Raw genomic sequence first — 225,913 nt, forward strand, 5'->3', positions numbered from 1 at the left:
GGTTTTGGGGGGGGTGGCCGGGGTGTCTTGGGGGGCCGGGGTGCGGGGGGGGGGGGGGGGGGTGTCTCCCGGGGGGGGGGGGGGGGGGGCCCCCGGGGGGCGCCCCCGGGGGGCCCCCCCCCCCCCCCACGCCCCCGCGGACGGCACATCAGCCCAGATGCCCCCGGACCTCTTCCGCGGCCTCGTCCCCGTACGCCTTCGTGAACCGCTCCATGAAGTGCCCGCGCCGCAGCTGGTACTCCTGCGTCCCCACCGTCTCGATGACGAGGGTCGCCAGCATGCAGCCGATCTGCGCGGCACGCTCCAGGGAGACGCCCCAGGCCAGGCCCGACATGAAGCCCGCTCGGAACGCGTCGCCGACGCCCGTGGGGTCGGCCTTGCGCTCCTCGTCCGGTGTGCCGACCTCGATCGGGTCCTCGCCGGCCCGCTCGATGCGTACGCCGCGCGCGCCGAGGGTGGTGACGCGGTGGCCCACGCGGGACAGGATCTCCTCGTCGCTCCAGCCGGTCTTGGTCTCGATGAGGCCCTTCTCGTACTCGTTGGAGAAGAGGTACGTGGCCCCGTCCAGCAGGATGCGGATCTCCTCGCCGTTCATCCGGGCGATCTGCTGGGAGAAGTCGGCGGCGAACGGGATGGACCGGGAGCGGCACTCCTCGGTGTGGCGGAGCATGGCCTCGGGGTCGTCGGCGCCGATGGAGACCAGGTCGAGGCCACCGACGCGGTCGGCGACGGTCTTCAACTCGATGAGGCGGGCCTCGCTCATGGCGCCGGTGTAGAAGGAGCCGATCTGGTTGTGGTCGGCGTCGGTCGTGCACACGAAGCGGGCGGTGTGCAGCGTGTCGGAGATACGGACCGAGTCGGTGTCGACGCCGTGCCGCTCCAGCCAGGCGCGGTACTCGTCGAAGTCCGCGCCCGCGGCGCCGACCAGGATCGGGCGGGTGCCGAGCTGACCCATGCCGAAGGCGATGTTCGCGGCGACGCCGCCGCGGCGGACGTCGAGCTTGTCGACCAGGAACGACAGCGAGACCGTGTGCAGCTGGTCCGCTACGAGCTGGTCGGCGAAGCGGCCGGGGAAGGTCATGAGGTGGTCGGTGGCGATGGAGCCGGTGACTGCGATGCGCACGGCGTGGATTCTCCTGAGGGAGGCGGACCTTGACAGTTCACGCTATCGGGTGGGCGGGGCGGCTCTGAAGGCATCGAAACTACCCGATAGTAGATCTTTCTCCGTGAGCTCGACCGTGCATACGGTGCCGCTATGACGAACCTCAAGCTCCATGCACCCGTTCCGGTCGATCTCGAAGGCGATCTGGCGTCGCTCGCCGGGGACGGGGCACGGATGGCTCCGCACTGGGCGGTCCCCGACCGGGTCGCCTCGCGGCCGGTCTCCCCGGCCCTGATCCACGGCGTGTCCGTACCCCCCGCGTCGGCGCGGCTGCTCGACGCCATGGAGGACTACGGGGACTGAACGGCGCACACACGGGAACCGTGTGCTCCCCCGCTGCGTCCCATCGCTGTCCCCCGTAAAGGGGAGGCGGGATACGACCCTCCAGCGGGCCCGTAGGTGACGGGCCGGGTCCCATGGGACAGCTGTGCAGCCGAAGGAGCGATGCGGTGAACACCGAGCGACCCGACAACGACGACGACGCCAGGGCGGCGGACGGCGCCACCGCCGACGCCCCGGAGGTCGAGGTGCCTGCCGAGGCCAACGTGTCGCCGGGTGCCGCTGACTCCGACGAGACACCCAAGGCCGCGGAGGCCGCTGACTCCGACGAGACACCCGAGGTCACTGAGGCAGCCGAGGTTCCTGAGGCACAGGGTGAGAACGCCGGGGCCGATGGGGGCAGCGAGGGCGAGGCGGCCCCGGCAGCCGACGAGCCGGGTACGCCGGAAGCCGGGACCACCGGTACGCCCGGAGACTCGCAGGACGACGCCGAGCCGGTCCCGGGCCCGGCCCCGGACGGCGAAGTCGCCGGGGACGCCGCGGAAGAAGCCCGCCCCGATGCCGCCCCGGCGCCGGTGGGTGACCTCCCCCGGGACGAAGAGGACCTGGTCCGGCACGGCGGTGGCCGTCCCCGTACGCCCGCGATCATCGCCTCCGTCGCCGCCGCCGTGCTGCTGATCGGCGGCGGCGGGGCCTGGCTCGCCTCCAACGCGTCCAGCGGGGCGGGCGGCGGTACGACGTCCGGTGCGCCCGGCGGGGACGACACTCCCCCGCCGCTCGCACTCGACGGCTACTCGGAGTCCACGGCGGACGGCGGCAACGGCATCGCACCCGGCGAGCCCAATCCCTACGGCGCCACGTACAAGGTCGACGGCACGCTGCCCGACGGTCCCGGCAAGGCGCCGGTGTACCGGGCGCGGGGCGAGGTCACGAAGGAGGAGGTGGCCCGGCTGGCGAAGGCCCTTGGGCTCGACGGGCCGCCCGTGGCGCAGGGCGAGGCCTGGAAGATCGGGGGCCAGGACGGGTCGGGCCCGAGCCTTCAGGTGAACCGGCAGGCGCCGGGGGCCTGGACCTTCAGCCGGTACGCCCCGGGCACCGACAACTGCAAGGGCACCGACACCTGCACCGCCCCGCGGACCGGCGGCACGCCGGTGAGCGAGGAGGCGGCGGAGAAGGCCGCCGCGCCCGTGCTGAAGGCGGTGGGTCAGGACGACGCGAAGGTCGACGCGAGCCAGGTCATGGGGGCCCAGCGGGTGGTGAACGCCGCTCCCGAGGTCGGCGGACTGCCGACGCACGGCTGGACGACCGGGGTCACGGTCGGCTCGGACGGCGAGGTCGTCGGCGGCAGCGGCCAGCTGAAAACGCCGGTGAAGGGCGACACGTACCCCGTGATCGGCGCCGAGAAGGCGCTGGAGCTGATGAACGGGCAGCCGAAGAGCGATCCCCGGATGGGCATCGGCGACTGCGCCAGCCCCGTGCCGCTGAAGGACCGGCTGGAGCAGCCCTGCGAGCAGCCGTCGAGCGGCACTCCTCAGCAGGACACGGTCACGGTCGAGAACGCGGTGTTCGGGCTGGCCGCGCACGTCGTGGACGGGCAGCAGGCGCTGGTGCCGTCCTGGCTGTTCGAGGTGACGGCGCCGGGCGCGAAGGACCCGTTCACGGTGACGTACCCGGCGGTGGAGCCGAAGTTCCTGGCCTCTCCCGAGCCGAGCGAGCCGAGTGACCAGCCGACGTCGGCTCCCGGTCCGCGCGAGGTGAAGGTGGACGGCTACCGGGCCGAGGGCGCGGAGCTGACGGTGACCTTCACGGGCGGGGTGTGCGCGGACTACGACGTGAAGGCGAGCGAGAAGGGCGACGAGGTGACGGTCACCGTGACGTCGACCCCGTGGCCGGACAAGATCTGCGTCATGATCGCCAAGCAGTTCCAGGAGACCGTGCAGCTGGACGAGCCGCTCGGTGACCGGGCGGTCGTCGACGCGGACGGCAAGGCGGTGCCGCTGGCCAAGGAGGGCGCGCGGCTGCCGGCTCCGCCCACCCAGGAGCGGTAGGAGCGGCCGTACGGCACGAAGGCGGCGGCCCCGTCGGAGGGGGCCGCCGCCTTCGTCGTGTCCGCGGCCGCCGGTGGCGGCTCGGCAGGCTCAGCTGAAGGAGTCGCCGCAGGCGCAGGAGCCCGTCGCGTTGGGGTTGTCGATCGTGAAGCCCTGCTTCTCGATGGTGTCCACGAAGTCGATCGTGGCACCGCCCAGGTACGGGGCGCTCATGCGGTCGGTGACGACCTTCACACCGCCGAAGTCCTTCTCGACGTCGCCGTCGAGGGCGCGCTCGTCGAAGAAGAGCTGGTAGCGCAGGCCCGAGCAGCCGCCGGGCTGGACGGCGACCCGCAGCGCGAGGTCCTCGCGGCCTTCCTGGTCGAGCAGCGCCTTGACCTTGGACGCGGCGGCGTCGGTCAGGATGATGCCGTCGGTGACGGTGCTGGTCTCGTCCGATACGGACATCTACATCTCTCCCGGGTTGTACGGAGACTGCTTGCCGACGGTTCCAACCGGCGGGGCCTCGGATTCATTCCGGGGCCGGTCGCGCGTTCTCGGCTCCTTTTCATGCTCGCACACGCGCCGGGAACCGGAAAACGGCTCTTTGCGGGTCTTCCCGGGAATGAACGGCGGCCCACCGGGATTCACGTCACACAGACGCTATGGCCATCGTCAAAGTGACGTGAAGCGGTTATGATAGATAGCGTCAAATCGACGAAAAGTCGCAGAAACAGAAAGGGTGCGTGTCGTGACCACCGCCCAGACCCAGGAGCTCGACGTACAGCCGACGCCCCTCGCCCTGCTGCTCCTCGGCCGTGAGGCCGACCCGAAGAGCGAGCGCGGTGTGGAGTGTCCCGGCGACCTGCCCTCGCCGTCCGACCCGGACCTGGTGGAGCGCGCCCGCAAGGCGAAGGAGAAGCTCGGGGACAAGGTCTTCGTGCTCGGCCACCACTACCAGCGCGACGAGGTCATCCAGTTCGCCGACGTGACGGGTGACTCGTTCAAGCTGGCCCGCGACGCGGCCGCCCGCCCGGAGGCCGAGTACATCGTGTTCTGCGGCGTGCACTTCATGGCGGAGTCCGCGGACATCCTGACGTCCGACGACCAGAAGGTCGTCCTGCCCGACCTCGCCGCCGGCTGCTCGATGGCCGACATGGCGACGGCCGAGCAGGTCGCCGAGTGCTGGGACGTGCTGACCGAGGCCGGGATAGCCGAGCAGGTCGTGCCCGTCTCGTACATGAACTCCTCCGCCGACATCAAGGCCTTCACGGGCAAGCACGGCGGCACGATCTGTACCTCGTCCAACGCCAAGCGGGCCCTGGACTGGGCGTTCGAGCAGGGCGAGAAGGTGCTCTTCCTGCCCGACCAGCACCTCGGGCGCAACACCGCCGTGCGCGACATGGGCATGTCCCTGGAGGACTGCGTCGTCTACAACCCGCACCGGCCGAACGGCGGCCTGACGGCCGACGAGCTGCGCGCGGCGAAGATGATCCTGTGGCGCGGCCACTGCTCGGTGCACGGCCGCTTCAGCCTGGACTCGGTGAACGACGTGCGCGAGCGCATCCCGGGTGTGAACGTCCTGGTGCACCCCGAGTGCAAGCACGAGGTCGTGGCCGCGGCGGACTACGTCGGTTCGACGGAGTACATCATCAAGGCCCTGGAGGCCGCGCCGGCCGGCTCCAAGTGGGCCATCGGCACGGAGCTGAACCTGGTCCGCCGCCTGGCGAACCGTTTCGCGCCGGAGGGCAAGGAGATCGTCTTCCTCGACAAGACGGTCTGCTTCTGCTCGACCATGAACCGCATCGACCTCCCCCACCTGGTCTGGGCCCTGGAGTCCCTGGCCGAGGGCAACCTCGTCAACCGCATCGAGGTGGACAAGGAGACGGAGGCGTTCGCGAAGCTGGCCCTGGAGCGGATGCTGGCGCTGCCGTAACCCCGGTCCCGTCCGTCGTCACCCCGAGCGCGGTTTCCGCCCGGGGTGCGCGGGGTCGAGGCTGAAGACGCTGCCGCCGGGGGTGGTCGCGACGAGGGCGCCTTCGAGGAGCCGCACCGGAGTGGCGCCCCAGTCGGTGGCGTTGCTCTGGGCCCTCGGCTGCGTGTCCCACAGCAGCGTGCCGTTCTTCGCGTCGAGCGCTCCGACGCGTCCGCTGGCACTGGCGAGGTACACGGCCCGGGTCCGTGGGTCGTACGTCGCCTCGCCCGGCTGTTCCAGGCTGGTCGGGGTCTGCCACAGGGGCTTGCCCGTGCGGGCGGACACGGCGGTGACGCGTCCGCTGGCGGTGGCGAACCACAGGGTGCCGTCCGCCAGCGTCACCTCCCCCTCGTACTCCTCGGCCAGCTTCGTCGTGCTCTGCGCACCGGTGCCGGGGTCAACGAGCCGGATCGCCGCATAGGGCGCGTCCTCCCCCATGAGGATGTTCCCGTCCTCGTCCTGGGTCAGGTCCAGGAACAGGAGCCGGCCGTCGAAGGCGCCGAGCAGCCCGCCGACCTGGTGGGGCACGCTCAGCCGGCGCGCCGGGCCGTCGGCCGGGTGCAGTTGCATGACGAAACCGTTCTCCGGTCTCTCCTCCGAGGTGCACTCCAGCCACAGCTTCCCGGCCACCTGCCTGGTCCCGCAGAGGTGCTTCGCGGGCAGCCGTTCCGTCCAGCGCGGGGCGCCGGTGCGGATCGAGCGGGCCGTCACCGAGGTGCCGTCGCCTTCCGGGATCACGACGATGCCGCCGTTGAAGGCCACCTCCGCCCGCCCGTCGTTCACCGCGCGGTCCCAGAGCCGTTCGCCGGTGCCGGTGTCGAACGCGAAGACCCGGGTCGCCCCTTCACCCGGGGGCTCCTGCTGCACCAGGACGGTGTCGTCCCGGACGGTCAGGATCTCGAACCTGGAGAGGTCGTCGCCGGTGACGGCCGCCGCCGGGCCGGCGCGCCAGACGGTCTCGCCCGTCTTCCCGTCCAGGCGGACGGGGAGGATCCCGTCGCCCGCGCAGTAGACGGCCCCCTCGTACGTCTTACACGCCGGACCGCCCCGCAGCCCGCCGCTCTGCGGCTGCTGCGCCTTGCGCACACCGCGCCCGGCCGTCTCGTACACGGTCGTCTGCCAGGGCTTCCAGCCGGCCGGCGGCGCCGCCCACCGGGCGTTCGCGGACGGAGAGGCCCCCTCCCGGTCCGCGCTCTGCGCCCAGCCGGGGCCGAGCGTCAGATAGGCCGTCAGGCCGAGGACGGCGGCGCCGACCGTGCCCGTCGCGGCGAGCAGCGGGCGGACGCGGCGGCGGGGGCGGACGGGGTCCGGCGGGTCCGCCACGGTCGCGGGGTGGGCGGGCTCGACGGCCGGGAGCCTGTCCGCGCGCAGGGGCATGGTGGCCGGGTCGCCGTCCGCCGGCTCGGGCAGGACGGCGGCCAGCTCCCGGGCCAGCTCGTCGAGTCCGGGCCGGTCCGCGGGCTCCTTGGCCAGGCAGCGCTCCAGCAGCCGGCGCAGCGGCCCGTCGATGCCCGTCAGCACGGGTTCGTCGTGCACCACCCGGTACGCCGTCAGATAGGGGCTGTCCGCGTCGAAGGGGCCGCGTCCGGTGACGGAGTACACCAGCAGTGCCCCGAGGGAGAAGACGTCCGACGCCGGGCCGACCGCGCGGGCGTCGACGAGCTGTTCGGGGGACATGAAGGGCGGTGTGCCGATCATCTGGCCGGTCTCGGTCAGCGTCTGGTGGTTCTCCGCCGCGCGGGAGATGCCGAAGTCGATGACGCGCGGGCCGTCTTCGGCCAGCAGGACATTGGCCGGCTTCAGGTCCCGGTGCACCACCCCTGCCCGGTGGATGTCGCGCAGGGCCTCCACCAGGCCCAGGGCCAGCCCGCGCAGTTCGGCGTCCGGCAGGGCGCCGCGGTCGCGGATCCGCCGGGCGAGCGAGGGCCCGGGCACGTACTGGGTGGCCATCCAGGGCCGGGGCGCCTCGGGGTCCGCGTCCAGGACGGGTGCCGTGAAGGCTCCGCTGACCTTGCGGACCGCCGCGATCTCCTGCCGGAACCGGGCCCGGAAGACGGGGTCCGCGGCGTACTGGGCGTGGACGACCTTGATGGCCACGTCACGGCCCGAACGCGCCCTGGCCCGGTAGACGACGCCCATGCCCCCGGCCCCGAGCCGGTCGAACAGCCGGTAGCCGCCGACCGACTTCGGGTCCTCGCTGTGCAGCGGCACGCCCGAATCCCCTTCCCCCGTAAAGCCGTTCGGGCCACAGGATACGTAACGGGACGAGGCGGCGGCCGGGCCCCGGCCGGGAAGGTCCGGTGCCCGGCCGCCGCCGGGTCAGGCCGTCACACGCCCGCGTGCTCCGGCTCCGCCGCGTCCGTGCGCTGGGCCGGGAGGCCCTTCTTCGCCGCGCGCTTCTTCGCCCGGCGCTCCTTGCGGAGTTCGAACATCGCGTACAGCGTCGGGACCAGCAGCAGCGTCAGCAGCGTCGACGTGACCAGGCCGCCGATCACGACCACGGCCAGCGGCTGGGCGATGAAGCCGCCCTCGCCGGTGATGCCGAGGGCCATGGGCAGCAGGGCGAAGATCGTCGCCAGGGCGGTCATGAGGATCGGGCGCAGCCGGTGCCGGCCACCCTCGATCACGGCCTCGACGACGCCGTGGCCCTGCTTGCGGTACTGGTTGATCAGGTCGATCAGCACGATCGCGTTCGTCACCACGATGCCGATCAGCATCAGCATGCCGATCATGGCCGGGACGCCCATCGGGGTGCCGGTGGCGATCAGCAGGCCGATGGCGCCCGTGGCCGCGAACGGGATGGAGACGAGCAGGATCAGCGGCTGGACGAGGGACTTGAAGGTGCCGACCAGCAGCATGAAGACGATCGCGATGGCCGCCAGCATCGCCAGGCCCAGGTTGGCGAACGCCTCGTCCTGGTCCTCGGAGACACCGCCGATCGAGGCCGTCGCGCCGTCCGGGAGCTTCAGCGCGTCGATCTTCGACTGGAGCTGGGTGCTGACCGCGCCGGTGTTGTCGCCGGTCGGCTTCGCGGTGATGGTGGCGGCGCGCTGGCCGTCGATGCGGGTCATCGAGACCGGGCCGTCGACCACCTTCACCGTGGCGATGTCGCCGAGCTTGACCTTGCCGCCCAGACGCAGGTCCTGGAGCTGCTCCAGGGTCGTGGCGGGCTTCGCCGAGCGGATGACGACGTCGCGCTCGGTGTCGTCGAGGACCGCCTTGGCCGCGGTGGTGCCGCGAACGGCCTGGGCGACGGCGGCGCCGAGCGTCTGGTCGTTGAAGCCGGCCGCGGCCGCCTTGTCGTTGGCCTTGACCGAGATGCGCGGCACGCTGGTCGCGAGGTCGCTGGCGACGTCCGTGACGTCGTCGAGGGAGGCGACCGTCTTGCGGACCTCCTCGGACGCCGTGCGCAGCACGCCCGCGTCGGCGGCCTTCACGACCACGCTGAGGTCCTGGCTGCCGAAGCCGTCACCGGCGGCGACGGTGGTCGTGCCGATGCCCTTCAGCCCGGCGAGGCCCTTCTCGATGCTGTCCTGCACGTCCGCGTGGGACGCCGAGTCGTCGATCATGACCTGGTACGAGGCCTGGTTGCTGTCCGTGCCGCCGCCGAAGGCCGCCATGAAGCCGGACGAGCCGATCGTGACCTGGTAGTCCTTGACGCCCTCGGTGCCGGCGAGCAGCTTCTCGACCTTCTTCGCCTGGGCGTCGGTGGCCGCCAGGCTGGTGCCGGGCTTGAGTTCCTGCTTGACGGTGAGGACTTCCTGCTCGCCCTGGTCGAAGAAGTTCGTCTTCAGCAGCGGCGCCATGCCGAACGTGCCGACCAGGACGACGATCGCGATGGCCACGCTGGTGAGGCGGCGGCGGGTCGCGAAGCGCAGGACCGGGACGTAGATGCGCTGGAGACGGCTCCTGGCCTCCTTCTCCTCCGCGATCCGGCGCGCCTCGTCCGCGTCCTCGGGGGTGCCCTTGGGGGGCCGCAGGAACCAGTACGACAGGACCGGTACGACCGTGAGGGAGACGAGGAGGGACGCCAGCAGCGCGGCCGTGACCGTGAGGCTGAACGAGCCGAACAGCTCGCCCACCATGCCGCCGACCAGGCCGATCGGCAGGAACACCGCGACCGTGGTGAGCGTCGAGGACGTCACCGCGCCGGCGACCTCGCGGACGGCCTGGAGGATCGCCGAGTGGCGCTCCTCGCCGTAGCCGAGGTGCCGCTTGATGTTCTCCAGGACCACGATCGAGTCGTCGACGACCCGGCCGATGGCGATCGTCAGAGCGCCCAGCGTCAGGACGTTCAGCGACAGGTCACGCGTCCACAGCACGATCAGGGCGAGGACGACGGACAGCGGGATGGACACCGCGGTCACGAGGGTCGAGCGGATAGAGGCCAGGAAGACCAGGATCACCAGGACGGCGAAGAGCAGACCGAGGGCGCCCTCGGTGGTCAGGCCCTTGATGGACTTGGACACGGCCGGACCCTGGTCGCTGACGACCGTGAGGCCGACGCCGGAGCCGAGGTCCTTGCGCAGGTCCGGGAGCTTGTCCTGGACGGCGTCGGAGATGGCGACCGCGCTGCCGTCGCGGTCCATCGTCACGGCGACGGCGAGGCTGGGCTTGCCGTCGGTGCGGGTGATGGAGTCGGCCGTGGCCTCCTGCTGCTTCACCGTCGCGACGTCGCCGAGGCGCACCGGCTTGCCCTTGCCCGGCTCGCCCGTGACCATCAGGTCCTTGATCTGCTCGATCGAGGTGAAGCCGCCGCCGACCTGCACGGTGCGGTTGGCGCCGTCCTCGTCGAAGGAGCCGGCCGGGACGGTCGCGCCGCCCGCCTGGAGCGCCTGGGAGAGGGACTGCGAGGTCAGACCGGCCTTGGCCAGCTTGGCGTCGTCGGGCGTGACGGTGACCTGGAGGTCGCGCACACCGTCGACGGTGACCTGGCCGACGCCGTCGATGCTCTTCAGGTCCGGCACGACGGTCTTGTCGAGCTGGTCGGCCAGGGCCTGCTGGTCGCGGCCGGAGGTGACGGCGAGGACGACGGTCGGGATGTCGTCCGTGGAGCCGGCGACCACCTGCGGGTCGACGTCGTCCGGGAGCTGGACGCGGGCCCGGTTGACGGCCTGCTGGACGTCGGCGACCAGCTGCTTCGTGTCGTTGCCGTAGTCGAAGGACGCCATGATCACGGCGTTGCCCTCACTGGCGGTGGAGGTGACGCCGCTGATGCCGTCGACGGCTTCGAGGGTGTCCTCGATGGGTTCGACGACCTGCTTCTCGACCACGTCCGGGGACGCGCCCTGGTAAGGCGCCAGCACGGACACCATGGGCAGTTCGATGGTGGGCAGCAGCTGCTGCTTGAGCTGGGGTATCGCGATCGCCCCGAAGACGAGCGCGATGATCGACATCAGCCCTATCAGGGCCCGTTGCGCGAGGCTGAATCTCGACAGCCAGGACATGGGTGAGGGTCTCTCTTCTGTTTAACGGCAGAAGCGGCAGCGGGCGCGCAGATGAGCGCCCGCCCCTACACCCTGAGCCATCGGGGAACGGTGTTTCGTAAGCCCCAGGTCCATTTCCTTATGCGGCGCATACTCCGGCCGCAGTACGCCCGGGTAGAGCTCACTCCACCCTCGGACGGACCAGTCCGGACTCGTACGCGGTCACCACGAGCTGGGCGCGGTCCCGGGCGCCGAGCTTGGCCATGGCCCGGTTGACGTGCGTCTTCACGGTCAGCGGGCTGACTTCGAGGCGCTCGGCGATCTCGTCGTTGGAGTGCCCGCCGGCGACCTGGACGAGCACCTCGCGCTCCCGGACGGTGAGCGAGTCGAGCCGTTCGCCGCGAGCCGGGTCGCTGTCGCCGTCGGCCGGGTCGTCCGTGGCGAGGAACCGGGCGATCAGACCCGTGGTGGCCGCCGGGGAGAGCAGGGCCTGGCCGCCGGCCGCGATGCGGATGGCGTTCAGCAGTTCCTCGGGCTCGGAGCCCTTGCCGAGGAAGCCGGAGGCGCCGGCGCGCAGCGACTGCACGACGTAGTCGTCCACCTCGAACGTCGTCAGGATGACCACCCGGACGTCGGCGAGGTCGGGGTCCGCGCTGATCATGCGGGTCGCGGCGAGACCGTCGGTGCCGGGCATGCGGATGTCCATGAGGACGACGTCGGCCCGCTGTTCCTTCGCCAGCCGGACTGCTTCCGCGCCGTCGGAGGCCTCGCCGACCACCTCCATGTCGGGCTCGGAGTCGACGAGCACGCGGAAGGCGCTGCGCAGGAGCGCCTGGTCGTCGGCGAGCAGGACACGGATGGTCATGCGGGGTCCTCCCCGGTCGGTGTGCGGTTCTTGACCGGCAGGATGGCATGGACGCGGAAGCCGCCGCCGTAGCGGGGACCGGTGGTGAGGGTGCCGCGCAGGGCGGTGACACGCTCGCGCATGCCGAGCAGCCCGTGGCCGCCGCCGTCCTGGGTCTCGTGCTCGCCGCTGCCGTCGTCGAGCACGGTGATCTCGATGTTCGGTCCGACACGGACGACGCTGACCTCCGCCTTGGCCTGGGACCCGGCGTGCTTCTGCACGTTGGTGAGGGCCTCCTGGATGATCCGGTAGGCGGCCAGGTCGACGGCCGCGGGGAGGCTGGTGCCCTGGTCGGCGCGGGCGACCTCGATGTGCAGGCCGGCGCTGCGGAAGGTGCCGGTGAGTTCGTCGAGGCGGTCCAGACCGGGGGCCGGTTCGGTCGGGGCCTCCGGGTCGCCGGACTGCCGGAGCAGGCCGACGGTGGCGCGCAGTTCGTTGAGCGCGGAGCGGCTGGCCTCGCGGACGTGCGCGAGGGCCTCCTTGGCCTGGTCGGGGCGCTTGTCCATGACATGGGCGGCGACCCCGGCCTGCACGTTGACCAGGGCGATGTGGTGGGCGACGACATCGTGCAGGTCCCGGGCGATGCGCAGGCGTTCCTCGGCGACCCGGCGGCGGGCCTCCTCCTCACGGGTGCGTTCCGCCTTCTCGGCGCGTTCCCTGATCGCCTGGACGAAGGCGCGGCGGCTGCGGACGGCGTCGCCGGCCGTGGCGCCGATGCCGGTCCAGGCGAAGATGCCGAGGTTCTCCTGGGCGTACCAGGGCAGGGGGCCCGCGGCCATGGCGGCGCCGGTCAGCACGGTCATGGTGAGCAGGCCGACGCGCCAGGTGGTGGGGCGGTCGGTGGTGGAGGCGACGGTGTAGAGCGCGATGACGGCGGACATCGCGACGGGGGTGCGGGGGTCGCCGGTGACGGACTCGATGACGGAGAGGGTGCCGGTGAGGGCGAGGACCGTCATGGGGGCGCGGCGGCGAAAGACCAGGGCCGCGGCGCCGAGGGTCATGAGGAGGAGGCTGAGCGGGTCGGGGGTGCGCAGGACCCAGCTGACGCTGTCCCGGTGCCGGGGTTCCACGAAGGAGCCGGCGACCATGCAGACCAGGACGGCGAGGGCGAGGACGGCGTCCAGGGCCAGGGGGTGCGCCTTGGCCTGGTGTTTGGCCCGCGCGAGGGTGCTCACGGGTGTTTACGGTAGCTGGGCCGGCAGTGGCTGTGTGAGGTGCTCGGCGCTGTGGCTGGCGTGGGGTGGGTCCGCAGCCCGGCGGAGCGGGGTGCCTCCCCCAAGCTCTTCGAGCAGGGGCACCCCCAGCGCCCAGACTGCCCGCGGACCACTAACCCGGAATCAGGCCGTCGTCGCTGAGGAGCTCCCTGACCTCCTCCAAGGTGGCGTCCGGGGAGGGCAGGATCAGTTCCGACGGTTCCAGGGAGTCGTCCGGGAGGGGCTCGCCGAGGTCGCGGACCCTTGTCAGGAGGGCCTGGAGGGTGCGGCGGAAGCCGGGGCCGTCGCCGTTCTCCATTTCCGCCAGGAGTTCGTCGTCCAGCTTGTTCAGCTCGGCGAGGTGGCCGTCGGCCAGGCTCACCTGGCCCTCCCCCATGATCCGCACGATCATGTCGCCCTCCTAGGCGTGGGCCCCTACTGCTTGTCGAAGCGCGGGGTGTCCTGCGGCTGCTGCTGGGACTGCTGCTGGCTCGTGCCACCTTCGAGGGCCTGCTGCCCGCTGCTTGAGCCTCCGGCCAGCTCGGCCTTCATGCGCTGCAGCTCCAGCTCTACATCCGTACCACCGGAGAGCCGGTCCAGCTCGGCCTGGATGTCGTCCTTGTGCATGCCGGAGGGGTCGTCGAGGGCACCGGAGGCGAGCAGCTCGTCGATGGCGCCGGCGCGGGCCTGGAGCTGGGCCGTCTTGTCCTCGGCGCGCTGGATCGCCAGGCCGACGTCGCCCATCTCCTCGGAGATGCCGGAGAAGGCCTCGCCGATCCGGGTCTGTGCCTGGGCCGCCGTGTACGTGGCCTTGATCGTCTCCTTCTTCGTGCGGAAGGCGTCGACCTTGGCCTGGAGCCGCTGGGCCGCGAGGGTGAGCTTCTCCTCCTCGCCCTGGAGCGTCGCGTGCTGGGTCTCCAGGTCGGTCACCTGCTGCTGGAGCGCGGCCCGGCGGGAGAGCGCCTCGCGGGCCAGGTCCTCACGGCCCAGCGCCAGCGCCTTGCGGCCCTGGTCCTCCAGCTTGCCGGACTGCGACTGCAGCTGGTTCAGCTGGAGTTCCAGGCGCTTGCGGGAGGTCGCCACGTCGGCGACGCCGCGGCGGACCTTCTGCAGCAGCTCCAGCTGCTTCTGGTACGAGTAATCGAGGGTCTCGCGCGGGTCCTCGGCCCGGTCAAGGGCCTTGTTCGCCTTCGCGCGGAAGATCATCCCCATACGCTTCATGACACCGCTCATGGGCTTCGCGCGCCCCCTTCTGACCGACTCCGGTTCCAGCTCCAGCGACAGAACCCACAGTACGGGCCCTGCATCCATTACCGCACTGTTCGGGGACGGATGCGCTCATCCCCAAGGACGACTGCGTGCGCTCCCGCTCCGGCGTAGGGAGTAGGTGGTCCCCGGGGTCACCGGAGCCGTACACCCCGGGGAACATCCGGAGGCGTACGCGACGTCCCCTCTGTCCCCTTACTGACGACTGGTGTTGCCGGATCGTTCCCCACGGGGCTGGGGTCCATGCCCGGAAGCCCTTACCCTTGGGTTTTGTGTTCCGTAGCCGTGCGAAGGATGAGAAGGCCCAGGACGCCGACAAGGCGCCGGTGAACTTCTCCAAGCAGCCCCGCGACCCACAGGCCCCCAAGGGCCGCCCCACGCCGAAGCGCAGCCAGGCCCAGAGCCAGCGCCGCAGCGTGGCCAACACGTCGATGACGCGCAAGGAGGCCGCCAAGCGGCAGCGTGAGGAGCGCCGCAGCGCGCTGGAGCGGCAGCGCCAGGCGCTGGCCAGCGGCGACGAGCGCTACCTGCCCGCCCGTGACAAGGGGCCGGTGCGCCGGTTCGCGCGTGACTTCATCGACTCGCGGTTCAACATCGCGGAGTTCTTCCTGCCGATGGCCGTGGTCATCCTCGTGCTGAGCATGGTGCGGGTGCCGGCGCTGCAGAACATCGCGCTGCTGCTGTGGCTCGTGGTGATCGTGCTGATCGTGCTCGACTCGTTCGTCACGGGCTTCCGTCTGAAGAAGCAGCTGGCCGAGCGTTTCGCGGGTGAGAACAGGCGCGGCGCCGTCGCCTACGCCCTGATGCGCTCCCTCCAGATGCGTCGGCTCCGGCTGCCGAAGCCGCAGGTCAAGCGCGGAGAACGGCCCTGACCACGACGCCGTTCTCCAGGGGTGCGGCGGATGCCTGGCTGGACGAGCTGGGCGGGCTGCGCGAAGTCGTCCGGCAGGAGCTGGTGGCCCGCCAGCTGGACGAGCAGATAGTGGGACGGTTCCCGGTCGGCCGGCGGCTGCGGGTGCTCGACGTGGGGATGGGCCTGGGCACGCAGGCGCTGCGGCTGGCCCGGGCCGGGCACCAGGTGACCGGTCTGGAGCAGGACGCGACGATGGTCGCCGCGGCCCGGGAGTCGCTCGCCGGTGAGCCGGAGGGCATCCGGGAGCGGATGCGGATCATCGAGGGTGACGGCCGGGACACCGGTGTGCACTTCCTGCCGGGCAGTTTCGACGTGGTGCTGTGCCACGGCGTCCTGATGTACGTCGAGGAGCCCGACCCGCTGCTGGCGGGCCTCGCCCGGATGCTGGCGCACGGCGGGCTGCTGTCGCTGCTCGTGCGCAACGGCGACGCGCTCGCGATCCGGCCGGGCCTGTCCGGTGACTGGTCCGGGGCGCTGGCGGCCTTCGACACGACCGCCTGCCTCCCCCATTCTCGAACAGACTCGAACGGGGGGACCCCCACCCGGCTGGGCCTCGACGTACGGGCCGACCGGCTGAAGGACCTGACGTCGACGCTCGCGGGGATCGGGGCGCCGCTGCACGCCTGGTACGGGGTGCGGGTGTTCACCGACACGGCGGCGGACGGCGCGGAGGTCCCGGCCGACATGGAGACGCTGCTCGCGGTGGAGGAGAAGGCCGGGCGGACGGATCCGTACCGCGGGGTGGCGGCGCTGCTGCACCTGTGCGGCGTGCGCGGCTGACACACGGAAGAGGGGCGGGGGCCGACGGCCCCCGCCCCTGCCGGGCTCACGCCTCGGCCGCGTGCAGACTCATCGGCCCGTAGATCTCCGTGGCGTCCTCGAACAGCCGCACCTGGTCGGCACCGCCCTCCTGAAGGGCCTTCCAGTGCTCCCCGATCCAGGACTCGGCGTCCCCCTGGGTGGGGAACTCCTCCGGCGGCACCGAGGGCTGGACCTCCGTCCCGTCGGTCTTCTCGAACCGCCACGTCCATGCCGCCATGTACGCCTCCCATGTGTGAGCACACTGCACAGCGAAAAGCCGGATCTTGGTCCGGCTCCTGTCCAGAGCCTAAGCGCTCCGCTGGGTGGGGCGTTATAGGCCTTGCGGAGTACGCGTGATCGGGCGTGTGCGGGTCGTGGTGGGCCGGTCGCGCCCGCGCGGCGGAGCCGCATGTCGATACGGCCCGCGCCCCTTCAAAGGCGTCTTCATCACGCATGTTCCATGCTCACGGGTGAGAATCGGGGCGTGGAACTGACTCTGCTCGGCACCGGCGCCCCCGCGGGCCTCCCCCGCCCCGACTGTCCCTGCGCGGCCTGTGCGGCCGCCCTCGGTCCCGACGCGCGGGCGGCCACCGCGCTGCTCCTGGACGGGGCGCTGCTGCTCGACCTGACGCCGGGCGCGGCGTTCGCGGCGGCGCGGGCGGGCCGGTCCCTGACCGGTGTCCGGCAGGTGCTGCTGTCGCATCCGCACGACGGGCCGGCGGTCGAGGTGCCCGCGGGGCTGCCGCAACCCGGACGGGTGCCGGACGGGCGGGAGTTGACGCTGCTGACGGGGCACCGGGTGCGGGCGGTGGCGCTGGACGCGCCGGGCACGGGGTACGCGGTGACGGGGCCGGAGGGGCAGCGGCTGCTGTACCTGCCGCCGGGCGGGGCGCCGGCGGGCCTGGCGGGGCCGGCCGAGCCGTACGACATGGTCCTGGCGGACGTCGTGGGGCGGCCGGACGCGCTGGCGAAGCTGCGGGCGGTGGGGGCGATCGGGCCGACCACCGACGTGGTCGCCGTCCACCTGGACCACGACGTGCCGCCCGGCCCGGAGCTCGGGCGGCGGCTCGCGGCGGCCGGGGCCCGGGCCGTGCCGGACGGGGCGACGCTGGTGGTGGGTGCGTACGAGGAGGTACCGGACGTGCCGCGGCGGACGCTGGTGCTGGGCGGGGCGCGGTCGGGCAAGTCGGTGGAGGCCGAGCGGAGGCTGGAGGCCTTTCCGGACGTGCTGTACGTGGCCACGGGCGGGTCCCGCAACGGCGACACGGAGTGGTCCTCGCGGGTGTCGGCCCACCGGGAGCGGCGGCCGGGGTCGTGGCAGACGGTGGAGACCTGCGATCTCGTGCCGTTGCTGGAGGCGGAGGGCCCGCCCCTGCTCGTCGACTGTCTGTCGTTGTGGCTGACCGACGCGATGGACGCCGCCGGGGCGTGGGACGACGCGGTGTGGGCGGAGCGGGGGGAGAAGGTGCTGCGGGAGCGGGTGCGGGAGCTCACGGAGGCCGTGCGGGTCACCCGGCGGACCGTGGTGGCCGTGTCGAACGAGGTGGGGTCGGGGATCGTGCCGTCGACGGCGTCGGGGCGGCGCTACCGGGACGAACTCGGGCGGCTGAACGCGGGGTTCGCGGACGAGTGCGAGCACGTGCTGCTGGTGGTGGCGGGGCAGGCTGTGGTGCTGCGGGGCTGACCGGGACCCCGCGGCTCCCCCCTCCCCCCGGGCTACGGAGCCTTGCGGGCGATGACCCGGTAGGTGTTGGCGAAACGCGTGCGGCGGGCGACCGGGGCGATGAGGTGGTCGGCCAGTGCGGCCACGGCCACCAGGGGCATCCCGGCGCGGAGCAGGGCCGTGCGGGCGTGCCGCTGCACGGGGAGCGGGGGAATGGCCCGCCAGGGGGTGTCCGGGGCGGGCAGGGCGTGCGAGAGGGCCAGGGACGTGGCGCCCGCGAGGTCGTGGGGGACGTGGACCGGGCGGTGGTCGAGCGTCAGGATCGCGCAGCCGGCCGACTCCAGTTCCGCGCGTACGTTCTGCGGGGGCAGGAGGTGGAGGTGGCGCGGCTGGTCGTAGGGGAGCCACCAGCGGCCCAGCAGTGCGGCGAAGACGCTGCGGGGGCTGAGGGTCTCGATGAGCAGGTGGCCGCCCGGGCGCAGGACGGAGAGGGCGGCCCGCAGTTCCGCTCGGGGGTCCGGCGTGCCCTCCAGGTGGTGGAGCATGCTGACCACGTCGTAGCGGGCGCGCAGCGGGCCGGCGATCCGAGGGTCCGTCAGGCGGCCGACGTGCGCCTCCTCGACGAGGTCGGCCGTGCGGGCGCGGACCACGCGCGGGGTGGGGTCCAGGCCGTCGAAGGCGGTGTACGGGAAGAACTGCCGGGCCGTGGCGGGGAAGCGGGCGTGGCCCGTCCCGATGTCGAGCCAGCTCTCCGGCTCGCCGCAGCGCAGCATGGCGCGGGCGGCCGAGCGGTGGCGGCGCGGGCTGCCGTGCAGGGCGAGGAGGCCGTCGCTCGCCGGGTCCCGGGGCGCCCCGCGCGCGGTCCGGTGATAGAGGGCCAGGCCCTCCAGGGTGAGGCGGGGGTTCTGGAAGGTGTGGCCGCAGTCCCGGCAGGCGTCGACGGTGAAGCCGCCCGGCCGGTACTGCCGCAGGTCGCCGGTGCGCAGCCGGTTCCGCAGCCGGCCGGAGCCGCACCAGGGGCAGTCCTCCCGGCGTGGTTCGTGGACCCGTGCGGTCGTCTGGGGGACGGGGGGTGCTGAGGAGGCGGGATGTGCGGGCATGGGCGGCTCCCGGGCGCGTCGGCGTACGGCAAGGACGTACGGCGGGGACGTCGCACGACCACGTACGACAATCCGCTGCAAAACGGAACGTATGGGATGCCGATCTTGGGTGCAACGACGTCGCCGTGACGGAGTGGTGATGTGGCGCCGTGCTGTTCGAGGGGGGCCGGTACTGTTCGGCGAATGAGCTCGCTTAATCTCGACGACTTCACCGATCTGATCGAGCGTCCGGACGGCGGGATCCGCCGTGACGCCGAGGCGCGCCGGGAGCGACAGATCGTGCCGCCCGGGTCGCTGGGCCGCCTCGACGAACTGGGCGAGTGGCTGGCGGCGGCACAGTCGGCCGTGCCGGTGCGGCCGGTCGAACGGCCGCGGGTGGTGCTCTTCGCCGGTGACCACGGCATCGCAGAGCTGGGCGTCTCGGCCCGGCCGGCGGGCAGCGCCGGGGAGTTGGTGCGCGAGGTGCTGGAGGGCGGCCGGCCGGTGTCGGTGCTGGCCCGGCGGCTGGGCGTGCCGGTGCGGATCGTCGACATGGCCCTGGACTGCGACCCCGAGACGCTGCCCGAGGACGTCGTACGGCACCGGGTGCGGCGCGGCAGCGGGCGGATCGACATCGAGGACGCGCTGACCTCGGAGGAAACCGAGGCAGCGTTCCGGGCAGGCATGGCGGTGGCCGACGAGGAGGCCGACTCGGGCACGGACCTGGTGGTGCTCGGCGACGTGAGCGTCGGCGGGACCACGGCGGCGAGCGTGCTGGTGGCGGCGTTGTGCGGGGTCGACGCCTCGGTCGTCACCGGGCGGGGCGGACTGGCGATCGACGACCTGGCGTGGATGCGCAAGTGCGCGGCGATCCGCGACGCGCTGCGCCGGGCCCGGCCGGTGCTCGGGGACCAGCTGCAGCTGCTGGCGGCGGTGGGCGGGGCCGACCTCGCCGCGATGACGGGCTTCCTGCTGCAGAGCGCGGTGCGCAAGCTGCCGGTGGTGCTCGACGGGGTCGTGACGGCCGCGTGCGCGCTGGTCGGGCAGCGGATCGCGTTCCGGGCGCCGGACTGGTGGCTGGCCGCGCACGACAGCGGGGAGCCCGGGCAGGCGAAGGCGCTGGACCGGATGGCCCTGGAGCCGCTGCTGAGCCAGGGGGTGACCGTCGGGGAGGGTGCGGGCGCTCTGCTGGCGCTGCCGCTCGTCCAGGCCTCGGCCGCGCTGGCGGCGGAGCTGCCCGAGAAGCCGAAGGAGTCCGAGGGGCCGGCCGAGTCGGAGGCATCGGAGGCGCCCGCCGAGCAGTAGCACCCCCGAGATCCAGGTCACTCACGCCTGGCTCAACTTCGTCCCGTTCCGGTCGGTCTTGGAACGTGGTGTCGGTTTGACTGAGTCGCAGACACCCTCGGACATCGCCGCGCACGGACGAGGACGACCGCCGGATGACCACGCTCGCCCGCTGGGCCCGCGCCGAATGGGGACGGCTGTACGCCGCGGTGCGCGGGCCGCTGGCCGAGCGGCGGTGGCGGGCCGTGCCGCTGGCGGCCGCGGCCGTGCGCCTCACGGCCGTGCTGCACTTCGTGCACAGCCAGGCGTGGGGTTATCGGTTCGTGCAGGACGCCGGCGGGGTGCGGGCCGTGGACCCGTTGTGGCTGGCGCTGCTGCGGACGCCGCTGTCGCTGTTCGTGCCCGCCCTGGATCTGCCGGTGTGGGGCGCGCTCGTGCAGATCCTGCTGGTGTTCGGCATCGCCGAGCTGTGCCTGGGCCGGTGGCGGACGCTGGCCGTCGCCTATGTCGCGACGCTCGCGGGCACGCTGTACGCACGCCTGGGCATCCGGCAGGGCCCGCACTCCCCGCTCGGCCTGCCCGCCTCGGACGCCTGGGTCGTGGACACCGGGCCGTCGGCGGCGGTGGTGGGCCTGGCCGTCTTCCTGGGCTGGCGCTACCGCGCGTACGTCACGGCCTCGGTGGTGATCGTGGCGATGGTGGTCGAGGTGGTGCTGAAGGAGAACCTCGCGGGCAAGGAGCACCTCGCCGCGATCATGGCGGTGCTGGTGCTGTGCGGGGTCGGCGAGCTGCGTCAGCGGCGCTCCAGGGACCGGGCCGGTTCGGGGTCGGGCGCGCCGCCGAGCCAGTCATGAAAGGCCCGCGAGGGGGCCACCCAGCGGCGGTCGTGGTGGTAGGACCGCAGGGCGGACCTGGCCCGGGCGCGGGGCCGGTTCCGGTAGAACCGCTTGGCCCACGGGGAGGTCGGCCGGGCCAGCCGTAGGGCCGCGACCAGGGCGACGAGCGGGATGATCGCGCCGAGGACGGCGAGCCGGACCTTGCCCTTGAACAGGGCGATGAGGGCGAACAGGAAGTTCGCCAGGACGGTCACGAGGGCGAGGGCGCGGTTCTGCTGCTGGTCCTCGTTGAGGTCGTTGACGCCCAGCGGCGAGAAGCCGAGCAGGAGCAGGCCGACGAGGGACGCGGTGAGGACGACCATCTCGACGCTCTTGCGGCCGTCCGGGGTCCAGTAGACGTCGGCGAGGTGCAGGACCAGGGCGAACTCGTCCAGGACGAGGCCCGCGCCGATTCCGAAGATCACCGCGGCCAGCGCCGAGCCGAAACCGTACTGGCCGCCGGCGACCGCGCCGAAGCCGCCGATGATCGTCAGGATGACGCCGGGGACCACGTGGTGGACGTGAACGCCACCACTGGCGCTGATGTTGCGGAAGGGGCCCTTGCCCGCCCGGATGAGGCGGGTGATGACCCGGGTGATCAGGAAGGTCAGGACGAAGGAGACGAGAGCGAGGAGCAGTGGCAGCTTGCCGGGTTCCATGATGTTCCGCTCAAACCATCCCATATGCGCACTTTATCCTCGGCCGCCGTGCCCGCTCTCCTGACCGGCCGGTAGCCTGCGCCGGTGCCCGGAATCTCGCCCCTCGACGGCCTCCGCTTCGCCTTCGGCACCCTCACGGTGATCCCGGTCCGGGTGACCCGGTGGGACCGGGAGGCCGCTCGCGGCGGCATGCTGTGCGCTCCGCTGGCCGGGCTGGCGGTCGGTACCGCCGCCGCCGGGCTCGGGCTGGTGCTGCTGTTCCTCGGTGCGGGGGCGCCGCTCGCCGCCGTGGCGACCGTCGCCGTCCCGGCCGCCCTCACCCGGGGGCTGCATCTCGACGGGCTCGCGGACACCGCCGACGGGCTGGGCAGCGGCAAGCCCGCCGAGGACGCACTGCGGATCATGAAGCAGTCGGACATCGGGCCGTTCGGGGTGATCACCCTCGTCCTCGTCCTGCTCGCACAGGTCGCCGCGCTCGCCCAGGCGTACGACGCCTCCTGGGCCCGGGGCGCGTGCGCCGCCGTCGTCTCCGCGACCCTCGCCCGGCTGGCCCTGACTCTGGCGGCCCGGGCCGGAGTGCCCGCGGCGCGGCCGGAGGGGCTGGGGGCGGCCGTCGCCGGTGTGGTGCCGCCGCGGGGAGCGGTGGTCGCCGCCGTGGCCGTCGCGGGGGCAGCCGCAGCGGCCGGTGCCCTCTTCGGGCCGTACGGCCCGGTCCGCATGGTGCTCGCGGTCGTCCTGTCCCTGGCCGCCGCCGAGGCGCTGCTGCGCCACTGCACGCGCCGCTTCGGCGGGGTCACGGGGGATGTCTTCGGCGGCCTGGCGGAGACGGCGGCGACGACGGCGCTCGTCGTTCTGTCACTGGGCTGAAACGATCTCCCCGTCCCTCTCCTGCACGGCACGCTCAGCCGCTCAAGATCACCCCCGACCTGCCGGGGCTCAGCAGGTCCGCCACGCGCACCCCCGGCCCGCAGCCGGGCGGCTACCTCGGCGAAGGCCGCGTCGGGGCGGTCGCCGGGGCCACTGGCCGGGTTGAGGACGACCCCGTACAGACGGGGCGCCGCCGCCACGATCGCGTCCCATTCGGCGGGACGCACGGACGGGTGCTCGTAGTACGGAACCAGGAGAGTCCTCATCGGTGGGCGGTTGCCCTTCCCGGCAGATGGCACACCAGGGCGGCCTGGACGGCGGCCGCCGTGCCGTACACGACCGCGGCCGCCCCGTTCGGATGGCCGGTGGGCCGGCCGGACAGCGCCCGGCGCCGGCGTGGAAATCATGCACAGCGGCGAGCAGGGCGCTCACCTGATCGCGACGAGTGTGACTCAGTTCACCGACATGGAGGATCAAGAAATGGCCACTACGCCACCGACAGGTGAACACCCGCAGGAATGAGCGAACGGGGCCACGCGCGTAGTCTCGTCGTCGAGTGTTCGCCGTACCGGGGAAGGCCCCGTGAGGTCCGGACCCTGAGGTCGGAATAGGGTCGGCTGTCGGGCCCGGTCGACCCACACCGTTCGACCACAGCAACTTCACATCGGAAGCGAGATTTCACCACCGTGACTGCTCTCACTCTCAGCACCGCCGCGGCGCCCGGCCTGCGGGCCGACGCGATCGTGATCGGTGTCGCCAAGGGTGCCAAGGGGCCGGTCGTCGCACCGGGCGCCGAGGCCGTGGACAAGGCGTACGACGGAAGGCTGGCCGGCGTCCTGGAGACGCTCGGCGCCTCCGGCGGCGAGGGCGAGGTGACGAAGCTGCCGGCGCCGTCCGGCTTCAAGGCACCGCTCGTCCTGGCGGTCGGCCTGGGCGCGGTCCCGGAGAAGGACGCCGAGTACGGCACCGAGGTCCTGCGCAAGGCCGCCGGTGTCGCCGCCCGCGCCCTGGCCGGGTCCAAGAAGGCCGCCTTCGCACTGCCGCTCGGCGACGCCGCCGACGCGGGCGCGATCGGGGAGGGCGCGCTGCTCGGCGCGTACTCCTTCGACGCCTACAAGGACAACGGCAAGGACCCCAAGGCGAAGAACGGCAAGGCCCCCCTCGCCGAGGTCGCCCTGCTCGGGGGCAAGCCCCGCGACAAGGCGTACAAGGCCGCCGTCGAGCGGGCCGTGGCCGTGTCCGAGGAGCTCAACCGCGCCCGTGACCTGGTCAACACCCCGCCGAACGACCTGAACCCCGAGTCGTTCGCCGCGATCGCCCAGGCCGCGGCCAAGGAGCACGGCATCAAGGTGCAGGTGCTCGACGAGAAGGCCCTGGTCAAGGGCGGCTACGGCGGCATCCTCGGCGTCGGGGCCGGATCGGCGGCGGGACCGCGCCTGGTGAAACTGTCCTACACCTCCTCGAAGGCGAAGAAGCACCTCGCCCTCGTCGGCAAGGGCATCACCTACGACTCGGGCGGCATCTCACTGAAGCCGGCCGGTCACAACGAGACGATGAAGTGCGACATGAGCGGTGCGGCCTCGGTGTTCGCCGCGGTCGTCGCCGCCGCGCGTCTCGGCCTGGAGGTCAACGTCACCGGCTGGCTCGCCCTGGCCGAGAACATGCCCTCCGGGTCCGCGACCCGTCCGGGTGACGTGCTGCGGATGTACAGCGGCAAGACGGTGGAGGTGCTCAACACCGACGCCGAGGGCCGGCTGGTGCTCGCGGACGCCCTGTGGGCGGCCTCCGAGGAGAAGCCGGACGCGATCGTGGACGTGGCGACGCTGACCGGGGCGATGGTGCTGGCGCTGGGCAACCGGACGTTCGGGATCATGGGCAACGACGACGCGTTCCGCGCCGCGCTGTGCGAGGCCGCCGAGGAGGTCGGGGAGCCGGCGTGGCCGATGCCGCTGCCGGAGCACCTGCGCAAGGGGATGGACTCCCCCACGGCCGACATCGCGAACATGGGCGAGCGGATGGGCGGCGGGCTGGTCGCGGGTCTGTTCCTGCGCGAGTTCGTGGGCGAGGGCATCACCTGGGCGCACCTGGACATCGCCGGGCCGGCCTTCAACGAGGGCGGGCCCTTCGGGTACACGCCGAAGGGTGGCACGGGGACGGCCGTGCGGACGCTGGTGCGGCTGGCCGAGCTGACCGCCGCGGGCGACCTCGGCTGAGTCCGTCTCCTGGCTCGATCTCGCCGGTTGTGTGGCGAGTGCGGGGGCGTGGGGGCTGTTCGCGCAGTTCCCCGCGTCCCTTCGGGGGCACGCGCCCCTTCGGGGTGTGGCTCATCTGAACGTGGGGCGTCTCACACAGCAGCCCGGCGTCTCTTTGTGTGTCGACAAGTGCGAAGATGGGGCTCGGCAGGACAGGGCCCCACCGAAGGGCCGAAGAACGAGCGGCCGGACACCAGCCGCCTGCCGGTCATTGAAGGCCGGCTCACGGCGCACATGCATGGAGGACGTGACGTGGCGAACGACGCCAGCACCGTTTTCGACCTAGTGATCCTCGGCGGTGGCAGCGGTGGTTACGCCGCGGCCCTGCGCGGGGCGCAGCTGGGCCTGGACGTCGCCCTGATCGAGAAGGACAAGGTCGGCGGCACCTGCCTGCACCGGGGATGCATCCCCACCAAGGCCCTGCTGCACGCGGGCGAGATCGCCGACCAGGCACGCGAGAGCGAGCAGTTCGGTGTGAAGGCCTCCTTCGAGGGCATCGACATCGCCGGGGTCCACAAGTACAAGGACGGCGTGGTCTCGGGCCTGTACAAGGGCCTGCAGGGGCTCGTCGCCTCCCGGAAGGTGACGTACATCGAGGGTGAGGGACGGCTGTCCTCCCCGACGTCCGTCGACGTGAACGGCCGCCGCGTCGAGGGCCGCCACATCCTGCTCGCGACCGGCTCCGTGCCGAAGTCGCTGCCCGGCCTGGACATCGACGGCAACCGGATCATCTCCTCCGACCACGCCCTCGTCCTGGACCGCGTGCCGAAGTCCGCGATCATCCTGGGCGGCGGTGTCATCGGCGTCGAGTTCGCCTCCGCGTGGAAGTCCTTCGGCACCGAGGTCACGATCGTCGAGGGCCTGAAGCACCTCGTCCCGGTCGAGGACGAGAACTCCTCCAAGCTCCTGGAGCGCGCGTTCCGCAAGCGCGGCATCAAGTTCAACCTGGGCACCTTCTTCCAGAAGGCCGAGTACACCCAGGACGGCGTCAAGGTCACCCTCGCCGACGGCAAGGAGTTCGAGGCCGAGGTCCTGCTGGTCGCCATCGGCCGCGGTCCGGTCTCCCAGGGCCTGGGCTACGAGGAGCAGGGCGTCGCGATGGACCGCGGCTACGTCCTGGTCGACGAGTACATGCGCACGAACGTGCCGACCATCTCCGCCGTCGGTGACCTCGTCCCGACCCTCCAGCTCGCGCACGTCGGCTTCGCCGAGGGCATCCTGGTGGCGGAGCGCCTGGCCGGTCTGAAGACCGTTCCGATCGACTACGACGGTGTCCCGCGGGTGACGTACTGCCACCCGGAGGTCGCCTCCGTGGGTATCACCGAGGCCAAGGCCAAGGAGATCTACGGCGCGGACAAGGTCGTCGCTCTCAAGTACAACCTCGCGGGCAACGGCAGGAGCAAGATCCTCAACACCGCGGGCGAGATCAAGCTCGTCCAGGTCAAGGACGGTGCCGTCGTCGGCGTCCACATGGTCGGCGACCGCATGGGCGAGCAGGTCGGCGAGGCCCAGCTGATCTACAACTGGGAGGCGCTGCCCGCCGAGGTCGCGCAGCTCATCCACGCCCACCCGACGCAGAACGAGGCGCTCGGCGAAGCCCACCTGGCCCTGGCCGGCAAGCCCCTCCACGCGCACGACTGACCCCTCGGTCGACGAACGCGACGACACAGACTTCCGCACTTTCCGTAAGGAGCAACCGAAACCATGGCGGTTTCCGTAACCCTTCCGGCGCTCGGCGAGAGCGTCACCGAGGGCACTGTCACCCGCTGGCTGAAGGCCGAGGGTGAGCGCGTCGAGGCCGACGAGCCGCTGCTCGAGGTCTCCACCGACAAGGTCGACACCGAGATCCCCTCCCCCGCCTCCGGCGTGCTGTCCTCCATCAAGGTCGCCGAGGACGAGACGGTCGAGGTCGGCGCCGAGCTGGCCCTGATCGACGACGGCAGCGGCGCGCCCGCCGCCGCCCCGGCCCCCGCCGCGGAGCAGGTCGCCGAGCCGGCCCCCGAGCCGGCTCCGGCCGCCCCGTCCACCGAGCAGGCCGCCCCGGCGCCCGCTCCCAGCGCCGACGCCGCCGCCGGCGGCGGCTCCGCCGAGGGCACGGACGTCGTCCTGCCCGCGCTCGGCGAGTCCGTCACCGAGGGCACCGTCACCCGCTGGCTGAAGTCGGTCGGTGACAGCGTCGAGGCCGACGAGCCGCTGCTGGAGGTGTCGACGGACAAGGTCGACACCGAGATCCCCGCCCCCACCTCCGGCACGCTGCTGGAGATCGTGGTCGGCGAGGACGAGACCGCCGAGGTCGGCGCCAAGCTCGCCGTCATCGGCGAGGCGGGTGCCGCTCCGGCCGCCGCCCCCGCGCAGGAGGCCCCGGCCGCGCCGGCGCAGCCCGAGCCCGCCCCGGCTCCGGCGCCTCAGCAGGCCGCCCCGGCCCCGCAGGCTCCGTCTGCCCCGGCTCCGCAGCAGCAGGTCACCCCGGCTCCCGAGCCGGCCCCGGCCGCTCCTGCTCCCGCCCCGGCTCCGGCCCAGGCCCCGGCGGCTCCGGCCGCCGCCAAGCCCGCCGACGACGGCGCCTACGTCACCCCGCTGGTGCGCAAGCTCGCCGCCGAGAACGGCGTCGACCTGGCCGCCGTCAAGGGCACCGGCGTCGGCGGCCGTATCCGCAAGCAGGACGTCATCGCCGCCGCCGAGGCCGCGAAGGCCGCCACCGCCGCTCCGGCCCCCGCCGCCGCCGCTCCGGCCGCGGCGAAGAAGGCCCCGGTGCTGGAGGCGTCCCCGCTGCGCGGCCAGACCATCAAGATGCCGCGGATCCGCAAGGTCATCGGCGACAACATGGTCAAGGCCCTGCACGAGCAGGCCCAGCTGTCCTCGGTCGTCGAGGTCGACGTCACGCGGCTGATGAAGCTGCGCGCCCGTGCCAAGGACGCGTTCGCGTCGCGTGAGGGCGTCAAGCTCTCCCCGATGCCGTTCTTCGTGAAGGCCGCGGCCCAGGCGCTGAAGGCGCACGCGCCGATCAACGCCAAGATCAACGAGGCCGAGGGGACCATCACCTACTTCGACACCGAGAACATCGGTATCGCGGTGGACTCCGAGAAGGGCCTGATGACCCCGGTCATCAAGAACGCCGGTGACCTCAACCTCGCCGGTATCGCCAAGGCCACGGCCGACCTGGCGGGCAAGGTCCGCGCCAACAAGATCACCCCGGACGAGCTGTCCGGCGCGACCTTCACCATCTCCAACACCGGTTCGCGCGGCGCGCTCTTCGACACGATCATCGTGCCGCCGGGCCAGGTCGCGATCCTCGGCATCGGTGCGACGGTCAAGCGCCCCGCCGTCATCGAGACGGAGGAGGGCACGGTCATCGGCGTCCGCGACATGACGTACCTGACCCTGTCCTACGACCACCGCCTGGTGGACGGCGCCGACGCCGCCCGTTACCTGACGGCGGTCAAGGCCATCCTGGAGGCGGGCGAGTTCGAGGTCGAGCTCGGTCTCTGACCTCTTCGCGGTTGCACGGTGCCCCTGTCCGGACATCTCCGGGCAGGGGCACCGCCCGTTTTCAGGGGCGCGGGGAACTGCGCGAGCAACCACACACAACTGTCGGCCGAACGACAGGCCACACCCCCCGTGTAAGTCTCGTCTCACCTGCACCAGGGCACCCCCACCTGCCCCACCCGCGGAGCGAACCGGCCGTATTGTCTAAACGTCAATCCCGCGTAAGGAGCCCTCATGACCGCGCCCGTCATCCACTCGCTCCGCGAGCAGATCCGCGAGCACATCCTGGAAGGGATCATCAGCGGACGCTGGCAGCCGGGCGAGCGGATCGTCGAGCGCCGGATCGCCACCGAGCTGGAGGTCAGCCAGACCCCGGTCCGCGAGGCCCTGCGCGAGCTGGAGTCGCTGCGCCTGATCGAGTCCGCTCCGAACAAGGGCGTGCGCGTCCGCAACCTCACGGCCGCCGACCTGGAGGAGAGCTACCCGGTCCGGGCCGGTCTGGAGGCCATCGCCGCGGAGCTGGCCGCCCAGGGCCTCGCGGAGGACTGCTCGGCGCTGGAACCCCACGTCAGCGCCCTGTACGAGGCCGACCGCAGCTCAGACGGCACCGCCCAGGTCCGCCACACCGTCGCCTTCCACCGCGAACTCGTGCGCGCCGCGGGCAATTCCGTCCTGCTGCACACCTGGGAAGGCCTCGGCATCGAGGTGTTCACGGCCCTGTCGATCCGCTGGCTGGGCACCCAGCAGCAGTCGTACGCGGAGGAGCACGAGGAACTCGTCGCCGCCTTCAAGCGTCGGGATCCCCGTATCGCCGAACTGGTGAAGGCGCACGTCCTGGGCTGCGCGCCCCGGGCGTGACACCCGAGCAGGCCCTCGCTCAAACGCCTCCGACCTGCGGAAACCGTTCGAAAACCAGTCACCGCGTGCCACCGCTGGAGGCACCCCGTGCCTACTTTCTCGTGATCAAGAGGTTTTGCCTCTCAACCCTTTGATCGATCATCGATCAGCGGGTTACAGTCGCCGACGGGCTTGCCACCCAAGCCCCAGCCCTGTCCTGCCAAAGACAAAGGGCACCCCCGATCCCCTTACGTGAGGGAACCCCCTTCGACTGAGGAAGGCGGCGACATGACCGACCCCAACGCCATCCAGCCGAGCGAGCTCGACCAGCTCCCCGACCGGGACCCGGAGGAGACCGCCGAATGGCAGGCCTCCCTGGACGCGGTCACCAAGGCTGCCGGGCCGCACCGTGCCGCGTACCTGATGCGCCGCACGCTGGAGCGCGCCGAGGGCGCCGGCATCGCGCTGCCGAAGCTCCTCGAGACCGACTACGTCAACTCCATCCCCACCTCCGCCGAGCCGTCCGTGCCCGGTGACGAGGCGATGGAGCAGCGGATCACCGCGTGGAACCGCTGGAACGCGGCCGCGATGGTGACCCGGGGCAGCAAGTACGGCGTCGGCGGCCACATCGCCACCTTCGCCTCCGCCGCCTGGCTGTACGAGACCGGCTTCAACCACTTCTTCAAGGGCAAAGAGGCCGACGGCTCCGGCGACCAGCTCTACATCCAGGGCCACGCCTCCCCCGGCATCTACGCCCGCGCGTTCCTCGACGGCCGTCTGAACGAGGAGCAGCTCGACAACTTCCGCCGGGAGTCGGGCGGCAACGGCCTGCCCTCCTACCCGCACCCGCGCCGCCTGCCCTGGCTGTGGGAGTTCCCGACGGTCTCCATGGGCCTCGGCCCGCTGTCGGCCATCTACCAGGCGCGCTTCAACCGCTACCTGACGAACCGCAACATCAAGGACACCTCCGCCTCGCACGTGTGGGCGTTCCTCGGTGACGGCGAGATGGACGAGCCCGAGTCGACGGCGGCCCTCGCGCTGGCGGCCCGTGAGGAGCTCGACAACCTCACGTTCGTCATCAACTGCAACCTGCAGCGCCTCGACGGCCCGGTACGCGCCAACTTCAAGATCGTGCAGGAGCTGGAGGCCCAGTTCCGCGGCGCCGGCTGGAACGTCGTCAAGACGCTGTGGGGCACGGCCTGGGACGAGCTGTTCCAGCTCGACACCACGGGCGCGCTCGTACGCCGCCTGCGTCAGGTACCGGACGCGCAGATCCAGACGTACCAGACCCGCGACGCGGCCTACATCCGCCAGGACTTCTTCGGCGGCGACCCGGCGCTCGTCGAGATGGCGAAGCTGCTGAGCGACGACAAGATCCTGGAGTGCTTCCACCTCTCGCGCGGTGGTCACGAGGCCCGCAAGGTCTACGCCGCGTACAAGGCCGCCGTCGAGCACAAGGGCGCGCCAACCGTGATCCTGGCCCAGACGGTCAAGGGCCACACCCTCGGCGAGGGCTTCGCGTCGAAGAACGCCAACCACCAGATGAAGAAGCTCTCGGTGGACGAGTTCAAGAACATGCGCGACCTGCTGGAGCTGCCGATCAAGGACAGCGACTTCGTCGACGGCGTGGTCCCCTACGGCCACCCGGGCGCCGACTCCCCCGAGGTCCGCTACCTCCAGGAGCGGCGTGCCGCCCTGGGCGGTCCGGCCCCGGCCCGCCGCGTGCACCCGGTCGCGCCGCTGCCCGCCCCGGCGGACAAGGCGTTCGCGTCCTTCGACAAGGGCTCCGGCACGCAGAACGTGGCCACCACCATGGCGTTCGTCCGTCTGGTGAAGGACCTGGTCCGCGACAAGGAGACCGGCAAGCGCTGGGTGCCGATCGTCCCGGACGAGGCGCGCACCTTCGGTATGGAGTCGCTGTTCCCGTCGCTCGGCATCTACTCGCCCAAGGGCCAGACGTACGAGCCGGTCGACCGCGACCAGCTGATGTACTACAAGGAGGCCAAGAACGGCCAGATCCTCAACGAGGGGATCACCGAGGCCGGTTCGATGGCCGACTTCATCGCCGCTTCGACGTCGTACGCGACGCACGGCGAGGCGATGATCCCGTTCTACATCTTCTACTCGATGTTCGGCTGGCAGCGCACGGCCGACCAGATGTGGCAGCTCGGCGACCAGCTCGGCCGCGGCTTCCTCGTCGGCGCCACGGCCGGCCGTACGACGCTGACGGGCGAGGGCCTTCAGCACGCCGACGGCCACTCCCCCGTGATCGCGGCGACCAACCCGGCGGCGCTGTCGTACGACCCGGCGTTCGCCTACGAGGTCGCGACGATCGTCAAGGACGGTCTGCGCCGGATGTACGGCGAGGCGGCCCCGGGTGAGGACCAGAACGTCTTCTACTACCTGACGGTCTACAACGAGCCGCTGCCGCAGCCCGCGAAGCCGGCCGCCGATGGGATCGACGAGGGCATCGTCAAGGGCCTGTACCGCTTCAACACGGCGGAGTCGGCGGGCATCACGCCCCCGGCGAACGCCCCGCGGATCCAGCTGCTCGGCTCCGGTACGGCGATCCACTGGGCGCTCAAGGCGCAGCGGCTGCTCGCCGAGGAGTGGGGCGTGGCGGCCGACGTGTGGTCGGCGACGTCCTGGAGCGAGCTGCGCCGGGACGCCCTGGAGGCGGACGAGGCGCTGCTGCGCGGCGAGGAGCGGGTGCCGTTCGTGCGGCAGGCGCTGCAGGGCGCCGAGGGCCCGGTGCTGGCGGTCTCCGACTACATGCGCCAGGTCCCGGACCAGATCGCGCAGTGGGTCGAGCAGGACTGGTCCTCCCTGGGCGCCGACGGCTTCGGCCTGTCGGACACCCGTGAGGCGGCCCGCCGCCACTTCGGTGTCGACGCCGAGTCGATCGTCGTCGCGGCGCTGGCCCAGCTCGCCAAGCGCGGCGAGGTCAAGGCGTCGGCCGTGAAGGAAGCGCGCGAGAAGTACGGTCTCTGAGTCCAGCACGGACCGTTGATCGGCAGGCCCCCGCCCCGGCGGGGGCCTGCTGCATGATGTGGCCATGCGTGCTGCCCGGCTGATCAAGATGGTGCTGTTGCTCCAGTCCCGGCCCTCCATGACCGCCGCCGAACTCGCCCGGGAGCTGGAGGTGTCGGAGCGGACCGTGACGCGGGACGCGCAGGCGCTGTCGGAGGCGGGCGTGCCGGTGTACGCGGACCGGGGCCGAGCCGGTGGCTACCGGCTGATCGGCGGGTACCGGACGCGGCTGACCGGGCTGCACCGCGGCGAGGCCGAGGCGCTGTTCCTGTCCGGGGTGCCGGGGGCGCTGCGCGAGATGGGACTGGAGGACGCGGCGTCGGCGGCTCGGCTGAAGGTGTCAGCGGCGCTGCTGCCGTCCCTCCGGGACGCCTCCAGGTCGGCCGCCCAGCGGTTCCACCTGGACGCGCCGAGCTGGTTCAAGGAGCCGAGGACGCCGGCCCTGCTCCCGGCCGTCGCCGACGCGGTGTGGGACGACCGGCGGATCGCCGCCCGCTACCGGCGCGGGGAGGACGAGGTCGTCCGGGAGCTGGAGCCGTATGGGCTCGTGCTGAAGGCGGGCGTCTGGTACCTGTGCGCGCGGGTGGCCCGGGGCGGGTCCTTCCGGGTGTACCGGATCGACCGGTTCACGGCGGTGGACGCGGACGGTGAGCGCTTCGAGCGGGAGCCGGACTTCGACCTGCCCGCGTTCTGGGAGGAGCGGGCGGAGCAGTTCGCTCGGTCCATCCTGCGGGCGCGTGTCGTGGTGCGGCTGTCCCCCGACGGCGTGCGGGCACTGCCGTACGCCCTGGACGCGCCGACGGCCCGGGAGGCCCTGGCGGACGCGGGCGCCCCGGACGAGGGGGGCTGGGTGACGGTGGACCTGCCGGTGGAGTCCGAGGAGGTCGCGCACACCCAGTTGGCGGCGCTGGGCCCGGAGGCGGAGGTGCTGGAGCCGGCGAGTCTGCGCGAGCGGTTCGCCGCCGACGCGGCGCGGCTGGCCCGGCTCTACCGGCCCGAGTCCGGCGCATAACGATCCCGCGCACTCCGGGTGCGCCCCTGTGCCCCAGGGCCGATGCTTGACCCGTGATGGACGAGACGGAGTTCTGGGAGCTGGTGGACGACGCCCGGGAGGCTGCCGAAGGCGACCCGGAGGAGCAGGCCGACCTGCTCGTGGACCGGCTCGCCCAGCTGGATCCGGACTCGGTCCTGGACTTCGCCCGGCACTTCGAGTCCCGTTACAACCGCGCCTACCGCTGGGATCTGTGGGGCGCCGCCTGGGTGCTGCTCGACGGGGCGAGCGACGACGCCTTCGACTTCTTCCGGTGCTGGCTGATCGGCCAGGGCCGCGAGGTGTTCGAGGGAGCCGTGCACGACCCGGACGCGCTCGCCGGTCTGCTGGGCGACTTCGACGAGGAGATCGACGGCGACGGCGAGGAGCTCGGCTACGCGGCGGACGAGGCCTACGAGCAGCTCACCGGGGTGGTCGCCCCCGATCTGGAGATCGCTCCGGCGCCCCCGGAGCCGGAGGGCACACCGCTGGACTTCGAGAACGAGGCGCTTCTCGCCGAGCGCTACCCGCGGCTGTGGGAGCGTTTCCGGGGCTGATCAGGCGACCCGGCGGCTGGTGCCGGACGGGATGTGCGCGTGCGTCTGATCGGCCCGCACCGCGTGGTGCAGGGGCGCGGCGTTGGCCTGGCCGAGGGCGGACGCGGTGACCGCGGCCGGGCCCAGGACGACGGTCACGACCGCGCAGAGCACCGCCCAGGGCCCGCGTGTGCTCCCCGTCCGCGTCTCCGTGTCCCCAGGGGCCTTCGTACCACCGTTGTCGTTCATGGTCCCCGCCTTCGGTCGGCTGTCCGTGGGCACGACCGTAGGGGGCCGGGATCTCAGGACGCCGCGCGTTCGCTGTGGCCTCGCTGTGAACCGTCCGGCCGGCCCTGGAGGCGGGCCGCGAGCTGTCTGATCTCGGGCAGGCGGGCGTGCAGGGCGGCGCCCGGGCAGCTGGTCATGTAGCCGTCGTTGTGGCCGGCGAGGGCGGGCAGTCTGGCGGTGGAGCCGGCCGCGTACCGGCTCAGGCCGTTGCTGGAGACCAGGCGGACGTCCGAGCGCGGGTCGGTGCCGGTCAGGCCCAGTTTCCAGGCGGACAGCGCGGCGATCGCACGGATCATGGGCCGCGGGACGGGCATGCCCTCGGTGAAGGTGCCGAGGGCGGCGATGCCCGCGGTGCGGTGGTTGAAGCCCTGGGTGTGGGCGCCGGTGACGGCGCGCTCCACGCCCCCGGCGCGGCCCTCGTAGATGGTGCCGCAGCGGTCGACGACGAAGTTGTAGCCGATGTCGTCCCAGTCGCGGGTCCCGGTCTGGCCGGTGTAGAGGTCCCGGATGATGCGGGGCGCGTCGGCGCAGTCGTAGCCGTTGGGCGAGTCGGTGTGGTGGACGAAGACGGCGGCGACCCGGTCGTCGTAGCGCGGGCGGGGCTGCGGGCGGGCGGCGTCGCCCAGCCAGTGCGCTCGCGGTACGACGGGTGGGCGCGGGGCGCCGTAGGGCGTGGCTTCGGAGCGGGGCGGGGAGGCGCCGGAGCCGGTCTCGGCGGCGTTCTCGACGCCGTGGGCGCACAGGACCAGCGCCACGACGGCGGCGACGCCCGGCAGGCAGCCGAGCAGCACCCGGGCCGCGCGCGGCGGACCGGCTGCGCCGGGTGTCCCGTCGGCGGAGTGCCTGCGTGTGCCCCGCCGTCTTCGGAAGACACGCATGGTCCCACTGTCGGCCTGATCGGGTCCGTCCGCGATGTGTGATGTGCCACCCGGTGGAACCATCGTCACGGTCCGCGACGTTTTTCCGAGTGCACGCCCGCGTGGCCGATTCCGATCATCGCGTGCGCGTGTGACTGATCACCGGGCCCTCCCCCCGCGTATTAAGGGGTTCCGAGAGAAAGGCGGCGTGCGTGGACCTGCTCGACATCCTGCTGTTGCTGGTCGTACTGGCCTACGCGGCGTCCGGGTACCGGCGCGGGCTGGTGGCCGGCTGTGTGTCGCTGGCGGGCTTCGTGGGCGGTGCGGTCGTCGGCGTGTGGGTCCTGCCGTGGGTCATGGACCTGGTGGAGCCGGGCACGACGCGGGCGACGCTGACGGCGGTGTTCACGGTGCTGCTCCCGGCGGTGGTGGGGCACGAGCTGGCGGGGCGCCTCGCGCTGCGGCTGCGGCGGGAACTGGACCGGGGGCCGCTGCGGGTGGCGGACGGGATCGGCGGAGCCGTGGCCAACGCGGTGGCCGTGCTGATCGTGGCGTGGGTGGCCGCGAGCGTCCTGGGCGCGTCCTCGTCGCCGCTGGTCACCTCGGCGATCCGGGACTCGCGGCTGCTCGGCGCCGTGCAGCGCACGATGCCGGACACGACCCCGGCCTGGTTCTCGGGGGCCACGTCCGCGCTGACGCAGGCGGGCTTCCCGCAGGTCTTCAACCCCTTCGAGAACGAGTCGACGGCCGAGGTCGCCAAGCCAACCGGCGACAGTGTCACCGCCGCCGCCACCGAGGCCGCCAAGTCGAGCACGGTGAAGGTCGAGGGCGTCGCGGGCACGCAGGGCCGCGAGGGCAGCGGATTCGTGTACTCCCGAGAGCACGTGATGACCAACGCCCATGTGGTGGCGGGCATCGACGAGCCGACCGTGCAGATCGGCGGGGCCGGGCGCACGTACGAGGCGCGGGTGGTGCTCTTCGACCCGCAGAAGGACGTGGCCGTGCTGTACGTGCCGGGTCTGAAGGCCCCCGTGCTGCGGTTCGACGACGACGCCGAGCGGGGCGACTCGGCGGTGGTCGCGGGCTATCCGGAGGACGGCGACCTGAACCTCCAGGCGGCGACGGTCGCGAACCGGGTGCGGGCGACGGGCCAGAACATCTACAACGACGGGACTGCCACCCGGGAGATCTACTCGATCCGCTCCACGGTCCGCCCGGGCAACTCCGGCGGTCCGCTGCTCACCACGGACGGCCGGGTGTTCGGCGTGGTCTTCGCCCGCTCCACCACGGACGCCGAGACGGGCTACGTGCTGACGGCGGACGAGGTCGCCTCGGACGCGCGCGAGGCCGCGGACGCGACGGCGCCGGTGGACACGGGCGAGCTGGCCTCGTCGTAGCTCCGGCTCAGGAAGCGCCCCATGAACACGTCGTCGACGTACGCCCCGTCGAGCAGGAACTCCTCGGGCAGGACGCCCTCGACCACGAACCCCTCGGCCTCGTAGAGCGCCCGGGCCGGGGTGTTGTGCCCGAGGACCCGCAGGGTGACGCGGCGGGCGCCGCGCTCGCGGGACGCGTCGAGGGCGGCCCGGACCAGCGCCCGCCCGACCCCCCGGCCGCGCGCCTCCTCGGCGACGGCGAGGCCCTGGATCTGGCGGACGTGCCGGTTCGAGTCGAGCGGAGTGGGGAAACCGAGGTGGACGTAGCCCGCGAGACGGCCGTCGAGCTCGGCGACGAGGCAGTCCTCGGGGGTGTGCCGCTCGCTGAAGAAGGGAGCGTAGGGCGGCTGGGGCCGGGGCATCACCGCGTGCAGGTGCGACCAGGTGAGCCGGTCGAGCAGGGCCAGCTCGCCCTCGTCGTCGGGCCGGGCGGTGCGGATGCGCGGGGCGGGGAGCTCGGGCATGGGCGTCACCCTACGGGGAGCGGATCAAGGCCTTGCAGGGGTTTTACGGAGTCGCGCGGCAGGATGGGTTCATGGAACGTTCAAGAATCGCGGTGGCGGGTGCGTCCGGTCTCATCGGCGGTGCCCTGGTGCGGTCCCTGACCGCCGACGGGCACGAGGTGCGCCGCCTGGTGCGCGGCACGCCCCGGGCGGCCGGAGAGATCCGCTGGGACCCCGAGGCCGGGCGGGTGGACGCGGCCGGGCTCGCCGGGTGCCACGCGGTGGTCAACCTGGCGGGCGCCGGCGTCGGCGCCCGGCGTTGGACGGACGCCTACAAGCAGCGGATCCGTGACAGCCGCGTGAAGGGCACGGCGGCCCTCGCCGGGGCGGTGGCCTCGCTGGACGCGGAGGAACGGCCGCGGGTGTTCGTCAACGGCAGCGCCATCGGCTACTACGGCGAGACCGGTGAGCGGACGGCCGACGAGAGCACGCCCGCGGGAGAGGGCTTCCTGCCCGCGCTGTGCGTGGAGTGGGAGGGGGCCACCGCGCCGGCGCAAGAGGCCGGTGTGCGTACGGTGTTCACCAGGACCGGTCTGGTCGTCTCCCGCGAGGGCGGCGCCTGGGGCCGGCTGTTCCCGCTGTTCCGGGCGGGCGCCGGCGGGCGGATGGGTGACGGGAGGCAGTACTGGTCGTTCGTCGCGCTGCACGACGAGGTCGCCGCGATCCGGCATCTGATCGACACCGACGGTCTGTCCGGGCCCTTCAACGTGACCGCCCCGAACCCCGTGACGAACCGTGAGATCACGGCGGCGATGGGACGGGTGCTGCACCGCCCGACGCTGTTCCCGGTGCCCGCGGCCGTCCTGCGGACGGTGCTCGGCGAGATGGCCGGGGACGTCCTCGGCAGCGCCCGGGTGCTGCCGACGCGACTGCTGGAGTCGGGATTCCGGTTCGCCTTCCCGGAGATCGAGGGAGCGATCCGGGCGGCGTTGTGACGGCTCCCCGGCCTGCCGGGCCGGACCCCGGCGGCGCGGACCGGCCGTCTGTCCGGGAACCGACCGGCCGTTCCGAGACAGCTCGTTCGTGCCGCACTCCAGCCTCCTGCGACCACTTCATGCCCACAAGGTGTCCGTATGCGACCGCCGTGCGACCGTGCCCTGCCGATGCGCGACTCCCGCTGACCGATCACGGTCCTACCCTCGACCAGAACTCGCGTATCCCTGCGGCCTGTTGAGGGCATGACGTCTCCAGCGCCCGCGCAACCTCGAGGAGGGGCACGTGCTTGAGCCCGCGTACCAGGCGGACGTGGTCGTCGTGGGGGCCGGGGTCGCCGGACTCTCGGCCGCGCACCGGCTGACCAGCGCAGGAGTGACGACCATGGTCCTGGAGGCCGCCCACGGGGTCGGCGGCCGCATGGCGACGGAGAAGGTCGACGGCTTCCGGCTCGACCGGATCGGCCAGTTGCTGTCCACGGCGTATCCGGAACTACGGCTGACACCCGGTCTGGACGGGCTGGTGCTGCGGCCCTTCGCATCCGGTGTCCTGCTGCACGGCGACGGACGCCATCATCGCGCCGGCGTCCAGCCGGGCGCGGGGGGCGCACGGGGCGCACTGCACGCGGTACGCGCGCTGGCGAGTGCTCCCCGGCCGCCGTCCGCACCGAGGCCGCCCAGGAGGCCGGTGGCCGTGCCCGGCCGGCAGGTCTCCGTCCCCCGGAGCCGGCCCGGCGCCCCGCTCGGCACGGCCGTGGACCAGGCCCGGCTGGGTGCCGCCCTGTCCCGGCTGGCGGGAACACCGGCCGAACGGCTGCTGTCCCGACCCGAGTTGCCCGCCGTTGAGGCCCTGGCGGCGCGCGGGCTGCCCGCCCGTACGATCGACGGTTTCCTGCGTCCGCTGCTCGCCGCGCTGCTGTGCGACCCGGGTCTGACGACGTCCAGCCGGTGCGCGGACCTCGCGCTGCGCGCCTTCGCCCGAGGCCGGCTGTGTCTGCCGGAGGGCGGCGCCGACGCCCTGCCGGAACTGCTGGCGCGCACGCTGCCGCCGGGCACGGTGCACACCGGCGTTCGCGTCACCTCCGTGTCGACGACCTCGGTGACCACCGCGGAGCACGGTGAGATCCGGTGCCGGGCGGTCCTGGTGGCGACCGGCGCGCGGGCCGCCGCCGAGCTGCTGCCCGGGTTGCGGGTGCCGGACTTCCACCCGGTGACGGTGGTGCACCACACGACCGACGAGCCGCCGGGGACGGGGGCGTCGCTGCTGCTCGACGCGGATCTGGGCGGGCCGGTCGCGCACACGGCGGTGGTCAGTCTCGTCGATCCGACCCGGGCGCCGGCCGGGCGGGCGCTGGTGTCGTCGACCGTGCTGGGGCGGCCGCCGGGCGATGTCGACACGGCGGTGCGGATGCATCTGGCGCGGCTGTACGGGGTGCCGACCGCGCGCTGGGAGACGCTGGCCGTGCATCACACGGCAGAGGCCGTGCCCGCGATGCGGCCGCCGCATGATCTGCGGCGGCCGGTGCGGCTGCTTGCGGGTCTGTACGTGTGTGGGGATCACCGGGACACCAGTACCGTTCAGGGCGCTTTGCACTCTGGGCATCGGGTGTCCGCGGCGATCCTGGCGGACTTGGGGGCGGGGCGGTCGATGCATGTCGCCGAGCCCGTGCCGACTGTACCCAGGGCCGCGTAGGTGCTCTTTCGGGTGCGGGTGCGCTGTGGCTTGTCGCGCAGTTCCCCGCGCCCCTCAGAACCTCACCCCAAAGCCGCTACCTTGTCGCGGTACGTCCGCACCGGAGCCGCGTCCTTGTACGGCTCCAGTCTCCGTTCGAAGTCCCTCACGTACTCCACCGCCCGCACCGAGCGCATCTCCGCCGCCTGGCCAGCGGCCTCCGCGGCGAGCTGGCAGGCCTGGTCGAGTTCGCCGAGGCCGAGGCGGGCGGTGGCGAGGACCACGCGGCAGAAGAGGCGGCTGCGGGCGTAGGAGGGGGCCCGCAGCTGGAGTGAGCGTTCCGCGTGCTGGGCGGCGGCGCGGAACTGCTGCAGGTCGCGGTGGCAGTGGCCGAACTCGTCGGCGAGCTGGGCCTCGTCGAAGAACTTCGCCCAGTGCGGGACGTCGTCCCCGGGCCGGGCCGTCTCCAGCGCGCGTTCGGCGCGGACCAGGGCCGCGGTGCAGGCCCGGACCTCGCCGAGCACCCCGTGCCCGCGCGCCTCGGAGGCGTGCAGCAGGGCCTGGACGACGGGCGGTCCCGAGGTGCCGGCGCCCTGCTGCGCCACCCGGGCGAGCTGGACGGCCTCCCGCCCGTGCCCGAGGTAGACGGCCTGACGGCTCATGGTGACGAGCACGTACGCCCCGTACGTCCGGTCCCCGGCCGCCTGGGCGAGCCGCAGTGCCTGCACGAAGTAGCGCTGGGCGAGTCCGTGCGCGGCGATGTCGTACGACGTCCAGCCCGCGAGCCGGGTCAGGTCGGCGGCCGCCGCGAACAGCCGGCGGCCGGTCTGCTCGCCGTAGGTGCCGCGCAGCATGGGCTCGCACTCGTGCTCCAGGTAGCGCACGAGGGCCTGGCGGGCGTGACCGCCGCCGTAGGCGTCGTCGAGGGTGCGGAACAGCTCGCCGACCGAGCGCAGGGCGGCGATGTCGCCGGCGGTGACCTTCTGGCCGGGTCCGCGTTCGGCCTGGCCGCGCTGGCGGGGCAGGGACGGCACGCCCAGCTCGGTCGCGGCCGTGGGGCGCGGGGCCGGGCGGCCCTGGACCGGGATGCGGGCGGCGGCCGGCTCGCCCCGGGCGACCCTCTCGTCGGCCCGGCCGATCAGCCAGTCGCGGCTGGGCACCACGAGCCCCGCCGGCGTGAAGGCGATCTTGCGGAGCTCGGCGTGGCTGCCGGAGTCCTTGCGCCACAGCCCGCTGACGATGTCGACGGCCTCCTCGGGGGTGGCGGCGAACTCCAGCCCCGCGTAGACCGGGGCGCAGGCGTCCAGGCCGAGGTCCTGGGCGGTGAGGCGGCGGCCGAGGCGCCGGGTGAAGACCTCGGCGATCAGGGCGGGCGTGGTGCCCCTGGGCTGCTGACCGCGCAGCCACCGGGTGACGGAGGTCTTGTCGTATCTCAGATCAAGCCCGTGTTCGAGACCGAGCTGGTCCACGCGACGGGCGAGTCCCGCGTTGGAGAACCCCGCTTCTGCGATGAGCGCGGCGAGCTGTCGGTTGGGGGTGCGCTGCGCGGGTCGTTCCGTCATGGTGCGGTGCGGTCTCCTGCCTTCCGGTGTTGGTGATGTGCCGGATTGCCTGTGAGCAGGCCTTTTGGCTTGCTGGACGGCGCGAATGTAGCGGAGAGTAAGCACCCCATCACACATTTTCCCGGACATTCATCCGATCGTGTGAGGATTGGCCCCGGGACTGACGTGTCCGGGCCGGACGTACAGTGGCTTGGGCGCGCTACGTGCCTGATACACCCGTCCGAGGGAGGCGCTTGCCGTGAGTGAGTTGCGGTTCGTCCGCATGGGGTTCGGTGACGAGGCCGTCGAGTACCAGGAGGCGTGGGACGAGCAGCGCCGGGTGCACGCGGCGCGCTTCGCCGACGAGATCCCCGACACCGTGCTGCTCCTGGAGCACCCTCCGGTCTATACGGCCGGACGGCGCACGGCGGACAACGAGCGGCCCCTCGACGGCACGCCCGTCATCGACGTCGACCGGGGCGGCAAGATCACCTGGCACGGCCCCGGCCAGCTGGTGGGCTACCCGATCCAGAAGCTCCCGCGCCCGGTGGACGTCGTGGCGCACGTACGCCGCCTGGAAGAGGCCCTGATCCGCGTCTGCGCGGAGTTCGGCCTGGAGACCAGCCGGGTCGAGGGCCGCAGCGGCGTGTGGATCCTGGGCGACCCCGTCGAGGAGCGCCCCGCGCCCGGCGGACTGTCGCTGGACTTCGACCCCCGGCTGCACGACGAGGAGTTCGACCCGCGGATGAACGGCCCGGAGTACGCGCCGTCCAACGCGGGCCAGCGCCGGGAGGACCGCAAGATCGCCGCGATCGGCATCCGCGTGGCCAAGGGCGTCACCATGCACGGTTTCGCGCTCAACGTGAACCCCGACAACAAGTGGTTCGACCGGATCATCCCGTGCGGCATCCGGGACGCGGGCGTGGCCTCGCTGGCCGGCGAGCTCGGCCGGGACGTGACGATCGAGGAGGTCCTGCCGGTGGTGGAGCGCCACCTGCGGGAGGTCCTGGAGCACGCGGAGCTGAAGCCGCGGGAGATCGAGAAGACCCCGGCGGCATAAATCGGCCCGCGCGGGAGCTGGAGGGGATAGCGCCCCGCAGGCTTTCAAATCAACGGGCGTACCCTTGAGGACGCCGAAGAATCAATCGCTAGGGAGCCGGTCGTGTCCGCAGTCGCACCCGACGGACGCAAGATGCTGCGCCTGGAGGTCCGCAACAGCCAGACCCCCATCGAGCGCAAGCCCGAGTGGATCAAGACCCGGGCGAAAATGGGTCCCGAGTACACCGCGATGCAGAAGCTCGTGAAGAGCGAGGGCCTGCACACGGTCTGCCAGGAAGCCGGCTGCCCGAACATCTACGAGTGCTGGGAGGACCGCGAGGCGACCTTCCTGATCGGCGGCGACCAGTGCACGCGGCGCTGCGACTTCTGCCAGATCGACACCGGCAAGCCCGAGGCGCTCGACCGTGACGAGCCCCGCCGGGTCGGCGAGTCCGTGGTCACGATGGACCTGAACTACGCCACCATCACCGGCGTCGCCCGCGACGACCTGGAGGACGGCGGCGCCTGGCTGTACGCAGAGACCGTGCGCCAGATCCACCAGCAGACCGCCGGACGCGAGGCCGGCCGCACCAAGGTCGAGCTGCTGGCCCCGGACTTCAACGCGGTCCCGGAGCAGCTGGAAGAGGTCTTCTCCTCCCGGCCCGAGGTCTTCGCGCACAACGTCGAGACGGTCCCGCGGATCTTCAAGCGCATCCGCCCCGGCTTCCGCTACGAGCGTTCGCTGAAGGTCATCACCGAGGCGCGTGACTACGGCCTGGTCACCAAGTCGAACCTCATCCTCGGCATGGGCGAGACCCGCGAGGAGGTCAGCGACGCGCTGAAGCAGCTGCACGAGGCGGGCTGCGAGCTGGTCACCATCACGCAGTACCTGCGTCCCTCGGTGCGCCACCACCCCGTCGAGCGCTGGGTGAAGCCGCACGAGTTCGTGGAGCTGAAGGAGGAGGCCGAGCAGATCGGCTTCTCCGGCGTGATGTCCGGGCCGCTGGTGCGCTCCTCGTACCGCGCCGGACGGCTGTACCAGATGGCCGTCGAGAAGCGGGACGGGTACATCGCGGCGCAGGCCGTCTGACGCATCGTCACCATCCCTGCCCACCACAGGCGGGACAAGCGTGTGAATTCGCGCACAAGAGACTACTCGCCGGTAGTGACCGATTCGACGCGGTCCTGACCGTCCTCGCAGATGAGGGCACATGTCAGGACCGCGTCGGCGTTCCACCCCTCCCCGCCAGGGCTTCATGGGTGTTTGACCGGCCGGTCACGCCCTGGTAACACCAATCAGTGACGCTGAACTCACAGCACGTACACCCGCCACCCGAGGGGGGACCTCACCCATGCAGGCCGCGCCGCCCGTCCGCGCCACCGCGATCCCGTCCTTCTCGACCGCACTGCGTGCCGTCGAGTCGCTGCTGATGAGCAGCGGTCAGCGCACCGCCCGCCGCAACGCCTGGACCTCCGTGCTGGAGGACCGCCGTCGCGCCAAGGACCGGGTCGAGGCGCAGCGCGTCATCGAGCAGTCCCTGTCCGTCCGCCCCTGACTCCCCGGCCCTCCCCCAGGGGCCCCCGCGGGCACCGCCGTCGTCGGCGCTTGTGGGGCCACGTAGACTTCGTGGCATGGCGAGGAAGGAACCTGCAGCGGACGCTGCGAACCCCGGGCGACTGAAGCAGATCGCCCTGACCTACAAGATGACCCGCAGGGCCGACAAGAAGATCGGTCTTGTACTCGCGGCAGTCGGAATCGTCACCTTCGGTGTCTTCCTCGCGATCGGTTTCTTGATCGGTCACCCCATCTATCTCGGCATCCTGGGCCTCCTGCTCGCCTTCCTCGCGTCGGCGATCGTGTTCGGGCGCCGGGCCGAGCGGGCCGCCTTCGGGCAGATGGAGGGACAGCCCGGCGCCGCGGCGGCGGTGCTCGACAACATCGGCCGGGGCTGGACGACGACTCCCGCGGTGGCGATGAACCGCAACCAGGACGTGGTCCACCGCGCGGTCGGCAAGGCCGGCATCGTGCTGGTCGCCGAGGGCAACCCGAACCGGGTGAAGACCCTGCTGGCCGCCGAGAAGCGGAAGATGAACCGCATCGTCGCGGACGTCCCCGTGCACGACCTGGTCGTGGGCACGGGCGAGGGCCAGGTCGAGCTGAAGAAGCTGCGGACGACGATGCTGAAGCTCCCGCGCGTCCTGACCGGCCCGCAGGTCACGGCCACCAACGACCGGCTGCGCGCCCTCGGTGACCTGATGAGCAACATGCCGCTGCCGAAGGGGCCGATGCCGAAGGGCATGCGGCTGCCGAAGGGCGGGCCGAAGGCTCGCTGACACCCCGCACACGACATGAACGAGGGGCGCCCGGATCACACCGGGCGCCCCTCGTTCATGTCGTGTCGCGCTCGCCTCAGATGCGGACCTCGACCGTGCCGGCCAGCCGGTCGTGCAGGCCGCGGCCGTCGCGGTCCCAGATCAGGGCGGGGATCGCGAGGAAGAGCAGGACCGTGCGCAGCGCGGCGCGCCACGGGCTGACCCGGCCGGTGTCCAGGGCGAGCACCCGCAGGCCGAGCAGGCGCTTGCCCGGAGTGAAGCCGACCGAACCGACCGTGAGGACCATCAGCGCGAACATGATGAGCGGCGCCCAGATCTGGGCCGCCTCGTTGTAGCTCTGCGTGATGAGACCGTATGCGATCAGGAGACACAGGCCCCAGTCGACCGCGAGGGCGACGAGCCGGCGGCCCGGGCGGGCGATCGAGCCGGGTCCCTCCTCGGGCAGACCGAGCTGTTCGCCCCGGTATCCGAAGTCGACACCGGCCTCTTCCGCGGCCGCGCGGGGCCCGGAAAGCCACGATCCGAGTGCTTGCCTGTTGTCCACCCGTCCACGGTACTGCGCCCGTAAATGACCAGGGCACGGCGGGGTGGGTCCGGGCTACGGTGGAGGGTGAGCCGGTTAACTTGTGCGAAACAAACGAGTCACGCCCGAGAAACCACCCGTCCCTAGGGTCGAGGTCAGCGTGTGCCACCCGCACTGGCCGCACGAACGAACTACCACCCCGGCGGGACGGTCGGGAGTAGGAGGAGCTGGATGTTCCAGAACGCCGACGAGGCCAAGAAGTTCATCGCGGACGAGGACGTCAAGTTCATCGACGTCCGCTTCTGCGACCTGCCGGGCGTGATGCAGCACTTCACGATCCCTGCCGAGGCCTTCGACCCGGCCGAGGAGCTCGCCTTCGACGGCTCCTCGATCCGCGGCTTCCAGGCCATCCACGAGTCCGACATGGCGCTCCGCGCGGACCTGTCGACCGCCCGGGTCGACCCGTTCCGCCGCGACAAGACGGTCAACATCAACTTCTTCATCCACGACCCGATCACGGGCGAGCAGTACTCCCGTGACCCGCGCAACGTGGCGAAGAAGGCCGAGGCCTACCTCGCGTCGACCGGTATCGCGGACACCGCGTACTTCGGCCCCGAGGCCGAGTTCTACGTCTTCGACTCGGTCCGTTTCTCCACCTCGGCGAACGAGAGCTTCTACCACATCGACTCCGAGGCCGGCGCCTGGAACACCGGTGCGGTCGAGAACAACCGTGGTTACAAGGTTCGCTACAAGGGCGGCTACTTCCCGACCCCGCCGGTCGACCACTTCGCCGACCTGCGTGCCGAGATCTCCCTCCAGCTGGCCGCCTCCGGCCTCCAGGTCGAGCGCCAGCACCACGAGGTGGGCACCGCCGGCCAGGCGGAGATCAACTACAAGTTCAACACGCTGCTCGCCGCGGCCGACGACCTCCAGCTCTTCAAGTACATCGTGAAGAACGTGGCCTGGCGGAACGGCAAGACCGCGACCTTCATGCCGAAGCCGATCTTCGGTGACAACGGCTCGGGCATGCACGTGCACCAGTCGCTGTGGACCGGCGGCCAGCCGCTGTTCTACGACGAGGCCGGCTACGCGGGCCTGTCGGACACCGCCCGCTACTACATCGGCGGCATCCTCAAGCACGCCCCGTCGCTGCTGGCCTTCACCAACCCGACGGTGAACTCCTACCACCGTCTGGTCCCGGGCTTCGAGGCGCCGATCAACCTGGTGTACTCGCAGCGCAACCGCTCCGCGGCCATGCGTATCCCGATCACGGGCTCCAACCCGAAGGCCAAGCGCGTCGAGTTCCGCGCGCCCGACTCCTCCGGCAACCCGTACCTCGCCTTCTCGGCCCTCCTCCTCGCGGGCCTCGACGGCATCAAGAACAAGATCGAGCCGGCCGAGCCGATCGACAAGGACCTCTACGAGCTGGCTCCCGAGGAGCACGCGAGCGTCGCGCAGGTGCCGACCTCCCTCCCGGCCGTCCTCGACCGCCTGGAGGCCGACCACGAGTTCCTGCTCCAGGGCGACGTGTTCACCCCGGACCTGATCGAGACGTGGATCGACTACAAGCGCGCGAACGAGATCGCGCCGCTGCAGCTGCGTCCGCACCCGCACGAGTTCGAGCTGTACTTCGACGTGTGATCGACGCCTGATCGAGGCATGACGCCCGCGCCCCCGCTGTCGCTCGGACAGCGGGGGCGCGGGCGTTTGTTCTATTCTGGGGGCAGGATCACACGGGGGTGGAGCGGACATGCCGGATCACGAACAGGACGACCAGCAGCGCGAGTTCGACCTCAGATGGGCGGACGGAGCCGAGCACAAGGAGCCCTCGGCCCGGGCCCGTATGCTCGCCGCCCGCTGGAAGCACGACCCGCCCGGGCCCGTGCCGTTCCGGCCCGACCCCGAACACGTCGGCTCCCGCCGCCGCTCCTCGTGGATCTCGACCGCGGTGGTGCTGGGCTGCGTGGCGGCGGTGATCGTGCTGCTGGGGTACATCAACTTCAGGGCGCCGTACTAGGGGGTGTCCGGGCGGTCGGGCGCTGCTAGCGTCCGGCACCGTGAACGACAGCGTGTATGTGGGCAACGCGGGCCGGGACGCCGCGCTGGACCGGGGATGGCTCCTCGGGCACTTCAAGGACGTCGGGGATCCGCGCCACAGCGAGGCCGTGGAGATCAAGTGGGGTGTGCACCCGCGCGGCGACGAGCGCTCGCGGTGGGTGAGGGGTGAGGAGCGGACAGCGCTCCTGCTCCTGGTCAGCGGGCGTTTCCGGGTCGAACTTCCCGGGCGCAGCGTGCTGCTGGAGCGGCAGGGGGACTACGTCGTGTGGGGGCGTGGCGTCGATCACTCGTGGCGTGCGGAGGAGGAGTCGGTCGTGCTCACGGTGCGGTGGCCGTCCGTGCCCGGCTACGCGGTGAGCGCCGGCGGCTGACGGCTTTGCCGGTCCTGGGGGCGATCACGACCCCTTCATGGGAGGGCCCGGGTGCACACTGGCGGTGGGACGAGTGCGTGACTGCGGGGTGAGGCAGATGCACAGCCGCTTCCGGACCGACCGGCGGTTGACCACCCGTATGGGGATCACGCTGTTCCTGCTCGGGTTGCTGTACGTGGGGTTCGTCGCCGCGTTGATCGTGCTGCTGAGATCGTGGGTGCTGGTCGTGGTGATCGCCGCGGCACTGCTCGGGGCCCAGTACTGGTTCTCCGACCGGATCGCGCTGTACGCCATGCGCGGGCGGGTCGTGGAGCGGGAGGAGTATCCCGAGCTGCACGCGGTGGTCGACCGGCTGTGCGCCCTGGCCGACATGCCGGGACCCGTGGTCGCCGTGTCCGAGATGGACATGCCGAACGCGTTCGCGACGGGGCGGAATCCTGATCACGCGGTGGTGTGTGTGACGACCGGGCTGCTGCGGCGGCTGGAGCCGGCCGAGCTGGAGGGCGTGCTCGCGCACGAGCTGTCGCACGTGGCGCACAAGGACGTCGCCGTGATCACCGTCGCGTCGTTCCTCGGGGTGATCGCGGGGTTGATCGTGCGGTTCGCCTTCTACTCGCAGCTGTTCGGCGGGGGCCGCAGGGACCAGAACACGGCCGCGGTCCTCGCCGCCGTGATGGGCGTGTCGGCGGCCGTCTACGCGATCAGCTTCCTGCTGATCCGGGCCCTGTCCCGGTACCGGGAGCTGGCCGCGGACCGGGCCGCCGCGCTGCTCACCGGCCGGCCCTCGGTACTGGCCTCAGCGCTCACCAAGGTCTCCGGCGACATCGCCCGCATCCCGGCCAAGGACCTGCGCACGGCCCAGGCCTTCAACGCCTTCTACTTCACGCCGGCGCTGGGCCGCGAGCCCGGCATCGCGCGGCTCTTCTCGACCCACCCGAGCCTGGAGCAGCGGCTCGACCAGCTGGGCCGGATCTCCGCCGAGCTGGGCGAGGCGACGGCCCCCGGAGGGATGTGACCGACCCATGGGACTGCTGGACATCCTGCTCGGCCGGACGAAACCGGTCGGGGCGGATCTCGACCGGCTCTTCGCGCTGCCCTCGGCGGCGGTGACGCTGGAGGCCGCAGCGGGCTTCACGCCGACCGGGCAGGGCGCGGTGTGCTTCGCCACCGTCGAGGGCGCGGCCTTCGAGCAGTTCCACCGTGAGGTGCAGGCCCTGCTGGACGCCGACACCGACCGCGACGGCCCGCCGGTGGAGCTGCGGCAGGACGACTACGGCTACTCGTGGCTGGTCTCGCGCCGCTCCCCCGGCCAGCTCTCCGCGCTCGTGAACGACCTGCACGCCGTGAACAGCCAGATGGAGGTCAACGGGTTCGGTCCCCAGCTGCTGTGCTCCCTGGCCGGGTTCGAGGATGTCGCCGGCCGGCGGCTCGCGCTGGTCTACCTCTACAAACGCGGCACGTTCTACCCCTTCGCGCCCCTGCCGGACGGCACGCAGCGGCGCGACAACCCCCTCGAACTCCAGGTGCGGGCCGCGCTCTCGGACGATCTGCGCCTGGAGCCGGACCTGAGCCGCTGGTTCCCGGTGTGGGGGGCGCCAGGGCTGTGAACGCCCCGCACGGGCCGGGGCCGCGTGAGTGAATGGCCGTATGAGTGAGCTGATCCCCTTCACCCACGCCCTCGGCGGCGAACGGCTCAGCGGGCTGGTCACCGGCGGCGGTCAGCCGGCCCGGGCCACGGTCGTCCTGCTGCACGGCGCGGGCAACGGAAGCAAGGAGCGGCTGGTGCCGCTGCTGACGGAGTTCGCCGCGCACGGCTGCCACGCCCTCGCCTTCGACTTCTCCGGGCACGGGGAGAGCACCGGCCAACTGCGGGAGCTGAGCCTGCGCCGCCGCTTCGAACAGGCCGTCTCCGTCATCGACGCCCACGCACGCGGGGACGCGCCGCTGGTCCTGGCCGGGTTCAGCATGAGCGGCCAGACGGTGGCGGATCTCGTGCGGCACTACGGGGACCGGGTGGCGGCCCTGGGACTGTGCGCACCCGCGGTGTACGCGGCCGAGGCGTGGGACGTGCCGTTCGGCGCCGGTGACGGGCCGTTCAGCGAGATCATCCGCAGGCCCGGGAGCTGGCGCACGAACTCCGCGCTCGACGTCCTGCGGGCGTTCGAGGGACGGGCGGTGCTCCTGGTGCCGGGCACGGACGAGGTCATCCCGCCCGCCGTGACGGAGGCCTGCTCCGAGGCGCTGGCCCGGCGCGCGCAGTTCACCCACTGGGAACTCCCGGACGCCGAGCACCGGTTGGGCCTGTGGTTCCGCGACCACCCCGGCGACCGGCGGGAGTTCGTCACCGCCGTCCTGACCGGGCTCGGAGAGCGGGGCTGGACGGCGACCCGGGCGTGGGTGGCCAAGCAGCTCCCGGAGGGCCGTTCGGTCGGCAAGTCGGCGTTTCTGACCGGTGGCTGGAGCGCCCAGATGCGGCGGCTCACCCTCGACGACGGCACCGAGCTGGCGCTGCGGACCTTCGTGAAGCCCTTCTTCCGGCGGCACGCGCCGGGGCTGCTGGCCCGTGAGGCGGAGATCCTCTCCCTGCTGGCGGAGCAGGAGGGCGTACCGGCCGCCGAGCTGATCGGTGTCGACGCGACCGGCGAGACTTGCGACCATCCGTCCCTGCTGATGTCCGTACTGCCGGGGCGGGTCCGGGTCGACGAGGAGGAACTCGACGAGCGGGTGGACCTGCTGGCGGGCCAGCTGGCCCGGATCCACCGGATCGTCCCCCGGGAGCGTCCGCGTGCGTACCAGGCGTGGACGTCGCCGTCCGCGGTCCCGGCGGGGTGGGAGCGGGCCGTGGACGTCATCCGCCGCGATCCCCCGCCCTACGACGGCTGCTTCCTGCACCGCGACTTCCACCCCGGGAACGTCCTGTTCACGGGTTCGGGGACCGGTCTGCGGATCAGTGGTGTCGTCGACTGGGTGGAGACCTCGTGGGGGCCCGCCGACCTGGACGTCGCCCACTGCTCGACGGCACTGGCGCTGCTGTTCGGCCCCGAGTACGGCCTCGGTTTCCGGGAGCGCTACGAGGCCCTGGGCGGGCGGCGCCTGGCCGACGGCCCGGAGCATCTGTACTGGCGGCTGCTCGATGCCCTGGCCTACGTCCCCGACGCGGCGAAGCTGGCGGGGCCGTGGCGGGAACTGGGCCGGACCGATCTGACGCCGCAGGTGCTGGGCGAGCGGCTGGGGGCGTATGTTGAGGGGCTGATGGAGCGGTACGCCTGAGGCGGCGGGCCGGTCGCGACTTACTGCGTGCGTCCTGCGGCTGCCGCGCCTCCCGCCCGTCACGCGCTCCGGGGCTTCCCGCCTGTGCCCGTGACGTACACCCCCGCTCGCGCCGCCGTCACCGCCGCCTCGGCGGCCCGGGTGGCGGTGGCCTCGTCGAGCCGGCCGCCGCTGATCAGCAGGTGGTAGTAGAGCGGGGCGGAGACCGCGCGCACCACCTCGTGCGGGTCGGTGCCCTCGGGCACCTCGCCGCGCTCGACGGCCTGCCGGACACAGGGGGCCCATTCCCTGACGCGGATGTCGTAGAAGCGGTGCAGCGCCGCGGCCGTTTTCGCGTCGCCGGTCGCGGCTGCGATCAGGGCCTTGAACAGCGGCCCCTGCCGGGGGTCGGTCAACGTGCGCCGGACGAGGCGGGCGGCCGCCGAGCGGCACTGGGCGTCCCCGCTATGTGGCGCACCAGGTGTACTACTCCCTGGTCGGCCGCGACTACGAGTGGGAGCTGATGCCGCTCGCCCTCGACCAGGGTCTCGGCGCGATCGTGTGGAGCCCGCTCGGCTGGGGCCGCCTCACCGGCAAGGTACGCCGCGGCACGCCGCTGCCGCCCGGAAGCCGCCTGCACCGCACCGCCGGCCACGGCCCGCCCGTCTGTGACGAGCACCTCTACGACGTGGTCGACGCCCTGGACGAGATCGCCGAGGAGACGGGCAGGGCGGTGCCGCAGATCGCCCTCAACTGGCTGCTGCGGCGACCGACCGTGTCCTCCGTCCTCATCGGCGCCCGCGACGAACGGCAGCTGCGCCAGAACCTCGGCGCCGTCGGCTGGAGCCTCACCCCCGAGCAGGTGGCGAAGCTCGACGCGGCGAGCCACCGCCCGGCGCCCTACCCCTACTTCTTCTACGAGCGGCAGGAGGGCTTCGCCCGCCTGAACCCGCCGGTGTTCACCGCACCCGGCCGGGCGGCGTGAACGAGCGCCGGGCGCCCCGGCGTTCGGGGCACCCGGCGCTCAGGCGGAGCGGGTCAGCGGGCGTACCGCATGAACGCCCGCACCATGTGGCACGTCGTGTCCGACGGCGGGTGGACGCCGATCTGCTCCGCGGTGTCGCGGATCGTCTCGTTGCGGGCCTGGTTCGGCATGTAGACGCCCGAGTCGAGCAGGGCGATGGCCAGGCGCATCGCCTTGAGGCGCCGGTTGTGCGTCACGTACCACTGGCGGGGCCGGCCCGGCGGCAGCGGCCGCTTCTCCACGGGCGCGTACGGCAGGTCGAGCAGGACGGGACGCTTCGCGGTGGACTGGGTGGGCAACGGCTTCGACTTCAGGGCGGCAGCGGGCACGGGCATCCTCCTGTCGCGGTCGGGCGGCTCACCGAAGACGTCGGCATCCCCGGCGCCACCCTCGAACACTGCTTACAGTCTACCGCCCGGCACTGACAACGGGCAGTCCGCAAGGAGCCACAAACACGCAGGTGAGATGGGGAATTGACGCTACGTCACAGTCGATCCGCAAGGTGAGGGTGGGGCGTCAGAAAATCGAACAAGACGGTCGGCGCGTACCGTGTGCGCATGGAGATCTGGATCAACCCCGCCTGCTCGAAGTGCCGCAGCGCCCTGACGCTGCTCGACGCCGAGGGCGCCGACTACACCGTCCGCCGTTACCTGGAGGACGTGCCGAGCGAGGACGAGATCCGGGGCGTGCTGGAGCGCCTCGGTCTCGAACCCTGGGACATCACCCGCACCCAGGAGGCCGACGCCAAGGAGCTCGGGCTCAAGGAGTGGCCGCGGAACGCCGGTTCGCGCGACCGCTGGATCACGGCACTCGCGGAGCACCCGAAGCTGATCCAGCGCCCGATCATCACCGCGGACGACGGGACGGCGGTGGTCGGCCGCACCGACGAGGCGGTACGGGACGCCCTGTCGCGCTGACCAGCCGCCCTTGCCCGTGTGGCGCAGGTCACTTGAGTGACTCCTGTAACCGCTGAGTAACCTCGTTCGGTATCTCGTACATAGCGGCGTACGCTCCCCTACCTCTTCAGGAGGCGCGCATGTCGCGTAGGAGAACTCTCGGCACGAAGAAGAAGATCGCTCTGCTGGTGAGCGCGGCGACGGTGGCGGGAGGCGGGGCCTTCGTCATGGCGAGCACGTCGAACGCCGCGCCGACCCCCAAGTCGGCGTCGGAGTCGACGGTCTGCCTGGGCCTCGCCACCGCCCTCGGCAACAACCAGAAGTTCATCGCGGACCAGCGGGCCAACCCGGACGCGCAGTCCGAGGCGCGGATCGCCAACCGCGAGGCGGTCGTCGCGGAGATCAAGCGGAAGCAGGAGGCGTCGGGGTGCGCCGTCGGGGAGTCGGCTCAGGACTCCCAGACCGCACAGCCGGCGCAGCCCGCCCAGCCGGCACAGCCCTCGGACCCCGCGGCGTCGGCACAGCCCTCGGACCCCGCGGCCTCGGCGCAGCCCGAGCAGCCGGCCGAGTCCGCCCCCGCGGGGAACACCGGCGGCGGTGCCGCTGCCTCCGGGCAGCAGGTCTGCAACGGCTCCACTGTCACGCTCTCCGGCGAGGGCGGTGCGCCCGCCGCGTCCAGCAACCAGTTCCCGGCCGGCACGAAGCTGAAGGTCACCAACCTGGACAACAACAAGTCCACGACGGTGGAGGTCACTTCGGTCTCCGGCAGCTGTGCGCTGCTCAACAACGCGGCCTTCGAACAGGTCCGTGAGCCCGGCAAGTTCCTGATCCGCCGGGCCCTGATCGAGAAGGTGGGGTGACGCCGTACGACTCAGTGAACCGATGAGGCGGCGGCCACCCCCTCGGCCGCCCCGCCTCGTACGTGTCACCGGTCCTGCCGCCCCCGGTCAGGGGTGGCAGGACCGGCACGTGCGGGCCGCGCGGAGCGACCTCTCGGCGTGAAGTACGGCACAGCGTTGCCCGGTAACACGGGGTTCACATGCGAGCAATGGCCGGGAAATCGCCTGTTGCCAGGCTGCCGGGCAGCAGAGCGGCGCACCGGTGCCGCAGCGCCGCAAGCACCCGCGATACGCGCCCAGACACACCCGAGGATGTGGCCCGTGACCTTCAAGGCTGAGTACATCTGGATCGACGGCACCGAGCCGACGGCCAAACTGCGTTCCAAGACCAAGATCATCGCGGGCTCCCCCGCCGGTCTGGACGCGCTGCCGATCTGGGGCTTCGACGGGTCCTCCACCAACCAGGCCGAGGGCCACTCCTCGGACTGCGTCCTCAAGCCGGTCTTCTCCTGCCCGGACCCGATCCGCGGCGGCGACGACATCCTGGTGCTGTGCGAGGTCCTGAACATCGACCTCACCCCGCACGCCAGCAACACCCGTGCGGCGCTGGCCGAGGTCGCGGAGAAGTTCGCGGCGCAGGAGCCGATCTTCGGCATCGAGCAGGAGTACACGTTCTTCAAGGACGGCTACCCGCTCGGCTTCCCCAAGGGCGGCTTCCCGGCCCCGCAGGGCGGCTACTACTGCGGTGTCGGCGCGGACGAGATCTTCGGCCGTGACGTCGTCGAGGCGCACCTGGACAACTGCCTCAAGGCCGGTCTGGCCATCTCCGGCATCAACGCCGAGGTCATGCCCGGCCAGTGGGAGTTCCAGGTCGGTCCGGTCTCCCCGCTGGAGGTCTCCGACCACCTGTGGGTGGCCCGCTGGCTGCTCTACCGCACCGCCGAGGACTTCGACATCGCCGCCACCCTCGACCCCAAGCCGGTCAAGGGCGACTGGAACGGCGCCGGCGCGCACACCAACTTCTCCACCAAGGCGATGCGCGAGGGCTACGACGCGATCATCACCGCGGCCGAGTCGCTCGGCGAGGGCTCCAAGCCGCTCGACCACGTCAAGAACTACGGCGCCGGCATCGACGACCGCCTCACCGGCCTGCACGAGACCGCCCCGTGGGACAAGTACTCCTACGGCGTCTCCGACCGCGGTGCCTCGGTCCGTATCCCGTGGCAGGTCGAGAAGGACGGCAAGGGCTACATCGAGGACCGCCGCCCGAACGCCAACGTCGACCCGTACGTGGTGACGCGTCTGCTCGTCGACACCTGCTGCTCGGCGCTGGAGAAGGCCGGTCAGGTCTGACCTGTCCCGCACGTATCCGACGAGGCGCTCACCGTTCGCGGTGGGCGCCTCGGTTCGTCTGCCGTGACGTCGCGGCTTGTCGCGCGGTTCCCCGCGCCCCTTGAGGGGGCCGCAAGTGTCCAAGCAGTGAGAGGAGGGTCCCGGTGCGGGATCAGCTCTGCTTCAATGGAGTCATGACCGGCTACCAGAAGTGCACCGCGACGGGTCGTCACGACCTCGAGCCCTTCTGGCCGTCCCGCCAGGATCATGACTTCGACCGGGTGTGTTGCCGCGCGATGAACGCGCCGGCCCTCTAAAGCCGTACACCCCGGCCTTCGGCCAGCGCGAACCGCGTACGTCCCTCGGCGAGCCCGACCACGAATCGCGGCCGTCGACCTCCCCGACGAACTCCTCGCGCGAAAGAGCTGACCTCTCATGGCGACCACTCGTTCCCTGTCCACCGCCGCCCCTCTCAACGCCCCCGCGCCGCACGGCCCCCGGCACCGGCTGCGTGCCGTCGACCGGGACGAGGTGGTGACGGTCGCGGACCTGCTGCCGGGTGCCACCTGGCTGCCGGCGCCGCAGCACACCCTGCCCACGCTGCCGGGGCAGCCGCCGATGGTCGGCTACCTGGTGCTCGTCCCGGCCGACCAGCAGCCGCCGTTCCCGGTGGCGGTGCCCGACCTGCCGCAGGCCGCCGGGCCGGAGCCCGCTGCCGAGCCGGGCGGCGAGCCGCTGATCCGCGTCGACACCGTGCAGCGCACCGCCCAGGTGGCCGGGCGGCCCCTCGACCTCACGTATCTGGAGTTCGAGCTGCTGGCGCACCTGGTGGCGCACCCGGGCCGGGTGCACACCCGCGACCAGCTGGTCGGCACGGTGTGGGGCTACGGACACGTGGGTGACGGCCGCACGGTCGACGTCCACGTCGCCCGCCTGCGCCGCAAGCTGGGCGCTGAGCACCGCGACACGATCCGGACGGTGCGCCGCGTCGGCTACAAGTACGTGCCGCCGACGGGACGCTGACGCCCCCGGGCGACCACGACGCTCCGTCTGCTGACAGCAGATCCCTGTTCCGCCCCCTCGCCCCACCGGGCAGAGTCACCGGCATGAGACTTCTGATGCTGGGTGGTACGGAGTTCGTGGGGTGGGCCGTCGTGGAGGAGGCGCTCGGGCAGGGCTGGGACGTGACCGTCTTCCACCGGGGACGGCACGAGGCCCCGCCGGGCACGCGGACGCTGCTCGGTGACCGCACCGCGCCCGGCGGGCTGTCCGCCCTGGCCGACGACCCGGGCGAGTGGGACGTCGTCGTGGACACCTGGTCGGCGGCGCCGAGCGCGGTGCGGGACACGGCGCGGCTGCTGCGGGGCCGCGCCGGCCGGTACGTGTACGTGTCGAGCTGCTCGGTGTACGCGTGGGCCCCTCCCGCCGGGTACGGCGAGGACGCGCCCGTGGTGGAGGGGGCGTCGGCCGACGCGGAGCAGACCGCCTACCCGCAGGACAAGCGGGGCGGTGAACTGGCGGTGCTGGACGCCTTCGGCGCGGACCGGTCGGTGCTCGTACGGTCCGGGCTGATCCTCGGCCCGTACGAGAACATCGGCCGGCTGCCCTGGTGGCTGGGCCGCACGGCGCGTGGCGGTCCGGTACTGGCGCCCGGCCCGCGTGAACTGCCCCTGCAGTACGTGGACGTCCGTGACCTGGCCGCGTGGGTCGTGCTCGCGGCCGAGCGGGAGCTGAGCGGGCCGTACAACCTGGTCAGTCCGCAGGGCCACGCCACCATGGGCGCGTTGCTCGACGCCTGCGCGCGGGTCACCGGCGGCGCCGCCGAGCTCCGCTGGACCGAGCCCGGGGTGATCCTGGAGGCGGGTATCGAGCCGTGGACGGAGCTGCCGGTGTGGGTGCCGCCGGGCAGCGACCTGCACGACGCCCTGCACAGCGCGGACGTCTCCCGGGCGGTCGGGGCCGGGCTGGTCTGCCGGCCCGTGGAGGAGACCGTGGCGGACACCTGGCGGTGGCTCCAGGACGTCGGGGGCGTGGCGCCCCAGCGCCCGGACCGGCCGCGCTCGGGCCTCGACCCGGAGGTGGAGGCGAAGGTGCTCGCGTCAGGCGCCGGTGCCTGAACGACCCACTCGGGGTGTACGTAGCACCACCCCCCGGCCGGGTGTCCCGGCCCCGTGACCCGGCACGCGCGCTCGACGAGACTGACGCCATGACCACGGAGACGAAGATCGGCAGCGGGCGGACGACAGGGCGGGGCATCGGGCTCGCCGCGGTGCGGGGGCTGGCGCTGGCCCTCGTCTCCCTGCCGGGTGCGGTGCTGTGCTTCTGCCTGTCCCTGGTGTCGATGGCGCTCATCCCGATCGGGGTGGGGATCGTCACCACGCCCTATGTGCTGACGGGGGTGCGGGCGTTCGCGAACTCACGGCGGGTGCTCGCGGCGGAGTGGGGCGGGGTGCGGATCCCTCCGGCGTACCGGCCGCTGCCCGAGGACGCCAACCCCTGGGCACGCACCTTCGGGATGCTGCGCGACCCGGCGACCTGGCGTGACCTGCGATGGCTGCCGGTCGACATGACCGCCGGGTTCGTCACGGCGCTGCTGCCGGCGGTGCTGCTGCTCTATCCGCTGGAGGGGTTCGCGCTCGCGATCGGGCTGTGGCGGGTCTTCCCCGACGGGTACTGGTACGGCTTCGTGCCGGTCACCGGGCAGGCGTCCGCCTTCGGTGCGGCGGCCCTGGGTCTGGTGCTGCTGTTCCTCGCGCACTTCCTCACCCCGCGCCTGCTGGGCGTCCACTTCCGGCTCACCCGGGCCGTGCTCGGCGGCAGCCAGCGGGAACTGGCCGAGCGGGTACGGGTCCTGACCGAGACCCGGCAGGACGCGGTCGACGCCTCCGCCGCCGAACTGCGGCGCATCGAGCGGGACCTGCACGACGGGGCCCAGGCCCGGCTGGTCTCCGTCGGCTTGGACCTGGGCACCATCGAGGCGCTCCTCGACAAGGACCCGGCCCAGGCCAAGGAGCTGATCGCGCAGGCGCGGAAGTCCTCGGTGGAGGCGCTGTCCGAGCTGCGCGAGCTGGTGCGCGGCATCCATCCGCCGGTCCTCGCCGAGCGCGGCCTGGGCGACGCCGTACGGGCGCTGGCGCTGCGGCTGCCGGTGGCCGCCGAGGTGAGCGTGGACCTGCCCGGGCGGGCTCAGGCGCCGGTGGAGTCGGCCGCGTACTTCGCGGTGAGCGAGGTGCTCACCAACGCCGTGAAGCACTCGGGCGCCGACCGGATCTGGGTCGACCTGCACCGGGCGGACGGCATGCTGCGGGCGACCGTCACCGACAACGGCAAGGGCGGCGCGGTGATCGGGGCCGGTTCGGGACTGGCCGGGGTCGAGCGGCGACTGGGTACATTCGACGGCGTCCTGGCCGTCAGCAGTCCCGCGGGCGGCCCCACCATGGTCACCATGGAGATCCCTTGCGCGTAGTCCTGGCCGAAGACCTCTTCCTGCTGCGCGACGGACTCGTCCGCCTTCTCCAGGCGCACGGCTTCGAGATCGCGGCGGCCGTCGAGTCCGGGCCCGAACTGGCCGCCGCGCTGGCCGAACTGGACCCGGATGTCGCCGTGGTCGACGTACGCCTGCCGCCCACGCACACCGACGAGGGCCTGCAGTGCGCGCTCGACGCCCGCAGGAAGCGGCCCGGTCTGCCGGTGCTGGTGCTCTCCCAGCACGTGGAGCAGTTGTACGCGCGTGAGCTGCTGGCCGACGGCAGTGGCGGGGTCGGCTATCTGCTGAAGGACCGGGTGTTCGACGCCGAGCAGTTCGTGGACGCCGTACGGCGGGTCGCCGCCGGGGGCACGGCGATGGACCCGCAGGTCATCCAGCAGCTGCTGGCCCGCCGTTCGGGCGACGACCGGCCGCTGGCGCGGCTGACGCCCCGGGAGCGGGAGGTGCTGGAGCTGATGGCGCAGGGCCGGTCGAACGCGGCGATCGCCGGGAAGCTGGTCGTGACGGAACGGGCGATCGCCAAGCACACCGCCAACATCTTCGCCAAACTGGGGCTTGAGGTCTCGGACGACGACAACCGGCGCGTGCTGGCGGTTCTCGCGTATCTCGACCACGGCCGGTGAAACCGGACGGGCCGCTTCACCCACCGTGGATGATCCACAACTCCCGGTACCAAAGGGGCTGTTGAGGGCACAGAGTCCTCACGAATCTCGCATCAATTTCCGAGACCTCTGAACACCCGTGGGACGCCCTCCGTATGGAAGGGAGCCGCTTCACTCCTGTCGGGCGCCTCGATGCCCCCGAAAAAGGAAGTCAGAGGAGTTCCATGGGACGCAACACAAGAAAACGCCGTACGCCGCTGGCCACCAAGGCCATTGCCGCATCGGCGGCCCTAGCGCTCGGTGGGGGCGGGCTGATCTGGGCAAACTTCTATGCCTCGGCGCATGAGGAGAACTCGGCGAATCAGACGAAGTCCGCGGGCGCACAGATCGCCACGATCCAGTGCCCGGACGTCGGACAGAAGCTGACCGACGTGCCGGACGGTGCTCGCCAGGGGGTGGACAAGGAGCTGGCCAACCTCGACAAGCAGATCAGCGAGGCCTACACCCGCCTCGCCTCCACCCGTCAGGCCCAGGCCGGTGACGCGGGCTTCGTCGACAACGCCATCCTCGGCCCGCTGAAGTCGAAGCGCGTCGCGGTCATCGACCGGATCGGCATCAACATCCGGCGAGTGGGCGGTCAGGCCCCGGGCAACCTCGAGCAGCTGGCCGCGTGCAAGGGCATGGCCGCCGAGGCCAACACCAACGACGGCCAGGCCGGCGGTGACCAGAACAACGACGGTCAGAACAACGACGGCCAGAACAACGACGGTCAGGACCAGGGTGGTCAGGACCAGGGCGGTCAGGACCAGGGCCAGGACAACGGCGGACAGGACCAGGGCGGCAACGGCGGTCAGGCCGACAACGGGCCGGTGGCGGACGACTTCATCAACATCCAGGACGTCCAGCCCAACTCCCGCAACCTGCCGAACGGCCTCGCCGCGAACGGCGACGGCGGTTCCACGGGCTCGTTCACCACGAACTGCGGCACCAACGAGAACGAGAACCGCAACTCGGACAACGTGATCGTGGCGCCGGGTGTCTCCAACGGCGCGCAGCACCAGCACGACTACGTCGGCAACCAGAGCAACAACGCCTTCGCGAGCGACGAGGACCTGGCGAACGCCGAGACCACCTGCCAGAACCAGGGCGACAAGTCCTCGTACTTCTGGCCGGTCCTGCGGATCCAGGACGGTTCGGACGACATCGACGCGGGTCAGCCGGGCGGTGGCCAGGACGGCAACGTCGGCAAGATCGTCGAGCCCGCCGAGGCGCAGCTGAAGTTCGTCGGCAACCGCACCAGCGACGTCGTGGCGATGCCGAAGGCCCTGCGCATCATCACCGGTGACGCCAAGGCCTTCACCAACGGCCTGAACAACGCCAACACCTCCTGGAGCTGCACCGGCTTCGAGGACCGTCAGGTGACGGACAAGTACCCGCTCTGCCCCGAGGGCAGCTCCGTGGTCCGGACGTCCAACTTCCAGAGCTGCTGGGACGGCCAGAACATCGACAGCGCCAACCACCGCACCCACGTGGACTTCGTGGAGGCGGACGGCAGCTGCTCGAACGGCTTCCAGGCCATCCCCCAGCTCCAGGTCCGCCTGGTCTACGACGTTCAGGCGCCGCAGATCAACAACGGGCAGGTGCAGAACGCCTTCGCGGTCGACTCCTTCCCGGAGCAGCTGCACAAGGCGATCACCGACCACAACGACTTCATCAACTTCTTCGACGAGAACGTGATGAACGAGATGGTCCAGTGCATCAACAACGGCGAGGACTGCCAGTAATCCTCGTCCGGTAAGAGCCGAAAGCCGGCGGTGGGAATTCCCACCGCCGGCTTTCGGCTTTTCCGGCCCGGGGCGATCAGCCGTGGTGGCTGCTGCCGCCGCCGTGACCGCCGCCCTTGTTGTGGCTGCCACCGGGGTTCATGTGCTCGGAGCCCTCTTCCATCGTGCCGCCGAGGGTGCCCTGCAGCGCGGTGACCGTCTTCTGCTGGCCGACGGCGACCCACTTGCGGCCGACGAGGTAGTAGCCGCCGTAGTCCTTGGCGCTGTTGAGCCACTCGCGCTGGCCGCGGTCGGTGGCGAAGGTGGCGAGGACGTACTTCTCCTTGCCCTTCTTGCACAGGGCCTGGCGGATGGTGTCCGCGTCGGTCTGCATGTCCGGCTCGCAGTCGGCCTCGGCCGCGATGTGCTCCAGGCTGCCGGTCACCTCCTTCGGGACGGCCGCCTCGTCCTTGCCGCCGGATCCGCCGCAGCCGGTCAGCGCCAGTATCGCCACCGCGCCGCTCAGCGCGAGCATCGGTCGGGTCACCCTCATCTGTTCCTCCGGTCCTTGTCGGCACGGTCCTGCCACGGCACGATCCGGACGCATGCCGCACGGAGCCCCGGCAAGAGGCTCTCGCCTTCGATACGGCTGCGGAGCCGGCGGTGCTCAAATTCCGCTGCCCCGGTGTGCACTCCTGTGCGAGGGTGTCCCGGTGGATCAGGACTGGGAAGACCGTGTGGCCGCCCTCTGGGACCGTCTCGACGACTACGCCGAGACGGAGGAGGACGAGGCCCGCTTCCGCGCCGACGTCGACGCCCTCGTCGGTGAACTGCCCGAGGGCAGTCCGCACGCCCCGTTCGAGCAGGCCTGCGCCTGGGACTCCACGGGCCGCTCCGACAAGGCGGTCCCCCTCTACCAGGAGGCGCTGCGGCGCGGCCTCGCCGACGTCAGCCCCTACAAGGCCCGCCGGACGAAGATCCAGCTGGCCAGCTCGCTGCGGAACACCGGCCGGGCCGAGGAGGGCGTCGCCCTGCTGACGCCCGAACTGGTCGCGCCCTCCGACGAGCTGGACGACGCCGTACGCGCCTGTCTCGCCCTGTGCCTGTCGAGTCTCGGCCGCGACCGTGAGGCCCTGGCGCTGGCCCTGGGCGCCCTGGCCCCGCATCTGCCGCGCTACCAGCGCTCCATGGCGAACTACGCCCGGCTGCTCGTGGAACCAGGGCAGCACCCGGGGGCGTGACGCGCCGCTGCCAGGTGACCAACCACCGATTCGCTCGTTCTGCTGAACGTGCAGTCACAGGATGTCGCCCAGCGCCCCGCACCCCCCTCCCCCGCCGGCCCGGTCGTGGACATCGAGCAGGCCGAGGCCGCGCTCGTCGAGCACTACCCGCGGCTCGTCCGGCTGGCCTACCTGGTGCTGCCGCCCGGGCTGGGCCGCAGCCGCCGCGTCCTGACCGCACACGCCCTCGCCCAGCGGGCCCTCCCCCGCAACCGCACACCGGCGCCGGTGATCCCGGCCCAGTCCACCGGCCGGGACGGTGACCCTGGCTACGCCCTGGTCCGCCTCCAAGTGCTGCGCACGGCGCTGCAGGCGGGGCTGCCGCTGACGGCGAAGGCGTGGCCGAAGAGGGCCCAGCTGCCGCCGCTGCTGCCGCACGTGTGGGGCCTGAAGCTGTTCCCGCGTTCCGGCGGCGCCGACGAACTCGCCCTGGACCAGCGGCTGTCCACCCTGTCGGGACCGGCCCGGGCCGCCTACGCGCTGCGCGGTCTGGAGCGGCTCACGGACGACGGGGTGTGCAAGGTCCTCGCCGCGGCCGGCGTCGCCGACCCGGAGGGCGCGGTGCTGGAGGCCGGCGGGATCCCCGCCCAGTACGGGCTGCTCGACTCCCCGGAGTTCGACCCCTGCTCGCTCCAGGCCCGCCCCACCGACCTGATGCGCCGCCGCCAGCACCTGAAGGCCGCGCTGGCCGCGGGTGCCGCCCTGCTGGTGTGCGGCGCGCTGCTCGGCCTGCCCGGTGAGGGCTGGGGCCCCGAAGGCGCAGCGGCACCCCCGTACGCGCGCAACCCCGCCGCGCAGGCCGCGCTGGACCCGGCGAAGCTGACCCTGGTCCCCCCTGCCGCCTGGCGCAGCTCGGCGCGCACCGACTTCTCCGTGTGGCCGGCCCGCGGCGACCTGACCGGCGACAAGGCCCTGCTGCGCCGCGCCCTGGCCGTGTGGGCCCGCCCCGGCGAGACGGTCCAGGTGTCGGCGACCCCCGGCACCCTCTCCGGCGGCCCGGCCGGACCACCCCAGCTGCTGTACGCCGGGACGGTCGACACGGCCCGCGTGGTGATCCTCTACGACGGTCTGCGCATCGCCCGGTACGCCGAACCGAAGGACGGAACGCAGGGTGCCGCCCTCGACTTCGCCCGGGTCGACGGAGCCGGCCGGGCCGAGGCGGGCGCGGTGGTCCTGAGCCGGGCCGACGGCAACGTCCGTTATCTGACGGCCCCTTGGGTGAGGAAGGCCGGCGAGCGGGACCTGATGAAGCCGGGTTCCGGCGCGATGGACCTCACGCTCACCGACGGTGTGACCGCTCCCCTGGCCAGCCCGGCCCTGCGGTCCGGCCCCTGTACCTCGTGGAACGTGCTGCAACTGACCGACGGCGCCGGGACGCGGCTGCTGACGGACCTCGGCGAGCTCGTCCCGGCCCGGCTCACCACCGGACGGCCGGGCTCCCCGCGCGAGGTGTCGGGTGCCGCGGCGCTGCGCACCTGGCAGCCGTTCGCCTGCTCGCTGGGCACGGTTCGCTCGGCCGGGGTGCGGAGCGTCAACGCCTGGGCGTTCAATCAGCAGCCGCTGCCCGACGCGAGCGGATCGGCGGCGTGGGTGTGCACGCGGGCCGAGACCTGGCGGGGCGGCGGGGCGCGGGTGCTGGCGCAGTTCCACACGCCGGGCGGGGCGTACGGGGCGACGGCGACGCAGGCCGAGAACGTACCGGCGTGCGGGGCTCGTGACCCGTATGTGCTGGCCGGGGTGCTGTGGAAGTCGAAGGGCGGCGACTGGTACCTGCTGGCCGCGGGGAGCCGGGAGACCGCGTCGATCCGGGCGACGGGCGGCGTGGAAGGGGCCGCGCGGAACAGTCTGCTGACCGTGCCCGCCGAGCAGGGAGCGCAGGCTCAGCTCAAGGGCACCCTGAAGGACGGGCGTTCACTGCGCGGACTGCGCTGACCCGGGCGGATTCCGGGCCCGCGCGGTGAGGCCAGGAGAACCCCATGATCGATCCGGCCCGTTCGAGGCCGGAATCGATCGGTAAGGTGTTCGCATGACTATCGGGGTTCGCCGCAGAATGGGAGTCGAGGAGCGGCGGCAGCAGTTGATCGGCGTCGCCCTCGAACTGTTCAGCCGCCGCTCGCCCGACGAGGTCTCCATCGACGAGATAGCGTCGGCCGCGGGCATCTCACGCCCGTTGGTCTACCACTACTTCCCCGGCAAACTCAGCCTGTACGAGGCGGCGTTGCAGCGGGCCTCGGACGATCTGGCGGCACGCTTCGTGGAGCCGCACGAGGGTCCGCTGGGGGCGCGGCTGCTGCGCGTGATGCACCGCTACTTCGACTTCGTGGACGAGCACGGGCCCGGTTTCTCCGCCCTGATGCGCGGCGGTCCGGCGGTCGGCTCCTCGACGACCAACGCGCTCGTCGACTCCGTACGGCAGGCCGCGTATGTCCAGATCCTTTCGCACCTGGGCGTGACCGATCCGCCCGCGCGCCTCGAACTGGTCGTCCGGTCCTGGATCTCGCTCGCCGAGTCGACGGCGCTGATCTGGCTGGACGGCCGGCGCATCCCGCGCGAGGAGCTGGAGCCCCAGCTCGTCAACGACTTCGCGGCCCTCGCCGCGGTCAGCGCCGCCTACGACGAGGAGATGGCCGCGCTGCTGCGCGAGATCGTCAAGGACGAGCCGGCCGACGGCCCGTTCGCGCATCTGGCCGGCCGGCTCATCGCCCTGGCGAGCTGAGCCGGCTCAGCTCTCGAACTTGGCGTACGACGGGTCCAGGTCGCGGACCTCGGCGGAGGCGTGCAGCGCGAGTCCCTCGGCGGGTTTCAGATGGGCCCGCAGCAGCTCCAGCGCGGCCTGGGTGAGCCGGGCCTTGGTCTCGTCGGTGCGGCCGGCGAGCAGCGCGATGTGGACGTGCACATGGGCGTGCCCCTCGGTCTCGGGGCCGACCACGATGTCCTCGGTCGGGCGGAACCGGCTCTTGCACGCCGCCGGCTTGGCGGCCGCGATCTCGACCGTCGCCTCGTGCAGCGCCTTCGCGAAACCGGGGCGGTCGAAGTCGTCCGCGAGGTCGGCGGAATAGTCGACGGTGATCTGCGGCATCAGTACTCCTGTTCTAGGCCGGTGGGCTCAGCCTAGACAGGCTCCAACCGCAGGGCCAGCATCGCGATGTCGTCCTCGCGGTCGCGGCCGAAGCAGCCCAGCAGCACGTCGCAGAGGGTGTCGAGGCCGGGCGGGGCGTCGGCGGCGGCCGTGCGGAGCTGGTCCATGGAGGTCGTGATGGGGATGCCACGGGTCTCGATGAGGCCGTCGGTGACCATGAGCAGACGGTCGGTGCGGTGCAGGCGGAACTCGGTGGCCGGGGGCCGCTCCAGGCCCAGTCCGAGCAGCGGACCGCAGGCGTCGGCGTACCGGGCGTCGCCTCCGGCGCGCAGGATCAGCGGCGGGATGTGGCCGGCGTTGGCGACGCGCACCCGTCCGCTGCCAGGGTCGACCAGCGCCAGGCACGCGGTGGCCGTGACGTCGGGGTGGTACTCCTGGAGCATCCGGTCGAGCCGCGCGGCCAGCACGACGGGGTCGCTCTCGTCGACGCAGTAGGCGCGCAGGGCGTGGCGGATCTCGACCATGACGGTGGCCGCGTCCAGCGAGTGCCCGACGACGTCCCCGACCGCGGTGAGCACCCCGTCGCGGGTGCGCAGGGCGGCGTAGAAGTCGCCGCCGATCTCGGTCTGCTCGGAGGCCGGCACGTAGCGGACGACGATGTCGACGCCCGGCAGGTGCGGCAGCTTGTGCGGCCGGGGCAGGAAGCTGCGCTGGAGGGTGAGGGCGACGTGCCGCTCCACCTGGTACATCAGCAGCGGTTCGGCGGCGAGCGCGGTGGCCTGGGCGAGGCGGGCGCGCAGCCCGTCGTCCGCGGGGTCGCTGACCGCCGTCCGCCGGACGGGCGTGGCGAGGCACACCGTCGTCCGGCCGTCCTGGGCCGTCGCCACGGTCACGCGGGCGTCCTCCTCGACGCCCCGCCGGAAGATCCCGGCCGGCCACAGCGGCGCGGGGACGACGGTGGTGTGCACGCCCGTGCGGCCCTCCGCGAGCCGGGTGACCAGCCGTGCCGCCGCCTGGTGGGCGTCGCAGTCCGCGTCCGCCGGGCGGCCCCGGGCCGTGCCGCGGTACGGCTCGCCGTCCGGGCCGACGACGAACACCACGGCGGGTGAGGCGGTGAGGCGCGCGGTGCCCTCGGCGGCCGCGGTGGCGAGTTCCCGCGGGCAGCGGGCCGCCTGCACGGTGATGACGGACTCGGCCAGCAGCGTCAGCCGGTGCACGGTGGTCTCGGCGCCCGTGGTGCGGCGGGCCCCGCGTACGGCAGCCCGGACGACGGCCTGGATCTCCCGTGGCTCGGCGGGCACGGTCAGATAGGCGTCCCCGCCGGCGTCGAGCCCCCGGCACCGGTCACCGGGTGCGGTCGCGGCGGCGGAGAAGTGCACGACGGGCAGCGCGGCCATGGGCGGCTGGGCCCGGACCCGGCGGCACAGTTCGAAGCCGCTCATGTCGGGCAGGCCCACGTCGACGAGGGCCACGTCGGGCAGGGTGCCGTCCCGTAGCCGTACGTCGAGTTCTATGAGGGCCTCGCCGCCGCTGGCGACGGGCACGACCCGGTGGCCGGCCCGTTGCAGCACCGCGCCCATGGCGTACCGGCTGGCCGCGACGTCGTCCACGACCAGCACGGTGGTGCCCGGGCTGTGTTGCATGCCGCTGGCGTCCCTCCCGGTGGCCCCTCGGAACGTATGACGGTGGGACGGACCGTGAAGCACGGCCCGCCCCACCCAACGTAGTGCGCTATCCGGCGGTACGGGTGAAGACGGCGACCGTGCGCCCCGGAACGGCGAACGTGCCCGATTCGGCGGCGCAGGAGGAGGACTTGACGATAGAGTCCGCCCCCGCCGCCTGGACCGGATGCAGCCGGTACCCCGCGCCGGCGAGCGCCGGCACGCGCTGTTCCTGCCGCTGCGGTGTGGCGTTGAAGACGATGACGAGGTCACCGAGCCGCATGGTGATCACGCCGGGCGTCTCGTCCGTGCCGGACAGCGGGAAGGAGAGCCGGGACTGCACCTGTGCGGCCGTGCCGAGGGAGAAGTCCTTCTCGGTGCTCCGGATCCGCAGCAGGTCGCGGTACGCGGCCGAGGTGCCCTCGATCTGCTCGCAGCCCACCTCGACCTTGGTCAGCAGGGGCTTGGCGTACGGCCACTTGTCGGCGTTGTCCGCCGCCATGGGCAGGCCGCGGCCGAAGCCGTTGCCGTCCTCGCACCTCCAGTGGACGGCGTTGAACCAGTCGCCGCTGTCGTAGGAGTTGCGGTCCAGGGACTTGGACCGCAGCAGGTCGGTGCCCGCCTGGGAGAGGGCTGGGCCCTGCGAGAGGGTGGCCGTCGCCATGGCCAGGACCTGCATCCGGGCCCGGTCGGCCGCGCTCGTCGTGGCGGGCAGTTTGAAGGCGAGCGCGTCGAACAGGGACTCGTTGTCGTGCGCGTCGGCGTAGGCGAGGGCGTCGCCGGGGGCGTCGGCGTAGCCGGCGGGGGCGCCGTTGTAGTCGACCTCGGAGCCCTTGACCTCCTTGCCGGCGGTGTCGGTGAAGCGGTAGCCGGCGAGGTTGCCGGACAGCCCGACCTTGATCAGGTCCTGGTAGTGCAGCAGCCGGGCCTTCTGCTCGGCCGGAGTGCCGTTGTTCTTCGAGGAGTTGGGGTCGGTGTACAGACCGGACGCGAAGCCCTGGACGCCGGGGTCCTCGTCGAAGGGGCCGCCGCCGCGCACGGCGTCACGGGCGCGGTCGGAGAAGGTGGCGATGCCGGTGCCGGCCATGTTCTTCTGCGTGGCCTGGGTGAACCGGGCGTCGTCGGCGATCTCGCCGAAGTTCCAGCCCTCCCCGTAGAGGATGATCTTCTTGCCGTCGACGCCGTCCTTCTCCGGGGTCAGCGCGTCGAGGGCCTTCCTGACCGCGAGGATGTTGGCCTTGGGGTGGTGGCCCATGAGGTCGAAGCGGAAGCCGTCGACCTTGTACTCCTTCGCCCAGGTGACGACCGAGTCGACGACGAGCTTGCCCATCATGGCGTTCTCGGTGGCGGTGTTGGCGCAGCACGTGCTGTTCGCGACGGAGCCGTCGGCGAGGAGCCGCTGGTAGTAGCCGGGCACGATCCGGTCCAGAACGGAGGTGTCCGCCTGGCCGCTCGCGGCGGTGTGGTTGTAGACGACGTCCATGACGACCCGCAGCCCGTCGTCGTTGAGGGCCCTGACCATCTTCCGGAACTCGACCGTACGGGCGGTGCCGTCCGGGTCGGTGGCGTACGAGCCCTCGGGGACCGTGTAGTGGTACGGGTCGTAACCCCAGTTGTAGGCGTCCTTCGCGGCGGTCTTCCCGACGCACTCCTGCTGCTTGTCGGAGTCGGCAGGGAAGGAGGCCAGGTCACAGTCGGGCTTCGCCTGGTCGGCCCTCTTCTCCGGGATGGTGGCGATGTCGAACGCGGGCAGCAGATGCACGTACGAGGTGCCCGCCTTCGCCAGCTCGCGCAGGTGCTTGCTGCCGTCACTGGCCTTGTCGGTGAAGGCCAGGTAGGTGCCGGGGTGCTTCGCCGTGCGGTCCTCGACGGAGAAGTCGCGGATGTGCAGCTCCTGGATCTGCGCGTCCCGCAGCGGTACGGCCTTCGGCTTGGTGTACGCCGACCAGCCGGAGGGCTTGAGCGCCTTGTCGTCCAGGTCGACGACTAGGCTGCGCTGGGAGTCGGCGGTGAGGGCGAGGGAGTAGGGGTCGGTGACCTTGTTGGTGACGACCTTGCGGACGCTGGGCGCCCAGACCTTGACGACGTACCGGTAGGGCTTGCCCTTCCAGGACGTCGGGCCGGTGACGGACCAGACGCCGGTGCCGGCGTCGCGCTTCATCGGCACGGTGGAGTCACCGATCTCCAGGGACACCTGCTGGGCGGTCGGCGCCCACACCGACAGCGTGGGACGGCCCTTGTCGAACGTCGGCCCCAGTTCGGCCTTGGTGGCGCCGGGGTACAGGTCGTCGAGGACTCCGGCGATCTGCACGCCGGTCGCGGCGAGCACCGCGCCGTTCACCGCGTGCCGGGTGGCGACGACCTGGCCGCGCAGGGCCTCGCGGACCCGGTCGCGGTCGCGCGGGTCGACGGTCCAGGCGTCGTACTCCTTCAGATGCGGGAACTTCGCCTTCTGGGCGTCGGACAGCTCGCTCTTCGACAGACGCAGCCACTTCGCGTCACCGGTCAGGGCGCCGTCCTTCACCGCGATCGAGCCGTCACGGGCGTAGAGCAGCTGGGTGGAGGCGGCGGCGTCGGAGCCGTTCCAGGCGAGGGTGTTCCGGTCGATCCAGACGGCCTTGGACGTGGTCAGGTCGAGGGCGGCAGCGCTGCCGGCGGGCTGCGGGAGCAGGTACTTCTCCTGGCCGCTCACCAGCCACACCTCGTGGCCGTTCGCCTTGAGGTCGAGCGACTGGTCGGCGGGCAGGTCCTTCTCGTCGCCCTTGTGCAGGATGTAGCTGAGGCTGGTGGCTCCGTCGGTGAGCGGTACCTCGAAGACTGCGCCATAGGAATCAGTCTTGACCGGTTCGAGGGGCTTCGACCACTCGGTGGGGTTCGCGGCGCCGGTCCAGACGTGCAGGCCCCAGCCGTCGTAGTTCCCGTCGGCCCGGTGGTAGTGCAGGACGGCCTTGCTCTTGTCGGGCGCCGGATACTCGGGCCGCTCGGTGGTGACGGTCTCCTTGCCCTGCTCGATCCAGATCTCGCCGGTCTTGGTGACGTCGATCGTCCGGTCGGCGGCGACGTCCTTGGTGCCGTCCTTGTCGATGACGAGGAAGCCGACGTTCGAGGCACCGGGCTTGAGCTTCACCCACGCGAAGGCGCCGTAGGCGTCCCGGCCGGTGAAGGGGTGGCTGTCCGGCCACTCGGTGGCCTCGCCCTCGGCCAGGTCGCCCCAGGCGTACAGCCCCCAGTCGGCGTAGTCGCCGTCGGCGCGCTTGTAGTGCACGATCGCGTAGTCGCGGGAGGAGGCGGTGGGCGGCTCGGGGGCGGGCGGGGTACCGGTGGTGGAGGACGCCAGGGCGCTCGCGGTGCGGCCGGCCGAGTCGATGACGACGGCCTTGTAGCGCAGGGCCGTGCCGGGCGCCACGTTCTTCCCGATGGTGTGGGTGACCTTGTACGGGGCGTGGTCGGCGGAGCCGAGGGTCTGCCACCTGCCGTTGCCGGTCTGCGCGGCGAAGACGACCCGGTTGAGCTGCCCGCCGTCCACATCCGCGGAGACCTCAGCGGTGCCGGTGGCGCCGGCGGCCGGGGCCTTCAGGGTGATCGTGGGCGCGGTGGCGGGCTTGGCGAGCCTGCCGGAGGCCTTGAGGACGATCGCCGAGCCGGCCGGGACGGTGACGGTGAGCTTCTTGTCGCCGTCGCTCTTCGGGGCGGCGCTGGTGCCGTGGATGCCCTTGAAGGTCATGCCGGCCGAGCCGGTCGGGAAGGTCGCCGTCTTCGCCTCGCCGGCGTTGTTGAAGGCGACGACGTACTCGGTGCCGTTCTTCGCGTCGGTGCGGGAGAAGGCGTAGACGCCCGGGCCGTCGGCCGCGTACCGCTGCTGCTGGACGCCGTCGGTGAGGGCCGGGTTGGCCTTGCGGAGCGCCGCGAGGGCGCTGATCTGCCGGTAGAGCGGCGACCGTGTGTCGTAGGCGTCCTCGGCGTGGGTGCGGTCGGTGCCGATGCGGTCGTCGTCGAGGTAGTCGGCGGTGCGCGAGGCGAACATGGTCTGCCGGGCGTCCTTGTCGCCGCCCGGGCCGGTGAAGCCCTGCTCGTCGCCGTAGTAGACGACGGGGTTGCCGCGGCTGAGGAACATCAGCTCGTTGGCGAGCTTGTCCTTCGCGAGGAGCTCGGCGTCGGTGGCCTTCGGGTCGTCCTGCTTCAGGAAGGACCCGATCCGGCCCATGTCGTGGTTGCCGAGGAAGGTGACCTGCTCGTACGCGTTGGCCTTGCCGGTCGTGTACTTGTAGTCGTCGCCGAAGACGCCGGCGAGTTTCTGCGCGCTCGCGCCCTGCGAGGCGTACTGGCGGGCCGCCTCCTGGAAGGGGAAGTCGAGCGTGGCGTCGAGGCGGCCCTGGGTGACGTACGGGGAGGTGACGTCGGTGTCGGCCGAGTACACCTCGCCGAACATGAAGAAGTCGTCGCGGCCCTGCTTGGCCGCGTAGGCGTCGAGGGCGGTGGCCCACTGCGTCCAGAACTCCATGTTGACGTGCTTCACGGTGTCGATCCGGAAGCCGTCGACGTCGAAGTCCCGCACCCAGCGCTGGTAGATCTTCTCCATGCCCCGCACGACCTCGGGGCGCTCGGTCCACAGGTCGTCGAGCCCGGAGAAGTCGCCGTGGGCGGAGCTCTCACCGGCGAAGGTGGAGTCGCCGCGGTTGTGGTACATCGTCGGGTCGTTGAGCCACGAGGGGACCTTGACGTTCTTCTTCGCCGCGGGGACGGTCGGCGTCCGCGGGAAGGAGTCGCCGTCGACCTCCGGGAAGTCCCGCTTCCCGTCCGCGTAGTCCGCGTCGTCGAAGGGCCTGCCGTCCTTCGTCAGGTACGGGAACGCGCCCTTGGACAGGTAGTCGTAGGACTTCTCCTCGTAGTCGACGACGTCCGCGGTGTGGTTGGTGATGACGTCGAAGAAGACCTTCATGCCCTTGGCGTGGGCCTTGTCGATGAGGGTTTCCAGGTCCTTGTTGGTGCCGAAGTGCGGGTCGACCTGGGTGAAGTCCGTGATCCAGTAGCCGTGGTAGCCGGCCGAGGCGTTCGCCCCGGTGCCCTGCACGGGCTGGTTCTTGAAGATCGGGGCCATCCAGAGGGCGGTGGTGCCGAGGCCCTTGATGTAGTCGAGCCGCTTGGTCAGGCCCTTGAGGTCGCCGCCCTGGTAGAAGCCCTTGTCGGTGGGGTCGTAGCCGGTGGCGAGGCGGGAGCCGGTCAGGCCGCCCTTGTCGTTGCGCGGGTCGCCGTTGGCGAAACGGTCCGGCAGGACGAAGTAGAACTGCTCACGGGTGGCGTCGTGCCGGGCGGGCTCGGCGGCCAGCCTGGCGTCGGACGGGGGCGCCGGCGGGGTGGCCGCCCCGGCGGCGAGCGGCTGGACGAGTGCTGCGGCCAGCGCGGTGGCGGTGACCGCGGCGACCCGTCCGGTACGGGCGGTTCTGCGCCTCGCGGGCGCACGCCATCTCGGTATCACTGACGTGGACTCCTTGCATCGCGGCTCTCTCGGGTCCGACCCCGCGCGACCGTATCGCCGCCGAAACGCTTACAGCAAGAGTCCTGAAACTGTTGGTAAGAACTTTCAACAGTCCGTCAGCAGGTCGTGTCCTGTGTCATGGGAGCGCCCCCAGAGGTATGCGGTCGCCCCTCGGGACTTCCGAGGGGCGAGTGTCCGAGCTTGGACAGCGTTCAGGGAGGTGCGACTGGGAACGTAGGGCAGCGTTCCGGAGGCGTCAATGCCGTCCGCCCCGCAACCGGGCCTGTGCGTCTAGCAGTTGGACTTTCCCGCATAGATCGCCAGGGCCGTGTTCGAACCCAGCGTGGCCGTGAACTGGCCGCCGGAGTTCACCGTCACCGCCGTGTTGTTCTGCACGTTGCAGTACGTCCCCGCGGGCAGCGAGGTCTGGTAGGTCCGGGTCAGGGAGCCCGGCTCGTGGTTGATGGCCACGAAGCCCTTGCCGCCCCGGCCGAACGCGATGGCGTCGCCGCCGTTGTCCCACCAGTTGGTGACGGCCTGACCCCGGGTGGCGTTGCGGAAGCCGACCATGGACTTGATCTCCGGCCAGTTGTGCTGGCACTTCCAGCCGTTCAGCCAGCAGGCGTTCACCTGGCCGCCGTTCGGCGGGCCGGCGTCGTGGTCGGAGAACTCGTAGCCGGAATTGATGTCCGGGGCGCCGTAGGGCCAGGCCAGCATGAAGACGTTGGCGAGGGTGTAGTTGGCGTTGTCCTTGTAGCTGAGGGTCGAGCCGTTGCGCTCGGTGTCGTGATTGTCGACGAAGACCCCGGAGACACCGCTGCTCATGTAGCCCCAGCCCTCGCCGTAGTTCTTCAGGTAGGCGAGGTTCTCGTTGTTGAAGACCCGCTTGAGGTCGTACGCGTACCGGAACTCCTGCACGTCCCCGTTGCCCGTGTACTCGGTGGGCTGGACGGCCTCACCGCTGCCGTGGATGACCTCCTGCTTCCAGTACGCCGACGGGTTGTTCAGCCGGGACCTGATGTTCGCCAGGTCGGCGGCGTCCATGTGCTTGGCCGCGTCGATGCGGAAGCCGTCGACGCCGAGGGAGAGCAGGTCGTTCATGTAGCCGGCGATCGCGCCGCGGACGTAGTTCTCGCCCGTGTCGAGGTCGGAGAGACCGACCAGTTCGCAGTGCTGGACGTTCCAGCGGTCCCGGTAGTTGCTGATCTGGCCCGTGCAGTCGTCGAAGTCGAACGACGAGTACAGGCCCGGGTAGTCGTACTTCGTGTACGACGAGCCGCCGGTGCCGGTGCCGCTGCCGGCCGCCATGTGGTTGATGACGGTGTCCACGACGACCTTCACACCGGCCGCGTGGCAGGTGCTGACCATGTTCTGGAACGCCGCGCGGTCGCCGAGCCGGCCGGCGATCTTGTAGCTGACCGGCTGGTACGAGGTCCACCACTGCGGGCCCTGTATGTGCTCGGCGGGCGGCGAGACCTGGACGTAACCGTATCCGGCGGGCCCGAGGGTGGTGGTGCACTCGCGGGCGATCGAGGCGAAGTTCCATTCGAAGAGGACGGCGGTGACGTCCTTGGTGCCAGGTGGGGAGGCCTGTGCACCAGTCGGGTTCATGACAACCGCAGCCGCGGCGAGCGCGACGGCGGCGGAGAGATGTCTGCGTGCCATGTGGGGTTTCCTTCTTCGTTGAAGGCTCTTGCTGCAAGGTTCAGAAACCTTGCGGTGACGCAGATGTTAAAGGCCCGCCGCCCGAAAGGGCAGCGGGCCGTACGAAATTCAAAGGAAAATCAGGCGGAGGCCCCCGGAGCCGGGGTGATCGCGGTGGTCCACCACACCGTGGTGTCGGCCGGCACCTTCGCCTCGTCGTCGACCTCGACGATCTCGCCGCTCGCCACCAGCACCCGGCCGTACGCCGGCATCGCCACCGACTCGCCGGTGGTGTTGGCCACGCACACGAACTCCCCGCGCCGGAAGGCCAGCACGCCCTCGGGCGCCCGCAGCCACTCCACGGACGTGCCGGCGCCGAGGTCGGGCTGCTCGCGGCGCACCGCGAGCGCCGCCCGGTACAGCTCCAGCGTCGAACCGGGCACGCCGGTCTGCGCCTCGACGCTCAGCTCGCCCCACCCCTCGGGCTGCGGCAGCCAGCTGCCGCCGTCACCGAAGCCGTACGAGGAGCCCGTCCGGGTCCACGGGATCGGCACCCGGCAGCCGTCGCGGAAGCCGTCCTGGCCGGCGCCCCGGAAGTACGCCGGGTCCTGGCGCACCTCGTCCGGCAGGTCGACGACGTCGGGCAGGCCGAGCTCCTCGCCCTGGTAGACGTAGGCCGAGCCGGGCAGCGCCAGCATCAGCAGGCTCGCGGCCCGGGCCCTGCGCAGCCCCAGCGCGCGGTCGCCGGCCAGGCGGATCTGGGTGCCGAGGCCGGGCGGGTTGGCGAACCGGGTGGCGTGCCGGGTGACGTCGTGGTTGGACAGCACCCAGGTGGCCGGGGCACCGACCGGGCGCATGGCCTCCAGGGTGCGGTCGATGACCTCGCGCATCTCCTCGGCGTCCCAGTGGGTGCTGAGGTACTGGAAGTTGAAGGCCTGGTGCAGCTCGTCGGGGCGGACGTAGTGGGCGGTGCGCTCGATGGTCGGCGTCCACGCCTCGGCGACGAAAATCCGCTCCCCCGCGTACTCGTCGAGGATGAGCCGCCACTGCCGGTAGATCTCGTGCACGCCCTCCTGGTCGAAGAACGGCATGACATCGTTGCCCAGCAGCTTCACCTGGTCGTGGGATCCAAGGTCGGGCAGCCCCTCCGCCTTCACCAGGCCGTGGGCGACGTCGATACGGAAGCCGTCGACGCCCATGTCCAGCCAGAAGCGCAGGATGGAGCGGAACTCGTCGCCGACCGCCGGGTGCTCCCAGTTGAAGTCGGGCTGCTCGGGGGCGAAGAGGTGCAGGTACCACTCGCCGGGCGTGCCGTCGGGTTCGGTGACGCGGGTCCAGGCCGGGCCGCCGAAGATCGACTCCCAGTCGTTGGGCGGCAGGTCGCCGTTCTCGCCCTTGCCGGGGCGGAAGTGGTAGCGGTCCCGCAGCGAGGAGCCCGGGCCCTCGGCGACGGCCCGCTTGAACCACTCGTGCTGGTCGGAGGAGTGGTTGGGCACCAGGTCGACGATGATGCGCAGGCCCAGCCGGTGGGCGTCGCGGATCAGCGCGTCGGCGTCCAGGAGGTTGCCGAACATGGGGTCGACGGCGCGGTAGTCGGCGACGTCGTAGCCGGCGTCGGCCTGCGGCGAGGCGTAGAAGGGGCTGAGCCATACGGCGTCCACGCCGAGGTCGCGCAGGTACGGCAGCCGGGTGCGGACACCCTCCAGGTCGCCCATGCCGTCGCCGTTGCTGTCGGCGAAGCTGCGCGGGTACACCTGGTAGATCACCGCGTCCCGCCACCAGTCGCGGCGCTTGGCGACGGCCGTGGCGGACGTGGGGGTGGGGGCAGGTGCAGCTGAATGCTGGCTCATGTCGTCCTTGATGCGTAACAGGATGTCGGTCATGGAAGGCGTGGGTGGGGTGACGAGGCGGCCGCGGCACAGCGGGGTCGGATGGGCGCCGCGGCCGCCTCGGGCTGGTGGTGGTGCCGTTCGGCGGTGCCCCGGGGGGCACCGGATCACCCCTTCGTGCCGCCGGCGGTCAGCCCGGTCACCAGGTTCTTCTGCACGAGGTAGAAGAAGACGGCGGCCGGTATCGCGATCAGCACAGCCGTCGCGGCCATCAGGTTGCGCTGCGCGTCGTGTTCGCTCACGAACGTCTGCAGACCGACGGCGAACGTGTACTTGTCGTCGCTCAGCATGAACGTCGAGGCGAACGCGACCTCACCGAAGGCCGTGAGGAAGCTGTAGAAGGCCGCGACCGCGAGCCCGGGCTTGGCGAGCGGCAGGATGAGCCGCGCGAACGTGCCGAAGGGGGTCAGCCCGTCGACGCGCCCCGCCTCGTCGATCTCGAACGGGATGGTGTCGAAATAGCCCTTCATCAGCCAGGCGCAGTACGGCACGATCGTGGTGCAGTTGACAAGGATGAGACCAAGGTAGCTGTCGATGAGCTGCAGATCCGAGAGGATCTGGTACATCGGCACGATCAGTACCGCGATGGGGAACATCTGGGTGACCAGCAGCACCCACATCAGCTTCCGGTAGCCCGGGAAGCGCATGCGGGAGACCGCGTATCCGGTCGACGCGGCGACGACGACACCGATCAGCGTCGTGCCCAGCACGACGATCAGCGTGCTCTTCAGCCAGTCGAAGAACCCGGTGTCCTGGAGGACGAACGCGTAGTTGTCGAGCGTGATCTTGCCCCAGATGCGCCCGGGGTGGAGGTAGTCGTCCTTGTCCGGTCCGAGGGACAGGAAGAACAGCCAGGCGACCGGGAAGAGCGCGGTCAGGCTCGCCACGATCAGCACGGCGTGCGAGGCGAGGGAGGCCGCACGGCTCTGCTCGCCGCGCCGGCGCGTCCTGCCGGGGGCGCCCGCGGGGCGCTGCTCGCCCGCCGCGGCGGGGGTCTCGACGGTGGTCGTACTCATTTCGGACTCCTGCCTCAGATCGCGAGCTGCTGCTCGTTGCGGTTCAGCCAGCGGCGGTAGAAGGAGGTGAAGACGATCAGGATGGACAGCAGCAGGATTCCGTAGGCGGCGGACTGGGCGTAGTCGCGCGGCTGCTGCCCGAAGCCCAGCTGGTAGGCCCAGGTGACGAGGATCTGGGCGTCCGGGGCGGTGTTGCCGAACAGCAGGAAGATGATGGCGAACTGGTTGAAGGTCCAGATGACGCCGAGCAGGACGACCGTGGTGCTGACGGACCTGAGGCCGGGCAGGGTGACGTAGCGGAAGCGCTGCCAGGCGTTTGCGCCGTCCATCTCCGAGGCCTCGTACAGGCTCGCGTCGATCGACTGCAGGCCGCCGAGGAGCGAGACCATCATGAACGGCACACCGCACCAGGTGTTGACCATGATCGCGGAGAACCGCTGCCAGAAGGTGTCCTCCAGCCAGGACGGCGTCGGCAGGTGCAGGAACTCCAGGCCGGAGTTGATGATGCCGCCGTCGGCGAGCATGAACCGCCAGCCGAACACGGTGACGAAGGTCGGCACCGCCCAGGGCAGCACCAGGATCATCCGGTAGAGGGTGCGGCCGCGCAGCTTCTGGTTGAGCAGCAGGGCGAGGCCGAGACCGATGCCGTAGTGCAGGGCGACACAGGCCGCCGTCCAGAAGATCGTCCACAGGAAGTGCGACCAGAAGCGGTCGTACGCCGTCGGGCCCCACAGGATGTCGGCGTAGTTGTCCAGGCCGATGAACTTGTAGGTGGCGTCGATCTCGTTGACGCCGATGGTGCGGGCGGTGTTCAGGCTGGTGGCGTCGGTGAGGGTGAGGTACAGGCCGTAGCCCAGCGGGTACAGCACGAGGACGGCCAGGACGATCGCCACCGGGGCGATCATCGCGTAGGCGTACCAGTGCTTGTGGAGGCCGTTCCTCAGCCGCTGCACCGGCCCGGGCTTCGGTTCCCGCTCACCGCGCCGCTTGCCGGTCGCTCGGTCGATGGCGACTGTCATGGTTCGACACCTTCTGGAAGTTCAAGGAGTTCGGAGGGGAGCTGCCCGGGTCCACGCGCAGGCACGGCCGGTGGCCGCCGGATCCCCTCCCTCATGACAGGGGGATCCGGCGGCCACCCGGCACTCACTTGGAGAAGTCCGGCACCAGCTTGGCGATGGCCGTCTCGGCGTTGCCGAGGCCCTTGTCCAGGGACACCTTGCCGCCGGCGATCTTGATCAGCTCGTCGTCGAGGGGACCCCACAGGGAGCTGTACTCGGGCAGGGCCGGGCGCGGCTGGGCGGCGGAGAGCACGCTCTGGTAGCCGGCGATGCCCGGGTCGGCCTTGACCTCGGCGGTGTAGGCGTCCTCGCGCGTGGGGAGCGTGTTGTTCTTCAGCGCGATGGTCTCCTGGGCCTTGGCCGAGGTCATGAACTTCACGAACTTCAGCGAGGCCTCCTGGTGGGCCTTGTCCGAGCCCGCGTACACGGAGAGGTTGTGGCCGCCGGTCGGGGCGCCCGCCTTGCCGGTGGAGCCGGCCGGGACGGTGGCGATGCCGAGGTTGTTCTTGTCCTTGAAGGCCGAGCCCTTGTAGAAGTTCGTGATCTCCCACGGGCCCTGGATGATCGAGGCGACCTTGCCGCTGACGAACGCCTCCTGGATGTGGGCGTAGGCGTCGGCGGTGGTGTCGGCCTTGTGCAGGCCCTTGCCCTTGAACAGGCCCTGCCAGGTGCCGTAGGCCTTCTTGGCCTCGGGCGAGGTGACGGTGATCTTCTTGGCGTCGGCGTCGACCGTGTCGGTGCCCTCGCCGTAGAGGAAGGACTGGGCGTAGTAGGCCTGGGTGGAGCCCCAGTAGCCGTCGACGCCGGTCTTGTCCTTGATGGCGGCGGCGGCCTTCTTCAGGTCGTCCCAGGTCTTGGGGGCCTCGATGCCGGCCTTCTTGAACAGGGCCTTGTTGTAGACGAGGGCGAGGGTGTCCGTGGTGAAGGGGACGCCGTAGGTCTTGCCCTCGTACTTGGCCTGCTCGATCAGGCTGGGCTGGAACTTGTCCTGCTCGGCGAGGGCCTCGGTGCCGTCCAGCGGCGCGAAGAAGCCCTTCTTCGCGAAGGCGGGGGTCCAGCCGACCTCGGAGCGCAGCACGTCGGGGGCGCCCTTGGAACCGGCGGCGGTGTCGAACTTGTTCTGCGCCTGGTCGAAGGGGACGTTGACGTACTTGACCTTGATGTCCTTGTTGGCGGCCTCGAACTCCTTGACCAGGGCCTGGTACGTCGGCGCCTCGTTGGTCGCGTTGGAGGTGTCCCACCAGGTGATGGTGACCGGGCCGCCGGCCTCGTCGCCGCTGTCGCTTCCGCCGCAGGCCGTCGCCGCCAGGGCGAGGGACGCCACCAGCGCGGTGGCCGCTATGCCACGCCGCATGAGTTCTCCTTGAGGGTGAAGCCCGTTCGTGCTGCCGACTGCGCCGTTGGCGGCCGGGCGTCGGTGAGATTAGCCGCGCTGGAAGGACTTGCGAAAGACCTTGCAGCAAAAACTTGCAAGCGGTGCGGATGGTTATCCCGCCGTGACCTCACCTCGATCGCCCTGAAGCCCGGAGTTACCGCTGATCGACGGGCAGTCGGACAGCTGTGCAAGACTCTGCAAGCACTTGCCATCCGTCTCCGCCGGGGGAATCATCCGTTGCGGATCGGGCGCCGACCACGAGTTTCGAGGACCGCGATGACCAAGCCACCCGCAGCGGGCCGTGCGACGGCGCGCACCAGGCGTCCCGTCGGTGTGCAAGGAGAACCCCGGCCGCTACAGTCCAGTGCTGTGACCACACGGCTTGCCGACATCGCTGTGCAGGCGGGGGTGAGCGAAGCGACCGTCAGCCGCGTCCTCAACGGGAAGCCGGGCGTCGCCGCCACGACCCGCCAGTCCGTGCTGGCCGCTCTCGACGTGCTGGGCTACGAACGCCCGGTACGCCTGCGCCAGCGCAGCGAGGGGCTGGTCGGGCTGATCACCCCGGAGCTGGAGAACCCCATCTTCCCGGCCCTGGCGCAGGTCATCGGCCAGGCGCTGACGCGGCAGGGCTACACACCGGTGCTGGCCACCCAGACGCCGGGCGGCTCGACGGAGGACGAGCTGACGGAGATGCTGGTGGACCGCGGGGTCGCGGGCATCATCTACGTCTCCGGACTGCACGCGGACACCACCGCCGACATGCAGCGCTACGACCGGCTGCGCGCCCAGGGCGTGCCCTACGTCCTGGTGGACGGTTTCTCGCCGAAGGTGCAGGCGCCGTTCATCTCCCCCGACGACCGCGCCGCGATGAGCCTCGCGGTCACGCACCTGGTGTCCCTGGGGCACACCCGGATCGGCCTGGCCCTCGGGCCCAAGCGGTTCGTGCCGGTGCAGCGCAAGATCGAGGGGTTCGTGCGCACGGTGCAGGACCAGTTGGGCCTGAGCGCCGAGACGGTCGAGTCGGAGCTGGTGCAGCACTCCCTGTACACCCTTGAGGGTGGTCAGGCGGCGGCCACGGCGTTGATCGAGCGGAACTGCACGGCCGTGGTGTGCGCCAGCGACATGATGGCGCTGGGCGCGATCCGGGCGGCCCGGCAGCTCGGTCTGGACGTGCCGAAGGACATCTCCGTGGTCGGCTTCGACGACTCCCCGCTGATCGCCTTCACCGACCCGCCGCTGACCACGGTCCGCAAGCCGGTCCCGGCGATGGGGCAGGCCGCCGTGCGCACGCTGCTGGAGGAGATCGGCGGGACGCCCGCGCCGCACAGCGAGTTCGTGTTCATGCCCGAACTGGTGGTGCGCGGTTCGACCGCTTCGGCTCCCGGGGACCGCGCTCGCTCCTGAGGCCTGCGGCTTGATTTCGCCGTAGGACATGCGGCCCGCACGGGGCCGCGGGATGATCGGTGGGTAAGTCCTTTTCTGGCAGACTTTGCGCCTATGGGTGAAACGACCGTAACGAAGCCGGAGGGCATGGAAGCGGCCCTCCCGGACCCTGTTGCGGCCGATCCGGGGCGTGGTCCGCTGCGCCGGCTGCGGACCCCGCACCGGCCCCGGTTCTGGTTCGAGATCCTGCTGATCGCGGTGAGTTACTGGACGTACTCGCTCGTCCGCAACGCCGTGCCCGAGCAGAAGGCCGAGGCGCTGCGCAACGCCGACTGGATCTGGCGGGCCGAGCACCACGTGGGCATCGCCGTCGAGGAGTCGGTCAACCACGCCGTGAACTCGGTTCATTGGCTCATCGTCGGGATGAACTACTACTACGCGACGCTTCACTTCATCGTCACGCTGAGTGTCCTGGTGTGGCTCTACCGTCGCCATCCCGGCCGCTACGCGGCGACCCGGCTGGTGCTGTTCGCGACCACGGCCGTCGCCCTGGTCGGTTACTACGTGTATCCGCTGGCGCCCCCGCGGCTGATGAACGGCGGCGGCTTCATCGACACGGTCATGGTCCACCAGACCTGGGGTTCGATGGCCTCCGGCGACCTGAAACACATGTCCAACCAGTACGCCGCGATGCCGTCGATGCACATCGGCTGGTCCGTGTGGTGCGGGCTGACGATCTTCGCCCTGGCGAGCGTGCCCTGGGTGCGGGTGCTGGGCCTGCTGTACCCGGCGCTGACGCTGGTGGTCATCGTCGCCACGGCCAATCACTTCTGGCTGGATGCGGTCGGTGGCGTGCTGTGCCTGGCCTTCGGGTTCACGGCCGCGCGGCTCTGGTACGGGAGGCAGCCCTACGCACTGCCGCGGACGGTGCCGCCCCGCGGGCGGGGCGGCGCACGGGAACGGGATGAGGACGGGCCCGCGGCGCGGACCGGCAGTCCTCAGCGCTCGGCGGCCCCGTAGAACAGTTCCTCCATCACGCCCCGCGCCCTGCGCGCGGTCCGCCGGTAGCCGTCGAGCATGTCCCCGACGTGGCCGGGGCCGTAGCCCAAGTACCGTCCCACCGCGGCCAGTTCCCTCGGGTCCGAGGGGAAGGTGTCGCCGGCCCGGCCGCGGACCAGCATCACCGCGTTGCGGACGCGGGTCGCGAGGACCCAGGCCTCGTCGAGGGTCGCCGCGTCCTCGCCGGTGATCAGCCCGGCGGCCCGGGCCGCGGCCAGGGCCTCACGGGTGCGGGTGGTGCGCAGGCCCGGCTCCGCCGAGCCGTGCCGCAGCTGCATGAGCTGCACGGTCCACTCCACGTCGGACAGGCCGCCCGGCCCGAGCTTGGCGTGCAGCTTGGGGTCGGTGCCGCGCGGCAGCCGCTCGGACTCCATGCGGGCCTTCAGCCGCCGGATCTCGCGCACGGCCTCGTCGGCGAGCCCGTCCGCCGGGTAGCGCAGCGGGTCGATCAGCTCGATGAAGCGACGGCCCAGGTCCTCGTCACCGGCGACGGGCTCGGCCCGCAGCAACGCGTGCGACTCCCACGTCAGGGCCCACCGGCGGTAGTACGCCTCGTAGGACGTGAGGGTGCGGACCAGCGGCCCGGACTTGCCCTCGGGGCGCAGGTCGGCGTCGATGAGCAGGGGCGGGTCGGCGCTGGGGAGCTGGAGCAGGCGGCGCATCTCGGAGACGACCTTGTTGGCCGCCTGGGCCGCTTCCCGCTCCTCGACGCCGTCGCGTGGTTCGTGCACGAACAGCACGTCCGCGTCGGAGCCGTAGCCCAGTTCGTGGCCGCCGAACCGGCCCATGCCGATGATCGCGAACCGGGTGGGCAGGTCGTCGCCCCAGCCGTCCCGTACGACCGCGCGGAGCGTGCCGGCGAGGGTCGCTGCCGTCAGGTCCGACACCGCCGCCCCGACCAGGTCCACCAGGGCGCCCTGATCGGCCTCGGCGGGCTGCTCCTCGGTGCCGTAGGAGCCGACGATGTCGGCGGCGGCCGTGCGGAACAACTCGCGGCGGCGCACCCCGCGGGCGGCCGTGACCGCTTGGGCGGCGCCGTCGGCGCGTTTCACGGCGGCGAGTATCTCCTGCTCCAAGTGGGCGCGCGGCCGCGGTTCCAGGCCGCCGCCGTCCCCGTCGCCGAGCAGCGCGACCGCCTCCGGGGCGCGCATCAGCAGGTCGGGCGCGAGGCGGCCGGCGGACAGGACCCGGGCGAGGTTCTGCGCGGCGGCGCCCTCGTCCCGCAGCAGCCGCAGGTACCAGGGCGTCTTGCCGAGCGCATCCGAGACCTTGCGGAAGCCCAGCAGGCCCGCGTCCGGGTCGGCCGAGTCGGCGAACCAGCCGAGCAGGACGGGCAGCAGGGTGCGCTGGATGGCCGCCTTGCGGGTGACGCCGGAGGCCAGGGCCTCCAGGTGGCGCAGGGCGGCGGCCGGGTCGGCGTAACCCAGGGCGACCAGGCGTTCGCGGGCCGCCTCGGTGCTGAGCCGGGCCTCACCGGTGGCGAGCTGGGCGACCGCGTCGAGCAGCGGCCGGTAGAAGAGCTTCTCGTGCAGTCGGCGGACGACCCCCGCGTGCCGCCGCCACTCGCGGTGCAGGTCGGCGACCGGGTCCGTGCGCAGGCCGAGGGAGCGGCCGATGCGGCGCAGCTCGGCCTCGTCCTCGGGGACGAGGTGGGTGCGCCGCAGCCGGAACAGCTGGATGCGGTGCTCCATGGAGCGCAGGAAGCGGTAGGCGTCGTCGAGCTGGGCCGCGTCGGACCGGCCGACGTAGCCGCCGGCGGCGAGGGCGCCCAGCGCGTCCAGCGTCGTACCGCTGCGCAGGGAGGTGTCGGCCCGGCCGTGCACCAGCTGGAGCAGCTGCACGGCGAACTCGACGTCCCTGAGGCCGCCCGGGCCCAGCTTCAGCTGGCGGTCGATCTCGGCGACGGGGATGTTCTCCACGACCCGGCGGCGCATCTTCTGCACATCGGGCACGAAGTTCTCGCGTTCGGCGGCCTTCCACACCAGGGGCTGGACGGCGGCGACGTACTCCTCGCCGAGGCCGAGGTCACCGGCCACCGGGCGGGCCTTGAGCAGCGCCTGGAACTCCCAGGTCTTGGCCCAGCGCTGGTAGTAGGCCAGGTGGCTGGAGAGGGTCCGCACGAGGGGGCCGTTGCGGCCCTCGGGCCGGAGGTTGGCGTCGACGGGCCAGATGGAGCCCTCGACGGTCGTCTCGGAGCAGATCCGCATCATGTGCGAGGCGAGCCGGGTCGCGGCGCGTACGGCCTTGGTCTCGTCGGTGCCCTCGGTGGCCTCCCCGACGAAGATGACGTCCACGTCGGAGACGTAGTTCAGCTCGTGGCCGCCGCACTTGCCCATCGCGATGACCGCGAGCCGGCACTGCTCGGCGTCCTCCGGCGCGGCCGCCTCGGCGATGGAGAGGGCGGCGCGCAGGGTGGCGGTGGCGAGGTCGGCGAGCTCGGCGGCGGACTCGGCGACGCCGGTGGTGCCGCAGACGTCCCGGGCGGCGATGGACAGCAGGCAGCGCCGGTAGGCGACCCGCAGCGAGACCGGGTCGGTGGCCTCCGCGAGACCGGCCTCGAACTCCTCCACCCCGGGGTGCAGGTCGTACGCCTCGTACATGACGAGCGCCTGCCAGTCGTCCGGGTGCCGGGCGAGGTGGTCGGCGAGGGCGGTGGAGGCGCCGAGGACGCCGAGGAGGCGGTCGCGCAGGGGTTTGGCCGCGATCAGGGTGTCGAGCAGTTCCCGGCGGGCGCCGGGGCTCTGCTGGGCCTCCAGCAGCCGGACGAGGCCGAGCAGCGCGAGATCGGGGTCGGCGGTGGCGCCCAGTGCCTCCAGCAGCACCGGGTCGTCGCGCAGGGGCGCGAGCTCCGGGCTGTCCAGGAGCCGCTCGGCGGCGGAGGGGTCGGTGAAACCGTGCCGCAGCAGCCGCGTGAAGGTACTGCTCCTGCGCCCCGGCGCCGCCGTCATCCGGGCCTCCCTCGCACTGTTTCCTCGGACATGGGTCGGATCAAGGTCGTACCGCTTTGAGCGTAACCGCACGGGCCGGGGGAGGCGCCGGGGAGTTCGGCAGGCGGACGGGGTGCGCGTGTGGCCAGGCGGACTGGCCGTGCGGGGGAGGCGGAGTACGGCGGCCGGCGGCGTTCCGGGGGACGCGAGGGCCATTTCCGCCACGGCACCGGTCCGGTGGCCGTCCACTCGGTGGCGCCGCCCGGCGTTTTCGGCTTCGGTGAGGGAGAGCCGTTCAGCCCGCTTCGGCCGGACCCGCTGACCGGTTCCCGTACGGCCGGACAAAGGAGTCATGCCCATGGACATCACCCTGGAAGTCATCCCGCTGCCCGTGTCCGACATCGACCGCGCCCGGGACTTCTACCGGGACAAGGTCGGCTTCCACGTGGACATCGACCAGGAGGTCATGCCCGGGATGCGGATCGTCCAGCTGACCCCTCCGGGTTCCGGCTGCTCGATCGCCCTGGGCGAGTCCATCTGGCAGATGACGCCCGGCCCCACCCCGGCCCCGGGCTCCTACCAGGGCCTGCAGCTGTGCGTCGCCGACATCAAGGCGGCCCATGCGGAGCTGGTCGCCCGCGGCCTCGACGTCTCGGAACCGGTGCAGTACGCCCCGGACGACGGCGCCACGTTCATGCACTTCCAGGACCCGGACGGCAACGGGTGGGCGGTGCAGGAGTACCGGCGCCGGGCCACCGAGCCGCTGCACCAGCTGCTTGCGGACCTGAAGCGGCAGCAGGCCTGAGAACGCGGGGAGAGCCGGTCAGGAATCGAGAAGCACGGGTGCCGGAGCGCGATTAGCGTCGTTGTCATGACTTCCATCGCATCCGTCACCCTCGAGGTGGCCGACCCCGCCGCAGCCGACCGCTTCTACTCCGCCGCCTTCGGTCTGGGCGACCGGCTGCGCCTGCGGGCGTCGGAGGCACCGACCTCCGGCTTCCGCGGGTTCACGCTGTCCCTCGTGGTCGCCCAGCCTGCCGACGTGGACGCCCTCCTCGACGCGGCCGTGCGGGCCGGTGCGACGACGCTGAAGCCCGCCGCCAAGTCGCTCTGGGGCTACGGCGGCGTCGTCCAGGCCCCCGACGGGACGATCTGGCAGCTCGCGTCGTCGTCGAAGAAGAACACCGGCCCGGCGACCCGGCAGGTCGACGAGTTCGTCCTGCTCCTCGGCGTCGAGGACGTGAAGGCCAGCAAGCAGTTCTACGTCGAGCACGGCCTGGCCGTGGGGAAGAGCTTCGGCGGCAAGTACGTCGAGTTCGCCACCGGCGGCCCCGTCAAGCTGGCCCTGTACAAGCGCCGCGGCCTCGCCAAGGTCGCCGGCGTCTCCCCCGACGGCACCGGCTCCCACCGCCTGGCCATCACAGGCGACGCCGGGCCGTTCACCGACCCGGACGGATTCGCCTGGACGACCGCGTCGGAGAACGCGTCGGTGTGACCTGCACCGGCGGACACCCGCCGGCCCCGGCGGAGGGGACCTACAGCGCCGGCAGGTTCTTCCGCAGCTCGAACGCCGTGACCTCGCTGCGGTACTCCTCCCACTCCTGCCGCTTGTTGCGCAGGAAGAAGTCGAAGACGTGCTCGCCGAGGGTCTCGGCGACGAGGTCGCTGCGTTCCATGAGGGTCAGGGCCTCGCCGAGGTTCTGCGGGAGCGGCTCGATGCCCATGGCGCGGCGCTCCGCGTCGGAGAGGGCCCAGACGTCGTCCTCGGCGCCCGGCGGGAGCTCGTAGCCCTCCTCGATGCCCTTGAGGCCGGCGGCCAGCAGCAGCGCGTACGCCAGGTACGGGTTCGCGCCGGAGTCGATGGAGCGGACCTCCACCCGGGCCGAGCCCGTCTTGCCGGGCTTGTACATCGGGACGCGGACGAGCGCCGAGCGGTTGTTGTGGCCCCAGCAGATGTACGAGGGGGCTTCGCCGCCCGCGCCCGCGGTGCGCTCCGCGCCGCCCCAGATGCGCTTGTAGGAGTTGACCCACTGGTTGGTGACCGCGGAGATCTCCGCCGCGTGCCGCAGCAGGCCCGCGATGAAGGAACGGCCCACCTTGGAGAGCTGGTACTCCGAGCCCGACTCGTAGAAGGCGTTGCGGTCGCCCTCGAAGAGCGACAGGTGCGTGTGCATGCCGCTGCCGGGGTGCTCGGAGAAGGGCTTCGGCATGAACGTGGCGTGCACGCCCTGCTCCAGCGCCACCTGCTTCATGACGAGGCGGAACGTCATGACGTTGTCGGCCGTGGACAGTGCGTCGGCGTAGCGGAGGTCGATCTCCTGCTGGCCCGGCGCGCCCTCGTGGTGGGAGAACTCCACCGAGATGCCCATGGACTCCAGCATGGTGATCGCCTGGCGGCGGAAGTCCATGCCGACGTTGGTCGGGGTGTGGTCGAAGTAGCCGGAGTTGTCGGCCGGAGTGGGCCGGGAGCCGTCCAGCGGGCGGTCCTTCAGCAGGAAGAACTCGATCTCCGGGTGGGTGTAGAAGGTGAAGCCCAGGTCGGAGGTGCGGGCCAGGGCGCGCTTGAGCACGTAGCGCGGGTCGGCGAAGGACGGGGAGCCGTCCGGCATGAGGATGTCGCAGAACATGCGGGCCGTGCCCGGGGCCTCCGCGCGCCAGGGCAGGATCTGGAAGGTCGACGGGTCCGGCTTGGCGATCATGTCGGACTCGTAGACCCGGGCGAAGCCCTCGATCGCGGAGCCGTCGAAGCCGATGCCCTCGTCGAAGGCCTGCTCCAGTTCGGCCGGGGCCACGGCGACGGACTTGAGGAAGCCCAGCACGTCCGTGAACCACAGGCGTACGAACCGGATGTCGCGCTCCTCCAACGTCCGGAGCACGAACTCCTGCTGCTTGTCCATCTTCCGCTTCCCCATCCTTGCTGGTCAGGCCGCCTTCTCTTCCGTACCACGGGAGGCGGTCGGGCACCTGAGCATCCCACCACACCTCCATTTCGTACGCGTTGCGGACCATGATCGCCCGGCCGGCCCGGGGTCGAACGCCTCGCGTACGGCGGGTGAACTGCTCTTCCGCCCCATAGTGCCTGCTCGCACCGACATCCGTAACGGCCGGTTCCCTTCGCTGCGCCACCCGCTTAATTTGCATCTCAGATGCAACTTTAATTAGCGTGCGTACAGTCGAGCCTTGAGGAGCCCCAGATGCTGTCCGAGCAGTCCGCCGCCACCGTCCGCGCCACACTCCCCGCCGTCGGTGCGGCCCTCGGCACGATCACCGAGCGCTTCTACGCCGGGCTGTTCGCGGCCCACCCCGAGCTGCTGCGGGACCTGTTCAACCGGGGCAACCAGGCCTCCGGCACCCAGCGCCAGGCGCTGGCCGGTTCCGTCGCCGCGTTCGCGACGCACCTGCTGGACCACCCGGAGCAGCGGCCGGACGCCATGCTGCAGCGCATCGCCCACAAGCACGCCTCGCTCGGCGTCACGCCGGAGCAGTACGGCATCGTCCACGAGCACCTGTTCGCCGCCATCGCCGAGGTGCTGGGCGACGCGGTCACGCCCGAGGTCGCCGCCGCCTGGGACGAGGTCTACTGGCTGATGGCGAACGCGCTGATCGCCGTGGAGCGGCGGCTGCGCGAGGAGCGCGGCGGACACAGCTGGCGGAGCTGGGAGGTCGTCGAGCGGATCCCCGAGACCGCGGACGTCGCCACGTTCCGGCTGCGGCCGGCCGACGGCGGCGTGGTGCGGGACTTCCTGGCCGGCCAGTACGTCTCCGTCCGCGTCACCCTCGCCGACGGCGCCCGGCAGATACGGCAGTACAGCCTCTCCGGGGCGCCCGGCCCGGACCTGCGGCAGATCAGCGTGAAGCGCGTGCGCGAGCCCGGCGCCCCCGACGGCGAGGTCTCGAACCACCTGCACGCGCGCGTGCGGACGGGCGACGTCCTGGAGCTGTCCGAGCCGTACGGCGACCTGGTCCTGGACGCCGGCCCCGACACGCCCCTGCTGCTGGCGTCGGCGGGCATCGGCGTGACCCCGATGACCGCGATGCTGGCGCACCTGGCCGACTCGGGGCACCGCGCCCCCGTCACCGTCGTGCACGCCGACCGCTCCCCCGCCACCCACGCCCTGCGCGCCGACCACGAGGCCTGGGCGGCCAAGCTCCCCGACGCGGCCGTCCACCTCTGGTACGAGCAGGACGCCCCGGCGGGCACCCGCACCGGCCTGGCCGACCTCACCGGCGTCGCACTCGCCCCGGGCACGCGCGCGTACCTGTGCGGTCCGCTCCCGTTCATGCGGGCGGTGCGGTCCCAGCTGATCGCCAAGGGCGTGGCCCCCGCCGGCATCCACTACGAGGTGTTCGGCCCCGACCTGTGGCTGGCGGGGCAGGCCTAGGCTCCGGGACCGGGACCCCGCGAGATCCCCAGCAGCAGCGCCCCCGTCGGCTCCGCCACGATGTCCTCCACCGTGACCGGGTCCAGTGAGGCGAAGAACGCCTCCTGGGCCCGGCGCAGGGCGCCGCGCAGGCGGCAGGCGGAGTTGAGGGGGCAGGGGGTGGGGCCGTCGCAGTCGACGACGTCGCCGCTGCCCTCGAAGGCGCGGACCACGGCTCCGACCGAGGCCGTACGGCCCTGCTCGGTGAGCGTGAGGCCGCCGCCGCGGCCGCGGCGGGCCTGCAGCAGACCCATGTGCTGGAGTTCGGCGACGACCTTCGCCAGGTGGGTGTACGGCACGTCCATGCCGTCCGCGACGTCCCGGGTCGTCGGACTCGACCCGCCCGCGACGGCGAGCCGCATCAGGACCCGCAGGGCGAGGTCGGTGGAGCGCAGCAGCCGCATGCAGGCAGCGTAGGTAATGGGATTCTCCGGTTCAAATTATCCGGCGGGAGAGCGCGGGAGAGGGGCGCCGGGAGCGGTGAAGCTGTCGTGCAGCTGTCGGTGCCGTATCGATTCGGCCCATTCCGGCGGCCGCTCTACGAGGCGCCCCGTCTCCCCCACTACGATCAGCCCACCCGACCGTCACTTTTCCCACGAAGGACACACCTCATGGGCTCCGCCAAGAAGGCCAGCACGTCACGCAAGGCTCGAATAGAGGAGATGCGGCGCGCCGAGCAGGCCCGTGAGCGCCGCAACCGGATCCTCACCATCGCGGCCAGCCTCGTGATCGTGACCGGACTCGTCGTCGGCGGCGTCGTGCTCGTGCGGTCCCAGGACGACGGGGCCAGTGACACCGCGGCGGCGAAGGACTCCTCCGGCAAGGGCACGTTCGTGACGGGCAAGGACGGCGTGAAGACCTGGGAGGGGAAGCTGGCCCGCAACCACGTCACCAAGGCCGTGAAGTACGCCTCCGAGCCGCCGGTCGGCGGCGACCACAACCCGGTCTGGATGAACTGCAACGGCGACGTCTACACCGAGCCGGTGAAGAACACCAACGCCGTGCACTCGCTGGAGCACGGCGCGGTGTGGGTGACGTACAACGCCTCCGCGAAGAAGTCCGACGTCGACGCGCTCGCGGCGAAGGTGAAGAAGACGCCGTACACGCTGATGAGCCCGGTGGACGACCAGAAGGACCCGATCATGCTCTCGGCGTGGGGCCACCAGCGCACGGTGACGGGTGCGGGCGACCCGAACGTGGACAAGTTCTTCGAGAAGTTCGTCCAGGGCGAGCAGACCCCCGAGCCGGGCGCCGCCTGCACGAACGGGCTGTCCAAGTGAGGCATGCCGGACTGGTCGCAGGGGCCGCGGCGGCGGCGCTCGTCGCGGCCGGTGCGATCACCTACGCCGTCGCCGGGGACGATGGCGGCGGCAGGACGCCCTCCGCCGAGTCCGCGGACGCCGGGTTCGCGCGGGACATGGCGGTGCACCACCAGCAGGCCGTGGAGATGTCGTACATCGTGCGCGACCGCACGAAGGACGAGGAGGTCCGGCGCCTGGCCTACGACATCGCGCAGACGCAGGCCAACCAGCGCGGCATGATGCTCGGCTGGCTCGACCTGTGGGGCCTGCCGAAGGTGTCCTCCAAGCCGCCGATGACCTGGATGGACATGGGCGGTATGGCCTCCGCCAAGGACGGCGCGCTGATGCCCGGCATGGCGACCAACTCCGAGATGAAGAAGCTGGGCGAGCTCAGCGGGAAGCAGGCGGAGGTCTTCTACCTCCAGCTGATGACGGACCATCACAAGGGCGGCGTCCACATGGCCGAGGGCTGTGTGGACCGGTGCGTGGTGGGTGTCGAGAAGCGGCTCGCGCAGGGCATGGTGGACGCGCAGCAGTCGGAGATCCTGCTCATGGCCGACATGCTCAAGAAGCGCGGCGCCGCACCGCGGTCCTAGCTGTGGCGGGCACGTAAGCCTCAAATCACCCTGCCTGGCAGGCTCTTGGGCTCTTCTTGGTCTGCGTAGAGCGCTTCTTTGGCTGCGCAATTCCCTTGCATGAACGGTTCATCGCGAGAGTGGCGACCGTCGAGTGATCCACTCGCGACGAACCGCACAGGGGGTTCCATGAGATCCAACCGCGCCTCGGTGCGCGCCGGGGTGAGCATGGCAGCGACACTGCCGATGCTCGCCGGTGCGCTGGCGCTCGGCATGCCCGCGGCGCACGCCGCCGACCACCCGCTCCGTGACCTGCTGACCGGGACCCGCCCCACGTGGGCCACGGCCCGCGCGGACCGGGGCGCCGCCTTGGACGGTGCCCAGGTCTCGGCCCGGGTCTACCTCGCCGGCAAGGACGCCGCGGGCCTCGCCGCCTACGCGAAGGCCGTCTCCGACCCGGACTCGGCCTCGTACGGCACATACCTGACGGCCCAGCAGGCGCAGGCCCGCTTCGGCGCGACCCCGGCCCAGGTGGCGGCCGTGAAGTCCTGGCTGACGGCCTCGGGCCTGAAGGTCACCGGCGTCACGCGGCACTACGTCTCGGTCAGCGGCGACGTGGCCGCCGCCGAGAAGGCCTTCGGCACCCAGCTGCACAACTTCGCCAAGGGCTCGAAGACCTACCGCGCCCCGGCGAGCACCGCCTCCGTGCCGGCGAGCCTGGGCGACGCCGTCCTGACCGTGACCGGGCTGGACAACGCGCCCCACATGGCCACGCACGACGATCGGCTGCCCCCGCCGGACACCGTCTTCCGCAACGCCGGGCCGTTCTCCTCGTACTACGGCTCGAACACCGCGAGCACGCTCCCGGACGCCTACGGCAAGAAGATCCCGTACACCGTGAAGGGCTACACCGGCAAGCAGCTGCGGGCCGCCTACGGCGCGGGCACGCGCACAGGCAAGGGCGTCCGGGTCGCCATCACGGACGCGTACGCCTCCCCGACGATCGCCTACGACGCCGGCACCTACGCCAAGCGCAACGGTGACGCCGCGTGGAAGACGGGCCAGCTGCACCAGGTGCTGCCGAAGAAGTACACCGACACCAAGGACTGCTCGGCCTCCGGCTGGTACGGCGAGGAGACCCTGGACGTCGAGGCGGTGCACGCGGTCGCGCCGGCCGCTGACGTCACGTACGTCGGCGCCGCCTCCTGCGGGGACGGCGATCTGCTCGACGCGCTCGGCACGGTCGTCGACAGCCACCTGGCCGACATCGTCTCCAACTCTTGGGGCGAGGTCGAGGCCGCGCAGACCCCGGACCTCGCGGCCGCCTACGACCAGGTCTTCCAGCTGGGCGCGGTCGAGGGCATCGGCTTCTACTTCTCCTCCGGCGACGACGGCGACGAGGTCGCCAGTTCCGGGACGAAGCAGGTCGACGCCCCGGCCAACTCGGCGTGGGTCACCGCCGTCGGCGGCACGTCGCTCGCCGTCGGCAAGGACGACACCTATCTGTGGGAGACCGGCTGGGGCACCGAGAAGGCGACCCTGTCGGCCGACGGCAAGAGCTGGACGGGCTTCCCCGGCGCCTTCACCTCCGGCGCGGGCGGCGGCACCAGCAAGACCGTCGCCGAGCCCTCCTACCAGCAGGGCGTGGTGCCGGACGCGCTGGCCAAGGCCGACAGCGCGGACGGCAACCGGGTCGTCCCGGACATCGCCGCGATCGCCGACCCGAACACCGGCTTCCTGGTGGGGCAGACGCAGACGCTCCCCGACGGCAAGAAGCAGGCCTACAGCGAGTACCGCATCGGCGGCACCTCGCTCGCGGCCCCGACCATCGCGGCCATCCAGGCCCTGGCCCAGGAGGCCCGCGGCGGCAAGGCGATCGGCTTCGCCAACCCGGCGATCTACGCCAAGGCCGGCTCGAAGGTCTACCACGACGTCACCGACGACCCGACGGGCTCCGGTCTCGCCGTGGCCCGCGTCGACTTCGTGAACGGCTACGACGCCACCGGCGGTCTGACCACGTCCGTGCGCAGTCTCGGCAAGGACAGCTCGCTCTCGGCCGTGAAGGGCTACGACGACGTCACCGGCGTGGGCACACCCGCGAACGGCTACGTCGAGTCGTACCGACGCGGCTGACCTCCGCAAGGGGACATGGGGTGGTGTGGGGTGACTCACACCACCCCATTGTGTCGCACTGACGATTACACTGGGCGGCGTGCCTCAACTACGTCTCGCCCTGAACCAGATCGACGCCGGCGTCGGCGACCTCGCCGGGAACACCGAGTCGATCGTCCGCTGGACCCGGCACTCCGCCGAACAGGGAGCGCATCTCGTGGCGTTCCCCGAGATGGTGCTGACCGGGTATCCCGTCGAGGACCTGGCGCTCAGGTCGTCCTTCGTGGAGGCCTCTCGCGCGGCGCTGCGCGCTCTCGCCGCGCGTCTGGCCGAGGAGGGCTTCGGAGAGCTGCCGGTGATCGTCGGCTACCTCGACCGCAGCGCGACAGCCCAGCCGAAGTACGGCCAGCCGGCCGGCGCACCGCAGAACGCGGGCGCGGTGCTGTACGGCGGTGAGGTGGTCCTCAACTTCGCCAAGCACCACCTGCCGAACTACGGCGTGTTCGACGAGTTCCGCTACTTCGTGCCCGGCGACAGCATGCCGGTGCTGCGGGTGCACGGCGTGGATGTCGCCCTGGCCATCTGTGAGGACCTCTGGCAGGACGGCGGCCGCGTCCCCGCCGCCCGTTCGGCGCGGGCGGGCCTGCTGGTCTCGATCAACGCCTCCCCCTATGAGCGCAACAAGGACGACACGCGCCTGGAGCTGGTCCGCAAGCGGGCCCAGGAGGCCGGCTGCACCACGGCGTACCTGGCGATGATCGGCGGCCAGGACGAGCTCGTGTTCGACGGCGACTCGATCGTCGTCGACAAGGACGGCGAGGTCGTGGCGCGGGCGCCGCAGTTCGCCGAGGGCTGTGTGGTCCTGGACCTGGACCTGCCGGCGGCGTCGGCGGACGCCCCCACCGGCGTGGTCGACGACGGGCTGCGCATCGACCGCGTGGTGCTCTCCGAGGAGCCGCTGCCCGCGTACGAGCCCGAGCTCACGGGCGGCTACGCGGACCGCCTGGACGACGACGAGGAGGTCTACTCGGCGCTGGTCGTGGGCCTGCGGGCGTACGTCGCGAAGAACGGCTTCACGTCGGTCCTCATCGGCCTGTCGGGCGGTATCGACTCCTCGCTGGTCGCGGCGATCGCGTGCGACGCGGTGGGCGCGCAGAACGTGTACGGCGTGTCGATGCCGTCGAAATACTCCTCGGACCACTCCAAGGACGACGCGGCCGAACTGGCCCGCCGCACGGGCCTGAACTACCGCACGGTCGCGATCGAGCCGATGTTCGACGCCTACATGGGCGCGCTGGGCCTGACGGGGCTGGCGGAGGAGAACCTCCAGTCGCGTCTGCGCGGCACGCTGCTCATGGCGATCTCCAACCAGGAGGGCCACATCGTCCTGGCGCCGGGCAACAAGTCGGAGCTGGCGGTCGGCTACTCCACGCTCTACGGCGACTCCGTCGGGGCGTACGGCCCCATCAAGGACGTCTACAAGACGTCGGTCTTCCGCCTGTCGGAGTGGCGCAACCGGGCCGCCCGGGAGCGCGGCCAGACCCCGCCGATCCCGGAGAACTCGATCACCAAGCCCCCGAGCGCGGAGCTGCGCCCGGGCCAGGTCGACACGGACTCGCTGCCCGACTACCCCGTGCTGGACGCGATCCTGGAGCTGTACGTCGACCGGGACCGGGGCGCGGACGAGATCGTGGCGGCCGGGTTCGACGCGGAGCTGGTCGCGAAGACGCTGCGCATGGTCGACACGGCCGAGTACAAGCGGCGCCAGTACCCGCCGGGCACGAAGATCTCGCCGAAGGGCTTCGGGAAGGACCGGCGGCTGCCGATCACGAACGGGTGGCGGGAGTCGCTCTGAGTGGCGTGCCGGAAGGGACTCGGTAGGCAAGTGGATACTTGCCTACCCTGGGGTCGCGGCCGAGGCCCTTTCAGAGCCTTGGCCGGCCCCACCCGCCGCACCATCCTCGACGAGCTCACGGGGCTACCGGACCCGAGGAGAGCAGCCCATGAAGATCCATCTGACCAGCGTCTTCGTCGACGACCAGGCCAAGGCCCTGCGCTTCTACACCGAGGTCCTCGGCTTCGTGAAGAAGTACGACGTCCCGGTGAGCGGGACGGACCGCTGGCTGACCGTCGTCTCCCCCGAGGAGCCCGGCGGCACGGAACTGCTCCTGGAGCCCGCCGGCCACCCGGCCGTCAAGCCCTACCGTGACGCGCTCGCCGCCGACGGCATCCCGCTCGCCCAGTTCGCCGTCGCCGACGTCCGGGCCGAGTACGAGCGCCTGACCGGGCTCGGCGTCCGCTTCACCCAGGAGCCCCTGGAAATGGGCCCCGTCACCACGGCCGTCTTCGACGACACCTGCGGCAACCTGATCCAGATCGCGACCCAGCCGCAGTAGACGTCGTCACCACCTTGACCGGTGACAACTCCCGGTGCCACCATCGTCACCTGCTCAAGTGGTGACACACCTGTCCGGCACGGGAGAACTCATGACGGCGATCCGCGACATCGAGGTCGTCGTCTTCGACGTCCTGGGCACCATGGTCGACGAACCCGGCGGGCTTCGATCGGCGATACGGGAAGCGACCGGCCTGTCCGGCCCGACGGCCGCCGACGAGCTCGTCGCCCTGTGGCGGCGGCACTGCGAGCAGGAGCGGGAACGCGTCCGGCAGGGGCAACGCCCGTACGCGAGCACGGAGGTGCTCGACGCCGGGGCCGCCCGGCTGGTGGCCCGGCACGCCGGAGTGACCGACCCGGGGGCCGTCGCGCGGCTCGCCACGGCGGGGCGGCGGCTGCCCGCGTGGGACGACTCCGCCGCGGGGCTGGAGCGGCTCTCGCGGCGGTACCCCGTGATGGGGCTGTCCGACGCCGGCCGCACGGCCCTGCTGCACCTCAACGCGCACGCCGGACTGCGCTGGCACCGAGCGCTGTCGGCGGAGGCCGTCCTGGCCTACAAGCCGGCGCCCGAGGTCTACCGACTCGCCCTCGACAGCGCCGGATGCCCACCCGAACGCGTGCTGATGGTCGCCGCCCACGCCTGGGACCTGCGCGGTGCTCAGGCGGCCGGCATGCGCACCGCCTACGTCCACCGGCCGGCCGGGGATCCGCCCACGGATTCCGACGACTTCGACGGGCGGTTCGACAAACTGGGAGACCTGGTCGGTGCACTGACGGGCAGTCAGGCGGAGGCGGTCGGGTAGCGCGCCCGTCTCGCACCCCGGTCAAAGGAACGGCAGTGCGCGGGATCTGATCCCGCGGGCTGCCGTGTGCCGGGAGCCGTCAGTGGTGCACCGCTTCGGCCTCCTGCGGGACGTGGCTCGCCACGATCCGCTCGCGCCCGGCGACCGGAGCCCGGCGCCGGTCCACCGCGTAGGCCAGCGAGGCCACGGCCAGGCCGAGGACGGCCAGGGCCACACCGGCCAGGGCCGGGGAGGTGACACCGAAGCCCGCGGCCAGCGCGAGGCCGCCGATCCAGGCGCCGCCGGCGTTGGCCAGGTTGAAGGCGGCCTGGTTGGCCGAGGAGGCCAGGGAGGGGGCCGAGGAGGCCTTCTCCATGACCATCAGCTGGAGCGGGGAGCCGGTGGCGAAGGCCGCCATGCCGAGCAGGGTGACGGCCACGGCGGCCGTGAGCTCCGTGCGCATCAGAAGCGGGAACAGCGCCAGGACCGCCACCAGCGCGGTGAGGCCGCCGAACAGCGTGCCGCGCAGGGAGTGGTCGGCCAGGCGGCCGCCCAGCAGATTGCCGGCGGTCGCGCCGACACCGAACAGGGCCAGCAGCAGGGTGACGCTGGCGTCGGCATAGCCGGCGGCGTCCGTGAGCATCGGCGTGATGTAGCTGTAGGCCGCGAAGAGGGCACCGAAGCCCGCGACGGTCGTGCCGAGCGACAGCCAGACCGGCAGGGAGCGCAGGGCGGCCAGTTCGCCGCGCAGGCCCTTCGCGGTGGTGTGCTCGTGGTCGTGCGGGATGAGGAACGCGAGCGCGGCGATGGCCGCCAGGCCGATGGCGCTGACGCCGAGGAAGGTCGCCCTCCAGCCGAGGTGCTGGCCCATCAGGGTCGCGACCGGCACGCCCGCGACGTTCGCGACCGTCAGGCCGAGGAACATCAGCGAGACCGAGCGGGCCTTGCGTTCGGGGGCGACCATGTTCGTCGCGACGACGGCGCCCACGCCGAAGAAGGCGCCGTGCGGCAGACCGCTCAGGAAGCGGGCGGCCAGCAGCCAGCCGTTGTCGGGCGCGAGGGCCGACAGGGCGTTGCCCACGACGAACAGTCCCATCAGGCCGATCAGGACCGTGCGCCGGGACATCCTGGCGGTGACCGCGGCCAGCAGCGGGGCGCCGATGACGACGCCCAGCGCGTACGCCGACACCAGATGGCCAGCGCTGGGTATCGAGATGTTCAGGTCGTCCGCGACATCGGGCAGCAGCCCCATCATCACGAACTCGGTCGTACCGATGCCGAAGGCGCCCACGGCAAGGGCGAGCAGGGCCAGGGGCATGAGGGAGCCTTTCGAGACTTGCTTGGAGATCCGTACGCGTATGTTCAAGTACGGAACAAAGTCTCGCAGGCGCACTATTCCACGCGGTGACGCGGAGGTTGCGGATTTCTGTCCGGACTGCCCTGACCAGCGGCTTTCAGGAGCCGGTTGTGGTGACCATCACACGGGCCGCGACCGGCAGATGGTCGCTGCCGGTCTGCGGGAGGGTCCACGAACTCTCCGGCTTCAGGCCCCGCACCATGATCTGGTCGATGCGCGCCATCGGGAACGACGCCGGCCAGCTGAAGCCGAAACCGCTGCCGGCCGCGCCCTGCGTCGAGCGCATCTGGGAGGTGACGGCGTTGAGCGCGCGGTCGTTCATCGTGCCGTTGAGGTCGCCGAGCAGGACGACGTTCTTCAGCGGCTCGCGGGCGATGGACTCGCCGAGGTAGTCGGCGCTCCGGTCGCGCTGGCGGGCCGTGAATCCGGCCTCCATCTTCACGCGCACCGACGGCAGATGGGCGACGTAGACCGCGACCCGCCCGGCCGGTGCGGTCACGGTGGCGCGCATGGCGCGCGTCCAGCCCATGTCGAGGTCGACGTCCCGCACGCCGCTCAGCGGGTACTTGCTCCACACGCCGACCGTGCCCTGCACCGAGTGGTAGCGGTACGTCGGCGCCAGCGCCTTCTCGTACGTCGGGAGCGCGGCCGGAGTCAGCTCCTCCAGGGCGAGCACGTCCGCGCCGGAGGCGGCCACGTCACGGGCGGTGCCGGCCGGGTCCGGGTTGTCGGCGTTGACGTTGTGCGTGACCACCGTGAGGTCCCCGCCGGTCGCGGTCTTGTCGCTGAGCTGGCCGCCGAAGAGGTTCAGCCAGACCACGGACGGCAGCACCACCGCGATCAGCGCGGTCGCGGACTTGCGGACCAGGGCGAGGACGAGCAGCACCGGGACGAGGAGCCCCAGCCAGGGCAGGAACGTCTCGGTGAGACTGCCCAGATTGCCGATGGTGTTCGGGATGCGCGAGTGCAGCACCATGACCAGGGCCAGCAGCACCGCGCACGCGGCGACGACCAGTCCGCGCCGCCAGATCCGCGGGTCGCCCCGCCAGGGGCCCGCCAGCCGGTCGAACAGGCGCCGAAGCCGGGTTCCCCGGTGCTCGGGCCCCGAGCCGCCGTTGTCCGTCTCCGTCATGTACGCCTGCTGCGCCATACCGTCGCCTCACTGCCTGCCGTGCACACCATCGCCCCCGTGTCTTTACGACCCTAGGGGATGATCCGTTCCGTTCCCGCCGTCCTGTGACGGCCGTACGGGGGCAGTGACGTCCGAGTCCCCGAGGAGAGTTCCGGTCACGCCCGCCGAAAGCGCCGTCTGTGACGAAACGCGCACACTCAGCCGGGCCGGTGGGGCTCGGAACTGACGGGGCGTAGGCCTTCGAGGAGGGTGTCGACGACCTGCTCGGCGAGGTCGCCGGGGAGGTCGGCGTCGGTGTGCAGCACGGCGCGGAGGAGCATCGGGCCGACGAATATGTCGTTCAGCAGTTCGAGGTCGAGGTCCGTGCGCAGTTCGCCGTTCTCCTGGCCGCGGCGCAGCACTTCCAGGCCGATCCGGCGGCGCGGGGCGACGACGGTGGCGTGGTACGCCGCCCAGAGTTTCGGACTGCTCTTCATCTGGGCCTGCACGCTGTGCAGGATCGCCGAGGAGCGGTTGGCCAGGCCGCGCCGGCGCACCTGTTCCAGCAGGACCACGAGGTCGTCGCGCATGGAGGTGCCGGGGAGCGGCGGGTCCGGGGGTTCGGCGGCGCGTACGACGTCGACGAAGAGTTCCTCCTTGCCGCTCCAGCGGCGGTAGATGGTGGCCTTGCCGACGCCCGCGGTGCGCGCGATGCGCTCGATGGACAGCTCCGCGAGGGGTACGCCCTCCTCCAGGAGCCGCATCACGCCCTCGATGATGGCCCGCTCGACGGCCTCGCTTCTGGGGCGGCCCCTCGCGGGACCGTCGGGCGGGGTGTGCCGTTCGGCGAGGCTCACGTCGCTGTGTCCTTCCTGACGGGGTGGAGACCGTTCCCGGCCGTGCGGGGAGTGAATTCTCCCGCAGGTCTACGAACCCGTGTGCGACAACTCGTCCTCCTCCGGCGCCCGCTGGGGCGACGGCGGCCTGCCCGGCAGGAACAGCGCCACGACGACCGCGCCGATCAGGGCGACGCCCGCGCCCCACAGGGCGGTCACGTGCATCGCGTGCAGGAACGCGTCATAGGCCGATGTGACGAGGGACTCGCCCTGCGGGCCCAGCCTGTCCGCGATGCCGAGCGTGGCCTCGATGGACTCCCCCGCGGGGTGGCGCAGGGCCGGGGGCAGCGCGCCGAGCTTGTCCTCGATGCCCGTGCGGTACGCCGTCGACAGCACCGAACCGAGGACGGCGATGCCGAGGGCGCCGCCGACCTGCCGGAAGGTGTTGCTGAGCGCGGAGGCGGAGCCGGCCTTCTCGCGGGGCAGGGCCTGCATGATGACGACGCTGACCGGCGTCATGATGTGCGCCATGCCGGTTCCCATCAGGAAGAAGATCACTTCCAGGATCCAGATGGGCGTGTCGGCGTCCAGGACGGCGAAGGCGGCCAGCATGGCGGCGATGACGAGCAGACCGGCCGTGGTCGTGGCCTTGTTGCCGAAGCGGTCGACGACCAGCCGGGCGCGCGGCGCGAAGATCAACTGGGCGGCGGCCAGCGGCAGCATCAGCAGACCGGTCTGCAGCGCCGAGTAGCCGCGCACGCTCTGCGTGTAGAAGACGGAGAAGAAGGTCACGCCCATCAGTGCGAAGAAGACCAGCGCGATGGCGGCGATGGCGGCCGAGAAGGCCTTGTTCCTGAAGTACGTGACGTCTATCGACGGATGGTCGCTGCGCTTCTCGAACACGACGAACGCGACGAGCACGGCGAGGCCGGCGCCGATGGTCGCCAGCACGGTCGCGTCGGTGAAGTCGGCGAGCTGGCCGCCCTTGATGATGCCGTAGACGAGCAGGACCAGGCCGACGACGGACAGCACGACGCCGACGGGGTCGATCCGGCCGGGGTTCGGGTCGCGCGAGTCGGGCACCAGCCAGAGCATCAGCGCGAGCCCGAGCAGCACGATCGGTACGTTGACGAGGAAGACCGAGCCCCACCAGAAGTGCTCGAGCAGCACGCCGCCGGTGATCGGGCCGATGGCGATGGCGAGGCCGACGCCGCCTGCCCAGACGCCGATGGCCTTCGGCTGCTCCTCGCGCTCGAAGACGTTCATGAGGACGGCGAGGGTGGCGGGCATCACGAACGCGGCGCCCAGGCCCATCACGGCCCGGAAGGTGATCAGCTCGCCCGGCGAGCCGGAGAACGCGGCGAGCGCCGAGCCGATGCCGAACACGGCGAGACCGCCGATCAGCACCTTCTTGCGGCCCACCCGGTCGCCGAGCAGTCCGGCGGTGAACAGCAGGCCCGCGAAGACGAGGGTGTAGGCGTTGATGGCCCACTCCAGCTCGCTCTGCGTGGCGCCGAGGCCGGTGGGGGCCGGGGTGGAGATCGTCTTGATGGCGACGTTCAGGATCGAGTTGTCGAGCACGACGATCAGCAGGCTCAGCATCAGCACGCCGAGGATCGCCCAGCGGCGCCGGTGCACCGCTTCCGGTACGCGTGGGCCGGTGGGGGCGGCCGGGTCGGCAGGAGTAGTCATGGCACCGAGCCTAGAAGCATTTCGATACGAGACCGTCTCGTATTGGAATTCTCTTACCGGGATCTTACGCAACATCCGCTGTGCGGACCCGGGGGCGGAACTCACAAGGGCTCCCCTAGCCCTCGGTGGCACGAGGTGCCACCATGGACGTGGTCCGGGGACGCCGTCAGGGCGCCTCGAGATGACGTGTTAGGAGCCGTGCAATGACGCAGCTTCCGGCTGCCCAGACTGCTCAGATGAAGCCCTCCGGCAGCGGCAGGGCGCTGTACGGGGGCAAGGGCACCCGCCGTATCACCGTGCGCGACATCGCCGCCGCCAAGGAGCGCGGCGAGAAGTGGCCGATGCTCACCGCGTACGACGCCATGACCGCGTCCGTCTTCGACGAGGCCGGGATCCCGGTGATGCTCGTCGGCGACTCGGCGGGCAACTGCCACCTCGGGTACGAGACGACCGTGCCCGTCACCCTCGACGAGATGACGATGCTGTCGGCGGCGGTCGTACGGGGCACCTCGCGCGCCCTGATCGTCGGCGACCTGCCCTTCGGCTCCTACCAGGAGGGACCGGTGCAGGCGCTGCGCTCGGCGACCCGGCTGGTGAAGGAGGCGGGCGTGCAGGCCGTGAAGCTGGAGGGCGGTGAGCGGTCGCACGAGCAGATCCGGCTGCTCGTCGAGTCCGGCATCCCGGTCATGGCGCACATCGGCCTGACCCCGCAGTCGGTCAACGCGATGGGCTACCGCGTGCAGGGGCGGGGCGAGGAGGCGGCCCACCAGCTGCTGCGGGACGCGAAGGCCGTCCAGGACGCGGGCGCGTTCGCGGTGGTGCTGGAGCTGGTTCCCGCGGAGCTGGCCGCCGAGGTGACGCGGGTGCTGCACATCCCGACCGTCGGGATCGGCGCGGGTCCCGAGACCGACGCACAGGTGCTGGTGTGGACCGACATGCTGGGTCTGACCGGCGGGCGGGTGCCGAAGTTCGTGAAGCAGTACGCGAACCTGCGTGAGGTCATGGGGAACGCGGCGCAGGCGTTCGCCGAGGACGTGGTCGGCGGAACGTTCCCGCAGGAGGAGAACTCCGTCCACTAGAGCCACAGCGGTACCACGGACAGCCCGTCGATCTCCCCCAGTCGACGGGCTGTCCCCTATTTTGAGTTGTCGGTGGCTTGTCGGTGGTTTGTCGGTGGGCTCTGGGACCGTCTGTCCCATGACGCGAATCGACACACAGACCAGCGGCGCCGCTGTCACCGTGCGGGGGCTGGTGAAGCACTACGGGGAGACCAAGGCACTGGACGGGGTCGACCTGGAGGTGCGGGAGGGCACCGTGATGGGGGTGCTCGGGCCGAACGGGGCCGGGAAGACCACCCTGGTGCGGATCCTGTCCACCCTGCTGGCGCCCGACTCGGGGCAGGCCACCGTGGCCGGGTACGACGTCCTGCGGCAGCCCCGGCAGCTGCGGCGGGTGATAGGGCTCACGGGCCAGTACGCCTCCGTGGACGAGAAGCTCTCGGGCTGGGAGAACCTGTACATGATCGGGCGGCTGCTCGATCTGCCCCGCAAGGAGGCCCGGGCCCGTGCCGACGGGCTGCTGGAGCGCTTCACGCTGACCGAGGCGGCCAAGCGCCCGGCGGCGACGTACTCCGGGGGGATGCGGCGCCGGCTGGACCTGGCCGCGTCGATGATCGGCCGGCCCGCCGTGCTGTTCCTCGACGAGCCGACCACCGGCCTCGACCCCCGCACCCGCAACGAGGTGTGGGACGAGGTGAAGCGCATGGTCGGCGACGGCGTCACCGTGCTGCTCACCACCCAGTACATGGAGGAGGCCGAGCAGCTCGCCTCCGAGCTGACGGTCGTCGACCGCGGCCAGGTCATCGCGGGCGGCGCGATCGAGGCGCTGAAGGCGAAGGTCGGCGGCCGTGCGCTGCGGATCCGCCCGGCCGATCCCACCCACCTGCGGCCCCTCGCCGGCGCGCTGGACGAGCTGGGCATCACCGGGCTCGCCACCACGACCGTCGACACCGACCGGGGCGACGTCCTCGTGCCGATCCTCAGCGATGAGCAGCTGACGGCCGTGGTCGGCGCGGTCACCGCGCGCGGCATCACGCTCTCCTCCATCACCACCGAACTGCCCAGCCTGGACGAGGTGTTCCTGTCCCTCACCGGCCACCGTGCCAGTGCCCCGCAGGACACCGTGCCCGCCGAAGACCTTCAGGAGGCCGCCGTATGAGCGCCGTCACCGTCAACGACGCCGCCGCGGACGCCCGTATCCCGCTGCGCGGCCACCTGCGCCACACCGGGGCCCTGATCCGCCGCAACCTGCTGTGGATCCGCAAGGACCCGGAGTCGATGGCCGACGCGCTGCTGATGCCGGTCATCTTCACCCTGCTGTTCGTGTTCGTCTTCGGCGGCTCGATCGGGCAGGCGCTGGGCGGCGGACAGGACCGGTACGTGCAGTACGTGATCCCGGGCATGATCGCGATGATGAGCATGACGCTGTCCCAGGGCGTCGGCACCGGCTTCAGCCAGGATTTCAACTCCGGTGTCATGGACCGTTTCCGGTCCCTGCCGATCGGACGCGGCTCGGTGCTGTTCGCGAAGATCTCGGTGGAGCTGCTGCGGATGCTGTTCGCGACCGCCGTGCTGATGATCGTCGCCGTGGCGGTCGGGTTCGAGATCACGAACTGGCCGGGGCTGTTCGCGACCGTGGCCCTGTCCACGGCGTTCGCCTCGTCGATCATGTGGGTGTTCCTCACCCTGGGCGTGATCCTGAAGAACGCGCAGTCCGTGCAGGCGATGGGCTTCCTGGTGCTGTTCCCGCTCCAGTTCGGCTCGTCGATCTTCGCGCCGACGACGTCGATGCCGGGCTGGCTGCAGGCGTTCACCGACTACAACCCGCTGTCGACCCTCGCGGACGCCGCGCGCGGTCTGATGGTGGGCGGGCCGGTCGCGCACGACCTGTGGGTGACGCTCGGCTGGTCGGTGGCGATCACGGCCGTGATGGCGCCGGTCGCGATCCACAAGTTCCGCACGAAGAACTGACCGGGCGCCCGGTGCGCGTCACAGCAGGGCGGCGGCCTCCTCGGGGGAGAGGCCGCCGCCCTGCGCGTACGCGGTCTCGTACGCGGGATCGCCGAGGGCCGCACGCGCCCTTCGTTCCGCCCGCTCGCGGAGCTCGCGCTCCTGGCGCGGGGCGACGCGGTCGGGCGGCAGCAGGGCGTCGGCGGCGCCGAGGCAGCGGGCCGCGTCCGCGGCGCGCCCGTCCTCGTGGGCGGCCAGGGCTCCGGCTCCGACGGTCAGATACACGGCGCGCATATAGGGCGCGATGGCCGCCGACAGCGGGTCGGCGGCACGCTCCAGGGCCCGGCGGACCCGGTCCAGGCACTCGTCGTAGCGCTCCTCGGCGGCGTCCAGCCAGGCCTCCGCGCCGAGGATGAACGCGTCGAAGACGATGAAGTGGGCGATACGGAAGTCCTGGCGCAGCCGCCGCAGTTGCTCGCGTGCCTCGGCGGTGCGGCCCGTCATGCCGAGCCGGCCGGCGAGGAACAGCCGGGCGGCGGGCATGGCCTCGCTGTGCGAGTCCTGGTGCTGGGCGATCACCTCGCGCAGCAGCCGCTCGCCGCGTTCGTCCTCGCCCGCCTCCAGCAGGGCGCTGCCCAGCCGGGCGCTGAGGACGGCGGCCTGGGCGCGGGCCCCGAGGCGTTCGGCGTGTTCCACGGCGGCCTCGTAGTCGGCGGCGGCCAGGGCGTAGTGGCCCTTGCGCTCGTGGGCCTCGGCGCGGGCGGAGAGGGCCTCGGCGGTGCCCCAGGCATCGCCCAGGCGCCGGTAGATCTCCAGCGACTCGTCGGCGTCGCGGGCGGCGTCACCGGCCCAGTCGGTGCGGTTGGCGAGGAAGTTGGCCCGCATCTGCAGGCCGGAGGCGAGCTCCCAGTCGAAGCCCGGGGTCCGCCGGCAGGTGCGGATGGAGGCATCGATGATGACACGCAGCCGGTCCATGTCGCCGGTCAGCATCACGGCGAAGAACCAGAGCAGGCCGGGGAGCCGGCAGTTCTGCGGCAGACCGGGCTCGTAGGTCCCGGCGATGGCGCGCAGCTTCCGCTGGGACTCCGGGTTCTGCCAGGCGTCCAGCTCGGTGTCCATGCAGGCGAGGTGGGCGAGGTGAACACCGCGCCGGGCCTCCCACAGGACCTCCCCGGTCATCGGGGGCGGGGCGTCGGTGCAGCGCGGCCACACCGGGGCGGCGGGGCGGACGGGCTCGGTGAAGGGGTCGGGGCCGAGCGCCATCACCTCACGGCACCAGTTGCGCGCCTCGATGCGCAGATCGCGCATCTGCCAGTACCAGACGAGGGACAGCGCCAGGCACAGCGCCTCCTGCTCGTCGCGCAGGGCGACGGCGTGCCGCAGCGCGGTGCGCAGGTTCTCGTACTCGCGCTCCAGCCGGTGGATGGCGGCGAGTTGGCCGGGGCCGCGCAGTAACGGGTCGGTGACGCGGGCCAGTTCACGGAAGTACGTCAGATGGGCCCGCTCGGTTTCGGCGCGCCGCCCGGACTCGTCCAGCCGCTCGGCGGCGTACTCGGCGACCGTCTCCAGGAGCCGGTAGCGCATCTCCCCGTCCGCCGGGGAGCCGGGCGGGGCTGCCACGACCAGGGAGCGGTCGACGAGGGAGCCGAGCGCCTCCAGGGCGGCCGGTCCGCACACCGCCTCGGCGGCGGGCAGGTCGCAGCCGCCGGCGAACACCGACAGCCGCCGCAGGACGTCGCGTTCCTCCTCGTCGAGCAGGTCCCAGGACCAGTCGACGACCGCTCTGAGGGTCTGCTGCCGGGGCAGGACGGTGCGGCTGCCGGAGGTCAGGAGACGGAAGCGGTCGTCCAGCCGGTCGGCGATCTGGCGGGGTGTGAGCATCCGCAGCCGGGCGGCGGCCAGTTCGATGGCCAGCGGCAGGCCGTCGAGGCGGCGGCAGATCTCGGCGCACGCCCCGGGGTCGTCCTCGATCCGGAAGCCGGGCCGGGCCGCCGCGCCCCGCTCGGCCAGCAGCCGCAGTGCTACCGGCTCGGGCAGCGGCTCCACCGGGCGCAGCAACTCGCCCGGGACGCCGAGGGGTTCACGGCTGGTGGCCAGGACGGTGAGGTCCGGGCAGCGCGCCAGCAGTTCCTCGGTGAGCCGGGCGGCGGCTTCGGCGACGTGCTCGCAGTTGTCGAGGATCAGCAGCATGCGGGGCCGGGAGCAGTGCTCGGCGAGCCGCTCGACGGGGTCGTCGAGCCGGTCGGCGACGGCGGCGCGGATGCCCTCGGCGCCGGCACCGTACAGCACCGTCTCGCGGGCGCCGACGGCGGTGAGCACGGCCTCCGGTACGGCGTCCGGGTCGTCGACGGGGGCGAGTTCGGCCAGCCACACGCCGCCGGGCATGGCCTCGCGCACGGTCTCCGCGGTCTCCTGCGACAGCCGGGTCTTCCCGGCGCCGCCCGGGCCGAGCAGGGTGACCAGCCGGGCCGCCGCGAGATCCCCGCGGATGGTCTCGATGTCGGTCTCCCGGCCGATGAAGGAGGTGAGGCGGGCACGGAGGTTCCCGGCGGGCCGGGGCGGCTCCCCGTCGGCCGGCGCGGGTGCGGGTGCGGGTGCGTCTCCCAGCCGGAGCAACTCCGCGTGCAGGGCGCGCAGTTCCGGCCCCGGGTCGGTGCCGAGGCGGTCGGCGAGCGACCGCCGGACGTCCTCGTAGGCGTCCAGCGCCTCCGCCGCACGGCCGGCGTCCCGCAGGGCGCGCAGTCGCAGGGCCTGGAGGGGCTCGTCCAGGGGGTGGCCGTCGCACAGGGCGGTCAGCTCCGGCAGGGACTGCTCGGCCTCGCCCAGGGCGAGGGCGGCGGTGTGGCGGGCCCGGAGCGCGTCCAGGCGGCGGGTGTCCCGGCGGGCGGCCTCGGCGGTGCGGTCGGGCAGGTCGGCGAGCGCGGGGCCGCGCCACAGGGCGAGGGCGTCGTCGAGGACCACGGCGGCCTTGGCGGGGTCGCCGTCGGCCAGCGCCCGCTGCCCCTCGCCTGCCAGCCGCTCGAACCGGTGCAGGTCGACGTCGTCGGGCGCGGCCGTGAGCCGGTACCCGCCCTCGACGGAGGCCACCGCGTCCGCCCCGAGTGCCCGCCGCAACCGCCCGACCAGCGCCTGCAGCGCCCCCGGCGCGTCGGCTGGCGGCTGCCCGCCCCACACCTCGTCGACGAGCAGCCCCACGGGCACGGTCCGTCCGGCCCGCAGCGCGAGCACGGTCAGCAACGCACGCAGCCGCGCCCCACCGACCGGGACGACCGACCCGTCACTGCGGAGCGCCTGCGTGGTGCCGAGGATGCGGTAGTGCACGGGCTCATTGTCTCCGGTGATACGAGGGCGGGTCACGGCGGTTGGCGGCGCGGCGGGGTCACCGGCGGCATCGCATGGCCGGCTGGGACGTCCAGGGGCCGGCACGGGGCGCCGGGGCCGTCAGGCGGCTCCGGACACGCCCCGCCGGGACATGCAGAAACCGGACCGAGGACGCCCTGGCCACCGGGCCGCACCCGGCACGACCCGCCGGGACGCCCGGAAACCGGCACGGAGGCACCGGGGCCATCAGGCCGCGCCTGGCACGACCGACCACGACAGCGCCGTCCTCGTAGTACACGTGCCACAGCCCCATGCCCCCACCCTCCCCGGAACCGACCGCCCCGCGCGAGACGTTTTTCACCTGCGCCCGGTACCGTCGGGCCGTCCCACCCGGTGTCGACGAGTGCAGGGAGCCCCATGACCACCGCCACCACCCGCCACAGCGAGCGGCGGATCAGTCCCGTGTTCGTCGGGATCGTCGCCGTCACGGCGGTCACGGGATGGGCGACCTGGACCGGGTTCGCCGAGCAGCCCGGCGTCGCCGTGTTCCTGTTCGTGACGGCGGCGTGGATCGTCTCCCTGTGCCTGCACGAGTACGCGCACGCGCGCACCGCCCTGCACAGCGGCGACATCTCCATCGGCGCGAAGGGCTATCTGACCCTCAACCCGCTGAAGTACACGCACGCCCTGCTCAGCATCGTGCTCCCCGTGATCTTCGTGATCATGGGCGGCATCGGACTGCCCGGCGGTGCCGTGTTCATCGAGCGGAACCGGATCCAGGGACGCTGGAAGCACAGCCTGATCTCGGCGGCGGGCCCGCTGACGAACGTGCTGTTCGCCGTCGTCTGCACCGCCCCGTTCTGGCTGGACGCGCTGGACGGCGTGCCGAACGACTTCCGGTTCGCGCTGGCATTCCTCGCGCTGCTCCAGGTGACGGCGGCGCTGCTGAACTTCCTGCCGGTGCCGGGCCTGGACGGCTACGGCGTCATCGAGCCCTGGCTGTCGTACAGCATCCGGCGCCAGGTGGAGCCGTTCGCGCCGTTCGGCCTGCTCTTCGTGTTCGCGCTGCTGTGGCTGCCGGCGGTGAACGGCGTCTTCTTCGACGTGATCGACTCGATCCTGAAGTCCCTCGGCATCAGCGACTTCGAGACGTACTGCGGTCAGGAGCTGTACCGCTTCTGGCAGGGCTCGAACGAGTTCTGCTCGGCCGCTCCCTGACGGCTCAGCCCGTCACGGACTTCTGCTGCCTGGCGCGCTTGAGGTAGTACCAGCACATGTTGGACGACAGGCCCGCCAGCAGCACCCACACGATCCCCAGGAAGCTGCCCCGCGTGAAGGAGACCACGGCGGCGGCCACAGACAGCACGCAGACGATCAGGGCGTAGAGGGCAAGGCGGGGCATCTCGGTCGACTCCTGTCGGGGGACACTTCGGGCACTGCTGGTGCCGTCCAGTGTCCCCCATCGGCTCATACGTCCGTGACCCGGAGCCCCGCGTGCGCCTTGTACCGGCGGTTCACGGAGATCAGGTTCGCCACCAGCGACTCCACCTGGTGGGCGTTGCGCAGCCGCCCGGCGAAGATGCCGCGCATGCCGGGGATGCGGCCGGCGAGGGCCTGGACGATCTCGACGTCGGCGCGGACCTCGCCGAGCACCATCACGTCGGTGTCGATCTCGTCGATCTCCGGGTCCTGGAGCAGCACGGCCGACAGGTGGTGGAAGGCGGCGGTGACCCGGGAGTCCGGCAGCAGGGAGGCGGCCTGCTCGGCGGCGCTGCCCTCCTCGGGCTTGAGGGCGTAGGCGCCCTTCTTGTCGAAGCCGAGCGGGTTGACGCAGTCGACGACGAGCTTGCCGGCCAGTTCCTCGCGCAGGGATTCGAGGGTCTTGCCGTGGCCGTCCCACGGCACGGCGACGATCACGATGTCGCTGCGGCGGGCGGTCTCGGCGTTGTCGGCGCCCTCGACGCCGTGGCCGATCTCCTCGGCGGCGGCCTGCGCGCGGTCGGCTGCCCGCGAGCCGATGATCACCTTCTGGCCGGCCTTGGCGAGCCGGTAGGCCAGGCCCTTGCCCTGCGGCCCGGTCCCGCCGAGCACCCCCACCACGAGTCCGGAGACGTCGGGCAGGTCCCAGGGGTCCTTGGCGGGGGCCTTCTGGGCGTTGTCGGTGGCAGCACTGTCGGTAGAGGTCATGGCCCCGACTCTACGGCCGTGCCCCCGCGCGGAGAGGCTCAGGTCAGCTCCGTCACGGGCACCCGCCGGAAGGTGATCGTCTCGTAGGCGCCGAAGTCCCCGGTCTCGTACAGCAGGCCCACGGTGCCGGCGTCGACGCGCACGAGGTCCGAGTACGCGGCGGGCAGGCCGTCCACGGTGTACGCCGGGCGCCAGGTGGTGCCTCCGTCGGCGGAGGCGCGGATCGTCATCAGGGCGCGGAAGCCGGGGTCGGCGGGGCCGGAGTACAGGAGCAGGTCGGGGTCGCGGAGTTGCAGGACGGCGGCCTCGCAGACCGGGGCGGCGAGACCGGCCTGGGGGCGGAAGGGCTTCACCAGGGTCTGTCCGCCGTCGGCCGAGTGCGCGTCGGCGCGGGTGCCGGGTGAGGGCGAGTCGTTGCGGGTGCTGAAGTAGACGCGGCCGTCGGGGAGTTCGGCGGCGGTGGTCTCGTTGGCGTTGATGTAGCCGTCGGGGTTGTCGTCGACGTAGCCGATCCGCCAGGTGGCGCCCGCGTCGTCGCTGAGCAGGCAGTGGCCGCCGTTGTACCTGCCCTCGGTGCCGTTGTCGGTGCCGGTGGGCGGCAGGGAGTGGTTGGCGGGGACGACGACCCTGCCGGTGCTCAGCTGGATCGCGTGGCCGGGGGTGGTGGCGTACCAGCGCCACTCGGGCCGCTTGGTCTCCTGGGTGATCTCCCTCGGCGCGGACCAGGTGCGGCCCTCGTCGTCGCTGTGCGCCACCCACACGCGGCGCCCGTCGGCCGCGCTGACCTTGCCGCGCCGGATGGCGTCCTCGGTGGCGAGGGCCGCGTTGCGCACGTGCACGAGGAGGACGCGGCCGGTGGTGAGGACGACCGGCGCGGGGTTGCCGGCGAGGGCGTCGCCGTTGCGGGCGGCGACCTGGAGCGGGCCCCAGGTGCGGCCGCCGTCCGTGGAGCGCTTCAGCACGATGTCGATGTTCCCGAAGTCGTCCCGGGAGCCGACCCGGCCTTCACAGAAGGCGAGCAGGTCGCCGGTGCCGGTGGCGACGACGGCGGGGATACGGAAGCTGGCGTACCCCTCCTGTCCGGCGCGGAAGGGGACGCTGGTCTCGGTCATCGGCGGTTCCTCCGGTCGTTCGACAGCGGCACGGGTGACCGGTCGGCCTACCCGGCCCGGGCGAATACGGGGTGAACCGCACATCACGAGTGACCGTTCGGGGCAGGATGCGCTCCCATGGATGCGGTTCGGGTCGCGTTGCTGCGCGAAGTGCTCGCCGGGACGGAGTGGCTGGGCGCGACGCGGCGATTCGCCGGGGCGCTGCGCGGCTCGGTGGTGTCGCACGGGGGCGGGCTGCTGCTGGTCGGCACGCCGGAGTACGAGCCGTGGCATCTCGCGGCGCACCTGGTGGACGAGGCCGCCTGGTCGGGCACCCCGGAGCTGGCCCCGACACTGGTGCGGCACGACGCGCGCCCCTCGGATCCGGCGCACCTGGCCGTGGGTCTCGGCCGGCTGGAGGCGGCCCGGCGGGGCGAGACGCTGCTGGTGGTCGCGCCCGGCGGGCCCGCCGCACCACTCGTGGAACGGGTGTCCGACGCCCGTCGCGCCGGGGCGACGGTCCTGGCCCTCGGCCCCGGGCAGGGCGAGCTGCCGTGTCTGGCGCACGAGATCCTGGCCGTGCCCGACGGTTCGGAACTGGACCTCGACACGGTGCAGCACCTGGTCAGCGCGGCGGCCGGGGAGAACGCCCTGCCGGCCCCGCGCGGGCGGCGCCGCTTCCGGGACCGGGTGGCGCGCCTGGCGGAGCACCTGACGGCACCGCCACCGGCCCGCTGGTGACGTCGGGATGTCCCCCTGCCGATGTCAGGGGCGCCCGGACAGCACGAACGCCCGGGGCCGCGCCCCGGGCGCTCGTGGGATCAGCTCTCGTCGTCCCGGCTGCCCGCCGGGGCGTCGTGCCACTTGGGGTCGTTCTCCCACTGGAGGTTGCGCTCGCGGGCGGTCGCCATCGCGTGTTCGGCCTCCGTGCGGGAGGCGTACGGCCCGAACCGGTCCTTGTTGGGGCACTCCGGCCCCTCCTCGACCTTCTTGTGCTCAAGGCAGTAGTACCACTCACCCGGCTTGCCGACCGTGCGCTTCTTGAACAGGGCCATGACCAGCTCCTCTCGCCATCGACATGTTCCCCCATGGCCGCTGGTTAGACTCGCTGGCATGTCTGGCCAGTCGCTGCTCGCACCGGGGGAGCTGTCCCCCACCCGTCCCGTGCCCGGAAACATCCGCCGCCCCGAGTACGTCGGCAAGCCCGCGCCGACGCCGTACACCGGACCGGAGGTGCAGACGCCCGAGACCATCGAGGCGATGCGCGTCGCCGGCCGGATCGCGGCCCGGGCGATGGCGGAGGCCGCGAAGCTGATCGCCCCCGGGGTGACCACGGACGAGCTGGACAGGGTCGCGCACGAGTACATGTGCGACCACGGCGCCTACCCCTCGACGCTCGGCTACCGCGGCTTCCCGAAGTCCCTGTGCTCGTCGGTCAACGAGGTCATCTGCCACGGCATCCCGGACTCGACGGTGCTGCGCGACGGCGACATCGTCAACCTCGACGTGACGGCGTACATCGGCGGTGTGCACGGCGACAACAACGCCACCTACCTGGTGGGTGACGTCGACGAGGAGTCGCGGCTGCTGGTGGAGCGGACCCGGGAGTCCCTGGAGCGGGCGATCAAGGCGGTCAAGCCGGGCCGGCAGATCAACATCATCGGCCGGGTCATCGAGTCGTACGCCAAGCGCTTCGGCTACGGGGTGGTGCGGGACTTCACCGGGCACGGCATCAACTCGTCGTTCCACTCGGGCCTGATCATCCCGCACTACGACAGCCCGCACGCGACGACGGTCATCCAGCCCGGCATGACGTTCACCATCGAGCCGATGCTGACGCTCGGGACGCACGAGTACGACATGTGGGACGACGGCTGGACGGTCGTCACGAAGGACCGCAAGCGCACGGCCCAGTTCGAGCACACCCTGGTGGTGACGGACTCGGGCGCGGAGATCCTCACGCTGCCGTAGCCCCGCCGCCCGCACACCGCCACCCGGCCCGCTCTCTCCCCGAGGGCGGGCCGTTCCTTTCGGACCCGGGGTTTTTACCGACAGCCCGTCGGGAAAAGTACGCCCATGGAATCCTTCTCCACGCTCCTTCGGACCGCTTCCCGCGAGCAGCACGCGGAGGTCAGGGGCTCGACCTTCATCGGCGACCTGCTGGGGCACAAACTGGGGGTCGACGCGTTCGCGCGCTACACGGAGCAGCTGTGGTTCGTGTACGGCGCGCTGGAGGCCGGCGCCCGCCGGCTCGCCGCGGACCCGCTGGCCGGCCCCTTCGTCCGGCCGGAGCTGTTCCGCGTGGGGGCGCTGGAGCGGGACCTGGAGTTCCTGCGCGGCCCCGGCTGGCGGAGGACGGCCGGTGCGCTGCCCGCCACCCTGGAGTACGCGGAGCGGATCACGGAGTGCGCCCGCGACTGGCCGGCCGGCTACATCGCCCACCACTACACCCGCTACCTCGGCGACCTCTCCGGCGGGCAGATCATCCGCGACACGGCCGAGCGGAACTGGGGTTTCGCGAAGAAGGGCGACGGCGTCCGCTTCTACGTCTTCGAGGAGATCCCCAACCCGGCCGCCTTCAAGCGGACCTACGCGGAGCTGCTGGACGCGGTGCCCGGTGACGAGCTGGAGCGGCAGCGGATCGTGGCCGAGTGCAAGCGGGCGTACGGGCTGAACAACGCGGTGTTCGAGGCGCTGGGCGAGGAGTTCCCCCTGACGGCGTGAACGGGCGGGGCCCCCGCGCACGCGGCGAGGGGCCCCGGTAGCCCCGTTCACCACCGCCCACACACGCTGTTCCACCCGTACGGCCGTGCTCCGTCCGGGTCAGCGTTCGAGGCGGACCCGGCCGCCGACCTCGGTCCATCCGCCCGGCTGGGGCGCGGTCAGGATCTGTGAGCCCGCGCCCTGGGTGATGTTCAGGGCCCGGCCCAGGCTGTCGGTGAGCAGCAGTGCCGCGGCTCCGGTCGCCTCGTCCTCGTCGATGCCGTCGCCCCGGCCGGGGAAGGCCCGGGCCCGGATCCGCCCGGCGGGCTCGTCCTCCCACGCCCAGGCGTACACCCACTCCCCCGGCGGCGGCACGGCCAGGTCGTCGACCTCGGCGGCACTGCCGTACCGGCGCAGCGTCCGCGGCGGCACCCACTCCGCCCGGGCCTCGATCCAGCAGAACTCCCCGTCCTGCCGGGCGCCGACCACGCCCGCGGGCGTGACCAGTTCGGGCACGTCGAGCAGCCATGCCGTGCCGACGCAGGGGTGCCCGGCGAAGGGCAGCCGCAGGGTCGGGGTGTAGATGTCGATCACTCCGCGCTCGGGGTCGTCGACGAACACCGTCTCGCTGAATCCGGCCTTCGCGGCGAACGCCTGCCGTTCGTCCGGCTCGGGCATCACGGATCCCTCGCGCACGACCCCGAGTTCGTTGCCGTACCCGCCGTTCGGCCCGCAGAAGACGCGGAGCACGTCGTAGTCAGTCACGAGGGGCATTCTCGCCGGTCAGGGACGCGCGCGGGTGACCCAGGGGTCGCGATGCGACCTTTGACCTTCCCTTGACGCAACCATGGCAGCGATTTTGGGCCACTTAGGTAATCCTTATGTGCCGTCTTAGGTGAGCCTCACCTTCTCTCTCCTGGAGCCCTCATGCGACCCGCCCGTCCCGCTTCCGTCGTCATCGCCGCCGCGGCGGCCCTGGCCGCCGTCACCGGTTGCACCGAGAAGAGCGGCGCGAAGGACGGCGACCACGTGATCAACGTGACGGCGACGGACGACAAGTGCCAGGTGTCGAAGAAGGAGTTCCCGGCCGGGCACGTCGAACTGGCCGTCGAGAACAGGGGCTCCAAGGTCACCGAGGTCTACGTCCTCTTCCCCGACGACCGCGTGGTCACCGAGCGGGAGAACATAGGCCCCGGCACCAAGCAGCGGGTCACCGCCGAGGTGAAGGCCGGTGACTACCAGATCGCCTGCAAGCCCGGCATGAAGGGCGACGGCATCCGCCAGGCCGTCAAGGCCACCGGCGGCAAGGCCGTCAAGCGCGACCCGCGCCTGGACAAGGCCGTCGCGGCCTACCGCGCCTACGCGCAAGCGCAGGCCGACGAGACACTGCCCAAGGCCGAGGCGTTCGCCAAGGCCGTCAAGGACGGCGACATCGAGGCGGCCAAGAAGGCCTACGCCCCCTCGCGCATCGGCTGGGAGCGCACCGAGCCGGTCGCCGAGTCCTTCGGCGACATCGACCCCAAGGTCGACGTCCGCGAGGACGGTCTGGAGGACGGCCAGGACCCGGCCACCGACTGGACGGGCTGGCACCGCCTGGAGAAGGCCCTCTGGCAGGACGAGAAGATCGGCACCCGCGAGAAGGACCTCGCCGACCTGCTGATCAAGGACCTGAAGGACTGGCAGAACCGGGTCGGCAAGGCCGAGATCACCCCCACTTCCATGGCCAACGGCGCCAAGGAACTCCTCGACGAAGTCGCCACCGGCAAGGTCACCGGCGAGGAGGAGCGCTACTCGCACACCGACCTGGTCGACTTCAAGGCCAACGTCGAGGGCGCGCAGAAGTCGTACGACCTGCTGAAGCCGGTCGCCAAGGAGAACGACGCGGCCCTCGTCTCCGAACTCGACGAGCAGTTCGCGGCCCTGGACAAGCTGCTCGACCGGTACCGCCCGAACACGACGTCGTACGACTTCACCTCCTACGACAAGGTCGGCAAGGCCGACCGCAAGGAGCTCTCGGACGCGGTCAACGCCCTGGCGGAGCCGCTGTCGAAGCTCGCCGCGGCCGTGGTGAAGTAGCGGGGGGCCACGATGACGGACACCAACTCCTCCTCCCCCAGCCGCCGTTCGCTGCTCGGCTGGGGCGGCGCGGGCCTGGCGCTGGGCGCGGCCGCGGCGGGTGGCGCGGTGGCGATGGCCCGCACCGAGGACGACACCGAGCCGGCCGGCTCGGCGATCGCCTTCCACGGCCCGCACCAGGCGGGCATCGCCACCCCCGTGCAGGACCGCCTGCACTTCGCCGCGTTCGACGTGACGACCGAGGACCGGGACGCCTTCGTCCGGCTGCTGAAGGACTGGACCGAGGCAGCCCGGCGCATGACGGCCGGCCACGCCGTCGGCGAGGGCGCCTACGGCGGCCTGGCCGAGGCACCCCCGGACGACACCGGCGAGGCACTCGGCCTGAAGCCCTCCCGCCTGACCCTGACCATCGGCTTCGGCCCGTCCCTGTTCGAGAAGTTCGGCCTCGCGGACCGCCGCCCGGAGGCCCTGGTCGACCTTCCGAAGTTCGCGGGCGACAACCTGGACAAGAACCGCAGCGGCGGCGACCTGTGCGTCCAGGCCTGCGCCGACGACCCCCAGGTCGCGGTCCACGCCGTCCGCAACCTGGCCCGCATCGGCTTCGGAAAGGTCGTCATCCGCTGGTCGCAGCTCGGCTTCGGCAAGACCTCCTCGACGACGCCCGAGGCGCAGACCCCGCGCAACCTCATGGGCTTCAAGGACGGCACGCGCAACATAGCGGGCACGGAGACGGACCGCCTGAAGAAGTTCGTCTGGGTGGACGGCAAGGACGGCCCGCCCTGGATGGCGGGCGGCTCCTACCTGGTCGCCCGCCGCATCCGCATGCACATCGAAACCTGGGACCGCACCTCCCTGCAGGAGCAGGAGGACATCTTCGGCCGCGACAAGGGCGAGGGCGCCCCGGTCGGCAAGGCCAAGGAGCGCGACGAGCCGTTCCTGAAGGCCATGAAGCCCGACGCGCACGTCCGGCTCGCGCACCCCGACACCAACCACGGGGCGACGATCCTGCGCCGCGGCTTCTCCTTCACCGACGGCACGGACGGCCTCGGCCGTCTGGACGCGGGCCTGTTCTTCCTGGCCTACCAGCGCGACGTCCGCGAGGGCTTCATCCCCATCCAGCGCAGTCTGGCCACGGACGCGCTCAACGAGTACATCCAGCACGTGGGTTCGGCGCTCTTCGCGATCCCGCCGGGCGTCCGCGACAAGGACGACTGGTGGGGCCGGACGCTGTTCTCCGGGGAGGCGTAGACCCGATGTTCTCCAACTACCTGATCGGTCTGCGCGAGGGCCTGGAGGCGAGCCTGGTCGTCTGCATCCTCATCGCCTACCTGGTCAAGACGGACCGCAGGGACGCCCTGAAGCCGATCTGGGCCGGCATAGCCGTCGCGATCGCCCTCGCCTTCGGCTTCGGCTGCGCCCTCGAATTCGGCTCCCAGGAGCTGACGTTCCAGGCGCAGGAGGCGCTCGGCGGCTCGCTGTCGATCCTCGCGGTCGGTTTGGTGACGTGGATGGTGTTCTGGATGCGCCGCACCGCCCGGCACCTCAAGTCGGAGCTGCACGGCAGGCTGGACGCGGCGCTGGCGATGGGCACGGGCGCGCTGGTCGCGACGGCCTTCCTCGCGGTGGGCCGGGAGGGCCTGGAAACGGCCCTGTTCGTCTGGGCCTCGGTCCACGCGGCGAGCGACGGCACGCCGCGTCCCCTGGCCGGCGTCGCCCTGGGCCTCCTGACGGCGGTCCTCCTCGGCTGGCTGTTCTACCGGGGCGCGCTGCGCATCAACCTTGCCAAGTTCTTCACGTACACCGGCGGGATGCTGGTGGTCGTCGCGGCCGGGGTACTGGCGTACGGCTTCCACGACCTCCAGGAGGCCGACTTCCTGCCCGGCCTCACCGACAAGGCCTTCGACATCTCCGGCACGATCCCCCCGGACAGCTGGTACGGCACGCTCCTCAAGGGCGTCCTCAACTTCCAGCCCGACCCCACCACACTCCAAGTCACGGTCTGGCTCCTGTACTTGATCCCGACCCTGACCCTGTTCCTGGCCCCGGCCCGGACCCCAGCGAAGGCGCCGGTACGCGACGGGGCGTGAAGCCGAGGCCGAGTGGGTCAGCAGCCCGGCGCAGCGGGGGCGCAAGCCACAACGTGCCCGCACCCGCGTACGGCGAGAAGGGGCCGTGTCGGGGGGTGTCCGCCCGCAGCGGTTGGCGCGTCAACGCCAGTCAGTCGGTATGAAGGCCCATCGCGCCGTTCCGAGGACGGACACCCCCCGGCGCGGCCCCGACCCACCCCCAACGCCAAGGCGCAGGCACGCACCCCCACCCGGCGTCAGCCGAAGAGAACGCGCACCCCCACCCCCACCCCACCCCCGCCCAACCGCCGGAGGCACCCGGTAGGGTTCGCCTCCGGAAAGGGGAAGGTGAAGGTACCCGATGAGCAGGGATCGCGACCCTCGAACGCTCCGCAGGCCCGCCCGGAGCGCCCTCATAGCAGCCTCGGCGACCGCTTTGTCGCTGTCGGCCAGTGGATGCGTCGTCGTGCACGGCGAACGTGAGATCCTCCCGTCCACGACCCGCGCCGAAGCCGCCAAGGCCCTCCAGGAGTTCACGGCCGCGTACAACGAGGCCGACAAGGCCTACGACGGCACCCTGGACGCCGACCACACCACCGGCGCCCTCGCCGACATCGACTCGGCCCGTCTGAAGGCCGGGAAGGCGAACAACCCGGACGGCAACCCGCGCCACACCCCGCTGAAGCTGACGGACGCGACGTTCACGATCCCCAAGAAGGCCGGCTGGCCCCGCTGGTTCGTCGCCGACGCGGCCGGCAACAAGGGCGGCACCGCCCGCTGGCTGCTGGTGTTCACCCGCAGCAGCCTGGACGACCCGTTCCAGGTGGCGTACCTGACGCTCGTCGCCCCGGGAAAGGTCCCGCAGTTCAAGAAGGACGCCGACGGCTGGGCCGAGCCCGTCCCCGTGGACTCCACCGACCTGGCCACGGTCCCCGGCGACCTGAGCCGGACGTACACGACGTACCTGAAGAGCGGCGGAGAGACCTTCGCGGACGGCCCCCACACCAGCCAGTGGCGTGCCCTGCGGCAGAAGAACTCCAAGAAGCCGGGCATGGTCACCCAGTACATCGACGAGCCGCTGACGAACGGCGACTACGCGCCCCTGGCGCTGCGCACGGCGGACGGCGGGGCACTGGTGTTCTTCACCACGCGCCACTTCGAGAAGCAGACCGCCTACGCGGGCACGTCCGTCCCCACTCCCAACAAGGACGTCCTCGCCCTGACGAAGGGCGAGATCAAGCAGTCCCTCACCATGGAGTTCGTCTCCAACGAGGTGGCGCTGGCCCCCCAGGGCCAGGGCAGGGTGACGATCCTGGGCAGGATCCAGGGCCTGACGTCGGCGGAGGGCTCGTAGAACAGGCAGGCCTTCAGGCCTCAGTGCCGTAGGGGCCAGCCCGCCCCGGCGGCATGGTCCGCGTCCTCCCCGACATAGCGCGCGCAGACTTCCGTGAGCACCTCCAGCAGGCTCAGCGGATCCGGCAGCGCGTGCTCCGGCCCCCGCACCCACCGCACGGCCTGCTCCTCACCGGGCAGCCGTGCCGGCGGTACGAGGACGTAGGAGCCCCGGCAGTGCCAGCGCAGCCCGGGGTGCTCGTCCGCCGTCTCGGGGTGGCAGTCCAGTTCGCACGGCCACCACTCGTCCTCGTCCTCGGGGGTACCACGGGTGAGCGTGAAGAAGAGGAGGCGGCCGTCGTCGCTCTCGGCGACCGGCCCGACCTCGACACCGGCGGCGAGCAGCCGCTCCAACGCGTCGCGACCGGCATCGAGGGGCACGTCGAGGACGTCGTGCACCATGCCGGTCGCGGTGATGAAGTTGGCCTGCGGCTGATGGCGGGCCCAGCGCTCGATCTGGGCGCGGTCGGTGGTCGACTGCGTCTGCCAGGCGAAGGACACCGGATGCCGGGCGGGGGTGGGGCAGCCGACCCGGTCGCAGGAGCAGCGGTACCCGGCCGCCGGGTGGGCCGCGGGCGCCAGGGGCAGTCCCGCGCCGGCTGCGGCGAGCAGCAGGGCCTCACGGCCGCCGTCCCCGGCGGTCTCCTTCGGCCGGCGCCCGGCGCGCAGCCACTGGGTGAGTTTGCCCTGCAGGCCGGTCCGGCCGCCGAACTCCGCGCTCATCTATCCCCTCGCCTCGCCGTCGTGCGGAACAGCATGCCTCATGGTCCCATCTTCCCGCGCACCGGGGGGCCAGTGCCCACCATCCAGGACAGGAAGGGCGCAACGTGCAGCGGGTGTCCGAAGGGAGGAGAAACGGCGAAGGCCGCTTCACACCATGATCGGGTGTCATTTGCCGCTTTGCCAGGATATGGCGCCCTACCGTGGTCGCCATGGTCACATGGATCGCGCTGACGGGTCTGGCCTCCGCGGCTTCCGTGGTCTCACTGGCCCTCACGGGCCCCGGCGGCCGCACCCCGGCCCCGCTGGAGTGGGGCGCGGGTCCGCTGACCGTGGCGGCTCTGCCCCGGATCACGTACGTCGCGCACCGCGGCGGCGCCCGCGAGGTCCCCGAGAACAGCATGGCGGGGCTGACGACCGCCTACGAGCGCGGGACGGCGCAGGTGCTGGACTTCGACACGCGGCTGCTGCGCGACGGCACCCCCGTGGTGTTCCACGACGAGACCCTGAACCGCACCACCTACCTGGGCGGCGCGGTGCACGGCCTGAACGCCCGGGAGTGGCGGGGCGTACGGCTGCGCCCGAAGGACCGGCTCCCCGGGAGCTGGCGGTCGGAGCGGCCACCGACGGTCGCCGAGGTGCTGGATCGTTTCGGCGGGCGGATCGTGCTGATGCTGGAGGCGAAGGACCCGCGGAGCCTGGATCGGCTGGCCGCGCTGATCCGGGCCCGCGGTCTGACCCGCTCGGTGTTCGTGAACTCCAACGACCCCGAGGTGGCCCGGCGCGTCCACCGCCTCGGGCTGCTCGCGCAGTTGTGGCGCTCGGCGCAGCAGCTGCGCACGGACCGGCCGGAGCGCTGGCGGTCGTTCGTGGATCTGCTGGACGTGGACCACAGGGCGCGCGACGCGGATCTGGTGCGGGCCGTGAACTCGGGGATCGCCCGGGTGTGGGCGCACACGGTGGTGACGGACGCGCAGCGGGACCGGGTGCTGGCGCTGGGCTGCGGCGGCGTGATCACGGACGCGCCGGGGCGCCTGGCCCGGGCCGCTCAGCGCGGGGCCAGGCCGTGAAGGGCGTAGTCGACGAGGGTGTCGGTGTACTCGTAGGAGATCGGGCCGGTGTGCTGGAGCCAGCGCTGGGCGAGCGGGGAGATGAAGAACTCCAGGGCGATGCGCGGGTCGATGTCGGGCCGCACCTGGCCGGCTTCCTGCGCGGCCCGCAGCCGGCCGATGTAGAGGTCCAGTGACGGCTGCATCAGCTTGGCCACCAGCTCGCGCCCGAGCTGCTCGTTGACGACGCCCTCGGCGGCCAGCGCGCGGGAGGGCGCTTCGAACCTCGGGTCGCGCAGTTCGTCGACGGTGGCCCGCAGGACGGCCTTGAGGTCGGCGGCGATGTCACCGGTGTCCGGGAAGGTGTACGGCTCCGGCCCGGCCTCCGGCGCGGACCGCTCGGCCAGGTCGAGGAACGCCTCCATCAGGACGTCCGCCTTGGACGACCACCAGCGGTAGATCGTCTGCTTGCCGACACCGGCGCGGGCGGCGATGCCCTCGATGGTGGTCTTCGGGTAGCCGGCCTCGACGACGAGCGCGAGGGCGGCGTCGTAGATGGCGCGGCGGGACTTCTCACTGCGCCGGGTGGAGTCGGGGGCGGACTTGCCGGCGGCGGGCGGGGCGGATTTCTGGGCGGCCATGGGTCGAATTTATCAGTTGACAAGACGGAGCGTCTCGCTGACAGTGGAGCGGTACGCACGAGACGAACCGTCTCGTCGCGGAATGGGAATCGGAGAAGGAGCCCGAGATGACCCGAGGTGGAGCCGGAAACATGCTGGGTGTCGGCGGATCGCGCAGGAACCTCGGCCGTGAGGCGCTGCGCGGCGGCGGCCGGGGCGGCCGGATCGGCGGCGGTCTCGACCCGCAGGCACAGAAGCGCGAACTGCTGCGCAAGCTCCAGGAGCAGCGACAGCAGCGGGAGGGACAGGAGGAGGGCACGGCCGGCGAGGTGTCGTGAGCCTCCCCCGCGCGAGGGAGAGCGGACCCCCGCGCGCGGGATCCTCCCGGGACGTCCGGCGGATGTACTGAGGCGGTCGCGGCCCGCGACCGGCGCACACCCGCCGCACGGACACCCGGGAGGACTCGGCTCATGACCGCATGGACCGGACGACGGCTGCTCGCTTCGGCGGCCATGGCCGTCCCGGCGGCGGGCCTGTCCGCGCGGGCGGCGGCAGCCTCGGCCCGCCCCGGGGACGCCGACGTGGCCGACGCCCTGCGGGCCCTGCCCGGACTGCGCCTGATCGAGGAGCGGCAGGACGCAGAACCGGGGTACCGGCACTTCGTCCTGGGCCTGCGCCAGCCGGTCGACCACACGAACCCGGCCGCAGGCACCTTCGAGCAGCGCCTCACCCTGCTCCACACCGCCGCCGACCGCCCCACCGTGCTGTTCGGCACGGGCTACCACGCGGTCCTCACCGCACGGCGGACCGAACCGGCGGTCCTGCTCGGCGCCAACCAACTCCAGGTGGAACACCGCTACTTCGGCACCTCACGCCCCGCGGACCCCGGCTACGCCCACCTCACGATCCGCCAGGCCGCCGACGACCACCACCGCGTCGTCCGGCTCTTCCGCCGGCTCTACCCCGGCGCGTGGATCTCCACCGGCGGCAGCAAGGGCGGCATGGCGAGCGTCTACCACCGCCGTTTCCATCCCCACGACGTGAACGGCACGTTGGTCTACTCGGCCCCGAACAATGTCGACGACCGCGACGACTCCGCGTATCTCCGCTTCCTGGAGTCGGTCGGCACCCCCGGCGCCCGGGAGGCCCTGAAGGCGGCCCAGCGGGCGATCCTGCTGCGCCGGACCGGGCTGGCCGCCCGCTACGAGGCCTGGGCGGCCGGCCGCGGCGACACCTTCCGGCTCGTAGGCGGCGCCGACAAGGCCCTCGAAATCGCCGTCCTGCGCGTGCCGTTCATGTTCTGGCAGCGCGGCACACCCGCCGACGTCGCCGCGATCCCCGGCCCCGGGGCGACGGACGGGGAGCTGTACACCTGGCTGGACGCCACGACGGGCCTGGCGCTGTACGCCGACACGACCGCCCGGAACTACATCCCGTACTGGTACCAGATCGGCACCCAGCTGGGGTACGGCAGCCTCCCCACCGCCCACCTGGCGGATCTGCTCCGCCACCCGGGCGCCGCCGAGCCGCGCAGTTTCGTCCCCCGGGACGTCCCCCTGCGCTTCGACCGGGCCGCCATGCCCGACATCGACCGCTGGGTCCGGCGGCGCGGCAGCCGGCTGCTGTTCGTCTACGGCACCCGGGACCCGTCCGTGGCCGAGCACTTCCGCCCCGGGGGTCCCGACTCACGGGTGCTGTGGGTGCAGGGCGGGAATCACGGGGCCGACCTCGCGGACCTGTCCCCCGCCGACCGGACGGCGGCGGAGGACACGCTGGTCCGCTGGGCGGGTCAGGAGTACTTCACGCACACGTTGGGCACGTAGCCCACCGTGCCGCGGTAGTTGACCTTGCGCCAGTAGTGGTAGCTGTCGATCCCGCAGGTGTTCTTGTACGAGCCGCCGTCGACGCCCTTGATGTCGCAGCCCTTGGTGCCCTTGTACCAGAGGCGCAGGCTGGTGGACCGGGTGCTGGCCGACTTGCGGACGTGAACGGTCGACAGGGCCGTCAGGCTCTTGCACTGCGCCGTCGCCGCGACGGTGGCCATGTCGTCGCTCTTGACCGACGCCGTGCCGGAGGCGCTCGGCACGAGCCCGGTCAGGGCCAGGGCCGCCACCGCCAGCGGGGCGATCAGCAGTTTCTTCAAGGTTCCTCCCGTTTCAGTGGTACGCGTTGCGCACGCCCGAGGGCGCGAGTTGATCTTATGCGTACCTGACAGAAGCTCAGGAGGGCGGCCAGGCGTCTCCCCAGTCGGCGTCCCGTGCGGCCTTGTACAGGTCGCCGTGGCGCTTGGTGACGGTGGCGCGGCGCAGGGACGGTTCGCTCTCGCACAGGTCGAGGAGGACCTGGCCCTTGCGGATCTGGGGGCGCCGTACGACCCGGTTGGCAGCCGGTTCGACGGGGAAGCGGGCGGCGGCGACGTAGGCGAACTTCTCGTCCTCGTACGCGAGGGAGCCGCCCTTGACCTGGCGGTGCAGGGAGGAGCGGCTGACCCGGGCGGAGAAGTGGCACCAGTCCGTGCCGGGGGCGATGGGGCAGGCGGCGCTGTGCGGGCACGGGGCGGCGATCCGGAAGCCTGCGGTGATCAGGCGGTCCCGGGCCTCGATGAGGCGGGCGTAACCGTCGGGGGTGCCGGGTTCGACGATCACGACGGCCTGCGCGGCGGCCGCGGCGGCGTCGACGAGGGCGGTGCGGTCGGCGGCGGTCAGCTCGTTGAGGACGTAGGAGACGGTGACGAGGTCCGTGCTGTCGAGGGTGAGCGCCGCTCCGATCCGGGAGCGCTGCCAGCGTACGTCCCGCAGCTCCGGGCTGGCCGCGGCGATCTCCCGCCCGAGGGCCAGCGCGGGCTCGGCCCAGTCGAGCACGGTGACGGGCCGCTTCCCGCCCCAGACCGCGTTCACGGCCCAGGCCGCGGCGCCCGTGCCCCCACCGAGGTCGGTGTGCGCGCCCGGCACCCACGCGGGCACGGCGTCCGCGAACGCCTCCAGCGCGGCGCGTACGGCTTCGAAGGTCGCGGGCATCCGGTAGGCGGCGTACGCGGCGACGTCGGCCCGGTCCCGGAGGATGGGAGCGTCGGTCGGGGTGGCCCCCCGGTAACTGGCGATCAGCCGCTCGACCGCCTGCGAGGCCTGCCGGGGCGGCAGCCCGTCGAGCAGACCGGCGAGAGCGGCACGGAGATTTTCGGCCGGGGGTGCGGGGGCGTTCACCCGGCGATTCTACGAGGCGGCACCGCAGAGGGCGGCGCCCACGAGGAAGGCACCACTCATGACAGGGAGCCTTGCGGTTCGAGGAGCACGACCTCATGGCCCGTGGCGACGACGAGCTCACCCGCAGGACCGAATGACAGGCTCCCGACGGCATACGGGAAGACCCAGGTGTCCTGTGCGGATCCCGTGCGGGCATCCAGTACCTCGACTGTGTTGTCGTGCGCAACGGCCACGACCAGAGTGCCCTGAAGGCAGCCCAGAGCCACCCCGCGCACCTCCCCCGGCTCAGTACGGACCAGGCTGAGCTGCGCACCGGAGGAGAGGTCCCACAGTCGCACCTCGCCGTCCACGTGCCCGCTGACGGCGAGGGACGTCCCTTGAACAGTTGCCGTGCTCAGCGACTGGACAGGTGTCATGGGAGCACGGGCGAGAAGCCGCTCTTTTCCTGTCCCCGGGTCCCACGCCCGGATCTCGCCCATGACGTCCGTGGTGAACCGTGCGTCCGTCGTGGGACCTGTGACGAATAGGGCAATCTGTCTGCCGTCCAGCCACGTGCTCGCCAGCGGATGGCCGCTCAGGACAGCCAGTTCGGCGCCCGTTCCCAGGTCGACTACGGCCGCCCGCCCTATCCCGGCCTCGACGAACACCAGGCGCCGCCCCTCGAGCTCCATGCATCCGATGACGCGGGTGTTCATGTTCCCGCTGTCCCAGGATCCCAGCTCGGTACCGGTGCACGGATCCCACACGTGGACGACTTCGTCGGCCCGGCCACGCGTGATCACCCAGGGCTCGCCGGCCGTCTCGGCGCATTGCGCCATGCGGCCCCTGATCACAGGTGCGCCGAAGGAAGCTTCGACCTCCCCCGTCTTGACGTTCCATACGGTTGCGCTGCCGTCGATGGCCCCCGTCACCAGCACCGACCGGCCGCCGTGCGTCGCCCAGGCCATGGACCAGACGATCGCCCGGTGCCCGCCTGGATCGCTGCTCTCCATCGTCGCGTCCAGGTCCCACACGCGCACTTCCTGGTCAAGACCGGCCGCCACTACCACGGGATCACCGGCCACCTCGGTACAGGCGACCGAGTACACGATGTTGGTGTGGCCTCCGAGGTGGCGCGGTTCGCCGGGGCCCTCGGGGTTCCAGACCATCACCGGTCCTTCGCCACTGCCTGCGACGATGACGGGGGCACCGGCGGCGCCCGACGTGGCGACACTCACACAGTGCGTTCCCTCGGCCGTCTTCCGGTGCTGACCCGAGCCGGTCAGGTCCCACAGATGAAGGGCATGGCCGTCCGTGACGGCGAACTGCTTCCCGTCGACATCAGTGCACGCCACGTCGGTCACCCAGCCCCCGTGCCAGAACGCGTCCCTCTCGGTGCCGGACTCCAGGTCCCACACCTTGACCCACTCGTCCCTGCCTCCCGACACGGCGACGGGCACACCGCCCGCAAAGGTGCAAGCGATGCCCTGCACGAACCCGGAATGCGCCGCCAGGACATATCGCAGGGCCAGTGAGTTCAGGTCCCAGACGCGTATGGTGCCGTCAGCGCCCCCGGTGAGTACCACCGGTTCTCCCTGCACTTCGGTGAACGCGACAGCAGTGACCGAACTGTTGTGCCCTCCGCGCACTCCGTGCCCCCTCAGCTCTGCCTGCTGCTCACCTGTCTTGAGGTCCCACACCCGCGCTGTGCCGTCCCGGCTGCCGGTGACGGCCAGGGGCGTGCCCTTGACGATCGCGCAGGCCACCGCGTCGATGTCCGCTTGGTGCCTGATCAAGGTGCGCAGCTCGGTGTTGGTCGTCAGGTCCCAGATACGCATGGTGTGGTCCCTGCTTCCCGTGACCGCGACCGGCACGCCGTTCACGATCGTGCACGCCACAGCGAAGACCCAATCGGTGTGCCCGATGAGCGTGGCGCGCAAGGCCGTGCTCGTCTGCGTCCCCGAGGCCCATCGCGGCTTCCAGTGGTGTCCGGCGGCGAGTTCCCGGGACAGGGTCGGGTCCAGATGCCGCATGGCGTCCACCGCCAGGACCATGCCTCGTTCGGCAGGTTCCAGTTCCGCGTGCATTCCGGCCGAGGCCCGGTAGATGGTTCTTACGGCTCGGCCCCTCGACGTCGTCACCTTGTGCAGCGCGTGTAGCAGGAGGTTCGGCTCCGACAGCGTCAAATACCCGCGGTCTTCGAGGAGTTCGTCGACCCGTCCGATGTACGCCGCATGGACGGCCAGGTACCGCAGGGCGTAGGGATGAGCCCGACTCCAGTCGCGCTGTCCGTCGATCCTGCGCGGTGCCCCACCCACGAGTACGTCGAGGAACGCCTGCTGCACGGCGGCGTCGTCGCAGCCTCGTTTCAGATGCTCGGCGAGCGCCATGTGGTACAGCCGGTAGACCGAGCGTCCCTCTTCGGCCGCCTCCACGACGTATGAACCGGCGTTGCGCTTGAGCCACAGCAGGTCGTCGTTGGTGTAAGTCTCACCAGCGATGCGGGAGGCGAGGGGAGCCCAGATGTCCTCCCAAGGAAGCCCCTGCCCCTCGGCGTAGGCGAGCGGCCTGAGCAAGTCCCTGGCCCGGGCGGCGTCGTCGCCGAGACGTGTGTCCAGGTCACGGGCCATGGCCGCGTCCGCGGTGCGTGGGAGCTCGGTGCGCCATGCCTGGTCGGCCGGGTCGGCGACCGAGGGCTGGGCGGCGAGCGTACCGGAGACGATACGGGCCACGAGGAAGGACGGGTCGGCGGCCTCGGCGACCGCCTGTGCCACCTCTGCGGAGAGCCGGGGAGAGACGTTCAGGTACGGGCTCTCCGGGCGGGAGTCCAGCAATCCGCGCAGGGCATAGGAGGCGATGGCCCGGGAGTCGCGATGATCAGGGTCGTCGAGGTCCACCACCGGGATGTCGGGCGGCAGATGACGCAACAGGTGCCGACGGGTGCCGAGCAGCAGCCGGACACGTCCCCGGCCATGTTCGAGAAGCGGCCGGACGAGCCGGGTGACCAGGGCGTCGGGGGTCGCGGCCTCGTCAAGGGCGTCGATGATCACGGTGAGCGGGCGGTCCCGCTTGGACAGGGCCTCAACGAGATCGCCGGGGACGCCGACGGGCGCGCGGACGGCGGCGGACAGCCCGCGCAGCACATCGTCGTTGGTCAAGGCCTGGGCGTAGATAGCGACGTCGACCGAGCCGACGGCCGGCACCTGGTCCGGCCGTAGACCGAGCAGGTGGACGGGGACTGTGTTGCGGTGTTCGGAGTGGGCGAGGGCGGCTGTGAGACCGAGGACCGCTGTCTTTCCGGAGCCAGGTCCCGCGGTCACCACGAGCGCCGCGTGGCCCGGGGTCAGGGGCGCCAGCCAGGCAGTGATACGCGCCATCACCTCGTGTCGTCCAGCGAACCACCACTGCTCACGGTCACCGAAGTAGGCCATGGCCCGGACCAGCAGGCGGCGCGCGAACTCCGTGTCCCTTCGCCGGGCCTGGGCGTCCCATTCGGCCGCATGCTGGATGGCGAGATCCACTTCGCGGGGTGCGGCGCGTCGGCGCGGGTTGGGGAAGAAGCCGGGGATGTCGCCGGTCAGTCTGGCCGCGTCCCATTCGATGCGCTGGGTCGGCGGCTTGGACGGGTTGGCATTCATATGGGCGATGAGAGCACCCAGGTCCAGAGTGGGTGGCTTTTCCCCCGCGATGGTCCGACTCTCGATCGCGGCCACGAGGAGATCGGGAAATGCGCCCTCCCATGCCTGCTGGGCGGGCTGGGCAGACGCGATCACTGCGATGCCGGACGGATCGTCGTCGATGCTGCGCCGCAGACTCTCAAGGGCCGCGGAAATCGCATCGCTGCCACCCTGACCTGCATAGCAGGTGTCGAGGATAAGCAACACCTGAGTGAGCTGGGTGTCGTCGGTGAGCGCCGCCGCGATCTGTGCCGTCGGCAGGGCCAGTTTGGGTTTGGCCAGGTCGGCGTCGGCGGGGAAGAACATGTGTCTGCGCGGTGTGGAGCCGATCAGCTGGCCGTGTCCGGCCAGATACACGGCCACGATGTCCTCGGGACGCCGATCGGGGTCGGTGGCGAAGCGGTCGAGATGCTGGAGCAGCGCGTTCCGGTCGGGATCGAGTCCCAGGTCGCTGACGTGCGTGTAGCCGAGCCTCTGAGTGAACAGATCGATGATCTTCTGCCGTGCGTCCACCAGCCCCGGCCGGTTTCCCTCCGGCGAGCGCTGATGGTGTGCGACCGCCGTCGCAATGAGGAAGCGTCGAGGCTGCGCATCCTGCCGGCCTGCCCCGGTCATCGCAGTGCCGCCGAGAGGGCCTGCCCGGTCTCCGCTTTGCCCAGATAGTGGGTGGCGTCATGAGCGTGGGAGCCGTTGGGGACCAACCGGCACACGACGCGCTCTCCAAAACGGGGGCGCAGATCCTTGGCCAGCGCCACGACGTCACCGGCATCGGCGATGTTGGTCCAGCCCAGCAGGTCGCTGCCGGGCCACGCTCCTCTGGCGTCTACGGGCGCGGGGTCCAGCCTGTCGAAGATCAGATTGCGAATGCCCAGGGGGGAGCCGAGCGTGATCAGTTCCCGTACCGCGTGCCCCGGTAATGCGCACAGCGCTTCGTACGCCACAACGGACCCCAGGGAATGCGCCACCACAGCCACGGTGTCCGGACCGACCAGTGTGTGCACCCTCGTACGTGCCGCAGCTCGCAGAAGGGGATCGCCGAGGTAGCGGCGAACCTGTTTGAGGTCGGACACCAGCGCTCGTTCCGCCAGTCCGGCGAAGAACCTGGACTGCGACAGGGCGATCAGGGCGACCTGCACCGACGACGGCAACCCACCCAGGGTGCCCTCGGCCGTGGGAGGCATGATCTGCGGTTCCACGGCGGCGGCTTCAGCCCACCAGGCCCGCAGGAGGTCGGTCTCCCATCCGGATGCCACGTCCGCGGCGGACAGGAAGGGCTCAGTGGTGCCCAGGGTGCGGCCCGGCGGGAGGAAGAGATCACCGTAGAAGGCCATGGCCACGTCGCCGGGCTCCAGTGCCCTCGGCGCACCGGCCCGTGTGAGACCGTCCTGCAGAGCCGGGATCCACTCCTTGAGCAGTTGCTCCTCGCCCGACTGCTGCTGCCCGACACCGTGAACACACACAACCCGCGCCATAGGCCCCCCTGTGCTCTGCCTTGAAGCAACCCTATAGATCCGATCGGCCGCGCTGTCACATCCCCCGCACCGCCCGCGCCACCCGGGACGCCGCTGCCGCTCTCGGGGCGCTGTCGGGGTGGCGGCGGCGTGGGTGGACCGCGTTGGTGAGGAGGATCAGGAACGTGTCCGTGGCCGGGTCGAGGACGAGGGACGTGCCCGTGAAGCCCGTGTGGCCCGCCGCGCCGCGGCCCGCCAGGTCGCCCATGAACCAGGGCTGGTCGAGGGAGAAGCCGAGGCCGGGCGGGGTGAAGAGGAGCTCGACGAAGTCGGGGCCGAGGATGCGGGCGGGGCCGTAGGAGCCGCCGGCGAGCAGGGTGCGGCAGAACACCGCGAGGTCGCGGCCGGTGGAGAACAGGCCCGCGTGGCCGGCCACGCCCCCGAGGGCCCAGGCGTTCTCGTCGTGGACCTCGCCCCGCAGCATCCCCCGGTCCGCCTTGGCCCACGGCCGCCGCTGGTCCTCCGTCGCCGCGGCGCCCGGGCAGGGCCCGAAGTCCGTCGCCGTCATGCCCAGCGGCCGGGTGATGCCGTCGTGGACGAGGACGTCGAGGGTGCGGCCGGTGACGCGCTCCAGGACGTACTGGAGGAGGAGCATGTTGAGGTCGGAGTAGCGGTACGTGCCCGGCACGCCGACCGGCGGCTCCGCGCGCAGCGCCGCCAGCCGCTGCGCGTCGTCGGCACAGTCGTACAGCGGGAGTTCGGGCCGCAGCCCGGAGGTGTGGGTGAGCAGCTGCCGCACGGTGATGCCGTGCCGGGCGGCCGCCGTGAAGTCCGGCAGGTACGCCCCGACCTTGGCGTCGATGCCGAGCGTGCCGCGCTCGATCTGCTGCACGGCGACCACGGACGTGAACAGTTTGGTCAGGGACGCCAGGTCGAAGGGCGTGCCGACGGTCATCGGGACCCGGTCCTCGGGGGGCAGCTCCACCCCCACGTCGGCCTCGGGGTCGTAGGCCGCGTAGCGCACGGCCCAGCCCGCGGCCTCCTCCACCGCGATCACCGGGCCGCGTCCGACGACCAGGACCGCGCCCGGTGCCCAGGGGCGCTGCCCCGTGGTCAGGACGTGGACCTCCCGCACGAGGTGACGCAGCTCCGCGCGGTCGAGTCCGGCCCGTTCCGGCGTGCCGTCGCGCAGTCTGGGTGCGCTCAGCTGACTGCTCCCTCCACGCTCGGGCGGCTGCTCTCCTTCTTCCAGGGTCGGCACATTCCCATGAAGCAGGCAAGTGCCACCAGTGCGGCGGCCAGTTGGACGACGGCCATCGGGAGGGCGGTGTCCTCCCCGGCGACGCCGACGAGCGGGGAGGCGATCGCGCCGATGAGGAAGGAGGACGTGCCGAGCAGGGCGGACGCCGATCCGGCGGCGTGCCTGGTGCGCATCAGGGCGAGCGCCTGGGTGTTGGGCAGGGTGATGCCCATCGCGGACATCAGCACGAACAGCGCGGCGGCGACGGGCACGAGACCGACCTCGCCGAGGACGCCCAGGGACATCAGCAGCAGCGCGGTCGCGGCGGTGATGACGATCGCGAGGCCGATGCCCAGCACCCGGTCGAGACTGACCCGGCCGACCAGGATCTTGCCGTTGATCTGGCCGACGACGACCAGCCCGACCGAGTTGAGGCCGAACAGCAGACTGAACGTCTGCGGGGAGGCGCCGTAGATCTCCTGGATGACGAACGGGGACGCCGAGATGTAGGCGAACAGGGAGGCGAAGGCGAAGCCGCCGGCGAGGGTGTAGCCGGCGAAGGAGCGGTCGGCGAGGAGGCCGCGCATGGAGCGCAGGGCCTCGCCGACGCCGCCGCTGTGCCGCTCGGCGGGCGCCAGGGTCTCGGGCAGCCGCGCCCAGACCAGGACCCCGATCAGCACGCCGATGACCGTGAGGACGGCGAACACGCCCCGCCAGTCCGTGACGCGCAGGACCTGCCCGCCGATCAGCGGCGCCACGATCGGGGCGACGCCGGAGATCAGCATGAGGGTGGAGAAGAACCGGGCCATGGCCATGCCGTCGTAGAGGTCGCGGACGACGGCCCGGGCGATCACTATGGCGGCGGCGCCCGCGAGGCCCTGGGCCAGCCGGAAGGCCACCAGCAGCTCGACGGTGGGGGCGAGCGCGCACAGCACGGTGGCGACGACGAAGACGGCGAGCCCGGCGAGCAGCGGACGGCGCCGCCCCCACCGGTCGCTCATCGGCCCCACCACGAGCTGCCCGAGTGCCATGCCGGCCAGGCAGGCGGTGAGGGTGAGCTGGACGGTCGCGGCGGGCGCGTGCAGGGAACGGGTGACCTCCGGCAGGGACGGGAGGTACATGTCCATCGCCAGCGGCGGCACGGCGGTCAGGCTTCCGAGGAGGAAGGTGACCAGGAGCCCGGTGCGGCGGTGCGTTGTGCGGTCGGGCCGGTCCGTCCCGGCTGCGGCCTCCTGCGCGGTGTCCGATGCCTCCTGCGCGGTCTTCGGTATGGACGCCCCACCCTCGGGCATGAGTCCCTCCCTCTGCGTGTCGATCGCCACCTATGCTCTCAGCTCGTACGCAGTGCTCGGGGTCACGAGGTGGAGGCGGGGCGGCAATGACGGCGGACACGGTGCGGTGGGGCATCCTGGCGACCGGCGGGATAGCGGGCGCTTTCACCGCGGATCTGATCGACCTGCCGGACGCGGAGGTCGTGGCGGTGGCGTCGCGGTCCCAGGCGTCGGCGAGGACGTTCGCGGAGCGGTTCGGGATCCCCCGGGCCTACGGCGACTGGAACGCCCTCGCGCAGGACGAGGACATCGATGTCGTCTACGTCGCCACCCCGCACACGGCGCACCGGACCGCCGCCGGGCTGTGTCTCACGGCCGGGCGGCACGTGCTGTGCGAGAAGCCCTTCACGCTGAACGTGCGCGAGGCGGAGGAACTCGTCGTGCTGGCGCGGGAGCACGGGCGCTTCCTGATGGAAGCGATGTGGATGTACTGCAACCCGCTGGTACGCCGCCTCAAGGCGCTCGTCGACGACGGGGTGATCGGCGAGGTGCGCAGCGTCCAGGCCGACTTCGGGCTGGCCGGGCCGTTCCCGCCCTCGCACCGGCTGCGCAACCCGGAGCTGGGCGGCGGCGCGCTGCTCGATCTGGGCGTCTATCCGGTGTCGTTCGCGCAGCTGCTGCTCGGGGAGCCGTCGGACGTCGCGGCGCGGGCGGTGCTCTCCGAGGAGGGCGTCGACCTCCAGACGGCGGCGGTGCTCTCCTTCGACAGCGGCGCGCTCGGTTCGGTGCACTGCTCCATCGTGGGCGGTACGGCGACCTCCGCGTCGGTCACCGGCTCCCAGGGCCGGATCGACATCCCGCACGGGTTCTTCTTCCCGGACCGTTTCGTCCTGCACCGGGACGGCCGCGACGCCGAGGAGTTCACCGCCGACCCGGCGGACGGCCCGCGCAACAGCATGCGCCACGAGGCGCTGGAGGTCATGCGGGCCGTGCGCGCCGGCGAGACGGAGTCCCCGCTGGTGCCGCTGGACGGCACGCTCGCCGTGATGCGGACCCTCGACGCGATCCGGAACCGCGTCGGCGTCCGCTACCCCGACGAGACGGGCGAGCCGGAACTCACGCTCGCCTGACGCCCTGATCCCGCCGGGGCCGCGGGAGTGCTCCCGTACGCTGCGGGCCCATGAATGCCAAGGACAATGCGATCGCGGTGGTGACCGGGGCGGGCTCCGGCATCGGCCGGGCGGTCGCCGTGGAACTGCTGCGCACGGGCTGGTCGGTGGCGCTGGCGGGCCGGCGCGTCGAGACGCTGGAGGAGACGGCGGCCCAGGCGCCCGGGGCCGCGTCTCTCACGGTACGGACGGACGTCTCACGCCCGGAGGACGTGAGCGCCCTGTTCGCCGCGACCGTCGAGCGCTTCGGCCGGGTCGACCTGCTGTTCAACAACGCCGGCACGTTCGGCCCCGGTGGCGTCCCGGTCGAGGAGCTGCCCTTCGAGGCCTGGCGGCACGTGGTGGACACCAACCTCAACGGGGCGTTCCTGTGCGCGCAGGCGGCGTTCCTGCAGATGAAGGAGCAGGAACCGCAGGGCGGCCGGATCATCAACAACGGCTCCATCTCCGCGCACACGCCCCGCCCGCTGTCGGTGGCCTACACGGCGACCAAGCACGCGCTGACGGGCCTGACGAAGTCCCTCTCCCTGGACGGGCGGCCGTACGGGATCGCCGTCGGCCAGATCGACATCGGCAACGCGGCCACCGACATGACGTCCCGTATGCGGACGGGAGCCCTGCAGGCGAACGGGGAAGTCGCCCCGGAACCGGTGATGGACGTAGCGGACGTGGCCCGCACGGTGCGGCACATGGCGGAGCTGCCGCTGGAGGCGAACGTGCAGTTCGCGACCGTACTGGCGACGGCGATGCCGTACGTCGGACGCGGCTGAGCCCGCGGCGGAATTCGTCAACTCGTCAACCTGCACAAACGGAATAGCAACGTCCGCCCCATTGCGGCCGGTAGGGGACATATGCTCAACTCTCCTACACCAAAGCTTCACAGTTGGAGCAGATCGCTTCCGTAAGCCACATCCCGGGGGAGGCGGCAGTCGTTCCACCGCACCGGGTGGGGGTGGATTCCGCGAGGGACCGCGGAGTACGCACCGGTGCGGGTGGAACGACTGCCGCACAGCTCAAGCATGTGGGCCGACGTGCACCGCGTCGTTCCCCGAGCGCAGGAAGACGCCCTGCCAGAGCTGGTCGACCGTGTACGTGGGCCCGGCCCGGATGCGGACGAGGCTGGAGCCCGCCGGGATGCCGGCGGGGTCGGCGGCGGTGACGGTGTGCCGGCCGCCGCGCGGGAACCGGTCGAGCAGCGTGTCGGCGAACAGCATTTTCAGCGTGGGCGCGGGCGGCAGCCGCCGGTGCGCACGGCAGGGGGCCGGCACCTGGCCGGTGAGACTGCCCCAAGGTCCCGCAAGGACCTGCGGGGGAGGTCAGGCCTGGCCGGTCTCGAAGCGCGTGATCCTGCCGTCCTCGTCCACGGTGAAGCTCCACCGGGTGCGCATCTCGCCCCAGGTGTCGTTGCTGTAGCGGGCGATGAGGGAACGGCCGCCGTTGGACTCGTTGTCGACCTCCATGTGACCGTGCGAGGAGAAGATCTCCCGGTCCACCCAGTCGACGAGGTCCCGGTCGGAACCGTCGTCCGTCATGGTCGCGCCCGGCGCGAGGAGCGCCATGAAGCTCTCGCGGTCGTGATGGTTCACGGCGGCCACGAAGGCCCGGACAGCCGGATCGCTCAGGCGCGTGGTCTGAATCGTCATGCGAGCCAGCCTCGTACCGGCCAACGCCGCCCGCCACCCGTGCCACCCGAACGGCCTCCCGGACGGGTCCGCCGGGTGTAGCGGGCTGTGAGTGGTGCGACGGTGGAAACGCGAAGGAGAGGAGAGCCCCTCTGTTCCTGCTGTCCGTTCCTGCTGTCTGCTCCGGGAGTCGACGTGAGGCGTAACGACCGACGTGATCTGGGCCTGCTGCTGCTCCGGCTGGGGACGGGCGGTGCGCTGGCGGCCCACGGCGCGCAGAAGCTGTTCGGCTGGTTCGGCGGGCACGGCATCCAGGGGACCGGCCAGTTCATGGAGTCCGTCGGCTACGTCCCCGGCAAGGCGAGCGCGACGGCGGCGGGCCTCGCGGAGACCGGCGGCGGCACGCTGCTGGCCCTGGGCCTGGCCACCCCGGCCGCGGGCGCGGCGGCGGCCGGTGCGATGGCGGGGGCGGCGGCGGTGCACGCCCCGAACGGCTTCTTCAACCAGGGCGGCGGCTACGAGTACGCGGCGACGCTGGGCCTCACGGCAGCGGGCCTGGCCATCACGGGCCCGGGCCGCCTCTCCGTCGACCACCTGCTCGGCCACGCGGTGAACCGCGGCTGGATGATTCCCGCGGCCTTCGCGGCGACGGCGGCGGGCACGGCGGTGGTGGTGGGGGCCAGGGCGAGGCGCCTGCGGCGGGCGAAGGAGGGGGAGCAGGAGGCGTTGTTCGAGGAGGAGTACCTGGAGTAGGGGGCGGAGGGCCGGGACCCGGCGTTGTCAGTCCCGCATGGCAGGCTGCGCCCCCATGAACGAACAGTCCCCCGCCCCTGAACTCTGGTCCACCATCGACGCCTTGTACGAGTGGCTCGACACCAACCGCCCGGTAGAGGGCCGCGAGGGCCTCCTCCTGCGCATCCTGAAACTCTCCGAGGAGGTCGGCGAGGTCTCGGAGGCGGTGATCGGGGCGACGGGGCAGAACCCGCGCAAGGGCGTCACGCACACGTGGGAGGACGTGGAGGCGGAGTTGTGTGATGTCGTCATCACGGCGCTGGTGGCGTTGCGGACCCTGACGCCGGAGGCGCGAGAGGTCTTGGCACGGCACCTGGAGCGGGTGACACGACGGTCCACGGCGCACTCGGCACAGGCGGACGTTCCGCGTCATTCGCTCTGATCACCGGGTAACGCACAAGAGCCCGTTCACCTTTCCCCGCCGGGTCACGCCGCGGTGAGGCGCGCGGCGTTCACTGAACCCGGCGCGGTGAGACCGCCGCCGCCTTCCTTCACAGCGCGTCCACCGCGCTCACCTTCCACTCGTCACCCGTACGGCTCATCGTCATCCGCACCCGGTTCTGGTCCACGCGGGACCCCGACACCTGAGTGCTCTCGGTGACCTGGTTGACGAAGAGCAGGACGACGACCTTGTCGGGGGAGGCCGAGACGACGGAGGCGGCCGGGGCGCCACCGGAGCCGGGGGCGGCGACCCTTGCCTTCACGACACCGTGGTACTTCTCGGCCGTCGGGGCGACCACGGTCTTCGTGGTCTTGCCGTACTCGTCGCGGAAGTCGCCGGTCAGGTGGGCGCGGGCCCTCGAGAAGTCCTTGTCCAGGTGGCGGTAGTCGTACGACAGGACGACCGGTGCCGCTGTGCGCGCGGCCGTGAGCGCCTCGGTCCGGGCGGTCTCCGTCAGGCGGCCGTCGCGGTACTGCCGTCCCAGGGCGGCCAGCGCGACCAGGCCGGCGACGAGCAGGACGGCCAGGAGCAAGGTGAGCAGCTTCCGTCGGTTGCCGGAGCCGGGCTCGCCGCGCTCCTGCGGCCCGTCCTGCCCGAACGACTCCGGCGACGGCTCCGGCGGGTCGTCCCAGCCGTGCTTCGGGGCCTCGATGAGGACGGTGCGTCCGGCGAGTGGCCGCTCGGCCCGGCGCGGGGACTCCTCGTGGGTGGCCGTCGCCGCGTCCGCTTCGCGGTGGCCGCGCTCCGCGCGCTTCGCCGCCGCGCGGGCGGCCGCCGTCATGGTGCGGCGGGTGCCGGGACCGGGGGCGCGGCCGGTGGTCGTCTTCGGCATGGTGGTACTCCTCGTCGGTGCTTGTCGGTCGGCGAATCGGCCCGTGAATCAGCCGACGAACTCGACGTCGGACGTCAGCCAGCGGCCGTCCTTGTGTACGAGGTCGAGCTGGAGCCGGTACGTGCGCGCCTCTCCCCCGGGCACGGCGGTGTTGGTCACCTTGCTGTCGGCGACCACCAGCACACGGGCCGAGTCCTCGTCGGAGCGGACGATGCCCGCCTCCAGGATCTGGCCTTCCGACACGGACTTGTTCTGGGCCACCAGCTTCGTCAACTGCTCCGTCTGGGCGGTGAACTGCTTCTTGAAGTCGCCCGTCGCGCCCGCCAGGACATTCGCGCTGTCGCGGTCGTAGTGCCGGTAGTCGAGGGAGGTGAAGTTCAGTGCCGACTGGCGGGCCGCGGCCAGGATGCCCTGGCGTCGTCGGTCCGCCTCGTTCTGTTCGTAGATTCCGAAGGTCAGCCAGAGCGCCAGCGCTGTGGTGATGACGGTCGCCGCGACGAGTCCCGCCGTCATCACTCGGGGTGGTACCTGCCTCATGCCATGGGGCCGACGAGCAGCCATTGCCACGACTCCTTTCCGAACGCGGCCTGCTGGCCGCCCGCCGAGCCGATCTCGACGTTCCTTCCGTCCGGGCCGGTGGTGGTGCCGGTCTCCGGGTCGTACGGGGTGACGTACGCCGCCTGGTTCGCGCCGCCGTCGGCGGTCGACGCGCCCGGGGCGTTCTGCGCGCCGCGTACCGACGACTCGCTGCCGCGCGGGAGCGTGCAGCGGGCGTCGGTATTCGCCTCGCGTGTACTGGTGTCCGCCGGATCGCGGCGGGCCGTGCCGTACCCCTGAGTGCAGGCCGGCGGTTCGTCGGCGTTCAGCACCAGGCCGAAGTGGGTGGTGCCGTCGCCGGGGACGACCGTGTAGCTGCCCGCGACCGTCAGCGGGAAGGTGACGAGGGCCTGCTCCACGCCGGGAAGGCGGGCCAGCGTGACCTGGCCGCCGCTGATCAGGTTGGCGAGCAGGACCGACAGCTGCGGCCCGGTCGACTTCAGCAGCGAGTTCAGTTCCTGCGCCGCCGGCCGCGCGTTGCCGATCAGCTTGCGCAGGTCCCCGTCACTGGACTTCAACTGGGCTGACAGCGCCGCCAGATCGCGCGCGAACGACTTGATCGAAGAGCCCTGGTCGGCCTGCGTCTTCAGGACCTTCCGTGAGTCCTCGATCAGGTCGATCGTCTCCGGCAGCGCCTCGGACGCCGACTCGACCAGGGTGTTGCCCGAGTCCACCAGGCGGCCCAGGTTCGGGCCGGTGCCGGCGAACGCCTTGCCCAACTCGTCGACCGTGACTCGTAGGTCGTCCTTGCCGAGCGAGTTCACCAGGCGGTCCAGGCTGAGGACCATGTCCGTCGTCGACAGCGGCACCCGTGTGCTCTCGCGCGGGATCGTGCTGCCCTCCAGCAGGTACGGGCCGTGGGAGGCCCGGGGCTGGAGGTCGACGTACTGCTCGCCCACCGCCGAGCGGTTCGCCACCACCGCCAGTGTGTCCGCCGGGATACGCGGCGCACCGTCCTCGATGTCGAGCGCGACCGAGACCCCGTCCGAGCCGGCCAGGCGCAGTGCGCCGACCTTGCCCACCGGCACCCCGCGATAGGTGACCTCGGCACCGGGGAATACGCCCCCGGAGTCGGCGAAGTCGGCCCGCACGGTGTAGCCGCGGTCCAAAACCTCGTCCACCAGGCCCGTGTACTCGGCGCCGACGTACGACACGCCCACGGCGGTGAGGGTGGCGAAGGCGATGAGTTGCGCCTTGACCGTACGGGTGATCACGGCTGGACCCCCTTCAGCATCAGCTCGGCGAGTTCGAGGTTGATCCCCTCGGTCCGGTAGCCCCCGGTCCGGTAGCCGCCCGGGCCGTAGCCGGCGGTGCACACCGGCGGGCACAGCGGGTCGCCGCCCGAGGGGACGGACGGGGACGACGGCACGCTCGGCCTGCTCGGCAGCGCGGTGGGCTTCGGCACATCCGGCACATCCGGCACGTCCGGAAGATCCGGTACGTCCGGCAGGTCGGGGGGCTCGGGAAGCTCCGGCACCTGGGTGTCCCCGCCGTTCCGGCCGCCCGGCTCGTCCGTCAGGTTGCCGTAGATGCCGGCCAGATCGAGGTCCGCCGTGACGTGCAGGTTGACGTAGTCACCCTTGATGGCGTCCACCGCGTTGCGCGGGAAGGGGTAGGTGGTCAGCAGTTCCAGGGAGTTGGGCAGGTCGCTGCCCGCCTTGTTGAGCTGTCGCAGGATCGGCCGGAGCTGCTTGAGGTTGGCAACCGTGTCGTCGTGCGAGGCGTTGACCACCTTGGTGCCGGTCTTGCCCAGCCTGGACAGGGCGGTGAGCATCCTCGTCAGGTCGCGGCGCTGGTCGGCCAGGACCTTCAGGGCGGGCGGCATCGTGTCGACGGCCTCGGCGATCGTCGTCTTCTCCTTGCCCAGCCGTTTGGCCAGCCGGTCCACGGCCTTCAGCGCGCGGACGATGTCCTGGCGCTGGTCGTCCAGGCCGCCGATGAAGGTGTCGAGCTCCTTGAGCAGGGACTTGACCCGGTTCTCCCGGCCTTCCAGGGCCTTGTTCAGCTCCGTGGTGATCGTCTTGAGCTGGGCCACGCCGCCGCCGTTGAGCAGGGCGGACAGCGCGGACAGCACCTCCTCGACCTCCGGGTTGCGGCCGCTGCGGGACAGCGGGATCACATCACCGTCGCGGAGCCGGCCGACCGGTGCGCTCTCCGGCGGCCCGGACAGGGCCACGTACTTCTCGCCGAGCATGCTGGTCTGCCGCAGCTCGGCGATGGCATTGGCGGGCAGCTTCACCGAGTCGGCGACCCGGAGGCGGACCCTCGCGTGCCAGCCGTCCAGCTCCACCTTCTCCACCGCGCCCACAGTGACGTTGTCGACCTTGACCGACGACTGCGGAACCAGGTCCAGGACGTCGCGGAACTCGACGGTGACGTGGTAGGCGTGGCCGTCGGCTGCGGCTCCGCCGGGGAGCGGGACGTCGTACCAGCCGTTGAACTCGCAGCCCGACAGGAGCACCGTTGCGACGGCCGTCCACGCGACGGCCCCGCCCCTGCGCGGGGGCCTCATGCGCTCGCTCCCAGGATTCCGCCGAGGGTGCGGTCGACCGTGCCGGTGTCCGAGGTGCCCTGGGGCACCTGGGGCAGGGAGTCGAAGAGGTCCCTCAGGTCCCCGCAGTCGGTCTTCTCCCCGGTCGTCTTCAGGATCGAGCACAGCAGTGAGGCCGGATCCTGCGGATGGTCGGGGTTGTTGCGGGTGTCGAGGGTGCCGGCGGAAGGGTTGTAGGCGTTGTGCAGGTTCGACACGCCCGTCGGCGCGACCTCCAGCAGCTCCTCCAGCGCCGCCCGTTGGGTGACGAGCACCTTGGTCACCTTGCTCAGGCCCTCCACGTTCGACGTCAGCGACTTCTTGTTCTTCTTCACGAAGGCGGACACGTCACCGAGCGCCGTGCCGAGGTTCTTCAGCGCGGCCGCCAGGTCCTTGCGCTCGCCCGCGAGTTGCCCGGCGACCTTGGCGAGGCTGCTGTTGAACGACCGCACGCTCTTGTCGTCCGCCGCCAGCGCCGCCGTGAACACCTGAAGGTTGCGGACCGTGCCGAACAGGTCCGTGCGGCCGTCGGACAGGGTCGTGACCGCCTCCGAGAGGTCCTCCACCGTCTGGTGCAGGTTCTCGCCCTGGCCGTCGAGGTTGTCGGCGCTGACGTCGAGCAACCGTGACAGGGCGCCGTCCTTGTTGGCGCCCTCGGGTCCCAGCGCCTCGGCCGTGGTGTGCAGGCTGTCGAAGACGCGGTCCAGTTCGACCGGCACGGCCGTGCGCGACTCGGGTATCTCGTCCCCGTCCCGCAGGACCGGGCCGCTCCGGTACACCGGCAGCAGCTGCACGTAACGGTCGCTGACCACCGAGGAGTTGATGATCGCGGCCTGTGCATCCGCCGGGATCTTCCGGTCCGCGTCGTACTCCAGCTCCACCCGCACCCGGCCGCCCTCCGGCGTGATCTTCTTGACCTCGCCGATCCGCACACCCAGCACGCGGACGTCCGAGCCGGGGTAGATGCCGACGGTGCGAGGGAAGTACGCCGTGACGCGGGCGGGCTCGGTCCGCGGCCACAGGACGTGGGTGAGCGCCGCGACCAGGGTCAGGGTGATCAACAGGGCCGCGCCCTTCTTCCAACGGTTGCTCACTGCGCGCCTCCCGTCCGCGTCCGCGGCACCACCGGGGCGGCGACCAGGTTCTGGACGTAGGAGTCGAACCAGCGGCCGTTGCCGAGGGTGTTGGTGAAGACCCGCACGTAGGGGGCCAGGAGCTCGATGCTCCGGTCCAGGCTGGATTGGTTGCGTTCGAGCATCTTCACCACGGTGTTCAGGCCCTTGAGCGCGGGCCCGATCTCCTTCTCGTTGTCCTGGACCAGGCCGGAGAGCTGGATGCCGAGCGCGGCGGAGGTCTTCAGCAGCTTGTGGATCGCCGCACGCCGCTTGCTGATCTCCTTGAACAGCTTGTCGCCGTCCTTGACCAGCGCGGAGAAGTCGCTCGACCGGTCGGCGAGTACACCCGTCACTCCGTTCGCGTGGTCGAGGAGTTCCCTGAGGGCCTTGTCGCGCGAGGCCACGGTCCGGGAGATCTGCGACAGGCCCTTGATGGACGACCGCACTTCGGAAGGGGAGTCCTCGAAGGTCGTCGAGATGGTGTCCAGCGCCTTCGCCAGCCGCTCGGTGTCGACCTTCTCCGTCGTGGTGGTGAGATCGCTGAACGCCTGCACGACGTCGTAGGCGGGGACGGTCCGTTTCAGCGGGATCTCGCTACCGGGCTCCAACTGGCCCCGCCCCCTGGGGTGCAGGGCGAGGTACTTGGCGCCGAGGATCGTCTTGACCCGGATCGACGCGCCGGTCTCGGTGCCGAACCCCGGCTGGTCCTTGATCTTGAAGGTGACTTTGACATGGTCGCCGTCCAGGTCGACCTCCTCGACCTTGCCGACCTTGACCCCGGCGATCCGCACCTCGTCACCCGGCTTGAGACCGCCCGCCTCCGCGAAGGCGGCGCTGTACGTCTCGCCGTCGCCGATCACCGGCAGGCGGTCGGCGTTGAACGCGGCCACGGTCAGCAACGCCAGGACGGTGAGTCCGACGGCGCCGATGACGAGGGGATTGCGTTCGCGGAAGGGGCCGAGGTGCGGACGGCGGGGCCGTATCCCCGGCAGCTTCGGCGGGTCGACGCGGACCTTGATCAGCGGCTGTGGACGCGGCCTGCGGCGGGGCAGGAGCCGTACCTCCGGCAGCCGTACTCTCGGCAGCCTCGGCGGTTCCACGCGCACCTTGAGCAGCGGCTCCGGGCGGCGCTTGCGGCTCATGCCCCGCACCTCGCCCTCGCCACGTGCATCTCGGGCGTGAACACCTGCTTCGTCTTCGGCAGCACGATCCGGCCGTCGAAGTCACACAGGTAGAAGTTGAACCACGAGCCGTAGGACGCCGTCCCCGTGAGCTCGTTGAGCTTGTTCGGCAGCCTCTTCAGCACGCCCTCCACGGTCTTCTCGTTGTCGTTCAGCGTCCCGGTGAGGTCGGTCAGTTCCGCGATGTCGTCCTTGAGCGGCGGGCGCGCGTCCTTCAGCAGGCCCGAGGTGGCCTCCGTCAGGTCGCCGATGCTCACCAGCGACTCCCCGATGGGCTTGCGGTCGGCGGACAGCCCGGAGATGACCCGGCGCAGCTGCTTGAGCAGTCCGGAGAAGCGGGCGCCGCGCTTGTCGAGCGTCTTCAGCACGGTGTTGAGGTTGTCGATCACCGAGCCGATCAGCTTGTCGCGGCCGGCCAGCGTCGTGGTGAGCGATGCCGTGTGCGTCAGCAGGCTGTTGACGGTGCCGCCCTCGCCCTGGAGGGTTTTGATGATCTCGGTGGCCAGCTGGTTGACGTCCTTCGGGCTGAGCGCGGCGAACAGCGGCTTGAAGCCGTTCAGCAGCGCGTTCAGATCGAGGGCGGGCTGGGTGCGCGCGAGCGGGATCGTGCCGCCGGGACGCAGCGGGGTGCCGTCGCCGGCGCCCTCGGTCAGCGCGAGGTACCGCTGCCCGACCAGGTTGCGGTAGCGGATGACGGCGCCGGTGCTGGTGAGCAGCGGCCGGTCCCGGCTGACCGTGAAGGTGACCTCGGCCAGCGTCCGTTCCTTGATCCGGATGCCTTCGACCTCGCCGACCCGCACTCCCGCCACCCGGATGTCGTCGCCCTCCTCCAGGCCGGTGACGTCGCTGAAGACCGCGCGGTACTCGTGCGCGGGGGTGAAGGAGATGTTCACGATGGTGGCGGCGAGCAGGGCCGTCGCCACCATCGTCACCAGGGCGAAGAGACTGAACTTGACCAGCGGGGCGGCGGTCTGCCGGGCTCCTGTGGTGCTCATGCGACGCTCACCGCCGTCCCGCGCGCCATCGGCCCGAACAGCAGCGTCGCGACCGGTGGCACCTCGTCCGCGGGCACGCCCAGCACCGGCGCCACGAGCGAGCCGACGGCCCGCTGTTCGGCCCGGGTGGCGGAGACGCCGTGCCGACCTGAGGACGGACTCCCCGGCTTCGAACCGTCGTCGAGGCGGGCCCCGGGTGCCGGCACCGGGGGGTGCGGCAGATCGCGGCAGTTCGGGCCCGACCGCTCGCCGTAGCGCGGTTCCTCACCCGGTTCGTACGCGCCCTGCGGCCGTACGACCTCCAGCGTGATGTGCATCTTTCCGCCCTTGAACGCCTCCTCGGACGCCTTCTCCTGCCGGACCAGGCCGGCCAGCAGGCAGGGGTACTGGGGGGAGTAGCGGGCGAACAGCTCCAGCGTGGGGCGGGAGACCCGGCCGAGGGTGATCAGCCGGTCGCCGTTGGCGTCGAGGAAGTCCTCGCCGGTGCCCGCGACGGTCGCCGTGGACCTCAGGGCCGCCGCCAGCCGGTCCTTCTGCTCGACGATCGTGCGGCTGGTGGTGACGGTATTGCGCAGGATCTCCATCAGGTCGGGCGCCGCGTCGCCGTAGACCTCGGCGACGTCGGCGAAGCGTGCAATGTCCTCTTTCAGGGACGGCAGGTGCGGATTGAGGCGGCGCAGGTAGGCCTCCACTCGCGTGAGGTTGTCGCCGATCCGGTCGCCGCGGCCGTCGAGGGCGGTGGCGAACGCGGAGAGCGTGGCGTTGAGCTTGCCGGGCTGCACGGTCCGCAGCAGCGGCAGCAGGTCGTTCATCAGCTGCTGGACCTCGATGCCGACGCGGGTGCGGTCCTGGGTGATGACGTCACCGGCGCGAATGGGCCGGCCCGATGAGCCGCGCGGTGCGACCAGGTCGACGTACTTCTCACCGAACAGGGTCTTGGGCAGCAGGCGCGCGTGCACGTCGGACGGGATCTGGGCGACGTGCTCCGGCTTCAGCGCGATGTCGAGCGTCGCCTTCGTCCCGTCGGCCCGCACCTCGCGCACCTCGCCGACCAGCAGCCCGCGCAGCTTGACGTCGGCGCGCGGATCGAGCTGGTTGCCGAGGCTGTCGGCCTCCAGCGTGATCCGCACGACCGGCGTGAACACCTGGCGGTAGACGGCGACGGACAGGGACAGCAGCAGTGCGAGCACGGCGATGAAGACGACGCCGTACAACCTCAGTCTCAACACCCTCATTCGGCGGCTCACCCCGCGATCCGTACGGTCGTGCTGGCGCCCCAGATGGCCAGCGAAAGGAAGAAGTCCAGGACGTTGATCGCCACGATCGAGGTCCGCACCGCACGGCCCACCGCGACGCCGACCCCCGCCGGGCCGCCGCTCGCGTAGTAGCCGTAGAAGCAGTGCACCAGGATGATCAGGACGGCGAAGACCAGCACCTTCCCGAAGGACCACAGCACGTCCACCGGGGGCAGGTACTGCTGGAAGTAGTGGTCGTACGTGCCCGTGGACTGCCCGTAATAGCCGGTGGTGATGGTGCGGGCGGCCAGGTACGAGGAGAGCAGGCCGATCACGTACAGCGGGACGACGGCCACGAACCCGGCGATCATCCGGGTCGTCACGAGGAACGGCAGCGAGGGCACGCCCATGACCTCCAGCGCGTCGGTCTCCTCGCTGATCCGCATCGCGCCCAGCTGGGCGGTGAAACCGGCGCCTACGGTCGCGGAGAGCGCGAGCCCGGCCACCAGCGGGGCGATCTCACGGGTGTTGAAGTACGCCGAGAGGAACGCCACGAAGTTGGAGGTGCCGAGCTGGTTGAGCGCGGCGTACCCCTGCAACCCCACTTCCGTGCCGGTGAAGAACGACAGGAAGGCGATCACGCCGACCGTGCCGCCCACGACGGCGAGCGCGCCGCGGCCGAAGCTCACCTCGGCGAGCAACCGCAGGATCTCCTTCTTGTAGCGGCGCAGGGTGCGGCCGGTCCAGGCCAGCGACCGCCCGTAGAAGGACAGCTGGGCACCCAGCTCCTCCAGACGACTCAGCAGCGCCATGCCTCAGCCCCTCTGCGGAACGACTTGGAAGTACACGGCGGTCATCACGAAGTTCGTCACGAACAGCAACATGAAGGTGATCACCACCGACTGGTTCACCGCGTCGCCCACACCCTTGGGTCCGCCCTTCGCGGTCAGCCCCTTGTAGGAGGCGACGATCCCGGCGATCGCACCGAACACCAGCGCCTTGACCTCGGCTGCCCACAGGTCGGAGAGCTGGGCGAGCGTGGTGAAGGAGGCCAGGTAGGCGCCGGGAGTGCCGTTCTGGAGGACGACGTTGAAGAAGTAGCCGCCTGCCACGCCGACCACCGACACCAGGCCGTTGAGCAGCACCGCCACCAGCATCGACGCCAGCACGCGGGGAACGACCAGCCGGTGGATGGGGTCGATGCCCAGCACCTGCATCGCGTCGATCTCGTCGCGGATCTTCCGCGCCCCGAGGTCGGCGCAGATCGCCGTGCCGCCGGCGCCCGCGATCAGCAGCGCGGTGACGATCGGCGAGGCCTCGCGCAGCACGGCGAGCACGGAGGCGGCCCCGGAGAAGGACTGGGCGCCCAACTGCCGGGTCAGACTGCCGATCTGGAGCGCGATGACCGCCCCGAACGGGATGGAGACCAGGGCCGTCGGCAGGATCGTCACGCTCGCGACGAACCACGCCTGCTGGATGAACTCCCGTGCCTGGAAGGGCCGTCGGGGGATCGTCCGGACGACGTCCAGCGCCATCGCGAAGAGGCTGCCGGAGTGCCGCAGCGCTCCGGCCGGTGACAGGCTCATGCGCCGGCCACCTCCTTCTGGTGGAGCTGGGCCTCGCGCCGTGCGATCGCCTGCCAGCGGGGCGGGCGGGTGATGCCCGGTCCCGGCAGCAGGCGCGGAGTCAGCTCCTGCACGCGCGCGCTGTCGTCGATCTGCGCGAGCTCCTGCTCGACCTGCGCCGCGTCCTTCTCCTCCGCCATGCCGATCGGGCCCTGCATCCGGCCGTTCAGGAACTGCCGTACGACGGGCTCGTCGCTGGTCAGCAGCTCTGCGCGCGGCCCGAACATCACCAGCTCACGGCGGAACAGCAGCCCGATGTTGTCCGGCACCTGGCGGGCCGAGGCGATGTCGTGCGTGACGATCAGGAAGGTCGCGTCGATCTGGGCGTTGAGGTCGACGATGAGCTGGTTGAGGTAGGCGACGCGGACCGGGTCCAGGCCCGAGTCGGGTTCGTCGAAGAGGATGATCTCCGGGTCCAGGACGAGGGCCCGGGCCAGCCCGGCGCGCTTGCGCATCCCGCCGGAGATCTCGCCGGGCAGCTTTTCCTCGGCGCCGATCAGCCCGACCATGTCCATCTTCTCCAGCACGATGCGCCGGATCTCGCTCTCGGACTTACGGGTGTGCTCGCGCAGCGGGAAGGCGATGTTGTCGTACAGGTTCATCGAGCCGAACAGCGCGCCGTCCTGGAACAGCACGCCGAAGAGCTTGCGCACCTCGTACAGGTCGTGCTCGCGGAGCTTGGTGATGTCCCGGCCCTGGATCGTGATCGAGCCGCGCTCCGGCTTCAGCAGTCCGACGAGCGTCTTGAGGAACACCGACTTGCCCGTGCCCGAGGGGCCGAGCATGACCGAGACCTCCCCGGCGGGCAGCGTCAGCGAGACGTCCTGCCAGATGACCTGGTGACCGAAGGACTTGGTCAGCCCTTCCACACAGATCTCGACACCCATCCGGTCCACCCTTCAGCCCGCGGAGCAGCTCTGACATCTGCTCTACGGGGAGAGGCCGGGCGTCCGTCGCTCGTGTGGCGGATTTTTTTCGGGCGGGTTACGGGCAGCGCTTCGGGTCGGTTTCCGGCCAGCGCTTGCGGGCGGTGCCGGTCAGCGCCACCGGGCAGGTTTTCCGGCAGCGCTACGGAAGCGGGCTCGCCGTGAGCTCGGGGAGCGAGGTGGACGGCGCACCGGAAGTCTCAGGAGCTTCCGGGACGGCCGTGGCCGCCGTGTCCGTCGGCACGGCGGAGAGTTCCACCGGCAGGTCGGGGACGTCGGGCACCTGCGGGACCTCCGGAGCGGACAGCTCGGGCAGCGGGGCCGCCGGGACCTCCGGAAGGTCCGGGACCTCCGGGACCTGCGCGACGACCGGGACCTCCGGCAGCGACGGCACGGACAGCGGGAGGAACGATTCGCCAGCGGGAGCGCCGGCCGCTCCGCGCTCGGCTGCGGCAGCCGTGGGCTCAGTCCCCCGAGGCGTACGGCCCTCGCCACCGCCGTCCGGCCGCATCGTCTCCGCGTCCGGTGTGGCGACCGCGGGCCGAGGCGCCGCGCCGCCCCCGCCTCCGCTGCCGTCGAGCGCGTACGGCAGCACGAACCCCGCCACCGCCAGGGACGCCGCCGTCGAGGCGACCGCCACGGCCTGTGCCCTGCCGACCCCGCGCGGCCGCCCCCACCCGATCAGGAACAGGGCGCACCCGAGCGTGGCGGCCAGCGACTGCCGCAGCGTCCGCCGGGCCCGGGCCAGCAGCGACTCGACGGTCCGGTAGCTCAGCCCCATCCGGACGGCGACCTGGCCGACGTCCAGGTCCTCCGACTTCAGCCGCAGCGCCTCGGCCTGCCGCGCGGGCAGCTCACCGCTGCGCACCGCCAGCCACTTCGCCTCGGCCCGGTCGCACACCGCCTCCTCGACGGGCACCGGACCTGGGGCGATGAGCGTCGGGCTGGTTCGCACTTCGGCCTCGCGGTTCATCTGCCGGTAGCGGTCGACGCACAGGCGCATCGTCACCGTCGTCAGCCAGGCCGCGAGCCGTTCCTCATCCAGGTCGGGCCGCTCGGCGGCGCGCAGCATCGCCTCATGTACCGCGTCCTCGGCGTCCTCCGCACTCATCGACCTGCGCCGGGCCACCTTGAGCAAATGCTCGCGGTGGCTCCACATGCGGCGCCACCGCTCGTCGGCCGCGTGCATCTCCACAGGTGTCTCTGCGGGCATGTCCGTCGCCATGAGGACCCCTTCGCGCTCACCCACCGGCCTCGTGCTGTCCGGCGGGGGGCGACATTACCGCCCAGTATCGGCGGTTGTGGAGGGGGAGACGGTCATCGAGTCCGCGCTGTTACTGGTGAGTGGGGCGCCGCTGGGCAGCAGGTTCTCGCCGGGGAGCTCCATGTCCGGGCCGGGGGCGGGGAGTTGCGGCTCGTCCGGCTTCTCGGGCTCGGTGGCCGGGCCGGTTCCGGCCGGGGCCGGGGAGGCGGGGGTCGACGGGGTACGGGACGGCGGAGCACTCGGCCGGGCGGAGGGTGTCCGCGACGGCTTCGGTGTGGCGGCCGGCCGCGGCGGCTCCGGCCGCGCGGAGGAGGACCCGGCGGAGACGTCCGGCACCACCCGGTGTCCTTCTGTGAAGTATGCGTACCAGGCCCTGACCGTGCGCAGATAGGCCGCCGAGTGGTTGTAGCCGAGGATCGCCCGGTCCAGCTGGGCGGGGTCCGACAGGTCCCGGCCGCCCGCGCACAGATAGCGTCCGGCGGCGAGCGCCGCGTCGAGGACGTTGTTCGGGTCCCTGTGCCCGTCACCGTTGCCGTCCGCGCCCCAGCGGGCCCAGGTCGACGGGATGAACTGCATCGGCCCGACCGCGCGGTCGTACGCCGTGTCCCCGTCGTGGACACCGCCGTCGGTGTCCCGGATCAGCGCGAAGGCCACGCCGTCCAGCCGCGGGCCGAGGATCGGCGCCACGGTCGTACCGTCCGACGTCACCCTTCCGCCCCGCGCCTGCCCCGACTCCACCTGCCCGATCGCCGCCAGCAGCTGCCAGCGCAGCCGGCAGCCGGGCGCCTCACGCGCGAGCCGGTCCTCGGCCCTCCGGTAGGCGGTGAACACACTCGCCGGCAGCGCGCCGCCCACCTCCACGGCCGCCCCGCCACCCGCGCGCTTCCCGGTCCGCAGCGGCGGAAGCTCCGTGCGGTACGGGGCGTCGCCGGACACGCTCGGTCCGTGCTCGGCCGGTGCCTGACCGGGCGCCGGTACGGAGGCCCGCGCCGGGATCACCCCCGGCGCCTGCGACGCGGTGAGCGCCGCCATCGCCGCCACCGCGGCCGCCGTACCCCTGACACGTCTGCCCCTGTGCCCTGCCACGTCCTGTTCCCCTCCCTGCGAGCTTCCTGTCGTCTGCTCTACGGGGGAGGGTGGGGGGTCCGTCGCGGGAATTGCGCACGGTGCCTACGGGGGTTTCCGCAGGCGGGTGACGAGGGGCTGGGCCGGCTCCGAAAAGGGTCGACACGTTCAGAGCCCCAGCGGCAGACGAGTCGGGCTGTACGCCGGGTTCTGTTCCCCGGGACCTCGCGGTCGTCGGGGCGACGGCCATCCATCTAGGACCGGCGTTGCCGCCGGCCTCGTGCGGTCTACCCGCGGACTCGGGCGGGCAGCCCTCGAACGTCCGCGCAGGAGCACCGGGGTGCTCCCTCTTGACCTTGCTCCGGGTGGGGTTTACCTAGCTGCCTGAGTCACCTCAAGCACTGGTGGTCTCTTACACCACCGTTTCACCCTTACCGAGGACCGAGGTCCCCGGCGGTCTGCTTTCTGTGGCACTGTCCCGCGGGTCACCCCGGGTGGCCGTTAGCCACCACCCTGCCCTGTGGAGCCCGGACGTTCCTCGGGAAGCTCCCCGTCAGGGGGACTCCACGCGGCCGTCCGCCCGGCTCGTCTGCCGTGTCGACCATGGTACCCGGCGGACGTCCCGCTTCGGCGCCGCGGCCGTGGCCAGCACCGAGCCCGCCAGGATGAGGGTGAAGGCCACGCCGATGCCGAGCGTCAGTTCCTCGTCCAGGAAGATCGCGCCCGCGGCGACCGCGACCGCCGGGTTGACGTACGTGATCACGCCCGCCCGGGTCGGGCCGACCTCCTTGATCAGTTCCAGGAAGGCCACGAAGGCGATCGCGGTGCAGACCACGCCCAGGCCGGCGAGGGCGGCCAGGACCTCGCCCGAGGGCATGGTGGCGGGCCGGGTCAGGAAGGCCGCGGGGGCGTAGACGACGGCTGCCAGCGTGAGGCAGGGGGTGATCAGCTGGAGGGTCGGGACGTCCTTGAGGTACCGGGCGGCTATCAGCGGGGCCGTGGCGTAGCCGACGACCGTCACCAGCACCTCGGCCATCGAGAGGGCATCGCCGCCGGTGAGGTGCGGCAGAGTCAGGACGGTGACGCCCGCGAGGCCGAGGGCCAGGCCCGCGATGCGGCGGGTACCCACCCGCTCCCCCGCGCCGAAGAAACGGGCCAGGAGGACGGCGACGATCGGCACGCCAGCGATGAGGAGTCCGGCGGTGGAGCTGGACAGGTGGCGTTCGGCGTCGGTCAGGGTCCACCAGGGGCCGATGATCTCGATGACGGCGAAGGCCAGCATCGGCTTCCAGTGGGTCCGGACGGTACGGCCGAAGCCGCCCTGGCGCAGGGCGAAGGGGAGCAGGAGTGCGGCGCCGAGGGCGCAGCGCGCGAACACCACCATGGACGGGGACAGCTCGTCCACCGCCACCTTGATCATCAGGTAGGGGACGCCCCAGATCACTCCCATGAGGGAGAACAGGAACCAACCGCGTGCAGTCATGGAGTGAGTCTCGGCCGAGTCACCCCCCGGTGTCTTGAACGCTGTTGCGGTACGCCGCCGGGGTCACCCCCAGCACCCGGCGGAACCAGCGGGTGAGGTGCGCCTGGTCGGCGAAGCCGACGAGGCCCGCGACCTCGGCGGGGCGCAGTCCGGCTTCCAGGAGGCCGCGGGCCCTGGCCACCCGATGCTGGGCGAGCCAGGCGTACGGCGGTACGCCCATGGTCGTGCGGAAGGCGCGCAGGAGCTGGTAGCGGGACAGGCCCAGGTCGGTGGCGAGACAGGCCAGGGAGGGGGGTTCCAGCAGTTCGTCGGCGAGGCGGTCGCGTACGGTCCGGGCGATGCCGTCGGCGCCGGCCACGGTGTCGCTCGTCGCCCGGGCCGTGGAGTGGCGGCGGGCCAGGGCCGTGAGCAGCCAGGGCAGCCGGGACTCGGCTTCCAGGGGGTCGGGGCAGGCGCTGATGTCGGTGTGGGCGGCGCGCAGGGCCGCCGCCAGCTCCGGGTCGTGCAGGACGGGGTCGCGGAAGTGCGGGAGGCCGCCGAGGGTGCCGTCGGTGAGGAGGGCCGGTTCGGCGTAGAGGGCCTGGTAGGCGTAGCCGTCGCAGGCGGCCGGACCGCCGGTGTGCATCTCGCCGGGCTCCAGGACGACGATCGAGCCGGGGTAGGAGTGGACGTGCCCGCCCCGGTACGCGATGACCTCCGAGCCGCCGACCGTGACGCCGATGGTGAACTCGTCGTGGGCGTGGGGCGCGTAGACGTGGCTGTCGAAGTGGGCGGTCAGGAGGTCCAGCGGTGGACCCGACCGGCCGAGTCGTGCCCTTGTCCATCGCGCCTGTTCCCGTATCCCCATGTCGCCCACCCCCGCCCACAGGGGATCAGAGGAGGTCGGCCGTGTCCAGGGCGAAGGCGAAGGGTTCGGGAAGCGTGACGGACTTGCCGAAGGGGCGGGCGCAGTGCTCGCGGTAGTCGTCGTCCTTCGGCTCGCTGAACACCGTGACCTGAGCGGTGTCCCGGTCGACGAGCAGATAGAGCGGGATGCCCGCGCGGGCGTAGCAGCGGCGCTTGGCCTCGCGGTCGGCCTGTGGCTTGGTGGAGGTCACCTCCATCACCATGGCGACGCCGTCGCAGGGCATCCAGGAGTCGGCTCCGCCGAACAAGTCGCGGTCGATGGGGCCGAAGGTGACGTCCGGAACCAGGTGGTTCTCGGGGCAGGCGCCCCCGCTCCTCAGCTTCAGCCCTTTGTTCCCCGAGAAGTCCATGTCGGTCCGGGAGCGCCTGATCACTTGCCTCACGATCCGGCTGATGTACTTCTCGTGATCCCCGTCCGGCGGCGGCGTCACAACGATCTCCCCCTCGATCAGCTCGGCCCGGAATCCCTCCGGGGTGTCCAGGGCGAGAAAGCCGTCCAGCAGGACCTCTTCCTGCGAGCGCGGCTCGTGGGCCATGGCAGTCATGTCACGCCCCTCCTTCTGTCGCTCGCCAGACTGGGACATCGCCGAACCACCCGTCCGTGAGATCGGGAACCGTTCCCTCGATCGTGGCACACGATCACGGCCCCCGTCAGAAGGCCTAACGGCTCGCTTGACCCTGCCGCAGCGTCAACGTCTTCACTGGTGGCATGCGGATCGGAGAACTGGCCGCCGTCGTCGGCGTCACCACGCGGGCCGTGCGGCACTACCACCATCTGGGGCTGCTGCCCGAGCCGGAGCGGCGGGCCAACGGGTACCGGGAGTACGGGTTGCGGCATGCCGTCGTGCTGGCGCGGATCCGGCGGCTGACCGAGCTGGGGCTGGGGCTCGCGGAGGTGCGGGACGTGCTCGCGGACGACGCCGGGAAGGACCTCGTCGAGGTGCTGACCGAGCTGGACGAGGATCTGGCGCGGCAGGAGGAGGCGCTCCGGGAGCGGCGGGCGCGGTTGCGGGCCTTGCTGGACGCGGAGGGCGGGATGCCGGCCGAGGGGCCCGTGTCGCCCGAGCTGGCCGCGCTGTTCGCCGGGACCGCGCATCTGTCGGACTCGCCCATGGCCGCCAAGGACCGCGAGATCATCGCGTTCCTGGAGACCGCCATGCCGGCGGAGGCCCGGGAGCAGATGGTGTCCTCGATCGGGGAGGCGCTGGGGAGTCCGGGGGCCGTGGCGCGGGCCGGTGAGGCCTACGCGCTGCTGGACGCGCTGTCCGGTGCCGAGCCCGATGACCCGCGTGTCGAGGAGGCGGCCCGCGTGCTCGCCGGCTGCATCCCGCCGGGGCTGTTCCCGGAGGCCGGGGAGCTCGACCAGGACGACAGTTTCCTGCGCGCGTTCTACGACGACCTCCCTCCGGCCCAGGCGGAGGCCGTCCGGCGTGCGCTGCGGATCCTCGCCGGGGAGCGGCGATGAGGGCCGGGTGGCTGCTGGTGCGGCACGAGGTGCGGTTGCTGGCGAGTCTCGCCCTGTGGGTGGCGCGGCGGACGCACGGGACGGGCGGCGGCCGGGCCTTCGGGGTACGCGGGCGGGCAGGGGGCGGTGATGGCCGGGTTCGGCTTCGTGTGCCTGGTCGAGACGGTGGCGATGTCCGTGCTGCTGCGGGACTGGCCCGCCGTGCACGCGGCGGTCCTCTTCCTGGACGTGTACACGATCGTGTTCGTCGTCGCGCTGCACGCCTCGTCCGTCGTGCGTCCGCATGTGCTGGACGTGGAACGCGGCGCGCTGCGGATCCGGCGGTACGTCCATGTCGACCTGTGCGTGCCGCTGGAGCGGATCGCCTCCGTGCGGCGTGAGCTGCGGATGACCCACGAGCGGGCCGACGGCGAGCTGAACGTCGAGGTCGGCGCGCAGACCACCGTCACGCTCGAACTGACGGAGCCGGTCACGCACGTCACCTTCCTCGGGCGGCGCCGTCAGGTGCGGGTCGTCCGCTTCCACGCCGACGACGCCGACGGCTTGGTCCGCGCCCTCGGCCGGGCGCGCGTCTGAGCTCCCCGTACGCCCCCCGTACGCTGTCGGCGGAGTTCGATCGAGGGAGTACGCGTGCTTGTCCTGCTGCCGCCGTCCGAAGGAAAGGCATCGTCCGGTCGTGGTGCGCCGCTGAAGCCGGAGTCGCTGTCGCTGCCGGGGCTCGCCGAGGCCCGGGAGGCCGTTCTCGGCGAGCTGGTCGAGTTGTGCGCCGGCGACGAGGACAAGGCGCGTGAGGTGCTGGGGCTGAGCGAGGGGCTGCGGGGCGAGGTCGCGAAGAACGCGGAACTGCGGACGGCGGGGGCGCGGCCGGCCGGGGAGATCTACACCGGCGTGCTCTATGACGCCCTCGGTCTGGCGACCCTCGACACGGCCGCCAAGCGGCGTGCGGCGCGCTCGCTGCTCGTGTTCTCGGGGCTGTGGGGTGCCGTGCGGGTGACGGACCGGATTCCGTCGTACCGGTGCTCGATGGGGGTGAAGCTGCCGGGGCTCGGGGCGCTGGGTGCGCACTGGCGTGGGCCGATGGCGTCGGTGCTGCCGGAGGTGGCCGGGAGCGGACTGGTGCTGGATCTGCGGTCGGCCGCGTACGCCGCCGCCTGGAAGCCGAAGGGCGAGGTCGCCGGGCGCACGGCGTCGGTGCGGGTGCTGCACGCGCCCACGCGGAAGGTGGTCAGCCACTTCAACAAGGCGACGAAGGGGCGGATCGTGCGCGGTCTGCTGACCGCCGGGGCCGATCCGAAGGGACCGGCCGAGCTGGTGGAGGCGCTGCGGGATCTCGGGTACGTCGTGGAGGCGCAGGCGCCCGCGAAGTCGGGACAGGCGTGGTCGCTGGATGTGCTGGTGGACGAGGTCCACTAGCGACCGTTGCAGTCCATGCAACGGGCTTTGCGCAGCTTGCAGGCCGACGGCAGGATGACGCCATGGCCTCCCCTTCCCTGCCCGCCTCCGTGCTGGACCTCGCGCCCGTCGTCCCTGTCGTCGTCGTCGAGGACGCCGGCGACGCCGTACCGCTGGCGCGGGCCCTGGTCGCGGGCGGGCTGCCCGCGATCGAGGTGACGTTGCGGACGCCCGCGGCTCTGGACGCGATCCGGGAGATCGCGCGGGAGGTGCCCGGGGCCGTGGTCGGGGCCGGGACGGTGATCCGTCCCGGGCAGGTCGCGCAGGCGGTGGCCGCGGGCTCCAGCTTCCTGGTCAGCCCCGGCTGGACGGACGTCCTGCTGGAGGCGATGCGGGGGTCCGGGGTGCCGTTCCTGCCGGGGGTGTCGACCGCGTCCGAGGTCGTGGCGCTGCTGGAGCGCGGGGTGCGGGAGATGAAGTTCTTCCCGGCGCGGGCCGCGGGCGGTACGGCGTATCTCAAGTCGCTGTCGGGACCGTTGCCGCAGGCGCGTTTCTGCCCGACGGGCGGGATCGGCCCGGACTCCGCCCCGGAGTATCTGGCCCTGCCCAACGTCGGGTGCGTGGGCGGCAGTTGGATGCTGCCGCCGGACGCGGTCGCCGCCCGCGACTGGGGCCGCGTCGAGGCGCTGGCCCGGGAGGCGGCGGCACTCAGCGCAGGTGGGACGTGTCGTTGAGGAGGCGGACGCTGGCGTTGCCGTCGGCGTAGTACGCGACCACCGAGAGGGACGCGGCCGACAGTTCCATGCGGAACAGGGACTCCGGCGGGGCGCCCAGGGCGAGCCGGACGAGCGTCTTGATCGGGGTCACGTGCGTGACGAGCAGGACCGTGCGGCCCGCGTGGGCCGCGACCAGCTTGTCGCGGGTGGCGGCGAGCCGGGTGGCCGTCGCCGCGAAGCTCTCGCCGCCGCCGGTGGGTTCGGCGTCCGGGGAGGCCAGCCAGGCGTTCAGGTCGTCGGGGTGGCGCTCGCGGACCTCGGCGAAGGTGAGTCCCTCCCAGGCGCCGAAGTCGGTCTCGCGCAGCCCGTCGTCGATGCTCACGTCGAGCCCGAGCCGGGCGGCGACGATCCCGGCGGTCTCCCGGGTACGGGCGAGCGGGGACGACACGACGGCCTGGATGGTGCCCCGCCGGGCCAGCATCGCGGCGGCCCGCTCGGCCTGCTCCCGGCCGGTGTCGGACAGGGAGGGGTCGGTTCCCCCACTGCCGGAGAACCGCTTCTGAGGCGTCAACGGCGTCTCACCGTGCCGGAGCAGGACGAAGGTGGCGGGGGCGCCCATGTCGGCGGGGGCCCATCCGGGCGAGGCGACGGCCTTGGCGGCAGGCGCACCGGCACCGGCTTCGGCCGTCGCAGCACGAGTGGCGGCCTCGGCCCTCGCGGCCTCAGCACCCCCGGCAGCCTTCGCGGCACGCACATCGGCGTCGCCCGGCGCCGAGCCGGAAACGGCCCCGCCTCCGCCGGTCCTCACACCGGCCTCGGCGCTCACAGCCCGCGCATCGGCATCGTCACCGGCCCTCGCGACACGGGCATCGGCATCATCCCGCACGACCCCCGCACCCCCGACAGCCCGCGCGGCACGCACATCGGCCTCGGCCCCAGCCGTCGCAGCCCGCGTATCGGGTTGCGCCGCCCGCGCGGCATCCGGGCCCTGGCCCGCCGGGACGGCGGCGGCGCGGCCTGCCGCCAGAGCCCCGCGCACCCGCGCCGCACCCGCCGCCGCGTCACCGGGCGGCTCCGGCGTCGCCGCCGCCCGGGGTGCCGCGTGGAGCTCGGCCGTCGAAGCCGACTCCGACCACCGCTCCCCCCGGGCCCCGGCGTCCATCGCCTCGTTGGCCAGCCGGTCCGCGTGCTTGTTCTGCGCCCTCGGCATCCACTCGTACGTGACCTGCCCGGGCGGGAAGACCCGGGCCGCCTGCGTCGCCAGGGGCTTCATGTCGGGGTGCTTGATCTTCCAGCGGCCCGACATCTGCTCGATGACGAGCTTGGAGTCCATCCGGACGTGGACCGTCGCGGCCGGGTCCAGTTCCCGGGCGGCGAGCAGGCCGGCGAGGAGACCGCGGTACTCGGCGACGTTGTTCGTGGCGACGCCGATGTACTCGGCGGTTTCCCGCAGGGTCTCCCCCGTCGCCGCGTCGCTGACCACGGCCCCGTAGCCGGCCGGCCCCGGGTTGCCCCGTGAGCCGCCGTCGGCCTCGACGATGAACTCCCGCACCGGAAGGGCTCCCTGAAGGCCTAGAGACCGGACTCGGACGTACGCACCAGGATGCGGCGGCAGTTCTCGCAGCGGACCACCGTGTCCGGCGCCGCCTTGCGGATCTCGGCCAGCTCGGTGATCGCGAGCTCCTGCCGGCAGCCCTGGCAGCTGCGTGCGTACAGCTTCGCCGCGCCGACGCCGCCCTGCTGCCCGCGCAGCTTGTCGTAGAGCTTGAGGAGATCGGCCGGGATCGAGCCGGCGATGACCTCGCGCTCCTTGGTGACCGTGGCGACCTCGCCGTCGATCTCCTCGAAGGCCGCGTCGCGGCGCGCGGTCGCGTCGTCGATCTTCGACTGGACGGAGGTGACGCGCTCGGTCAGCTCGGCGACCCGCTCCTGGGCGGACTCCCGGCGCTCCATGACCTCCAGCACCACGTCCTCCAGATCACCCTGCCGCTTGGCGAGGGAGGTGATCTCGCGCTGGAGGTTCTCCAGGTCCTTGGGGGAGGTGACGGCACCCGAGTCGAGGCGCTGCTGGTCGCGGGCGGCGCGCTGGCGCACCTGGTCCACGTCCTGCTCGGCCTTGGTCTGCTCGCGGGCGGTGTCGCTCTCCTCGGTCTGCGCGGCCACGAGCAGGTCGCGCAACTGGGTGTGGTCCTTGGTCAGCGACTCGATCTCGGCGTGCTCGGGCAGCGACTTGCGCTTGTGCGCGAGCTGCTGGAGGCGGACGTCGAGGTCCTGGACGTCGAGGAGTCGGATCTGGTCGGCGGGCGCGGCGTTCAGTTCGGGGCTCCAAGGGTGTCGGGAGTGGCAGAGGCCGCGTGCGCGGTCCAGGGGTCGGTGACCGTCTTCGAGACGTGGACGCGCAGGTCCCATCCGTGCCGGTCGGAGATCTCGTCGAGCTGGCTCGCGGCCAGCTCGCACCAGGGCCACTCGGTGGCCCAGTGCGCCGCGTCGAGCAGCGCGAGGGGGCTGTGGGCGCGGGCCTCCGACACGGGGTGGTGGCGCAGGTCCGCGGTGAGGAAGGCGTCGACGCCGGCGGCGCGTACGTGGTCGAAGAGGCTGTCGCCGGAGCCACCGCTGACGGCGACCGTGCGCACCAGCGCCTCGGGGTCGCCGGCGACCCGGATGCCCTGCGCGGTGGCGGGCAGCCGCTCGGCGGCGCGGGCGGCGAACTCGCGGACGGTCACCGGGTGGTCCAACGCGCAGATACGGCCGAGGCCACGGCGGCCCTCGGGGTCGGTGGGGTCGGGCACGAGCGGCCCGGTGACGCGCAGGTCCAGCGCGCCGGCGAGGGCGTCGGAGACACCCGGGTCGGCGGTGTCGGCGTTGGTGTGGGCGACGTGCAGCGCGATGTCGTTCTTGATGAGGGTGTGGACGACCCGGCCCTTGAAGTGGGTCGCGGCGACCGTCGTCGTGCCGCGCAGGTAGAGCGGGTGGTGGGTGACGAGCAGGTCGGCGCCCAGTTTCACCGCCTCGTCGACGATCTCCTGGACCGGGTCGACGGCGAACAGGACCCGCGTGACCTCCTGGTCCGGGTCGCCCGCGACGGTGCCGACCGCGTCCCAGGACTCGGCCCGCTCGGCGGGCCACAGGGTCTCCAGCGCGGTGATGACTTCAGACAGACGGGGCACGGGAGCAAGGCTACCCGCCTGATCTGTGGCGTTGCACCGCCACCGCCCGCTCCCGGCACCCCTGGCCCCGCTCAGCACAGTAGCCCCCTTTTCCTCAGGCGAATCGTTCCTGGAACACCCTTATGTGTGAAGTCTGCGGCCGTGGAATTCCCCGCCCACGCGTGTGAAATCTACGTTCGTCACTGGAGGTGACCGAACGATGACGGTCTGTGTGATCGAGCCTTCGGCGGCACACGAGGACGGGGACAGAGACGGGGTCGAGGACGCGGAGGGGTCCCGGCCGGCAGGCTGCACGCTCACCGCGGACGGCGCCTACGGCGCGCGTCTCGCGTCGGCCGGCGACTCCTGGTTCCCGGAGCGCTGGACCCTGGACGGCCATGAGCCGTACGCGGTGCCCCTGCCGCGCAACCAGCCGGAGGAGCCCGGCACCGAGGTGCAGCCGATGGGCGACGGCCGGGTCCTCATCCACCGGGTGGTGGCCGGGCGGCACGCCTTCGCGCTGCTGTACCCGACCGGGCCCGGCACCGGTGAGCTGCCCCTGGGCGCGGTCGAGTCCCGGGACGGGACCGCCCGGCTGCGGCTGCTGCCGCCCGCCCCGGGCGGCGAGCGGGCCTACGCCCTCGCCGTCGGGCCGCGTACGACCTCGGTGTGGCTGGTGGCGGGCGGCGCCTTCGGGCCCGAGCGGCTGGCCGAGCTGCCCGGCCGCTGCTCGGGCGGGGTCTGGCTGGACCGGACGGCACGGCTGCTGGCGCTCGACCGGGAGACCGGCGGCCGCGTCAAGACCGTCGTGGTGGACCTGGAGAGCGGGGAGGTGTCGCCGCTGCTGCAGATCGCCGCCGAGAGCGACGACCGGCTGCTGCTCGCCGACCACGACAGCGGGCTGCTGATCGTCCGCTCGGACGCGCCCTCGCCCGGGCAGGGCCGGCTGGGCTGGGGGGTCCTCGGCAGCACGCTGCCGGTGCGCTTCCCGGAGTGCCTGCGGGTGCGGGACTGCTCCGTCACGCCGTTCGCGATCCAGCCGGGGCAGGTGCTGACGCCGGAGGGCTGCGCTGTGGCACTGCGCGTGGACGGGCCGAGGGGCAGCTGGGTCGGGGTCTGGCGGCCCGCCGAGCGGCGGATGCACCATCTCCGGGCGCCCGAGGGGTGGTTGGCGGGCACGGGCCTGTGGACGCCGGAGGGGGTGCTGCGGCTGCCGTACGCGACGGAGGCCGTGCCGTGCGGTGTGGCGCGGGTGAGTCCGCCTCCGGCGGTCGAGCGGGAGCCCGGGGCCGCCGCGGCACCGCATCCGGAAGGGGAGTCACCGGCCCCGGTTCCGGAGCCCTCCGGGCAGCCCGCGGAGCCCGGACCGCCTGCCCCGCCGGCCCGGCCCGCCGAGCCCGCGACACCGTCGGTTCCCCGTCCGGTGCCCCTTCAGGAAGCGCCGTTGGGACGCCTTGTAACGAACTAGTGCCGGTTGGCGTGGCCGCCTGGATCCGGGGTCAGGGGCGCCGGTTAGACTCACCCGGCTGTAAAAGATCATGTTGACGGGGTGAATTCCACCGATGAGTGACGCCAGCACGAACCAGTCGCGTGATGCCGACGTCCAGCAGACCTCCTCCGGCCCCGGCCGGCACCGTGGTGAGGTCTCCACGCAGGACAGTGAGGCGACTCCGCGCGGACGCCACCGCAAGCCGGTGGCGGAGACCGAGCAGGCCGTGACCGCGGCCTGACGGCATGCCGGTCACCAGACGGCGAACGGCCCTTCCCGCCACAAGCGGGGAGGGCCGTTCCGTCTCTCTCACCCGCGCTTCAGGCCCAGTACCTCCGCCGCCGCGAACGTCTCCCCGGCCGGGCGGTCCGCGTAGTACGGCCCGAGGACGGACTCCAGTTCGTCGTACGTGAAGGTGTCCTGCTTGCTGTCGAACTTCGCGGCGATCCGCGGCCGTTCGACGACGGCGACCATCCCGCCGTGCACCACGAGGAGCTGCCCGTTGACGTGGGCGGCGGCGGGCGAGGCCAGATAGCCGACCAGCGGGGCGACGTGCTCGGGCGCGAGCGGGTCGACGGCGGTGCCGGAGGGCTGCTCGACGCCCGCGAAGACGTCCTCGGTCATCCGGGTGCGGGCACGGGGGCAGATGGCGTTGGCGGTGACGCCGTACTTGCCGAGGGCGAGGGCGGTGGAGGTGGTGAGGCCGACGATGCCGCCCTTGGCCGCCGCGTAGTTGGGCTGACCGGCGGAACCGGCGAGGAACGCCTCCGAGGAGGTGTTCACGATCCTTCCGAACACCGGCTGACCGGCCCGCTTGGAGCGCTCCCGCCAGTGCGCTGCGGCGAACCGGGTGGTGTTGAAGTGCCCTTTGAGGTGCACGCGGAGGACGGAGTCCCACTCCTCCTCGGCCATCGAGAAGACCATGCGGTCGCGCAGGATGCCCGCGTTGTTGACGAGGATGTCGAGCCTGCCGAACGCGGCGACGGCCGACTCGACGAGCGTGCGCGCCTGTTCGAAGTCGGAGACGTCCCCGGTGTGCGCGAGGGCGGTGCCGCCCGCCGCGCGGATCTCGGCGGCGACCTCCTCGGCGGGCCCCGCGGACGCCTCCCCCGAACCGTCGCGGCCGGGCTGCCCGTAGTCGTTGACGACCACGGCGGCGCCGAGCCGGGCGAGTTCCAGCGCCTCGGCCCGGCCGAGCCCGCGGCCCGCGCCCGTGACGATCGCGGACAGTCCCTGGAGCGGCAGCAGCGGCATGGGTCTCGTCCTCACATCTCGATGCAGGTACGCAGGGCGGTCCCGGTCCGCATCTGGTCGAGTGCCTCGTTGACGTCGGCGAACGGGACCCGGTGGGTGATCAGGCCGGCCAGGTCGATCCGGCCCGCACGCCACAGGGCGATGGTGCGTTCGTAGGAGCGCAGCACGTCACCGCCGCCGTACATGGAGGGCAGGATCCGCTTCTCGTCGAAGAACAGCTCGAACATGTTGAGCTGGAGGAAGTCGTCCACGGCTCCGGCTCCGACCACCACGAGGGTGCCGCCGCGCCGGGTGTTGTCGTACGCGGTGCGTGCCGTGGCGGACTTGCCGACGACCTCGAAGACGTGGTCGAAGCCCTCGCCCGCGGTGATCTGCTGCTTGGCGTCGGGCAGTTCGTCGGGCGAGACGGCCCGGGTGGCGCCGAAGCGGACGGCCGCCTCCCGGCGCGAGAGCACCGGGTCCACGGCGACGATCTCCGCGGCGCCCTGGAGCCGGGCGCCCTGGATCACGGAGATGCCGACGCCTCCGCAGCCGATGACGGCCACCGACGAACCGGCCTCCAGGCCGGCCGTGTTGAGCGCGGCGCCGAGGCCGGTGGTCACCCCGCAGCCGATGAGGGCGGCGATGTCGAAGGGCACGTCGTCGGGTATCGGCACCGCGCAGCCGGCGTCGACGACGACCTCCTCGGTGAAGGTGCCGGTGCCGGCGAAGCCGAAGACGTCCCCGCCGGGGCGCTTGAAGTTGGGGGTGCCCGCGTTCATGAACCCGGCCAGGCACAGCTCGGTCTGGCCGCGCTTGCAGGCGGGGCAGGAGCCGCAGGCGGGCAGCCAGCACACGACGACCCGGTCACCGGCCTTCAGATGGCTCACGCCCTCGCCGACTTCGAGGATCTCCCCCGCCCCCTCGTGCCCGGGGACGAACGGCGCGGGCTGCGGGAGCACCCCGCTCATCGCGGACAGGTCCGAGTGGCACAGCCCCGTGGCGCGCACCCGGATCCTCACCCTGCCGGGCCCGAACCCCACCGCCTCGACGTCGTCGAGAACCTCCAGCTTGTCCTGGCCGATCTCGTGCAGTACGGCTGCGCGCATGGTGCGGGCTCCCCTCGTACGGCGGTTGTGGAGTCAGGTGTGTTCGACGACGGTGTCGGCGAGGACGGGTGCGTCGGCCCGGTCGGCCGCGCTGACGGCGACCCGGGTGGATGCGGGCGTGTGCCACATGCGGATCCGCAGGGTCTCCCCCGGGTACACGACCCCGGCGAAGCGGGTGGCGTAGGACCGCACCCGGGTGACGTCCCCGCCGAGCAGCGTGTCGACGACGGCCTTGAGCGTGATGCCGTAGGTGCACAGGCCGTGCAGGATGGGCCGTTCGAATCCGGCGACCTTGGCGAACTCCGGGTCGGCGTGCAGGGGGTTCCAGTCGCCGGAGAGGCGGTAGAGCAGGGCCTGGTCGTCGCGGACCGGCCGCTCCACGGTCCGGTCGGGTTCGCCGGTGGGGGGTTCGAGGCGGGCGGAGGGGCCGCGGTCGCCGCCCCAGCCGCCCTCGCCGCGGATGAAGATCTGGGCGTCGTTGGTCCACAGCGGGCCGTCGGCGTCGGCGACCTCGGTGCGCAGCACGAGGACGGCCGCCGTGCCCTTGTCGTACACGGCGGCGATCCGGTGGGTGGCGGTGGCGGTGCCCGTGACCGGGATGGGCCGGTGGACGAGGAGGCTCTGGCCGCCGTGCAGGACGCGGGCCAGGTCGACCTCGATGCCGGGCATGGACAGGCCGCCGGTCACGCCGGGTTTTCCGGCGCCCGCGACGGTGGCGAAGCTCGGCAGGACGTGCAGCCGGGACTCCAGGGTGTAGCGCAGTTCGTCGGGGTCGGTGGCGGGGCTGCCCGCGCCGATGCCGAGGTGGTAGAGCTGCACGTCCTTGTGGTCCCAGGAGAGCTCGGCGATCCGGGGTCGGGCGGCGAGCGCCTTGGCTGCGTCGATGGGCATGGGGCTCCTGATCGCCGGAGGAATGACCTCGGTACGGCCGTCCGCACCGTCGGCCGCACCGAGGCCGTCTGGGACCGGACCGGGACGCGAACTGAAACGCGTTCCAGTCCCGCGCCCTCTGTATAGCCGAGGCCCCGGCACTTGTGAAGGCTCCTGACGCCGCGTCAGATCGGCGTGGCGGTGACATTCGTCCTGCCGGAGTCCGTGCATGAGGTGCCGGCTCGAGGCGACCCGGTCGTGCTGCCGTGGCCGCTGATGGAGCGAGGCCTGTTCACCCGCAACCGCATGGAAGCCCTCCGCGAGGCCCGCCGCCAGGGCCGGCTCTGAGCGTCACGCCCGCCGGAACAGCGCCGTCCAGAGGAAGGACTTCCCGAAGCGCTCGGACTCCTCCGGCTCGTCACGCATCCGCCGCAGCTCGAGTTCGGTCAGGCCGGAGAAGATCTCCCGCAACGCCTCGGGCGTGTACGCGAGTCCGCCCCGCAGCCCGGCCCCCTCACGGTAGAAGTCGGTGTCGGGCAGCTCCGACCCCATCCCGCCGGCCCCGGCTGCGAAGCACGTGAGACCGAAAAGGCCTCCGGGCGCCAGGAGTTGTTCCAGGAGGGCGAGGTAGCTGACCCGGCGGTGCGGCGGCAGATGGTGGAAGCAGCCGGAGTCGTAGACGAGGTCGTACGGGCCGGTGAGGTCCTCGCCGGCGAGTGCGAACGCGTCCCCGTGGTGGAACCGCACGTTCTCCGCCCCCGTTTCGCGGGCCCGCTCCCCGGCCCAGTCGAGGGCCGTCGAGGAGAGGTCGACCGCGTCGACGTCGAATCCCCGAGCCGCCAGGTACAGCGCGTTGCGCCCCGGCCCGCAGCCCAGATCGAGCGCCCGGCCCCCGCGGAGCACCCCTCGCTCCACGGCGGCCACCAGGCTCTCGTCCGGTCGCGCCGCGAAGAACGGCACCGGCCGGGAGCGGTCGGTGTAGAAGTCGTCCCACCAGTCGGCACCACGCCCGGTCCACCGATCGGCCTCGGGCGCGAACAGGCCGTCGAGCAGGGCGAGTACGTCGTCGACGGTGCGTATGTTCCGGTCCATCCGGTCCCCCTTCCGCGTCCGTCGACGGTAGGGCCAGATGTACTGAAAGACCAGGTCAGGCGGGTTTCCCGGCATGAGCAGGAGGCCGTGCGCGGGCCGCCGCGGGGCGGGGACGCGCCCCGGGGAGGGGGCGCCCCGCCCCCGGGCCGAAAGAGCGGCGGCGCACCCGTGGCGGGTCCTCACGCCCCGTTTCCGGGCCGCGCCGGCCGCACTGTTTTCAGGCCTCCCGCTCCACCGCCGTCCGCGGCAGCCACACCCACATCAGCGCGACCCCGGCCGTCAGCACCACGGCCCCCACCCGGAACGCGAGTGCGTACCCCTCCGTCAGGGCCTGCGGCGTCGTGCTGCCCGCCGACCGGGCCGCGGCCAGGGTGGACAGGACCGCCAGGCCGAGGGAACCGCCCATCGTGCGGGACGTGTTGACGAGACCGGAGACCAGGCCCGCCTCTTGGGGGGCGGCGCCGGACGTGGCCAGGGATGCGAGGGGGGTCGCGGCCAGCCCCGCACCGAGCATCATGAGGACGCCGGGGACGAGGATCGCGGTGGCGTAGGAGCCGTCGGGCGTCATCGTGGACTGCCAGGCGAAACCGGCCACGGCGACCAGGGTTCCGAGCGCGGCGACGTTGCGCGGGCTGACCGGCCGCATCAGACGGGGCGCGAGCTTGGAGCCGAGGATGACGGCGAGGGAACTCGGCACCAGGGCGAGGCCGGCCTCCAGCGGCGTGTAGCCGAGGACGTTCTGCGCGTAGAGGGTCATGAAGAACCACATGCAGAACATCGCCGAACCACACAGGAACATCGAGACGTTGGCGGAGGAGACCGAGCGGATGCGCAGGAGGCCGAGCGGCATCAGCGGGCTCGCCGTGCGGGCCTCGACCGCGAGGAACGCTCCGAGCAGGGCCAGACCGGCGACCAGCGGCAGCAGGGTGGCCGGTGCCGTCCAGCCCGCCGCCTCCGTCTGGGAGATGCCGTAGGCCAGCGCGCCCAGACCGGTCGTGACGAGCAGCGCGCCCGGCAGGTCGAGGCGCCGGCCGTCCCCGGCCCGGCCCTCGGTGAGGAACCAGGCGGCGGCGCACAGCACCACGGCCCCGACGGGCACGTTGATCAGCAGCACCCAGCGCCAGGAGAGGGTCTCCACCAGCAGCCCGCCGACGAGGCCGCCCGCGGCGCCACCGCCGGCCCCGACCGCCGTCCACGTCCCGATGGCCCGGGCCCGGGCCGCCCCCTCGGGCACGGAAGCCATGAGGATCGTGAGCGTCGAGGGCGCCAGCACCGCCGCGCCCAGCCCCTGCACGGCCCGTGCCACCAGCAGCTGCCAGTCGTCCTGCGCCAGTCCGCCGGCCGCGGAGGCCAGCGTGAACAGGCCGAGTCCGACGAGGAACATCCGCTTGCGGCCGTAGAGGTCCCCGGCCCGGCCACCGAGCAGCATGAACCCGGCGAAGGCGATGGCGTAGGCGTTCACGACCCACTGCAGGCCCTGCTCGCTGAGCCCGAGCCCGGTCCGCATGGACGGCAGGGCCACGTTGACGACGGACACGTCCAGCACGACGAGGAACTGCCCGGCGCAGGTGAGCGCCACCACCAGCCAGGTGGGAGGCGCGGTACGGCGAGGCGTACGGGTCATTTCGGCGGCTTCGAGCATGAGTGTCATGCTCTCAACCACTCCAAGCTCCCCGCATCGGCATTTCGACCTAGGGCCTCGTGCGGATACGCGGCCCCTTTCCCAAGGAAAGGTCAAGTTTTCGTTAGGGTGCCGAAGCAACGGAATAGTTGCCTCGACATACAAGGTTCCCACTCCACGTAACCCGACGCTCCCGGCCCGGAGGCCTTCCTCACATGACGCAGACGACGACAGACCGCCCCGCCGGCAGAGCGAGCGGGGCCGTGGTTCCGGTGCTCGCCTTCGCGGGCATCGTTGTCGCGGTGATGCAGACCCTGCTCGTTCCGGTGATCAAGGATCTGCCGCAACTGCTGGACACCGCCCCCAGCGACGCCACCTGGGTCCTCACCTCGACCCTCCTGTCGGGAGCGGTGGCCACCCCCATCATGGGCCGCCTCGGCGACCTGTACGGCAAGCGCCGCATGCTGATCCTCAGTCTGGCCGTGATGGTCGTCGGCGCCCTGGTCAGCGCACTCACCAGCGATCTGCTGCTCATGATCACCGGCCGTACGCTCCAGGGCTTCGCGATGGGCGCGATCCCCCTCGGCATCGGCCTGATGCGCGACATGCTGCCCCGCGAGAAGCTCGGCTCGGCGATGGCCCTGATGAGCTCCTCCATAGGCGTCGGCGGCGGCCTCGCCCTGCCCGCCGCCGCCCTCGTCGCCCAGCACAGCGACTGGCACGCCCTGTTCTACGGCGCCGCCGGCCTCGGCGCGCTCGCCATCGCCCTGACCCTCCTCGTCGTACCGGAGTCCCCGGTGCGCGCCGAGGGCTCCTTCGACCTGCCGGGCGCGCTCGGCCTGTCCGCCGGGCTCGTCCTGTTCCTGCTGCCGATCACCAAGGGCAGCGACTGGGGCTGGACCTCCGGCACCACGCTCGGCCTGTTCGCCGCCTCGGCGGTCGTGCTCGTGCTGTGGGGCGTGATGGAACTGCGTCTGAAGGCCCCGCTGGTCGACCTGCGCACCACGGCCCGTCCCGCCGTCCTCTTCACCAACCTCGCCTCGATCATGGTCGGCGTCTCCTTCTACGTTGTCTCCCTGGTCCTGCCCCAGCTGCTCCAGCTGCCGACGTCCACCGGCTACGGCCTCGGCCAGTCGATGGTCGTCGCGGGTCTGCTCGTCGCGCCGCTCGGCCTGACGATGATGTTCACGGCGCCCGTCTACGCCCGGCTGTCCGCGAAGTACGGCCCCAAGGTCACCCTGATCCTCGGCCTGCTGATCATCGCGATCGGCTACGGCGCCGGCCTCGGCCTGATGAGCGCCGCCTGGCAGAGCCTGGTCATCTCGGTGCTGCTGGGCGCGGGCATCGGCCTCGCCTACTCCTCGCTGCCCGCGCTGATCGTGGGCGCGGTCCCGGCGTCGGAGACCGGTGCGGCGAACGGCCTCAACACCCTGATGCGGTCCATCGGCACGTCGGTGTCGAGCGCCGTGATCGGCATGGTGCTGGCGAACACCGCGAACAACGTCGGCGGTGTCGAGATCCCGACCATGCACGGCTTCCGGGTCTCTTTCCTGATCGCGACGGGCGCGGTGGCCGTGGGCCTGCTCCTGGCGCTGTTCCTGCCGGGCCGACGGCCGTCGGACAAGCCGCAGTTGCGCGCGAGCAGCGAGGAGGACGCGGCGCTGGAGCGCGCCGAGCGGGTCCTGCGCGGTTTCCGCGGCCGGGTGCTGGACGCCGACGGCTCCCCGGTCGCCCGCGCCAAGGTCACGCTCATCGACCGCCGCGGCCGCCAGGCCGGGGCGACGCTCTCCGCCGAGGACGGCAGCTACGCGCTCGCCGTCCCCGCGCAGGGCTCCTACGTCGTGGCCGCCCGCGCCCAGGGGCACGGCCCGCTCGCCTCGTCCGCGACCCACGCGGGCGACGAGCGCCCGGTCGACCTGGACCTGCCGCTGCCGGGCGAGACGGTCTCCGCCTGACTCCCCCGCCCACCCCTGCTCCTCACCGGTACCCCCTGTCGTCCTCGCGGCAGGGGGTACGGCACGATGGCGCCCTGTCCGTCGTACGACCGAGAGGAACCCCATGCCCGCGGCCCCGAAGCCCGAGATCCTGGCCGCGTTCGAAGCGGCGAAGGGGTTCATGCCCGTCGGCGAGGGGCTGGCGTTGTACGCGGCGGCCGTGGAGGCCGGGCGGCTCGGGCTGCCGCTGCTGGAGGTCGGCACCTACTGCGGCCGGTCCACGATCCTGCTCGCCGACGCGGCCCGCGGGGCCGGGGTCAGCGCGCTCACCGTCGACCACCACCGCGGCAGCGAGGAGCAGCAGCCGGGCTGGGAGTACCACGACCCGGAGACCGTCGACCCGGAGGTCGGGCTGATGGACACGCTGCCCGCGTTCCGCCGCACGCTCCACAAGGCGGGCCTGGAGGACCACGTGGTCGCGCTGGTCGGGCGTTCTCCGCGGATCGCCGCGTTCTGGCGTACGCCGCTGGGGTTCGTCTTCATCGACGGCGGCCACACCGACGAGCACGCAGGCGCCGACTACGAGGGCTGGGCCCCGCACGTCGCCGAGGGCGGCCTGCTGCTCATCCACGACGTCTTCCCCGACCCGCAGGACGAGTTCACCGGCCAGGCCCCGTACCGCGTCTACCTCCGGGCGCTCGCCTCAGGCGCCTTCACGGAGGTCTCGGCGACGGACTCGCTGCGCGTCCTGCGCCGCACGGGCCCGGGCATCTGAGGGAACGGCTGGGCGGGTGAACTGCGCCCCGCGCACCCCCGCCCGGTCGGCCCACGGGCGGCGTGGCGCGTCGGCGGGCGGCCGTCACTGCCCAAGGATCCGGGCGCGTGGCACACACCTTCGCAGAGCTCGTGGAGAAGCAGCGCGCGGCGGACGAGGCGTACGCCCGCGTGCGTCATCTGCAGGACGCGTACGGGCCGCCCACCCAGACCAAGTGGAGCGACCAGCAGACCACCACCTGGGAGACGGCCTGGCGCGCCTGGCGCGATCTCGCCCGCGACGTCCAGGCGGCCGTGACCGGTTACGCGAAGCAGGAGGGCACACCGCGCCAGGAGGTGGAGGCGCGGGTGAAGGAGGCGGTACGGCACGGCGACGCCGGCGGGAACGGGACGTAGCCGCCACACCGCCGGGCCGTCCGCGGCCCGCCGCCCCCGCGCGTGGCCGCTAGGGTGGCAGCGTGTCGTACGCAGGCCCGGACTTCGAACCTCCCCAGAACCGCCGCCCCCGCCGCGGGCCCCTGACCGTCGCGCTCGCCGCGCTGGTGCCGGGGGCGCTGCTCGGCTGGCTGGTGTACGAGACGGTGGGCGGTTCGGGGGACGACGGGGGCTCGGGGCAGGCGAGCGTACGGTCCTCCTCGCCCGCCGCGTCGAGCGTGCCCTCCGACGACGCCAAGGAGCCGAGCGCCTCCCCGGAGCCCACCGGCACGTCCTCGGCCTCCGCGCCCGCCGCCACCGGCCCGCTCAAGGGCAAGGTCGTCGTCATCGACCCGGGGCACAACCCGGGCAACTTCCAGCACGCGTCCGAGATCAACCGCCAGGTGGACATCGGGACGAACTCGAAGGAGTGCGACACCACGGGCACGTCCACCAACGACGGTTACACCGAGGCGAAGTTCACGCTGGACGTGGCGCACCGGTTGCGCACGCTGCTGGAGAAGCAGGGCGCCACGGTGAAGCTGACGCAGGACGCCGACCGGCCGTACGGGCCGTGCGTGGACGAGCGGGCCCGGATCGGCAACGAGGCGAAGGCGGATGCCGTGGTCTCGGTCCACGCGGACGGTTCGGGCGCCGGCAACCGCGGCTTCCACGTGATCCTGCCCGGTGCGGTCCACTCGGGTGCCGCGGACACCCGGGCGATCGTCGGTCCCTCCCGCGACCTCGGCGAGCGCGTCGCGGGCCGCTTCGTCGCGGTCACCGGCAGCGCGCCCTCCAACTACGCCGGCGACGGCGGCGGACTCGTCACGCGTAAGGACCTGGGCGGTCTCAATCTGTCAACGGTTCCCAAGGTGTTCATCGAGTGCGGCAACATGCGCGATAGCAAGGACGCTGCGTTGCTCACCAGCGGCGCTTGGCGACAGAAGGCGGCGCAAGGGATCTCCGAGGGAATCGTGAGTTTTCTGCGCGGGTAGTCCGAGGCCGGCAGATCCCGGCGGACACCCTGACCTGGCGGACGATAGGGTCCTCCTTACGATGAGGGGCCACCCCCGCGCTTCACACCGAGTCCGGACGGCGGCATGGTGACAGCGACGCCTCTACCGACGATGAGACGACCTACGAAGGACCTGAAGTGAATATCCGCTCCCTCACTCGGGGCGACGGCGTGGTGATCGGAGCAGCGGTATTGCTGTTGATCGCGTCGTTCCTCGACCTCTACTCGTTCGACAATGTCCCCGACAGCGTCGACCTCCCCAGCCTGTGGGGCAGCGGCCCGGTCGTGTTCAGCGTCGTGCTGGCCGGGATCATCGGCGCCGCGCTCGTCGTCGTCGGCCGGGGCCTGCCGCAGGCCCCGAAGATCGCGGGGCTGGAACTCGTCCCCTTCGGCGTCGCCTTCACGGTATTCGCCGCGTGGAGCGCGCTGGGCAACATCTTCGACGTGCCCAGTGGCTTCGACAACATCGGTGACAACGGCAGCGAGGGCGCCCCGAGCCCCGGTATCGGCATCATCCTCGCCCTCGTCGCCACGCTGCTGATGGCCGCCGCCGCCCTCGCCACCCCCCTCGTCCCGGCCCTCAAGGGCGCCCTGCTCCCGGCCCCCCGCCCGGCCTCCCCGCAGCCCTACGGCGCGCAGCCCCCCGGTGGTTACGGCTACCCGGGCGCCCAGCAGCCCGGCGGTTACGGCCAGCCGCAGCCGGGGCAGCCCGGGCAGCCGTTCGGCGGTCAGCCCCAGCAGGCGCAGGCCCAGCCGCAGCCGCAGCAGCCGGCCGGGGACTTCTCCCCGTTCTGGTTCGCGGTGCCGGTGCCGCGACCGCTGTTCGCGGAGGACGGCTCGCCGACGCCGATCGCCGAACTCGCCCCGGGTACCTGGTACCTGGCCGTCGAGCAGCGCGGCGCGGCCCTGGTCGCCCAGACGCAGGACGGCCGCCGCGGTGTCCTGCAGGACACGTCGGGCATCCAGCGCGGCTGAGCCCGCACCCCTCTCGCACGGCCCCTCGCCCTTCCGGGCGGGGGGCCGTTGCCGTACAGTCCTCCGTCAGCTGACTCACCGTCAGGAGGCAGGCATGCGGCTCGGTCTCGCGCTCGGCTACTGGGGCCGCGGCCCCTCCCGGGGCCATGTGCCCCTCGCGCAGGAGGCCGAGCGGCTCGGCTACGACTCCGTGTGGACGGCGGAGTCCTGGGGCTCGGACGCGTTCACCCCGCTCACCTGGATCGCGGCCCACACCTCCCGCATCCGGCTGGGCACGGCCGTCGCGCAGATGGCGGCCCGGTCACCCACCACGACCGCGATGCACGCCCTCACCCTGGACCACCTCTCCGGCGGCCGCATGATGCTGGGCCTCGGCCTCTCCGGCCCGCAGGTCGTCGAAGGCTGGTACGGCCGCCCATTTCCCGCCTCGCCGCTCACGGCCACCCGCGAGTACGTCGACGTCCTGCGGCAGGTGCTGCGCCGCGAGGCCCCCGTCGAACTGGCGGGCCGCTTCCACTCCCACCCCTACCGGGGCCCGGACGCGACGGGTCTCGGCAAACCCCTCAAGCCGATCACCCACCCGCTCCGCCCGGACCTGCCGGTCCTGCTGGGCGCCGAGGGCCCGAAGAACGTCGCCCAGACGACCCGGATCGCCGACGGCTGGCTGCCGCTGTACTGGTCACCGACCCGGCCGGAGGTCTACGGCCCGGCCCTCGCGGAGCTGCCCGAAGGGTTCCTGGTCGCGCCGATGGCACAGGTCCGGGTCTGCGACGACGTCGCCGAGGGCCTGCTGCCCGTGAAGACGATGCTCGGCTTCTACATCGGCGGCATGGGCCACGCGGCCCGCAACTTCCACGCCGACCTGATGGCCCGCATGGGCTACGAGGACGAAGCCCGCCGGATCCAGCGGCTGTTCCTCGACGGCCGCCGGGAGGAGGCCGTGCTCGCCGTCCCCGACGCCTTCGCCGACGAGATCTCCCTGGTCGGCCCGCGTGAACGCATCGCCGAACGGCTGGAGTCGTGGCGCAAGGGGCCGGTGACCGACCTTCTGGCGCTCGCCCCCGACCCGCACTCCCTGCGCGTGCTCGCCGAACTCAACTCCCGGTGAGCGACGGCGGTCACCAGAAGATCGCGATCGCCTCCAGCGTCACCTCGCGGGTGTCCTCGCGCCAGCCCGTCATCTTGCCCAGGCAGCGGGCCGTGAAGGTGCCGGCCGGGATGGAGCGGCGCGCGTCCCCGGCGGCCACGACGCGCATGTACACCGGGGGCCGTTCGGCGCCGTACTCGGCCCGCAGGACGAATCCCTCCGCCACCTCCGGCACGCGCGTGAACACCCCTTTGACCGAGACGAATTCGCCGATGCGGCTCAGCGTCACCGCACGGCCGTCCGCCAGGTTGTCGGCGAGGTTCCGGTTCGGCACGACCGTCAGCGTGGTCAGGTCGGCATGGACGATGGCGTCGGCCCGGTCGAAGGCCTCCATGACCACGCCGATCACGTTGATCGGCTTGTCCTTGCGCACGAACTTGCGGAACGTCTCCTGGCTGACGTCCCGCTTCAGCCGGAAGCGGAACAGCCAGGTCAGCATCCGGCTCCAGAAGCCGACACTCGTGTCGACCTTCGTCCGCAGCTCGACGGCCTCCTCCAGCGCGGACCGGTAGTTGCCGAGCTCGTACAAGTCCATCACCGCCTGCTCGTCCAGATACAGGCAGATGCTGTACGCCGACTGCCAGCGCCGCAGGTGCCTGCGGCGCTCCCGGGCGTGGCGCACCAGGACCACCGCGAGCACCACCGCGCCGGCGGCCGTCGCCAGCCAGACCGTCATCCACGGCCACCAAAGGCTCCACCACAGTGCGTCAGTGACAGCCACGGATCTCCTTGAAAGCCTCGGAAAGGGACGAGTCGGCGGCCTCCACCATCCGTCCGCCCGTTCTCGCCGCCGCACTCCGCAGCTCGCCGGCGTCGGCCTCGCCGAAGTGGACCGCGTAGGTGTGGACGGCGGTGCGCACGGCGGCGGGCAGCGCCTGGTGACGGCGTACGAACTCCGCATAGGGCAGGCCGGCGTTGTTCTCGCCGTCGGTCATCAGGACGAGTGAGACGGAGCGGTCGGGGTCGGCGGACAGTTCGCGGGCGGCGGTGCGGTAGCCGTGGTCGAGGGCGGACCACACGGCGGTGGCGTCGCCGTAGGAGCCCCGCGCGACGGTGCCGGCGAGGGCCGTCAGGTCCTTCGGGCCGGTGACGGTGACGGTCTTCTCCCCCAGCACCCGGCCGCCGAACCGGACGACGGTGAGCCGCTCGCCCCGGTGGAAGCGGGTGAACTTGCCGGAGGCGGTGGGGTCCGCGCCGCTGAGTCCGGCGAAGGCCTCGCGCAGGGCGGCCATCCGGGCGCCGCGCATCGAGCCGGAGAAGTCGAGCAGGAACACCACCTGGCTCGTGGTGCGGCGGTCGGGGTCCCCGTAGTCCGCGAGCAGGGTGTCGAGGACGACGGGCCGGTCGGGGTAGAAGAGGGCGTTGCCGACCGGTTCGCGCAGCCGCGCCTCCCGGGTGACCGTCGTGTTCACGGGACGGCGCAGCGTGTGCCGCATGATCTGCCGCTGCACCGAGTCGCGCCGCAGCCACTGCGTGACCTTGTCGTACGCGGGGCGGTGGGCCGGGTTCAGCAGGAGCAGCGGGAAGTCCGCCAGGACCGTGCCGTCCTGGGGACGGATGATCTCCAGGCGTTCGTCGAGGCGGCCGGTGGCGTTGAGGGCGAGCAGGTCGGACTCGTACGTGATGAGGGCGTTCGCCTCGTCCTGGTGATCGACGTAGGCGTCGGCCAGGGCGGGGCCGGTGTCGGCGGTGAGGGTCTGGCCGGAGCGGAAGCCGCGCAGCCGGTCGCAGGAGACGTCCTCGGGGCGCAGCGCGGCCCCGGTGCCGGCCGCGGCGGTGGCGACCCCCACGAGGGCGGCGAGTCCGCTGCCGGCGTGCCGGGGGTCGGCCATGCCGAAGCGGACGGTGCCGGTGGCGGCGGCGTCGGCGATGTCGGCCCAGCTGAGCCGGGAGCCGGGCACCTGGGCGCGAAGCCGCCGGGCCACGTCCGGCTTCAGGCCGATGACGACGGGGGACGTCATGGTGGGCGTGCGCTGCAGCCCCCGGATCGCGTTCTTGTCGGTGAGACGCAGATAGCTGTCCGAGGACAGCCACGCGAGGTCGTACCGGCCGCGGTCCGGGGCCTTGGTCTCGGCGTCGGCCCGGTGGTCCAGACGCAGGTCGACACCGGTCTCGTCCTTCAACTCCCCGAGCAGCGGCGCGAGTACGGCGAGATCGGGACCGGCGAGCACGCGCAGCCGGACCGTGTCGTCACCTCCGTCGCCCGAGCAGGCGGTGAGGAGGCCGGCGACGAGGGCGAGGCAGAGGGCCGGCAGACCCCAGCCGCGCCTCACCGGCTGTCCGCCCGGTCCGGGCAGTCGCCGACGATCTCGATCATCTTCTCCAGCAGGGGCAGACTGGGCAGCACCGCCCGGGTGTCGTCGGAGGAAGTGGTGGGCACCGGGATCTGCCGCTCGGTGAGGAACCGGGTGAGTTCGTCGCCGGTGGCGCCGCCGGTGGCGCTGCGGGCCCGGAAGCCCAACTCCATTGCCCGGTGCTGCAGTTCGGGGTCCTCGGCGACGAGTTCGCCGAGCCGGGCGCCCTCGCCGGTCAGCGCGACGAGCTGGGGTTCGGTGACGAAGCGTGTGGACGGGTAGAGCAGGACGCGCTCGTCGTCGGTCGTGCCCTTGTCGGCCTCGTGCCCGATCTGGTGGGCGAGGAACTGGTGCTCGTAGATCACCGTCACCGGGGCGATGCTCTGCCCGTCGGGCGACAGATACGTTTCGGCCCGTTCGGACGACGGCAGGCCCTGTTCGACGAGGAGCGGCTTGATCTTCCGGGCGAGCTGCTCCGCCTCGGCCTCGCTGTCCGGCGCGTCGTTCCCGTGCTCGACGAAGGCCACGAGTCCGAGGTAGGTGCCGGCGGAATTGGATTCGCAGATGTCCGAGGTCTGGGCGAGGATCTTGTTGCCGTTGCGGACGCGGTCGTCGCGGTCGATCTCGTCCCAGCGGTAGCCGTTACCGGGGTCACGCCGGACGTTCGCCCTCTTGCCCCGGGCCAGATCGAGGAACTTCCGCATGTCGAGGGTGTAGTACATCGGTCTGCCTGCCGGGCCCGGCAGGCGCTTCGCGGCGCCTTCCGCCGTGAGCACCTCGGCGTAGTCCCGGTAGGTGGCCAGCACGATGGGGCTGACGAACGGGCGGTACAGCAGCACCGGACGGTTCGCCCGGGCGCGCTCCCGGCTGATCAGGTCGGCGGCCGGCTGGCCGGAGGGGAAGACGACGTCGTATCCCTCGTAGTCCTGCTTGGCGATCTCCCGCGAGCCCATGTTGGTGATGTGCACCCGGAAGCCGTGCTTCATCAGCAGCCGCTCGACCACGGGGTCCTGGAAGAAGTCCCTCTTCGAGGCCATCTTGGCCTCCACGGTGACCACCTGCCGCAGCGGCAGCAGCAGGTTCCCGGAGGCCACGAGCAGGGCCAGCCCGACGACCGGGACGGGCAGCGCCGACGCCAGCGCTCTGCGCAGACGCCGGCGCGGGGGTCTGGTGACGGTCAACCGCGGCTCAGCGGTGGCGGGTCTGTTCACGGACACCTGCATGCTCCCCCCGTGACACCGACGTTCTCCCCGACTGGCCGGGCCAGGATCGTCGGTGATGCCGGTGTACCCCGAACGCCCTGTCAGGGAACGTGGGTTGGCCGTACGGGGAAGCGCACGGAGGAGACCGGTGGAGGGTGGCTCACCTGGCCGGGTTTCATCCAGAGTTCAAGGGCAATCCGGAGAGTATGTCCCCTCGATATCGCAACGGTGCGAATCAAGCCGGCACGATCGTCGCGGTCGTGGCCGACATCATGGCCCTGATCCTGGGTCTCTGGATCCTGATGTACCTGCTGGATGCCAACCCGGGCAACTCGTTCGTCCAGTTCATCCACGACGCGGCCCGCTGGCTCGCCGGCTGGTCGCACGACCTGTTCACCTTCGACGAGGCGTGGGCCCGAGTGGTCTGCGGCTACGGCCTGGCAGCGGTGGTGTACCTGTTCATCGGCCACGCCATCGCCAATCGAGCACACCGGCATTGATGCCTCAGGGGCGCGGGCAACTGCGCGATCGACCACGCACTACCCGCGCCCGCACAACAGGCGACGCCCCCCGAGCTCCTAGGCGCAGCAGTCCGACTCGAGCCCGACAGGCAACTCCGCACCACCGAACACCTGGCACGTGGCCTCGTGCCCCCCGAGCGCGGCCACGGCCAGCAACAACGACCCCGCGGTCCACGTGGTCAGCTCCCGCGGCCAGACCGCGTCGTCGTCGAACACGTACCCGGTCCAGTACAGCCCGCTCTCCGGATCCCGCAGGTGCTGGATCGACTGCAGGATCTCCAGCGCTCGGTCGGACTCCCCCATCGCCCACAGCGCGAGCGCGAGTTCGGCCGACTCACCGCCCGTCACCCACGGGTTGGGAACCACACACCGCACGCCCAGCCCGGGGACGACGAACCGGTCCCAGTCCTCCTCGATCCGGGCCTTGGCCTCCGCCCCGGTCAGCGCACCGCCGAGCACCGGGTAGTACCAGTCCATCGAGTACCGGTTCTTGTCGAGGAACCGCTCGGGGTGGTGGCGTATGGCGTGCCGCAGCGCACCCGCCGCCAACTCCCAGTCCGGTTGGGCCTCTTCGCGCTGCTCGGCGATGGCCAGGGCGCAGCGCAGCGCGTGGTGGATGGAGGAGCTGCCCGTCAGCAGGGCGTCCGCCGTCTGCGTACCGTCGTCGTCGCGCCGCCAGCCGATCTGCCCGCCGGGCTGCTGGAGGCGGAGCACGAACTCCACCGCCGCGTACACCGCCGGCCACATCCGGTCCAGGAACGCGTCGTCGCCGGTGGAGAGGTAGTGGTGCCAGACGCCGACGGCTATGTAGGCGACGAAGTTGGTCTCCCGGCCCCGGTCGGTGACCGCGTCGGGATCGCCGTCGGTGTAGGCGGCGTACCAGGAGCCGTCCTCGTTCTGGTGCCGGGCCAGCCACAGGTAGGCGCGCTCCGCGGCCTCGTGCTCACCGGCCGTGTCGAGGGCCATGGCGGCCTCGACGTGGTCCCACGGGTCGAGGTGGTGCCCCCGGAACCAGGGGATCGCGCCGTCCTCGCGCTGCACGGCGAGGATGCCGGCGACGGTCGCGGCGGCCTGCCCGGCGGTGAGGACCCCGGGCAGGACGAGGTGTTCTGTCCGGGGGGTCGTCACTTGGCGTCCACCCGGGGGAGGTGCGGCTTGGTCGCGTACGCCACGAAACTCTTGCCGATCAGCGGGTTCAGCGCCTGCTCGGCGACCCGGGTGGCCAGCGGCTTCTTCATGATGTCCCAGACGAGCAGCTTGTGGTACGCCCGCACCGGCAGCGCCTTGTCGTTGTCGACGCCGAACGCGCACTTGAGCCACCAGTAGGGCGAGTGCAGGGCGTGCGCGTGGTGCGTGCCGTACGGCTCCAGGCCGGCCTCGCGGATCTTCTCCACCAGCTCGTCGGCCTTGTAGATGCGGATGTGGCCGCCCTCGACCTCGTGGTAGGCGTCGGAGAGGGCCCAGCAGACCTTCTCGGGCCCGTAGCGCGGGACGGTGACGGCGATGCGCCCGCCGGGCTTGAGCACCCGCACCATCTCCGCGAGGACGCCCTTGTCGTCGGGGATGTGCTCCATCACCTCGGAGATGATCACGACGTCGAAGGACTCGTCGGGGAAGGGCAGCGCGAGGGCGTCGCCCTCCATGGCCGTGGCGGTGGCGCCCTCGGGGGCCTCGCCGGCCTCCTTCATCGCCGCGAACCACTTGGCGACCTCGCGGATCTCGTCGGCGTTCTGGTCCAGCGCCACGACCTGCGCGCCCCGCCGGTAGCACTCGAAGGCGTGCCGGCCGGCACCGCAGCCGAGGTCCAGGACGCGGTCGCCCGGGGCGAGCGGGAACCGGGAGAAGTCGACGGTCAGCACGTGGCCCTGCTTTCGGAGTTGACGCCTTCTACATCTGCCGGGGCTGCCGAGGCAGCACCTGCTGTGCCTGCCGGGGCTACGGCCACGGCACCTGTCGAGGGGGCCGGATGCCCGGGAGCCCGCGGGACGGTGCGGACCCCGGCCCGCTCGATGGCCTCGCGGTAGCGGGCCACCGTGCCCTCCGCGGCCCTGGCCCAGGTGAAGTGCCGGAGCACGCGTTCCCGTCCGGCCGCGCCGAGCCGGGCGCGCAGCTCCGCGTCGCCCAGCAGCCGGCCCAGGCCCGCGGCGAGCGCGCCCGCGTCGCCGGGCGGTACCGCCAGGCACGTCTCACCGTCGCGGCCGGCGACCTCGGGTATGGCCCCGCCGGTCGTGGCGAGCAGCGGCGTGCCCGTCGCCATGGCCTCGGCGGCCGGGAGCGAGAAGCCCTCGTAGAGCGACGGCACGCAGGCGACCTGCGCCGAGCGCACGAGGTCGACGAGTTCCGCGTCGGTGATGCCCTTGACGAACTCGACGGCCCCGGCGAGGCCGTAGCGCTCCATCGCCTGGGCGACCGGTCCTTCGGTGGGGCGCTTGCCGACGACGACGAGATGGGCGCCGGGGTGCTCGGTACGCACCTTGGCCAGGGCCTCGACGAGGTGCACCAGGCCCTTCAGCGGCACGTCCGCGCTGGACGTCGTCACGATCCGGCCCGGCACGACCGGCACCGAGGGGTCGGGCGAGAACAGGTCGGTGTCGGCGCCGATGTGGACCACGTGGATGCGGTCCCGCCGGACACCGAGGTGGTCGATGATCTCCTGCCGCGAGGTGCCGGACACGGTGAGCACGGACGGGAGCCGGCGCGCGACGCGCTTCTGCATGCGCGTGAAGGCGTACCAGCGCCGCACCGACAGGCGCCGCTTCCGGCCCTCCGCCGCGTCCAGCTCCAGCTGCCGGTCGACGGTGATGGGGTGGTGGACGGTCGTCACCAGGGGCGCGCCGACATCGCCCAGCAGGCCGTAGCCGAGGGTCTGGTTGTCGTGCACGACGTCGAACTCGCCGCGGCGGGCGCGCAGGTGGCGGCGGGCGCGCAGCGAGAAGGTCAGCGGTTCCGGGAAGCCGCCCGTCCACATCGTCGCGACTTCCAGCGCGTCGATCCAGTCGCGGTACTCGCCGCGCCCCGGCGTGCGGAAGGGGTCCGGCTGGCGGTACAGGTCGAGGCTGGGCAGCTCGGTGAGGCTCAGCCCGTCGTAGCCCTCGTCGAGGACGGGGTACGGCTGGGCGCCGATGACCTCGACCCGGTGGCCGAGGCGGGCCAGTTCGCGGGAGAGATGCCGGACATAGACGCCCTGTCCGCCGCAGAACGGGTTCCCTTTATAGGTGAGGAGCGCGATGTGGAGCGGTCGCAAGCCGTCGGCGGCGGGGCCCTCCGTAGCCCCGGCCTGACTGGCCTCAGCGGTCACTCTGGGCCCCCTTCTCCCTGCACTGTCCCGCGAGATTACGCCGGGACGCTAATCTAGAACAAGTTTCAGACTTGATCGTTCGGAGGCTCTGAATCTACCGGCAGGTAGGGGTGCTGTGAGCAGTGGATCAGGTGATTCACGCCACGACCGGCGCCGTGCCATGCTGTGTGATCACTCGTCCTCACGGACGGTCACGGAACGGGACCGACACATGCCCGCGGAAGCCAAGGTGAGCGCCAAGGTGAACAAGCCGGCCAAGGTGGAAGCCGGAGCGGCAGCCCCCGCCTCCCCGCCCCTCACGGAGCGGCAGGAGGCCCGCCGCCGCCGCATCCTGCACGCGAGTGCGCAGCTGGCCAGCCGGGGCGGCTTCGACGCCGTGCAGATGCGCGAGGTCGCGGAGTCCTCGCAGGTGGCGCTCGGCACGCTGTACCGCTACTTCCCGTCCAAGATCCATCTGCTGGTCGCCACGATGCAGGACCAGTTGGAGCACATGCACGGCACGCTGCGGAAGAAGCCCCCACAGGGCGAGACGGCGGCCGAGCGGGTCGCGGAGACGCTGATGCGGGCCTTCCGCGCCCTCCAGCGCGAGCCGCACCTGGCCGACGCGATGGTCCGCGCCCTCACCTTCGCCGACCGCAGCGTGAGCCCCGAGGTGGACCAGGTCTCCCGCCAGACGACGGCGATCATCCTGGACGCGATGGGCCAGGAGAACCCGACCCCGGAGCAGCTCTCGGCGGTCCGGGTCATCGAGCACACCTGGCACTCCGCGCTGATCACCTGGCTGTCGGGCCGCGCCTCGATCGCCCAGGTGAAGATCGACATCGAGACGGTGTGCCGCCTGATCGACCTGACGGCACCGGCCACTCCGTAGCCCCCCCGGACACACCAAGGACCTACGAGACGGGTTCCCTTCGCCGGCATGGTCCGGATCAGGTGATGGGGGTCGCCTTCCGGTCGCCCGGCCTTGCGGCCCTGCGTCCTTCCGGCCTCTCAGCCCTACCGTCGCAGTCGGCACCAGCGGAAGCCCTAACTTCACTTCCCGCCGACGTCGGCTACTCCGGTCGGACTCCCTCACTCATCTCGTAGGCCGATTTCCAGGATAGAACGCCCGCAAGGGAATGAAACCCCTCGTTCCATGATTTTTCGGGCGCTACGGCACTACGGGCGCTACTCGTCCGGCGGGAACACCGCCTCCCCGCTGTCCCCCAGCGTGATGGTGATCGCCTCCGCCGGGCAGCATTCGGCCGCCTCCAGCACCCGCTCGTTCGCGTCCATGTCCGGGGCGGTGGGACGGGACTGGCGGGCGGCGTCCAGGCGGAAGCCGTCCGGCGCGTGGTGGAGGCACTGCGCCGAGCCGATGCACAGGGAGCGGTCGACCTCGACGTGCCAGCGGTCGCCCATGGCTAGGCCTGCGCCGGCAGATGGATCATCTTGTACTCCAGGTACTCGCCGTACCCCTCGGGCCCGAACTCCCGCCCCAGCCCCGAGTTCTTGTAGCCGCCGAAGGGGCCGAGCATGTCCAGGCTGAAGGTGTTGACGGAGTACGTGCCCGTGCGGACCTGGCGCGCGATGTCGATGCCGTGCTCGACGTCCGCCGTCCAGACGCTGCCGCTCAGCCCGTAGTCGGAGTCGTTGGCGATCTTCACGGCGTCGGACTCGTCGTCGTAGGGCAGCAGGCAGATCACCGGGCCGAAGATCTCCTCGCGGGCGATGCGCATGGAGTTGTCGACGTCGCCGAAGAGGGTCGGCTCGACGTACCAGCCGCGGTCCATGCCGGCCGGGCGTCCGCCGCCGGTGAGGATCTTGGCGCCTTCCTCCTGCCCGATGCGGATGTAGTCGAGGTTGCGCTGCTGCTGCCGCCGGGCCACCAGCGGGCCCACCTGGGTCGCCGGGTCCAGCGGGTCGCCGACCGTCAGTGCGCCCGCCGCGGCGGCGAGGGCGTCGGCGAACTCGTCGTAGCGGGAGCGCGGCAGGAGGATGCGGGTCTGGGCCACACAGGCCTGCCCGTTGTTCATCCAGGCCGCCGGGGCGATGCCCGCCACGGCCGTCTCGATGTCCGCGTCGGGCAGCACGACGGCCGCCGACTTGCCGCCCAGTTCGAGCGTCACGCGGGTGAGGTTGCGGGCGGCGACCTCCATCACGCGCTTGCCGGCCGCGACCGACCCGGTGAAGGACACCTTGTCGACGCCGGGGTGCCCGACCAGGTACTCGCTGACCTCCCGGTCGGCGGGCAGGATCGACAGCACGCCCTCCGGCAGCCCGGCCTCGCGGGCGATCTCGCCGAGCAGGTAGGCGTCGAGCGGCGACTCGGGCGAGGGCTTGAGGACGACCGTGCATCCGGTGAGCAGGGCCGGGGCCAGCTTGGCGGCGGCGACGAACTGCGGGACGTTCCAGGGGACCACGGCGGCCACGACCCCGACGGGCTCGCGCCGGACGAGGATCCGGCCCAGCACGCCGTCGCGCCGCTCCTCGTGGGTGAAGTTCCGGGCGACGGTGATGGCCGAGTCCCAGACCATCACCGCGCCGAGCGCCTGGGCGAGGACGCTCCAGGAGTACGGCGAGCCGTTCTGGGCGGAGATCACGCGGGCGATCTCGTCGTGCCGGAGGGCGACGGCGTCCTTGATGCGGCCCACGACCTCGATCCGTTCGTCGAGGCTCATGCGCGGCCAAGGGCCCTCGTCGAACGCGCGCCGGGCCGCCGCCACGGCCCGGTCCACATCCGCCGTCGAGGCGTGCGGGACGCGCCCGATGACCTCCTCGGTGTGCGGTGAGACCACCTCGATGACGTCCTGGCCCAGGGGGTCGGTCAACTCCCCGCCGATGAACAGCTGTCCGTGTTCCACGAGTTCGGTCATGGCCGACTGCCTCCCCGGGAGCGTTCTCTGACGGTTCATCAGATATGCCCACTGATACCAGCCCCGCCCCGAGGAGTCCACGGACCGCGCAGCACCGGGGGACCCCCATTGGAACCCGTTCTAGTTATAGTGACGGGGAGCCGGCGACAGGGGAGCCCATGACACAGGTGACCGATCACGGCGGAGGCGTCCGGTCGCTGCGGGTCCCGATCCCGGACAACCCGCTCGGCCACACGCTGGTGTACGTCGTCGACACCGACCGCGGCCCGGTGCTGATCGACACCGGCTGGGACGACCCGGAGTCCTGGGACACCCTCGCGCGGGGCCTCACGGCCTGCGGCACTTCCGCGGCCGAGATACACGGCGTGGTCATCACCCACCACCACCCGGACCACCACGGCCTGTCCGGCCGGGTCCGGGAGGCGTCGGGCGCGTGGATCGCGATGCACGCGGCGGACACCGCGGTCGTACGGCGGACCCGGGAGGCCCGCCCCGAACGCTGGTTCACCTACATGGCGGCCAAGCTCACCGCGGCCGGTGCCCCCGAGGAACACGTCGCACCCCTGCGGCAGCCCCGCCGCCGCACCCTGCCCGGCCTCTCCCCCGCCCTGCCCGACCGCGACATCGTCCCCGGCGAACTCCTGGAGCTGCCCGGCCGCCGCCTGCGCGCGATCTGGACGCCGGGGCACACACCCGGCCACGTCTGCCTCCACCTGGAGGAGACCCACCCGGCGCAACTCCCGGGCCGGGGGCGCCTGTTCTCCGGCGACCACCTGCTGCCCGGGATCACCCCGCACATCGGCCTCTACGAGGATCCGGACGACGCCACGGTCACCGACCCCCTCGGCGACTACCTCGACTCCCTGGAGCGCGTCGGGCGGCTGGCCCCCGCCGAGGTCCTCCCGGCCCACCAGCACCCGTTCTCCGACGCCGCCGGCCGCGTACGCGAGTTGCTCACCCACCACGAGTCCCGCCTGACCGCCCTGCTGGCGCTGCTCGCCGAGCCCCTCACCCCCTGGCAGCTCGCCGAGCGCATGGAGTGGAACCGCCCCTGGGCCGAGATCCCGTACGGTTCCCGCACCATCGCCGTCTCGGAGGCCGAGGCGCATCTGCGGCGGCTGGTGAAGCTGGGCCGGGCGGAGGCGGTGCCGGGGAGCGACCCGGTGACGTACGCGGCGGCGTAGACGTACCCGGCCGCGCAAGGAGTGTTAGAAAAGGAGGACGGCCTCTGCCAGTGGCCGGCGCAGGCGGTCTCCTACTTCACGACGTACCGCGTCGACGGCTACGAGGGCGGTGTCGTCCCGGCCGGGCCGCCGGTCCGGATCGGGCACTACGAGGACACGTTCCGCCGGGTGGGCGACGGGAACTGGCTGCTTGCCTCACGGACCCTCCACCTTCCCTTCGGCGGCCCCACACCGCGTGCGAACATGCCCGCGTCACAGGGCTCTTGACGTTGCCGGGCGCCCCCTAGGATGGTCGGACGCAACGCTCGCACCGGGAGAGATGCCCATGGGCACCGAAGAGGCCGCACGCACGACGACCGGCAGCGGGACCCTGGACGGCGGGTGCACCGGGCCCATGGTGCCGCGCCTCGCCCTCGGCGCCCGGCTGCGCGGGCTGCGGGAGGAACGGGGCATCGGCCGGGCGGACGCCGGGCACGTCATCCGTGCCTCCCCCTCCAAGATCAGCCGTATGGAGGCCGGCCGCCACGGCTTCAAACTGCGTGACGTCGCCGATCTGCTCACCCTCTACGGCGTCACGGACGAGGCAGAGCGGGCCACCCTGCTGGCGCTCGCCGAGCAGGCCAACACCCCCGCCTGGTGGCGCCACTACAGCGATGTCGTGCCCGCCTGGACGCAGACCTACCTCGGGGCCGAGCAGGCGGCGAGCCTCATCCGCTGCTTCCGGGTCCAGCGCGTCCCCGGTCTGCTGCAGACCGCCGACTACGCCCGGGCCGGCGTCCGGCTCGCCCACCCGGATGCCGGTGCGGCGGAGACCGACCGCCGCGTCGCGCTGCGGATGGCCCGCCAGCGGATCCTGCACCGGGAGCCGGCGACCCAGCTGTGGGCCGTGATCGACGAGGCGGCGCTGCGCCGCCCGGTGGGCGGTATCCGTGTGATGCGGGACCAGCTCAGGCATCTCATCGAGATGTGCCGGCTCCCGCACGTCACGGTGCAGATCCTGCCGTTCGTGGCCGGCGCGCACGCGGCCGAGGGCGGTCCGGTCACCATTCTGCGGCTGCCCGGCGGGCAGTTGCCCGACGTGGTCTGCCTGGAGCAGCTCACCACCGCGCTCTACCCCGACCGGCCGGCCGACATCGAGTGCTACTGGGACGCCATGAACCGGCTGGTGGTCGAAGCCGAGTCGCCGGACGAGACTCCGACCATCCTGCACCGCATCCTTCAGGAGACCTGAGCCGCCGGGCGGTTCAGCGTTTGAGGGCGACGCCGCCGTACTGGTGCACCTCGGCGGGGAGGCCCAGGGCCGCCGCGTCGGGGCGCCAGCGCGAGCAGGAGGCCACGCCCGGTTCGAGCAGTTCCAGGCCGTCGAAGTAGCGCGCGATCTGCTCGGGGCTGCGCAGGATGTACGGGACCGAACCGCCGTCGTTGTACTGCTGGATGGCGCGGACGTAGTCCTCGCTGGTGTCGGTCGAGTCGTACTGCACGAGGTAGCTGCCGGGGGGCAGGGCGTCCACCAGCTGCCGGACGATCGAGCGGGCTTCGTCGTGGTCCTCGATGTGACCCAGGATGCCCATCAGCATGAGGGCGACGGGCCGGTCGAAGTCCAGGGTCTTCCCGGCCTCGCGGACGATCGTGCCCGGCTCGCGCAGGTTGGCGTCCACGTAGTTGGTGACGCCTTCCGGTGTGCTGGTGAGCAGGGCGCGGGCGTGGGCCAGCACCAGGGGGTCGTTGTCGACGTAGACGATCCGGCTCTCCGGGGCCACCCGCTGGGCGATCTGGTGGGTGTTATCCACATTTGGCAGGCCGGTGCCGATGTCCAGGAACTGGCGGATGCCCTCCTCGGCGGCGAGGTGGCGCACGGCGCGGGCGAGGAAGTAGCGGGCGGCGCGGGCGCCGGTCTCGATGCCGGGGAAGATCTCGCGGAACGCGTCACCGGCCAGCCGGTCGACTTCGTAGTTGTCCTTCCCGCCCAGCCAGTAGTTCCAGATCCGGGCCGAGTGCGGCACCGAGGTGTCGATCTTGGGGAACGGCTCCTGCTCGGGGTTCTCCGCCTGGTCGGTCATGGACGCTCCTGCGTGTGTGGTCGGGAAGCCCCACGTTAGCCGCTCCGCGCCCGGGAGAGGATCAACTCCTCTGCGCTTTCCACGAGTTCGGCTTCGGCCCGGCGCCCGGATCCGAGCAGCCGTCCCCGCGGTGGCGTGATCGGCGCGAAGCGAAGCCCCCTCACCCGCGACACCCCACCGACCCGAGCCGCTCCGCCGCTCCGCCGCCACCGAACGACAGCCACTCCGATCGCCCCGCCCGCACGTGACCAAGCCCCCACCCGGCCCCCTCGGCCCGATTCCTACGTGCGGGTACAGTAAGCGGGTCGTCATCACACCGTACGGGGGGAAGCCGGTGCAATTCCGGCGCTGACCCGCAACCGTAAGCCGCCACGCGTGGTGGTGAGCCGGATCGCCCTTACGGTTCGTGACCGGCTCGCGTGCCCGGCAGACCGCCGGGCACGGCACCGTCGAGGTATACGGAGCCGAGCCGCCGGGGTGTCCCGTGCTGCCCGGCTCCCCCACAGGGAGAGGCACCCGCCGATCATGAACGTCCGCCGCAGCGCCGCGGTCCTGGCCGCCACCGCCGTGATCGGCGCCGCCACCCCGGCCGCCGCCGCCCCGTCCCCGTCGCCGTCCCAGGCGTTCCCCTCCGCCCTGTACGGCGACTCCGACCCGAAGTACGACGGCGTCTGGCGCCAGTCGCTCGCGCTGCTCGCGCAGGACACCGTGGGGGTGAAGCCGGCGGAGAAGTCCGTGCAGTGGCTGGTGCGCCAGCAGTGCGCGGACGGCGGCTTCGCCTCCTACCGCCCCGACCCCACCACCGCGTGCGACGCCAAGACCATGCTCGACACCAACGCCACGTCCGCCGCCGTGCAGGCCCTCACCGCGCTCGGCGGGCACGACGGCACCACCCGCAAGGCCGTCGGCTGGCTGAAGTCCGTACAGAACGAGGACGGCGGCTGGGGCTACTCGCCCGGCGGGGCCAGCGACACCAACTCGACGTCGATCGTCATAGGGGCGCTCGCCGCCGCGGGCGAGAAGCCGGACCAGGTCGAGAAGGACGGCAAGTCGCCCCACGACGCGCTGCTGAAGCTCGCCCTGCCCTGCGGCGGCGACGGCGACGGCGCCTTCGCGTTCCAGCCGGACAAGAAGGGCCGGCTCGCCGCCAACGCGGACGCCACGGCGGCCGGTGTACTCGGCGCCCTGGACAAGGGCATGGTCGTCGAGCCCGGCAAGAAGTCCGACGCGGCCTGCGAGAAGGCCACGACGCCGCAGCAGGCGGCGGCGAACGGCGCGGGCTACCTCACCGCCGCCCTCGCCAAGGACGACAACCACCTCATGTCCGCCCTGGCCGGTGCCGAGCCCCAGCCCGACTTCGGCAACACCGCCGACGCGGTCGTCGCGCTCGCCGCGCGGGGGGACACCGCGCAGGCGGAGAAGTCCGTGCGGTGGCTGGAGAAGAACTCCGCGTCCTGGGCCGCCCAGAGCGGTCCGGCCGCCTACGCCCAGCTGATCTTCGCCGCCCACGCGACGGGCACGAACCCGCGTGACTTCGGCGGCGCGGACCTCGTCAAGCAGCTGGGCGCGACGGGCCCGGCCCCGCAGGCCGCCGGGAAGAACGGGACCAAGGCCGCGGACGAGAAGGAGGACTCCGGCTCGGACTTCTTCGGGGTCTGGTGGTACGTCGGCGTCTGCCTGGTCGCCGGCATCGGCATCGGGTTCCTGTTCACCGGCCGCAAGAAGCAGCAGCAGCTGTGATCCGCCGGGCCGTTCTCCTCCTCCTGGCCTCGCTCCTGCTGTGCGCGGGCGCGGGCCAGGCCCAGGCCGCCGGTTACCGGTACTGGTCGTTCTGGGAGCGCGACGCCGGCCGCTGGGTCTACGCCACCCAGGGCCCGTCCCTGGCCCGCCCCTCCGACGGCGACGTCCAGGGCTTCCGCTTCGCGGTGAGCGAGGACTCCGCGAGCGCGGTCCGGCCGCGCGGCACCGCCGACTTCGCGACGATCTGCGCGAAGACGCCCGCGCAGGACGGCAGGAAGCGGGTGGCCCTGGTCATCGACTTCGGCACACCGTCGGACGCCCCCGGGGGCGAATCCCCGCCCGCCGCCCGCACGGCCTGCGCCCGGGTCTCCCCCGACGCGACGACGGCCGAGGCCCTGGCGGCGGTGGCCGAGCCGCTGCGCTACGACACCAACGCCCTGCTGTGCGCGATCTCGGGCTATCCGCGGAAGGGCTGTGGCGAGCAGGTCTCCCGGAAGCAGCGAGAGCACAAGCCGGCCGCGGAGCAGAACTCCCCCTCGGACGACGGGCCGTCCCTCAGCCTGATCGGCGGTATCGCCGTGGTGGTGGTCCTGGGCGGCGCGGCGATCTGGCAGGTACGGCGGCGTGGATAGCGGCCCTCGGCGTCGCGGCCGGGCCCAGCTGCATCCCGGCGCCTGGTGGCTCTGGGCGCTGGCGCTCGGCACCGCCGCCACCCGCACCACCAACCCCCTGCTCCTCGCGCTCCTCATCTCGGTCTCCGCGTACGTCGTGGCGACCCGCCGCCCCGACACCCCCTGGTCCCGCTCCTACGGCGCCTTCGTCAAGCTCGCCCTCGCGGTGATCCTCATCCGCCTCGGCTTCGCGATCGTCCTCGGCTCCCCCATCCCGGGCACGAACACCCTCCTCACCCTCCCCGAACTGCCCCTCCCCGCCTGGGCCCAGGGCATCCGGCTCGGCGGCGAGGTCACCGCGGAGGCCCTCACCTTCGCGCTGTACGACGGTCTGCGGCTGGCCACGCTCCTCATCTGCGTGGGCGCCGCGAACGCCCTCGCGAACCCCTCCCGTCTCCTCAAGTCCCTCCCGGGCGCCCTGTACGAGATGGGCGTCGCGGTCGTCGTCGCCCTCACCTTCGCCCCGAGCCTCATCGCCGACGTCCAGCGGCTGCGCGCCGCGCGCCGTCTGCGCGGGCGCCCGGACCAGGGCGTCCGGGGCTTGCTGCAGGTGGGGCTCCCGGTCCTGGAGGGCGCGCTGGAGCGTTCCGTCGCCCTGGCCGCCGCGATGGACGCCCGCGGCTACGGCCGTACCGCCCAGGTCCCGCCCGCCGTACGCCGTACCACCGCCGCCCTCACCCTCGGCGGCCTGCTCGGCGTCTGCGCGGGAACGTACGGTCTCCTCACGGCCGAGGGCGCCGCCTACGGTCTGCCCGTCCTCCTCGCGGGTCTCGCCGCCGCCCTCGCGGGCCTCAAGCTCGGCGGCCGCCGGTCCCTGCGCACCCGCTACCGCCCGGACCGCTGGGACGTGCGCGCCTGGCTGGTCGTCGCCTCCGGCGTCGCGGTGGCGGCCCTGCTCGCCCTCGCCGCGGCCCGTGACCCCGCGGCCCTCCACCCGGGCGTGGTCCCGCTGGTCGCCCCCACCCTCCCCCTCTGGCCGGCCGCGGCCGTCCTGCTCGGCCTGGTGCCCGCGTTCGTCGCCCCTGATCCCAAGGAGCTGTCGTGATCCGCTTCGAGGATGTCTCCGTGACCTACGACGGGGCCGCCGAACCCACCGTCCAGGGCATCGACTTCGAGGTCCCCGAAGGCGAACTCGTCCTGCTGGCGGGTCCGTCCGGCGTCGGCAAGTCCACCGTCCTGGGCGCGGTCAGCGGACTCGTCCCGCACTTCACCGGCGGCACCCTGCGCGGCCGGGTCACGGTCGCCGGCCGCGACACCCGCACCCACAAGCCGCGCGAACTGGCCGACGTCGTGGGGACGGTCGGCCAGGATCCGCTCTCCCACTTCGTCACGGACACCGTCGAGGACGAACTGGCCTACGGCATGGAGTCGCTGGGCCTCGCCCCGGACGTGATGCGCCGCCGCGTCGAGGAGACGCTGGACCTGCTGGGCCTCGCCGGCCTGCGTGACCGGCCGATCGCCACGCTCTCCGGCGGCCAGCAGCAGCGCGTCGCGATCGGCTCGGTCCTCACCCCGCACCCGGGCGTCCTCGTCCTGGACGAGCCGACCTCCGCGCTGGACCCGGCGGCCGCCGAGGAGGTGCTGGCCGTCCTCCAGCGGCTCGTGCACGACCTCGGCACGACGGTCCTCATGGCCGAACACCGTCTGGAACGCGTCATCCAGTACGCCGACCAGGTCGTCCTCCTGCCCGCCCCGGGCGCCTCCCCGCTCCTGGGCGACCCGGCCGAGGTGATGGCGGTGTCCCCGGTGTACCCCCCGGTGGTGGCCCTGGGCCGCCTGGCGGGCTGGACCCCTCTGCCCCTGACGGTCCGCGACGCCCGGCGCAGGGCAGGAGACCTGAAGCAACAGCTGCGCAACGCCCCTGACAAGGGGCGCGGGGAACCGCGCGACAAGCCACGGACAACCCGCGCCCGCAAGCGATCCGCACACCCCACCCCCGTAGGCCGAGCAGAAGCCCTCTCCGTACTCCGCGGCCGCGTCCAGGCCCTGAGCCACGTCGACCTCACCATCACCCCCGGCGAGACCATCGCCCTCATGGGCCGCAACGGCGCCGGAAAGTCCACCCTGCTCAACTCCCTGGTCGGCCTCGTCAAACCCAGCTCCGGAACCGTCCTCCTCGGCGATGCCACACCCCACCGCACCCCGCCGAAGGACCTCGTCCGCAAGGTCGGCCTGGTCCCCCAGGAGCCGCGCGACCTGCTCTACGCCGACACCGTCGCCGCCGAGTGCGCGGCGGCCGACCGGGACGCCGGAGCGGACCCCGGCACCTGCCGCGCCCTGGTCACCGAGCTGCTGCCCGGCGTCACCGACGGCACCCACCCCCGGGACCTCTCCGAGGGGCAGCGGCTCGCGCTCGCCCTGGCCGTCGTGCTGACCGCCCGGCCCCCGCTGCTCCTGCTGGACGAGCCGACCCGGGGCCTGGACTACGCGGCGAAGGCCCGGCTGGTCACGGTGCTGCGCGCGCTGGCCGCCGAGGGGCACGCCATCGTCCTGGCCACGCACGACGTGGAGCTCGCGGCGGAGATCGCCCACCGGGTGGTGCTGCTGGCCGAGGGCGAGGTGATCGCGGACGGACCGACGGCGGACGTCGTGGTCTCCTCGCCGTCCTTCGCCCCGCAGGTCACCAAGATCCTGGCGCCCCAGCACTGGCTCACGGTCACCGAGGTCCGCGCGGCCCTCCGGGAGAGCGGCCGATGAGCCTGAAGACGGCCACCCGCGGGCCCGCTCAGCGGCAGGCCCGGGCCGTCCGCCTCGGCCCCCGCTCCCTCACCGCCCTGGCCCTGGTCAGCGCGGTGGGCGTCGGCGGCTTCGGCTGGCCCTTCCTCGCCCCGCCCACGTCGCGGCTCAGCGCGCACGCGCAGGACGCGCCCTGGCTCTTCGCGGGCCTGCTGGTGCTGCTGGTGGCGGTCGTGGCCGCGGCGATCTCGGAGTCCGGGCTGGGTCCGAAGGCGGTCGCGATGCTCGGCGTGCTGGCCGCCACGGGGGCGGCCCTGCGGCCGATCGGCGCCGGTACCGCCGGGATCGAGCCGATGTTCTTCCTGATGGTGCTGAGCGGCCGGGTGCTCGGCCCGGGCTTCGGGTTCGTCCTCGGCTCGGTGACCATGTTCGCCTCCGCGCTGCTCACGGGCGGGGTCGGGCCGTGGCTGCCGTTCCAGATGCTGGCGATGGGCTGGTTCGCGATGGGCGCGGGCCTGCTGCCGGGCCCGGACCGGCTGCGCGGCCGGGCCGAACTCGCGATGCTCGCCGGTTACGGCTTCCTCGCCGCGTTCGCCTACGGCACGGTGATGAACATGGCGGGCTGGCCCTTCATGAGCGCCCTCGCCTCGAACGTGGCCTTCGACCCGCACGCGCCGGTCGCCACGAACCTGGCCCGTTTCGTCGCCTACTGCGTCACCACGTCGCTCGGCTGGGACCTGGGACGGGCCGTCGTCACGGTCGTCCTGACTCTCACGCTCGGCCCGGCCGTGCTCAGGGCACTGCGCCGGGCGACCCGCCGGGCGGCCTTCGAGACGCCCGTCACGTTCGAGGCGCCCCGGCAGTGAGGCCCCCCACATGACCCACGTCACGTACGAAGCAGGGCCGTAGGAACGCGGGCCCGGTCACACCGCCGGTGCCGCGCCTGACATGCGGCCCGGCCTAGTAGGACAGGGCTTTGCCGGTACGGGCGGGCCCTGTTTCCCTGGACGACCAGGCGACGGCCCCCAGATCCCCGGGGCCGTCGCCTGCGCCATGTCCGGCGCGGTACGTCAGCCCGTACTCACCGGAAGCTCCTTCACCCCGTTGATCCACGCCGACCGCAGCCGGCGCGGGTCCCCGACCAGCCTCAGCCCGGGCATGGCGTCGGCGATCGCGTTGAAGATGAGGTTGATCTCCAGCACCGCGAGGGACTTGCCGAGGCAGTAGTGCGGTCCGCCGCCGCCGAAACCGAGGTGCGGGTTGGGATCGCGGGTGACGTCGAAGGTGTCCGGGTCGTCGAAGACCTCCGGGTCGTGATTGGCCGAGGCGTAGAACAGGCCCAGCCGGTCGCCCTTGCGGATGCGCTTGCCGCCGAGTTCGGTGTCCTCGGTGGCCGTGCGCTGGAAGGCGGCGACGGGGGTCGCCCAGCGCACGATCTCCTCGGCCGCCGTCTCCGGACGGTCGCTCTTGTACAGCTCCCACTGTCCGGGGTGGGTGAGGAAGGCGTGCATGCCGTGGGTGATGGCGTTGCGGGTGGTCTCGTTGCCCGCGACGGCCAGCATCAGCACGAAGAAGCCGAACTCGTCGGAGCTCAGGTTGCCCTCGTCCTCCGCCGCGACGAGCTGCGTGACGATGTCGTGCGCCGGGCACTGCTTGCGGTCGGCGGCCATGTTCATCGCGTAGGCGATGATCTCCGTGGCCGACTCGGCGCCGACCTCCTCGGTGATGGCGTACTCGGGATCGTCGTACGCGATCATCTTGTTGGACCAGTCGAAGATCTTGTCCCGGTCCTCCTGCGGGACACCCATGAGCTCGGCGATCGCCTGGAGGGGCAGTTCGCAGGCGACCTGGGTGACGAAGTCGAACGGCCCGGTGTGCGCGCGGGCGTTCTCGACGATGGAGTGGGCCCGCGCCCGCAGCCGGTCCTCCAGTGCCCGGATCGCCCGGGGCGTGAACCCGCGCTGCACGATCTGCCGGACCCGGGTGTGCTCCGGCGGGTCCATGTTCAGCAGGATCAGCCGCTGTGCGTCGATGGCGTCGCGCTCGATGTGCTCGTTGAAGCGGATGATCGCCGTGTTGAGGGACGACGAGAACAACTCGGGATGCGTGGAGACGTACTTGACGTCGGCGTGCCGGGTGACGGCCCAGTAGCCCTCGTCCCGGAAGCCGGCGAGACCGGCCCGCTGCGGCACCCAGCAGACCGGTTCGGCCCGGCGCAGCTCGGCGAACTCCGGCAGGGGCACGCGGTGGTGCAGCAGATCGGGGTCGGTGAAGTCGAACCCGTCGGGCAGCGCGGGACAGGGCATGGGCGGCTCCCACCACTCGTACCGACTCTGAGGTCTGACGGCCCATCAGCTGTGCGGAGTTGCGGTGACGGTAGTAACGGGTTCTACAAGTAGCAAGAGGCGTGGGCCTGCCAATTGCCCGCACGACTATTGCGGTCACCGAGCGGCCCTCAGCACACTACTGACAGAACTAGAACGCGTACTAGTTCCGCTGAGCCTCCCGGAGAGGACCCGCACCCATGGCTGCCGAACCCGTGATCGTCGAAGCCGTACGCACCCCCATCGGCAAGCGCGGCGGCGCGCTCGCCAACCTGCACCCCGCCTACCTCCTCGGCGAGACCTACCGCGAGCTCCTCGGCCGCACCGGCATCCCAGCCGACTGCGTGGAGCAGATCGTCGGCGGTACGGTCACACACGCCGGCGAGCAGTCCATGAACCCCGCGCGCACGGCCTGGCTGACCATGGGGCTTCCGTACGAGACGGCCGCGACGACCGTCGACGCGCAGTGCGGGTCGTCCCAGCAGGCCTCGCACATGGTGGCCAACCTGGTCGCGGCGGGCGTGATCGACGTCGGCATCTCGTGCGGGGTGGAGTCGATGTCGCGGGTGCCGCTGGGGTCGGGCTCGAAGCACGGGCCGGGCAAGCCGTTCCCCGACGAGTGGAACGTCGACCTGCCCAACCAGTTCGAGGCGGCCGAGCGCATCGCCCGGCACCGGGGCCTGACCCGCGAGGACGTCGACGCGCTCGGTCTCGCCTCGCAGGAACGGGCCGCCCACGCCTGGGCGGAGGAGCGCTTCAAACGGGAGACGTTCGCGGTCCAGGTCCCCACGACCGAGGAGGAGCAGCACGCCGGGCAGGGCATGTGGCGCCTGGTCGACAGGGACGAGGGCCTGCGCGACACGACGGCGGAGGCCCTGGCCGCCCTGAAGCCGATCATGCCGACGGCGGTGCACACGGCCGGCAACTCGTCGCAGATCTCCGACGGGGCGTCGGCGGTCATGTGGGCGTCGAAGAGGATGACCCGGGCGCTGAAGCTGAGGCCCCGGGCCCGGATCGTGGCCCAGGCGTTGGTCGGTTCCGACCCGCACTTCCACCTCGACGGCCCGATCGACGCGACGAACGCCGTGCTGGGCAAGGCCGGGATGTCGTTGAAGGACATCGACCTCGTGGAGATCAACGAGGCGTTCGCGTCGGTCGTACTGAGCTGGGCCCGGGTCTTCGACCAGGACCTGTCGAAGGTGAACGTCAACGGCGGCGCGATCGCGCTCGGGCACCCGGTGGGAGCGACCGGGGCCCGGCTCATCACGACGGCACTTCACGAACTGGAGCGCGCGGACAAGGAGTTCGCGCTGATCACCATGTGCGCCGGGGGCGGTTTGGCCACCGGCACGATCATTCAGCGGTTGTAGAGGCCCAGTTGACGAAGGTCGTGAACGCGGCGGGATCGAGGGTGAGCATCGGTCCCGCCGGGTTCTTGCTGTCGCGTATCGCGATGACGGCAGAGCCTTCGGCGACCTCTACACAATCACCGCCCTGGTCACCGCTGTAGCTGGACTTACGCCACAGGGTCCCCACCTTGCTGGCCATAGCGTTCCTCCATTACGCGCCGGATCAACTCCGCCGAGTCCTTGAGGGAAAGCGCGGCGGCCCGAAGGTGATCGTAACGGAGCGAGCAGTCCTTGACGGTGTTCGGGTTTGCAGTCGGATGCCCGATGCCGTACCCCTCGGTATAGACAATGTCCGGGTCGCGTTCGAAGCGGTAGAGGTTGAATGCGCCTTGAAGCCCGACGTGCGCACCGGCCGAAAACGGGAGCACCTGGATGTTGATCCGGGAGTTGCGCTCAAAAGCCAACAGGTGGCCCAGTTGACCCCGCATGGTTTCAACACCGCCGATTTCCTGGTGCAGCGCCGCCTCGCTGATGACCATCCACAGGACCGGGGGCATCTCCTTCTCGAAGATGCGCTGGCGGGCCAGCCGTACGGCAGTGCGATCATCCAGGTCGGTCTGATCCAGCACTCCCAGGACGGCACGGGCGTACGAGGGTGCCTGGAGGAGCCCGTGCACCACGTGGGTCTGGAACGTGCAGATCTCCAGAGCCCTGCCCTCCAGCTCCGCCACCTGCTGAAACCACGCCGGAAGCCGACTCCGCAACACCAACTCGACGAGCCGGGAGAACATACCGTCGGTTCCCAGCGCCGCATCCGCCCGTTCGCTGAACTCCGGCGTCGGAAGTTTCCGCGCCGTCTCGATCTGGCCCACCAGGGAGCCCGTGTAGTTGAGGATGTCCCCCAACTGCCGCTGCGTCAGCCCGGCGGCCTCCCTGCGCCGCCGGAGCTCGAAGCCGTAGTAGTCGAGCGGCGACGCGCCCGGGTCAAGGGCGTTGATGTGGGTCACGGCAGAAGCCCCTCTCACGCAACCCGGTCCACAAAGGAACCGGTTGTATCCGTTCCGTAGCCGAGGGTAGTCACCGCACGTCAGCCTCGTCTCGTGAACGAATACATTCCCGCCCAGTACGCGATGCGCCTCACCGTCGGCTCGCACGCCCCCCGGCACGTCCGCCGCATCGTCCGCTCCTTCCTCGAGGAGTGGCGCATGCCCGAGCTGTCGGACGCCGTGGAGCTGGGCGTGACGGAGCTGCTCGCCAACGTCGTACGGCACGTCCCGGACCGGCGCTGCGCACTACTGCTGCTGCGGCAGCCCACGGGCGTGCGAGTGGAGGTCACGGACGGCAGCGATGAACTGCCGTGCGCACCGGAGGGGTTGGACACGGAGGCCGAGAACGGCCGAGGGTTGCTCCTGCTGGACGCGATGGCGGACAAGTGGGGCGTGTCGCCGTGGTCCGCGGGCGGGAAGACCGTGTGGTTCGAATGCGCGGCCCGCTAACAGAAGGGAGCGCCCGGCGCGTTGGCCCAGAAGGAGAGGAACGACCAGGTCTGCGCCCCGATGCGACCGTCCACGACGATGCCGGCGCACTGCTGGAAGGCGCGAGTCGCGGACTGCGTGACTCGGCCGAAGTCTCCGTCCTCGTCCAGGCCCGCGCCGATCGCCTGGTTCAGGTAGCACTGGGCTTGCTGGACCGCCGCCCCGGACGATCCCAGACGAAGGCTCGGCCGGCTGTCGGTGAAGTCGCAGACGTCGTCCGGCCCTTGGGCCACGAGGACTGCTGGACGATTCGACTTGTCTGCGACCTGGGCTGGTTTGACGGTGTCGGTCGCCGAAGCCACGGCCGGTGCTGCCGCGAGGGACATGGGAAGTGCCAGCGCCGCTACGGCGGTGAGGACACGTCGCATCCCGATCACCTCCAGAGAGGGTGCTCTTCCATCTCATCGTGCGCGGCCCTCACCCGGGTTGCATCTCGGGCAGGTTGCGCCGTCAACCAGTCACCCGCGTACGGTCTTTCGGGCCGGCACGGGTTCCCGTTCGGCCGCCGCGGCGGTGGCGGCCCGGGGGCCGGAGAGCAGGTACGTGAGCCCGAACCCCGCCGCCACCACCACCGCTCCCCCGGCCGCGTCCAGCACCCAGTGGTTCGCCGTCGCGACGATCGACAGGGCGGTGAGCAGCGGGTGCAGCAGGCCCAGGACCTTCATCCACCACCGTGACGCCAGGACGGCGATCACGACCCCGCACCACAGCGACCAGCCGAAGTGCAGGGACGGCATGGCCGCGTACTGGTTGGTGAGTGCGGTGAGCGTGCCGTAGTCGGGCCGGGAGAAGTCCTGGACGCCGTGCACGGTGTCGATGAAACCGAGCGTCGGCATCAGCCGGGGCGGGGCCAGCGGGTAGAGCCAGAAGCCCACCAGGGCGAGCAGGGTGGCGAAGCCCAGGGCGGAGCGGGCCCAGCGGTAGTCGCCGGGACGGCGCCAGTAGAGGACCGCGAGGACGGTCAGCGGGACGATGAAGTGGAACGACGTGTAGTACTGGTCGAGGAACTCCCGCAGCCAGCCGATCCCGGCCACGGTGTGGTTGACCCAGTGCTCGATGTCCAGCCGCAGGGTGCGCTCCAGGTCGTAGACCTGCTTGCCGTGCTCCTCGGCCTCGGCGCGCCCGGCCGAGTTGCTGCCGCCGGTGGCCGCGAGCCGGACCTGGGAGTAGGCGGCGTAGGTGACCCGCAGGAGGAGCAGCTCCAGGAGGAGGTTGGGGCGGGTGAGGACCCGGCGCAGGGCAGGCCACGGCGGCACGTGCCGGAAGCGGGCCGGGGCGGCGGGCGCGTGAGCGACCGGCAGCGGTGCCCGGTAGTACGGCGAGGTGCGGGACAGGAACGGCACCGCGGTGGCGGCGGCGAGCGCGGCCAGCAGGACGACGTTGTCCCGCACGGGGTCCAGGGACGCCATGTTCGGCAGGATCATCTTGGCCGGCAGGGTCATGACCACGATGACGGTGACCGGCCACACGTACCGGTCCGAGGCCCGTCTGCCGACCCGGCCGGCGACCGTGAGCAGCACCCACAGCAGCTGGTGCTGCCAGGCCGTGGGCGAGACGACGATCGCAGCGCAGCCGGTGATCGCGACAGCGAGCAGCAGCTGGCCGTCCCGGAAGCAGCGCACGGCCCGGCGCAGGGCCAGAACCGCGACGGCCACGCCGAGCGACAGGAAGAGCGCGACCTCCAGGGGGCCGTTCAGGCCGAGCCGGAGCAGGGCGCCGTGCAGGGACTGGTTGGCGAGGCCGTCGGCCGGGCCGCCGAGGCCGACGCCGGCCATGTGGTGCACCCAGTAGCGGTGGGAGTCGTGCGGCATCGCCGCCCAGGCGATGCCGGTGCAGGCGGCGAAGGTGACGCCGGTGGCGAGCGCGGCGCGTCTGCGGCCGGTACACCACAGCAGGGGGGTGAACAGCAGCAGGGTGGGCTGGAGTGCCGCCGCGACACCGATGAGCAGGCCGCTGGCGCGCTGGCCGCGGGCGGTGAAGCAGCCGAGCAGGACGAGCAGGACCGGGACGATGCTGGTCTGGCCGAGCCACAGGGTGTTGCGGACGGGCAGGGACAGCATCAGCAGGCTGACGGCGACCGGCGCGGCCAGCAGTGCCGTGCGGCGCCCGACCGGCGGAGGCAGGGCGCGGGCGGCGATCAGGCCCAGGGCGACGACGAGCAGCAGCGTGCCGAAGGTCCAGCCCCAGCCGAGGGCCTGTTCGGCCGAACGGGTGAGCGGCTTCAGGGCGAGCCCGCCGAAGGGCGTGCCGGTGAAGCGGGTCGAGGCGTAGAGCGAGCCGTTCACGTGCAGGACGCCGTTCGGCCCGACCCAGGTCTCCAGGTCCGTCAGCCGCTCACCGCGCGGGGTGGCGAGGACCACGGCCACCTGCCGGGCGGCGAGGACGGCGGCGATCAGCCACAGCCCGAGGCGGGCGGCGCGCAGGCGCGTGCGAGCCCCGCCGGTGGCCGTCGCTCCGAAGCCTTCCGCCGGTCGTCCGCCGTGATCCGCATTCGCCACGCCTCGTCGGCCTCTCGCGCCAGTTCATCCCACATGTCCTGAATGTGAGAATTCCTCCTGCGAACCCTATGGGGAATGCGTGGTTCCAGTGAAGAAGGCGCGGGCGGTCACGACCGCGCACCGGCAGCGCGAGCAGGCCTCGCGGACGCGATATGGATCACACGAAGATCGGTTGTGAACCGCTTTCCGCCGGGCAGAAGCACCAGCACAGCCACGATTTACGTGCAGTGTGCAACGAAAAGCGTACCGCCCGTAAGCGGAGCAAATCCGCCTATCGTCGCTTTTTCGGCCCGTACGACAGCGCCGCCGCGCGGGACCGCGTCCCTGTCCCCGTCGAAAGGTAGGCGAGCGAGTCTTGTCGACTGCCTCAGTCGTCGCCCCCGCGTCCCTCGTGAAGTCCGGCAAGGCGAAGGCCCCCGACCCCACCGTCACCGACCCCGCGCTCGTCAAGCGCGCCGTGAAGGCGGCCGCGCTGGGAAACGCGATGGAGTGGTTCGACTTCGGCGTCTACAGCTACATCGCCGTGACACTGGGCAAGGTCTTCTTCCCCTCGGGCAACCCCACCGCCCAGCTGCTGTCGACGTTCGGCGCCTTCGCCGCCGCCTTCCTGGTCCGCCCTCTCGGCGGCATGGTCTTCGGCCCGCTCGGCGACCGCGTCGGCCGCCAGAAGGTCCTCGCCCTCACCATGATCATGATGGCGGCTGGCACCTTCGCGATCGGCCTGATCCCGTCGTACGCGACGATCGGCGTCGGCGCGCCGATCCTGCTCCTGGTGGCCCGGCTCGTGCAGGGCTTCTCCACCGGCGGTGAGTACGCGGGCGCCTCCACGTTCATCGCCGAGTACGCCCCCGACAAGCGGCGCGGCTTCCTCGGCAGCTGGCTGGAGTTCGGCACGCTCGCCGGCTACATCGCCGGCGCGGGCCTGGTCACGATCATGACCGCCCTGCTCTCCGCCGACGACCTCACCTCCTGGGGCTGGCGCATCCCGTTCCTGATCGCGGGCCCGATGGGCATCATCGGCCTCTACCTGCGGCTGCGCCTGGAGGAGACCCCGGCGTTCGCGGCCGAGGCGGAGAAGGCCGAGAACAACCGCCCGAAGACGCCGCTGCGCGAGATGGTCGCCGGCCAGTGGCGCGCGCTGCTGCTCTGCGTCGGTCTGGTGCTGGTCTTCAACGTCACCGACTACATGCTGCTGTCGTACATGCCGAGCTACCTGACCGGCCAGCTCCACTACGACGAGACGCACGGCCTGCTGGTCGTCCTCGGCGTGATGGCCGTGATGATGATCGCCCAGCCGTTCGCCGGCGCGCTCACCGACCGGGTCGGCCGCCGCCCGGTGATCGCCGCAGGCTGCGCGGGCTTCCTGCTGCTGTCGGTCCCGGCCCTGCTGCTGATCCGCGAGGGCAGCCTGCTCGCGGTCGCGCTCGGCATGGGCGCCCTCGGCCTGCTGCTGGTCTGCTTCACGGCGTCGATGCCCTCCGCGCTGCCGGCGCTGTTCCCGACGAAGGTCCGCTACGGCTCGCTGTCGATCGGCTTCAACGTCTCGGTGTCCCTGTTCGGCGGCACGACCCCGCTGGTGGTCACGGCCCTGATCGGCGCGACCGGGAACATGATGATGCCCGCGTACTACATGATGGCCGCGGCCGTGATCGGCGGTTTCGCGGTGTGGCGCATGGCGGAGTCGGCGGGGCGTCCGCTGCCCGGTTCGGCGCCCTCGGTGGCGGGTCGACACGCCGAGTGAAATCCCGCTGACAGCGACCCGCGCACCAACTATCTTCGTCAGCGCCAGTAGTTAGGGATGCTAACTATGCTGACGAAAGGTAGAGGTGCATGAGCGAGTCGCACGTCTGGGACGAGGTCGACGCCTACTTCACCGCCCACCTCGCCCCGGACGACGAAGCCCTGGCGGCCGCGCTGCGCGACAGCGACGCCGCCGGGCTTCCGCACATCAACGTCGCCGGGAACCAGGGCAAGCTCCTCCAGCTCCTCGCCCAGATCCAGGGCGCCCGCCACATCCTGGAGATCGGCACGCTCGGCGGCTACAGCACCATCTGGCTGGGCCGCGCCCTGCCCGCCGACGGGCGCCTGGTCTCCCTGGAGTACGACCCCCTGCACGCCGAGGTCGCCGTCCGCAACATCGCCCGCGCCGGCCTGGACAAGCTGGTCGAGGTGCGGGTCGGCCCGGCCCTGGAGTCGCTGCCCAAGCTGGCCGACGAGAACCCGCCCCCGTTCGACCTGGTCTTCATCGACGCCGACAAGGCCAACAACCCGCACTACGTGGAGTGGGCGATCAGGCTCACCAGCACCGGCAGCCTGATCGTCCTCGACAATGTCGTACGGGGCGGCCGGGTCGTCGACGCGGACAGCACCGCCCCGGACGTGACCGGCACCCGCACCGCGATCGAGCTGATCGCCGGCCACCCGAGGCTGAGCGGCACCGCCATCCAGACGGTGGGCATGAAGGGCTACGACGGGTTCGCGCTGGCCCGCGTGCTGGCGTGAGGCCCCGCCCTCACACCTCGTGGTAGAAGCCCACGTTGACGCTGCGCGGGGCGGTGCGGTCCTGGATGATGATCTCGCCGCTGCCGCCCCTGGGCAGCGGGACGGTGCCACCGTAGGCGAGGGGCTGGGCGTACTCCCCCATCACCAGCCGCACTTCGGAGGACGGGTCCGGCTGGGAGCCACGCAGCCAGGTGACCTGCCAGGTCCCCTCCGGTCCGCACAGGAACTCCAGGTGGACGCGGGAGACGAACAGCCAGTCGTCCGGCGTGCTCAGCCGGCACACGGACTTGTCGCGGCCCACCCGCAGCACAGCGCCCGGCTCGCTGGGCGCATCGGCCATGAGCATGCCGGCCGTGGCGCCCGCCTCCGCCTCCGCGACGGTGGCCATGGTGAGTTCGAGCACGTGCGCTCCTCCTGAGACGTCCCGGTGGGCCGGACAGGTTCTCGGCCCGCCGCATGATAAAACGCCCGGCCACGCGGTGTCCGGCACAATGGCCTCATGACCGAGCGAAAGCCACCAGGCGTCGACTTCGAGTCCTGGGTCGACAAACAGATCCGAGACGCGGAGACGCGCGGGGAGTTCGACCGGCTGCCGGGCGCGGGCGAACCGCTCCCCCGCGAGATCGAGAGCACCTACGACGAACTGTGGTGGGTCAAGCGGAAGATGGCCCGCGAGGGCTTCTCCGTCCTCCCGCCGGCGCTGGCCCTGCGCAAGGAGGCGGAGGACGCGCTGGAGGCCGCGCTCGCGGCCCCCTCGGAGCGGATCGTCCGGAAGATCATCGACGAGGTCAACGTCAAGATCCGCGAGATGATGTTCAAGCCGCCGCCCGGCCCCCCGCTGGGAAAGAAGCCGTACGACGTCGAGGACGTCGTACGGCAGTGGCGGGAGCGCCGGGCGGACCGCTGACCGGGGGATTCCCCCGGCTCACACGTGCAGCAGCCGTTCGGCCAGCTCGCGGTAGTCCTTCAGGGCCAGCCGGAGCTGCTCGGTGTCGGCCGACGACACGGACCTGCTCTCACCGCCCTCGACGGACTGCCAGGAGTGGCGCAGGGTGCGGCGACGCTGGGTCACGGCCTCGGTGAAGCGGGCCGCGATCTCCTCCAGCACGTGGTCGGCCTCCTCGACGGCGGCCCGGGGCCCGTCGACGAACCCGGCGACGGCGTGCTGCAACTGCGAGCCGAGCTTGTCGGACTCCTCGTGGGCGAGGAGGTGGGACCGGCTCTTGGCCGCACCGGCCTTGTCGGTGCCGTGGTCGCCGCGGGGTGCTTCGGTGCCGAGCCGGTCCGGGTCGTGCCGGTCGGTGCCGTCCCTGCCGGGCCGGTCCGTGCCGGGCAGATCGATGCCGTGCGCCGCGGCGCGGTCCGCGTCCGTGCCGTGCGTGGCACCGCGGTCGGTCTCGGCGCCGCGCGTGGCACCGCGGTCCGTTTCCAGGTCCCGGGCCGTCTCGTGACGGCCGGTGCCCGGTGCGGCCGGGCGGTGGCCGGTGCCCAGGGCGCTCTCACCGCGGGCGTCCGGGGCGGCCGGCGACTGGTCGCCGGGCGGTCGGGTCATGTCGGTCATTGCCTCAACTCTCCTTCGCCTGACGTCGGTTCATCGCCCACGGCAGGTTCCCGCCGCGGGCCGGGGCCTTGCGGCCGCCTTTCAGAGCGGCGCGCTCGCGGCCGCTGTCGTGCCGTCCGCCGGTGTGACCGCCGCCGTCGTGGCGGGCCGGCTTCACCAGCTCCTCGAACAGGGCGCGGGCCGCCACCATGGCCTCGCGCATGTCTTCCGTACCCTGGCCGCCGTCGCGGGCGTCCTCCGCGCGCAGATGCGCGGCGCGGTGCACGCGCCGGTAGCCGTCCACGTGGTGGGCGTGGTGCACGGACAGCGCGGACAGCTGTTCCTCGTACTGCCCGCCGTCCGGGAAGCCCCGGGCACCGGCGAGCTCGGCGAGCAGCCGGTCCGCCTCGGCGACGGCATCGCGCGGCGAGTCGACGAACCGCTCCTGGGCGGCCGTCCAGCGCGCTTCGTACTGCTCGCGCTGCGCCGGCTCCAGCGGCCGCTCGCGCAGCTCGCCGTGGCGCTGCACGCGCTCGGTCAGTTCGCGCTCGGCCGCTTTGGCGTCACCGTCGTGCCGGGCGACGGCCCGGTCGTACTCGGGTCCGAAGCGCCGCTTCAGGCTCGGGCCCCGCCGAGGCCCGCGGGCGCGCAGGGTCATGACGGCCGCGATGATGACGACCGCCGCGATCACGATCAGAGCAATGATCAGGCCAGTGGACATGAATGCCTTCCGGGTTCTCGGCCCAACCGGCTCTCCTCGCGAGCCGGTTCGCCCGTCGGGTGTCCCCAAAGCCCGCCTCCAAACGGCGCCCGGGCGCGAACGGGTGGCCGGGACTATTCGCTTGCGTGTCCGATGGGGAGCCTGAGGAGAATGCGGTCCATGACCTGGACCGTGACTCCGGAACCGTACGACTCCCCCGTCGCCGCCGCTCTGTGGCGGGCGTACTACACCGAGGTCAGCGACCGCTGGTACCTGCTGCACGAGGGGCGCCGGACCGACCCGGCCGAGCTGGAGCGGGAGATCGCCGCCCAGCCGGGTGCCGATCTCGCCCCGCCGGACGGGCGGTTGCTCGTCGCCCGCTACGGCGGTGAGCCGGCCGGCAGCGCGGGCGTACGGCTGGTGGACGGCACGACCGCCGAGCTCAAGCGGGTGTTCCTGCGCGAGCCGATGCGCGGCAGGGGCGGCGCCCCGCTCCTCGTCGGAGCCGCCGAGGAGGCCGCCCGTGCGCTCGGTGCCACCCGGATGATCCTCGACACCCGCAGCGATCTCGTCGAGGCCCGCGGCCTCTACGCCCGCCTCGGCTACCGGGAGACCGGGCGCCACAACGACGACCCGTACGCGGAGCACTGGTTCAGCAAGGAACTGACCTGAACTCAGCCCCTCTCCTCCAGGGAGGCCGTGCGGTACGGCCGCTCGCGCCGGGACCCGCACAGTTCGCCGTTCAACTCGCGCACGAGCCGCTCCAGGTCGGTCGGCCGGTCCGGCCCCCACCAGTCGCCGAGCAGCTCGGCGAGGGACTCCTCGCGGGCCTCGGCCAGCCGGCCGGCGACCTCGCGTCCCTGCTCGGTCAGAAACATGTCGACGCCCCGGCGCACGGCGAGCCGGCGCTCCTCGGCCTGCCGGGCGGCCTCCATGATCACGGTCAGGGGCACGGGCATGGTGTCGGCCAGCACGCCGGGTTCCACGGAGCCGTAGCGCCGCATCCGCAGCAGCAGCCAGCTCGTCGCGGGCAGCAGGTCGTACCCCGCCCGGGCGGTGATCTTCCGGTAGATCTCGCGCCGCCCCGCGCGGGTGCCGAGCACCGACAGGGCCCGGCAGACCTCGTCGTACGAGGACCGCTCGACGGGGTTGCTGGCCAGGGTCTCGGTGACGTCCGGCGCGGTGACCGAGCCGCGCAGCCGGTCCTCCTTGAGGAACCAGGCCAGCACGAAGCCGAGGAGCGCGACGGGGGCCGCGTACAGGAAGACGTCCGTGATGGAGACGGCGTAGGCGTGCAGGGCCGGCGGGCGCAGGCCGGGCGGCAGGGCGGCGATGCCGCGCGGGTCCGCCTCCAGCGCGTCCACCGAGATGCCGGGCGGCAGCGTGGCACCGCGGAAGGCGTCGGTGAGCTGCTCGCCGAGGCGGCCGGCGAAGACCGTGCCGAAGACGGCGACACCGAACGAGGCGCCGATGGAGCGGAAGAACGTCGCGCCGGAGGTGGCGACGCCCAGGTCCTCGTAGGGGACCGCGTTCTGCACGATGAGCACGAGGACCTGCATCACCAGGCCCAGGCCGAGCCCGAAGACGAAGAAGAAACCGCTCAACTCGGCGGTGGAGCTGTCCTCGTCGAGCTGGTGGAGCAGGAGCAGCCCGAGCGTGGTGACGCCGGTGCCGGCGATCGGGAACACCTTCCAGCGGCCGGTGCGGCTGACGATCTGCCCGGAGGCCGTGGAGGCCAGCAGCAGCCCCAGCACCATCGGCAGCATGTGCACACCGGACATGGTCGGGCTGATGCCCTGCACGACCTGGAGGAAGGTCGGCAGGTAGGTCATGGCGCCGAACATGGCGAACCCGACGACGAAGCTGATCACGGCGGCGAGCGTGAAGGTCCGTACGCGGAACAGCTTGAGCGGCATGACGGGTTCGGCGGCCCGCCGCTCGACCGCCACGAAGGCGACGGCGAGGACGACGCCCAGGACCGCCAGGCCGACGATCCGCCAGGACCCCCAGGCCCAGGTCGTCCCGCCGAGCGAGGCGACCAGCACCAGGCAGGTGGCGACGGCGGCGATGAGGAAGGTGCCGAGGTAGTCGATGACGTGCCGTCGCGCCGTGCGCGGGATGTGCAGGACGGTCGCGATCACGACGAGCGCGACGACGCCGACGGGCAGGTTGACGTAGAACACCCAGCGCCAGCTCAGATGCTGGGTGAACAGCCCGCCGAGCAGCGGCCCGAGCACACTGGTCGCGCCGAAGACGGCACCGAACAGGCCCTGGTAGCGGCCGCGTTCGCGAGGTGACACCAGATCACCGACGATCGCCATCGACAGCACGATCAGCCCGCCGCCGCCGAGGCCCTGCAGGGCCCGGAACGCGATCAGCTGGGCCATGTCCTGCGCGGCGCCGCACAGCGCGGACCCGACCAGGAAGATCACGATTGCCGTCTGGAACAGCCGCTTGCGCCCGTACTGGTCGCCGAGCTTGCCCCACAGGGGGGTCGCGGCGGTCGCGGCCAGCAGATACGCGGTGACCACCCAGGAGAGGTGATCCAGACCGCCGAGATCACTGACGATCGTGGGCAGCGCGGTCGACACGATGGTCTGGTCGAGGGCTGCGAGCAGCATGCCGAGGAGCAGGGCTCCGATGGAGACCAGGACGTTCCCGGGCACCTGCTCCCGGGTGGCCGCGCCCTGGGGCGTCAGCGTGGTGGCGTTCCCGTCCTCGGCCATCCGACCTCCCGCGTCTCCTGTGACATTTTCCATCGTGACCGCTGTGACCTGTTATGGCCCGCCGGGCCCTTTTGGAAGCTGTGCTTCCGGGGGCTCCTCGACCGCACTGTGGAGAAGATCTGGATAATCTCTGGAGTTCGCGAGGGGAGGGAGGAACGCGTGGAACCGCCGAACGGTCACCCGTGCCCGGAGTGCGGCGCACCCAGACAGCGGGACAACACCCCCGCCTGCCGCTGCACCGACCGTGCCTCCGAGGCCCTCCGCGACGCCCGCACGGCCCAGGCGGCGGCAGCGGAGGACTTCGACCCACTGCGGATCCGCCCGTACGTGGAGATCACCCCGGGGACGCCCTCGGCGCCGGAGGCGCAGCAGGACCAGCGGCCGCCGGAGCCGGACACCCCACGCCCCGACCTCGACGGGCGGGCCACGCCCCCGCAGTCGGGCCGCTCGCACACCGGCGGACCGACACGGTCGCCCGAGGACGCCCGGCCCCCGGCGACGCCGACCGACCCGCCCCCGGCCCTCGCGCACACCGGCAGGCCCACGCGGTCCCCCGGCGAGACCCTGCCCACGTCGGCGCCGACCGGCCCGGCCGAAGCCACCCCGCCCCCCGCCGACGCGGACCGTGACGGGACCCCGGAGCCCGGAGACGCCCCCCACGCGGCACGGCAGGGTGACTCCCGGCCCGTGGCAGGCGGCATGCCCGGGCGGGACGTGGCGGCCGTCGGCCGTGCCGCGCTCCCGCATACCGAGGTCTCGAACCCCGGGAGTGCCGCTCAGCCGCCCTCCCCCGCCGACGCCACCATGCCCCTGCGGCCGGTCGGACCGGACACGGCCGTCGTACTGCCGACCCCCCTGACCCCCGCCCCGACCGAGCCGAGCGTCACCGACCTGCGGATGTTCGACGGCACCGTGAGGACGCCCCTCGGGGCGTCGGAGGGCGGCCGGTCCGGCGCCCGTCGGCCGCGTCGGCGCAGCACCTTGCTGCTCGCCGCCGCCGGTGCCTGTGTCGCCGTCGTCGCGGCGGCCGGGTTCGCGAGCGGGCTGTTCTCCTACGAGAGCCCGTCCCGGGACACCGCCCTGCCGGACGACATCCGCGCGAGCGTTCCGGACGCCCCGTCGAGCAGCGCGGCGTCCACGCCTCCGAAGGGCAGCGCCTCGGCGGCTCCGCCGGCTCCGGCAGCGCCGCGGCCGTCGCCGTCCCGCACGGCGAGCCCGTCCGCCTCGCCGTCGCCGTCCGCGAGCGCCTCGGCGAGCCCGTCGCAGTCGCCCTCCCCGTCGGCGTCGCAGCCGTCGGCATCGGCGACCGGCCCCGGGCAGTCGTCTCCGGACAACTCCCGCCAGAACAAGGGCCCGGCCGTCCTGCGCCTCGGCGACAACGGCCCGGAGGTCACCGAACTGCAGCTCCGCCTGAGGCAGTTGCACCTGTACGACGACGACACCGACGGCAGCTTCGACGACCGGCTGGAGGACGCGGTCCGCACCTACCAGTGGTCGCGCGGCATCCAGGTCGACGACCTCGGCGTCTACGACCGGGAGACCCGGGCGAAGCTGGAGTCGGAAACCCGGGAGCCGTGACCGGCCCGGCCGCCCTATCGTGACGCCGTGACTACTCAGGTGATCGTTCTCAACGGCGGTTCGAGCTCGGGCAAGTCGGGGATCGTCCGGTGCCTGCAAGAGGTCCTGCCCGGAGCGTGGATGGCCTTCGGCGTCGACTCGTTCGTCGAGGCGCTGCCCGCGAAGCTCCAGGGCTCGGAGGGCGGGATCACGTTCGCGGCGGACGGCGGTGTGAGCGTCGGCGCGGAGTTCCGGGCTCTGGACGCCGCCTGGAGCGGGGGCATCGCCGCCATGGCCCGCGCCGGCGCCGGGATCATCGTGGACGACGTCTTCCTCGGCGGCGCGGCGTCCCGGCAGCGGTGGGAGAAGGCCCTCGCCGGACTCGGCGTGCTGTGGGTCGGCGTCCGGTGCGACGCCGGGGTCGCCGCGGGCCGCGAGATCGCCCGGGGAGACCGGGTCAAGGGCATGGCCGCGTCACAGGCACGGGCGGTGCACGAGGGGCTGACCTACGACGTGGAGGTGGACACGACGCACACCGAGCCCCTGGAGTGCGCGCGCGTCATCGCCGCCCAGGTGACGGGTGCGCCCGCGCAGCCGGAGTGACCGGGACAGCCGGGGTTCACCCGATGTGCAGCCGGATCGTCCCGTCCGCACCGGCCTCCACCCGTACCTTCGTGAGGTCCTCCACCACGACGTCCGGCTCGTGGGCCGCGGCCCGGGGCCCGATCCCGACCACCGTCATCCCGGCGGCGCGCCCGGCCGCTATCCCGGCCCCGGAGTCCTCGAAGACCACACAGTCCGCCGGGTCGACGCCCAGTTCGGCGGCGCCCTTCAGGAAGCCCTCGGGGTCGGGCTTGCTCGCCCCGACGGACTCCGCGGTCACCCGCACCCCGGGCTGCTCCAGACCGGCCGCGGCCATCCGCGCCGTCGAGAGCGGCACGTCGGCCGAGGTCACCAGCGCGTGCGGCAGCCCCCGCAGCGAGGCCAGGAACTCCGGCGCCCCGGGGATCGCGACGACACCGTCGGTGTCGGCCGTCTCCTCGGCGAGCATCCGGGCGTTGTCGGCGTGGTTCTGCTCCATCGGCCGCTCGGGCAGCAGCAGCGCCATGGAGGCGTAGCCCTGCCGGCCGTGGACGACCTTCATGACCTCGTCCCCGTCGAGCCCGTGACGCTCGGCCCAGCGCCGCCAGACGCGCTCGACCGAGGCGTCCGAGTTGACGAGGGTGCCGTCCATGTCCAGCAGGAGGGCGCGGGCGGTGAGCACGGCGGTGGCCGTCATCGGCAGCTCCAAGGCTCGGGGCGCGTTCCAGCGCGGGAGGGGGGCGGACGACGGATCGCGACCGGCACGCCCCGGGAGACAAGGCGGCCCCGCCCGCCGGTCAGGGAAAACGGGCGGAGGCCACTTTGTTTCTCTACGGTACAAAACAAGGCGGCCTTCGCGCCAGGGGCCCCACCGGACGTTCACCCACTGTTCGGCCCGCCCGGCTCAGCCGGTCACGGCCTCCCACAGGCTCCACACCCCGAGTGCCAGCATGACCAGCGCCGCGACCTGCGTGATCAGCCGCAGCGGCACCTTTTTCATCAGCGCCTTGCCGCCGACGATGCCGAGCCCGGCCACGGCCCACAGCGCGAGCACCGCACCCAGGCCGACGGAGAGCGGGTCGTCGTAGCGGGCGGCCAGGTTCGCGGTCATGATCTGGGTCAGATCACCGAACTCGGCGACCAGGATGAGCATGAACCCGGCGCCCGAGACCTTCCAGAAGGACTGGTTCTCCGGCTTGCGGACCTCCTCCTCGTCCTCGCCCTTCCGCAGCAGCAGCACCGCGGCCCCGCCCAAAAACAGCACGCCTGTGAGGGCCTGCACGATCTGCTGCGGCAGCAGCGTCAGCACACTGCCGGCGGCGACGGCGAGCGCGACGTGCAGCGCGAAGGCGGCTGCGACACCGGCGAAGACGTAGGAGGCGCGGTAGCGGGTGCCGAGGACGAGGCCCGCGAGGGCGGTCTTGTCCGGCAGTTCTGCGAGGAAGACGACACCGAAGACGACGGCCGTCACGGTCAGGCTGATCAAGGGTTCCTCAATCGGTCGGGGCCACCCCACCGAGAGTGCTGGACCTTCGCACACGACACCTCGGCACGGCAGCACACACGGCACCCGCGCCGGGAGGCACGGGCGTGCACTGCTTTGCCGAAGGTCTCGCTGGCAGGTCCGGGAAAGGACCGGCCTCCGGGCGCCGGCTCAGGCGGGCTGAGCAGTATGTCGACGGTCCGGCGAAGAGCTACTCCCCTTCTGCGCCGTCCATCGTACGCGACCCCCCTGGCGTGAAAACTTTCCACGTGAACCTTGTCATGTCATGCACGTGTCACTAACTTCTCACCGGGCGCACACCTGTGCGCAACACGGCACCGCGAGCATTCCCCTCGCTCGCACGCCACACCCCCTTCTCCCCACGGAGTTCGCATGCCCAGGTTCTACGCGCGTCGACGGCTCAGCGTGGCCGCGGCCGCCACCGCGCTCATATCGTCCGTGGCCCTCTTCAACGCCCCCACGGCCTCCGCCGCCCTCCCCACCCCCGTGAGCGGCGCCACCGCACGCTCCTACCTCGCCTCGCTCACCGTGGCGACCGAGGACCGCACCGGCTACAACCGCGACCTCTTCCCGCACTGGATCACCCAGTCGGGCTCCTGCAACACCCGCGAGGTCGTCCTCAAGCGCGACGGCACCAACGTCCAGCAGGACTCCTCCTGCGCCGCCACCAGCGGCAGCTGGTACTCCCCCTACGACGGCGCCACCTGGTCCGCCGCCTCCGACGTCGACATCGACCACCTCGTGCCGCTGGCCGAGGCCTGGGACTCCGGCGCCGACTCCTGGACCACGTCCCGCCGCCAGTCGTTCGCCAACGACCTGACCCGCCCGCAGCTCATCGCGGTCACCGACAACGTCAACCAGGCCAAGGGCGACCAGGACCCCGCCACCTGGATGCCCTCCCGGACGGCGTACCGCTGCACCTACGTCCGCGCCTGGGTGCAGGTGAAGTACTACTACGGCCTCTCCGTCGACTCGGCCGAGAAGTCCGCGCTGCAGAACCACCTCGCGAACTGCTGACACGCTGATTCGTGTCGGGACCTCCCCGCTGACCTCCGTCGCTGCGTACCGTACGGGGCGACGGAGAGGGGAACGACATGAGCGCACTGCGCCTCGGACCGCTGCTGAGGTACACCGACGGCTCGTCCGCGACCGTGTGGGTCGAGACGAGCCGTCCGTGCACCGCCGAGGTGCGCTGCGCCGACGGCGCCGGCGGCACGGCCCACAGCTTCCAGATCGCGGGCCACCACTACGCGCTGATCCCGGTGACCGGCCTCACGGCCGGCACCACCACGACGTACGAGGTGCTGCTCGACGGCACCCGGGTGTGGCCGCTGCCCGGCTCCCCCTTCCCGCCCTCGGCGATCCACGCGCCGGGCCCGGAGGGCGCGTTCAACGTCGCCTTCGGCTCCTGCCGCTGGGCCTCTCCCCCGGCGGGCGGGGACGACCCCGTGGGCCCGGACGCCCTGGACGCCCTCGCCGGCCGCCTCGCGGCCGACCCCGAGGGCGAGCGGCCGCACGTCCTGCTGCTGCTCGGCGACCAGGTGTACGCCGACGAGACCTCCGACGCCACGCAGCGCTGGCTGGCGGGCCGCCGCGACCTGAAGGAGGAGCCCGGCAGCGAGGTCGCGGACTACGAGGAATACACCCACCTCTACTACGAGTCCTGGCTCGACCCGCGCATCCGCTGGCTGCTGTCCACCGTGCCCAGTTTCATGATCTTCGACGACCACGACGTGATCGACGACTGGAACACCTCCTCCGCCTGGCTCGCCGACATGCGCTCCACCGGCTGGTGGCAGGAGCGGCTGCTGAGCGGCCTGATGTCGTACTGGGTCCACCAGCACCTCGGAAACCTCTCCCTGGAGGAACTGGCGGCCGACCCGGTGTACGAGGCGGTCCGCGAGGTTCCCGACGGGACCGATGTGCTGCGCGCCTTCGCCGCCCGGGCCGACGCCGACGCCGCCACGGTCCGCTGGAGCTACCGGCGCGACTTCGGGCGCGTACGCCTGGTGATGGTGGACAGCCGGGCCGCCCGGGTCCTCGCCGAGGAGGAGCGCTCGATGCTCGACCCGGGCGAGGAGGCCTGGCTGCGCGAGCAGGTGCGGGAGACGCCCGAGGCGTACGACCACCTGCTGATCGGCACCTCGCTGCCCTGGCTGCTGCCCCATCTCGTGCACGACGCCGAGGGGTGGAACGCGGCGCTGTGCGGCGGTGAACGGGGTGCGCGCTGGGCGCGGTTCGGGGAGAAGGTGCGGCGCGCCGCCGACCTGGAGCACTGGTCGGCGTTCCCCGAGTCCTTCGCGGGACTGGCGGAGCTGATCGCCGAGGCCGGCTCGGGGGACCACGCGCCGGCGACGGTGTGCGTGCTCTCCGGGGACGTGCACCACGCCTACATCGCCGAGCCCTCGTGGCCCGGCCGGGGCCCCGACGCCCGGGTGGTGCAGCTGGTCTGCTCCCCCGTGCACAACTCCGTGCCGCTGTCGATGCGGCTGGCGTTCCGCATCGGCTGGAGCGCGATGGCGCGGCGCCTGGGCCGCGGGCTCGCCCGGCACGGCCGTCTCCCCAAGCCGCCGGTCAGCTGGCGCAAGACGGGCGGCCCCTGGTTCGGCAACCAGCTCATGACCCTGACCCTGCACGGCCGTTCGGCCCGGCTGCGACTGGAGCACGCCAAGGCCCGCAAGGGCACGGGCCCCCGCCTGGCGACGCTCCTGGACTCCGAGCTCGCCCCGTAATCCCGTTTGTGCCCGCTTGTTGCCGCTATGCCCCGCGGTACCCGGTGATGACAGTGAGGCATCCCACAGCGACCGTCAATCCTTCCCCACGAGTCCCGGTTACCGCTCCCGGCGACGGCATGATGAGGCGGACCGTCCGCTTCCTGCCCGGCGGACGCCGACACGCGCCCCCCACGCCCCGGGAGTTCCACCCTTGTCTGCGTCACCCGAGGAAACCGAGGAGACCGAGGAATCCATACCGGCCGGGGGTCCCGGACCGGCCCGGAGACCCGCGGGTGTCTCCGTCGCCCTGGTCGGCGCCGGGCCGCGCGGCACCAGCGTCCTGGAACGCCTGTGCGCCTCCGCCCCGGAACTCCTGCGGCCCGGCGCCCGGTTGACGGTCCACGTGATCGACCCGGACCCGCCCGGCCCCGGCCGGGTCTGGCGCACGGCCCAGTCGCCCGAGCTGCTGATGAACACCGTGGCCTGCCAGGTGACCCTGTTCACCGACGACAGCGTGGACTGCTCGGGCCCGATCCGCCCGGGTCCGAGCCTGTACGAGTGGGCGGACGGCAACTTGGGCCCGGACGAGTACCCGACCCGGGCCGACTACGGCCGCTATCTGGAGTGGGTGTTCGCCGAGGCCGTACGGCAGGCGCCGCCGGCCGTACGGATCGAGACGCACCGGGCGCGCGCGGTACGGCTCGACGACGCCCCCGGCGACCGGCAGGCCCTCACCCTCGACGACGGCCGCGTCCTGACCGGCCTGTCCGCGGTGGTGCTGGCCCAGGGGCACCTGCCGAGGGCCGCCGGCCCGGACCTGCTGCGGCACGCGGCCCACGCCGCGCGGCACGGCCTGCGCCACGTCCCGCCCGCCAACCCTGCCGATGTCGACCTGTCCTCCATACCCCCCGGTGAGCCCGTACTGCTGCGCGGCCTCGGCCTCAACTTCTTCGACCACACGGCCTTGCTGACGACCGGCCGGGGCGGCCTTTTCGTACGGGACGCCGGGGGTCTGCGCTATCTCCCTTCCGGGCGTGAGCCGCGGCTCTTCGCCGGTTCGCGGCGCGGCGTCCCGTACCAGGCACGCGGGGACAACGCGAAGGGGCCGTACGGCCGGCACGTCCCGCTCGTCCTCACCCCGGAGGTGATCGCCGCCTTCCGCAAGCGCGCGGACTCCGGGGAGGCGCCCGATTTCCTCGCGGAGATCTGGCCGCTGGTGGCGAAGGAGGTGGAGACGGTCTACTACCGCGCTGTGATCCGGCGGGCCGCGGGCCGCGCCGGGCGGGAGCGGGAGTTCGCCGACCGCTTCCTCGCCGTTCCGCACGGTGACCCCCAGGAGGCGCCGCTGCTCGCGGAGTTCGGGGTGCCGGACGGCGACCGCTGGTGCTGGGAGCGGATCTCCCGCCCGTACGCCGGACGGGACTTCGCGCACCCGGGCCGGTGGCGCGACTGGCTGCGGGCGTATCTGCGCGAGGACGCCGCCCAGGCCGCCCTGGGCAATGTGCACGGCCCGCTGAAGGCCGCCCTGGACGTGCTGCGCGACCTGCGCAACGAGCTCCGGCTGATCGTGGACCACGGCGGTCTCGCCGGCGCCTCCCGCCGGGACCACCTGGACCGCTGGTACACCCCGCTCAACGCGTTCCTGTCCATCGGCCCGCCGCGGCGCCGCATCGAGGAACTCGTGGCCCTCATGGAGGCGGGCGTGGTGGAGGTGCTGGGGCCGCGGCTGCGGGTGTCGGAGGAGGACGGAGCCTGGGCCGCGCACTCGCCCGACGTGCCGGGATCGGCCGTCCGTGTGAGAACCCTCATAGAGGCACGCCTGCCGGAACCGGACCTGCGGCACACCGCCGACCCCCTCCTGGCCGGCCTGCTGCGCAGCGGGCGGTGCCGACCGCACACCGTCGACGGTTATGAGACAGGCGGGTTGGACGTCACAACCCGCCCCTATCGCCTGATGGATCGTCAAGGAGTTGCACACACAAGGCTGTTCGCGTTCGGCGTGCCGACAGAAGGCGTGCACTGGGTGACCGCCGCCGGAGCCCGCCCAGGGGTGGATTCGGTCACTCTTTCGGACGCGGACGCGGTGGCGAGAGCCGTTCTACGTGCGGCTGGGCCCGAACCCGAGCCTCAATCGGAGGCAAAGCCGTGGCCAAATGTTGAACTTGAAAGCATCAATTAGGCGCACCTAACGTGGGCTACTCCGCGGTATCCGTCCCCGACCGGCCTCCCCAGGGCCGGCCAACCGAAGGAGTGACCCCCCAGATGACCGCTCGCCTCAACGGCCTGCAGCCGTACGCGCTCGGACTGTTCCGGATCGTCGTCGGCCTGCTCTTCGCCTGCCACGGCGCCGTCGCACTCTTCGGCGTCCTCGGAGGCGTGGACGGCAAGGGCGGCACCGCCGCGACCGGTGCCTGGCCGAACTGGTACGCGGCCGTCATCGAACTCGTCGGCGGCACCCTGGTGCTGCTGGGCCTCGGCACCCGCATCGCGGCGTTCATCTCCTCCGGCGCGATGGCGTACGCGTACTTCAAGGTTCACCAGCCCCAGGGCCTGTGGCCGATCGAGAACAGCGGCGAGGGCGCGGCCATGTACTGCTGGGCCATGTTCCTGCTGATCTTCACGGGCTCCGGCGCGTTCGGCCTGGACCGGCTGCTGGCCAAGCGCACCTCGACGCAGGAGCAGCGCTCCGCGGGCCAGACCCCGGTGGCCGCCTGAGCCGCCCGGCCCCCCGGTCGGACAGCGGCGCCCTCCCCACGGGGAGGGCGCCGCTGCGCATGTACCGGTCCGGCATCGAGGCGGTCTCTCGTACACATGCCGACAAACCGGGGCGAGGCGCGACGAGGTGAACACTCCGCACCGAACGTATGAGCCCCCCGTGAACCGCCCGTCACACCCCAGGCGTACGCTGTATGGCTGTCATGGCCACTCCTGCCGTTCAAGACCGCGCCATCGCGGCACGGTCTGGCCCACGGGGGCGTCACGGGGAGTCGCGGTGCTGGAGCACGTGGGGTTGCTGATCGGCAGCCCATGGATATACGCGGTGGTGGCCTTGTCCGTCCTGCTCGACGTGTTCCTGCCGGTGCTGCCCAGCGGCGTCCTGGTGATCACGGCGGCCACGGCAGCGGCAGCGGGCACGGCGGCCGACGTGCCCGACATCCTCGCCCTGACCCTCTGCGCGGCCACCGCCTCCGTCCTGGGCGACCTGCTGGCCTACCGACTCGCCTGGCGCGGCGGCGCCCGGCTGGACCGGGCGATCTCGCGTTCCCGGCGGCTGACCACCGCCCAGGAACGTCTCGGCGCGGCCCTCGCCCGGGGCGGCGGCGCCCTCGTCGTCCTCGCCCGGTTCGCTCCCGCCGGCCGCTCGGTGGTCTCCCTCGGCGCGGGCGCCGCCCACCGCCGCGCCCGGGACTTCCTGCCCTGGTCGGCCCTGGCCGGTCTCACCTGGGCGGCGTACAGCGTCGCCCTCGGCTACTTCGGCGCCCACCTGCTGGGCGCGACCTGGGTGGCCACGGCGGTGTCGGTGGGGGCGCTGTTCGGTGCCGGGGCGGGGGCGGCGTATCTGATGCGGCGCGAGCCACGGACGTCGTAGACCGGCTCCGGCCCACCACCACGACCACTCCCAGACCAGGAAGCGGCTGAGACATTGACCACCACAGCGCCGCGGGAAGCCTCCCGAATACGACGGATCGCGCTCGCCGCGAGGCGGCGGCCCCGGGCGATGCTGTGGGCCGCCGCCGGCGTGATCACTCTCGGGTTCCTCGTCGCGCTCCAGATCACCGCGCACCACCTCGGCATGCCGGGACCGATCACCACGCAGGCCCGCGAGGTGATCCACGCCCCCAAGTCCGGGTTCCTGCTGTACGCCAGCATGGCGCTGATGATGGTGGTGCTGACCTGGCGGCAACGGCTCATCGCCCTCGGCACCGCGATCGGCATCGACCTCGTCTTCCTGCTGGTGCGGTGGGCGACCGGCACCTACCCGGCCGAAGGCCACCCGTTCGGCAACGGCGCGCTGTGGGTGATCCTGGGCGTCGCCGTCTTCGCCCTCGTCCGCCGCACCGGCGCAGAACGCGTCCTGATGCTGAAGGGCGTCGGGCTCGGCCTGCTGCTGGTGACCGGCCGCAAGACCGGTGACACCTGGCTGCTGATCACGTCGCAGACCCGCCCGGTCACCCTCGATCCGTACGTCGCCATGGCCGATCACGCGCTGGGCAACCCGTCGTGGCTGGCGGGCCGGCTCCTCAGGGCGAGCGGCCCGGTCGGCGAGCACGCCCTCGACTACGTCTACGCCCAGCTCGCGGTGGCCGCGGTCTGCGTGGCGCTGTACCAGCTGCGCAACGTGGCGGCCGAGCGGCGCTTCCCGCGCCACCATCTGGTGCGCACCTTCCTGCTGATCGGCGTGCTCGGGCCGGCCGTCTACATGATCTACCCCGTGGTCGGGCCGGTCTTCGCCTACGGCCCCGAGGGCGGGCACTGGGCGGCGGCCGACCTGTGGCCGAACACCCTGCCGCCGATCACCGCCCCCTACGAGCTGCCGTTCGACGAGATCACCCCGCGCAACTGCATGCCCAGCCTGCACACGGCCTGGGCCACCACGATCTTCATCCACTCCCGCAAGGGACCGCGCGCACTGCGCGCCGCCGGCACGTTCTGGCTGATCGCCACCCTCGCCGCGACCCTGGGCTTCGGCTGGCACTACGGCGTGGACCTCGTCGCCGGCGTGGTGTTCGCGTACACGGTCGAGGCGGCGCTGCGCACGTACGACCGAGGCTGGGACCAGGCGGGCGTCCGGCTGATCGTGTACGGGACGGCCGTCTTCGCGGTGCTGCTGGCGTCCTACCGCTTCGTGCCGCTGGAGATGGCCGCTTACCCGTGGGTGTCCGGCCCCCTCCTCCTGCTGGCCATGGCCTCGGTGGTCCACGGCTACCTGCGCACCACCAGGCTGTGGGAAGCGGAGGCCACACCGGCGCCGCGCCCCGAACCGCAGCCGGAACCGGCGGTCTGAGGCCCCGGGCGTCTCGCCCGGGTCAGGCCGGGCTCGCCTTCCGCGCCCCGGCCCCGCGGACCTCCAGACCGTCCAGCAACTCGGCCGTGGCCCGTGCGACGGCCTCCACGGCGCGGTCGAACACCTCCTGGTTGTGGGCGGCGGGGGCGCGGAATCCCGAAACCTTCCGCACGTACTGCAGGGCGGCAGCGCGCACGTCGGCCTCGGTGGCCTCTTCGGGCATCGCGGGCGGACGCAGCGTCTTGATACTCCGGCACATGCCCCCAGTTTCACCCGTCCGGCCCTCCTGCGACAGCCGCGCCTGCCATGATCACTCCGAGGCGGCCACCATCCCGGGGCCGACCGACGAGAGGAACTCCTCGTGGCGAACGAACTCACCGTGGCCGTCCTGGGCCCCGGCGGCGTGGGCGGCCTGCTCGCCGCCCTGCTCTCCCGCTCCGGCCACCGCGTGATCTGCCTGTCCGGCGCGCGGACCGCCGAGACCCTGCGCACCGGCGGCATCCAGGTCCGCAGCGCCCGCTTCGGCGACTTCACGGCCCGTGTCGAGGCGGACACCGAGCTGCGGGAGCCGGTCGACGCATGCCTGGTCACCGTCAAAGACACCGCCCTGGACGCCGCCTCGGCGCGGGTCCCCGCCCCGGTGCTGGGCGACGGTCTGCTCGTGCCGTTCCTGAACGGTGTCGAACACCCGGCGGCCCTGCGCACCCGCTACCGGCCCGACCGCGTGGCCCCCGCCGTGATCCGGGTCGAGTCCACCCGGGTCGCGCCGGGCGTCATCGAGCACGGCAGCCCCTTCGCGGAGATCGACCTGACCGGCACGGACGTGCCCCGGCCGCGTCTCGACGCCCTCGCCGACGCCTTCGCCTCGGCCGGTCCGGCCACCCGGGTCCTCGCGGACGAGACGGCGGCCCTGTGGGCGAAGATGTCGTTCCTGGCGCCGTTCGCCCTGCTGACCACGCGCTACGGCCTCCCCCTCGGTGACGTCCGCACCCGCCACCGCGACGAGCTGACCGCCCTGGTGGAGGAGACCGCCGCGATCAGCCACGCGTGCGGCGGCCCGGCGGACCCCGCCCAGGCCCTGGCCCGCTACGACGCCTTCCCGGCGTCCATGAAGTCGTCGATGCAGCGCGACGCCGAGGCCGGCCGGCCCCTCGAACTGGACGCCATCGGCGGCGCGTTGCTCCGCGCGGCCGAGCGCCACGGGGTTCCGGCCCCGGTGGCGGCCCGGGTGGTGCGCGAGCTGGCGGACCGGGCCGGGGGCACGGCCGGGCGCTGATGCGGCGCCCTTGCGGTGGGCACACCCGTTCGCATGAACCACAGGAAGGAACTCGCTCAGCAAATTCGAACAGGCGTATCATTGAGCCGTGGCTACGACCTATGACTTTCCGAGTGACCTCCTGGCCGGTCAGGAGGAACTCCATCAGGTCCGGGCCGAGCTGTCGGCCCTGCTGAAGCGGCTTCCCTGGTCGGTGGAGCCGCTGGACGGCTTCAGCGACGACAACGGCTGGCGCAAGGTGGAACGCCCCGCCTCACCCGGCTGGAGCGCCGACGAACAGGCCGAAGTGGAGAAGCTACGGCAGCGGGAGCACGAGCTCGCGGTGTTCGTCAGCACCCACCGCTACTGGTCCGAACTCGCCGGCCCCGAGCGGGTGGCGGCCCGCTCGGAGCTGAAGCACGCGCACGAGGTTCCGCCGGAGGACACCGGCGGAACCCCGTGACGCCCGGCGGGATCAGCCCTTGGCGTCCAGCATCCCGTTCATCTCCCGGATCTCGGCCTGCTGGGCGGTGACGATGTCACCGGCCATGGCCTTGGCGGGGCCGTAGCCGCCCTTGCTCTGCTCGGTCCGGGCCATCTCGACGGCCCCTTCGTGGTGCTCGACCATCAAGCTCAGGAACTGGCGGTCGAAGGCCTTGCCCGTCAGCTTCTCCAGCGCGGCCATGTCCTCGGCGCCCATCATCCCCGGCATGCCGGAGTGGCCCGACGCGGAGTGGTCCATGCCGCCGCCCGCCGCCTGGGGGACGTCCTCGCCCCAGGTCTTCAGCCAGCCGGTCATGGTCCGGATCTCCGGATCCTGCGCCTTCTCGATCCGCCCGGCGAGGTCCTTGACCGCCCCGGAGGAGGCCCGGTCACCGGCCAGCCGCGCCATCTCCAGCGCCTGCCGGTGATGCGGGATCATGCCCTGCGCGAAGGTGACGTCCTGGGGGTTGTGGGCACCGGTGGCCGACGGGGTCCCGGTGGGGCCGTGACTTCCGGCCTCACCGTGACCGGCGGCCCGGTCGGCACCGTCACCGCCACAGGCCGCGAGGACGAGCGCCGCGGCACCCGTCGCCGCCACCAGGGCAGCCCGGCGCGCCAGGGTACGAATGCTGTTGCTCATGCGTGAACTCCTGCTTCTGCAAGGAACTGAGGATTCGAACACGACGAGGCACCACGCCGTCACCGGTCGCTGCCGGCGGCGTGATGTGTGGTGTCTAAATCCGCAGAAGCTGGAGCTCGGCCAGGGAAGGCGGGGCCCGGGCCCCATCCGTATCCGTGACCGCGTACGCCCGTACGGCGCTCTCCCCCGCGGCCACCGGGACCGGGTCGGGAACCAGCGGGGGCAGCACCGGCCCCGCGCCCACGGCACCGGACGCGCAGGTCGCGTCGGCGTGCCGGACGTGCCCGTCACCGCAGTGCAGATAGGGCATGCCGTGAGTCGATGACACGGAAACCGAAGGCGTTGGGGCCTGGTGCCCCTGCAGCGCATGCGCCGGCCGAGGCAGACCACCCCCGGGCGCCAGCCCGTGCATCCCCAGCAACCCCGCCAACAGCCCCAGCACGCACAGCACATGCCACCGCCGCACGGCGGGTCGCTGAGCACGCTGGGTGGGGCTGTTCACGTGCTCATCGTAGGGGTGGGCCCTGAGTCCCAACGCAACAGGCCCCCCAGGAGCGTTCCTGGAGGGCCTCTGAAACTCGGCGCTGTGGGCGCGGACGGTTTCGAACCGCCGACATCCTGCTTGTAAGGCAGGCGCTCTACCCCTGAGCTACGCACCCGGCTCCCGGGCCACGCGCCCAGGACGAGTCGACAGCCTACATGGCCCGGGGCACAGTCCGGCAAACCCGTATCGCGGGAGCGTCCAGGGTTCCGCACCTGGGGTTAACCCCACCGTAGATCCGGGAGTGGCCCGGATCCCCCGGCGGGCCCCGGCTCCATACGGTCGTAGAGCGCACCGCAGCGCCGTCGTCCGTCCAGGGGGAGACCGTCATGACCGCACTCACCGCCACCGCCCGCGCGACCGCCCTCGCCGGTGCCGTCGTCGTGCTCGTCGCCGGTCTCAGCGCCTGCGGGGCGTCCGCCGGGGACGACACGGACCCCGACCACCGGTCCTTCGGCCTCCAGGGCCGCACCCTCACCGTCGACTCCGACGACTCGGCCCTGGAGATCGTCGCCTCGGACGAGAACCCGGCGGGCAAGATCGGGGTCACCCGGTGGTTCCAGGGCTCGGTCGCCGTCGGCGAGGAGCCCGAGGTCACCTGGGCCATGCGGGACGACCGCCTGGTGCTGCGCCTGAAGTGCTCCGGCATCATCGTCGACTGCTCGGCCAAGCACCGCATCGAGGTGCCCCGCGGCATCACCGTGAAGGTCCAGGACGGCGACGGCACGGTCCACGCCCGGGGCTTCCGCGACCCCCTGAACATCCGCACCGGCGACGGATCCGTCCGGGTCACCGACACCACCGGCCCGCTGGAATTGCGCACCGGCGACGGGTCCATCCGCGTCACCGGCACCAGCGGTCCGCTGCGGATGCGCACCAGCGACGGATCCATCCGCGCCGACGTCTCCTCCCGCGACGTCCGCGCCCGGACCGGCGACGGCTCGGTCCGCCTCGAACTGGGTGCCGTACCGGATCGCGTCGAGTCCCGCAGCGGCGACGGCTCCGTGACCATCGCACTGCCCCGGGCCGCCTACCGCGTGACCACCGAGACCGGTGACGGCGGCGTCGACGTGTCCGTGCCCCGCGACGAGAGCAGCCCCCATCGGGTGTCCGCCCGCACCGGCGACGGCAGCGTGACGGTGCGAACAGTGAACTGAACGGCCCGTGTGTTCGTCCTCTACCGGTGGGAGAATGACACCGGGCAGGGCGGACCACAGCACGGGAGAGGGATGTGACGGCGACACCAGGACAGCCGGACTCGCCGTCGGTGCCGCGCGCACATCGCCCGCGCCGCCGCACCCCCCGCACCCCCGGGCCGCTCCGCGACACACTCGCCCTGATCGGGCTCCCGCTGCTGGCCGCACTGGCCCTGCCCGCCGCCTTCGCGGGCGGGGGCACCCGGCGCTGGTTCGGCGGCCGGGCCGAGAACCAGCGGGCCGAGGCCCAGGCCGCGAAGGACGCCGCCGCGGCGGCCTTCTACGAGCTCGACACCGCCCAGCGCGACCTGCGCATCTCGATCGAGACGATCACCGCTGTCGACGACTCCCCCGCCGCCCGGCGGGCCGTCGCCGACTTCGGCGCCCTGGGCCGGCGGATCGACGAGGCCAGCCACCGGTACATCAACGCCGTCGACGCCCACGATCTCGACCGCGACGACCTGGAGGCCTCCGCCGCCTCCCGTGCCCGCGGCGAGCTGACCGCCGCCAAGGAGGAACTCGGCCGGGTCAAGCAGGAGCTCGACCGGTTCACCGACGGCCTCGGCCCCCTCCTCGGCAAGGCGGAGACCCAGCTGGCCCGTCTCGCCCCCGCGGTCGAACGCGCCCGCCAGGCCCTGCTCGCCGCCTCGAACGCGCTGGACGCCGTACGCGCCGCGGGTCTCCGGGCGGACGACCTCGCCGCCCGGCTCGCCGCTCTCTCCCCGGAGCTGACCAAACTGAACCAGGGCGCCGGGCAGCACGGCGTGCCGCAGACCCTGGAGCGGGCCGAGCGGGTCACCCGCGAGGCCGAGGCGGTCCGCGTCGAGGCCGAGCGGCTGCCGGACCGCGCCGCCGAGATCGACCACCGGCTCGTCTCGCTGCGCACCCGCGCCCAAGCCCTCACCACCCGCTCCGAGCAGGTGGAGCCGACCCTGAGCGAGCTCCGGCGCCGCTTCACCGCGGCCTGCTGGCAGGACCTGCAGCACGTCCCGGAGGCCGCCGCGGAGAACGTCCGCCAGGCCGAGGCCCGACTGGCCGAGGCCCGCGCCGCCCGCGGGGAACAGCGCTGGGCCGACGCGACGGCCCTGCTGTCGACCGTACGGGCCCTGCTGAACAACACCGACGAGGCCGTGTCGGCCGCCGGGGACCGCCTGCACCGCCTGAACGCCGTGCAGAAGGACCCCCAGCAGGAGATCGACCGCACCCGCTTCGCCATCCGCGACGCCCAGCGCCTCGCCATGGCCGGCCGCAACACCCCCGACCCGCGCCACGCCCGCCCCCTGGACGACGCCGTGGCGCGCCTGGACCGTGCCGTCGCCGGCCTCGAAGGCCGCCACCCCGACTACTGGCACTTCCTCATGGAGACGGAAGCGGTCCGCCGGAGCGTGGCCCATGTCGTCTCGGGGATCCGCGAGGAGCGGGGGGCCGGACACTGAGCCCGGCCCCCGTCCGGTCTCAGGTGCGGTAGGCGTAGTAGTACGCGTTCGGGTACGACGCGACGAGGCTCGCCACCGACCTGCGCAGGGTGTTGTTGGAGTGGTAGGTCAGGTACGGCACCCCACCGCTCTTGTACGTGACGATCATCGTGTGGTCCTTGGACCCGTCCTTGTCGAAGTCCACCTGGAGGACGTCGCCGACCTCCAGCTGGTAGACGTTGGCGAGCGGCGTGGTCCGCTTGGAGTTCTGGGCGAACCAGGACCACTCGTTGACGCCGATGAACGAGTGCGACTGGATGTCGGCGTTGCCGAACCACCTGGTGTAGTCGTACACGTAGCCGGGGACGTGCTTCCAGCCGCCCGCCTTCAGGGACTGGCTGACGAAGTTGGTGCAGTCGCCGCCGGCGCCGCGGCCGCTGAAGTCCGGGTAGTCCTTGTTGTAGGCGTTCCAGTGCTTCTCGGCGTAGGCCGCCATGGCCTTGTAGTCGTACGTCGTGCCGGTCTTCGGGGCGGCGGCCGGGTTGCGGGTGGTCGCCGCGCGCGGGGCGTTCGGCATGGTGTCGGCGGCCGCGGTCGCCTTGACGGGGGCCGGCTTGGAGAGCGTGTTCACCGCGAGACCGCCCTGGTCGGCGTCGCGGATGCCCGTCAGCCGCCAGTCGCCCTGCCGGTCGGCCGTGAAGGTCAGCTCGTGCCGGGCCTGGAAGCCGGTGGTCTTCGGCGCGTCGCCACGGGTCCGGGCGTAGGTCAGGGTCGTGGTCTCGGTGACCTCCGCCTTGGCCGTACGGCCCGTCACCCGCGTGGCGTTCAGGGTGACGGTGGTGCCGGCGGCGCGGTACGTCTCGCCGGCCCTGGCCAGCTTCTCCTTGCGCTGCCCCAGCGCTGACCGGGTGGCGTCCTCGGTGCGGGCGGTGCCGGAGGACAGGGCGACGTCGCCGGAGAAGCCGTCGGTCAGCGGCTTGTCCGCGTCGGCCCGCCCGTCGACCAGGGCGTTGGTGCGGTCGGTGAAGACCGCGTCGGCCAGCCGCTGGAAGGTGGCCCTGGTCCGCGCGTCCACCGTGGGATCGTCGCTGACCGCGGCGCCCGCGCTCCAGTTGGGCAGCAGGGCCACTCCGGCGACGACCGAGGTCGCCGCGGCGCCGACTATCGTGACGCGGCGTCGCGTCCCGCTCAATTTCCGTGATTTCACTGGTGTTTCCCCTCTAGCCCCGGCCAAAGGGTTGCCGGGGTAGGAGATCTTCGCACGGAATGTGTGGCTACTGTGAAGGGTGTTGCGGCAGTTACTTTGGGACCCGATCACTTCACGACCGTCGACCAGTCGGGTGACTGCGCCGGGTCCAGGCCGCGCAGCCGTTGCAGGGTTGCGGGCTTCTGCACGTCGAGCCAGTCGGCCAGTTCCCTGAAGGACACGCATTTGACGCCCTTCTTCGTGCACATGGCCTTGACGACCCGGTCGACGGCCCTCATGTAGATGCCGCCGTTCCAGTCCTCGAAGTGGTTGCCGATGAACAGCGGGGCCCGGCTGCCGTAGTACACGCGGTTGAAGCCGGACATGTAGGAGGCGACGGTCTGTTCCTCCCACTCGGGGTAGTTCGCCGGGTCGCCCTCGGTCTCACCCTCGGACTGGTTGTAGAGGAAGTTGAAGTCCATCGACAGGCCCTGGTACTTGCCGCCCTCGTACGGCAGCATCTGCAGCGGGAAGTCCCATATGCCGTTCTTCTTGCGGGGCCATATCTGGAAGTCGCCCGCGGAGCTGGCGTCGTAACGCCACTTGTAGTCCTTGGCGGCCGTCAGCAGGTTCTCCTGGCCCTCCAGGCAGGGGGCCCGGCCGCCGGTGACCTCCTTCCTGAAGTCGAACGGCAGCGGGTCGACGTCCTGGAAGCCGGTGTTGGTCTTCCATTTCCCGGCGAAGTCGTAGAACTGGTCGATCTCGCTCTTCCACTCCGCGACACTCCAGTCGCCGCCGCCCTTCTCGCCGCAGAAGTGGCCGTTGAAATGCGTGCCGATCTCGTTCCCGCCCTGCCAGGCCTTGCCGAGCTGCTCCAGCGTGGTGCGGATGTGTTCGTCGGTGGCGAAGCTGATCGCCGCCGAGCCCCTGGAGTGCTGGGGCGGGGCGTAGAGGTCCTTCTTGCTCTTGGGCAGGAGGTAGATGCCCGTGAGGAAGAAGGTCATGTGGGCGTCGTACTCCTCGGCCAGCTCCCGGTAGTGCGCGAAGAGCCCGTCGTCGCCCTGCAGCGCGCCGTCCCAGGAGAAGACGACGAACTGGGGCGGCTTCTCCCCCGGCTTGAGCCGCACCGGCTTGAACTGGCCCTTCGGGGGGCCGGTGTAGGAGGTGGAGCCGTCCCCGAGGACTTTCACCTTGCCGTCCCACTCGGGTTCCCGGTCCGGCTGCGCGGAGGGCTCCCTGCGCGCCCCGGAGGAGGCGGCCGGGGCGGTGCTGTCCGGGCCGGTCAGGATCAGATACCCCGCGACCAGGGACGCGACGACGAGGAGGGCCGCCAGGGTCAGCATCCCGGGGGGTGCGGTGCGGCGGGGGGCGCGGGCTCGTCGGCGGCGGCCGGAGGGCGGTTTCATGCGCGGCTCATTCTGCGGAGGGCGGTGGGGGTGCGGGGCGGTGCCGGGCGCGGGGTCAGCCGATGCCGCGGGCACCGGACCAGATGCGGTACGGGACGCTGTCGTCGGGGGTGCCCGCGATCCCGTTCAGCGGGAGGGGTTCGAGGCTCTTGGTGAGGTCGATGCGGTAGGCCACCACCGCCGTCGACACGGAGTGGGCCGTGCCGACGTACCAGGCGGCGGTGTCGTTCTGCGTGGTGCCGGCCTTCCCGGCCACCGTGGCGGCCGGGTCCGCCCCCGGGCGGGCGGTGCGGAAGGCGTCCGTGAGGGCGGACTGCACCGCCGCGGCCACGCTCGCCTTCACCGCACGGCGGGACGCGGGCTTCGTCAGCGCGATCTCGGAGCCGTTGCGGGTGATCCGGGCCACCGAGTACGGCTCGACGTGGGTGCCGCCCGCGGCGAACGTGGCGTATCCGCTGGCCATGCGGATCGCGCTGGGCGTGGCACTGCCCAGGGACATCGCGGGCACCTGCGGGCCGAAGCTGGAGGGGAGCAGGCCCGCCCGCTGGGCGGTGTCCCGCACCCGGTCCAGGCCGGTGTCCATGCCGAGCTGCATGAACGGCGTGTTCACCGACAGGGCGAGCGCCCGGCCGAGGGCGATCCGCCCGTAGGACTTCTTGCCGTCGTTGTGGGAGGTGACCTGCTTGCCGCCGCGGTCCCAGTAGGGGCCCTCGGGTGTCGTGACGGCGATGCCGTCGTCCCCGTCGTACAGGGTCTGCGGGGTGACCTCGGTCGCGGCGCCGTCCCGGATCTTGTGCACGCCGTTCTGCAG

204 protein-coding genes, 1 tRNA gene, 1 other RNA gene, 7 pseudogenes and 1 riboswitch (1 of these 214 cut by a window edge) are annotated in these 225,913 nt (G+C 71.9%); of the genes and pseudogenes, 110 read left to right on the forward strand and 103 right to left on the reverse strand.

Annotated features, from left to right (window positions below; all coding sequences use genetic code 11):
* Positions 1–148: 148 nt before the first annotated feature.
* The gene (locus tag HNR57_RS04955; RefSeq protein WP_184556661.1) at positions 149–1,123 is read right to left on the reverse strand and encodes a carbohydrate kinase family protein; all 975 of its coding nucleotides are present in this window, start codon (positions 1,121–1,123) and stop codon (positions 149–151) included.
* Positions 1,124–1,255: 132 nt separating this feature from the next.
* Here HNR57_RS04955 and HNR57_RS04960 point away from each other — a divergent pair, with 132 nt between their 5' ends.
* Both HNR57_RS04960 and HNR57_RS04965 read left to right on the forward strand, forming a co-directional pair.
* A complete protein-coding gene (locus HNR57_RS04960) occupies positions 1,256–1,465 on the forward strand; it encodes a hypothetical protein (RefSeq protein WP_184556664.1) in 210 nt (69 codons plus the stop codon).
* A gap of 146 nt (positions 1,466–1,611) precedes the next feature.
* Complete coding sequence (locus HNR57_RS04965) at positions 1,612–3,489, forward strand: ICP22 family protein (protein WP_313672949.1); 1,878 nt, start codon at positions 1,612–1,614, stop codon at positions 3,487–3,489.
* Positions 3,490–3,579: 90 nt separating this feature from the next.
* On the opposite strand, the gene HNR57_RS04970 is transcribed toward HNR57_RS04965, so the two are convergent.
* Positions 3,580–3,936 (reverse strand): HesB/IscA family protein, encoded by a 357-nt coding sequence (locus HNR57_RS04970; protein ID WP_031109243.1) that lies wholly within the window; start codon positions 3,934–3,936, stop codon positions 3,580–3,582.
* Positions 3,937–4,219: 283 nt separating this feature from the next.
* On the opposite strand from HNR57_RS04970, the gene nadA reads away from it, so the two are divergent.
* On the forward strand, positions 4,220–5,404 hold the full coding sequence (gene nadA, locus HNR57_RS04975; protein ID WP_033312633.1) for a quinolinate synthase NadA: 1,185 nt from the start codon (positions 4,220–4,222) through the stop codon (positions 5,402–5,404).
* 18 nt (positions 5,405–5,422) lie between these two features.
* Here the strand turns inward: nadA and HNR57_RS04980 are convergent, their stop codons facing one another.
* The 6 genes from HNR57_RS04980 to HNR57_RS05005 all read right to left on the reverse strand — a co-directional run bounded on the left by HNR57_RS04980 (position 5,423) and on the right by HNR57_RS05005 (position 14,187).
* The gene (locus HNR57_RS04980) at positions 5,423–7,654 is read right to left on the reverse strand and encodes a serine/threonine-protein kinase (protein ID WP_184556667.1); all 2,232 of its coding nucleotides are present in this window, start codon (positions 7,652–7,654) and stop codon (positions 5,423–5,425) included.
* Positions 7,655–7,770: 116 nt separating this feature from the next.
* Complete coding sequence (locus tag HNR57_RS04985) at positions 7,771–10,890, reverse strand: efflux RND transporter permease subunit (RefSeq protein WP_184556670.1); 3,120 nt, start codon at positions 10,888–10,890, stop codon at positions 7,771–7,773.
* Positions 10,891–11,050: 160 nt separating this feature from the next.
* On the reverse strand, positions 11,051–11,734 hold the full coding sequence (locus HNR57_RS04990; RefSeq protein WP_184556673.1) for a response regulator: 684 nt from the start codon (positions 11,732–11,734) through the stop codon (positions 11,051–11,053).
* Positions 11,731–12,948 (reverse strand): sensor histidine kinase, encoded by a 1,218-nt coding sequence (locus HNR57_RS04995; protein ID WP_184556676.1) that lies wholly within the window; start codon positions 12,946–12,948, stop codon positions 11,731–11,733. Before HNR57_RS04995 ends, HNR57_RS04990 begins: the two co-directional genes overlap by 4 nt.
* 151 nt (positions 12,949–13,099) lie before the next feature.
* On the reverse strand, positions 13,100–13,378 hold the full coding sequence (gene pspAA / locus HNR57_RS05000) for a PspA-associated protein PspAA (protein WP_184556680.1): 279 nt from the start codon (positions 13,376–13,378) through the stop codon (positions 13,100–13,102).
* A 23-nt stretch (positions 13,379–13,401) separates the two neighbouring features.
* A complete protein-coding gene (locus HNR57_RS05005) occupies positions 13,402–14,187 on the reverse strand; it encodes a PspA/IM30 family protein (protein ID WP_281403868.1) in 786 nt (261 codons plus the stop codon).
* 317 nt (positions 14,188–14,504) lie between these two features.
* Here HNR57_RS05005 and HNR57_RS05010 point away from each other — a divergent pair, with 317 nt between their 5' ends.
* Both HNR57_RS05010 and HNR57_RS05015 read left to right on the forward strand, forming a co-directional pair.
* A complete protein-coding gene (locus tag HNR57_RS05010; protein WP_184556683.1) occupies positions 14,505–15,104 on the forward strand; it encodes a DUF3043 domain-containing protein in 600 nt (199 codons plus the stop codon).
* 83 nt (positions 15,105–15,187) lie between these two features.
* Entirely contained in the window at positions 15,188–15,925 is a 738-nt protein-coding gene (locus HNR57_RS05015) for a class I SAM-dependent methyltransferase (RefSeq protein WP_184556686.1), read from the forward strand.
* Between the two features lie 46 nt (positions 15,926–15,971).
* Here the strand turns inward: HNR57_RS05015 and HNR57_RS05020 are convergent, their stop codons facing one another.
* Positions 15,972–16,184 carry a hypothetical protein gene (locus HNR57_RS05020; RefSeq protein ID WP_184556689.1) on the reverse strand — a complete coding sequence of 71 codons (213 nt, stop codon included), beginning with the start codon at positions 16,182–16,184 and terminating at the stop codon, positions 15,972–15,974.
* Positions 16,185–16,430: 246 nt separating this feature from the next.
* On the opposite strand from HNR57_RS05020, the gene HNR57_RS05025 reads away from it, so the two are divergent.
* Positions 16,431–17,630, forward strand: a complete 1,200-nt coding sequence (locus HNR57_RS05025; protein WP_184556692.1) for a bifunctional adenosylcobinamide kinase/adenosylcobinamide-phosphate guanylyltransferase — start codon at positions 16,431–16,433, stop codon at positions 17,628–17,630.
* 32 nt (positions 17,631–17,662) lie between these two features.
* On the opposite strand, the gene HNR57_RS05030 is transcribed toward HNR57_RS05025, so the two are convergent.
* Complete coding sequence (locus HNR57_RS05030) at positions 17,663–18,709, reverse strand: class I SAM-dependent methyltransferase (protein WP_184556694.1); 1,047 nt, start codon at positions 18,707–18,709, stop codon at positions 17,663–17,665.
* A 183-nt stretch (positions 18,710–18,892) separates the two neighbouring features.
* Here HNR57_RS05030 and cobT point away from each other — a divergent pair, with 183 nt between their 5' ends.
* Both cobT and HNR57_RS05040 read left to right on the forward strand, forming a co-directional pair.
* A complete protein-coding gene (gene cobT, locus HNR57_RS05035; RefSeq protein ID WP_184556697.1) occupies positions 18,893–19,993 on the forward strand; it encodes a nicotinate-nucleotide--dimethylbenzimidazole phosphoribosyltransferase in 1,101 nt (366 codons plus the stop codon).
* A 134-nt stretch (positions 19,994–20,127) separates the two neighbouring features.
* The gene (locus tag HNR57_RS05040; RefSeq protein ID WP_184556700.1) at positions 20,128–20,826 is read left to right on the forward strand and encodes a hypothetical protein; all 699 of its coding nucleotides are present in this window, start codon (positions 20,128–20,130) and stop codon (positions 20,824–20,826) included.
* Here the strand turns inward: HNR57_RS05040 and HNR57_RS05045 are convergent.
* Positions 20,766–21,530 (reverse strand): hypothetical protein, encoded by a 765-nt coding sequence (locus HNR57_RS05045; RefSeq protein ID WP_184556703.1) that lies wholly within the window; start codon positions 21,528–21,530, stop codon positions 20,766–20,768. The two genes, HNR57_RS05040 and HNR57_RS05045, sit on opposite strands and share 61 nt — an antisense overlap.
* Before the next feature lie 60 nt (positions 21,531–21,590).
* Here HNR57_RS05045 and HNR57_RS05050 point away from each other — a divergent pair, with 60 nt between their 5' ends.
* A complete protein-coding gene (locus tag HNR57_RS05050; protein ID WP_184556706.1) occupies positions 21,591–22,373 on the forward strand; it encodes an adenosylcobinamide-GDP ribazoletransferase in 783 nt (260 codons plus the stop codon).
* Between the two features lie 83 nt (positions 22,374–22,456).
* Here the strand turns inward: HNR57_RS05050 and HNR57_RS40830 are convergent.
* Positions 22,457–22,639, reverse strand: a pseudogene (locus HNR57_RS40830) (spherulation-specific family 4 protein); the annotation flags it as partial.
* 420 nt (positions 22,640–23,059) lie between these two features.
* Here HNR57_RS40830 and HNR57_RS05055 point away from each other — a divergent pair.
* The 7 genes from HNR57_RS05055 to HNR57_RS05085 all read left to right on the forward strand — a co-directional run bounded on the left by HNR57_RS05055 (position 23,060) and on the right by HNR57_RS05085 (position 33,565).
* Positions 23,060–24,586 carry a leucyl aminopeptidase gene (locus HNR57_RS05055; RefSeq protein WP_184556709.1) on the forward strand — a complete coding sequence of 509 codons (1,527 nt, stop codon included), beginning with the start codon at positions 23,060–23,062 and terminating at the stop codon, positions 24,584–24,586.
* Positions 24,587–24,877: 291 nt separating this feature from the next.
* Positions 24,878–26,266, forward strand: a complete 1,389-nt coding sequence (lpdA, locus tag HNR57_RS05060; protein WP_184556712.1) for a dihydrolipoyl dehydrogenase — start codon at positions 24,878–24,880, stop codon at positions 26,264–26,266.
* Between the two features lie 63 nt (positions 26,267–26,329).
* Positions 26,330–28,114, forward strand: a complete 1,785-nt coding sequence (gene sucB, locus HNR57_RS05065) for a 2-oxoglutarate dehydrogenase, E2 component, dihydrolipoamide succinyltransferase (RefSeq protein ID WP_184556715.1) — start codon at positions 26,330–26,332, stop codon at positions 28,112–28,114.
* 231 nt (positions 28,115–28,345) lie between these two features.
* Positions 28,346–28,969, forward strand: a complete 624-nt coding sequence (locus HNR57_RS05070) for a GntR family transcriptional regulator (protein ID WP_184556718.1) — start codon at positions 28,346–28,348, stop codon at positions 28,967–28,969.
* A gap of 267 nt (positions 28,970–29,236) precedes the next feature.
* A complete protein-coding gene (aceE, locus tag HNR57_RS05075; protein ID WP_184556721.1) occupies positions 29,237–31,939 on the forward strand; it encodes a pyruvate dehydrogenase (acetyl-transferring), homodimeric type in 2,703 nt (900 codons plus the stop codon).
* A gap of 64 nt (positions 31,940–32,003) precedes the next feature.
* On the forward strand, positions 32,004–32,990 hold the full coding sequence (locus HNR57_RS05080; protein WP_184556724.1) for a helix-turn-helix transcriptional regulator: 987 nt from the start codon (positions 32,004–32,006) through the stop codon (positions 32,988–32,990).
* A 56-nt stretch (positions 32,991–33,046) separates the two neighbouring features.
* Positions 33,047–33,565, forward strand: a complete 519-nt coding sequence (locus HNR57_RS05085) for a DUF4240 domain-containing protein (RefSeq protein ID WP_184558812.1) — start codon at positions 33,047–33,049, stop codon at positions 33,563–33,565.
* Here the strand turns inward: HNR57_RS05085 and HNR57_RS05090 are convergent, their stop codons facing one another.
* Both HNR57_RS05090 and HNR57_RS05095 read right to left on the reverse strand, forming a co-directional pair.
* Positions 33,566–33,793, reverse strand: coding sequence for a hypothetical protein (locus tag HNR57_RS05090; protein ID WP_184556727.1), 228 nt, complete (start codon positions 33,791–33,793; stop codon positions 33,566–33,568).
* Positions 33,794–33,846: 53 nt separating this feature from the next.
* The gene (locus tag HNR57_RS05095) at positions 33,847–34,623 is read right to left on the reverse strand and encodes a peptidoglycan recognition protein family protein (protein ID WP_313673213.1); all 777 of its coding nucleotides are present in this window, start codon (positions 34,621–34,623) and stop codon (positions 33,847–33,849) included.
* 278 nt (positions 34,624–34,901) lie between these two features.
* On the opposite strand from HNR57_RS05095, the gene HNR57_RS05100 reads away from it, so the two are divergent.
* Positions 34,902–36,086, forward strand: coding sequence for a MarP family serine protease (locus HNR57_RS05100; RefSeq protein WP_184556748.1), 1,185 nt, complete (start codon positions 34,902–34,904; stop codon positions 36,084–36,086).
* 8 nt (positions 36,087–36,094) lie between these two features.
* Here the strand turns inward: HNR57_RS05100 and HNR57_RS05105 are convergent.
* A pseudogene (locus HNR57_RS05105) lies at positions 36,095–36,589 on the reverse strand (GNAT family N-acetyltransferase); the annotation flags it as partial.
* 71 nt (positions 36,590–36,660) lie between these two features.
* On the opposite strand from HNR57_RS05105, the gene HNR57_RS05110 reads away from it, so the two are divergent.
* Positions 36,661–37,563 carry a TIGR01777 family oxidoreductase gene (locus tag HNR57_RS05110; protein ID WP_184556754.1) on the forward strand — a complete coding sequence of 301 codons (903 nt, stop codon included), beginning with the start codon at positions 36,661–36,663 and terminating at the stop codon, positions 37,561–37,563.
* 283 nt (positions 37,564–37,846) lie between these two features.
* Positions 37,847–39,253 (forward strand): NAD(P)/FAD-dependent oxidoreductase, encoded by a 1,407-nt coding sequence (locus tag HNR57_RS05115; protein ID WP_184556757.1) that lies wholly within the window; start codon positions 37,847–37,849, stop codon positions 39,251–39,253.
* Positions 39,254–39,315: 62 nt separating this feature from the next.
* On the opposite strand, the gene HNR57_RS05120 is transcribed toward HNR57_RS05115, so the two are convergent.
* Positions 39,316–40,794, reverse strand: a complete 1,479-nt coding sequence (locus HNR57_RS05120) for an NsdA family TPR-like regulatory protein (RefSeq protein ID WP_184556760.1) — start codon at positions 40,792–40,794, stop codon at positions 39,316–39,318.
* A 238-nt stretch (positions 40,795–41,032) separates the two neighbouring features.
* Here HNR57_RS05120 and lipB point away from each other — a divergent pair, with 238 nt between their 5' ends.
* From lipB to HNR57_RS05140, 4 genes are all read left to right on the forward strand, one after another.
* A complete protein-coding gene (gene lipB, locus HNR57_RS05125; RefSeq protein ID WP_184556763.1) occupies positions 41,033–41,833 on the forward strand; it encodes a lipoyl(octanoyl) transferase LipB in 801 nt (266 codons plus the stop codon).
* 102 nt (positions 41,834–41,935) lie between these two features.
* The gene (lipA, locus tag HNR57_RS05130) at positions 41,936–42,901 is read left to right on the forward strand and encodes a lipoyl synthase (protein WP_184556766.1); all 966 of its coding nucleotides are present in this window, start codon (positions 41,936–41,938) and stop codon (positions 42,899–42,901) included.
* 262 nt (positions 42,902–43,163) lie between these two features.
* Positions 43,164–43,367, forward strand: coding sequence for an SCO2195 family GlnR-regulated protein (locus HNR57_RS05135; protein ID WP_184556769.1), 204 nt, complete (start codon positions 43,164–43,166; stop codon positions 43,365–43,367).
* Positions 43,368–43,443: 76 nt separating this feature from the next.
* The gene (locus tag HNR57_RS05140; RefSeq protein ID WP_033312590.1) at positions 43,444–44,145 is read left to right on the forward strand and encodes a DUF4191 domain-containing protein; all 702 of its coding nucleotides are present in this window, start codon (positions 43,444–43,446) and stop codon (positions 44,143–44,145) included.
* 76 nt (positions 44,146–44,221) lie between these two features.
* On the opposite strand, the gene HNR57_RS05145 is transcribed toward HNR57_RS05140, so the two are convergent.
* Entirely contained in the window at positions 44,222–44,689 is a 468-nt protein-coding gene (locus HNR57_RS05145) for an RDD family protein (protein WP_033312589.1), read from the reverse strand.
* Between the two features lie 210 nt (positions 44,690–44,899).
* Between HNR57_RS05145 and glnA the strand changes: the two genes are divergently transcribed.
* The 6 genes from glnA (at position 44,900) to HNR57_RS05175 (ending at position 50,367) form a co-directional block, all read left to right on the forward strand.
* A complete protein-coding gene (gene glnA, locus HNR57_RS05150) occupies positions 44,900–46,309 on the forward strand; it encodes a type I glutamate--ammonia ligase (protein WP_184556772.1) in 1,410 nt (469 codons plus the stop codon).
* Between the two features lie 109 nt (positions 46,310–46,418).
* Positions 46,419–46,685 (forward strand): SCO2583/SCO2584 N-terminal domain-containing protein, encoded by a 267-nt coding sequence (locus HNR57_RS05155; RefSeq protein WP_184556776.1) that lies wholly within the window; start codon positions 46,419–46,421, stop codon positions 46,683–46,685.
* Between the two features lie 40 nt (positions 46,686–46,725).
* Positions 46,726–47,097, forward strand: a complete 372-nt coding sequence (locus tag HNR57_RS05160; protein WP_184556779.1) for a cupin domain-containing protein — start codon at positions 46,726–46,728, stop codon at positions 47,095–47,097.
* Between the two features lie 97 nt (positions 47,098–47,194).
* The gene (htpX, locus tag HNR57_RS05165) at positions 47,195–48,112 is read left to right on the forward strand and encodes a zinc metalloprotease HtpX (RefSeq protein WP_184556782.1); all 918 of its coding nucleotides are present in this window, start codon (positions 47,195–47,197) and stop codon (positions 48,110–48,112) included.
* 7 nt (positions 48,113–48,119) lie between these two features.
* Positions 48,120–48,704: a PspA-associated protein PspAB gene (pspAB, locus tag HNR57_RS05170; protein WP_184556785.1), complete on the forward strand. Its 585-nt coding sequence runs from the start codon at positions 48,120–48,122 to the stop codon at positions 48,702–48,704.
* A gap of 40 nt (positions 48,705–48,744) precedes the next feature.
* Positions 48,745–50,367, forward strand: a complete 1,623-nt coding sequence (locus HNR57_RS05175) for an alpha/beta fold hydrolase (RefSeq protein WP_184556799.1) — start codon at positions 48,745–48,747, stop codon at positions 50,365–50,367.
* A 59-nt stretch (positions 50,368–50,426) separates the two neighbouring features.
* Here the strand turns inward: HNR57_RS05175 and HNR57_RS05180 are convergent.
* Positions 50,427–50,789 (reverse strand): annotated as a pseudogene (locus HNR57_RS05180) (TetR-like C-terminal domain-containing protein); the annotation flags it as partial.
* Between the two features lie 11 nt (positions 50,790–50,800).
* Between HNR57_RS05180 and HNR57_RS05185 the strand changes: the two are divergent.
* A pseudogene (locus HNR57_RS05185) lies at positions 50,801–51,331 on the forward strand (aldo/keto reductase); the annotation flags it as partial.
* 53 nt (positions 51,332–51,384) lie between these two features.
* Here HNR57_RS05185 and HNR57_RS05190 read toward each other — a convergent pair.
* Positions 51,385–51,699 (reverse strand): hypothetical protein, encoded by a 315-nt coding sequence (locus tag HNR57_RS05190; protein ID WP_033312582.1) that lies wholly within the window; start codon positions 51,697–51,699, stop codon positions 51,385–51,387.
* A 228-nt stretch (positions 51,700–51,927) separates the two neighbouring features.
* Between HNR57_RS05190 and HNR57_RS05195 the strand changes: the two genes are divergently transcribed.
* The 8 genes from HNR57_RS05195 (at position 51,928) to HNR57_RS05230 (ending at position 60,310) form a co-directional block, all read left to right on the forward strand.
* A complete protein-coding gene (locus tag HNR57_RS05195) occupies positions 51,928–52,287 on the forward strand; it encodes an arsenate reductase family protein (RefSeq protein WP_184556802.1) in 360 nt (119 codons plus the stop codon).
* Between the two features lie 119 nt (positions 52,288–52,406).
* The gene (locus tag HNR57_RS05200; RefSeq protein WP_184556805.1) at positions 52,407–53,126 is read left to right on the forward strand and encodes an SCO2207 family protein; all 720 of its coding nucleotides are present in this window, start codon (positions 52,407–52,409) and stop codon (positions 53,124–53,126) included.
* Positions 53,127–53,426: 300 nt separating this feature from the next.
* Complete coding sequence (gene glnII / locus HNR57_RS05205; RefSeq protein ID WP_184556807.1) at positions 53,427–54,458, forward strand: glutamine synthetase; 1,032 nt, start codon at positions 53,427–53,429, stop codon at positions 54,456–54,458.
* A 414-nt stretch (positions 54,459–54,872) separates the two neighbouring features.
* Positions 54,873–55,460 (forward strand): winged helix-turn-helix domain-containing protein, encoded by a 588-nt coding sequence (locus HNR57_RS05210; RefSeq protein ID WP_184556810.1) that lies wholly within the window; start codon positions 54,873–54,875, stop codon positions 55,458–55,460.
* Between the two features lie 83 nt (positions 55,461–55,543).
* The gene (locus HNR57_RS05215; RefSeq protein ID WP_184556813.1) at positions 55,544–56,554 is read left to right on the forward strand and encodes an NAD-dependent epimerase/dehydratase family protein; all 1,011 of its coding nucleotides are present in this window, start codon (positions 55,544–55,546) and stop codon (positions 56,552–56,554) included.
* Between the two features lie 89 nt (positions 56,555–56,643).
* Positions 56,644–57,903: a sensor histidine kinase gene (locus HNR57_RS05220; protein ID WP_184556816.1), complete on the forward strand. Its 1,260-nt coding sequence runs from the start codon at positions 56,644–56,646 to the stop codon at positions 57,901–57,903.
* Positions 57,894–58,547 carry a LuxR C-terminal-related transcriptional regulator gene (locus tag HNR57_RS05225; protein ID WP_184556819.1) on the forward strand — a complete coding sequence of 218 codons (654 nt, stop codon included), beginning with the start codon at positions 57,894–57,896 and terminating at the stop codon, positions 58,545–58,547. The genes HNR57_RS05220 and HNR57_RS05225 overlap by 10 nt, the downstream gene beginning before the upstream one ends.
* Before the next feature lie 203 nt (positions 58,548–58,750).
* On the forward strand, positions 58,751–60,310 hold the full coding sequence (locus HNR57_RS05230; RefSeq protein ID WP_184556821.1) for a DUF1996 domain-containing protein: 1,560 nt from the start codon (positions 58,751–58,753) through the stop codon (positions 60,308–60,310).
* 76 nt (positions 60,311–60,386) lie between these two features.
* On the opposite strand, the gene HNR57_RS05235 is transcribed toward HNR57_RS05230, so the two are convergent.
* Positions 60,387–60,842: a hypothetical protein gene (locus tag HNR57_RS05235; RefSeq protein WP_184556824.1), complete on the reverse strand. Its 456-nt coding sequence runs from the start codon at positions 60,840–60,842 to the stop codon at positions 60,387–60,389.
* Positions 60,843–61,002: 160 nt separating this feature from the next.
* Between HNR57_RS05235 and HNR57_RS05240 the strand changes: the two genes are divergently transcribed.
* The 3 genes from HNR57_RS05240 (at position 61,003) to HNR57_RS05250 (ending at position 64,285) form a co-directional block, all read left to right on the forward strand.
* Positions 61,003–61,530, forward strand: coding sequence for a tetratricopeptide repeat protein (locus HNR57_RS05240; RefSeq protein WP_184556827.1), 528 nt, complete (start codon positions 61,003–61,005; stop codon positions 61,528–61,530).
* Positions 61,531–61,578: 48 nt separating this feature from the next.
* The gene (locus tag HNR57_RS05245) at positions 61,579–63,501 is read left to right on the forward strand and encodes a hypothetical protein (protein WP_184556830.1); all 1,923 of its coding nucleotides are present in this window, start codon (positions 61,579–61,581) and stop codon (positions 63,499–63,501) included.
* A gap of 94 nt (positions 63,502–63,595) precedes the next feature.
* The gene (locus tag HNR57_RS05250; RefSeq protein WP_184556833.1) at positions 63,596–64,285 is read left to right on the forward strand and encodes a TetR/AcrR family transcriptional regulator; all 690 of its coding nucleotides are present in this window, start codon (positions 63,596–63,598) and stop codon (positions 64,283–64,285) included.
* Positions 64,286–64,291: 6 nt separating this feature from the next.
* Here the strand turns inward: HNR57_RS05250 and HNR57_RS05255 are convergent, their stop codons facing one another.
* The 8 genes from HNR57_RS05255 to HNR57_RS05290 all read right to left on the reverse strand — a co-directional run bounded on the left by HNR57_RS05255 (position 64,292) and on the right by HNR57_RS05290 (position 78,746).
* Positions 64,292–64,648 (reverse strand): 5-carboxymethyl-2-hydroxymuconate Delta-isomerase, encoded by a 357-nt coding sequence (locus HNR57_RS05255; protein WP_184556836.1) that lies wholly within the window; start codon positions 64,646–64,648, stop codon positions 64,292–64,294.
* 32 nt (positions 64,649–64,680) lie between these two features.
* Positions 64,681–66,291, reverse strand: coding sequence for a fused response regulator/phosphatase (locus HNR57_RS05260; protein WP_184556839.1), 1,611 nt, complete (start codon positions 66,289–66,291; stop codon positions 64,681–64,683).
* An 88-nt stretch (positions 66,292–66,379) separates the two neighbouring features.
* Positions 66,380–71,785 (reverse strand): pullulanase-type alpha-1,6-glucosidase, encoded by a 5,406-nt coding sequence (gene pulA / locus HNR57_RS05265; RefSeq protein ID WP_184556842.1) that lies wholly within the window; start codon positions 71,783–71,785, stop codon positions 66,380–66,382.
* Positions 71,786–72,076: 291 nt separating this feature from the next.
* Positions 72,077–73,450 carry an alpha-amylase gene (locus HNR57_RS05270; protein ID WP_184556845.1) on the reverse strand — a complete coding sequence of 458 codons (1,374 nt, stop codon included), beginning with the start codon at positions 73,448–73,450 and terminating at the stop codon, positions 72,077–72,079.
* A 119-nt stretch (positions 73,451–73,569) separates the two neighbouring features.
* Positions 73,570–75,279, reverse strand: a complete 1,710-nt coding sequence (locus HNR57_RS05275; RefSeq protein WP_184558815.1) for a glycoside hydrolase family 13 protein — start codon at positions 75,277–75,279, stop codon at positions 73,570–73,572.
* Between the two features lie 146 nt (positions 75,280–75,425).
* Complete coding sequence (locus HNR57_RS05280) at positions 75,426–76,334, reverse strand: sugar ABC transporter permease (RefSeq protein ID WP_184556848.1); 909 nt, start codon at positions 76,332–76,334, stop codon at positions 75,426–75,428.
* A 14-nt stretch (positions 76,335–76,348) separates the two neighbouring features.
* Positions 76,349–77,353, reverse strand: coding sequence for a carbohydrate ABC transporter permease (locus tag HNR57_RS05285; protein ID WP_184556851.1), 1,005 nt, complete (start codon positions 77,351–77,353; stop codon positions 76,349–76,351).
* Between the two features lie 124 nt (positions 77,354–77,477).
* The gene (locus HNR57_RS05290) at positions 77,478–78,746 is read right to left on the reverse strand and encodes an extracellular solute-binding protein (RefSeq protein WP_184556854.1); all 1,269 of its coding nucleotides are present in this window, start codon (positions 78,744–78,746) and stop codon (positions 77,478–77,480) included.
* A 390-nt stretch (positions 78,747–79,136) separates the two neighbouring features.
* Between HNR57_RS05290 and HNR57_RS05295 the strand changes: the two genes are divergently transcribed.
* Together HNR57_RS05295 and HNR57_RS05300 are read left to right on the forward strand one after the other, a co-directional pair.
* Positions 79,137–80,171, forward strand: a complete 1,035-nt coding sequence (locus tag HNR57_RS05295; RefSeq protein WP_184556856.1) for a LacI family DNA-binding transcriptional regulator — start codon at positions 79,137–79,139, stop codon at positions 80,169–80,171.
* A 93-nt stretch (positions 80,172–80,264) separates the two neighbouring features.
* Positions 80,265–81,170 carry a phosphatase PAP2 family protein gene (locus HNR57_RS05300; RefSeq protein ID WP_184556858.1) on the forward strand — a complete coding sequence of 302 codons (906 nt, stop codon included), beginning with the start codon at positions 80,265–80,267 and terminating at the stop codon, positions 81,168–81,170.
* On the opposite strand, the gene HNR57_RS05305 is transcribed toward HNR57_RS05300, so the two are convergent.
* Positions 81,149–84,157 (reverse strand): bifunctional [glutamine synthetase] adenylyltransferase/[glutamine synthetase]-adenylyl-L-tyrosine phosphorylase, encoded by a 3,009-nt coding sequence (locus HNR57_RS05305; RefSeq protein ID WP_184556861.1) that lies wholly within the window; start codon positions 84,155–84,157, stop codon positions 81,149–81,151. The genes HNR57_RS05300 and HNR57_RS05305 overlap by 22 nt on opposite strands.
* 337 nt (positions 84,158–84,494) lie before the next feature.
* Between HNR57_RS05305 and HNR57_RS05310 the strand changes: the two genes are divergently transcribed.
* Both HNR57_RS05310 and HNR57_RS05315 read left to right on the forward strand, forming a co-directional pair.
* The gene (locus tag HNR57_RS05310; protein ID WP_184556864.1) at positions 84,495–84,941 is read left to right on the forward strand and encodes a VOC family protein; all 447 of its coding nucleotides are present in this window, start codon (positions 84,495–84,497) and stop codon (positions 84,939–84,941) included.
* A 66-nt stretch (positions 84,942–85,007) separates the two neighbouring features.
* Positions 85,008–85,631: a VOC family protein gene (locus tag HNR57_RS05315; RefSeq protein WP_184556867.1), complete on the forward strand. Its 624-nt coding sequence runs from the start codon at positions 85,008–85,010 to the stop codon at positions 85,629–85,631.
* Positions 85,632–85,671: 40 nt separating this feature from the next.
* Here HNR57_RS05315 and glnA2 read toward each other — a convergent pair whose 3' ends face one another.
* A complete protein-coding gene (gene glnA2, locus HNR57_RS05320; protein ID WP_031131671.1) occupies positions 85,672–87,033 on the reverse strand; it encodes a gamma-glutamylpolyamine synthetase GlnA2 in 1,362 nt (453 codons plus the stop codon).
* Between the two features lie 297 nt (positions 87,034–87,330).
* Here glnA2 and HNR57_RS05325 point away from each other — a divergent pair, with 297 nt between their 5' ends.
* Positions 87,331–88,518: a globin domain-containing protein gene (locus HNR57_RS05325; RefSeq protein ID WP_184556870.1), complete on the forward strand. Its 1,188-nt coding sequence runs from the start codon at positions 87,331–87,333 to the stop codon at positions 88,516–88,518.
* Here HNR57_RS05325 and HNR57_RS05330 read toward each other — a convergent pair.
* Positions 88,515–88,961, reverse strand: a complete 447-nt coding sequence (locus HNR57_RS05330; protein WP_184556873.1) for an RrF2 family transcriptional regulator — start codon at positions 88,959–88,961, stop codon at positions 88,515–88,517. The genes HNR57_RS05325 and HNR57_RS05330 overlap by 4 nt on opposite strands.
* Positions 88,962–89,168: 207 nt before the next feature.
* On the opposite strand from HNR57_RS05330, the gene HNR57_RS05335 reads away from it, so the two are divergent.
* From HNR57_RS05335 to HNR57_RS05360, 6 genes are all read left to right on the forward strand, one after another.
* Positions 89,169–89,837, forward strand: coding sequence for a thioredoxin-like domain-containing protein (locus tag HNR57_RS05335; protein ID WP_184556876.1), 669 nt, complete (start codon positions 89,169–89,171; stop codon positions 89,835–89,837).
* A complete protein-coding gene (locus HNR57_RS05340) occupies positions 89,834–90,454 on the forward strand; it encodes a DUF305 domain-containing protein (protein WP_184556879.1) in 621 nt (206 codons plus the stop codon). Before HNR57_RS05335 ends, HNR57_RS05340 begins: the two co-directional genes overlap by 4 nt.
* Before the next feature lie 168 nt (positions 90,455–90,622).
* Positions 90,623–92,566: a S53 family peptidase gene (locus HNR57_RS05345; protein ID WP_184556882.1), complete on the forward strand. Its 1,944-nt coding sequence runs from the start codon at positions 90,623–90,625 to the stop codon at positions 92,564–92,566.
* Between the two features lie 79 nt (positions 92,567–92,645).
* Positions 92,646–94,400 (forward strand): NAD+ synthase, encoded by a 1,755-nt coding sequence (locus HNR57_RS05350; RefSeq protein WP_184556885.1) that lies wholly within the window; start codon positions 92,646–92,648, stop codon positions 94,398–94,400.
* Between the two features lie 148 nt (positions 94,401–94,548).
* On the forward strand, positions 94,549–94,941 hold the full coding sequence (locus HNR57_RS05355) for a VOC family protein (RefSeq protein WP_184556888.1): 393 nt from the start codon (positions 94,549–94,551) through the stop codon (positions 94,939–94,941).
* A gap of 91 nt (positions 94,942–95,032) precedes the next feature.
* Positions 95,033–95,743 carry a haloacid dehalogenase type II gene (locus HNR57_RS05360; protein WP_184556891.1) on the forward strand — a complete coding sequence of 237 codons (711 nt, stop codon included), beginning with the start codon at positions 95,033–95,035 and terminating at the stop codon, positions 95,741–95,743.
* A 79-nt stretch (positions 95,744–95,822) separates the two neighbouring features.
* Here HNR57_RS05360 and HNR57_RS05365 read toward each other — a convergent pair whose 3' ends face one another.
* The 4 genes from HNR57_RS05365 to HNR57_RS05380 all read right to left on the reverse strand — a co-directional run bounded on the left by HNR57_RS05365 (position 95,823) and on the right by HNR57_RS05380 (position 100,718).
* Positions 95,823–97,040, reverse strand: a complete 1,218-nt coding sequence (locus HNR57_RS05365) for an MFS transporter (RefSeq protein ID WP_184556894.1) — start codon at positions 97,038–97,040, stop codon at positions 95,823–95,825.
* A gap of 136 nt (positions 97,041–97,176) precedes the next feature.
* A complete protein-coding gene (locus HNR57_RS05370; RefSeq protein ID WP_184556897.1) occupies positions 97,177–98,229 on the reverse strand; it encodes an endonuclease/exonuclease/phosphatase family protein in 1,053 nt (350 codons plus the stop codon).
* 179 nt (positions 98,230–98,408) lie between these two features.
* Complete coding sequence (locus tag HNR57_RS05375) at positions 98,409–99,047, reverse strand: TetR/AcrR family transcriptional regulator (RefSeq protein WP_184556900.1); 639 nt, start codon at positions 99,045–99,047, stop codon at positions 98,409–98,411.
* 69 nt (positions 99,048–99,116) lie between these two features.
* Positions 99,117–100,718, reverse strand: a complete 1,602-nt coding sequence (locus HNR57_RS05380; protein WP_184556903.1) for an MFS transporter — start codon at positions 100,716–100,718, stop codon at positions 99,117–99,119.
* A 203-nt stretch (positions 100,719–100,921) separates the two neighbouring features.
* Between HNR57_RS05380 and panB the strand changes: the two genes are divergently transcribed.
* The 3 genes from panB (at position 100,922) to HNR57_RS05395 (ending at position 103,747) form a co-directional block, all read left to right on the forward strand.
* Positions 100,922–101,797, forward strand: a complete 876-nt coding sequence (gene panB / locus HNR57_RS05385; RefSeq protein WP_184556906.1) for a 3-methyl-2-oxobutanoate hydroxymethyltransferase — start codon at positions 100,922–100,924, stop codon at positions 101,795–101,797.
* A gap of 118 nt (positions 101,798–101,915) precedes the next feature.
* On the forward strand, positions 101,916–102,935 hold the full coding sequence (locus HNR57_RS05390) for an efflux ABC transporter ATPase subunit, DrrA-related (RefSeq protein ID WP_184556909.1): 1,020 nt from the start codon (positions 101,916–101,918) through the stop codon (positions 102,933–102,935).
* A complete protein-coding gene (locus HNR57_RS05395) occupies positions 102,932–103,747 on the forward strand; it encodes an ABC transporter permease (RefSeq protein WP_184556912.1) in 816 nt (271 codons plus the stop codon). The genes HNR57_RS05390 and HNR57_RS05395 overlap by 4 nt, the downstream gene beginning before the upstream one ends.
* Before the next feature lie 18 nt (positions 103,748–103,765).
* Here the strand turns inward: HNR57_RS05395 and HNR57_RS05400 are convergent, their stop codons facing one another.
* A complete protein-coding gene (locus tag HNR57_RS05400; RefSeq protein WP_313672950.1) occupies positions 103,766–107,047 on the reverse strand; it encodes an ATP-binding protein in 3,282 nt (1,093 codons plus the stop codon).
* A gap of 417 nt (positions 107,048–107,464) precedes the next feature.
* On the opposite strand from HNR57_RS05400, the gene HNR57_RS05405 reads away from it, so the two are divergent.
* Entirely contained in the window at positions 107,465–108,265 is an 801-nt protein-coding gene (locus HNR57_RS05405; RefSeq protein ID WP_184556918.1) for a site-2 protease family protein, read from the forward strand.
* Between the two features lie 4 nt (positions 108,266–108,269).
* Here HNR57_RS05405 and HNR57_RS05410 read toward each other — a convergent pair whose 3' ends face one another.
* The 3 genes from HNR57_RS05410 to HNR57_RS05420 all read right to left on the reverse strand — a co-directional run bounded on the left by HNR57_RS05410 (position 108,270) and on the right by HNR57_RS05420 (position 110,346).
* A complete protein-coding gene (locus HNR57_RS05410; protein WP_031113918.1) occupies positions 108,270–108,449 on the reverse strand; it encodes a hypothetical protein in 180 nt (59 codons plus the stop codon).
* 65 nt (positions 108,450–108,514) lie between these two features.
* Positions 108,515–109,234, reverse strand: coding sequence for an NADPH-dependent F420 reductase (gene npdG, locus HNR57_RS05415; protein WP_184556921.1), 720 nt, complete (start codon positions 109,232–109,234; stop codon positions 108,515–108,517).
* A 38-nt stretch (positions 109,235–109,272) separates the two neighbouring features.
* Positions 109,273–110,346 (reverse strand): sialidase family protein, encoded by a 1,074-nt coding sequence (locus HNR57_RS05420; protein ID WP_184556924.1) that lies wholly within the window; start codon positions 110,344–110,346, stop codon positions 109,273–109,275.
* Between the two features lie 117 nt (positions 110,347–110,463).
* On the opposite strand from HNR57_RS05420, the gene HNR57_RS05425 reads away from it, so the two are divergent.
* Positions 110,464–111,066: a hypothetical protein gene (locus HNR57_RS05425; protein WP_184556927.1), complete on the forward strand. Its 603-nt coding sequence runs from the start codon at positions 110,464–110,466 to the stop codon at positions 111,064–111,066.
* 80 nt (positions 111,067–111,146) lie between these two features.
* On the opposite strand, the gene HNR57_RS05430 is transcribed toward HNR57_RS05425, so the two are convergent.
* Positions 111,147–111,380 (reverse strand): hypothetical protein, encoded by a 234-nt coding sequence (locus tag HNR57_RS05430; RefSeq protein WP_031105401.1) that lies wholly within the window; start codon positions 111,378–111,380, stop codon positions 111,147–111,149.
* Between the two features lie 58 nt (positions 111,381–111,438).
* Between HNR57_RS05430 and map the strand changes: the two genes are divergently transcribed.
* Complete coding sequence (map, locus tag HNR57_RS05435) at positions 111,439–112,296, forward strand: type I methionyl aminopeptidase (RefSeq protein WP_184556930.1); 858 nt, start codon at positions 111,439–111,441, stop codon at positions 112,294–112,296.
* Between the two features lie 105 nt (positions 112,297–112,401).
* A complete protein-coding gene (locus HNR57_RS05440; protein WP_184556934.1) occupies positions 112,402–113,049 on the forward strand; it encodes a biliverdin-producing heme oxygenase in 648 nt (215 codons plus the stop codon).
* A 99-nt stretch (positions 113,050–113,148) separates the two neighbouring features.
* Here HNR57_RS05440 and HNR57_RS05445 read toward each other — a convergent pair whose 3' ends face one another.
* Positions 113,149–113,793, reverse strand: coding sequence for a PhzF family phenazine biosynthesis protein (locus HNR57_RS05445; RefSeq protein ID WP_184556937.1), 645 nt, complete (start codon positions 113,791–113,793; stop codon positions 113,149–113,151).
* A 162-nt stretch (positions 113,794–113,955) separates the two neighbouring features.
* Between HNR57_RS05445 and efeO the strand changes: the two genes are divergently transcribed.
* From efeO to HNR57_RS05465, 4 genes are all read left to right on the forward strand, one after another.
* Positions 113,956–115,104 (forward strand): iron uptake system protein EfeO, encoded by a 1,149-nt coding sequence (gene efeO / locus HNR57_RS05450; RefSeq protein WP_184556940.1) that lies wholly within the window; start codon positions 113,956–113,958, stop codon positions 115,102–115,104.
* A 12-nt stretch (positions 115,105–115,116) separates the two neighbouring features.
* Complete coding sequence (gene efeB, locus HNR57_RS05455) at positions 115,117–116,352, forward strand: iron uptake transporter deferrochelatase/peroxidase subunit (protein WP_184556943.1); 1,236 nt, start codon at positions 115,117–115,119, stop codon at positions 116,350–116,352.
* 5 nt (positions 116,353–116,357) lie between these two features.
* Entirely contained in the window at positions 116,358–117,191 is an 834-nt protein-coding gene (gene efeU, locus HNR57_RS05460; RefSeq protein ID WP_184556946.1) for an iron uptake transporter permease EfeU, read from the forward strand.
* A gap of 340 nt (positions 117,192–117,531) precedes the next feature.
* Entirely contained in the window at positions 117,532–118,524 is a 993-nt protein-coding gene (locus HNR57_RS05465) for an SCO2278 family lipoprotein (RefSeq protein WP_184556949.1), read from the forward strand.
* Between the two features lie 20 nt (positions 118,525–118,544).
* Here HNR57_RS05465 and HNR57_RS05470 read toward each other — a convergent pair whose 3' ends face one another.
* Positions 118,545–119,285, reverse strand: a complete 741-nt coding sequence (locus HNR57_RS05470; RefSeq protein WP_184556952.1) for a bifunctional DNA primase/polymerase — start codon at positions 119,283–119,285, stop codon at positions 118,545–118,547.
* Positions 119,286–119,494: 209 nt separating this feature from the next.
* Between HNR57_RS05470 and HNR57_RS05475 the strand changes: the two genes are divergently transcribed.
* On the forward strand, positions 119,495–120,352 hold the full coding sequence (locus tag HNR57_RS05475) for a glycerophosphodiester phosphodiesterase (RefSeq protein ID WP_184556956.1): 858 nt from the start codon (positions 119,495–119,497) through the stop codon (positions 120,350–120,352).
* Here HNR57_RS05475 and HNR57_RS05480 read toward each other — a convergent pair.
* Positions 120,331–120,972 (reverse strand): TetR/AcrR family transcriptional regulator, encoded by a 642-nt coding sequence (locus tag HNR57_RS05480; RefSeq protein ID WP_184556959.1) that lies wholly within the window; start codon positions 120,970–120,972, stop codon positions 120,331–120,333. The genes HNR57_RS05475 and HNR57_RS05480 overlap by 22 nt on opposite strands.
* A gap of 107 nt (positions 120,973–121,079) precedes the next feature.
* On the opposite strand from HNR57_RS05480, the gene HNR57_RS05485 reads away from it, so the two are divergent.
* Complete coding sequence (locus tag HNR57_RS05485) at positions 121,080–121,289, forward strand: DUF6243 family protein (protein ID WP_184556962.1); 210 nt, start codon at positions 121,080–121,082, stop codon at positions 121,287–121,289.
* 132 nt (positions 121,290–121,421) lie between these two features.
* Positions 121,422–122,774 carry a S28 family serine protease gene (locus HNR57_RS05490; RefSeq protein ID WP_184556965.1) on the forward strand — a complete coding sequence of 451 codons (1,353 nt, stop codon included), beginning with the start codon at positions 121,422–121,424 and terminating at the stop codon, positions 122,772–122,774.
* Here HNR57_RS05490 and HNR57_RS05495 read toward each other — a convergent pair.
* The 6 genes from HNR57_RS05495 to HNR57_RS05520 all read right to left on the reverse strand — a co-directional run bounded on the left by HNR57_RS05495 (position 122,741) and on the right by HNR57_RS05520 (position 131,793).
* Positions 122,741–123,094: a hypothetical protein gene (locus HNR57_RS05495; protein WP_184556968.1), complete on the reverse strand. Its 354-nt coding sequence runs from the start codon at positions 123,092–123,094 to the stop codon at positions 122,741–122,743. The two genes, HNR57_RS05490 and HNR57_RS05495, sit on opposite strands and share 34 nt — an antisense overlap.
* Before the next feature lie 76 nt (positions 123,095–123,170).
* Positions 123,171–124,154: a small ribosomal subunit Rsm22 family protein gene (locus tag HNR57_RS05500; protein ID WP_184556971.1), complete on the reverse strand. Its 984-nt coding sequence runs from the start codon at positions 124,152–124,154 to the stop codon at positions 123,171–123,173.
* 56 nt (positions 124,155–124,210) lie between these two features.
* Positions 124,211–128,425 (reverse strand): caspase family protein, encoded by a 4,215-nt coding sequence (locus tag HNR57_RS05505; protein ID WP_246554308.1) that lies wholly within the window; start codon positions 128,423–128,425, stop codon positions 124,211–124,213.
* Positions 128,422–129,270: a lipase family protein gene (locus HNR57_RS05510; RefSeq protein WP_313672951.1), complete on the reverse strand. Its 849-nt coding sequence runs from the start codon at positions 129,268–129,270 to the stop codon at positions 128,422–128,424. The genes HNR57_RS05505 and HNR57_RS05510 overlap by 4 nt, the downstream gene beginning before the upstream one ends.
* Positions 129,271–129,337: 67 nt before the next feature.
* Positions 129,338–130,522 (reverse strand): serine hydrolase domain-containing protein, encoded by a 1,185-nt coding sequence (locus HNR57_RS05515; protein WP_184556992.1) that lies wholly within the window; start codon positions 130,520–130,522, stop codon positions 129,338–129,340.
* Positions 130,465–131,793, reverse strand: a complete 1,329-nt coding sequence (locus HNR57_RS05520; protein WP_184556995.1) for a multidrug effflux MFS transporter — start codon at positions 131,791–131,793, stop codon at positions 130,465–130,467. Before HNR57_RS05520 ends, HNR57_RS05515 begins: the two co-directional genes overlap by 58 nt.
* Positions 131,794–131,879: 86 nt before the next feature.
* Here HNR57_RS05520 and HNR57_RS05525 point away from each other — a divergent pair, with 86 nt between their 5' ends.
* Both HNR57_RS05525 and HNR57_RS05530 read left to right on the forward strand, forming a co-directional pair.
* Positions 131,880–132,902: a Gfo/Idh/MocA family protein gene (locus HNR57_RS05525; RefSeq protein ID WP_184556997.1), complete on the forward strand. Its 1,023-nt coding sequence runs from the start codon at positions 131,880–131,882 to the stop codon at positions 132,900–132,902.
* 50 nt (positions 132,903–132,952) lie between these two features.
* On the forward strand, positions 132,953–133,711 hold the full coding sequence (locus HNR57_RS05530; RefSeq protein ID WP_184557000.1) for an SDR family oxidoreductase: 759 nt from the start codon (positions 132,953–132,955) through the stop codon (positions 133,709–133,711).
* A gap of 243 nt (positions 133,712–133,954) precedes the next feature.
* Here HNR57_RS05530 and HNR57_RS05535 read toward each other — a convergent pair whose 3' ends face one another.
* Complete coding sequence (locus HNR57_RS05535) at positions 133,955–134,155, reverse strand: hypothetical protein (protein ID WP_376772174.1); 201 nt, start codon at positions 134,153–134,155, stop codon at positions 133,955–133,957.
* Between the two features lie 102 nt (positions 134,156–134,257).
* Entirely contained in the window at positions 134,258–134,584 is a 327-nt protein-coding gene (locus HNR57_RS05540) for a nuclear transport factor 2 family protein (protein WP_184557002.1), read from the reverse strand.
* Between the two features lie 174 nt (positions 134,585–134,758).
* Here HNR57_RS05540 and HNR57_RS05545 point away from each other — a divergent pair, with 174 nt between their 5' ends.
* Positions 134,759–135,316: a DoxX family protein gene (locus HNR57_RS05545; RefSeq protein WP_184557005.1), complete on the forward strand. Its 558-nt coding sequence runs from the start codon at positions 134,759–134,761 to the stop codon at positions 135,314–135,316.
* Between the two features lie 55 nt (positions 135,317–135,371).
* On the forward strand, positions 135,372–135,737 hold the full coding sequence (locus tag HNR57_RS05550; protein ID WP_184557007.1) for a MazG-like family protein: 366 nt from the start codon (positions 135,372–135,374) through the stop codon (positions 135,735–135,737).
* A 109-nt stretch (positions 135,738–135,846) separates the two neighbouring features.
* Here HNR57_RS05550 and HNR57_RS05555 read toward each other — a convergent pair whose 3' ends face one another.
* The 17 genes and pseudogenes from HNR57_RS05555 to HNR57_RS05635 form a co-directional block, all read right to left on the reverse strand.
* Positions 135,847–136,629, reverse strand: coding sequence for an Rv1363c family protein (locus HNR57_RS05555; RefSeq protein WP_184557011.1), 783 nt, complete (start codon positions 136,627–136,629; stop codon positions 135,847–135,849).
* A gap of 48 nt (positions 136,630–136,677) precedes the next feature.
* A complete protein-coding gene (locus tag HNR57_RS05560) occupies positions 136,678–137,142 on the reverse strand; it encodes an Rv1363c family protein (RefSeq protein ID WP_184557014.1) in 465 nt (154 codons plus the stop codon).
* Between the two features lie 20 nt (positions 137,143–137,162).
* On the reverse strand, positions 137,163–138,440 hold the full coding sequence (locus HNR57_RS05565) for an MCE family protein (protein ID WP_184557016.1): 1,278 nt from the start codon (positions 138,438–138,440) through the stop codon (positions 137,163–137,165).
* Positions 138,437–139,738, reverse strand: coding sequence for an MCE family protein (locus tag HNR57_RS05570; RefSeq protein ID WP_184557051.1), 1,302 nt, complete (start codon positions 139,736–139,738; stop codon positions 138,437–138,439). Before HNR57_RS05570 ends, HNR57_RS05565 begins: the two co-directional genes overlap by 4 nt.
* Positions 139,735–140,850 (reverse strand): MCE family protein, encoded by a 1,116-nt coding sequence (locus HNR57_RS05575; RefSeq protein WP_184557054.1) that lies wholly within the window; start codon positions 140,848–140,850, stop codon positions 139,735–139,737. Before HNR57_RS05575 ends, HNR57_RS05570 begins: the two co-directional genes overlap by 4 nt.
* Entirely contained in the window at positions 140,847–142,013 is a 1,167-nt protein-coding gene (locus HNR57_RS05580; protein WP_246554309.1) for an MCE family protein, read from the reverse strand. Before HNR57_RS05580 ends, HNR57_RS05575 begins: the two co-directional genes overlap by 4 nt.
* Complete coding sequence (locus tag HNR57_RS05585; RefSeq protein WP_184557056.1) at positions 142,010–143,047, reverse strand: MCE family protein; 1,038 nt, start codon at positions 143,045–143,047, stop codon at positions 142,010–142,012. The genes HNR57_RS05580 and HNR57_RS05585 overlap by 4 nt, the downstream gene beginning before the upstream one ends.
* The gene (locus HNR57_RS05590; RefSeq protein WP_184557059.1) at positions 143,044–144,282 is read right to left on the reverse strand and encodes an MCE family protein; all 1,239 of its coding nucleotides are present in this window, start codon (positions 144,280–144,282) and stop codon (positions 143,044–143,046) included. The genes HNR57_RS05585 and HNR57_RS05590 overlap by 4 nt, the downstream gene beginning before the upstream one ends.
* A gap of 8 nt (positions 144,283–144,290) precedes the next feature.
* Positions 144,291–145,094, reverse strand: coding sequence for an MlaE family ABC transporter permease (locus HNR57_RS05595; RefSeq protein WP_010036859.1), 804 nt, complete (start codon positions 145,092–145,094; stop codon positions 144,291–144,293).
* Positions 145,095–145,097: 3 nt separating this feature from the next.
* Positions 145,098–145,868 carry an MlaE family ABC transporter permease gene (locus HNR57_RS05600; protein WP_104783856.1) on the reverse strand — a complete coding sequence of 257 codons (771 nt, stop codon included), beginning with the start codon at positions 145,866–145,868 and terminating at the stop codon, positions 145,098–145,100.
* Positions 145,865–146,794 (reverse strand): ABC transporter ATP-binding protein, encoded by a 930-nt coding sequence (locus HNR57_RS05605; RefSeq protein WP_184557062.1) that lies wholly within the window; start codon positions 146,792–146,794, stop codon positions 145,865–145,867. Before HNR57_RS05605 ends, HNR57_RS05600 begins: the two co-directional genes overlap by 4 nt.
* Before the next feature lie 181 nt (positions 146,795–146,975).
* The gene (locus HNR57_RS05610; RefSeq protein WP_184557065.1) at positions 146,976–148,058 is read right to left on the reverse strand and encodes an RNA polymerase sigma factor; all 1,083 of its coding nucleotides are present in this window, start codon (positions 148,056–148,058) and stop codon (positions 146,976–146,978) included.
* Between the two features lie 54 nt (positions 148,059–148,112).
* Positions 148,113–149,129, reverse strand: coding sequence for a lytic transglycosylase domain-containing protein (locus HNR57_RS05615; protein ID WP_184558819.1), 1,017 nt, complete (start codon positions 149,127–149,129; stop codon positions 148,113–148,115).
* A gap of 216 nt (positions 149,130–149,345) precedes the next feature.
* Positions 149,346–149,750: RNase P RNA component class A (gene rnpB, locus HNR57_RS05620), an RNA gene on the reverse strand.
* A 115-nt stretch (positions 149,751–149,865) separates the two neighbouring features.
* Positions 149,866–150,645: pseudogene (locus HNR57_RS40835) on the reverse strand (DMT family transporter); the annotation flags it as partial.
* Positions 150,646–150,664: 19 nt separating this feature from the next.
* Positions 150,665–151,492 carry an AraC family transcriptional regulator gene (locus HNR57_RS05630; protein WP_184557068.1) on the reverse strand — a complete coding sequence of 276 codons (828 nt, stop codon included), beginning with the start codon at positions 151,490–151,492 and terminating at the stop codon, positions 150,665–150,667.
* A gap of 25 nt (positions 151,493–151,517) precedes the next feature.
* A complete protein-coding gene (locus HNR57_RS05635) occupies positions 151,518–152,096 on the reverse strand; it encodes a Uma2 family endonuclease (RefSeq protein WP_184557071.1) in 579 nt (192 codons plus the stop codon).
* Positions 152,097–152,260: 164 nt separating this feature from the next.
* Between HNR57_RS05635 and HNR57_RS05640 the strand changes: the two genes are divergently transcribed.
* From HNR57_RS05640 to eda, 4 genes and pseudogenes are all read left to right on the forward strand, one after another.
* Complete coding sequence (locus HNR57_RS05640; protein ID WP_184557075.1) at positions 152,261–153,016, forward strand: MerR family transcriptional regulator; 756 nt, start codon at positions 152,261–152,263, stop codon at positions 153,014–153,016.
* Positions 153,013–153,592, forward strand: a pseudogene (locus HNR57_RS05645) (hypothetical protein). Before HNR57_RS05640 ends, HNR57_RS05645 begins: the two are co-directional and overlap by 4 nt.
* Positions 153,593–153,646: 54 nt before the next feature.
* Entirely contained in the window at positions 153,647–154,429 is a 783-nt protein-coding gene (gene yaaA / locus HNR57_RS05650; protein ID WP_184557077.1) for a peroxide stress protein YaaA, read from the forward strand.
* Positions 154,430–154,491: 62 nt separating this feature from the next.
* Entirely contained in the window at positions 154,492–155,142 is a 651-nt protein-coding gene (gene eda, locus HNR57_RS05655; RefSeq protein WP_184557080.1) for a bifunctional 4-hydroxy-2-oxoglutarate aldolase/2-dehydro-3-deoxy-phosphogluconate aldolase, read from the forward strand.
* Here eda and HNR57_RS05660 read toward each other — a convergent pair.
* The 3 genes from HNR57_RS05660 to HNR57_RS05670 are packed head-to-tail and all read right to left on the reverse strand — an operon-like array spanning position 155,117 to position 158,291.
* Positions 155,117–156,676: a bifunctional RNase H/acid phosphatase gene (locus HNR57_RS05660; protein WP_184557083.1), complete on the reverse strand. Its 1,560-nt coding sequence runs from the start codon at positions 156,674–156,676 to the stop codon at positions 155,117–155,119. The two genes, eda and HNR57_RS05660, sit on opposite strands and share 26 nt — an antisense overlap.
* Positions 156,677–156,696: 20 nt before the next feature.
* Positions 156,697–157,440, reverse strand: coding sequence for a zinc ribbon domain-containing protein (locus HNR57_RS05665; protein ID WP_184558821.1), 744 nt, complete (start codon positions 157,438–157,440; stop codon positions 156,697–156,699).
* Positions 157,437–158,291 (reverse strand): Nif3-like dinuclear metal center hexameric protein, encoded by an 855-nt coding sequence (locus tag HNR57_RS05670; protein WP_184557097.1) that lies wholly within the window; start codon positions 158,289–158,291, stop codon positions 157,437–157,439. Before HNR57_RS05670 ends, HNR57_RS05665 begins: the two co-directional genes overlap by 4 nt.
* Positions 158,292–158,490: 199 nt before the next feature.
* On the opposite strand from HNR57_RS05670, the gene HNR57_RS05675 reads away from it, so the two are divergent.
* Both HNR57_RS05675 and HNR57_RS05680 read left to right on the forward strand, forming a co-directional pair.
* The gene (locus HNR57_RS05675; RefSeq protein ID WP_184557100.1) at positions 158,491–159,738 is read left to right on the forward strand and encodes a hypothetical protein; all 1,248 of its coding nucleotides are present in this window, start codon (positions 158,491–158,493) and stop codon (positions 159,736–159,738) included.
* 94 nt (positions 159,739–159,832) lie between these two features.
* On the forward strand, positions 159,833–160,000 hold the full coding sequence (locus HNR57_RS05680) for a hypothetical protein (RefSeq protein ID WP_167345863.1): 168 nt from the start codon (positions 159,833–159,835) through the stop codon (positions 159,998–160,000).
* Between the two features lie 68 nt (positions 160,001–160,068).
* Here the strand turns inward: HNR57_RS05680 and HNR57_RS05685 are convergent, their stop codons facing one another.
* From HNR57_RS05685 to HNR57_RS05710, 5 genes are all read right to left on the reverse strand, one after another.
* Complete coding sequence (locus HNR57_RS05685; RefSeq protein WP_184557103.1) at positions 160,069–161,013, reverse strand: 3-oxoacyl-ACP reductase; 945 nt, start codon at positions 161,011–161,013, stop codon at positions 160,069–160,071.
* Positions 161,014–161,024: 11 nt separating this feature from the next.
* Positions 161,025–162,101 carry a Zn-dependent alcohol dehydrogenase gene (locus tag HNR57_RS05690; RefSeq protein WP_184557106.1) on the reverse strand — a complete coding sequence of 359 codons (1,077 nt, stop codon included), beginning with the start codon at positions 162,099–162,101 and terminating at the stop codon, positions 161,025–161,027.
* A gap of 33 nt (positions 162,102–162,134) precedes the next feature.
* Positions 162,135–162,992, reverse strand: coding sequence for an enoyl-CoA hydratase ChsH3 (gene chsH3, locus HNR57_RS05695; protein ID WP_184557109.1), 858 nt, complete (start codon positions 162,990–162,992; stop codon positions 162,135–162,137).
* 330 nt (positions 162,993–163,322) lie between these two features.
* Entirely contained in the window at positions 163,323–164,063 is a 741-nt protein-coding gene (locus HNR57_RS05705) for a class I SAM-dependent methyltransferase (protein WP_184557114.1), read from the reverse strand.
* A gap of 217 nt (positions 164,064–164,280) precedes the next feature.
* Positions 164,281–165,714, reverse strand: a complete 1,434-nt coding sequence (locus tag HNR57_RS05710) for an MFS transporter (RefSeq protein WP_184557116.1) — start codon at positions 165,712–165,714, stop codon at positions 164,281–164,283.
* A 185-nt stretch (positions 165,715–165,899) separates the two neighbouring features.
* Between HNR57_RS05710 and HNR57_RS05715 the strand changes: the two genes are divergently transcribed.
* The 6 genes from HNR57_RS05715 to HNR57_RS05740 all read left to right on the forward strand — a co-directional run bounded on the left by HNR57_RS05715 (position 165,900) and on the right by HNR57_RS05740 (position 171,904).
* Positions 165,900–167,639 carry an MFS transporter gene (locus HNR57_RS05715; RefSeq protein ID WP_184557119.1) on the forward strand — a complete coding sequence of 580 codons (1,740 nt, stop codon included), beginning with the start codon at positions 165,900–165,902 and terminating at the stop codon, positions 167,637–167,639.
* Positions 167,640–167,742: 103 nt separating this feature from the next.
* Complete coding sequence (locus HNR57_RS05720) at positions 167,743–168,393, forward strand: class I SAM-dependent methyltransferase (protein WP_184557122.1); 651 nt, start codon at positions 167,743–167,745, stop codon at positions 168,391–168,393.
* Positions 168,394–168,500: 107 nt separating this feature from the next.
* Entirely contained in the window at positions 168,501–168,788 is a 288-nt protein-coding gene (locus HNR57_RS05725; RefSeq protein WP_184557125.1) for a hypothetical protein, read from the forward strand.
* Between the two features lie 62 nt (positions 168,789–168,850).
* Positions 168,851–169,801, forward strand: coding sequence for an N-acetylmuramoyl-L-alanine amidase (locus HNR57_RS05730; RefSeq protein ID WP_184557128.1), 951 nt, complete (start codon positions 168,851–168,853; stop codon positions 169,799–169,801).
* A gap of 158 nt (positions 169,802–169,959) precedes the next feature.
* Positions 169,960–170,796, forward strand: coding sequence for a DUF5336 domain-containing protein (locus HNR57_RS05735; RefSeq protein WP_184557131.1), 837 nt, complete (start codon positions 169,960–169,962; stop codon positions 170,794–170,796).
* A 94-nt stretch (positions 170,797–170,890) separates the two neighbouring features.
* Positions 170,891–171,904 (forward strand): LLM class F420-dependent oxidoreductase, encoded by a 1,014-nt coding sequence (locus HNR57_RS05740; RefSeq protein WP_184557134.1) that lies wholly within the window; start codon positions 170,891–170,893, stop codon positions 171,902–171,904.
* Between the two features lie 10 nt (positions 171,905–171,914).
* Here HNR57_RS05740 and HNR57_RS05745 read toward each other — a convergent pair whose 3' ends face one another.
* The 3 genes from HNR57_RS05745 to HNR57_RS05755 are packed head-to-tail and all read right to left on the reverse strand — an operon-like array spanning position 171,915 to position 175,454.
* Positions 171,915–172,664 (reverse strand): hypothetical protein, encoded by a 750-nt coding sequence (locus HNR57_RS05745; RefSeq protein WP_184557137.1) that lies wholly within the window; start codon positions 172,662–172,664, stop codon positions 171,915–171,917.
* Positions 172,651–174,216 carry a vWA domain-containing protein gene (locus HNR57_RS05750; RefSeq protein WP_184557140.1) on the reverse strand — a complete coding sequence of 522 codons (1,566 nt, stop codon included), beginning with the start codon at positions 174,214–174,216 and terminating at the stop codon, positions 172,651–172,653. Before HNR57_RS05750 ends, HNR57_RS05745 begins: the two co-directional genes overlap by 14 nt.
* On the reverse strand, positions 174,213–175,454 hold the full coding sequence (locus tag HNR57_RS05755; protein ID WP_313672952.1) for a hypothetical protein: 1,242 nt from the start codon (positions 175,452–175,454) through the stop codon (positions 174,213–174,215). Before HNR57_RS05755 ends, HNR57_RS05750 begins: the two co-directional genes overlap by 4 nt.
* A 191-nt stretch (positions 175,455–175,645) precedes the next feature.
* On the opposite strand from HNR57_RS05755, the gene HNR57_RS05760 reads away from it, so the two are divergent.
* On the forward strand, positions 175,646–175,939 hold the full coding sequence (locus HNR57_RS05760; RefSeq protein ID WP_030837127.1) for a hypothetical protein: 294 nt from the start codon (positions 175,646–175,648) through the stop codon (positions 175,937–175,939).
* A 78-nt stretch (positions 175,940–176,017) separates the two neighbouring features.
* Here HNR57_RS05760 and HNR57_RS05765 read toward each other — a convergent pair whose 3' ends face one another.
* Genes HNR57_RS05765 through HNR57_RS05775 form a run of 3 tightly spaced genes read right to left on the reverse strand, consistent with a single transcriptional unit; the run spans position 176,018 to position 179,258 of the window.
* Positions 176,018–177,088 carry a prenyltransferase/squalene oxidase repeat-containing protein gene (locus tag HNR57_RS05765; protein ID WP_184557142.1) on the reverse strand — a complete coding sequence of 357 codons (1,071 nt, stop codon included), beginning with the start codon at positions 177,086–177,088 and terminating at the stop codon, positions 176,018–176,020.
* Positions 177,085–177,819 carry a class I SAM-dependent methyltransferase gene (locus HNR57_RS05770; RefSeq protein WP_161366924.1) on the reverse strand — a complete coding sequence of 245 codons (735 nt, stop codon included), beginning with the start codon at positions 177,817–177,819 and terminating at the stop codon, positions 177,085–177,087. Before HNR57_RS05770 ends, HNR57_RS05765 begins: the two co-directional genes overlap by 4 nt.
* Positions 177,813–179,258 (reverse strand): glycosyltransferase family 4 protein, encoded by a 1,446-nt coding sequence (locus tag HNR57_RS05775; protein ID WP_184557145.1) that lies wholly within the window; start codon positions 179,256–179,258, stop codon positions 177,813–177,815. Before HNR57_RS05775 ends, HNR57_RS05770 begins: the two co-directional genes overlap by 7 nt.
* 211 nt (positions 179,259–179,469) lie before the next feature.
* Between HNR57_RS05775 and HNR57_RS05780 the strand changes: the two genes are divergently transcribed.
* Positions 179,470–180,129, forward strand: coding sequence for a TetR family transcriptional regulator (locus HNR57_RS05780; protein ID WP_184557148.1), 660 nt, complete (start codon positions 179,470–179,472; stop codon positions 180,127–180,129).
* Positions 180,130–180,425: 296 nt separating this feature from the next.
* On the opposite strand, the gene HNR57_RS05785 is transcribed toward HNR57_RS05780, so the two are convergent.
* The gene (locus HNR57_RS05785) at positions 180,426–180,659 is read right to left on the reverse strand and encodes a ferredoxin (RefSeq protein ID WP_184557150.1); all 234 of its coding nucleotides are present in this window, start codon (positions 180,657–180,659) and stop codon (positions 180,426–180,428) included.
* A 2-nt stretch (positions 180,660–180,661) separates the two neighbouring features.
* On the reverse strand, positions 180,662–182,113 hold the full coding sequence (locus HNR57_RS05790) for an aldehyde dehydrogenase (RefSeq protein ID WP_184557153.1): 1,452 nt from the start codon (positions 182,111–182,113) through the stop codon (positions 180,662–180,664).
* 158 nt (positions 182,114–182,271) lie between these two features.
* Here HNR57_RS05790 and HNR57_RS05795 point away from each other — a divergent pair, with 158 nt between their 5' ends.
* The 3 genes and pseudogenes from HNR57_RS05795 (at position 182,272) to HNR57_RS05805 (ending at position 184,528) form a co-directional block, all read left to right on the forward strand.
* Positions 182,272–183,297, forward strand: a complete 1,026-nt coding sequence (locus HNR57_RS05795) for a Strvi_7410 family MBL fold metallo-hydrolase (RefSeq protein ID WP_184557156.1) — start codon at positions 182,272–182,274, stop codon at positions 183,295–183,297.
* A 57-nt stretch (positions 183,298–183,354) separates the two neighbouring features.
* Positions 183,355–183,564 (forward strand): annotated as a pseudogene (locus tag HNR57_RS05800) (nuclear transport factor 2 family protein); the annotation flags it as partial.
* A 58-nt stretch (positions 183,565–183,622) separates the two neighbouring features.
* Entirely contained in the window at positions 183,623–184,528 is a 906-nt protein-coding gene (locus tag HNR57_RS05805; RefSeq protein WP_184557159.1) for a Sco1979 family transcriptional regulator, read from the forward strand.
* Between the two features lie 13 nt (positions 184,529–184,541).
* On the opposite strand, the gene HNR57_RS05810 is transcribed toward HNR57_RS05805, so the two are convergent.
* Complete coding sequence (locus HNR57_RS05810) at positions 184,542–185,357, reverse strand: SAM-dependent methyltransferase (protein WP_184557162.1); 816 nt, start codon at positions 185,355–185,357, stop codon at positions 184,542–184,544.
* A gap of 325 nt (positions 185,358–185,682) precedes the next feature.
* Positions 185,683–185,790, forward strand: a riboswitch (cobalamin riboswitch).
* A 92-nt stretch (positions 185,791–185,882) separates the two neighbouring features.
* Between HNR57_RS05810 and HNR57_RS05815 the strand changes: the two genes are divergently transcribed.
* The 5 genes from HNR57_RS05815 to HNR57_RS05835 are packed head-to-tail and all read left to right on the forward strand — an operon-like array spanning position 185,883 to position 191,310.
* Complete coding sequence (locus HNR57_RS05815) at positions 185,883–187,097, forward strand: SCO2321 family membrane protein (protein ID WP_184557165.1); 1,215 nt, start codon at positions 185,883–185,885, stop codon at positions 187,095–187,097.
* A complete protein-coding gene (locus tag HNR57_RS05820) occupies positions 187,094–187,729 on the forward strand; it encodes an SCO2322 family protein (protein WP_184557169.1) in 636 nt (211 codons plus the stop codon). The genes HNR57_RS05815 and HNR57_RS05820 overlap by 4 nt, the downstream gene beginning before the upstream one ends.
* Positions 187,722–188,813: an energy-coupling factor transporter transmembrane component T gene (locus tag HNR57_RS05825; protein WP_184557172.1), complete on the forward strand. Its 1,092-nt coding sequence runs from the start codon at positions 187,722–187,724 to the stop codon at positions 188,811–188,813. Before HNR57_RS05820 ends, HNR57_RS05825 begins: the two co-directional genes overlap by 8 nt.
* Entirely contained in the window at positions 188,810–190,465 is a 1,656-nt protein-coding gene (locus HNR57_RS05830; protein WP_184557175.1) for an ABC transporter ATP-binding protein, read from the forward strand. Before HNR57_RS05825 ends, HNR57_RS05830 begins: the two co-directional genes overlap by 4 nt.
* The gene (locus HNR57_RS05835) at positions 190,462–191,310 is read left to right on the forward strand and encodes an ECF transporter S component (RefSeq protein WP_184557178.1); all 849 of its coding nucleotides are present in this window, start codon (positions 190,462–190,464) and stop codon (positions 191,308–191,310) included. The genes HNR57_RS05830 and HNR57_RS05835 overlap by 4 nt, the downstream gene beginning before the upstream one ends.
* 204 nt (positions 191,311–191,514) lie before the next feature.
* On the opposite strand, the gene HNR57_RS05840 is transcribed toward HNR57_RS05835, so the two are convergent.
* A complete protein-coding gene (locus HNR57_RS05840) occupies positions 191,515–192,750 on the reverse strand; it encodes a cytochrome P450 (RefSeq protein ID WP_184557181.1) in 1,236 nt (411 codons plus the stop codon).
* 218 nt (positions 192,751–192,968) lie between these two features.
* On the opposite strand from HNR57_RS05840, the gene HNR57_RS05845 reads away from it, so the two are divergent.
* Positions 192,969–194,138: a steroid 3-ketoacyl-CoA thiolase gene (locus HNR57_RS05845; protein WP_184557195.1), complete on the forward strand. Its 1,170-nt coding sequence runs from the start codon at positions 192,969–192,971 to the stop codon at positions 194,136–194,138.
* Here the strand turns inward: HNR57_RS05845 and HNR57_RS05850 are convergent.
* The gene (locus HNR57_RS05850; RefSeq protein ID WP_184557198.1) at positions 194,122–194,316 is read right to left on the reverse strand and encodes a DUF397 domain-containing protein; all 195 of its coding nucleotides are present in this window, start codon (positions 194,314–194,316) and stop codon (positions 194,122–194,124) included. The genes HNR57_RS05845 and HNR57_RS05850 overlap by 17 nt on opposite strands.
* A complete protein-coding gene (locus tag HNR57_RS05855) occupies positions 194,285–195,124 on the reverse strand; it encodes a helix-turn-helix domain-containing protein (protein ID WP_184557201.1) in 840 nt (279 codons plus the stop codon). The genes HNR57_RS05850 and HNR57_RS05855 overlap by 32 nt, the downstream gene beginning before the upstream one ends.
* A gap of 93 nt (positions 195,125–195,217) precedes the next feature.
* Here HNR57_RS05855 and HNR57_RS05860 point away from each other — a divergent pair, with 93 nt between their 5' ends.
* A complete protein-coding gene (locus tag HNR57_RS05860; RefSeq protein WP_313672953.1) occupies positions 195,218–195,613 on the forward strand; it encodes an ATP-binding protein in 396 nt (131 codons plus the stop codon).
* On the opposite strand, the gene HNR57_RS05865 is transcribed toward HNR57_RS05860, so the two are convergent.
* Both HNR57_RS05865 and HNR57_RS05870 read right to left on the reverse strand, forming a co-directional pair.
* Positions 195,610–196,020, reverse strand: a complete 411-nt coding sequence (locus tag HNR57_RS05865) for a peptidoglycan-binding domain-containing protein (RefSeq protein WP_184557204.1) — start codon at positions 196,018–196,020, stop codon at positions 195,610–195,612. The two genes, HNR57_RS05860 and HNR57_RS05865, sit on opposite strands and share 4 nt — an antisense overlap.
* 90 nt (positions 196,021–196,110) lie before the next feature.
* A complete protein-coding gene (locus HNR57_RS05870; protein ID WP_184557207.1) occupies positions 196,111–198,150 on the reverse strand; it encodes a bifunctional glycosyltransferase 87/phosphatase PAP2 family protein in 2,040 nt (679 codons plus the stop codon).
* Positions 198,151–198,505: 355 nt separating this feature from the next.
* Here HNR57_RS05870 and proP point away from each other — a divergent pair, with 355 nt between their 5' ends.
* Both proP and HNR57_RS05880 read left to right on the forward strand, forming a co-directional pair.
* Positions 198,506–199,891 (forward strand): glycine betaine/L-proline transporter ProP, encoded by a 1,386-nt coding sequence (gene proP, locus HNR57_RS05875; protein WP_184557210.1) that lies wholly within the window; start codon positions 198,506–198,508, stop codon positions 199,889–199,891.
* Between the two features lie 89 nt (positions 199,892–199,980).
* Positions 199,981–200,652: an O-methyltransferase gene (locus HNR57_RS05880; RefSeq protein WP_184557213.1), complete on the forward strand. Its 672-nt coding sequence runs from the start codon at positions 199,981–199,983 to the stop codon at positions 200,650–200,652.
* Between the two features lie 10 nt (positions 200,653–200,662).
* Here HNR57_RS05880 and HNR57_RS05885 read toward each other — a convergent pair whose 3' ends face one another.
* The gene (locus tag HNR57_RS05885; RefSeq protein ID WP_184557215.1) at positions 200,663–201,055 is read right to left on the reverse strand and encodes a hypothetical protein; all 393 of its coding nucleotides are present in this window, start codon (positions 201,053–201,055) and stop codon (positions 200,663–200,665) included.
* A 96-nt stretch (positions 201,056–201,151) separates the two neighbouring features.
* Between HNR57_RS05885 and HNR57_RS05890 the strand changes: the two genes are divergently transcribed.
* A complete protein-coding gene (locus HNR57_RS05890; RefSeq protein ID WP_184557218.1) occupies positions 201,152–201,559 on the forward strand; it encodes a DnaJ family domain-containing protein in 408 nt (135 codons plus the stop codon).
* Positions 201,560–201,577: 18 nt separating this feature from the next.
* Here the strand turns inward: HNR57_RS05890 and HNR57_RS05895 are convergent, their stop codons facing one another.
* A complete protein-coding gene (locus HNR57_RS05895; protein ID WP_184557221.1) occupies positions 201,578–202,213 on the reverse strand; it encodes a hypothetical protein in 636 nt (211 codons plus the stop codon).
* A gap of 4 nt (positions 202,214–202,217) precedes the next feature.
* Positions 202,218–202,913: a hypothetical protein gene (locus tag HNR57_RS05900; RefSeq protein WP_184557224.1), complete on the reverse strand. Its 696-nt coding sequence runs from the start codon at positions 202,911–202,913 to the stop codon at positions 202,218–202,220.
* A 159-nt stretch (positions 202,914–203,072) separates the two neighbouring features.
* On the opposite strand from HNR57_RS05900, the gene HNR57_RS05905 reads away from it, so the two are divergent.
* Positions 203,073–203,564 carry a GNAT family N-acetyltransferase gene (locus HNR57_RS05905; RefSeq protein ID WP_184557227.1) on the forward strand — a complete coding sequence of 164 codons (492 nt, stop codon included), beginning with the start codon at positions 203,073–203,075 and terminating at the stop codon, positions 203,562–203,564.
* Positions 203,565–203,566: 2 nt separating this feature from the next.
* Here HNR57_RS05905 and HNR57_RS05910 read toward each other — a convergent pair whose 3' ends face one another.
* On the reverse strand, positions 203,567–205,618 hold the full coding sequence (locus tag HNR57_RS05910; protein ID WP_184557230.1) for an MDR family MFS transporter: 2,052 nt from the start codon (positions 205,616–205,618) through the stop codon (positions 203,567–203,569).
* Positions 205,619–205,777: 159 nt separating this feature from the next.
* On the opposite strand from HNR57_RS05910, the gene HNR57_RS40545 reads away from it, so the two are divergent.
* Both HNR57_RS40545 and cpt read left to right on the forward strand, forming a co-directional pair.
* Positions 205,778–207,196 (forward strand): peptidoglycan-binding protein, encoded by a 1,419-nt coding sequence (locus HNR57_RS40545; protein WP_184557233.1) that lies wholly within the window; start codon positions 205,778–205,780, stop codon positions 207,194–207,196.
* A gap of 27 nt (positions 207,197–207,223) precedes the next feature.
* Positions 207,224–207,778: a chloramphenicol phosphotransferase CPT gene (cpt, locus tag HNR57_RS05920; RefSeq protein ID WP_184557236.1), complete on the forward strand. Its 555-nt coding sequence runs from the start codon at positions 207,224–207,226 to the stop codon at positions 207,776–207,778.
* Positions 207,779–207,794: 16 nt separating this feature from the next.
* On the opposite strand, the gene HNR57_RS05925 is transcribed toward cpt, so the two are convergent.
* Together HNR57_RS05925 and HNR57_RS05930 are read right to left on the reverse strand one after the other, a co-directional pair.
* Positions 207,795–208,454 (reverse strand): HAD-IA family hydrolase, encoded by a 660-nt coding sequence (locus HNR57_RS05925; protein WP_184557239.1) that lies wholly within the window; start codon positions 208,452–208,454, stop codon positions 207,795–207,797.
* A gap of 207 nt (positions 208,455–208,661) precedes the next feature.
* Positions 208,662–209,243 carry a TMEM165/GDT1 family protein gene (locus HNR57_RS05930; protein ID WP_062926595.1) on the reverse strand — a complete coding sequence of 194 codons (582 nt, stop codon included), beginning with the start codon at positions 209,241–209,243 and terminating at the stop codon, positions 208,662–208,664.
* A gap of 390 nt (positions 209,244–209,633) precedes the next feature.
* On the opposite strand from HNR57_RS05930, the gene HNR57_RS05935 reads away from it, so the two are divergent.
* The 6 genes from HNR57_RS05935 (at position 209,634) to HNR57_RS05960 (ending at position 216,980) form a co-directional block, all read left to right on the forward strand.
* Positions 209,634–210,278 (forward strand): HNH endonuclease family protein, encoded by a 645-nt coding sequence (locus tag HNR57_RS05935; RefSeq protein ID WP_184557242.1) that lies wholly within the window; start codon positions 209,634–209,636, stop codon positions 210,276–210,278.
* A gap of 77 nt (positions 210,279–210,355) precedes the next feature.
* The gene (locus tag HNR57_RS05940) at positions 210,356–211,993 is read left to right on the forward strand and encodes an alkaline phosphatase D family protein (RefSeq protein ID WP_184557245.1); all 1,638 of its coding nucleotides are present in this window, start codon (positions 210,356–210,358) and stop codon (positions 211,991–211,993) included.
* Between the two features lie 235 nt (positions 211,994–212,228).
* A complete protein-coding gene (locus HNR57_RS05945; protein ID WP_184558826.1) occupies positions 212,229–214,154 on the forward strand; it encodes an FAD/NAD(P)-binding protein in 1,926 nt (641 codons plus the stop codon).
* A gap of 83 nt (positions 214,155–214,237) precedes the next feature.
* Positions 214,238–214,690, forward strand: a complete 453-nt coding sequence (locus HNR57_RS05950; RefSeq protein ID WP_184557248.1) for a DoxX family protein — start codon at positions 214,238–214,240, stop codon at positions 214,688–214,690.
* A gap of 277 nt (positions 214,691–214,967) precedes the next feature.
* A complete protein-coding gene (locus tag HNR57_RS05955) occupies positions 214,968–215,564 on the forward strand; it encodes a DedA family protein (protein ID WP_184557251.1) in 597 nt (198 codons plus the stop codon).
* Between the two features lie 129 nt (positions 215,565–215,693).
* On the forward strand, positions 215,694–216,980 hold the full coding sequence (locus tag HNR57_RS05960) for a phosphatase PAP2 family protein (RefSeq protein ID WP_184558829.1): 1,287 nt from the start codon (positions 215,694–215,696) through the stop codon (positions 216,978–216,980).
* 22 nt (positions 216,981–217,002) lie between these two features.
* Here the strand turns inward: HNR57_RS05960 and HNR57_RS05965 are convergent, their stop codons facing one another.
* Positions 217,003–217,239 (reverse strand): DUF2277 domain-containing protein, encoded by a 237-nt coding sequence (locus HNR57_RS05965; protein ID WP_184557254.1) that lies wholly within the window; start codon positions 217,237–217,239, stop codon positions 217,003–217,005.
* A 102-nt stretch (positions 217,240–217,341) separates the two neighbouring features.
* On the opposite strand from HNR57_RS05965, the gene HNR57_RS05970 reads away from it, so the two are divergent.
* Positions 217,342–218,256: a ketopantoate reductase family protein gene (locus tag HNR57_RS05970; RefSeq protein ID WP_184557258.1), complete on the forward strand. Its 915-nt coding sequence runs from the start codon at positions 217,342–217,344 to the stop codon at positions 218,254–218,256.
* 88 nt (positions 218,257–218,344) lie between these two features.
* A complete protein-coding gene (locus tag HNR57_RS05975) occupies positions 218,345–218,698 on the forward strand; it encodes a DUF8825 domain-containing protein (RefSeq protein ID WP_184557261.1) in 354 nt (117 codons plus the stop codon).
* A 12-nt stretch (positions 218,699–218,710) separates the two neighbouring features.
* Here the strand turns inward: HNR57_RS05975 and HNR57_RS05980 are convergent, their stop codons facing one another.
* From HNR57_RS05980 to HNR57_RS05990, 3 genes are all read right to left on the reverse strand, one after another.
* The gene (locus HNR57_RS05980; protein WP_184557264.1) at positions 218,711–219,358 is read right to left on the reverse strand and encodes a DUF305 domain-containing protein; all 648 of its coding nucleotides are present in this window, start codon (positions 219,356–219,358) and stop codon (positions 218,711–218,713) included.
* 94 nt (positions 219,359–219,452) lie between these two features.
* Positions 219,453–219,860, reverse strand: coding sequence for a DUF6153 family protein (locus HNR57_RS39155; RefSeq protein WP_221342148.1), 408 nt, complete (start codon positions 219,858–219,860; stop codon positions 219,453–219,455).
* Positions 219,861–219,945: 85 nt separating this feature from the next.
* Positions 219,946–220,017, reverse strand: a tRNA-Val gene (locus tag HNR57_RS05990).
* Positions 220,018–220,228: 211 nt separating this feature from the next.
* Here HNR57_RS05990 and HNR57_RS05995 point away from each other — a divergent pair.
* Both HNR57_RS05995 and HNR57_RS06000 read left to right on the forward strand, forming a co-directional pair.
* Positions 220,229–221,056: a DUF4097 family beta strand repeat-containing protein gene (locus HNR57_RS05995; RefSeq protein WP_184557270.1), complete on the forward strand. Its 828-nt coding sequence runs from the start codon at positions 220,229–220,231 to the stop codon at positions 221,054–221,056.
* Positions 221,057–221,130: 74 nt separating this feature from the next.
* A complete protein-coding gene (locus tag HNR57_RS06000) occupies positions 221,131–222,531 on the forward strand; it encodes a hypothetical protein (protein WP_184557273.1) in 1,401 nt (466 codons plus the stop codon).
* Between the two features lie 19 nt (positions 222,532–222,550).
* Here the strand turns inward: HNR57_RS06000 and HNR57_RS06005 are convergent, their stop codons facing one another.
* The 3 genes from HNR57_RS06005 to HNR57_RS06015 all read right to left on the reverse strand — a co-directional run.
* Positions 222,551–223,702 carry an amidase domain-containing protein gene (locus tag HNR57_RS06005; RefSeq protein WP_221342149.1) on the reverse strand — a complete coding sequence of 384 codons (1,152 nt, stop codon included), beginning with the start codon at positions 223,700–223,702 and terminating at the stop codon, positions 222,551–222,553.
* A gap of 122 nt (positions 223,703–223,824) precedes the next feature.
* Positions 223,825–225,102, reverse strand: a complete 1,278-nt coding sequence (locus HNR57_RS06010) for a polysaccharide deacetylase family protein (protein ID WP_184557279.1) — start codon at positions 225,100–225,102, stop codon at positions 223,825–223,827.
* Between the two features lie 55 nt (positions 225,103–225,157).
* Positions 225,158–225,913, reverse strand: partial view of a transglycosylase domain-containing protein gene (locus tag HNR57_RS06015; protein ID WP_184558831.1) — the 3' end only. Its footprint extends 1,401 nt past the window's final position; 756 of the gene's 2,157 nt are visible here — the last part of the coding sequence; the start codon falls outside the window, past its right edge; it ends in the stop codon at positions 225,158–225,160.

It is taken from the genome of Streptomyces paradoxus (assembly GCF_014202475.1).
In the GTDB taxonomy this organism is placed as follows: domain Bacteria; phylum Actinomycetota; class Actinomycetes; order Streptomycetales; family Streptomycetaceae; genus Streptomyces; species Streptomyces paradoxus.

Coding starts and splice junctions, on each gene's coding strand:
- HNR57_RS04960 (WP_184556664.1), top strand. CDS start 1,256: ATGACGAACCTCAAGCTCCATGCACCCGTTCCGGTCGATCTCGAAGGC.
- HNR57_RS05005 (WP_281403868.1), bottom strand. CDS start 14,187: ATGAAGCGTATGGGGATGATCTTCCGCGCGAAGGCGAACAAGGCCCTT.
- HNR57_RS05890 (WP_184557218.1), top strand. CDS start 201,152: ATGACCGAGCGAAAGCCACCAGGCGTCGACTTCGAGTCCTGGGTCGAC.
- HNR57_RS05845 (WP_184557195.1), top strand. CDS start 192,969: ATGGCTGCCGAACCCGTGATCGTCGAAGCCGTACGCACCCCCATCGGC.
- HNR57_RS05030 (WP_184556694.1), bottom strand. CDS start 18,709: ATGCCCGCACATCCCGCCTCCTCAGCACCCCCCGTCCCCCAGACGACC.
- HNR57_RS05305 (WP_184556861.1), bottom strand. CDS start 84,157: ATGACGGCGGCGCCGGGGCGCAGGAGCAGTACCTTCACGCGGCTGCTG.
- HNR57_RS04985 (WP_184556670.1), bottom strand. CDS start 10,890: ATGTCCTGGCTGTCGAGATTCAGCCTCGCGCAACGGGCCCTGATAGGG.
- HNR57_RS05365 (WP_184556894.1), bottom strand. CDS start 97,040: ATGCCCCTGGCCCTGCTCGCCCTTGCCGTGGGCGCCTTCGGCATCGGT.
- HNR57_RS05790 (WP_184557153.1), bottom strand. CDS start 182,113: ATGACCGAACTCGTGGAACACGGACAGCTGTTCATCGGCGGGGAGTTG.
- HNR57_RS05070 (WP_184556718.1), top strand. CDS start 28,346: ATGACCGCGCCCGTCATCCACTCGCTCCGCGAGCAGATCCGCGAGCAC.
- HNR57_RS05355 (WP_184556888.1), top strand. CDS start 94,549: ATGAAGATCCATCTGACCAGCGTCTTCGTCGACGACCAGGCCAAGGCC.
- HNR57_RS05675 (WP_184557100.1), top strand. CDS start 158,491: ATGACGGTCTGTGTGATCGAGCCTTCGGCGGCACACGAGGACGGGGAC.
- HNR57_RS05090 (WP_184556727.1), bottom strand. CDS start 33,793: ATGAACGACAACGGTGGTACGAAGGCCCCTGGGGACACGGAGACGCGG.
- HNR57_RS05370 (WP_184556897.1), bottom strand. CDS start 98,229: ATGGCGCAGCAGGCGTACATGACGGAGACGGACAACGGCGGCTCGGGG.
- map (WP_184556930.1), top strand. CDS start 111,439: ATGTCTGGCCAGTCGCTGCTCGCACCGGGGGAGCTGTCCCCCACCCGT.
- eda (WP_184557080.1), top strand. CDS start 154,492: ATGGCCTCCCCTTCCCTGCCCGCCTCCGTGCTGGACCTCGCGCCCGTC.
- efeU (WP_184556946.1), top strand. CDS start 116,358: ATGTTCTCCAACTACCTGATCGGTCTGCGCGAGGGCCTGGAGGCGAGC.
- HNR57_RS05300 (WP_184556858.1), top strand. CDS start 80,265: ATGGGTGAAACGACCGTAACGAAGCCGGAGGGCATGGAAGCGGCCCTC.
- HNR57_RS05390 (WP_184556909.1), top strand. CDS start 101,916: ATGACGCGAATCGACACACAGACCAGCGGCGCCGCTGTCACCGTGCGG.
- HNR57_RS05045 (WP_184556703.1), bottom strand. CDS start 21,530: ATGGGATGGTTTGAGCGGAACATCATGGAACCCGGCAAGCTGCCACTG.
- HNR57_RS05200 (WP_184556805.1), top strand. CDS start 52,407: ATGTCGCGTAGGAGAACTCTCGGCACGAAGAAGAAGATCGCTCTGCTG.
- HNR57_RS05535 (WP_376772174.1), bottom strand. CDS start 134,155: ATGCTGTTCGCCGACACGCTGCTCGACCGGTTCCCGCGCGGCGGCCGG.
- HNR57_RS05360 (WP_184556891.1), top strand. CDS start 95,033: ATGACGGCGATCCGCGACATCGAGGTCGTCGTCTTCGACGTCCTGGGC.
- glnA (WP_184556772.1), top strand. CDS start 44,900: ATGTTCCAGAACGCCGACGAGGCCAAGAAGTTCATCGCGGACGAGGAC.
- HNR57_RS05280 (WP_184556848.1), bottom strand. CDS start 76,334: ATGAGTACGACCACCGTCGAGACCCCCGCCGCGGCGGGCGAGCAGCGC.
- cobT (WP_184556697.1), top strand. CDS start 18,893: ATGAGCTCGCTTAATCTCGACGACTTCACCGATCTGATCGAGCGTCCG.
- HNR57_RS05690 (WP_184557106.1), bottom strand. CDS start 162,101: ATGCGCGCAGCCGTACTGCACGAGATCGGCCAGGACAAGCTGGAGGTT.
- HNR57_RS05505 (WP_246554308.1), bottom strand. CDS start 128,425: ATGACCGGGGCAGGCCGGCAGGATGCGCAGCCTCGACGCTTCCTCATT.
- HNR57_RS05255 (WP_184556836.1), bottom strand. CDS start 64,648: ATGCCGCAGATCACCGTCGACTATTCCGCCGACCTCGCGGACGACTTC.
- HNR57_RS05485 (WP_184556962.1), top strand. CDS start 121,080: ATGACCCGAGGTGGAGCCGGAAACATGCTGGGTGTCGGCGGATCGCGC.
- HNR57_RS05080 (WP_184556724.1), top strand. CDS start 32,004: ATGCGTGCTGCCCGGCTGATCAAGATGGTGCTGTTGCTCCAGTCCCGG.
- HNR57_RS05325 (WP_184556870.1), top strand. CDS start 87,331: ATGCTGTCCGAGCAGTCCGCCGCCACCGTCCGCGCCACACTCCCCGCC.
- HNR57_RS05210 (WP_184556810.1), top strand. CDS start 54,873: ATGGCGACCACTCGTTCCCTGTCCACCGCCGCCCCTCTCAACGCCCCC.
- efeO (WP_184556940.1), top strand. CDS start 113,956: ATGCGACCCGCCCGTCCCGCTTCCGTCGTCATCGCCGCCGCGGCGGCC.
- npdG (WP_184556921.1), bottom strand. CDS start 109,234: ATGACCTCTACCGACAGTGCTGCCACCGACAACGCCCAGAAGGCCCCC.
- HNR57_RS05550 (WP_184557007.1), top strand. CDS start 135,372: ATGAACGAACAGTCCCCCGCCCCTGAACTCTGGTCCACCATCGACGCC.
- HNR57_RS05490 (WP_184556965.1), top strand. CDS start 121,422: ATGACCGCATGGACCGGACGACGGCTGCTCGCTTCGGCGGCCATGGCC.
- HNR57_RS05290 (WP_184556854.1), bottom strand. CDS start 78,746: ATGCGGCGTGGCATAGCGGCCACCGCGCTGGTGGCGTCCCTCGCCCTG.
- HNR57_RS05040 (WP_184556700.1), top strand. CDS start 20,128: ATGACCACGCTCGCCCGCTGGGCCCGCGCCGAATGGGGACGGCTGTAC.
- HNR57_RS05480 (WP_184556959.1), bottom strand. CDS start 120,972: ATGGCCGCCCAGAAATCCGCCCCGCCCGCCGCCGGCAAGTCCGCCCCC.
- HNR57_RS05960 (WP_184558829.1), top strand. CDS start 215,694: ATGCTGTGGGCCGCCGCCGGCGTGATCACTCTCGGGTTCCTCGTCGCG.
- HNR57_RS05900 (WP_184557224.1), bottom strand. CDS start 202,913: ATGTCCACTGGCCTGATCATTGCTCTGATCGTGATCGCGGCGGTCGTC.
- HNR57_RS05315 (WP_184556867.1), top strand. CDS start 85,008: ATGACTTCCATCGCATCCGTCACCCTCGAGGTGGCCGACCCCGCCGCA.
- chsH3 (WP_184557109.1), bottom strand. CDS start 162,992: ATGCCCATCGACGCAGCCAAGGCGCTCGCCGCCCGACCCCGGATCGCC.
- HNR57_RS05850 (WP_184557198.1), bottom strand. CDS start 194,316: ATGGCCAGCAAGGTGGGGACCCTGTGGCGTAAGTCCAGCTACAGCGGT.
- HNR57_RS05760 (WP_030837127.1), top strand. CDS start 175,646: ATGTCCCCTCGATATCGCAACGGTGCGAATCAAGCCGGCACGATCGTC.
- HNR57_RS05785 (WP_184557150.1), bottom strand. CDS start 180,659: ATGGGCGACCGCTGGCACGTCGAGGTCGACCGCTCCCTGTGCATCGGC.
- HNR57_RS05910 (WP_184557230.1), bottom strand. CDS start 205,618: ATGGCCGAGGACGGGAACGCCACCACGCTGACGCCCCAGGGCGCGGCC.
- HNR57_RS05395 (WP_184556912.1), top strand. CDS start 102,932: ATGAGCGCCGTCACCGTCAACGACGCCGCCGCGGACGCCCGTATCCCG.
- HNR57_RS05780 (WP_184557148.1), top strand. CDS start 179,470: ATGCCCGCGGAAGCCAAGGTGAGCGCCAAGGTGAACAAGCCGGCCAAG.
- HNR57_RS05410 (WP_031113918.1), bottom strand. CDS start 108,449: ATGCCCCGCCTTGCCCTCTACGCCCTGATCGTCTGCGTGCTGTCTGTG.
- HNR57_RS05465 (WP_184556949.1), top strand. CDS start 117,532: ATGAGCAGGGATCGCGACCCTCGAACGCTCCGCAGGCCCGCCCGGAGC.
- HNR57_RS05520 (WP_184556995.1), bottom strand. CDS start 131,793: ATGCCCGAGGGTGGGGCGTCCATACCGAAGACCGCGCAGGAGGCATCG.
- HNR57_RS05235 (WP_184556824.1), bottom strand. CDS start 60,842: ATGAGGGTGACCCGACCGATGCTCGCGCTGAGCGGCGCGGTGGCGATA.
- HNR57_RS05525 (WP_184556997.1), top strand. CDS start 131,880: ATGACGGCGGACACGGTGCGGTGGGGCATCCTGGCGACCGGCGGGATA.
- HNR57_RS05610 (WP_184557065.1), bottom strand. CDS start 148,058: ATGGCGACGGACATGCCCGCAGAGACACCTGTGGAGATGCACGCGGCC.
- HNR57_RS05560 (WP_184557014.1), bottom strand. CDS start 137,142: ATGACGGCGGGACTCGTCGCGGCGACCGTCATCACCACAGCGCTGGCG.
- HNR57_RS05405 (WP_184556918.1), top strand. CDS start 107,465: ATGACCACCGCCACCACCCGCCACAGCGAGCGGCGGATCAGTCCCGTG.
- HNR57_RS04990 (WP_184556673.1), bottom strand. CDS start 11,734: ATGACCATCCGTGTCCTGCTCGCCGACGACCAGGCGCTCCTGCGCAGC.
- HNR57_RS05270 (WP_184556845.1), bottom strand. CDS start 73,450: ATGGCACGCAGACATCTCTCCGCCGCCGTCGCGCTCGCCGCGGCTGCG.
- HNR57_RS05285 (WP_184556851.1), bottom strand. CDS start 77,353: ATGACAGTCGCCATCGACCGAGCGACCGGCAAGCGGCGCGGTGAGCGG.
- HNR57_RS05440 (WP_184556934.1), top strand. CDS start 112,402: ATGGAATCCTTCTCCACGCTCCTTCGGACCGCTTCCCGCGAGCAGCAC.
- HNR57_RS05630 (WP_184557068.1), bottom strand. CDS start 151,492: ATGGGGATACGGGAACAGGCGCGATGGACAAGGGCACGACTCGGCCGG.
- HNR57_RS05310 (WP_184556864.1), top strand. CDS start 84,495: ATGGACATCACCCTGGAAGTCATCCCGCTGCCCGTGTCCGACATCGAC.
- HNR57_RS05805 (WP_184557159.1), top strand. CDS start 183,623: ATGGGCACCGAAGAGGCCGCACGCACGACGACCGGCAGCGGGACCCTG.
- HNR57_RS05220 (WP_184556816.1), top strand. CDS start 56,644: ATGACCACGGAGACGAAGATCGGCAGCGGGCGGACGACAGGGCGGGGC.
- HNR57_RS05715 (WP_184557119.1), top strand. CDS start 165,900: ATGACGCAGACGACGACAGACCGCCCCGCCGGCAGAGCGAGCGGGGCC.
- HNR57_RS05020 (WP_184556689.1), bottom strand. CDS start 16,184: ATGGCGGCATGGACGTGGCGGTTCGAGAAGACCGACGGGACGGAGGTC.
- HNR57_RS05335 (WP_184556876.1), top strand. CDS start 89,169: ATGGGCTCCGCCAAGAAGGCCAGCACGTCACGCAAGGCTCGAATAGAG.
- htpX (WP_184556782.1), top strand. CDS start 47,195: ATGCACAGCCGCTTCCGGACCGACCGGCGGTTGACCACCCGTATGGGG.
- sucB (WP_184556715.1), top strand. CDS start 26,330: ATGGCGGTTTCCGTAACCCTTCCGGCGCTCGGCGAGAGCGTCACCGAG.
- HNR57_RS05840 (WP_184557181.1), bottom strand. CDS start 192,750: ATGCCCTGTCCCGCGCTGCCCGACGGGTTCGACTTCACCGACCCCGAT.
- glnA2 (WP_031131671.1), bottom strand. CDS start 87,033: ATGGACAAGCAGCAGGAGTTCGTGCTCCGGACGTTGGAGGAGCGCGAC.
- HNR57_RS05810 (WP_184557162.1), bottom strand. CDS start 185,357: ATGACCGACCAGGCGGAGAACCCCGAGCAGGAGCCGTTCCCCAAGATC.
- HNR57_RS05120 (WP_184556760.1), bottom strand. CDS start 40,794: ATGACGGAACGACCCGCGCAGCGCACCCCCAACCGACAGCTCGCCGCG.
- HNR57_RS05835 (WP_184557178.1), top strand. CDS start 190,462: ATGAGCCTGAAGACGGCCACCCGCGGGCCCGCTCAGCGGCAGGCCCGG.
- HNR57_RS05720 (WP_184557122.1), top strand. CDS start 167,743: ATGCCCGCGGCCCCGAAGCCCGAGATCCTGGCCGCGTTCGAAGCGGCG.
- HNR57_RS05925 (WP_184557239.1), bottom strand. CDS start 208,454: ATGACGGCCACCGCCGTGCTCACCGCCCGCGCCCTCCTGCTGGACATG.
- HNR57_RS05195 (WP_184556802.1), top strand. CDS start 51,928: ATGGAGATCTGGATCAACCCCGCCTGCTCGAAGTGCCGCAGCGCCCTG.
- HNR57_RS05470 (WP_184556952.1), bottom strand. CDS start 119,285: ATGAGCGCGGAGTTCGGCGGCCGGACCGGCCTGCAGGGCAAACTCACC.
- HNR57_RS05250 (WP_184556833.1), top strand. CDS start 63,596: ATGACTATCGGGGTTCGCCGCAGAATGGGAGTCGAGGAGCGGCGGCAG.
- HNR57_RS05430 (WP_031105401.1), bottom strand. CDS start 111,380: ATGGCCCTGTTCAAGAAGCGCACGGTCGGCAAGCCGGGTGAGTGGTAC.
- HNR57_RS05705 (WP_184557114.1), bottom strand. CDS start 164,063: ATGGACCGGAACATACGCACCGTCGACGACGTACTCGCCCTGCTCGAC.
- pspAB (WP_184556785.1), top strand. CDS start 48,120: ATGGGACTGCTGGACATCCTGCTCGGCCGGACGAAACCGGTCGGGGCG.
- HNR57_RS05330 (WP_184556873.1), bottom strand. CDS start 88,961: ATGCGGCTGCTGCGCTCCACCGACCTCGCCCTGCGGGTCCTGATGCGG.
- HNR57_RS05605 (WP_184557062.1), bottom strand. CDS start 146,794: ATGGGTGTCGAGATCTGTGTGGAAGGGCTGACCAAGTCCTTCGGTCAC.
- HNR57_RS05380 (WP_184556903.1), bottom strand. CDS start 100,718: ATGACTACTCCTGCCGACCCGGCCGCCCCCACCGGCCCACGCGTACCG.
- HNR57_RS05880 (WP_184557213.1), top strand. CDS start 199,981: ATGAGCGAGTCGCACGTCTGGGACGAGGTCGACGCCTACTTCACCGCC.
- HNR57_RS05155 (WP_184556776.1), top strand. CDS start 46,419: ATGCCGGATCACGAACAGGACGACCAGCAGCGCGAGTTCGACCTCAGA.
- HNR57_RS05685 (WP_184557103.1), bottom strand. CDS start 161,013: ATGCCGCTGCTGCCGCTCCAGGGACTGTCCGCGATCGTCACGGGCGCG.
- HNR57_RS05260 (WP_184556839.1), bottom strand. CDS start 66,291: ATGCAACACAGCCCGGGCACCACCGTGCTGGTCGTGGACGACGTCGCG.
- HNR57_RS05175 (WP_184556799.1), top strand. CDS start 48,745: ATGAGTGAGCTGATCCCCTTCACCCACGCCCTCGGCGGCGAACGGCTC.
- HNR57_RS06010 (WP_184557279.1), bottom strand. CDS start 225,102: ATGAAACCGCCCTCCGGCCGCCGCCGACGAGCCCGCGCCCCCCGCCGC.
- panB (WP_184556906.1), top strand. CDS start 100,922: ATGACGCAGCTTCCGGCTGCCCAGACTGCTCAGATGAAGCCCTCCGGC.
- HNR57_RS05795 (WP_184557156.1), top strand. CDS start 182,272: ATGACACAGGTGACCGATCACGGCGGAGGCGTCCGGTCGCTGCGGGTC.
- HNR57_RS05345 (WP_184556882.1), top strand. CDS start 90,623: ATGAGATCCAACCGCGCCTCGGTGCGCGCCGGGGTGAGCATGGCAGCG.
- HNR57_RS05570 (WP_184557051.1), bottom strand. CDS start 139,738: ATGAGGCCCCCGCGCAGGGGCGGGGCCGTCGCGTGGACGGCCGTCGCA.
- HNR57_RS05555 (WP_184557011.1), bottom strand. CDS start 136,629: ATGCCGAAGACGACCACCGGCCGCGCCCCCGGTCCCGGCACCCGCCGC.
- HNR57_RS05530 (WP_184557000.1), top strand. CDS start 132,953: ATGAATGCCAAGGACAATGCGATCGCGGTGGTGACCGGGGCGGGCTCC.
- HNR57_RS05635 (WP_184557071.1), bottom strand. CDS start 152,096: ATGACTGCCATGGCCCACGAGCCGCGCTCGCAGGAAGAGGTCCTGCTG.
- HNR57_RS05950 (WP_184557248.1), top strand. CDS start 214,238: ATGACCGCTCGCCTCAACGGCCTGCAGCCGTACGCGCTCGGACTGTTC.
- HNR57_RS05935 (WP_184557242.1), top strand. CDS start 209,634: ATGCCCAGGTTCTACGCGCGTCGACGGCTCAGCGTGGCCGCGGCCGCC.
- HNR57_RS05965 (WP_184557254.1), bottom strand. CDS start 217,239: ATGTGCCGGAGTATCAAGACGCTGCGTCCGCCCGCGATGCCCGAAGAG.
- HNR57_RS05590 (WP_184557059.1), bottom strand. CDS start 144,282: ATGAGGGTGTTGAGACTGAGGTTGTACGGCGTCGTCTTCATCGCCGTG.
- HNR57_RS05540 (WP_184557002.1), bottom strand. CDS start 134,584: ATGACGATTCAGACCACGCGCCTGAGCGATCCGGCTGTCCGGGCCTTC.
- HNR57_RS05740 (WP_184557134.1), top strand. CDS start 170,891: ATGCGGCTCGGTCTCGCGCTCGGCTACTGGGGCCGCGGCCCCTCCCGG.
- HNR57_RS05585 (WP_184557056.1), bottom strand. CDS start 143,047: ATGAGCACCACAGGAGCCCGGCAGACCGCCGCCCCGCTGGTCAAGTTC.
- HNR57_RS05230 (WP_184556821.1), top strand. CDS start 58,751: ATGGGACGCAACACAAGAAAACGCCGTACGCCGCTGGCCACCAAGGCC.
- pspAA (WP_184556680.1), bottom strand. CDS start 13,378: ATGATCGTGCGGATCATGGGGGAGGGCCAGGTGAGCCTGGCCGACGGC.
- HNR57_RS05865 (WP_184557204.1), bottom strand. CDS start 196,020: ATGCGACGTGTCCTCACCGCCGTAGCGGCGCTGGCACTTCCCATGTCC.
- efeB (WP_184556943.1), top strand. CDS start 115,117: ATGACGGACACCAACTCCTCCTCCCCCAGCCGCCGTTCGCTGCTCGGC.
- HNR57_RS05615 (WP_184558819.1), bottom strand. CDS start 149,129: ATGGCGGCGCTCACCGCGTCGCAGGCGCCGGGGGTGATCCCGGCGCGG.
- HNR57_RS05595 (WP_010036859.1), bottom strand. CDS start 145,094: ATGGCGCTGCTGAGTCGTCTGGAGGAGCTGGGTGCCCAGCTGTCCTTC.
- HNR57_RS05895 (WP_184557221.1), bottom strand. CDS start 202,213: ATGACCGACATGACCCGACCGCCCGGCGACCAGTCGCCGGCCGCCCCG.
- HNR57_RS05425 (WP_184556927.1), top strand. CDS start 110,464: ATGGATGCGGTTCGGGTCGCGTTGCTGCGCGAAGTGCTCGCCGGGACG.
- HNR57_RS05680 (WP_167345863.1), top strand. CDS start 159,833: ATGAGTGACGCCAGCACGAACCAGTCGCGTGATGCCGACGTCCAGCAG.
- HNR57_RS05215 (WP_184556813.1), top strand. CDS start 55,544: ATGAGACTTCTGATGCTGGGTGGTACGGAGTTCGTGGGGTGGGCCGTC.
- HNR57_RS05980 (WP_184557264.1), bottom strand. CDS start 219,358: ATGAGCAACAGCATTCGTACCCTGGCGCGCCGGGCTGCCCTGGTGGCG.
- HNR57_RS05140 (WP_033312590.1), top strand. CDS start 43,444: ATGGCGAGGAAGGAACCTGCAGCGGACGCTGCGAACCCCGGGCGACTG.
- HNR57_RS05995 (WP_184557270.1), top strand. CDS start 220,229: ATGACCGCACTCACCGCCACCGCCCGCGCGACCGCCCTCGCCGGTGCC.
- HNR57_RS05135 (WP_184556769.1), top strand. CDS start 43,164: ATGCAGGCCGCGCCGCCCGTCCGCGCCACCGCGATCCCGTCCTTCTCG.
- HNR57_RS05110 (WP_184556754.1), top strand. CDS start 36,661: ATGGAACGTTCAAGAATCGCGGTGGCGGGTGCGTCCGGTCTCATCGGC.
- HNR57_RS05815 (WP_184557165.1), top strand. CDS start 185,883: ATGAACGTCCGCCGCAGCGCCGCGGTCCTGGCCGCCACCGCCGTGATC.
- HNR57_RS05710 (WP_184557116.1), bottom strand. CDS start 165,714: ATGACACTCATGCTCGAAGCCGCCGAAATGACCCGTACGCCTCGCCGT.
- HNR57_RS05420 (WP_184556924.1), bottom strand. CDS start 110,346: ATGACCGAGACCAGCGTCCCCTTCCGCGCCGGACAGGAGGGGTACGCC.
- HNR57_RS05640 (WP_184557075.1), top strand. CDS start 152,261: ATGCGGATCGGAGAACTGGCCGCCGTCGTCGGCGTCACCACGCGGGCC.
- HNR57_RS04970 (WP_031109243.1), bottom strand. CDS start 3,936: ATGTCCGTATCGGACGAGACCAGCACCGTCACCGACGGCATCATCCTG.
- HNR57_RS05475 (WP_184556956.1), top strand. CDS start 119,495: ATGGTCACATGGATCGCGCTGACGGGTCTGGCCTCCGCGGCTTCCGTG.
- HNR57_RS05940 (WP_184557245.1), top strand. CDS start 210,356: ATGAGCGCACTGCGCCTCGGACCGCTGCTGAGGTACACCGACGGCTCG.
- aceE (WP_184556721.1), top strand. CDS start 29,237: ATGACCGACCCCAACGCCATCCAGCCGAGCGAGCTCGACCAGCTCCCC.
- HNR57_RS05085 (WP_184558812.1), top strand. CDS start 33,047: ATGGACGAGACGGAGTTCTGGGAGCTGGTGGACGACGCCCGGGAGGCT.
- HNR57_RS05600 (WP_104783856.1), bottom strand. CDS start 145,868: ATGAGCCTGTCACCGGCCGGAGCGCTGCGGCACTCCGGCAGCCTCTTC.
- HNR57_RS05580 (WP_246554309.1), bottom strand. CDS start 142,013: ATGAGCCGCAAGCGCCGCCCGGAGCCGCTGCTCAAGGTGCGCGTGGAA.
- HNR57_RS05905 (WP_184557227.1), top strand. CDS start 203,073: ATGACCTGGACCGTGACTCCGGAACCGTACGACTCCCCCGTCGCCGCC.
- HNR57_RS05275 (WP_184558815.1), bottom strand. CDS start 75,279: ATGAGCCAGCATTCAGCTGCACCTGCCCCCACCCCCACGTCCGCCACG.